We start from the raw sequence: 230,686 nt of genomic DNA on the forward strand, positions 1-230,686 counted from the left end.
CAGAGCCGTCGCCTGGGTTGGTACCAGAGCCGTCACCGGGATTCGCACCGGAGCCATCCCCCGGATTCGTGCCCGTTCCATCATCTGCTGTGGTTGCAACTTGCCCATTTGATGCCGCATGAGCTGTTGTTGCCATGTCAAAAAGGCTTTGCACAATGAGCAAGAAGGCCACAACAACTATCCAAGATTTCCTTCGCATAAGCTCCTCCTGTCATTTAAAAAAGCACTGCCAGAAGAGAAAACCAATGCTGCCCGGCATGGATGGTTGGTTGCATCATCGTCAACTTTTCGCGGAAAGCTTCGCCTGCACGATCAATCGCTCCCGCGGGTTTTTCGCTCCGACAGGCGTGCAGGTGACCAAGGTGAGCAATGGCTCTGCCTGATCGTCCAGCACCTCTACTTGAGTGCGATCGACGACAAACGTTTTGACGATGACAAAACGGTAGTTGGCTGTTTTCGTTTGAATGTCGATTTCATCATTCGGCGCCAGCTCATCCAGCCGATTGAACTGCTTGCCGCGTGTTGCTCCGCGATGCCCTGCCAGCCCGACGTTGTTTTTTCCAAATTCCTTATCCGGCTCGATCATCCCGGCCCCTTTATTCAGAACCAGGGAATCTGCGCCTGCAAAAATTATCATTTCCAAGTCAATTTTAGGAATCCGGATCACGCCTTTGGCCCCTGCAAGCAAGGCAGCGGGCGCAGAAGTCTGAGCAGTTGGCGCAGTGGTTTTTTCTGCTGGTACATGCTCGCTTACGCTACCCATCTGCTCGAAAGCGTAGATGAGTTGTTTTTGTTTTTGATCGTGCCGTTCCAACTCCCATTGCGGGTAGAAAAGAAAAGCCAAGCCTGCGAGGATAAATCCAATGCCAACGAGTACCCGCACTTGTCTATCCCCCTTCGTTAGCCATGCCTGTGTGCATACTCACTCCTTTCCTGTCTCGTTTGCGAGCCCGTTCCAGCGATGGCATCTTTTCGTACAAAGTTGTCGGGTTCAAAAAAGCTGCCCGGTTTGCGCCATGCAAGGAAGTAGAAAAAAATGCCTGAACCCATAGTAAATTTCCGCCCTATACAAATTCTCTACAGCACAAAAAAGCCGGGCGGAGAAAGGCTCCAGCCCGACTTGGCAGTTGGTTTTGTTAGCAAAAAACATTCACTTTTACGGAGTAGCTTTAGCACGCAGCAAGTTCAATCCCATTCCGATGAAGACAACTCCTGTGAGCTTGTTCAATACCACAGAAATCTTCGGATTGCTGCGCAATTTTGCGGTGGCAAATGACGCGAAAAGCGCGATGATGCTGCACCAGATTCCGCCTGTTACGGTAAAAGTCAGGCCAAGCAGGAGAAAAGGCAGCGCCCCGGCGTCTGACGTACTGACAAACTGCGGAAGGAAGGCAATGAAAAACAAAGCAACCTTCGGATTGGTCAGACTGGTGAGAACACCTTGCCAATACACTTTCTCGGTGTTGGCGTGCTGCGTGGCGGCACGATCCATCGACAGAGGCTCTTTGGTCAGGAACATGCGAACGCCGAGATAGACAAGATAGGCGACACCGAGAATTTTAACGATGGTAAAAAGCAAAAGCGACTGCGCCAAAAGCATGGACAAACCAAAGGCTGCGAGCAGCGTGTGGATCAGCGAGCCCGTCAATATCCCGAACACAGACTGGATTCCCGCCCGTCGTCCCTGGGCAATGCTGCGCGAAATAATGTACATCGTGTCAGTGCCGGGGATCAGATTTAACATGATTGCTGTGAGCAAGAACGCTTCATAATGAACGATGCCAAACATGGTGGGTCTCCTCGCTGTTTCCAAAAGTGAACAAAGAACTAAGGAGCAATTATAGAATAATCTGATTGTGGATTCAACGGAAAAAATAGAAAGCTCCCACCGCATTACAGAGCGTGCGATGGAAGCTGTTTCTTTTTCGATAGGCGAGGCACTGGCACTTCCTTACGGAGAGGGAGCGGAGTCAGGCTTTCCGGCGGGAATCCACCCGTCTTTTCCGTCAAACTCAATCCGATACCAGCCGTTCATCTCCTCGACAGGCTGAGGCGGCGCGTCTTTTGCTACCTGACCGATGACCGGATACTCTTGGCCTGGCCCTGCATACACCTGGATGGTCTGGGACGAAGAGCTGTTATCCGTTTGTTCACCCTCACTCGCGCCCTGATCGACCGACGAAGCATCATCAGGCTCGCTAGTCCCGGAGTCCGTGCTGTCCGGGAGCATGTCTGCCAGCTTGGAAATATACTCAAGGCCATCCCTGGTCAATTTGAACAAGGCGTATTCTTTCTCGCCTTTGCCGACCGCATTTTTCAAAACGACATGCTCGCGATCTTCCACGCCGAAATCATCTGCCTCTGCGAAAAACACCCGTGTCAACTTTTCCGCGGACAACTCCGGCAGCAGTCCGACATAGGCAAATGGGCGTTCTTTTCCGGCCGATTGCACGAAAATCAACGGAGCTTTCTCCGCTCCAAGCTCACTCGCCAGCTTGGCGGTAGCCGATTTCATGTCGACTTCGAGCGGCTGCTCCAGATAGAGCAGGGAGTCATTTGGCATTTTCGCTGCCAGATAGAGACGCTGGTCTGCTTCCACGAGTCCGAAAGCGTAGAGCTTGGCTCCCCACAGCTCAGTGCCGGAGATGATTTTGGTAAAAAGCTTGTCTGGATATTTCGCTTCCAGCATGTGGCCGGGATCGTAATCGAGCCAGCGATTCTCTACTTCGCTCACCAGCTTGCTTATATCCTGCAACGGATTCAGTTGCTGATACAGCTCAATCGCTTTTTGAAACTTGTGCGCTTTGACCAATTGCTCGGCCTGCTTGAAGTAGGCTTCCACTTGCTTGCTGATCGCTTCGAGCGTCGGCGAATCGGTGGGGAGGACATCCCCGATTTTGCGGTACGCCGCAGCCATGTCGACGAAGGCGGCAAGGTCTTGCTTGCGAATCGCTTCTCTCAATTCGTCCTTCGCGTATTTTTCCAACCGGGTAAGCAACCAGCTTGCATCGACACCTTGCTGCGCGTAGTGGCGCAAGCTCGACGCTGTTCGCGTGATTACTTCGTCAAAAGAGGCATTGGCAATCAAAGCACGCAGCTTCGCTTTTTCATAGTCGGCAAAAAGCGCAAGCAGCTCGTCCTGTTTCGCCTGTTTTCCACCGTAATACTCGTCAGGAATGGCGATCAGCGTGTCGATAAAGGACTCGTCCCGATAGCTTTGCTTCTCCAAATTTTCCTTGGACTGCGCCTTCGCCTGTTGCAGCGCCTGCTGATAGTAGTCGGCCAACTTTTTCTCCAGGTTGATCTGCGCAGTGAACTGCTGAAAAAAGGCAGAGGCTGTGCCTGCCGTGCCGTTGTACTTTTCCCGCATCGTCTGGTAAATCCGATAGGCAGCAAGCACGTTCTCGTCCTGCTTACCCATTATGGCCGTCTGCAATTTTTGCTGAAGCTCCTCCAGTTCACGGCGCATGGCGCTCAACCGGGTCAAGACAACAGTCCACTCTTCGTCTCCGTACGATAGCGTCGCCATGTCGCTGGCACGGGAAAAGCTTTCCTCGGCTTGAAGCAATTGATTGGCGTCATAAAAGGATTTCGCCTGATCGTACAGCGCAATCTGCCTGTAGCCGAGCGCCAATTTGACGCAGACAGCGACAAGTGCGAGCGAAAACAGGACGAGCGCTGCATTTCGGACAAAGAGCGATTTTTGATAGGAGGATATTTTCATCAAAGGCTGCTCCCTCACAATACTCCTTTAAAGTCAGGGTCAAATGCAAAATGAGTATCCACCCTGTTTTTAGCAAAATGGTATAATTGTTCCCAGTTCTCGTTGCGATGGTCCCTGATCATTTTGGCGAGTCGCAGCAGTCGCTCACGCGGCAAATAATCGATAAACTCGATGATCAAATCTTGATACTCTTCCACATACGCTCTCATCCGCAGCGCCGCACCAGCCACTTGTCCAATCAGTTGCTCGCCGTTTTCGAGCAGCAAAATTTGCGCTTTGTAGCGCCTGACATAATCGAGCACCGCTTTTTTGACGAGCGATGGCTGTACTTTGACTACTTCACGCAAATATTCCATAAAGTCTTTGTCATAAGTCGATGGGATGAGTGTTTCCAGCTCAAGCTCCATGTCTTTTCGCAGCACAAAATGGTTCAGAAACATGATTTTGCGAATTTTAATCGTATCAGAGTCAACGAAGTAGCCGATTTCCCGTGTTTTTTCGTAGGCTTCCTTGATCTGTCCTGCTTTGACGTCAGCGCCTACTTGTTCCAGGTGGTAGAGAAACGATTTTTTCAGAGCTTCTTCCTCCTGGCTGAAAAAGGTTTGCAGCTGAGCGTCCTTTTCATAAGAGCCGTACTTTTTTTGGATAACGAAAAACAGGCAGACAAAAAGCAGACCAACGCCTATGGCAATGGCGATCTCCGTCAGAGTCGTGGCACAGAGAATCGCGAGGCAGACGAACAAGCCCAGAAGCAAAAAGCGTGTCTGAACATACCGGCGAGTCACGGCAGCAGATACTTCCCGCACAGGAGTGTACGCTCGTCTGCATGTCTCGCAGTGCGTATCCCACAGCACGTGGTAAGTATGGCATCGCTTGCAGGCCTGGATTCGTTCAAAAGCGTGCTTTGTTTTGCGGGTTTTTCGGAATTGGACACCGATTCGTTTTTTCATGGCTGATTCCTCTTCTCGTTTAACAAGCGATGCAGATGCTGGTCGATTTCGGCTGCCGAGAGATTGCGCCGTTTCAGTCGCAGCAGCTTGAAAAAGCGCACTGCCAGCAGCAAAAAAGCGGCAAAGAGAAGAAAGTAAGTTAACATAAAAATTCTCCCTCATGAAAGTGTCGAAATCTGTAACAAAGAATCACGTCGTATCGTATTACGAGTAGGAGGACAAGCAATTATCTACTACTTTTTCACTACTCTTCAATCTAGTGGTAATAGTGTCACAGTCTTTCTTCGTTTGCAATAGTGCTTAAATTCTGTATGCAAGAGGGGTTCCCATGAAAAAGTTACGTTTTGGCATGTGGTATCGATACGCGCTGTGTCTCATGTTTCTGTTTGTCACAGTCATCTGGAGCGCTCATCCCGGCTACGCGCAAACCGTCGGAAACAACATGGACGCTGTACTGGTCGTCGATGTCAGCAATTCGATGACACAAAGCGACAAAAACAAGGTAAGCAATGAAGCAATGAAAATGTTCGTCGACATGACGTCCATTCAGGCGAACAAAATCGGTGTCGTCTCGTATACCGACAAAATCGAGCGTGAAAAAGCGCTGATTCAAGTTAATTCCGAGGAAGACAAGAAGGACATCAAAGCGTTCATCGACAGTCTGCAAAAAGGAGCGTACACCGATATTTCCGTAGGAGTGACGGAGGCGGTGAAAATTCTCGATGCAGGGCATGATCCGGCAAATGCCCCGATCATTGTCTTGCTGGCGGACGGCAACAACTTTTTGAACAAGGCTTCTGGCAGGACGCAGTCCCAATCGGATCAGGAGCTGCAAGAGGCAGTGAAAGCGGCAAAAGCGAAGGGCTATCCGATTTACACCATCGGGCTGAATGCGGATGGACAGCTCAACCGGACGACCTTGCAGCAAATTGCTACAGAGACGAATGGTAAATTTTTCGAAACAAGCACAGCGGACAAGCTCCCGCAAATATTAAGTGAAATTTTTGCCAATCATTTGAAGCTGAAAGTCGTTCCGGTGAAAAGTTTCACGGCGAACGGCCAGACCCAGGAAGTCCCGATTTCCATTCCAAACGCAAGCGTCATGGAAGCAAACATTTCCATCATGTCTGGAAAAGCAGTAGAAGTGAAGCTGTTCGATCCAAGCGGCAAACAAGTGCCGATCCCGTCTAATGAAGTGCGTTTGTCCAAGTCGAACGCGTACACCATGCTCAAGCTGGTGAAGCCGCAGCAGGGAGACTGGAAGCTGCAAGTAAAAGGCGTGCCAAAGGAAAAAATCGACATCAACCTGATCTTCAACTACGACTTGCAGCTTGCGGCGGAGCCAATCAAGGCAACCAGCTTCAAGGCAGGGGATGTTGTTCCGATCAAGGCAGCACTGGAGTCCAACGGCCAAAAGCTTGCCAGCCCGGATTTGTACAAGCCGATGAAGGCTACGTTGATCGTGACGGACAAGACAGATAACAAGACGAGTGAGCAGGCTTTGCAGAACACGGGAAGCGGGTTTGAAGGAAGCTTCACCATTCCTGCCGACCATTCGTACGAACTGAAAATCAAGGCGGAAGACAGCAGTTTTTATCGCGAGACGAAGCCGATTGCGATTGATGCAGCAAAGACAGGCACGGGAGCAACGACACAGCAGCCGACTACGACCAGCCCAGCCGCTGAGTCGAAACCATTTCCGTGGCTGACCGTACTAGGAGGTGCAGGGGTTCTTCTCCTGCTGGTTGGCGGCGGCTTGTACGCCTGGGCAATCTGGCGCAAGGCCAACAAAGGCTTCGCGGGACAGATCGCCATCGAGATCGTGGACGAGGATACCGGAGAGAAATCCAGTCCGCAGTACAAAAAACTGAGCGCGTTCAAAGGAAAAGTGAAGCTTCACCAACTGCTGCAACTCGCACCGGAGTTTGCAGAGACTGACAAAGTCATCTTTTTGCCCGGAAAAAATGACACGCTGATCATCGAAAATCGCTCCACCTGCCGGATCGAAAAGGCAGGGCGCGTGCTCGACGTCAGCCGGGGCAAGGAACTGAAGAAGAACGACCGCATCAAAATTTCATTAACGAATGTCAACAAGTCCGTTTTTGTAGACTACATCGTCTAGGAGTGGATCAAACATGAAAGCAGTAGTGAGAGAGCATATCCAACAATTGGACGTATCGCTTGGCGGCGGTATCGTCAGTGACAAAATACGTGTAGACACCATCGACAACCCGATGCTCGTCATCGGTCTGGGTGGTACAGGCATCGATGCGCTGCTGCGCTTGAAGTACCAGGTGAACAGACGCTTCAAGCTGCCGGTAGACGCGCTTTCGAAAAAGCGCAAGGAGAAGCCGGACAATATCGAATTTATCGCGTTTGAGACGAACGAGCACGACCGCAACAAAAAGTACAAAGGCATCGGGCTCGATCCGGTGACCGAGTTTGTGCTTTTGTCCAACCCGGAAATCGGCGGCGTGCTGCAAAACCGCAGCATTCTGGAGCCGTACATCACGGACTGGCTCTCGCCGGAGCTGACGATTACGGACGGGATCAGCGGTGCGTCCGGTGTGCGCCAGGCAGGACGATTGCTGCTGTTCACGAAAATCACGCAAGTCGTGCAAACGATCGAGAAAAAAATCAAAATGCTTTGCGAGGGCACGAACAAAAAGCTGACGGTCTTCCTGTTGAGCGGTCTGTCCGGCGGAACGGGCAGCGGCTGTTTCCTCGATATCGCCTACATCGTGCGCGGGATTTTGGAGCGGGATTTCGGCAGTGCGGGAGTAGACAAGGTCAACACGCTCGGCTATCTGTTTACGCCGGACGTCAATTTGTCGAACAAAAGCCTTAGCTCGCACACGCGCGACTACATCATGAAAAACGGCTACGCGGCTCTGAAAGAGCTTGATTACTGGATGAATGCGGACGAGCGCCAGGAGCGTTTCCGTCAGCAATACGGCAGTGTCCTGACCGTCCAGTCGCCGATGCCGCCGTTCAACCTGTGCCACTTGATTTCGGCGACCAACCTTGAGGGCAAAGCGCTGGAAAACGCCTACGACTACTGCATGAACGTCACCGCCGAGAACATTACGAACTTCATGGCGAGCGAAGAAAAGCGCTCAGGCGAAGAATTTGCGATTCACGACTACATCAGCAACATCCGTACGAACATCAACCAGATGCCAAAATCGTACGCGGCCAACTACCAATACAACGTCATCGGCGCTTCCTCCGCTGTTTTGCCGATTGAGGAAATGACGACGTATCTCGCATACCGCTTGTTCAAAAAGATGGAGAAAATGTTCCAGGTCGCTCCGACGCAAGAGGATGCGGAGAAATTCGCCCGCAAGCTCGGCATTGATATCGATTCGATTTCCCGCAAATTCGAAGAGCGGGTGCCAGAGCCGTTGCCAGGCTATGAGAACAGCGAACGGCTGAACTACAGCAACGTCATTTCGCAGCAAGTCGTGAGCATCGATCATGAGCTGGAACAAGGCTACCTGGCAAAAGCGCGGGAAGCGTACATCAAATGCAAAAAGCAGACGCCTGGCGAAATGATCGGCGTGTTCGGAGAAATGATTACCCGTGTTTTCCTGCATCCGCAGCAAGGGCCGTTTTACGCGTCCCGCCTGATTCATTCGGACAAAGGCTTTTGCCTGATGAAAATGATCCTCTCTTACGTGGAGAGCCTGAAAGCGACGCTGGAAAGCTACCCGCGGGAGATTGAGGGTGCGCGCGAGAACGCCAACGAAAAGCTCGGCGATGCGAGAAGCGCCTTTATCTCCAAGGAGAAAAAGAAAAACAGCTACATCGAAGCGAAAATTAACGAGTACCAGCTTTTGGCCGATCAGGAGAAGCTGGAGCAAATGATCGAGTTTTACGAAGAGCTGCACCGTTTGCTGAATGCGGAAAACAATCGCATTTACAACGTGTTCACAGAGATTTTGAACGCGCTCAACCTGATTTTTGAGCAAAACGGAGACATTTTGATCAACGGCGGGGAAGAGAGTGACCGCACAGGCAACAAAACGTACTACTGGAACATCGTCAGTGTGCCGGACATTGCCAAAGTAGTCGGGAACATTTTGGAGCAAAAGGATGCGGAGGACCTGATCCGCGACTTCACGAGCGAGCTGCTCCGCCATTCCGACAAGTGGGTAAAAGAACAGGAGCTGGATATCGTCAGCTCGATCTCGGAGTTCCTCTCGGAGAAATTCGGCGAGCTGATTACGAAGTCGATGGAAGAGTTCCTCGTGATCAAATACGGGCAGGACGAGACGCTTGACCGCATCGTGGAGCGCAAAATCGCCAGCAAGCTGGACGAAGAAGCGATTCCGGTCTTCCACCTGAGCAACAATCTCGGCAACATGCACTTCCCTTCCTGGGGCTTCGTGTCTGTTCCGTTGAAAGCACCGTCGATCTTGAAAGGAATCCGCAACTACCAGGACACAGCCATCAGCGGTTCGCGGTTCACGGTAAAAGAAAGCGAAGTCAAAAACCGGATTTTCTGGCTGAATACGAAAAACGGCGTTCCGCTGTTTGCCTACACGCCGCTGAAAGTGTACGAAGAAAGCTATGAGCGCACGATTCTCGACCGGGAAGGCATTGGCCGCCACCTCGTGCAGACCGAAAAGAACAACTGGGCGTACCTCCCGTCGCCAATTCCGGAAAAATCGTGGGGAGACACTTATCAAAACGACCGGATCAGAGCCTACAACGCCAAAGTGCGGGAACTGTTTGCCCGCGGACTGCGCTACGGCAGCATCCGGGAAAAAGGCGACGACAGCAAGACGAGCAACCGCTATGAGTGCGTCGTGACCAAACCGTTCTCCGTCGCCGCTTTTCTGGACAAGCATCAGGGAGGCAACGCCAAGCTGAGTCCCGGCGAGATCAAGCGAGCATTGGCTGAGCTGAAAGGCTTCATGAGAGACGGCCTTCCGGCAGAAACGGTGCGGGATATTTTCGGCAGCATCAACAAAGAGCTGGCGAAGGAAAACTTGATTCGCTCGCCGCAACTGATTCGCCTGCTGGAAGAAGAAGACCGCAAATACGCGGAAATCGAAGCGAAAATCCAGGAGCTGGAGCAGATCGTCAACGCCATCCAGGGCGAGGAAGAGATTTTGACCCGCTATATCGAGGCGCTCTACACAGGCACGATTTGCAAGCGCGGAGCCTTGTACGTCTACGACAAGGACGAAGAAGAGGAAGCGTGGGACCCGTTCGTCAACTTGATGAAGGTGAACAAGCACGTGGAATTTGCCATCTATGAAAAATTCCGCGCGCTCGACCACAAAAGCATGGCGACCCTCCAGCGCAAAGCGACAAAGCGCAGCGACGCGTTTGTGACGGCAGAAAATACCGAGCAGCTGCTGAATAAGCTGGACGAGATTGCAACGGCGTTCCAGGCTGTGAAAAACGATCTGGAGTACGACCGCGACGAGTATGTGAATGGCGAAGAGATGTACCAGTTCTACAAAAAAGTTTGGGCAAAAGTAAACGACATGCGCAAAACGCTGCAATAAGCAAGGAGGAAGCATGAGGGATTTGATTAACGAGTTCGCGACCCAATACGTGGAAGATTTGCAAAGACAGCTGGATAGCGGGTACGGACAGCGGAGCATTCAAAACCCCGTGCTGTTCCTCTTCGTCGGGGACAAGTGCGTGGAGGCGCTGCGAGCTGTCTGTGTGAGCAATGAGCGTGACTGGCAGAACAGCCGCGGCGTTCTCTACGTCCATGCTTATCAGGAGCAGACGTGGGAGCACCCGCAAGTGCTTGGTTGTCGTTTGCCCAAAGCCGATGTCGACAAAAAGACGATGCGTTCCTCCGTTCACGAACGCTTTTTGCAAGACGAAGCAGGGAAGGTAGAGCTGAACAAGCTCATGAAGCTGGCGAGCGTGCGCGTTGCCGAGATGGGCAAGCTGTTTTCGGCCTTTCAGCAAGTAAATATCGCTGTCGTGACCCGGGCCGATGATCCTGCTGCCATTCTTTTGCCCGAGCTGACATTGCTTCTGAAAAGCTACTTGAATGAGCTGTTCAAAAACGTGTCTGCTGATCTGTATGTTTTGTTGCAAGAGCGAAACAACGGGGAGGCATTCGGCTTTTCCTCGGCGCTCTCGGTCAGCTTTTTGGAAGAGCTGAACCATTATCAAAGCAGCGATTTCCGCTATCGGTCGCGTCTGCTTGTGACGGAAGATCTCGTCAAGCTGCCCGTCGAGCACGAGCGGGCGCCGTTGTTCTCGATTGCCTATCTGCTCAGTGACAAGACGGAGCAAGGCTTGTTTATCGAGGGCGGCATGCAGGAAAATTACGAGCTGGTCAGCAAGCTGGTGCTTTTGAACAACAAAAAGGCAGAACATGAGTTCAGCGAAGGCAACGAGGGCTACAGCAAGCTGCAATTCATTCGCAATATGGCAGGAGACGGCTCTGCGACCAGGTTTGCCACAGCAGGCTTGTCCAAAGTGAAGCGGCCGACGCATGCGATCGCGCTGACCGTGCTTGCGGCTGTGTTTGACCGCTATTGGGAGCAGTTGAGAGAGGGCGAGCTTGTTCCGAAAACAAAGGCGCGGGAAAAGCTGGGGCTGTCAGCGCATGAGCTGGAGCGCAAAATGGCGGCGATTTTGCCTGATCCACACGTGCTGGAGGAAATGTCGGGGCTGATGACGTCGGGGATCAGCTATGGGGAGCTGGCAGGCATGACGATGCGCGAAGCGGAGCTGGCGCTGTTCGATGGCAGCAGCCAAGCCTTTTTTGAAGCGAATATCGCTTCCGACGCGAAGGCCAGGCTGGAGCGGATGCTTGCGCAAGAGCCTTTGGCGGATGTAATTCAGGATCAGATCGTGGCAGATGAGCGCTTCGGCTTGTATGCCGCCTACCAGCTGACAGCGGAACTGGCCAACGGAGCGAATTTGCAGGACGAGCTGCGAACGGGAATCAGGGAAGCTGCCCGTCAGGTAGAGTTGATCCGTGCCGAGTTGAACGAGATTTATCAGCAGCGGGTCGATCGCCAGGACATTCGGTTAGGCGGTTTTTTCACCCGGGACAAGGAGCGTGTTCGTACGTTTACGCGCCATCTGCTGCAAGTCGTCTATGACAAGAAGCTGGAACTGCTGGAATGGGAGCTTTTGCTTGCCATGCTGGTTGACTACGAGCGACAGGCAGAGGCGATTCACAGGCAGATCGGGGAACAGGTCGAGCAACTGGAAGGGTTGCAAAGGCAACTGCGCGAGATCGCCCAGGCAAGCGTTCGGGAAGCGACCGATTACTTGGGGAAAAACGTGGACGAGTATTACGAGTCCGTCGTCCGCGACACGATGCGCTCGCTGGAAGCAGCAAAAGGCAGCGGATTTTACATGGAGCAGCGCTACATCGGCAGTGGCGCTCTTTTGTTCCAAAACCGGATAGCCGGTCTGGTGGAGCGTTTGTGCCAGTTTTGCCGCAACGAGATTTTGACCCGCTCGCCGTTTGCCCTGTCTTTTGAAGCAGAGCTGCTTGCGCGGGCCAATGTGGGAGCTGCTTACGATAACCGGACAGTCCTGACCCGTGACGATTTGTTTTTGGACTTGTCGCAAGTGCTGGAACAGCGGGCAGCGGTTCATATCGAAGTGTTTCATTTTCTGCAAAAGCACCGTTACGAGGAAAAGTATTTGTTCGCGGATATTCACAACGACTTCGTCCAGTACGTGCTGCGTCAGGATGAAGGCAACAGAACCTACAAGCAAGGTTGCATCCACGAAGAGCAAAAAAGCGGGATAGAAAAAATGAACCTGATGGGTGGATTCGGCGTGGAGGATTTGATGTTTTACCGCAACAACAAGAAGTACCACTCCTCCTATGAGGAGAGCGGCTTTGTATTTGGCCGCGTGGGAGAGGAGGGAACGTCATGAGTCAGAGGAAGCTGAGCCTGCTCATGGTTGTTTGCAGTCTGGTGGGCGGCGTCATCGGTTTTTTTGTAGGAGAAGTCATTCTGGAGCGTCTGGCTGGCGAGATGGCGCACTGGCTGTTAATTGGACTTTATTTTGGTCAATATGCTTTTTTCGTAGGGTTGATGTGCCTGCTCGCAGAAATGATCTCGCCGCGTTTGAACGGATTGGGCTGGAAGCAGCGCTATCTGGGCTTTTCCTGGAAAATGCTCGTGCCGAGCACCTTTGTCATGGTAGGTGTCGTGGCGATGCTGCTCCAATTGCTGTACGGCTCGTCTTTTCAAGTATCGAGCGGAGCGAACAACATCGTCATGCTGCTGGACACCTCTGGCAGCATGCAGCAGTCTGACCCGGACAACCAGCTGTTCAAGGCTGCTGCGGACATGGTGCAAAAAATGGACAGCGACATGAAGATTGCTGTCGTCACGTTTAACGATCAGACACAAGTGTTGCAGCCGCTCGTAGCACTGAGCAGCCAGGCAACCAAGGACGATGTCGTGCAAAAGCTGTTGAATTTTCCCCGCACAGATGGGGGAACGAGCATCGATCTGGCGTTGAAGGCGGGCCTTGACCAGCTTCTCGCGGCCCAGCAAGTCGAGAACAGCACGGTTGTGCTGATGTCGGACGGATACACCAGCCTGGATATTCCTGCTGCACTGGCGCCTTTCAAGCAGCATCAGGTGATCGTCCATACGGTCGGAATGAGCCAGATGGACGCGGACGGTACGCGTCTTTTGGAGCAAATTGCCGCTGAAACCGGGGGCCGTTATTTCAACGTCGAGCACGCTGACGAAATGACGGGCATCTTCGGCCAGATTTACGATATGAGCAGACAAGATCGCAATCTCGTTCTCGAACGGACGGGAGCAACCGCACAAAGCACGGTGTACGCGATTTTGCGCGTGGTCAGCTTGCTGATCATCGGCGGTTTGCTCGGCTTGGCTTTGGGACTGATTTTTGACAATCGTCATTTGGCGAAAAGCTTTATTATTGGCGGCGCGGTGTCCGGCCTGCTGGCGGGGCTTGTACTGGAAATGGGGCTGTCCTCGATTTACTTGCTGGATGTCGTGGTGCGCCTGATCGCCTGCGCCGTACTTGCCGTCATTTTGACGCTGTTTACGCTGTTCATACCGGCTGCGGCCAGTGGCGGCTCGTCTTTTCAACGGCGGAGAATGGCGACACAGCAAAGCCCGCGCGCTTTGGGAGCAAGAGGCGAGAGCAAGCGGTTTGATCTGTAAAGGGAGCATGATGAACGATGATCAATCGGGAGGAAACAACGGAAGCCTTGATCAAAAACGTCACGTGCCAGCAGCAGGGGAGTGACTTCGTGCTGAACTGGCATTGGGGGCAAGACGTCCCTTGCGTCTATGTGCACAAGTCTTTGTTCGGCGCGCCGTTTGATGTCAGCTTGATCGAAGCGCACGAATGGAAGCTGTACACGCGCGAGGAGTACAAGGTGCACAAAGGGCTGTGTGAAAAGGCGGATGGCATCGGCAGGTACACGTATCGCATCTTTCCTTGCCGCCTGGAAAACGGCAAGCCGATCCTGCTTGTTCCGCAAGGTGACGCTCATGTGATTCATGTCAGTACGGGGAAGGCAAAAATCTACTACTCATTCAAGCGCAGCGGTAGCTGGTTTCGCAAGCAGCAAGCCTTGCAAATCCGGATTTTTTCGGAGATACCGATTGCCAAAGACGTTTTGTGCTATGTGAAAAAGGAAGGCTCTCCACCTGCTCACAAGGATGACGGAATGCAGTACCCGTTTATTCGGGATTTGGCTCCAGGGGTTAATCTGCTGCCAGAAATCGAGGTCAGGAAAACGGACGTCATCCGCCTCTTTTTTACGGACGGGAAAAAATACGGGGAAATGTACGAACTGATTCCTGAATAGGAGGATGAAGCCATGCTGTCGTTTTTGAAAAACATGTTTGAGAAAAAGCCGCAAGTGAACGAGCGGTTGCCTTTTTACGATATCGTCTGCCCGTACTGCTTTGCCAAATACGGCCCTGAAGAGGTGGTGTTCCGGGCAACCCACTACCGTCAGGACGACGAGGACTACGCCCTGCAAGAAGACGAGATTCTCAATGCGTACCGGGACAAATTCGGTCTGGATGCCATCGACGAGTTGGAGGCGGTCATCGATCCGGAGTCGATTCCGCCGGAAAATCATCTGTATGTCGATCAGGTGCTCGTCGGTGTCACCGATCGGTACGGGATGGTTTCCAAGCGCAGACTGTGCCCCAAGTGCCACAATGAGCTGCCGATTACAGCAGGCAAAGCGCCGAGCAACATCATCTCGATTGTCGGAGCTTCCCAGGTGGGCAAATCGGTTTATATGACGTCTCTGATCCATACGCTGCAAAACTCGACAGCGAACCGCTTCCAGGCTGCCTGCATGCCGCTCAATGCCCAAATCAGCCGGAAGTTCCGCGAGAACTATGAAGCGCCGCTGTTCGAGCGCGGCCAGCTTCTCGATTCCACGCAAAAAGAGAAGCGGCAGGAGCCGTTCATTTTTCAGTTCATTTTCAAGGACAGCCAGAAGGCACCGTTGATTCTCGTCTTTTTCGACGTTGCCGGTGAAGGAATGGTCGATCGCGAGTATTTGGAGCTGTATGCCGCCCACGTGAAAAATTCGTCCGGCATCCTGTTTCTCGTCGATCCGTTGCAAATCAGGACGATTCGTGACCGCGTCATGCTCAGAGCCGGGGATGAACCGGGCGAGTTCACCGCGCGATACGACGAGCCGCGCGAGGTTGTCATCACCTTGTTTGAGAACTTCATTGGCTACCAGGAGCAAAGCAAGACGGATATTCCGACAGCTGTGGTGCTGACGAAAAGCGATATGCTGCATCTGATCAAGGAAGAGGACGGCGAGTATATCAAGTCCAACAGCAACGTGTTCCGCAATTTCGTGCATGAGGAATATTTGAACACGGCTGAGTTTGAGAACATCAACGGGGAAATCAGCCGTTTTATCGAGAAAGTGGATCGGCCGTTCAAAGACGCGCTGGAGGTCTACTTTACCAATACGGCCTACTTCGCTGTATCAGCGCTGGGCAGCAATCCGGTCAATCAAAAGGTGAGCGGTGTCGTGACACCAATCCGTGTGGACGAGCCGTTTATCTGGTTGATGCATCAGCTTGATTACATCGAGGGGAGGGAGCGGTAGTGAACCGTCAGCCCATTTTGCAGCAATACTACACACGCGGGCGACAGGGTGTTTTCCGTTCAAACGAAGGCTACGATACCGTGGCCAGGACGCCGGGGCTGGACAACCAATTTATCAAGAAGACACTGCACCCTTTTTGCGTATACGATGCGCCCAGACAGCTTCAGGAGCGGGGGGAGGGCGAGCTGTCTTCCTACCCGGAAGCACTCGTTTGCTTTCACGCAGAGTCGGGAGAGATGGTTCTGGGCAGAAGCGTGTTTGTCGGAGCTGATTTTACCGGCCAGCGAAATACGTTTTTCAGCCACAACTACGTCATTCCTGCCGCGCGACGGGACGAGTTTATTGCGAAGCCGGAGAAAGTTTTCGGGGTGCGCTCGTTCGCGAGCAGCCACGATGACGCGCACGGCAAAGACTTGCCTGCTGTAGACGATCTTCCAGGGCAGCCAGACTTGACGGTTGACCGGAAGCGGCTGCTTGGGCAGCTCGGGATTGACGAGCGGCTTTTCAAACAGCTGCTTTATGCCGTCATGACCTCGCTCACAGCGAAGAAAAAGGTGTTCATCAGTCTCGATGTCGACATCAGCGAAGCCGCAACCAGGGCAAGCCAACTGCTGGAAGTATTGTACAACTGCTTGCCTTACGAGCTGCGCAGACATTTTGGCTTTCTCACATACAGCAGCGAGCCGCAAAGCAAGAAGCATATTCACGTCATGTTCGTGGAAAAAGGCAGCATTCGCCCGGGCGGCGGACATAGCGACAAGGACTTTTTGTTTGATCTGGCGCTTGGACGGGTGCAAAATGTCGACTTGCAGGATGGCGGACACGAATATCTCGATTTTGCCTGGGAAAATGTGAAGGAGCCGCAGGATCTTGCCCAATTCCATTCGTTTTGCGAGGAAGTGCTTGCGGGGGCTGATCAGTCGCTGGCTTTGCAGTTGCGCACGTATTACGAGCTGTGTGCCCTCTACTTGATCGAAAAAGGACGGACGGCTGTCTATGAAAAAAATCGGGCAGGGGTATGGCAGGCGCTGGTGAGTTATTTGCGCCACCCTGGTCTTGCGAAAAACAAGCGGCTGCATGATTTGCAACTGTTGCTGTTTCGCATCGAGGTAGAAGCGCTTGCCGAGAAGAAGCTGCCCGACGGCGAGACGATCCGGCAGATGATCGAATCAAGTGATGCGAGCAAGCAGGATCGTCTGCGCGTGGACATGGTTCGCTACTTGCTGAATGTGCTGATGAGAGCGCAAGCAGCGGGACAGCGCGGGCTTTTGTCGGACGTGTTCAAGCATCTGGCTGCCAGCCCTGAGCTATTTGGCATGACGATGAAGACGATTTTTCAATCCGAGCCATTGATCAAGTCGCTGTTCGAACGGTATTTCAGCGAGCGGCTTGCGGCTGTGACGACGATGGACGGCATGCTGGGAGAAATCCGCTTTTGGGCGCAGATGGCCCCGGAAGCGATGCGCCATGCCTTTTTCGCGGCAGAGACGACCGAGAAGTTGCTTCGCTTGTTCGCGCGTGAAAAAAGCAAGCTGGATACCGCAATAGCCATTCACCAGTTTTTCGATAACCTGGACGGCGCGCGAAACCTTGCTGATTCACTGTTGGACGAGCTGGACAAGTCGCTTTTGAAGCTGATTGACCTGGAGAAGCTGTCGAGAGACGACTTTCAGAAGATGATCGCGCTCCTGGAGGAAAAGCCGCAAAGCTTCTTCGGCACGCTGGACGTAGCGAGCAGGCAAAAGCAGGAGATGCTCATGAATGTAGCCCAACTGCGGGAAACGAAGGGGGTTTTGCACCCGACCGAGTTTTTCCGCAAGTGGGAGCGAGAAGAGGTGAGAATCCAGCAGCGAATCATTCAAAACATGCTGGCTTCGCCACTCGATACGGAAGACTTCGCGCACGTGCCGCTCGTCTTTTACCATGAAGACCGCTTTGGCCAGGACGGCTTTCAGTTCACCGAGATGCTCGACTTTGTCCAAAAACACGGCGGGGAAGAAACGCTGTTCTCGTTTGTGCAATGGACGTTGGCACAGCGACTGTTTTTCGAAGGAAAGCAGCTGTTGCCAGCCTATCGACTTGCTCTCAGGCAGCTTTTTCTGGAAAACAAGGCTGAAAGGCTGCGCAACAAAGAATGGCGCAAGCGCTGGTCCGCGTTACGTCATGCCGATTTTCGCAAACTGCTTGAAGAGGTGCGCAGCGAGACAGCCAACCCGTTAGCCAAGCTGTTTCGGCACAAAAAGCTGATGCTTTCCGCTGTCGTCGTCCTGATGGGGGCAGGCGCCGTGGCAGGGTACATGCTCTCGCAGCAGAAGCCGCTGACGGAGCCGGAGCTTCCGCAGGAAAAGCCGGTGACTGAGCAGCCCGTCCCGGATGTGGTCCAGGCCGAATACGTTCCCGCCTACCGACTCATGCTGGAGGAGCCGCATATTCAGCCCGTTCGACAAAAAACAGCAGAAAACGGAACGCAAGACCTAGAGAGTACGGATAAGCCGACGGCGCCATAGAGACATGCTGCCTGGCTGAACGTGCTTTCATTGGGAAACAGGACTGATTTCCCGGTTTGTTTAGCGAGAGCAAACTGGTAAATCAGTCCTAGAAAAAATTTGAAGCATTGGAAATAGGTACAGTGTTTTGCTATCATGGAGGTATCAAGGCAAATTCAATCACTGAACCGGTAGTGCTCGATGAGCTAGGAATGTGTGAAAAGAATCAACATTTGCAGACACCCTACTGGAATGAACAGTCAGGGTGTTTTTTGCAGCGGTTGCTCGGGCAGGGCGTCTTCGACAGTGCCGATGTAGTATTTTTCCAGCGACTTGTCGGCGCCTGTCCAATGCGCCAGCTTTGCCAGTAAACCGAACAGCGCTTTTTGCAGGAAAAGAGGCAGGTAGGGAACATAAAATTCCCCCATTTTGAACAGAGTGCCCAAGAGCAAAATGTTTTTAGGCAGGTACTGCTTCAAAAATGGCATGTAGAAGCTGCGACCGTCCGTATCCAGGCCGTATCCGCAACGGACAAACGACTCGAAAGTGCCGGCAGGACGGATTTCCGCGGTGAAGCTGATGAACTCTTTTGAAGGATTGTAAAAGCCGTGAATATGGTCGCGAGGGATGTCCAAAGTCTCTCCCGGCTTCAAAATGATTTTTTTTCCGTCAATTGTTACCTCTAAATTTCCGCTTATCCCTTCAAAGGTTTCCGTAAGTTCGGTATGATAATGTAGAAAAATTCCATTGTCAGGCGGCAGGTCTGTTCGGAAAAGCAAATATTCCCCCTTGGTTTCTTCTGTTGTTTTCAGAAAAGTGACTGTCTCATTGGTGTAAGGGTTACTTACGCTACGACTCAACTTTGCCATAGAGATACCTCCATAAGTATTAGTAGAAAAATAGCAGTTTATGACAGAATATATATTCAATATAGATTATTTGACCTGAAGCAACAACATAAATGATAGGATGTTCTACCTAGATGGAGTGGATAGTATGAGCGGCATGATCGTGATTCCAGGATACAGAGTGACAGAGTTTCTCTCGACGCATTCAAATATGGGATTTTATCGTGGGTTCAGAAACAGCGATAACCTGCCCGTCATCATTAAAAAGCCACGTGAGGGTCCCACGCACAAGGAGTCGCTTTGGAGACTGAAACACGAGTACCGCATCTTGCAATCTCTCGAATCATACGCGGTGGAGAATGCTGTCGAATTGATTGATCACAATCGGGAGACTGCGCTGATCACGGAAGACTTCGGGGGAGTGCCGCTCTCCTTGCTGAGCAAAATGAAAGAGCTGTCGCTAAAAGACATCCTGACCATTTCGATCCGCATCGCTACATGCATCGAGGAAATTCATCAGCAGCGAATAATCCACAAAGACATCAATCCCGCTCATATACTGATCCACCCGGATACGTACGAGGTCAAGCTGATCAACTTTGGCTTGGCGACGAGGCGATATCAGGAATATCAAGGCGTGATGAACCCGAAAGAATGGCGGGGAAATCTGCGCTACGTATCGCCTGAGCAGACCGGCAGGATGAATCGGACGGTGGACTACCGGACAGATATTTACTCGTTTGGCGTGACGATTTACGAGCTTTTGACCGGGAAGCCGCCTTTTCTTACGTCGGACATGCTTGAGCTGGTTCATGCCCACATGGCCCGAAAGCCGATGGCGCCTTCGCAAGTAAAGCCGTCCATTCCGCAAATTTTGTCGGATATCGTGATGAAGTGTTTGTCCAAAAATACGGAAGACCGTTATTTCAGTATGGCTGGACTGGTGGCTGACTTGCAGCAATGTCTCGACCAGCTTGCCAAAAACGAAACGATCGGTCACTTTCCACTGGCGCAGCATGACCGCGCTGACCGTTTGCACATACCGGAAAAGCTCTACGGCCGGGAACAGGAAATCCAGATGCTGATCGATACGTTTGAGGAAGTGTCGAACGGAGCATCGCGCATGGTCATGTTGAGCGGCAGCGCGGGCGTGGGGAAATCTGCTCTCGTGTTTGAGGCGCAAAAAGTTTTCCTCAAAGGCAGAGGACGGTTTATTTCCGGCAAGTTTGACCAGTATCGTCAAGGCGTGCCTTATTCCGCGATCATTCAAATCTTTCAGGACTTGATCAAGCAGCTTTTGGCAGGCAATGAGAGAGAGCTTGCGACGTGGCGGGCGACGATTCTCGAAGCGATGCAAGGGCTTGGTCAGGTCATCGTGGATGTCATTCCTCAACTGGTGGCTGTGATCGGCAAGCAGCCGCCTGTGCCGGAGCTGCCTGCGGCGGAGGCCAAAAACCGTTTTCAACTGGTCATGCAAAGATTTATTCGCATCTGGGCCAGACCGGAGCACCCGTTAGTGTTGTTTCTCGACGACCTGCAATGGGCCGATTCTTCTTCGCTGTTTTTGATCCGCGAGCTTGTCGCCGACTTGCCGCTCAGCTATTTTCTGCTCGTTTGCTCCTATCGCGAGCAGGATGGGGGAGCGATCAATCCTCTGGTCGCGATTTTGACAGAAGCTGGGGTCAAGAGCAGGATGTTGCGGCAAATTACACTGTTGCCGCTGCGGCTCACGCAAATTAATGCCATGCTGGCCGATGCACTGCATACAGAACTTGAAGTTACGAAGCCGCTTGCGATGATTTTGATGCGAAAAACGGCAGGCAACCCGTTTTACTCCAGACAATTTATCAAGTCTTTGTACGATCAAAATCTGTTGCAGTATTCCCCGGAGGAGCGGAGCTGGAAGTGGGAGCTGGCAGAGATCGAGAAGCTCAACACAACGGAGAACGTAGCAGATTTTCTCGTGGAAAAAGTAAGGCGTTTGCCTGCGGTGACACAGAAGCTGTTGGCTTATGCGGCGTGCCTGGGCAACTCCTTTTACTTGAGCATGCTGGCAAAAGCACAGGGCTTGAACGAGCCAGAAGCGATTCGGGACATTTTGCCCGCCATGGAAGAAGGGCTGATCTATCCGCTGGAAGGCGCGGAGTATTTGAGCTATGCGGCGATAGAGGAAGAGGAGAACCTGTCGCAAGTGACGATCCAGTTCAGCTTTGTGCACGACCGCATCCAGCAGGCTGCCTACTCCTCGCTTTCGGAAGAGGAGCAGAAACAGGCACACGTCAAGCTCGGGAGAATGATATGGGACATGTCCGGTTCCTACGAGTCGGTGCTGCTGTTTGAAATATGCGAGCACATGTACCGGGGCGCGGACATGATCGAGGATGCGGCGGAAAGGATCCAGGTCGCTCATTGCCACCTGCTTGCCGGTCAAAAAGCGATGGCTTCTACTGCCTTTGACGCCGCCCTCCAGTATTTTCAGCGCGGGACGATGTTCCTCGGGGAGTCTGCCTGGGACCAGCATCACAACCTGTCGATGGAGCTGTACACGCTCTACGCCGAGACAGCGTACTTGTGCAACCATATGGAAGATGCGAATCGGCTGTTTTCCCTTGCGCTATCGCACGCCAAGACCAACCGCGAGCGAGTGCGCGTCCTGGAGCTGCAAATTAACATGTACACCCGTCTGGCCGACTTTTCGCGTGTGGTGGATATCGCCAGTGAAGCGCTCGGACTGCTCAAGGTTCCCATTCCTTTCAAGCCCGGGAAGTTAGATATTATCAAGGAAATGTGGCAGATCAAGCGCAAGCTCAAAGGCCACAAAATCGATGAGCTGCTGTACTTGCCAGATGTGCCGGAAGAGAATTACCAGATGGCGATGAGCATCATCAGCAATGCAGGACCATCCTCGTATTTCGTCAATCCGAACTGGTTTGCCCTGACGATTTTACGGGTGCTCCATTTGTCGCTCGTGCACGGGAATGCGGTTGCATCTGCCAACGGATACACGGGCTACGGGATTGTGCTCGGTACGCAATTTGGCAATTACCGTGAGGCGTATGAGTTCGGACAGCTGGCTTGCCGGGTAGCCGATGGCTTTGCCGACCCGATTGCCATGACCAAGGCGTACGGCGCGTTTGCCCTGTTGATCAACCATTGGTGCGATCACGCCCGAACGAACATCCCGCTGCTGAAAAAAGCCATTCAGCTCGGAATGGACGGCGGAGGAAACATCTATGCGGCGTATAACGCGCACGGTTTGCTGGAAGCCATGCTCTATTGCGGGCTGCCTTTGGAGGAATTGGAGCAGCAGATTGAAGAGTATGCCGATCTGATTTGTCAGATGAAAGTAGTCGATCATGACGATCGTCTTCTGTTGTTGCGCCAGGCGTTGAATACGTTTACGCACTGGACGGGAGCAGAGCAGACGGTATTTTGCCGGGACAGCTTCGATGAGACTCAATACGTAGACAGCTTGCAGGCGGAAGGCACCAGCTACAAGCGGTACATGTACCACTTTTACAAATCAATGGTCCACCTCATGTACGGCAACTACGAGGAGGCATCGAAGCTGCTGAGCGAAGCGGAGCAATGGATGGAGTCCGTCAGCGGCCAGGTGCTGGTCAGCCAGCATGTATTCATGCATGCCCTGGCATTGACGAAGCTGTACAAGCGCGTCAACCGCCGGGAGCAAATCCGCTATGCGAAAAAGATCAAGACTCATTTGAAAAAAATGAAGAGCTGGGCTGCCCATTGCCCGGAAAACTTCCAGCACAAATACTTGCTGATGAGCGCCGAATGGAAGCGAGTGAACGGCGAGCGCCAGGTGGCGGGCGAGCTTTACGACGAAGCGCTGCAACTCGCGAAAAAGGACGGCTTTTTGCAAAATGAGGCACTTGCCGGAGAGCTTGCCGCCCATCATTATTTGGATCTGGGGATGGAAACGATCGCCAGGGTGTACATGACCGAAGCTTACGAGGCGTACATGCAGTGGGGCGCTCTGGCGAAGTCGAGGGAGATTGAGGAGCGCTACCCGCACCTGTTGCAGCGCGGCAGAGGGCTGGAAGCATCGGCAGAGCTTGCTGCGACAGAGCAGTCGGCCGATCTCGTCGACCTGATGAGCGTAATCAAGGCATCGCAGACGATGGCGAGCGAGATCAGGCTGGAACTGCTTTTGGCTACGATGCTGCGGACGGTTATGAGCAATGCCGGAGCGGAGAAAGGGATTCTCATCCTGAAAAACGAGAGCGAATGGGTGATCGAAGCGGCGGGGTCAGTCGATCTCGATGTGGAAATCATGCAATCGGTGCCGTATGAACATAGCGGGATGTTGTCTGTCGCCGTAGTGAACTACACGATCCGCACCGAAGAAATGCTCGTTTTGCACAATGCTTCCGTAGAGGGCGTCTTTTTCCGGGACACGTACATCACGAAAAACAAGCCCAAGTCGATTTTGTGTTCGCCGCTGTGGCAGCAGGGCAAGATGATCGGCGTCATCTATCTGGAAAACAACGAGACGACGCACGTTTTCAACGAAAAGCGCTCAGAGCCGCTGCGGCTGATCTTCTCGCAAATGGCGATCTTTATTGAAAATGCCCGCCTGTATCACCAGCTGGAACAATGGAACCAGTCGTTGGAGATGATCGTCGCTGAACGGACGACCGAGATTCAATCGCTGTTGCAGGCGAACAAAAACTTGCTGAACAATGCAGGCCAGGGCTTCCTGTCGTTTTCCAAAAACATGCTTGTCCATTCCGAGTACAGCCGGGAATGTTTGCGGATGTTCGGGAGAGAGCTGGCAGGGGAATCGGTAGCCAGTCTGCTGTATCCGAATCGACCGGAAGAGCAGGCGTTTGTCGAATCTCTTTTGGAAAAGTATTTCGATACAAAAGATCAGGGGCAAAAAGAGCTTTATTTAAGCCTCTTCCCTACGGAAATTTGCATCAACCAACTGCCGCTCAAGCTGGAGTGCAAACCGATTCACGAAGATCGGCGTGACTCGCCAGAAGGTTTGATGCTGATTTTGACTGACTTGAGCGAGCAAAGAGCGCTGGAAAGCAAGATGGAGCAGGAATGGCAAAAGCTGAACATGATTTTGACTGTGGCGACAAGCTTGCCGCTTTTCCAAAAAGCGTATCGCGCCTTCACGACTTTCTTTGCGGAAGGGTGGAAAGTGCACTTCGCAGAAGGAATGGAGGAGTCGGAAAGCCTGATCAAGCTGGTGGAACAAATTCATCAGTTCAAAGGCGATTTCAGCCAGTTCCATCTGATTGAGACTCCGCAAAAGCTGCATGATTTGGAGACGTGGCTGTTAGAGCAAGGAAAGCATCAAGGGCTGCGAATGGACGACGCTTTCCACAATCAGTTGCCTGTTGAGCAAGTCAAGGCAGCCATGCAGCAAGACGTGGAAATCATTCGCAACAAGCTGGGCGATCACTTTTTGGATAGTGTCGAGGAAGGCATGACGATCGAAAGAGACAGATGGGAGCAGTTCATCAGCAAAGTCACAGACTTGTTGCCGGATGACTTGTCTGCCCGGGTGGATCAGCTTGTTCGTGAGCTGCGTCAGCAACCAGTCAAAGACATGTTCGAGCGCTATCACGATTATGTCGTCGAACTGGGCCAGCGTCTGAACAAAGCAGTTGCTCCGCTTCGACTGGAGGCGGAGGAGATCATGGTGGATCACGATCGCTTCGAGGCGTTTGCGAGCAGCCTGGTTCATGTTTTTACAAACGCGATCGATCACGGTTTGGAAACAGAAAGTGAGCGGCTTGCGGTCGGCAAGGCGAGTAAAGGCACGATCAGCTGCCGGATTTGGCAGGAGGATGCTTCGCTGTTGATCACCATAGCTGATGACGGCAAAGGCGTAGACCTTGAAAAGCTCAAACAGCATGGGCTGGAACAAGGCTTTGGAGCAGGATGGACAGAGGAAGAATGGCTACGCTCCTTGTTTGAAGAACAGATCAGTGTAAAAGAAGAAGCAGACATCTATTCGGGCAGAGGCTTGGGATTGCCGATTGTCAAACGAGAGGTAGAGCGATTGGGCGGAGAAGTGCAGGTCATTTCCGAACGGGGAAAAGGAACGTGCTTTTGCTTCCGGATTCCGCTCGACGCCGAGACTTTGCGAGGATAGAAAACATAAAAAAACTGAGGCGCCCGAGCAGCCCCTCAGTTTTTTTGTGTATCGGCCGCATGTTTAGAGGGTGTTCTGGATAGAATCCAAAAGGCGCTCTTCATCAATCGGCTTCGTAATATAGTGACGTGCTCCTGCGTTGATGGCTTCAAAAACCAAATGCTTTAAACCGTAGGTGCTGATCATGATGATGTTGGCATCGGGAAATGTGCTGATAATTTTTTTGACAGTCTCGATACCATTCATGCCTGGCATGTTGATATCCATCATGACTACGTCAGGTTGATGCGTTTTGTACTGCTGATAGGCGTCTAGTCCATTCGCCGCTTCTGCGATAACTTGATGTCCAGCCCGTTGTAGGATGAGTCTGATGTATTCCCGGACAACTATCGAGTCATCGGCAATTAGTATACGAGCCATAAAACCTCCTGTGTCGAAGCGGTATGATGTGTGTTTTCCTGTTTTACTTTGCCCCTACCTTTAACCATAACATTGGTAGGAAAATAGTCGCAATCCTATTATTAGAAAATTTCAGCGATCTTTGTGCAAAATTGTACAATTCACGAAAAAAAGCCCCCCTTTGTTAAAAGGGAGGTCAGTTGCCTTTTCATTCAGCAAAAGCATTGGGGAGAAGCAGGATCATCACGATAGGCGGCAAGCGCATTGACACCGTGGCTGAGAATGGCGCCGGCACGGGTTGTGGCGGCTACGAGCAACGCCTCCATGATTTCTTCCATGGTTCCGCCCAGTGCTTTGTACTTTGTTACGTGGACGTCGATGCAATACGGGCAGCCCGTAACATGAGCGACCGCAATCGCGATCAGCTCCTTTGTTTTCCGCTCGAGATGCTGAGAGTCCTGATAAACCAGCTTCTCGAACGCCAGATAGGAGGCGGCTGCTTCCGGGGCAAGCTTCATCAAGTCGGGAATGCGGGACAAGTTTGCTTTTTCGTAATACGACGGCGTGTTGGACACCTTCATCATCCTCTCGTAACGGGTAACTTCACGTTCATGTCCATTGTAGAGGAGAGAGGGCGTTGGCTTCTGTGACTTGCGCACATAACGGCTACAAATGTTTCAGGTGGTTTGCCAGGCTGGTCCGATCGATGTTGGTGATTCGCCCGCGGCCCAACTTGATCCAGCCTGCCGATTCGAACTCTTTGAGGGAACGGCTGACTACTTCTCTGGCTGTTCCCAGCTCAATCGCGATCGCTTCATGAGTAATGAGCAACTGATTGTCAGACTCAGTAGTGCAGCTGAGCAAAAATTCGGCCAGACGGTAATCAATCGGTTTGAAAGCGATATTTTCCATCAAGGTTGTCACGGAAGCCATTCGCTTGATCATCGTGCTGTAAATAAACTGGCGCACGTCCTTGTACTCGTCCAGCCACTGCTTGAACACTTTGACGGGTAGCAGCAACAGCTCGGTTTCTTCCTCCAGCTCGGCAGATGCCGCATATTCAAGCTCTCCAAGAATGCTTGCCATCATCAGGACGCATACGCCGCCACGGGTGACGCGATACAGCGTAATTTCACGCCCGGATTCACTGATCTTGTGGATGCGCACTTTGCCTTCCAGGACGAAGGCAGCATGGGCAAACAGATGGCCCTCGCCCATCACGAGCCGGGGAGAAAAGCGCTCCACGTAGATCTCGTTGTTCGACCAGGCGGGCAAAGGCACATGAGCGAAGCAAGGAAATGCCTGTATCACTTGTGGCAGGCGGGCTTTTTCCATCGTATGACCCCCTTTTCATAAAGATCTTGTAAAAAGTGTCGAGTTTTCTCCGCGCATTGCGGGTTACGGTGTAAAATGTCGCTATGCATAGAGAGAGGACCAGATGGGATAGGTGAAAGTATGGATATGACAGTAGCCGAGCGGCAAACAGGTCAACAAGATGGCAATGCGTACAATCTGTTCAAGCTGACTTGGCCGATCTTCTTAGAGCTGTTTCTGTTCATGCTGATCGGCATCACGGATACGTTCATGCTGAGCGGCGTTTCTGACGCGGCTGTATCGGCGGTTGGGGCAGCCAACCAATTTATTTTTATCGCCATTTTGATTTTGGAAGTAGCAGGACATGGCGCCTCGATTGTGGTCGCGCAGTATATCGGCTCCAAAAAAATGGTCGATGCAGCGAGAGTCGGAGCGGTTGCGGTCACGTTGAATCTGCTGATCGGCATCGCAATCAGCGTAAGCTTCGTTTTGTTTGGGAATGCACTGCTCGAACGCGTCAATCTGCAAGGGCAAATTTTGCAGATGGCCCAGTCGTATATGATCATCGTCGGGGGAAGCCTGTTTATTCAGGCGATTATCAATACATTGGCAAGTGTCATTCGTACGTATAGCTTTACAAAAGAGAGCATGTATATCTCGCTCGGCATCAATGTGCTGCACGTCATCGGGAACTACTTGCTGATCTTCGGGCACTTTGGTTTTCCGGCATTGGGGGTAGAGGGTGCTGCCATCTCTACGGTATTGAGCAGGGCGCTTGGGCTGCTCGTCTATTTTTGGGCGTTTTACCGTCTGATTGAGGTCAAAGTAGCATTCAAAGACTATGTTACCATCAAATGGACGTACGTCAGCAAAATTTGCAAGGTAGGCATTCCATCTGCGGTTGAGCAAATCATGTACCATGGCTGTCAGGCCGTCTTTTTGTACTATGTGACGTATTTGGGCGCGTCGTCGCTCGCTTCCCGGCAATACGTGCTCAATCTTTCCATGTTTATTTATTTGTTCAGCTTGGCAATCGGCATGGGCACGGCGATTATAACAGGCAGGCTTGTAGGTGCGGGCAGACGCGAAGAAGCGTATAGCCGCGTGTGGAAAAGCTTGCGCTGGGGCTTGCTTTACACCGTTGTAGTCAACACGGTTATCATCATTTTCCGCGAGCCGATCATGGGCTTGTTCACGACTGATCCGGAAATTTTGCGGATCAGCTCGCAAATTATTTTGCTCAGTATTTTGCTGGAAACCGGGCGGGTCTTCAACATTGTGTTGATCAACTCTTTGCGTGCGGCAGGAGACACGCAGTTTCCGGTGTATATGGGCCTGATTTCGATGGTCGGAATCAGTCTGCCGCTAGGTTATGTGCTGGTGTTTCACACCGAATTGGGCTTGGCGGGGGTATGGCTGGCCGTTGCGATCGATGAATGGATACGCGGAGTCATGATGTTTTTCCGCTGGAGGAGCAGGGTATGGGAGCAAAAAGCTCTCGTCGAACCGCTGGAAGGCAACGGCAGCAGGGTAAACGACAGCGCATCCGTCTAGGGACCGATGGAAAACAACTCCAGCGACTGATGCTATCTTGAGGCCGCTCTAGTACAATGATTTCAAGAACAAGCAAGCTTGGATGCATAGAGGGAGATAGAGATGAAGCGTTGGATAGGAGTTGGATTTTTGGTTTTGGCTCTCGGGCTTGCGGGATGCAGCAGCAGTCTGGAGACGGTGGAGGAAAAGCGTCATCTGGACTTGCCAATCGAGTCGATAGAGGCGTTGGAGATCGTTAATCAATCCGGTAATTTGGTTGTAAAAGGAGACGACAAGGCAACCTCGATCCAGGTAGATGCCATCATCGCCAGATCAGCCAATATCAAGCCGGAAGACATCATCGTGACGCTGACCAAGGACGGGAATGTCGCTCATTTGTCCTCCGATGTAGTTGGTCATTTCGGCGTAATGCGTCTGGAGCTGAACGTCGAGGTGACGGTTCCTTCCGCATTGAAGGTAGCGATCACGGACGACTCAGGGGATATTGATGTCTCCAAACTGGCGGGAGCGCTCACGATCAAGGATGATTCGGGTGATATCATCTTGAAAGATGTCACGGGCGAAGTGCAGATCAATGACCAGTCCGGCGATATCAAAATCAACAACGCGACCGCCCTCAAGCTGATCGAGGATGACTCCGGCGATATTTTGCTGGAAGATACCGGGGGCGACGTGGAGATCAAAGATCAGTCGGGTGACATGAAAATTGTGCGTCACAAAGGAAACGTGACGATATCCGATGACAGCGGCGACATCGACATTTACACAGTCAACGGAGACGTGAACATTGTCGAAGACGGCTCTGGCAAGCGCTCGGTGAAAAACGTAAGCGGATCGTATACGTCCAATTAAAAAAAGTGCTGTTGCTATCAGTGGCAACGGCGCTTTTTTGCGTTAGTGATGGACAGCGGAATATTCTCACTTTTTTCAATCCAGAGAAATTTAGTCGACTAATGAAAAAATGCTTTAAACCCGGATAAAGAAGTGCTAATATAACAAAGGAGATGCCAAGTGAGAATGAATCTCTTTATTATTGAGAATGAATCTCCTTCTTACTAAGCATGCTAAAAGCAACGCAGCACTCACGTGAACAAAGAGAAGAGTAGGGAAGCGATGAAAAAAAGATATTTGGTTGTAGCCCTGATTCTGCTTTCGATAGTATCCCTGTTTATTGGCGTAAAGGACATTTCGCCCCTGGAGTTGTTCAATCTCAGCGATGACAAAGTGCAAGTGATGTGGATTAGCCGGATTCCCCGATTGATCAGCATCATCATCGCGGGTATCAGCATGAGCGTGGTTGGTCTGATCATGCAGCAACTGACCCGGAACAAATTCGTGTCGCCGACAACGGCGGGCACCGAAGACTCTGTCCGGTTCGGGATTCTCGTTTCCTTGCTGGTGTTCGTAGATGCTTCGATTTGGGTGAAGCTGCTCGTCGCGTTTGTTTTTGCCTTGCTGGGGACGTTTATCTTCATGAAGATTCTCGACAGGGTGAAATACAAGGATTCGATTTTTATTCCACTGGTCGGGTTGATGTTCGGGAATATCGTCGGTTCGATTACGATGTTCTTCGCTTACAAGCACGATCTCATCCAGAACATGTCGTCCTGGCTGCACGGCGACTTTTCCTCGATCATGAAGGGAAACTACGAATTGCTATACATAAGCATTCCGCTGGTCATTATCGCGTACTTGTTTGCCAACAAGTTTACGATTGCAGGAATGGGCGAAGAGTTCGCGATCAATCTCGGACTGAATTACAAGCAAGTGGTCAATATCGGTTTGGCGATTGTCGCCATGGTTTCATCTGTCGTCATCCTCACGGTAGGGACGATCCCGTTTTTGGGGCTTATTATTCCTAATATTGTGACGCTTTACCTCGGCGACAATCTGAAGAAAAGCCTGTCTCATACCGCTTTGCTGGGAGCAGTGTTTGTCTTGTGCTGTGACATTCTTGGACGCCTGATCATTTTCCCGTATGAAATCTCAATCGGCTTGATGGTCGGAGTAGTGGGCAGCGGTATATTCGTGTACTTACTCATGAGAAGAAAGGCATATGAACGATGAAAGCTAAGATTGGTGTCATGGCGATAGTCGCCGTTGCTCTGATAGCCGTATTCATGCTGATTGATGCGGGCGGCAACTGGGATTACGTGCTTCCCCGAAGGGCCAAGAAAATTATTGCGATCCTGCTAACCGGGTGCATCATTGCGTTCTCGACGATGGTCTTCCAGACGATTACCAACAACCGCATTTTGACGCCCAGCATCATCGGTCTTGATTCCTTGTACATGTTCATTCAGACTCTCGTCATTTTCGTGTTTGGTTCCACGCACATGACGATCATGAATAAAAACGTGAACTTCCTGATCTCGACTGGCTTGATGGTTCTGTTCGCAGGCGTGCTGTACAAATTCCTGTTCAGGCGGGAAGGACAAAACATCTACTTCCTGTTGTTGATTGGCTTGATTTTCGGCACTTTGTTCGGCAGTTTGTCGACGTTCATGCAGGTGCTGATCGATCCGAACGAGTTTCAGGTGGTACAAGACAAAATGTTCGCGAGCTTCAACAACGTGAACACAGATCTGTTGATTCTCAGCTTTGTCCTGGTAATCGCAGTCGGCCTTTACTTTTGGCGCTACGTCAAGTATTTGGATGTGCTGGCACTGGGCCGGGATCAGGCAATCAATCTGGGGATTCCTTACGATTTTGTCGTCAAACGGTTTTTGGTCGTCATCGCGATTCTCGTGTCGATTGCGACAGCGTTGGTTGGGCCTATCACCTTCCTGGGGCTGTTGGTAGCGAATTTGGCTCATCAATATATGAAAACGTACCAGCACAAGTTTTTGCTGGCTGGCTCAGCATTGATCAGCGTAGTGGCTCTGGTAGGCGGTTTGTTGATTGTCGAACGCGTCTTTACGTTCTCGACAACGCTCAGTGTCATCGTCAACTTTATCGGCGGGGTTTACTTCATCTATCTTCTGCTAAAGGAGAATAAAGCGTGATAGAAGTCCGTAACGTCTCAAAACAGTATGGGAACAAAAATGTCGTGGAAAACGTCTCGGTGAAAATTGCCAAAGGGAAAATTACGTCCTTTATCGGTCCGAACGGGGCTGGCAAAAGCACATTGCTGTCCATGATCAGCCGTCTGTTGACGAAGGATCAAGGCGAGGTGCTGATTGAGGGGCAGGAGATTGGACAGTACAAAAGCAACGAGCTGGCCAAAAAAATCTCGATTCTCAAGCAGTCCAACCACATTACGGTGCGCCTGACGATTCGCGAGCTGGTCAGCTTCGGACGCTTTCCGTATTCACAAGGCAATTTGACAAAAGAAGACTGGAAGTACGTAGACGAAGCGATCCGTTATCTGGAGCTTGCGGACATACAGCACAAGTATCTCGACCAACTGAGTGGCGGGCAGCGCCAGCGGGCGTACATCGCCATGGTTGTCGCGCAGAACACGGAGTACGTTCTCCTCGATGAGCCGTTGAACAACCTGGATATGAAACATTCTGTCCAGATCATGAAGGTGCTGCGGCGTCTGGTCGATGAGATGGGCAAAACCGTCGTCATCGTCATTCACGATATCAATTTTGCGTCTGTTTACTCCGATTACATCGTTGCGCTCAAGGACGGAAAAGTCGTGAAGGAAGGCAGCACAGACGAGATCATCCAGCCGCAAACCTTGAAAGATGTTTACGATATGGACATCCACATTGAAGACATCGACGAAAACAAAATCTGCGTGTACTACGCATAGCGCCGCTTTACTTCCTTTCGATAAAATTATTTTGATAGCGTGCAGGGGGTCTTCAAAAACAAGCAAGCTATCAATAATTTTATATATATTAAAATACTTATAGAGGTGAGAAAAATGAACAAAAAAATCCTGATGCTGTTCATGGCCGTACTGTTGGCAGTATTTACAGCGGCATGCGGTTCCGGCTCCAATAGTGCAGCTCCTTCCCAAACTCCGGAAGCGTCCAACGGCGCTGCGAAGGAATCCGAAGAAATCACAATCAAACATAAATTGGGCGAGGCCAAACTGAAGAAAAACCCGCAAAACGTTGTCGTCTTTGACTATGGCGTGCTCGATTCCTTGGACAAACTGGGCATCGAAGTAAAAGGTGTGGCACAATCCAGCATTCCGCCTTATCTGGAGAAATTCAAAGACGCGAAATACACAAACATCGGCAGCCTGAAAGAGCCGGACTTTGAAAAGATCAACGCAATGAAGCCGGATGTCATCTTCATCTCCGGTCGTCAGCAAGACGCTTATGAAGAACTGAACAAAATTGCTCCAACGATCTTCCTCGGTGTAGACACTTCCAAGTACATGGACTCTTTCACAGAGAACATGAAAACGCTCGGAACCATTTTTGGCAAAGAAGCACAAGTAGATGAAGAACTGGCGAAAATCAACGAATCGATCAAGCAACTGAACGAAAAAGCAACAGCAAGCGGCAAAAACGCGCTGATCGTTCTCGTGAACGAAGGCAAGCTGAGCGCTTACGGTCCTGGCTCCCGCTTCGGTATTTTGCATGACGTGTTCGGGTTCGCTGCGGTAGACAAAAACATTGAAGTATCCACCCACGGACAAAGCGTATCCGCTGAGTACGTAGCAGAGAAAAACCCTGACTACCTGTTTGTTGTAGACCGCGGTGTGATTTCTGCGAATGAAGGTGTTTCCGCAGCTGCGAAAGAAGCGGTTGAAAACGACCTCACGAAAAACACTAAAGCATTCAAAAACGGTAACATCATTTACCTCGATGCGAACTACTGGTACTTGTCCGGTGGCGGATTGGTTTCGACTGCAAACATGGCAGACGAAATCTTGAAAGACATCAAGTGGTAACGAAAACAAGCTGATAACAGCAAAGGCAGCCTGGGGAGAAGATCTCTGGGCTGCCTTTTGCCTATATAAAAAAGCCATTCTCATTTACCGTCCATGAGAATGGCTTGATCGTTCGATGCAAGTGATGAGTTACTAGCGAGTGCCGACCAGCTTGCGTTCGTCTTCTTGCACAGCCTGTTGGCTGGATGCAGGCGCGGTACTGGAAGCGGCCTTGTTTTCTGCCGCGTGGCTCAGCTCGTAAGGGAGGCAGAGCGGCACTCCTGTGCGCGGGTCAGTCAAAATGTCAGCTTCGATGTTGAACACTTTGCGCAGCATGTCAGGTGTCATGACTTCGGCAGGAGAGCCCTCGGCGATGACCGTGCCGCGAGAGATGGCTACCATGTGCTGTGCGTAGCGAGTCGCATGGTTCAAATCGTGGACAACCATGACGATCGTACGTTTTTCTTCTTCGTTCAGCTTTTGCAGCAGCTTGAGAACTTCCAGCTGGTGCGCCATGTCGAGGAAGGTTGTCGGCTCATCGAGGAACAGGATGTCGGTTCCTTGCGCCAGAGCCATGGCGATCCAGGCGCGTTGGCGTTGACCGCCGGAGAGCTGGTCGACTGGACGGTCGTAAAAATCGATCATGCCCGTCATGGCAATCGCCCATTGCACGATTTCTTTGTCTTCCTTGGTCAGGGAGCCAAAGCCTTTTTGATGAGGGAAGCGGCCATAGGTAACAAGCTCAGACACGGTCAGGCCATCGGGAGCGGTAGGGTTCTGCGGCAAAATTGCCAGCTGCTTGGCGACTTCCTTTGTTGACTGCTGATGAATAGACTTCCCATCGAGAAATACCTGTCCACCTGTCGGTTTCATAATTCGGGCCAACGTTTTGAGGATGGTCGATTTACCCGAACCGTTTGCGCCGACCAGTGCGGTAATTTTGCCAGAAGGGATGCTGATGTTCAGGTCTTTGACAATGGAAAGCTCGCCGTAACCGATGTCCAGTTTTTGCGTGTATAAGCGTTCCACAATGGGCCAACTCCTTTATAGAAAAGTATGTACATGTATAAGCAAAAAAAGACAATGATAATCATTTTCATTAAAGTATATAACGTAACGAAGGCAATTTCAATACTTGATCAAGGGAAATGCACCCATGTAAAAAGCCAATCTGCCCACTGTGGTGAGCAAACTGGCTTGGGAAGTTCGAGCGGGTAAAGCAAGGGCGACTAGCTTTGGTACGTGACGTGGGCGATGATGCCTTCCTCGTCATCTAATACCAGCTCAATGCCGGCGGAGTAAGGGTTGCGCTGCATTTGCGTTTCCAGATAAAAGCGAATGGCTTCGATCAGGTTGATCTCGATGAACACTTGTTTGCGTTCGTTCGCGTATACTTCAGCGGAGAAGCCGTATTCTTCGTCCCACATCAGTTCGACTTCTACGTTTTGCGGCTGAATCTGTTTTTTGCTCGCCACATGCAGGCAGATGGCGTTAATCAATACTTGTTCGGACAGTGTTATCTTTTCCATGTGTTCAGTTCCTGTTTTTTCGCGCGTTGCGTTTTAAAGTAGACGAAGATTTTGCGAATCAAGACGATCACAGCGACAATCGCCAGCATGTTGATCAAGAAGCCAAAGATCGCTCCCAGTGCCCCCATGTCGCCAAACAGGCTGCCGAACAAAAGTCCAGCCAATCCCCCGACGAGAAGACCTTTCATGAATCCGCCGCTCTTGCTTGGAGCAGCAGTAGCTGGTGTATTGGTTGTCGTATTTTTATTGGTAGATGCATTTACATTGGAATCGGCTTTGTTTGGCGTCTGCGTGTTGGTTGGAGCCGTGTTGGAGTTGAACGATTTTTTGCCGGACTTATAACCTTTTGCGTCGGCATGATCTGTGAATCCTGCGGGAGCGAGTACGAGCATGACGGCGACTAGCATCATGATGAGTTTTTTCATGGTTATGGAGTAGCCCCTCTCTATTCGTGAAGTTACATATAAGTGTACATGAATATATGAGGCTTTTCCACCAAACATTCGGTGAACATTGCTGGATGGAAGAAGCTGTGAAGCGGCACGACAGCAGCAAAGACCGAACGAATATATGACTGAAAAATGTAAAAATGATCTAAATACGAATGTTAGCTTGCTCTAGCCTGAAATCATATGTATAATGGGAAACAACAAATCAGATAACAGCTCTCGCGGGTGATGTCATGAGTTTAGTAGACACGAATGAAACGAGAAAGCAGCTGTCTGCCATTTATAATGAGATAGCAAAAGAGTTGTTCGGATTTGGAACGACTTTGCTGAGAGTGACGATTGAGAATCAGTTGATTACTTTCCACGCCAAGCATCGCCGCTCTCCGCGCTCAGATGCGCTGGAAGGCGAAGCCCCGACTCTGAAGCTGGAAGTCGATTTTCGCATGTCTCTTCTTTATAAGAGGAAGCTGAGAGAACGGCTGGAGGAAGAGATGGGCCTGAAGCTGGAAGCTGTGCTTAGAGACTACGACGCGCCTACGCAGTGGGCGATCACGAATGTAATTGTAAGTGACTAGGAAAATTAAATACCTGAGCCATTCGTTCGGATTTTCTCTTTTGATCTATCTCAAGGGAAGACCGTGAAAATGGTGTGAAACGGGTGTCGCTTCTCTTTGTTTACGAAGAAAAGTGCTCTTGTTTAGAATGTATCGTTCTATTCAAGGGTGCTTTTCTTTTTGTTTTTTGCGCTTCTCATTCGCCTTTTAAGGATGTGGTTGATGAATAATATCGCTTGTTAACGCCTCATTCTATCTATGAACTGCAATGCAATCATTCATTATTTACAAGTTACAAGCTGAACTGGAGGAATCATACAATGAAAAAAATGCTGACAGGAATCCTTTCTGCTTCCATGCTGTCTTTGGTACTCGCAGGCTGTGGCGCAAGCGACAAACCGCAGGAGGGAGCAGCTGGCGAAGCGCCAAAAGGCGAGCCGCAAAAACTGGTTATTTCCACGTGGGGCTTCTCGGAAGACTTTTTCCGCAAAGAAATTTACGAGCCGTTTGAAAAAGAACACAACGTCAAAATCGTGCTGGAAATCGGCAACAACGCCGAGCGTCTGAACAAAGTGCGTCAAGGAAGCTCTGACGTAGACTTGATTTACTTGTCCGATTACTACGCGCAACAAGGGATCGACAGCGGCGCCTTCGAAAAAATCGATCGCAGCCGTATTCCGAACCTGAACGAGATTTACGATATCGCCAAAGCGCCGCTCGGCGAGGAGTATGGCCCGGCGTACACGATCGGACAATTCGGGATTGCTTACAATCCTAAGCTGGTCAAAACCGAGGTCAAGGACTGGAAAGACCTGTGGAATCCAGAGTTGGCGGGCAAGCTGACGCTGCCAAACATCACATCGACGACAGGCCCGATGATCCTCGACAGTGCCTCTGTAGTCGCAGGCAGCAAGGAGTTCAACGAAGATCAGGCGTTTGCCAAAATGAAAGAAGCTAACAAAGGCGTTGTGAAGTATTACGACAAAACTTCCGAGTATGTGAACATGTTTAGCCAGGAAGAAATTGCAGTTGGGCCGATCATGGAAATGTACTTCAAGGATATCCAGGCAGCTGTGCCAGAAGCGGTATTCGTCGCTCCGGAAAGCGGAGGATACGCTGTCATGAACACCGTCAACATCGTAAAAGGCAGCAAAAACAAGCAGCTGGCAGAAGACTTCATCAACTACCAGCTGAGCAAAGAAGTGCAGGAAAAATCAGCGAAAGCAAAAGTGGATTCTCCTGTTAACACCTCCGTGAAGCTGACAGATGAGGAAGCAAAAGGCGTTACTTATGGGGAAGCAACCGTCAACAAACTGCGCAAGCTGGACATGAAATTCGTCAATGAGCATTCCAAAGCGTGGATCGATCGCTGGAATCGCGAAATTACACAATAACGAGCAACCAAACAGGACAAGGGTATAGACGTCGGCGCGGATATACCCTTGTTTTTTTCAAACAGAGGAGGACCACTCGTGGAGCAAAAAATCATTCTTGATGTCGATACCGGAATTGATGACGCGCTGGGAATTATTTTGGCTATCAAGAGCGGTCAATGTGAATTGATCGGCATTACTACCGTGAACGGCAATGTATCTCTTGGCAAGGCTACAGAAAATACATGCAAAATCCTCGATTTGCTGCAAGCAGGCGACAAAATCCCGGTCGTCCGCGGAGCTTCCCAGCCGCTATTGCGTCCGCAGTTTTTCGAGCATCGCATCCATGGCGAGGATGGACTTGGCGGAGCGTTGCGGGATGTACAGGTGCATACGCAGCCAGCAGTTGGCTTTGCACCCGACTTCATTTGCGAGCAGGTGCTGGCTCAGTCCGGCCAGGTGACTCTCGTGATGACCGGGCCGCTGACCAATCTGGCTCTCGCTGTGAAAAAGTGCCCTGAGCTTGTGCAGCACGTCAAGGAAGTCATTTTCATGGGCGGAGTGGTGACTGAATACGGAAATGTGACCCCGGTGGCGGAGTACAACATGTACGTCGATCCGGAAGCAGCGAAAGTCGTCTTTCATGCCGGGTTTCCGCAATTGACATTGGTTGGGCTGGATGTAACACGCAGAGTCCTGCTGAACGAAGAGCATATCGCAGCGTTGGGAGATACGCCCATCGGCCGATATGTGAAGCAAAGCACGTCCGATTATTTGGATCGCTACTTTGAACGAAACGGCATTCGCGCATGCGCCATGCATGATCCGTTGGCGGTCGCGGTCGCGCTCGACCGTTCGCTGGTGCAGACGAAAAAGCTGTACGTCGACATCGAAACGAAAAGCGAGCTTTGCGACGGGCAGACGGTTTGCGACTTTCAAAACCGCCTGAAAAAAGAACCCAACATGAACGTCTGTCTGGACGTAGATGCAGATGCGTTCTTTGCGCGTTTTATCGGCGCATTGAAAGCCTGACGATACCGTGAACAGGAGTTAATTTGATGAGAAAAAAGGGCCTTTATTTATTGCTACTGCCTGGTGTGCTGTTTTTGACGCTGTTCATGGTCATTCCGATTGCAATGACGATTGCGTCGACGTTTTTCCATGAAGGAAGCTTTACGCTGCAAGGCTACATGCAGTTTTTGACGGACAAGTATTTCGTGAAAATTTTGCTGACCACGCTGCAAGTCAGTCTGGTGACGACGATTGCCTGCATTGTGCTCGGATTCCCTGCCGCGTACTACATTTCCAAGCTGGGACCGCGCAAAAAAGGGATTTTGCTGGCGCTGGCCATCTTCCCGCTGCTGACCAGCTCGGTTGTACGCTCGTTCTCCTGGATGATCATTCTCGGCAAAAAAGGCTTGCTGAACAGCTCGCTTCTGTCGATCGGGCTGATCGATAAGCCGCTGGAAATCTTGTATACCCCGACCGCCATGATGATTGGTCTGATTCATTTGTTCTTGCCGCTGATCATCATTACGCTTGTCGGCGTGATGGAAAACATCGATCCCGATTTGATCAAAGCGGCTGAAAGCCTGGGTGCTTCCAAATTTACGGCATTCCGTCAAGTAATTGTCCCACTCAGTGTGCCGGGTCTGATTATCGGAAGCATTCTCGTATTTGTCGGCAGCTTGACTGCTTACACGACTCCTGCGCTGCTCGGCGGGAAGCAACGCGTCATCTCGACGTTCCTTTACCAGAACGCGATTACTTTGAACGACTGGTACATGGCTTCGGTCATTGCCACGATCATGATCGTCATCACATTTGTCGTCATTTTCTTCATGAACAAGCTGGCGACGAAACTAAATCCTAAGGGGTAGAAGCTATGCAGGAGAAAAATCGCGGGTTGGCCCTGTTTACCCTTCTTGTGTTTCTGTTTTTGCTGGGGCCGCTCATCATCATATCCTTTACATCGTTTGAACCGGGAAGCGTCCTGAAATTTCCGCCGGAAGGCTTCTCCCTTCGCTGGTATGAAAACATCTTCAACGTGGAGATGTTCATGACGACGTTCCAGACGTCGATGATCGTGTCCTTGCTGGGCAATCTGCTGGCGCTTTTGCTGGGGATTCCGGCGGCCTATGCGCTGAGCCGCTTCCAGTTTCGCGGCAAAGGGCTGTTGAACGGCATCTTCATCTCGCCTGTGTTGATTCCGGGCATTGTCATGGGTTTTGCCATGCTGAAGTACGTCATCGTCGTCTACCATCTGCCGATTTACGCCGGACTCCTTGTCGGCCATACGGTGCTGATGCTTCCTTTCATTATTCGCGTCATCGCGTCCAGCCTGTCCAATTTCGATTTTGCCATTGAAGAAGCGGCGCTCAGTCTTGGCGCGGGGCGGCTGGAGACATTTTTCAAAGTCGTTTTGCCTAACATTCGCTCCGGGATTATTGCGGCGATTTTGATTGCTTTTCTGGAGTCGTTCAACAACGTGGACATTTCCGTGTTCATGACCGGGCCGGGAGTAAGCACTTTGCCGATCCAGATGCTGACTTACGTCGAGAACAACTTCGACCCGACGATCGCGGCGATCTCGGTTGTGCTCATGATGATTACGGCTATTCTCATGTTCGTCATTGAACGATTGATGGGGCTTTCCTACTTTACAAAACGATAACGGAGGCATCAAACATATGGCATTGCTCGCATTGGAAAACGTATCGGTTGCCTATGACAATCAGTACATTTTGCAAAACTTCAACCTGAACATCGAAAAGGGGCAGCTTATCTCCCTGCTGGGGCCGAGCGGCTGCGGGAAAACAACGACGCTTCGCCTGATCGCGGGCTTTCTCGAAGCGAAGGACGGCCGCTTCTTGTTCGATGGCAAAGATTACACGCGCGTGCCGGTCAACAAGCGCAACTTCGGCTTTGTGTTCCAAAGCTACGCGTTGTTTCCGCACTTGTCTGTGTTCGATAACGTGGCGTTTGGACTCAGGCTGCGCAAGGTGAATGAAGCCGAGGTCAAGCAGCGCGTCTTGCGGATTTTGGAGGTAGTCAGCCTTGGCGGCTTTGAAAAGCGTTTCCCCAAGGAGCTGTCCGGCGGGCAAAGACAGCGTGTGGCGATTGCCCGTGCGCTGGTCATTTCGCCTGACCTGCTTTTGTTCGACGAACCGCTTAGCAACCTCGATGCGAATTTGCGGATCAACATGCGGGTAGAAATCCGCCGCATTCAACAAGAACTGGGCATCACGACGGTATACGTCTCGCATGACCAGGAAGAATGCTTTTCCATCTCGGATCAGGTAGCGATCATGAACAAAGGCATTATCGAGCAACTGGACGATCCGGCTACGATTTTCAAATATCCAAAAACCGAGTTTATTGCTCGCTTCATCGGCTTTACCAACTTTATCGACTTCGCCGAGCGCTCCGAAACAAACGGAGAGATCGGACTGCGTGTGGGCGGACACGAGTTTGTTGCGGCCAAAAACCCAGGAACAGCCAGCCCAATGAGCAAAAAATGCGCCATGCGTCCGGACGATCTGCTGGTGACAACCGAAGAGGCTGATCAGGCGGGGATGAATCGTCTGCATGGCAGTGTCAAAGTCAGCACGTTTTTGGGGCGCAGTTATCAGTATGTCGTGGAAACAGAGCTGGGCGATTTTACCGTCAACCAGGAGATGGAGACCCCTTATCGGAGCGGCCAAAAGGTCAATCTGCTGTTCCCGAAAGACAAAATGGTGCTCGTGGACTAAAGACAGGAGGGCTTTTCGTGAAGGTTGATTTATTGATCCAAAATGTTCAAGTGTTTAACAGCTACTTCAAAACGTTTCGCAAAGGCAATGTCGCTGTGTTGGACGGGCGTTTTCTCTACGTGGGCGAGCGCAACAGCGAAACGTTTGAAGCGGGCGAGACGATAGATGGTCAAGGCCGCTACATGATCCCCGGCCTGATTGACATTCATTTGCACATCGAGAGCACAATGGTGACGCCCGAGACATTTTCCTACGGCTTGATCCAAAACGGCGTGACGACGATTGTGCCGGAGCCGCACGAGATGGCGAATGTGTTCGGGATCGAAGGAATCAAAGAGATGATTCGCGTAAGCAAAGATTGCGTAGTCGACATGAAATACGCGATCCCCAGCTCCGTGCCGGCAACTTCGATGGAAACAACGGGAGGTTCCGTGGAAATTGCCGATATGGATGAGCTGCTTGCTTCCTGCGAGATCATTTGCATGGGCGAGATCATGAACTATGTCGATATCATCCGCGATGAGAACTGCAAGACCAACCAAATTTTGCAGCACATTCGCAAAATGTACCCGACTCTGGTGATTGAGGGACATGTGCCCAAGCTGCTCGATCTGGACCTGCATCGCGTCATTTACGCAGGGGTGGACTCCGACCATACGCATCAGACGCCGGAAGGCATGGAAGCGCGCATAGCAGCGGGCATGTTTTTGGAGATCCAGGAAAAATCGATGACAGAAGAAGTCATGGACTATTTGATCAAGGAAGATGTTTCCGAGCATTTTTGTTTTGTGACGGACGACGTCATGACCGACTCGTTGTTCAAGCGCGGCCACCTGAACCATCTTGTGAAAAAGGCGATCAGCATGGGGATGCAGCCTGAGCGAGCTATCTACGCCAGCACGTTCACCCCGGCAAGACGCATGAATATGACGGATCGCGGAGCCATTGCTCCGGGCAAGATCGCCGATTTTGTGCTCGTATCCGATTTGCGCGAACTGAACATCGAGCAGGTCTACAAAAACGGCAAGAAAGCGTACGACGTTCGCGAAGAGTACCGCCAGGTCGTGCATACGAAGCAGTTCCCAGCGCATTTTTACGAAAGCATCAAGCTTGCCCCGCTTTCGGAAAGCGACTTCCAGGTAGCTTCTACTGCACCAGACAATCGCTATCCGTGCCGGGTGATGCTCGTACAAAACGGCTCCACTTTTACAGAGGATCATCGCGGGATCGTCGAGGTGCGGGAAGGGCAAGTATGCTGGGAGGAAAGCCCGTACGGACTGATTGCGGTGTTTGAACGCTACGGCAAAAACGGCAACCGCGGCTACGGATTGATCAGCGGCGACACGATCAAGCGCGGGGCGATCGCAACCAGCTACTCGCACGATAACCACAATTTGCTCGTCGTTGGTCACAATCCGCACGACATGATGGTGGCTGCGAATGAAGTCATCCGTAATCAGGGCGGCTTCTGTGTGGTGGAGGACGGCAAGGTGCTGGCGAACCTGAACTTGCCGGTCGGCGGCATTTTGACCGAGGAACCGCTGGAAAAGACAGCAAAAGAAGTCGAGCAGCTTCGCCGCGCGATGGAATCGCTTGGCTACGACCATTACAACCCGATCATGTCGATCAGCACGCATTCGTTGCCAGTGAGTCCGGCTTTGAAGCTGACCGATCTGGGGTTGATTGATGTAAACGCCGGGAAGGTAGTGCCGTTGCTGTTGATGTAAAAGTAAATAACACTGCTCAAGTGCCGAACAAGCTACTTGCTGAGGAGATTAATCATCAGTGAGTAGCTTGTTTTTAATAGCAATTAGCACGCTCAGTCTCCATCACCACCAGGAGTTCCGACATACACCGGAGAAGCCAACGAACTTGCCAATAACAAAGAGATAACGCGCTAGGTAGTAATGTTTTTCGGAAAATTCCTCCTGCTTTCGATTCCTTTTGTAAATTAATGTATACTATTGAAAAAATGGTTAATTGGGAGGGGGCTCGAAATGGAGGTCTTATTATTAACAGGAATCATGATAATTGGACTTGTTTTGGTATTTGCAAGTTTTTTCACAAAGGTTTTTAACAAAAACAACAATTCTAGTAATGATTTGCAGTCACAAATCAATCAACTAAAAAAGGAAATAGCCTATTTGAAGAAAGAAGAGAAATAATTTTTAAGAATCATCAACAAAGTATCCCCTAACGTTTTCCTTGAGAATGATCAAATATTCCTAACATGTAGATAAACAAAAGGAAGTACATAGGAACACACTCCTGAATCATCTCCATATTTTCTTGCTGGAATTAGTTTGGATTGGGTATTCAGAACCTGTGCTACTGGAAAAATTTTCTGTAACATGGTATTCGATCCTAATCCAGAAAAGAGGAGATAATACATGGATAACGTAGGGTTGAGAAACAATCTGTGCAGGAAAGGGCTGGCGCTTCTGTTCATGCTGGCAATGATGCTGGTGGCGGGCGCAGCTACTCTCGTGTTTGCTGAAAAAGCTTCGGCTCACGGGTACATCGAATCGCCAGCGAGTCGCTCTTACTTGTGCAAGACAGGGCAAAACAAAGGCTGCGGTCAAATCCAGTACGAACCGCAAAGCGTGGAGGGCATCGGCTCGTTCCCGCAATCCGGTCCTGCCGATGGTGAATTTACTGGTGCAGGCCGCTATCCTGAGCTTTACGCACAAACAGCAGATCGTTGGAGCAAGGTTACCTTGCAGGGTGGACAAAATACATTTACTTGGAAGCTGACAGCCCCGCATAGCACGGCGGAGTGGAAATATTACATCACGAAAAAAGACTGGAATCCTGACAAGCCGCTTGCCAGAGCGGATCTGGAGCTGTTCTGCTCGTTCCAGGACGGAGGGAAAAGGCCGCCATTCACGGTAACGCATTCGTGCAATGTACCGACAGATCGCAGCGGCTACCACATTATTTTGGGTGTTTGGGAGATTGCCGATACGGGCATGGCGTTTTATCAGGCGATTGACGTGAATCTGATTAACGATGGAACGGGTGGCGAGCAACAGCCAACTGTTCCGGGCAATGTGACTTCCGTATCGCAGACAGCTACAAGCATTGAGCTTAGCTGGAGCAATTCTGTAGCCTCTAATGGAATCAAGCAGTACGATGTGTATCGCGATGGACAAAAAATCGCATCCACCAAGGAAACTGCATACACGGACAAAGGCTTGACGCCTGCTACCGCTTACACCTACACCGTCGTGGCAGTGGATACCAGAGGAAAAGAGTCCAAGCCAAGCAAGGCACTGACTGTTCGCACAAAAGCGGAAGATATCGTGGATACGGAAGCACCGACCGCACCAACAGGTATCATGTCTCATCACCAGACAGAGACGGTGATTGATCTGATGTGGAGCCCTTCCCGGGACAATGTTGGAGTCGTGAAATATAAGGTTTACCGTGATGGCACACAAGTAGGGACAGTTGACCAGCCCTCCTTTGTCGATAAACAATTAACCCCGGGAACGTCGTATACGTATAAGATCAAAGCCGTGGATGCGGCAGGAAATGTTTCCGAAGCGAGCGCACCATTTGCCGTCAGTACGAAGAAGAAGAGTCCGGAAGTACCGGGTGAAATTGCTGCGTGGGATTCCTCTGCTGTCTATGTACAGGGTGATCGTGTCATCTACAACGGATTGGAATACGTAGCGAAATGGTGGGTAACAGGCGAGCGGCCGGATCGTTCCGATGCATGGAAGCTGGTAAGCGATGCCGTACTGTCATGGGATGCAGGCAAAGCCTATGAGGGCGGGGCAAAAGTGAGCTACGAAGACCAGGTTTACAAGGCAAAATGGTGGACAAAAGGCGAAGAGCCAGGAAAATCCGCTGTATGGGATCTCGCTGAATAATGTTGCAAAGCCCGGGTGAACAGCCTGGGCTTTGTTTTTTATGTACTGCCATTATTTTGCCGATTCCTGCTTGTTTTGTTATACTTATAATTTAAGAGATAAACAGTTCTCTGTTACATCGGTGCATGATTGTTTTCCCATCTTATAAGGTTAGAAGGAAACGAAAAAATGAATGAAACCTATTCGCTAAAAGAAAAATGGCGACAGTTTTTGACTGTATTGCTTCCTATCTTGATATCGCAACTGGCGCTGTTTTCCATGACGTTCGCCGATACGATTATGTCAGGGCATGCGAGTCCGACAGATTTGGCGGGTGTAGCGATTGGGGCGAGTCTGTGGACACCTGTTCAAGCAGGCTTGACCGGGATTTTGATGGCGGTCATGCCAATGGTTGCACAGATGGTTGGGGCAGGGAAACGAGATCAGGTGCCTTATACCGTGATGCAAGCCTTGTATTTGAGTGTAGCGATTGCAGTTGGTGTCATGATCGTCGGCGGTTTGCTGCTTGATCCGATCCTGAACTGGATGCAACTGGAGCCGGAGGTGAGCACGATTGCGCGTGGCTTCCTGCATGCAATTGGCCTCGGAATTATTCCGATGTTCCTCTATACTGTGCTCCGTTGCTTTATCGACGCATTGGGACAGACACGGGTAACGATGTTCATTACCTTGCTATCTTTACCCATTAACGTGCTATTGAACTACGCATTTATTTTTGGTCATTTTGGCTTGCCTCGACTGGGGGGAATCGGTGCCGGGTACGCTTCTGCCATTACGTATTGGTGTATCCTGCTCATTAGTCTGGTCGTCGTGAATCGCGTCCACCCTTTTGTCGAATTTGGCATGTTCTCTACATTTTATCGCATTTCCATGAAGGCATGGAAAGAGCTGCTGAAGCTCGGGCTGCCTATCGGATTTTCCATCTTCTGCGAGGTCAGCATTTTTGCTGCCGTCACATTGTTCATGAGTGAATACAGCACGATTACGATTGCGGCGCATCAGGCAGCGATGAACTTCGCGTCATTCCTGTACATGGTGCCACTGAGCATATCCATGGCGTTGACGATCGTCGTCGGCTTTGAGGTCGGAGCCAAAAGGTTTCAGGACGCGAAGCAGTACAGTTATTTGGGCATAGGGATTGCGCTTGGCATCGCCCTGATGTTTGGGGTCAGCTTGCTGATGTTTAGCAAGCAAGTAGCCGGTTTCTACACGACGGACATAGAGGTGTTGGAGCTTGCCCAGCATTTCTTGATGTACTCGATCCTTTTCCTGATCTCTGATGCTGTCGCTGCCCCGATCCAAGGGGTGCTGCGCGGGTACAAGGATGTGACCGTTCCCTTTATCGTAGCGCTGGTATCCTACTGGGTGATTGGCTTGCCTTTGGGATATATCCTGGCGAAGTTCACTTCGCTCGCCGCATTTGGCTACTGGATTGGTCTGATCACGGGATTGGCTGCCGGAGCCATCTTCCTTTTTGGACGTCTGCTGTCGTTACAAAAACGCATGATTCGCAGTCATTCATAAAGCAAAAGCGAAGCGGAAAATCCCTGGCGAGGGGGTTTTCCGCTTTTTGCATGAAGACAGAGGGGCCGGATTACAATAGGAGCAGCAGATGAAAAATTTCTCTCCTATTTTTCAGGGAGAGCGTATATACTTTCTAATAGAGTGATGGAAGAAAAGCTGACATTAAACGAGAGGGGAGGAGAAACGAATGGCTTATGATTTTTTGATGAAGCTGGGGATTGCGATGTTTCTGGGCTTGCTGATCGGGATGGACAGACAGTTGAAGCACAAGCCGCTTGGCGTGAAGACAAGCATGGTCATATCGGTGGCGAGCTGCTTGATTACGATTGTTTCGATTGAGTCTGTCCATCGGTTCTCCTTGCCTGGGCACACCAATATGGACCCGTTGCGACTTGCTGCACAAATTGTCAGCGGGGTCGGTTTTCTCGGCGCCGGCGTCATTTTGCGCAGAAGCAACGATGTGATTTCCGGGCTGACGACAGCTTCCATGGTCTGGGCGGCTTCCGGACTGGGTATTGCGGTGGGAGCAGGCTTTTACTTTGAGGCTGTGACCGCGACAGTCCTGATCATTTTGGCGATCAACCTGTTTCCGCTCATCCTCAAATGGGTCGGACCCGAATCTTTGCGGCAACGAGATTTGTCGATCAAGATCGTGGTCGAGAGCGGCGGCGATCTGGATGGCATTTTCAAGCAGATCAAGCACATCGACCTGCAGGTGAAGCGGGTCAAGGTCAAGGACCTGGAGAACGGACTGCAAAAGCTGGAGATGATGATTACCGCTTCGGAGAATACATATACGACTGATATTTACAGCTTGCTGAAAGCTGTGGATCACGTGATGTCCGTCGAGGTAGAAAGCAGATAAGCACTTGGACAAGAACCGCAGTTTGCCACACAAGAGGCGCTGCGGTTTTTTATATACACTTCTCCTCTTGATAACAAGAATGAAAATCATTATCATTTTAATTGAATACGTCTGCCTTTATTCCAAAAGGGAAGAAGTGGACATGATAAAAGAGGCAATCATTCATAGAGGAGGATGCGAGATGGAATTTCGTATTGAAAAAGACACGTTGGGTGAAATGAAAGTGCCTGCCGACAAGCTGTGGGGGGCGCAAACGCAGCGCAGCTTCCAAAACTTCGAGATCGGTGAAGAAAAAATGCCGCTGGAAGTTGTCCGCATGTTTGCCATTCTGAAAAGAAGCGCAGCTTTGGCTAACCAAAAGCTGGGCAAGCTGGATGCGGAAAAGGCCGAAGCGATCGTGGCAGCAGCAGACGAAGTCATCGCAGGAAAATGGAACGAGCATTTCCCGTTGGTTGTCTGGCAAACGGGAAGCGGCACCCAGTCCAACATGAACGTCAACGAAGTCATCGCGCACCGCGCCAACCAACTGCTGGAGGCAAAAGGCAGCAGCGCGCGCATTCACGCCAACGACGATGTGAACAAATCGCAAAGCTCCAACGATACGTTCCCGACTGCCATGCACATGGCTGGATTGGTCGCTGTCGAGGATCAAGTTTTGCCTGCACTCGCCCTGCTGAAACAGACGCTGAAAGAAAAGAGCGAAGCATACATAGACATCATCAAAATCGGCCGGACTCACTTGCAGGATGCTACCCCGCTGACACTCGGTCAGGAAATCAGCGGCTGGGTGCGCATGCTGGAAAAAACGGAGAAAATGATCAAGGAAAGCAACGAGTATTTGCGCGAACTGGCGATTGGCGGTACCGCGGTTGGAACAGGCATCAACGCACATCCGCGCTTCGGTGAGATGGTCGCTGCGGAAATCAGTGAAGCGACCAACAAAAAGTTTGTCACGGCGGAAAATAAATTCCACGCGCTGACCAGCCACGATGAGCTGGTGCATGTACATGGCGCGTTGAAGGCACTGGCAGCCGACTTGATGAAGATCGCCAATGACGTCAGATGGCTGGCGAGCGGCCCGCGCTGCGGCATCGGTGAAATCGTGATCCCTGCCAATGAGCCGGGCAGCTCCATCATGCCAGGAAAAGTGAACCCGACGCAAAGCGAAGCGATCACGATGGTAGCTTGCCAAGTCATGGGCAACGATGCCGCTATCGGTTTTGCCGCTAGTCAAGGCAACTTCGAGCTGAACGTGTTCAAGCCGGTTATCATCTACAATTTCCTGCAATCCGCACGTCTGCTTGCAGACTCGATCAAGTCGTTCAACGACCATTGCGCGGTAGGCATTGAGCCGAACCTTGCTGTTATCAAGGAGAACCTGAACAACTCGCTGATGCTGGTAACGGCGCTCAACCCGCATATCGGCTATGAAAATGCGGCAGCGGTAGCGAAACTGGCGCACAAGGAAGGCATTACGCTCAAGGAAGCAGCGATCAAGAGCAACCTTTTGACAGAGGAGCAATTCGACGCGGTAGTGCGTCCTGAGCAAATGATTCATCCAAAAGAATAGAAAGCAGTCGGAAGCTTGCGCACGCCAGTGTGTGAGTCGACTGATCCAGCCGATGGCGCGAGTGCCGTCGGCTTTTTTGTTTGGGAAGGCGTGTAGAAGCGGGCGAACTCGCTCCAGGACTTGCGATTTTCGCCGAGCATTTGGGCTGCCTGACGCAGCTTTAGCTTTTCTTTAAACATTTTTGCTATAGTGGTCAGTAACGACTCGGATTCGTGCGGAGGTGCGGACAATGAGAATTTTGATCGTTGATGACGACAAGGAAATTGTGGACTTGCTGGCGATTTATTTGGGCAACGAAGGCTACGAAATCGAAAAAGCCTACGACGGCTTGCAGGCGCTGGAAAAGCTGGCGCAAAAAAGCATGGATCTCGTCATTTTGGACGTGATGATGCCCAATATCGATGGACTGGAAGTGACAAAACGCATACGCAAAAATTCCACCATCCCGATCTTGATGGCCAGCGCCAAGACGAACGACATGGATAAAATCATGGGACTGATGACAGGAGCCGACGACTATGTCGTCAAGCCGTTCAATCCGCTGGAGGTCATTGCGCGGGTGAAGTCGCTCCTGCGGCGGGCGAACTACGTGCAGCAGCAAAAACAAGACCATGTGATCGAGGCGGGGCCGCTTATTATCGACAAGCAAAGCCACGTCGTCCAGACGAAGGACGGCATCCCGATCAAGCTGACGGCGCTCGAATTTTCCGTGCTGTTTTTGCTGGCGAGCCACCCCAACCGGGTATTTTCTTCCGAAGAAATTTTCGACCGCTGCTGGAAAATGGAGAACTACGTGTCCTACAAAACCGTCATGGTGCACATCAGCAACTTGCGGGAGAAGCTGGAGAAAGCGACGAAGGGCGAGAAGGTGATCCAAACGGTCTGGGGGGTGGGCTATAAAATTGAAGCTTAGTACCAAGTATTTTTTTCGCATTCTCGTCGATCTGTTGCTCAGCTTGCTGATTTTTTACGCCCTGTTCCAGACAGCCGCTTATTTCGCCAACAAATATTTGTACAGCATTCCCCAGATCAAAGAGTACGTCTGGATGCTGAGACGCACATTCGGGACAGATTCTTTCAAAATCCCGATCATTCTCTTGGCGACAGGCTTGTTTGCCGCCTGGACGATCGTCCGTATTCGCAAATACGTCGAGCAAAAGCAGATGGAGCAAATTATTTCCGAGCTGCACTACATTGCCAAAGGAAACTATGAGCACGTTATTTCCATACGCCCCGAAGGCAATTTGGGGAATGTCGTGGACAGCATTCATGCGCTGGTGAAAAGCACGCGCGATGCGATGGAGGAGGAGCGGCGGCTGGAGCAGTCCAAAGATGATCTGGTGACCAACGTTTCCCACGACCTGCGCACTCCGTTGACTTCGATTATTGGATATTTGGGGCTGATCGAGCAGAACAAGTACACGGACGAACAGCAGATCAAGCAGTACGCCCATATCGCTTATGAAAAGGCCAAACAGATGAACGTGCTGGTCAACGATCTGTTTGAATATACCAAGGTGCGAAACAGAGGAGCGCATGTGAGCCACACGCAATTTGATCTGGTCGAGCTGGTCGAGCAAGTATCGGTTGGTTTTCGCATCGACGCGCAGGAAGCGGGGCTGTCTCTGCACGTCGATACGCCGGATCAAAAAATCGAAATGACCGGAGACACCGACAAGCTCGTGCGCGTGTTGGAAAATCTCATTTCCAACGCGGTAAAATACGGGCGTGACGGTACGGACATTCTCGTGCGCGTATTTGTTGAGGGGCGGGGAGTGGCTATTACCGTTGCCAACAACGGGGCGCCCATCCCGGCTGAGTATTTGCCGAGCTTGTTTGAACGGTTTTTTCGCGTGGAAGGCTCGCGCTCCAAAGAAACAGGCGGATCAGGTCTTGGACTCGCCATCGCCAAAAGCATTATCGACTTGCACCAGGGCACGATTTCTGTGGAGAGCACGCCGGAGTGGACGACGTTCACCGTATGGCTTCCCCGCACTATAAGCGGAACGTTATAAATCCTTTACTCTTTCTTTACCATTGGTTGCGATTTTTTTAAATATGAAAGCCTATCCTTATCAGCATGGATGCAGAACGTGTCATGCGGGCAAGGAGGGCTTTTTTTATGAGGAGAGGCAATTTGCTGCTGTTGTTGGTGGCTCTGGTGGTCGGAATTGCGTTTTTTCGCGATACGATTTCCGTAGAGGCTGACCTGCGGCTTAATCAAGTCTTGGGGAATTTGCGGGTGCTGGACGCCAATGTAGATGCGCGGGCAGCCATCCTGATCGATAGTCAGACAGGCGAAGTCTTGTATGCGCAAGACGCCGATACAGCATATCCGGTGGCGAGTATGTCCAAAATGATGACCGAGTACCTGCTGCTCGCAGCGATCCAGGAACAGCGGGTAACGTGGGAAGACGAGGTGCCTGTTTCCGTCAATGCTGCCAGCGCCGAGGGAGCGAGAGTCAGTCTTGAGCCGGGGCGCAGCTATCCGTTGAAAGACTTGTACGAAGCCATGGCAGTCGGCTCAGCGAACAATGCGGCAGTGGCGATTGGCGAATATTTGGCAGGCAGCACCCCGGCCTTTGCTGAGCAGATGAATTTGAAAGCGGCGGAGCTTGGTTTGACAGCCTCGTCATTTGTGAATGCGACCGGACTGGATTATGATTATGGACAAAACGAAATGACAGCGAGAGACGTGGGAATGCTCGCTTACTATTTGATCCGGGATTTTCCCGAGATTGTGGATTTGACCGCGCAGCCGTCTGTGCGGCTTACAACAGGAGAAAGAGTGAAAAACACCAATCTGATGGTGCAAGCAGACGACCATTCGATGAGCGTGCTCGGACTGGATGGGCTGAAAACGGGCTTCACCGATCAGGCAGGCTACTGTTTCACCGGAACCGCCAAACAAGGCGATAAACGCTTGATCTCCGTAGTGATGGGCGCAGAAAATGAGGCGATTCGTTTTACGGAGACGAAGAAGTTGTTGGAGAGGGGATTCGACCTTGAGTCAGACCGAAAAAAAGGGTAACCCGCTGGGGCTGGTGACCATCGTTGGCTATATCGTGTTCGCCCTGTATTTGTTTTTGGTGGTCAAAATATTGCTGTTCAAATTCGGCAGCCTGGACAGAGAGCTGCTGGCAGCGCAATGGGAGATTGTGCGCAGCGACCCCGGAGCCATTTTGGAGCGTTTTCACACGCGAGCCAATTTGGTGCCTTTTCATGAAATCCAAAGCTATTTGCACGCGATTCAGCAACATCGCAGCGGGCACAGTCTGGTGAACTTTGCTGGGAACATAGTGGCTTTTATGCCGTTGGGCTTTTTGCTGCCGCTTTTGTTTGCCAAAAAGGCGAGCGGAATGGGAAAAGTCGTGTGGCTCTCGTTCTTGCTGAGCCTGCTGCTGGAGACAACTCAGCTGGTCATGAGTTGCGGGACATTTGACGTCGACGACCTTTTGCTGAACACGTCAGGAGGGTTTTTGGGTTATGTCATGTACAGGCTGGTGCGGCTGGCCTTTTTTCCGCGTGTCCAAAACAGGAGAAGCTCCGTGGCTGTTCATTCCACAAGAAATTAACCGATCAGGCAAAAAGCCGTTGACCTTAGGTCTGACCTAAGGTGTAAGGTTAAGGTAATCCTGGCCGGGAGTGGTGTTGCATGAAAAATGAAATCACAATCAGCGAGCTGGCGCGCATTATGAATGTGTCTGTGCATCAAATTCGCTACTTTGAAGAGAAAGGCATTTTCCAGCCTGCCTATATCGATGACAACCAGTACAGAATGTACAGCATCGAGCAGATTTACGAGCTGTCTCACATCTTGCTGCTGCGCAGACTGGGGGTATCCGTATCTGCCATCAAGGATTGCCTGACAGCTTTCACCGCAGATCAATATCAGCAATTGCTCCGCCAGTCGTTGCTGGAAACGAACGCGCAAATTCGCAAGCTTTTGGAACTGCAAGCATTCATTCAAAAAGTATTGCGAGAGCAGCATGATTTTGCGAGTCGGCCCGATTCCTTTCAAATAAAGCGGTACGAACCTGTCCGTCTCATGCGTTGGCTGGAAATGGACGAACAGGCACACATTCAGGCGAGACAACTCGCTGAACAGGCCAGGCTGGTGCCAAACCTGTTCGAGACAGACGTCCACTATTTGTACGACGGTTCGGGAACGGTGTCCTTGTGTCTGGAAGCGCCGGAGTCTGGAAACATTACGTTGCCTGGCGGCTCATACCTGTCTTTTCAAGGGCTGGCGAATGGCGATGCGGCAACCGACCAGTTGATCGAGCGCTTTTACGAGTATCTGGCGGCTCAATCTCTCGTCGCGACCGGACCGCTTGTGCTGATTGAAAAATCGTATTTGTCTTTGTTCAGCGGCCAGCACTTGCATTACGAGCTGCGGGTACTGCTGGACGCTGCTGACTTGTAAAAAGGAGGTGCAGGCATCATGAATGTCTCACCGATCACGCTGGAACCGATGCAGGCGAAGTACAATCAACCAGTCAGCCGTCTGCTTGTTGAGAGCTTTCGCAACAAGTTTCAGCCATTAACCAAAATGAGCGACAGTGAGTTGGCGCGGTGCTTTGAAATTTTGCTCCATCATTTTCCCGATGAACCGGCAAGTCAGCGAGCCGTTGCCGTTCAAAACGGAGAGGTTGTCGGGACGCTCTCGCTCAAATGGAAGACCGCCGAGGAAGCGAAGCAAGAAAATCTGTTTCCTCCGTGGGATGAGTTCAAAACATTCGGGAAATGGCAGCTATTGAAGCTGACTATCGGCCTGTACTGTCTCACCCATCAGTTGAAAGTGGGCGAGTGCTATATTGCCGATGTGGCTGTCCACCCGCTGCATCAGGGGAAGGGAGTCGGCAAACTTTTGATGCAATGGGCGTTGAATGAATGGCAAGACCGCCCGCAACTGGATCAGCTCAGTTTGCATGTCTCCGGGAAAAACCAGCGTGCCAAGCAATTGTACGAACAGCTGTCTTTTCGCACCCAAACCAGGCAACAAAGCTTGACCAGCTTGCTTTTGTTCAAGGAATACGAATGGGAGTATATGGTGCGAACACGGAGAGCAGGGGAAAGTGCATGAAACGCAAATGGATGATCAGTATCATGAGCACCCGCCGAGGTGCTCTTTTTTATGCTGACAGTTCCCCTTGTTTTGTCCCAACGCCTATGTTTACACTAATAATTAGTTGAAAGCTACGACCTATTCTATCGAAAGAGAAGGTGATTCTCTTTGCTGCATAAAGCGCAAGAAGTTTTGCAAAAATACTTTGGCTACGAAACATTTCGCGAGGGACAAAAGAAAATTATCGAAAGCCTCCTGGAAGGACACGACACGGTAGGCATCATGCCGACGGGCGGGGGAAAATCAATCTGCTACCAGGTTCCGGCGATGCTTTTTGACGGGGTAACCATCGTCATCTCGCCGCTCATTTCCTTGATGAAGGATCAGGTTGACGTACTGGTCAGCATGGGGATTGCCGCTACGCAAATCAACAGCTCGCTCGATTACAGCGAGGTGCGGGAGCGCCTGCGGATGGCTGCGCGTGGCGAATACAAGCTGCTCTACATTGCCCCGGAACGGCTCGAATCGGAATCGTTTCAACAACTGATCCGGAATATGCCGATCTCCTTCATCGCTGTCGATGAGGCGCACTGTGTCTCCCAGTGGGGGCATGATTTCCGCCCAAGCTATCTGGAAATCGCCCGTTTTTTGGACACGCTGCCAGAGCGTCCGATCGTCGCTGCCTTGACTGCGACAGCGACACCGGAAGTAACCGCTGATATCAAGCGCCAGCTGTCGCTTGCAGACGAGCGGCTTTTCATCACGGGCTTTGGCAGGGACAACCTCATCCTGTCCGTGCGCAAAGGGGAAAATCGCCGCGAGTTCATCCAATCTTATTTGAAGGCGAACAGACAGCAGGCCGGAATTATTTACGCTGCGACGAGAAAAGACGTCGATGCCCTTCATGCCGATCTGGCAAAGCGCGGCTTTCCGGTCACCAAATACCACGCCGGACTGTCAGAGGAAGAGCGTGCTGCCAATCAGGAGGCTTTCCTGTTCGACGACGTTCGCACGATGGTTGCCACCAATGCGTTCGGAATGGGAATCGACAAGTCCAACGTGCGCTATGTCATTCATTACAACATGCCGAAAAACCTGGAGGCGTACTATCAGGAGGCCGGGCGCGCCGGGCGTGACGGCGAGCCGAGCGAGTGCATTTTGCTGTACCAGCCGCAGGATATTCAGACCCAGTCGTTTTTCATTGAGCAAAACCAACTGACGGACGAGCGCAAGGATCACGAGTACAAAAAGCTCTACGCCATGGTCGATTACTGCCGGACGCCGAGGTGTTTGCAGCAGTATATCGTGCAGTATTTCGGGGAAGCCGATGCCCCGGAGTGCGGCCGCTGCCACAACTGCACCGATGAGACAGAGCTGAGCGACATCACGCTCGAAGCGCAAAAAATCTTTTCCTGCGTGAAACGCATGCGGGAACGCTTCGGCGCGGCACTGGTCGCACAGGTGCTCAAAGGTTCGAAAAACAAAAAGGTGACCCAGCTCCAATTCGATCAGCTTCCCACGTACGGTCTGATGAAGGAGTACAAGGAAAAAGAAATTGCCGACCTGATCCAGCTGCTGATCGCGGAAGGGTACTTGCAGGTGACAGAGAGCCAATACCCGATCGTCAAGCTGGGAGAGCGGGCATTGCCCGTTTTGATGGGCGAAGAGCGCGTCGTGCAAAAAATCTCGATCCGTCCGGTTGCCCTCACGGAAGATGATGAGCTGTTCGAACAGCTGCGAACGCTGCGCAAAGAAATTTCGCAAAAAGAAGGCGTGCCGCCGTACGTCATTTTCCACGACAGCACTTTGAAGGAAATGAGCAGCCTTTGCCCGACTGACAAACAGGCCATGCTCAAGATCAAAGGTGTGGGCGAATCCAAATTCGACAAGTACGGGCAGCTCTTCCTTGAGTGCTTGCAAAACTACGCTGCCGTCAAGCCGTGACTTCTTTTGTCGCGGCTTTTTTGTGGGGAGAATCAGCAAAAATCGTCCCATTCGCCGGCACTGCCTGCTATAGTTAGAGAGAAAGCCAAAACTTTCTTAGAATAGAGAACAGGAGGAGCGAAAAGCTTTACCAGCGCAAGGGATCTGACAGAATGAGAGAAACAGAGGGGAAACTATGAAAAAGAAGGTAGCTTTACTGGCAAAAAGCTTGATGAGCGTAGCAATGACCACTATGGTGCTGGGCAGTGCCTTGGCGGGAATCGCTGCACCGACAAAAGCGGCGGAAGCGCCGACCAAAATCACGCTGTTGGGCACATCTGACATCCACGGCCGCTTCATGCCATGGGATTATGCGCTCGACGGCCCGAATACAAACGGCAGCCTGACGCAGCTGTTCACCATGATCAAGGACATTCGCAAAGAAAATCCGAACACCGTGCTGGTCGATGCAGGTGATTCGATACAAGACAACTCCGCTGAACTGTTCAACGACCAGCCGCAGTCGCCGATGATGGTCGCCATGAACGAAATGAACTACGACGCCTGGGCGTTTGGCAACCACGAGTTCAACTTCGGGCTGGATGTGCTGGACAAGATCAGCGGCCAGTATAAAGGGGCAGTTCTCGCAGGCAACATCTACAAAGAAAATGGCGAGCGTTTCTTGCCTGCTTATACGATCGTAGAGCGCGCAGGCGTAAAAATCGGTCTGATCGGCATGAACACGCCAATGATTACCGATTTTGAAAAAGGCACCGACCATCTGGATGGCCTCGTGGTCAAAAATCCGGTAGAAGAAACGAAGAAAGCCGTAAAAGAACTGCAAGGCAAAGTAGACGTCATGATCGGCGTCATGCATATGGGCATCGAGAACGAAAACGGCATTCCAGGCACAGGCGTAGCTGATATCGCCAACGCCGTACCGGAGCTGACCGCCATTTTTGCTGGCCACATGCACAAACTGGTGAAAAAAGAAGAAATCAACGGTGTGCTGATTTCCGAGCCGGACAAATACGGTACGCACCTGTCGCGCATTGACCTGACTTTTGAAAAGAAAGACGGCAAAGTTGTGCTGACCAGCAAGGAAGCGACTGCTTTGCCTGTAAAAGGCGCTGACGGCACTCCGGCTGTTTCCGATCCTGAGCTGGAGACGAAGCTCAAGCCGTTCCACGAGTTTGCCCGCGCAGATGCGAACATCGTTGTTGCCGAGCTGAAAGGCATGAACCTGGTGCCGAAAAACGAGGTGGAAGGCATCCCGACTGTGCAAATTCAGGAGACGCCACTGTCTGACTTCTTCCACGAAGTGATGCTCTACTACAGCAAGGCAGATGTCGTCGCCCACCAGATCGACAACGACAAGGCCAAGCTCGATGTCGGCCCGATCAAGAAAAAAGACATCGCCTACAACTATCAGTACACATTCGGCGAAATCACAGTATACAAAGTGACCGGAAAAGATTTGAAAGATTACATGGAGTGGGCAGTAGGCTACTTCAATTCCACTCGTCCTGGCGACGTAACTGTCAGCTTTGACCCGAAACGCCGCGCTTCCAAATACAGCACCAACGACTTCTTCGGCGGCGTGAAATACGAGATTGACCTGACCAAGCCATACGGCAGCCGCATCACCAACTTGCGCAAGCTCGACGGAACACCAATCAAGCCAGAGGACAGCTTGAAGCTCGGCATGAATGCGTACCGGATGGAAGCCCTGCAAGCAAAAGGCGGCGCGCTGGAAGGACGCAAGTTCGATCAGCTGTGGACGTCCAAAGCAAATGATGCTTTTGGAGAAACAGGCGGAACAATCCGCAACCGCGCTATCGCGTACTTGCAAGAAGTGAAAAAAGGCGTATATGAGCCAAAAGTGCAAAACAACTGGAAGATCATCGGCGTCGACACCTCTGCTCCTGAGCGCAAAGACGTAGTAGAGCTGATCAATGCTGGCGTCCTGAGCGTTCCGAAAACAGAAGACGGCAAATACACCAATATCGCTTCGATCAACATCAAAGATGCGGTGACCAAAGAAGAAATCGCGGAACTGACAGCGAAGGCAAAAGTCGACGCAGCGAAATTCGCGAACGTGAAAACAAAAGGCGAGTTTTATCGCCTGCTGAACGAAGCGAGAAAAGCAGCGGCGGCCAAGGAAGCGCAAGCAACCCCGGCAACCCCTGCTGCCCCTGCGACGACTACGCAACAGAAGAAATAACGCAGCTTGGTCTCGAACCGCACCAAAAAAGCCGTGACGCTTACAGTCACGGCTTTTTGCTGTTCAGGCGGTCTTCTTTTCGCAGCTTTTTCAGGAACTAACCGACGATTCGCTTGCGATGCTTCACCAGATACAGCAGGAATACGAGCAGCAGCAAGCCTTGGCCGACAATCGCTGCGGAGATGGAAGCGCCGAGGTAAACAATCAGGTAGTAAATCCCCGAGCCAGCTGCCATCAGGAAATTCTCGATAAAATTTTGAATGGCGATGGTTTTCCCGGAGCCGACCATCTTTTTGCCTTCTTCTTGCAGGACGGTGTTCATCGGAATGATGAATACTCCTCCCATGAACCCGACCAAAAGCAGCAGGGAGATGGCGATGCCGATGACGTGAATCCACGGGAACAGCACGATGATGAGAAACATGCCGAAGCCGTAACCGACCGAGCGCGTGAAGCGGGACAGCGGAATCAGCTTCGGTGCGAGAAACGCGCCGATGATGATGCCGATGGAAGTCGTAGCCAAAATCAGCGAGACGGAGAAGCTTTGCGGATTGATCCCGAGAGCGACGGGAATCCAGGCCAGTACAGCTACCCGCAGCACAGCGGAACTCATCCAGAACGCCCCTGTGCCGATCAAAGAAAAGCTCGTTTCCGGGCGGTTCATCAAGTGCTGGAAGTCGATGAAAAAGCGGCGAGCTTCCGCACCGTATCGAATCAGGCTGTTTCCTTTGATGCGCGGGATGAAAAAGGTCATGCCCAGTGACAGCAAGTAGAGAGCGAGACAGATGCTCGACGACAAGAGCGGTGCGGTCGTGGAGGCAATCGCTCCGCCTCCGCCGATTCCGGTCAAAATGGCGACGATCGTATACGCTTCGATGCGCGCATTGGCCTGGAACAACTCATTTTCATTGCGCGTCAGCTCTGGCAAAATGCCGTACTTGGCAGGCGAGTATACGACGGCTCCCACGCCTACCGTAAAGTAACTGAGCATCAACAGCAAAATGCTCGAATGATCGATCACAAACAAGAGTACGACGCCGAGTGCTTTGATCAAGTTCCCGATCACCAGGACAAACGATTTGGCATGTTTGTCGGCAAAAGGTCCGACGAGCGGAGCCAGAAATACGTAAGGCAGAAAAAAGGAAATCGATACGAGTGCGAGCATCGCGGGAGAAAAACCGTTCTCCCGCAACAAGTTGGCGATGACAAACAAAATCATGTTGTCTGCAAAAGCCGAAAGGAATTGCGTGAAATACAGAGCTTGCAATGGTTGTAGTCGCGTTTTCACATCAGTTTCCTCCACTTTCTGCGAGTTGCTTCAGACTGACGTAATCGGTTTTCCCGCTCCCGAGCAGCGGCAATGTCTTGATGAACTGCATGGTGCCAGGGATGAGCAGTGGCGAGTATTGCTTTTCGGTCAAATACGAGCGCAGTTGACCGAGCGCCACATTTTCGTCTGTCGTAAACAGCAGGACGCGCTCGCCTTTTCGCTGATCATTGACGGTAATCGCAGCGAAGCCGGAATGTCCAAAGCATTGCATCGCCAATTCTTCAATCAGATTCAGCGAGACCATTTCGCCGCCGATCTTGGCGAAGCGTTTCAGTCTGGACTGGATGCTGAGAAAACCTTCCTGGTCGGCTGTCACCAAATCTCCGGTGTGATACCACTCTTCTGCCGGAACGAAGCCTTTTCCGTGGATCAGGTAGCCTTTCATGACGTTCGGGCCTTTGACGAGCAGTTCTCCGCCTGCGTCGATTCCGGCAACAGGGTCTAGGCGATACGACATGCCAGGCACCAAGCGTCCCACCGTACCGGGTTTGTTCGCCAGCGGCGTGTTCAGAGCGAGAATCGGTGCCGTTTCGGTTGCCCCGTACCCTTCAAAAATCCGCACGCCGAATTTCTCCATCCACAGCTTGCGAACATCGTCTTTCAGTTTTTCCGCTCCTGCGAACACATAGCGTAGCGAGTAAAAGTTATACGGGTGCGCCATTCGTCCGTAGCCTGCCATAAACGTCGAGGTGCCGAACAAAATCGTCGCGTTCTGGTCGTACACCAGCTCCGCAATCGCCTTGTAGTGCAGCGGGCTAGGGTACAAGTAGACGGGAATCCCTTTGACGACTGGCAAAAGCGTGCCGGCAGTCAAGCCGAAGCTGTGGAACATCGGCAATGCATTGAAAAACTTGTCGCGGCTCGTAATGTCGATCATGCTGGTCACCTGCTGGATATTCGCATACAGGTTGGTGTGCGTCAGCACGACGCCTTTTGGCTTGCTTTCGCTGCCGGAAGTGAACAGGATCAGCTCATTGGCGCCGTGCGCCGCTTTTTTGCCAGTCAGATAGGAGCCAAAGGCAGCCAGTTTGTCAAAAGCGGTCGCCGATGCTTTCAAATCTTCGAGATAAATCACTTGCATGCTCGGCGACAGGCCAGCGATGATGTGATCCAGCTTGCCTTTTTCGATGAAGGCGCGCGATGTCAGGATCGTGTCGATATGAGCCGTCTCGCAGCAGTCCAGAAGCGAGCGGATGCCGAGCGAAAAGTTCAGGATCGCAGGCGTTTTTCCGATCGAAAACAAGGACAGCAACGTAATCAGGTGACCGACCGAGTTCGGGAGGAACACGCCGACCACTGGTTTTCCCGTCAGCGGCTGCTGCAATTTTTTGCCGAGCAAGTAGCTTCCGATCAGCAACGTGCGATAGTTGATCGCTGTGGTCAAGTCTTTGGCGATTTCCATTTTTGATCCGTTAAGGCGCGCGGCTGCAATCGTTTCATCGAACAGGTTTACATTTTGCTTCATTCGGCTTTGAAAAATTTCATCTTGCAACGTACGGAGGATCAGGTCATTGGCTGCTGCTTTTTGCTCGCGCATCGAACGGTTTTCTTCGCGTGCGATGGTGAACGGGGTGCCTACGGTCATGGTGATGGTCGGGAACAGCAAGAGACGCAGCTTGCCTTTCAGATAGGAGAAGATCGAGCGCTCCAGTCCGTTGATCGCGATCGGATAAACAGTCGCGCCCGTTCTCATGGCGAGGTAGCCTACGCCGCTGTAAATTTTCATCAGGCCGCCAGTCGTCGTGATGCGGCCTTCCGGAAAGATCACCAGCGTCTCCCCTTTGCGGATCACCCGCAGCATATGGCGGATCGAGTAAGGGTTCAGCGGATCGATGGCGATGTGCTTGCGGAAGCGCAGGAAGAAGGCGAAGCGCTTGGCGATCTCCGTGTTGACGACGAAGGTCGCTCCTTTTGGCAAACAGAACGACAGGAGCACCGCGTCCAGCAGGGAGACGTGATTGGGAATGATCAGAGACGGCTGCGTCAGATCGATTTTGTTTAGTCCGTGAACGCGAGGTCGAAACCACAGCATTAAAATCATTTTCAGGAAGGAATGAATGAGGACCATGTGGACCACACCTTTACAAGGAATAATGGCGTTGCTTTATGTTTTCATTGTAAGGAGTGGGGGAAGTAAAAAAAGTACCAACATTCATTGGTACCTGGTAATAAGACCTAGAACAGCTTCTTTTGGCTGGCTTTGGAGGCCGCTTCCTTGCTCGTTTTCACGCCCATTTTTTTCAGGATGCGGTTGATGTGGTTTTTGATCGTGCGCTTGGTGATGTGCAAGGATTGTTCGATTTGCGTCTGGGTTTTTCCTTGGTGAATCAGTTGGAGGATGTCCTTTTCTGCCGGGGAAAGCAGCTTTTGGTTCTCCTCGTTTTTCAGGCGCAAAAACTCGTTGCGCAAAGCGGCTGCGGCGGTCGGGTGAATCGCCGACTGGCGGTTGTGGGCAGCGCGGATCGCTTCGGGAATTTCCTTGAAGCTGGATTTGCTGATGTAATTGACGGCACCAGCGGAAAAGGACTCGACGATGACGTCCTCGGCTGTCAATGACGTCAGCATGATGATTTTACAGTCCGCTTGCAGGGAAATCAGCTCCATGGCCGTTTCGATGCCATCGAGATTGTTTTCGGTCAGGTTGATATCCATGAGGACGATGTCAGCGCCTGCGTTCAAAAACCGCTCCACAGCTTCTGCTTTGGTCCCTGCCTCGCCGACCACGGCCAGACCCGGCTCTTTGTTCAAGTAATCGATCAGACCTTTTCGCCAGACGGGATCATCTTCTACGAGAAATACTTTGATGGCTTCCATGCCGATAGCCCCCTTCCTGCTTTCATCAATGTGTTATGACGCGTTTTTTCGGGAAGAACAGAAAGACGGTCGTGCCTTTTCCCTGCTCGCTGTATATTTCCAGCATTCCTTGATGTTTTTGCATGACATTGTAGCAATAAGACAGGCCAAGCCCGAAGTTTTGTCCGGTTCTTTTGGTAGAGAAAAACGGATCGAGGACATGCGGCAAATTTTCTTTGGAAATGCCTGTTCCCGTATCCGCAACGGCGATGACGAGATGCCGATTGGACAAAAAGAGCTGCACATGGAGCTTTCCGCCCGAGCGCATCGCTTCGATCGCGTTCATGCACAGATTGGTCAACACTTCCCGCAGCTGCACGGCATCGCAGCGCAGACGAAGGCTCTCATCCAGCTCGGCTTCCACTTGAACCTGATATTTTTCCGTGTACGGCTTCAAATTGTGGATGACTTGTGTGACGATTTCGCTCGGCGCAGTGGGGGACTCTTGCAGCTCCACGTCGCGCAGCTGGGTTTGGATGCGGTTCATCATGTCCAGCATGTGCTGGGACGATTGCAGGAGCACTACGGCATCTTCCTGTAAGCCTGGCTGGTTTGTTTCCTTTGCATACGTTTCGATGCGATCCGCGTACAAGGAGATTTTTCCTGCTTCGTTTTTGATCGTATGATTAATGATTTGCGCACCGGATGTGAGAGCACGCAGCGTGCTGTCCAGGCGTCTTTTTTCTACGCGCAGCCGGACGCCGAGGAACCCGTATTTCAGGCTGATGGCGACAATCAGAATGAACTGGATGGCGACGACGAGCATGTTGTACCGCCAGGCTTCGTAATCGTTTTGGATGCGCATGACGTAAATAAAAATAAAGACGAAAAAGAGCGGGACGATAATCAGCACGTTGGTGAAAAAGCTGTTCTTTTTGACCAGCGGGTCTTTCTCGCTCCGGTACTGTACGATGAGCAGCGTGCACGAAACCAGAAAAAAAGGAATGACCCAGGCGACCATGATCCAGTAGTTGAAGGCCAAAACCGGGTGGATCGGCGTAATGGCAAGCATCGAGACCGGGAAGCAGAGCGCAGCAAACTGCGTGATGAGTTTGGTTCTGCGCGCAAGAAACTCCGCCGAATGCACGGCGAACATGAGAAACGAATAAGGCAGTCCGACCTGACAAATAAAAGACGACAGGCGGCTGAGAAAAAGCAAGGTTTGTTCTGTACCAGGCGTCATGGTGAACATCTCCGCCCAAAGCGGCATGATCGTTTCATCGATGACCGCAGAGAGAAAGCCAGCCCCTCCGACAAATGCAGTGGCACAGGCCCAGCGGATCGACGTCCGTTTCGGGTCGGTGAAAAGAGCCAGCAGGCCCAATGCCCACATGGTGAACAAGGTGAAAACCATCATGGCAATCTTGATCTCCTGTCAGTCATGATAAAACCATTATATCGTACCTGCGGAGAATGAAACGAAAATTAATCAACTGTCCATGAAAAGCGAACAGAGACGATCTGCCGGGAAGAGTGAAAAAATTGTGACAGATATGGGTATTTTGAACTATATGCTCTGTTCCTGATTCCAAAAATCGCCTATGATGGTATTCATGCAGATAGTCATACAGAACTCATTTTTATTGATCATGAGACGCGGAGGAGAAGCAGACGAATGATGTCATTTATGAAAAAGCATCTGATTGTTCGTATTTTGTGTGTCATCATCTCCGTCTTGGTTCTGGTCGCTGCGGGAAACATTGCCACGCAGATTGTGCAGACGAGAGATGCGGTTGAAGAAGGAATCAACAATTACAACATGCGCATTGCAGAAAGCTATGCTGCTCAAATGAAGCCGGAGCAGTATGCTGATTTTCTGAAGCAGCCGAAGGAAACGGACCTGTACTGGGAGCTTAGACAGGAGCTGGATGTGTTCCGCACACAAATCGGAGCGATTTACGTCTACTTCGTGCGATTTGATGAGAATCAAGTGCCGAAAATTATGATTGATGGACGTCCGCCCAACGATCCGGCTGCTTCTCCGATTGATGAAGTGACAGATATGCCCCCAGATGCTGTGAAGGCGATTATGGCGGGGAACAAGGCAAGCTCGCCCATTATCGAAAATCCGGAGTACGGGACTTACATATCGGCGTATGTTCCTGTCAAAGACAAAAGCGGTGCAGTGCTCGGGGCGTTGGGGATTGATACCGATGTAAAGGTGTACGAGCAGTTGGCGACCAACGTGCTGTGGAAAAGCGTTCCGATCTACATCCTGATGCTCGTTGTCATGTTCGCGGCTGTGCTCGCGATTGTCTGGTTTGTCCAGCGGGCATTGCGTCCGTTGCATGTCGTCAAGGAGAGCGCGGAGAAGCTGGCTGAGGGCGATCTGGCGGCAGCCGGAGTCATTTTGCGTTCCTCTCCGGTAAAGTCCGTGGATGAAATCGGCACCGTCTATCAGTCTATGCTGACGATGTCCGAACATCTGCACAGCCGGGTTCGCGGACTGGTAGTGAATATGGACAAGACGTCCGATCATTTGGTCCTCTCATCGAAAGAACTGGCAGTGAGTGCCGATGAGATGCTGGAGATGGGAGAGAGCATGAATGACAGCGTCAAAGTCATTTACGACGGAGCGCACGCGCAAAAGAAAAGCGCGGACGACAGTGCGAATGCGATTGAAGAGATTGCACTTGGCATAGCGCGGATCGCTGAATCTTCCGCTACGGTGTCCGATGCTTCCATTCACGCTTTGGAAATCGCCCAATCCGGTGACGCGGCAATGAAACGGATGAGCCAGCAGATGCAAGACATTTCGCTTTCGGCTGAGCAGACTTATGAGATCGCCAAAAAATTGAAAGCGTATTCGCAGGAAATCGAGCATGTGCTAGGCACGATCCAAGGCTTCACGGAGCAGACGAAAATTCTCGCGCTGAACGCCTCGATTGAAGCGGCGAGAGCGGGCGAACACGGACTCGGCTTTACGATTGTGGCGCAGGAGGTAGGCAAGCTGGCGAATGCCTCGGCCGCTTCTGTCCAGCAAATCACTGCTTTGTTGGGCAACATCGGAAAAGATTCGGAGAAAATCAGTGTCGAGATGGAGACGGTCACGACAGAGATCAAAGAGGGCGTAGAGTTGTCGACTGAAGCAGAGCGATCGTTTTTGCATGCGGTCAAGGCGTTCATGCTGGTCAGTGAGCAGGTGCAGGAAGTATCCGTCACGACAGAGCAGCTGTCTGCCGGGTCTGAGGAAGTAGCGGCTACGGTCAACAGCATTGCGCACATCGCTTCCGGTGTGAGCGAGCAGACGGAACAGATTCGGACGATGACGAACAGGCAGCTGGAGATGATGAAGCAAGTGTACGATGCTTCTGCTGTCCTGAATGCCAACACGCTGGACATGAGAAAAGCGATTCAGCAAGTCAATGTATAGCGACTGTACACAGCCACCCTGTCTGTTTGGAAGGGTGGCTGTTTTTTCGTGATGAGGCATGTACATCCATCATATTCATGGGTAAGCAGGTTTTTCCAAAATATTGTTGAAATGAAAACGGACAAGTTGTGAGGCAGGTGATCGCAATGAAACGAGTGGATTTCATTTACCAGAAGCTGCTTGATTCAGGTCCTGATACAAAGCTCAGTGCAAGCGAGCTGGCTGAGCTGCTGGGTCTTAGCCGCGCCAACGTAAGCAGTGATTTGAACCGTTTGTGGAAGGAAGGCCGCATCGAAAAGGAGGAGGGGCGTCCTACCCTGTTTTATGTCAAACAGGCGAAGGATTCGCTCTACCTGGCGCAAACCGCATTGGACAGGCTGGCGAAGAAAAACAAAAGCCTGATTACGCGCATCGAGCAGGCCAAAGCGGCTGTGCTGTATCCGCCGCGCGGCATGCATTGTCTGATTCTCGGGGAGACGGGAGTGGGCAAGTCGTGGTTTGCGGGCATGATTCACGAGTTTGCTGTGGATATCGGGCGTCTGGACAAGGGGGCGCCCTTCATCGTCTTTAACTGCGCTGACTACGCCAACAATCCGCAGCTTTTGATCAGTCAATTGTTCGGAGTCAAAAAGGGCGCGTACACCGGAGCGGAAATGGATCGCAAAGGCTTGGTAGAGAAGGCGGACGGCGGCATTCTGTTTCTCGATGAGGTTCATCGGCTGCCAGCGGAAGGCCAGGAAATCTTTTTTACCTTCATGGACAAAGGGACATTTCGGCGGGTCGGCGAGACGGAAGTGGAACGTACGGCTCAGGTGCAAATCGTCATGGCGACGACCGAAAATCCGGAGTCGAGCTTGCTCAAGACGTTCATGCGCCGCATACCGATGGTGATCAAGCTCCCCTCATTGCTGGAGCGGGGGATGGAGGAGCGTCTCGGGCTCGTCATGGAAATTTTCCGTGAAGAAGCGTTTCGCTTGGGCCGGGAGATTCAAATATCAGCGAGCGTGTTGCAGGCGTTTCTTTGCTATCACTGCCCCAACAACATCGGACAACTGAAGACCGACATCCAGCTGACCTGCGCCAGCGCTTATGCCGAGTATATCTCCCTGAAAAAGCATGTTTTGCACATCTCCATTCAGGATGTGCCCCATCACGTCAAGCAGGGACTGCTCATGGCAAAAGACTACAGGCAGGAGCTGGACGAGCTGATTGGCACCGAGCACAAATGTTTTGTCGTGCAGCCCTCCGAGGAAAGCATCTGGTTTGGCGGCGAGCAGGAGGATGCTGCCAACAGCGTCTATGAAAAGATCGAGCAGAAAATATACGAGCTGCAAAATCAGGGCGTCAGCGAAGAAGAGCTGGAATTTGACATAGAAAACTACTTCACGACTTTTATCAAAGGGGTTCATCAGCGAATCAACAAAGGAGATATGGCACGTATCATTGATCCGATCATTATCCACCTGGTCGAAGACATCGTGCGCTATGCGGAAGCGAAGCTGGAGAAAATTTTGAGCCAAAAAGTAATCTTCGGTCTGGCGCTGCACATCCAGACGTCAAAGGAGCGATTGTCGCAAGGGAAGCAGATCGTCCATCCGCATATCAACAGCGTGCGGCTCAAGTACAAAAAAGAGTTCGCTGTAGCATTGGAATGCGTGCGGATGATCGAGGAAGCTTTGCTCATGGACTTGCCGATTGGCGAAGCGGGCTACCTCACCATGTTTTTCGTGCTGGATGACGAGAGCATGCAAGAGGAGCGGGAAACGGTGGGCGTGCTTGTCATTACACACGGCAGCGGAGGCGCGACAGCCATGGTCGACGTGACCAATCGGTTGCTTGTCACCCAATACGCGCGGGCAATTGACTTGCCGCTGGAAGAAGACTCCATGCTTGTGCTGGAGCAGGCGATCAAGACAGCGCGGGACATCGGTAGCGCATCCGGCCTGCTTTTGCTCGTCGATATGGGCTCGCTGCTCGGTTTTGGGGAAATGATCGAAAAGGAACTGGGAATCCCGGTAAAGGTAGTGCCGATGGTGAGCACCCCGCACGTCATCGAAGCGACGCGCAAGGCCATGCTCGGACATTCTTTGGAGGATGTGTACCGCGATGTCGTCAGCATATCGATGCTACATCGGGAGGAGCTGCCCAAGGAGCCGCCAGCCAAGCTGTCGCCAGCTTTGACGATTGTAGCAGCCTGCCTGTCGGGCGAGGGCAGCGCGCTATTTTTAAAACAACTGCTGGAATCGCGGCTGCGCTATGACGAAAAGCTGTTGGAATTTGTGCCGCTGCAACTGCTGGACAAAGCACAGGCCAAAAGTCGGCTGAAAAAAATCAAGGAAGAACGGACCGTTTTGTGCGTCGTGAGCAATTACATGCTCGATCGCGGCTTGCGCTGCTACAGCATGGATGATGTGATGAACGGCGAGGCGCTGTCCGATATCCAGCAGCTGATCGACCTGGAAGAAGCGTACGTGAAAATGAAACAATCGCTCAAAGAACATCTGAAAATGGTAAAAGGGCAGGACATTCTCGATGACGTCAGGACGTGTGTGACCCGCATGGAAGAAAGACTGGGCAACACGCTTACTTTTGATACGAGAATCGGAGCCTATTTGCACATTTGTTGTCTCGTCGATCGGCTGAAAGCAGGAGAGCATTCCATCGCGTATACAGACAAAGCCGTATTTTTAGCGGGCAATCGCACGCTGCACAACCTGATCCGCCATGAGTTGCAGCCGTTGGCAGACAAATACGACGTGACTTTTAGTGAGGACGATGTCTGTTTCGTCATGAATTTCTTCATACACAATAAAACACTGGTGTAGCTAGTGTTTTATTTTTTGCCAAATTGTCCCTGTTTCCCAAACACTATAGCGCTTTCATTCAAACACTTTTGGCGCAAGCTGACTTTGCGACTCTTAAAATGCGACAACGGTGCCCTTTTTGGTGAAAGCGCATACAAACAAGGTGTTTTGGCACGCGACTTGCTCTAGAAAAAGGACATAACCAACTGAGGGGAGGAAGTTATATTGAATATCTTGCTATGCTGCGCAGCTGGGATGTCAACGAGCTTGCTGGTACAAAAAATGGAGCAGGCTGCACGGGAAAAAGGGCTGGAAGTGAAAATCTGGGCGGTATCAGCAGATGACGTAAAAAGTCATATTGACCAAGCCGAGGTACTCCTGCTGGGGCCTCAGGTGCGCTACAAGCTGGCGGAAATGAAAAAAGTAGGGGAAGAAAGAGGGATTCCAGTCGATGTAATCCGTACGGTTGACTACGGTTCTCTGAACGGGAAGAACGTGCTGGAATTTGCTCTTCGTCTAAAACAGTAGAGGGGGATGCGTATGGCAGGGTTCAATTCTTTTCTGGAGGCCCGCGTGATGCCTGTGGCGGGCAGGATCGCGGAGCAGAAGCATTTGCAGGCAATTCGTGACGGGATCATTCTCACCATGCCTTTGCTGATTATCGGGTCTCTTTTTCTCATTATCGGCTTCATACCTATCCCTGGTTACAACGAGTTCATGGTTGGGCTGTTTGGCGACTTGTGGCGAACCAAGCTTTTGTATCCGGTGAATGCCACGTTTGACATCATGGCGCTCATCGTCAGCTTCGGAGTAGCGTACCGATTGGCTGAAAAGTACAAGGTTGATCCGCTGTCGGCAGGTGCGATTTCTGTCGCTGCCTTCTTGCTCGCGACCCCGTACAAGACGATGTTTACCCCTGAGGGAGCTACAGCAGCCCAAGAGGTAGGCGGAGTAATCCCGGTCGCCTTGATGGGAAGCCAGGGGCTGTTCGTGGCGATGCTGTTGGCGGTGCTGTCCACCGAGATTTACCGCAAGATCATTCAAAAGAAAATCGTCCTGTCGATGCCCGATGGTGTGCCTCCCGCTGTCTCCCGCTCCTTTGTCGCTTTGATCCCTGCTTCGGCCGTGCTTCTGGTCGTCTGGCTCTTGCGCATCCTCATTGAAAACACTTCGTTTGAAAGCATCCACAACATCGTGAAAGATTTGCTGGTCGGCCCGCTGAGTGCATTGGGCAGCAGCTTGATTGGAGCGATTGTCTGCGTGTTGCTCGTCCATCTGCTCTGGGCGCTCGGTCTGCATGGAGCGGCGATTGTCGGCGGAATCATGAGCCCGATCTGGCTCACTCTGATGGATCAAAACCGGGCGGCGTTCCAGGCGGACCCGAATGGAGATTTGCCGAACATCATCACCACCCAATTTTTTGATCTATGGGTGTACGCGGGCGGCTCAGGTGCGACCTTAGCGCTCGTGGTGCTCATGCTGTTCCGTGCGCGCAGCGAGCAAATGAAAAACATTAGCCGACTTTCCATCGGCCCAGGCTTGTTCAACATCAATGAGCCTGTCACTTTCGGGATGCCGATCGTCATGAATCCGATTCTGATTATTCCGTTTATTCTTGCGCCCGTTGTGCTGGTCATTGTCAGCTATGTGGCGATGTCACTGGGCTGGGTAGCAAAGCCAAGCGGCGTGGCAGTTCCCTGGACGACTCCTGTCATTATTAGCGGCTATTTGGCTTCCGGCGGGAAAATATCGGGCAGCGTCCTCCAGCTTGTGAATTTCGTCATTGCGTTGGTGATTTACTATCCGTTCTTCCGCTTGTGGGATAAACAAAAGGTGAGCGAGGAGCAGGCGAATGCCGCTTCGAACCAAGCCATAAACTTGTAATTTACCAGAGGAGAGGCGCTTTATGAAGCTGATTGTGAATGCGGACGATTTCGGTTATTCGAAAGGGGTGAATCTGGGGATCATCGAGGCGCACCGGGCGGGCGTCGTCACCTCTACAACGACCATGGTGAACATGGGCGGTTTCGAACACGCGGTACAATTGGCCAGGGAAACGCCAACACTCGGGGTGGGCATCCATCTGGTGCTCACCTGTGGCGCTCCAGTCAGCCACGATGTACCATCCCTGACAGATGAGCATGGGCGGTTTCACCGTGGATACGACTATTTGGGCACGACGTCGCCGGAGGATGTAGAAAGGGAGCTGCGCAGCCAAATCGAAAAGTATTTGGCGACGGGACTTACCCCGACGCACATCGACAGTCATCATCACGTCCATGCTCATGCAGCGATTTTGCCGATCGTTTTGCGCCTGGCACAAGAATATCGGCTTCCGGTGCGCAATCCGTGGGGGTTTCAAGCAGGGAAAAGGGAGAAGCAGCCGGATGTGCTGACCACGGAAGGCTTTTCCCACCGCTTTTACGGAGAGGACCTGTCTGTTCAAACTTTCTTCGATATTGTCGAGGAGCTGGCGGACTGCTCTGTGGCCGAGATGATGACCCATCCCGCATATTTGGATGAAGCGATTTTGACAGGCAGTTCATACGCGCTGCCGCGTACACGGGAGCTGCAAATTTTAACGGCAAAAGAGATAAAAGAGTACGTGCAAACACGGCAGATACAGCTCGTGACATTTAAAGAACTCGGATAGGTGGAGATCTATTTGGACCATACAGACGTTATTTTTCAGCTGATTTTACACGGAGGGAACGCGAGAAGCCTGGCGATGGAAGCAATCGCACTGGCGAAAAACAAAGACATGGCGGGCGCACAAGATGCGCTGAAACGAGCTGGCGAAGAGCTGAGCCGGGCCCATCACCACCAAACGACTTTTATCCAAAAGGAGATTGCGGGTGAGAAACCGGAGATCAGCATGCTGTTGATCCATGCGCAGGATCATTTGATGAATGCGATGACGATCAAGGATTTGGCCAGCGAGTTTGTCGAGCTGTACAGCCATGTCCACGCGGCAAAGGAGGCGGGAGTGTGAGCGGAATCAAAATCGTAACGATCGGTGGGGGATCGAGCTATACGCCAGAGCTTGTGGAAGGTCTGATCAAACGATACGACGAGTTGCCTGTACGCGAACTGTGGCTCGTCGATATTCCCGAGGGTGAGAAGAAGCTGCAAATCGTCGGTGCTCTGGCGAAGCGGATGGTGGAGAAGGCCGGAGTACCTATGAAGGTGCATCTGACGCTGGATCGGCGCAAAGCGCTCGCGGGCGCGGATTTCGTCACAACGCAAATGCGCGTGGGGCTGCTGGACGCCCGAATCAAGGATGAGCGCATTCCGCTGAAGTACGGGGTCATCGGTCAGGAGACGAATGGGCCTGGCGGACTGTTCAAAGGGCTGCGCACGATTCCGGTCATCATGGACATTTGCCGCGATATGGAAGAGCTGTGCCCGGATGCCTGGCTGATTAATTTCACCAATCCGGCTGGCATGGTGACGGAAGCTGTTCTGCGATACACGAACCGGAAGAAAGTAATCGGGCTGTGCAATGTGCCCATCGGGATGAAAATGGGAGTCGCGACCATATTGGGGGTCGATCAGTCGCGGATACACATTGACTTTGCCGGGCTGAACCATATGGTGTTCGGGCTGGGAGTCTACCTGGACGGAAACAACGTCACTCCGCAGATCATCGACAAGCTGACTGGCGAACAATCGGGGATTACGATGCAAAACATTCTCGATCTCGGCTGGGACAAAGATTTCATCAAAGCGTTGGGGATTCTTCCTTGCCCGTATCACCGCTACTACTACCAGACTCGCACCATGCTGGAGCACGAGCAGGAGGAAGCGAGCAAAAACGGCACGCGGGCAGAAGTGGTCAAGCGGGTGGAAGCGGAGCTGTTCGCGCTGTATGAAGACCCTGACCTGAACATCAAGCCGCCGCAGCTGGAAAAACGGGGGGGTGCCTATTACAGCGAAGCAGCCTGCAATCTGATTTACTCGATCTACAACGACAAACGGGATATTCAGCCAGTGAACGTCCGCAACAACGGGGCGATTGCGAGCATTCCTGACGACTCTGCTGTCGAGGTAAACTGCGTTATTACCCGGGAAGGGCCAGTCCCGCTTGCCGTAGGGGATTTGCCAGTGCCTGTGCGCGGGTTGGTGCAGCAGATCAAATCGTTTGAACGAGTGGCGGCGGAAGCGGCTGTAACGGGTGACTATCACCAGGCTTTGCTCGCCATGACGATCAATCCTTTGGTGCCGTCCGATGTGGTAGCCAAGCAAATTCTCGACGAGATGCTGGAGGCGCACAAAGAGCATTTGCCACAGTTTTTCAAGCCAGTGACGTAAGGATGGAAAACCGTGGAACAAGCTGAGAGAAAAAACGAGAGCACGAGATACAAGCTGCTCGCCCTGGATGTGGATGGGACCATTCTGATGTCGAATCATTCGATGGCAAAAGTCACGCAGCAAGCGATCAGCGGGCTTGCAGACAGAGGCGTGTTCGTAACGCTGGCTACCGGACGGGCGTATCCGTCAGCGAAAGCTTTGGCCCGACAGTTGAACATCAGCACTCCGCTCGTGTCGCATGACGGGGCGTATGTGGCTGATCCGCTGACAGACGAGGAACTGCACGTCAGTCGGATACCTGTTGAAACGACCGCTTCGGTGACAAACATTTTGGCGAAGTACGAGCTGGATGTCATGCTGCTGCACGAAGCTTATACGCTCACCAATCGGCGCTGGAAGTGGAAGGACTTGTATCCGTTGGTGAACACGCGCACCTTGCGCCAGCTTTGGCGGGAGCGCTATCCGGTCAAACTGATGACTTCCGCTGATTTGATCGGGCACGTCCAGGAGCATGCGGTGCGCGTACCGAAAATTTTCGTCATGGGCGAGGAAAGCGAGATTGCGGTAGCCAGAAAAGAGTTGGAGACAACCGACTTGCCGGAAATTCGGGTAACGACTTCCGGTGCACGCAATCTGGAGATATTGCCAGAGGGAATCTCCAAAGCGAGCGGGCTTGCGCTTTTGGCAAAAAGACTGGAAATCAGTCCGGAACAAATTGTGGCTGTCGGCGACAATTACAACGACTTGGAAATGTTGCAATTTGTCGGGATGGGCGTCGCCATGGGCAATGCTCCAGACGAAGTCAAGCGGCTGGCACGACATGTGACAGACACGAACGATCAACATGGGGTGGCGGCCGTCATCCAGAAATTTTTCGGCATACACGATGCAGAAAAGGAGGTGTGAAATGGTCCGATTTAATGTAGAAATCACCGTAAGCGGCGGCCTTCATGCCCGTCCGGCTTCTGTACTGGTCAACTTGCTCAATCAATACCGCTCGTCGGTCAAAATGATTTACAATGACAAGCAGGCCAACGGCAAAAGCATCTTGAGCGTCATGGCGCTGGGGGCGAAGACCGGCGATGAAATGACGTTTGAGGTGGAGGGCATCGACGAGCAGGAGACAGCGTCGGCTTTGCAGTCGCTGTTTCAGCGGAACTTTGCCGTATAAAAAATCGCAAAGCCAATGCCTGACAGTGCGGGCATTGGCTTTTTCATGTTCGGGCAACGGATTTTTATCGATCAGAGGCTTTTTCGAAACACGACCGTTACTTTGAAGTAATCGCCATCGATTTCCAGCAACAGCTTTCCGCCTTGCAGCTCCACGATGCTTTTGGCAATCGCCAGCCCCAGTCCGGAACCTTCCGTATGGCGGGACTGATCGGCGCGTTTGAATCGTTCAAACAGTTCCTGGGCATCGAAGTCGATTTCGTAGGCCGAGACGTTTTTGAAGGTCAGCACGACTTCATCCTGTTTTTCGATCAAATCAATCAAGACGCGCGTATTCGGCATGGAATACTTCAAGGCGTTGCCAATCAGATTCTCGAAAACGCGCCATGTTTTTTTGCCATCGAGCGGAGCCATGATTTTCGGCTGCTCGGTTTGGACGCGAAACTTGAGAGAGGATTGCTCGATCTTTTCGCTGAACTCTGCGATCGCCTGGTTGAGCAGTGCCGAGACGTTTACTTGCTCAATGTGCAGCTCGACAGCTCCGCTGGACATTTTCGCGGCATCGAACAGGTCATCAATCAGCACTCGCAAACGGCCCGCTTTTCGGTCCAGCACATCGACATAGCTCTTGATCTCTTCCGCCGACAGGTTATCCCGTTTCAACAGGTCCACGTAGTTGATAATCGAGGTGAGCGGCGTTTTCAAATCGTGCGACACATTGGTAATCAGCTCCGTCTTCATGCGCTCGCTCTTCATTTGTTCTTCCAGCGCGTGTTTTAAGCCCAGCTTGATGTTGTTGAGCGAGTGCGCGAGATCGGAGAGGCTCCCTTTATGGATTTTTTCAATCGTGGCCTGCATATTTCCCGCTGACATCTCGGAAGCTCCGCGCATGATGCGGTTCATGAGTGCCAAACGGCGAAAAATGTACGGAACGACGGTTGCCAGGTAGAACAAGCCGTACAGAAAACTGAGCACGAACAACTCTTCCGAGCCTTTCGCGATGGAGACGAGGCCGAGTGCTGCGCTCATGCCGAATCCGACAGTCAAAATGAACAAAAGGGAAGACTTGAAGAACAAGCCTTTGTGCGCGTAGCTTTCACGCAGAACAAGTTTCAGTCGGGCAAACAGGCTTCTTTGCCACTGTTGCGAAAGAGACTCAGGTTGCTGATACATATGCCATGCTTCCAGAACTTGCAGCAGCCAATAGGCGGTAAACAAAGACATGAATCCGAGAGTGAAGAAATGCTCGACATCCATCGGCAAAAAGAAGAAGCGCAGACTGAAAATCATAGCCAGGTAAGTAGCACCTAGCGGAAACAGCAAGAGGATGCGGATATCGAGCGGGATACGCCGGAACAGTCTCAGCGTTTTGCCGACAATCGGTTGCTCAATGCCTTTGTTCCAGTGCAAAAACCAGCAAAGGACAGCGGTAGAGAGCAATGTCACGATCAACAGGACGACTTCTCCGCGCAGCCGATCCCTTTTGGCATCGAAGTAGGCAGCATCTGCATGTACTTGGCTGTAGCCATCAGGAATTTTCGGAACAAAAAAAGTGCCGGACCATTGATTCAGTTGATACATGCGGTTAATGTCGGCAAAATCGCCGTACCTTTGATCTGAGTTTTCCGGAAAGCGGATTACGTAGCGGGCATTCTCGCTTAATTCTGCATCCGTTGGCGTGTGGCTATTGGAGTAAATTTTCCCTGTCTTGTAGTCGTTGACATAGTAGTGGAACGATGGGTTGCGAAGGGCAAGGCTGTTTTTCCGTTCTTCGTACTCCGCATCTTTTTCCGCGACCATTTGTTTGAATTTCGCATCCCATTCGGCTGTTGCTTCGTCAAGCTCGCGGATCATCTCGGACTTTTTCGCTGCAGCATCGTCGGGGTGCATGTCAGCATACCGCTGCCTGATCTCTTGATAAGCATTGTTGCGGTCTTGCTGGAACTGCTCTACGGCTGCTTTCCCCAGCTTTTGTTCTGGCGTCTTGCGTTCATAGTCGGCAAAGTCGACATGAACCGTTTTCACCAGACCTACAAACAGTCTGACTTCGCTATTGAAGCTTTCGCTCTGGAAGTAGTTGTCCCGTTGCAAATACTCGCGGTTGCGGTAAATATCCGCCATAATCAGTACGAGAAGCGCGACGCTGACAACCAGGGCGAGCAGCGCTGGCAGCGTGAAGCGGCTATTTTTCGATCTTGTATCCAATTCCCCATACCACCTTCAAATATTTCGGTTCTTTCGGGTTGATCTCGATTTTTTCCCGAATGCGCCTGACGTGAACAGCAACCGTGTTTTCTGCATTCAAATATGGCTCTCGCCAGACGCGTTCGTAAATTTCCTCAATGGAAAAGACCCGGCCCTTGTTTTCCATCAACAGCTCCAAAATCTTGTATTCGGTAGCGGTCAAGCGGACTTCGGTGCCATCTACAGCGACGGACTTCGTACTTTTGTTCAGCGACAATCCACGCACCTGAATCTCGTCTTCGGTTGCCTTGTAATTGCCGAGATTGGTATAACGCCTGAGTTGGGACTTGACCCGCGCCACCAGCTCCAGCGGATGAAAAGGCTTGGTCACATAGTCGTCGGCCCCGATGTTCAAGCCCAGAACTTTGTCGGTGTCCTCCGATTTGGCAGAAAGCATGATGATCGGGATATTTTTGTCCTGCCGGATTTTAAAAGTTGCCGTAATTCCGTCCATCTGAGGCATCATAATGTCCAAAAGAATGAGATGAATCTCTTCCCGTTCCAAAATATCCAATGCTTCTAGACCATTGCTCGCTTGATGCACAATCAGAGACTCGTTTTTGAGATAGATTTCGATCGCATCTCTGATCTCTGCCTCGTCGTCGACTACGAGGACATGATAGTTCGCCATTGTTTTCCCACCTTATGAATGCATTCATGTTTTTATCTTAACGAAAAGCTTTGACAAAACAGCATAGAAATCTCTTACAAATTTCTTAATAGTTGTCCGAGATAGGAACTGGACGAAAAATAGGGTAAGATGTGAGGAAGTAAAAACGAGGAAATGGTGATGACCTTGCTGGAATGGACCGGGGAGAGAATCATCCCCAAGCTGCTGAAGCCGACGAATGGCATGCTTCTGGAGCACATCGCCCGCTATTACTTTGCTACTCCTTATATTAAAGGAAGAGTGCTTGATATTGCATGCGGGACAGGATACGGCTGTCATATGGTTGCCAAGGATCGGAAGCGGGAATTGACCGAGTTGATCGCTGTCGATATTGATGACGACACGATTTTTTACGCGAATCGGGAATATCACCATCAAAAAATTACGTACCAGAAAGCCGACGCTCTCGATCCCGCCCTTCCCGAGAAGCTGGGCTTGTTTGATACGATTTTAAGCTTTGAAACGATTGAGCATGTAGCGGACGATCTGTTGTTCATGGACAACCTGTATCGCATGCTGAAACCGGGCGGAACACTGGTTTTGTCCAGTCCGTTTGGCCGGGGGAGAGGCAAGGAGACGAGCGAGCCGTTTCATGTGCATCAATTGACTCCCCAAGAGTTTGAGGAGCTGTTTGTCCGGTTTTCGCAGGTGGAGATTTACTATCAGCGAGGGCCGACGTTTGAAAAGCCGCGAGATGGCGTGCGCTACTTTATCGGTGTGGCTGTTTGTACGAAATGATCCTGCTCGGATACATGATGATTGGAGATGGCGAAACTGACGGATTTTTTTAGATTGGGCATACGAAAAGAATGGATAGATGCGCTGCAAGCAAATGGAATTACAGAGCCGACCCCGATCCAGGAAAAAGCGATTCCTGCGCTGTTGGCAGGCAAGGATGTGATTTCCCAGGCGCAGACAGGAACGGGGAAGACGCTTGCTTTTGTCCTGCCGATTTTGGAGAAAGCGGACCCGGACTCAAACGATGTGCAGGCGCTGGTGCTCACACCTACCCGCGAACTGGCTCTGCAAATTACGGCAGAGGTGAAAAAGCTGACGGCTGCCACAGATGATCTGCACGTGCTGGCCGTATATGGCGGACAAGACGTCGACCGGCAACTGCGCAAGCTGGCGGGCAAAAAGCAGGTGGTGATCGCTACTCCCGGCAGATTGCTGGATCACATGAGACGAGGAACGATCGATTTGTCGACCGTCTCCATGTTTGTTCTCGATGAGGCAGACCAGATGCTGCATATGGGCTTTTTGCCAGAGGTGGAAGACATCGCGGCGAGCCTGCCTGACAAGCGGCAGACGATGCTGTTTTCCGCGACGATGACGCCGCAGGTGCGCGCACTGGCGCAGCGCTTCATGCAAAATCCGGAAGATATCCGGGTGCAAGGCAAACGGATTACACTGGCGAATATCCGGCAAATCGCCGTGGAAACGACGGATCGTGCGAAACAGTCTGCCTTGCGTACCTTGATTGATGAAGAACGCCCGTTTTTGGCAGTCATCTTTTGTCGCACGAAACGCCGGGCGAGCACGTTGAATGCCGCCCTGCAAGGCTTTGGCTATTTGTCGGACGAGCTGCACGGCGATTTGTCGCAGGCAAAACGCGAGGATGTAATGAAGCGTTTTCGGGAGGCGAGAATCCAGCTACTGGTGGCAACGGATGTAGCAGCGCGCGGGCTTGACGTCGAGGGAGTCACTCACGTGTTCAATTACGACATCCCGGAAGATGTCGACAGCTACATTCACCGGATCGGCAGAACGGGCCGGGCCAAAGAAAAGGGCATCGCTTATACGATGGTGGCGGCCAAGGATCGGGCACAGCTCGCAGAGATTGAAAAAGGAATCGCCATGACTTTGGAGCGGCGTGCGAGCGAGCGGGCGGCGGATTACGGGGAGAACGAGGAGCATAAGCAGCACAAGACAAAGCATAAGGGGCAGGAGCGCGCAGGCAGAGGCGGTCAGCGTGGAGGCAAACCAGCCAGAACAGAAGGCGAGCACCGTGGGAGCAAGCCAGCCAGAGCAGAAGGCGAGCACCGTGGAAGCAGGCCAGCCAGAGCAGAAGGCGAGCACCGTGGGAGCAGGCCAGCCAGAGCAGAAGGCGAGCACCGTGGGAGCAGGCCAGCCAGAGCTGAGGGCGGTCAACGTGGGGGCAAACCACTTAAAGCCGAGGGTAAGCAACAGGCTGGAAAAGGGAAGCGCGAGACGGGAAAACGCGGGCAGCACGGAGCCGATCGCCAGCAGCAAACCGCTCGCTTGGCCCCAAAAAATGGGGATGACCAGCGAACCCAGGAACGGATGACGAAAACAGGGCAGAGCAGCGAGCGAGCGGCAGGCAGAAGCGATTTTGCGGGCAAATCCGCAAATGCTTCGCGCAAGCCGGGGGCTTTTTCCCATAAGCGAGCAGAGAAGCAGCATGGTGGCAGCGCTCGTTTTGATGGCCAAAAACAGACAGGCAAACGGCCAAGTCCGGCGCCAGCAAAACGCGGCAGCACCGCTCGAAGGACCAAGAAGCGCTGAATGAAATAAAGCGATGAAAAAGAAAGACCGTTCCGCCGGGAAAAAGGCAGGAACGGTCTTTTGTGTATTCCGATCAGCTGTCTGGAAAGACGCGCGAACGTGTAAGGAAACGCACTCCTTCGGGCCCTTCGAGCGAGAACATTCCGCCACGACCCGTGACAACATCAATGATCAGCTGAGTATGCTTCCAATACTCGTACTGCGCTTTTCCCATGTAAAACGGGCAGCCGCCAATTTCGCCCAGCAGCACATCCTGTTCCCCGACGAGAAATTCACCTAGCGGGTAGCACATAGGCGAGCTTCCATCGCAGCAGCCCCCTGATTGATGAAACATCAAGTCGCCATGCTTGGCGCGCAGCCGTTCGATCAGCTCCAGGGCAGCGTCTGTAGCGAGCACTTTCTCAGGCTGGCTCATCGATCAAAAGAAGCCCAATGCCTGCTCGCTGTAGCTGACCAGCAGGTTTTTGGTTTGCTGGTAGTGGGCGAGCATCATTTTGTGATTTTCGCGGCCAATACCGGACATTTTGTATCCGCCGAATGCGGCGTGCGCCGGGTAAGCGTGGTAGCAGTTGGTCCATACGCGGCCAGCCTGGATTTCACGTCCTACGCGGTACGCGGTGTTCACATCGCGCGTCCACAAGCCGGAGCCGAGGCCGTACAGCGTGTCGTTGGCGATAGCCAGCGCTTCGTCCGTGTCTTTGAAGGTCGTCACGGAGACTACCGGGCCGAAGATTTCTTCCTGGAAGATGCGCATTTTGTTGTGTCCTTTGAAGACGGTAGGCTGGATGTAGTAGCCGCCTTCGAGGTCTCCTTCCAACTGCGCGCGGGAACCGCCGATCAGGCAATCTGCCCCTTCCTGTTTTCCGATATCGAGGTAGGAGAGAATTTTTTCAACTTGCTCCAGGGAAGCCTGGGCGCCAATCATGGTGTCGGTATCCAGCGGGTTGCCTTGCTTGATGCTGGCTACGCGTTTCAGAGCGCGCTCCATGAACTGGTCGTAAATGCTTTCGTGAATCAGGGCGCGGGACGGGCATGTGCAAACTTCGCCCTGGTTGAGTGCAAACAGCACGAAGCCTTCAATTGCTTTGTTCAAGAAAGCGTCGTCTTTGGCACACACGTCCGGGAAGAAGATGTTCGGAGATTTTCCGCCCAGCTCCAATGTGACCGGAATAATATTTTGGGAGGCGTACTGCATGATCAGTCGACCTGTAGTCGTCTCTCCGGTAAATGCGATTTTGGCGATGCGGTTGCTGGATGCGAGCGGTTTGCCAGCTTCCAGACCGAAACCGTTTACGACGTTCACGACGCCTGGAGGCAGCAAGTCGCCGATCAGCTCCATCAGCACCATGATCGAAGCAGGAGTCTGCTCTGCGGGCTTGAGGACAACGCAGTTTCCTGCTGCCAGAGCGGGAGCGAGCTTCCATGTAGCCATCAGCAGCGGGAAGTTCCAAGGAATGATTTGTCCGACGACACCGAGCGGCTCGTGGAAATGGTAAGCGACTGTGTCGTTGTCGATTTCAGCCAGCGAGCTTTCTTGGGCGCGAATCGCTCCGGCAAAGTAACGGAAGTGATCGATCGCCAGCGGGATATCGGCAGCCAGCGTCTCGCGGACAGGCTTTCCGTTTTCCCACGTCTCAGCCGTTGCCAAAAGCTCCAGATTGGCTTCCATGCGGTCTGCGATCTTCAAGAGGATGTTGGATCGCTGTGTAACAGAGGTGCGTCCCCAAGCGTCTTTGGCTTCGTGGGCGGCATCCAGTGCAAGCTCGATATCTTCTGCAGTGGAGCGAGCTACTTCGCAAAATGCTTTGCCGTTTACAGGAGATAAGTTTTCAAAATATTCACCCTTCACCGGCGGTACCCAATTGCCCCCGATGTAGTTTTCATAGCGATTTTTGAAAGTCACCTTGGAACCGGCTTGACCGGGTTGAGCGTAGATCATGCGAACGCCTCCTCTAATATCACCTTTTTCTTTACGGCTTTTTCTAAAAGCAAATCCTGTACCAACTGCCGGGAAGCTGGAAATGACAGCGTTTTCGCAAAAGTAAGACAGCAAAAATGCTCCATAATGGAGCAAAAGTTGTTCCGTTTTGGGACACCTCGTAAATATTTGGGAGCGTTAGACAAGGAACTGCTTTTTCCGCCAAGATTCGCATACTTACTCGTGCTATACTGGTAGTGAATGATTTTTGGGGGAGGGAAGAGTGTTGTCAACGATTGTCAAGCAATCTTGGAAGCGCTGCCAGGAATCGAACCTCAATGCTTGGGAGAAAGCCAATGACCAAATCATTTCCAGCAAAAGAATCAAAGAAATCATTCAGGAGAATCACCCTCTGATTCAGGAAAGCCTCCCGCTGTTCAACAAGCTCGCTCCCTTTTTGTTGTCGACAGAGCACATCGCTTTGTTGTCGGATCGGGATGGCAATATCATTCACACTGTCGGCGACCCCGTGTTTGCCAATCAGGCGCAAAAAGTGCAACTGCAAATCGGGGCGAATTGGACAGAAAATTCAAAAGGAACGAACGCGATCGGGACGGCGCTGATCGCGCAGCAGCCTGTTCAAATACAAGGAGAGCAGCACTACTTTTTGGAGAACCGCTTTCTCACGTGCTCGGCGGCGCCGATTTTTTCACCGACTGGCGAGTTGCTCGGCGTCATCGACATCAGTACGCGCAAGGAATACTCCCATCCGTTTGCTTTGACCATCGCTTGCATGATTGCGGAAACGCTGCAAAACCGCTTTTTGTACGCCGATGCACAGCGGGTCATCGCGCTTGGCGAGAGTCCGGTTGTGAAAGGAGAGCCGGGAAAAGTGCCACTGGTCGGTCTGGATCGGGACGGACGACTGATCGGCTTCAATGAGCCTGCCAAGCAGCAGCTGGGAACGGAAGCACTTGGGAAAAGGCTTCCGCAAGAGTACGAGCGCGCAGGACGAGAGGTGCAGGACAAACGCCCGCGCCTGTTCACGTCAGGCTCATGGACAGATGCTTCATCCAAGACGTCGGATGCGGATGCTTTGAAAAGTTTGAAAAAGCCAAAGACGCAGCTCAAGCCGTTTCCTCGTCTCGCAGGTTCTTGCCCGCTGTTTTTGCAGGCGAAAATGCTGGGGCAAAAGGCGGCGCAGGTCGACTTTCCCGTGCTGATCCTGGGGGAGAGCGGCACGGGCAAAGAGCTGTTCGCGCAGATGGTTCACGAGACGGGACCACGGGCGCAGGAGCCTTTTATCGCCGTGAACTGCAGTGCGATATCAGAAAATTTGATCGAAAGCGAATTGTTCGGCTACGAAAGCGGGGCATTTACCGGGGCGAATCGCGAAGGAAGGATCGGCAAGTTTGAGGCGGCGAAAAAAGGCACGATCTTTTTGGATGAGATCGGCGATATGTCTTTGCGCGGACAAGCCGCTCTTCTGCGGGTGTTGCAGGAGAAGGTCGTCACGCCAGTAGGCAGCAACCAGTCTCGGCCGATTCAGGCGAGAATCATTGCGGCAACGCATCGCAATTTGCCGGAAGAAATCAAGGCGGGACGTTTCCGGGCTGACTTGTACTATCGGCTCAAAGGAGTCTCGATTCACTTGCCGCCGTTGCGAAAACGAAGCGATATCATCCAGGTGGCGGAGCATCTGATGCAGCAAATTGCCCCTGAGCAGCCAAGCGAATTGCTCCCGAGTGCGAAAGCGAAGCTCGTTGCCTATTCCTGGCCGGGAAATGTGCGCGAACTGCAAGGAGTGCTGGTGCAGGCCGCTTTTTTGTCCGATGGCGATGATATTGGCGAGGAGCACATCCAACTGGAGGGCTTGACGGAAGAAGCGGAGCATGAGCAAGGGATTCCGTCTTTGCGGGAGACCGAGCTTGTGGCGATTAGACGCGCGCTCCATTCGAGCGGCGGCAACGTCAGCAAAGCGGCAAAGCTGCTTCAGATCGGGCGGAATACGCTGTACCGCAAGATGGCGGAGTATCAGCTTGGGGCGCCTTTTTATATGGGGGAGTCATGACGAAGTGGTACAAGTTTGATAAAAACTCGATCAGATAGCATTTAGCAAATAACGTGAACTCTTCTGCATTAACTTGAAGCTGTAAAATCACAACTCATTGGAGTAGGGAAATGATAACTAAACAATACGATTTGCATTACAAAAAACGGCACCCGGTATTATCGGGTGCCGTTTTAGTATTGTATGGCGTCTTAACCAAGACTAATATTTTTTCTCCTGGTGCTTGAACACACTATTCGTTTTATCGGAGCCTAAATTAGCAGGTGTAGCATACTGTCTTACACCATCAGTGTCTTCTAAATAGAAGTACATAACTTCGGGTTCATCGGCAAAAATCACCCTTGCTCCAAAGGATGGGAGTTTGCCATAGTGAGTGGTAATAGATATGATGTCGCTGCTTTTATATCCCTTCATCAGAAGATATTCTTCAACATCTCTTTTTAACTTATATTTTTCGAAGTTAATGAAACCTACAAATAAAAGAACTGCACAAATCACAACTGATGCAGAAATGATTAACCATTTTTTCATAAATATCTCTCCTTTTTCTATCAATGCATGAATAGGTAGTATCGGCAATGGAAATGGCCCAAAATTAAGAAGTAGGAAGAAGATATGCGATGGGCATGGCCAACAACGAGTACAAAGATCACCGATGATTATGGTGATGTTGGTGACCGTTGGCATAAGGGAATTGACATTGGAGTTAAAAAGAAAGATGTATATTCAGTGGCCGAAGGTAAAGTCATTCAAAGCGGGCATTTTAAAGATGGGGTTACCTATGCTATTACCATTGAACATAACGATAGAGACCCAGATACCAATAAGAAGCTAATTACGAGATACCTTCACTTAGAACCTAAAGAGCTTTACTATACAACGAATGAAAAAGTAAAAAAAGGCACAACGATTGCTATGTCTGGAACCAGTGGAGCGACTGGATATCATTTGCACTTTGATGTAAATGCAAAAGGTTTGGAAAAACCGGGAGATCGGGATACTTTTTCTCCTTGGGTATTCTGGCCAGAAAATAGGCCAAACTTGTTAAGTGCTTTGGATTTACAAGGACATGGAGAACATGAACAGGAAAATGGGCATACTCATCCTGAAGATGAAGATTTCTTTGACTTCCTGGTTATTTCTTATGTCGGATCGGATGCGTTTTATAGTTGGTTCTATTCAGTCGAAGAGTCTGAAAGAACGACGGAAAATTTCAAAAAGCAATTTAATTTAAGCGATAATGACATTGAAGAAATTATGAACACGAAGTTGATACAAGAGGAAAAAGCAGAGGTTATTAACGCATCTGCAAATCAGTAAAAAATCTACACTCCCGTGATTTGAACATGGGAGTGTAGATTTTTCCAATATCAAGTAAGGAGGAATAACATGAAGAACAAAAAAGGGTACCTACTCATTTTCGGATTGCTGGTAGTTGTATTCGTTATTTTATATTCAACGGGCATTATTGGACGCTCCGTTAGCATACAAGAAACTCAGTCGATCAGTGCTAATGATGTGATTAATGAAGTTGAAAAAATAAAGAATGAAGTCAAGATCGGTCTAACGATGAATGAAATAAAACAGCTTTATGGTAGTAACTATACGTTAGTTAACGACAACGGCGATCTTGAGAATGGGAATGACGAGCATTGGACGTATCGATTCCTTGGAGATGTCAATTACAAGCCTGCGGGCCCGGATCATATGATAGACGAAGAAGGTATGTTAAGTGGAAAAGCAGGAGTGGAGCTATTCATCGGTTGGAAAAATGAAAAGATAACGTTGTTTACGATCACTTATCTAGGTACCGACAAGCATATTCATTTTTACAGTAACGTAAATGGAAAAATTGAAGAGAGTGTTATCAAATAAGCTGAAAGTGGAATGTAGCTTAATTTATAGCCTACGTTTGAAGCGCAACGTTTGAATGAGGGAACCCCTTGCAGGCTAAGTCGGCATTGTACGACGAATAGAGTGGGGTTTCATCGAAGTAAATCAACTCGGCGGAAATACTGACGAATTGCTTTTCTCTGCATGGGAGAAAAAGAGTTCGTCTTTTTTAGAATGAAAATCCAATGAGGGAGTGCTTCGCTTGAAAAACGACCTGCAAGTAAAATGTCAGATTATGGAATGCAGGAAAGGGCATGAACGGAGCTGCTTGACCAATTAAAAACTGCCGACAGTCTGAGTGTTGCAACATTTTGTTGCAACACTTTTTTAAAAAAGATAAGCATGACTTCCAAATTATGATATAAAAAATAAAAAGACTGAATGTTTCGGGTATTTCTGTGCAAAGATGAACGATTGGCATTAAAGGTGCATTAGATCAGTGCATCCGATTATTCTTTAAAATTGAATTAATTCAAGGAGGGAGACGATTGCTGCAATATTCGATCGCAGTCATACCAGGAGACGGCATTGGTCCAGAGGTGATGGACGAGGGATTGAAGGTGTTGACGGCCGTAGAGGAAGCGCATGGAGGGATTCGTTTTACCCGCGAGATCATGGACTGGAACTGCCAGTATTACCTCACGAACGGCAGGATGATGCCGGAAAATGGACTGGACATATTGAAAGACCACGATCTGATTTTGCTGGGAGCGATTGGAGCGCCAGAGGTGCCCGATCACGTATCGGTGTGGGAGTTGATTTTGCCGATTCGCCGCAGCTTTTCGCAATATGTGAACCTGCGGCCTGTAAAGCTGCTCAAAGGTCTGGAAAGCCCTCTGCGCTACAAAAGCCATGCCGATCTCGATTTTGTCGTCGTGCGGGAAAACACCGAGGGCGAGTATTCCAACATGGGAGGGCGGATGCACCAGGGGACGCCGTACGAGATGGCGGTGCAAAACAACGTCTTCACCCGGTATGGCACGGAGCGCATTCTTCGCTACGCGTACGCGCTGGCAGAGAAACGTCCGACAAAAAGCGTGACGGCAGCTACCAAATCGAACGGAATCAACCATTCCATGCCGTTCTGGGATGAGATCGTCAAGGAGATCAGCCTGGAGCACCCGGACGTTCGCACCAACTTGTATCATATCGACGCATTGGCCGCCTATTTTATCACCAGACCGGAGACGTTTGAGGTGGTGGTTGCGAGCAACTTGTTTGGAGACATTTTGACAGACCTGGGGGCAGCCATAGTCGGCGGGCTTGGGCTGGCTCCGTCGGCCAACATCAATCCGGAGCGCCAATACCCGTCGATGTTCGAGCCGATCCACGGATCAGCCCCTGATATTGCCGGAAAAGGGATCGCCAATCCGATCGCGCAAGTATGGAGCCTGAGCATGATGATGGATCATCTCGATTTGCCGGAAATCAGTGCTCTGATCATGAACGCAATCGAGCAAGTTGTCCAGGAGGGCAAGGTGCTGACGCCTGACCTGGGGGGCAAAGCGACCACCAGGGAACTAGGAGACGAGATCGTCCGGCACATTTATTTGGGGACGAGATAAAGAGACAAGGGAGGAAGAGAGTATGGAAGCGAAAGCGTATGATTTGTACATCGGCGGAGAATGGATCAAAACGGGCAGCTATATCCCTGTTTTGCACAAATACACCGGCGAGTGCATCTCGCAGATTGCCCGCGCCGAACGGCACCATGTCCAGACAGCGGTAGAGGCAGCGTGGGAGACGTTTCGGAACGATCGGCTGACGCCGTTTCAGCGCTATAAAATTTTGCTGAAGGCGTCTGAGCTGATGGAAGCGCGCCGGGACGAGATGGAGCTTTCCCTCATCCGCGAAGTCGGGAAAACGCGCAAAGATGCGATGAACGAACTGGATCGTACGATTAATACGCTTCGCTTGTCTGCTGAAGAAGCCAAAAAAATTCATGGCGAGATGATCCCGCTGCAATCGACGGAAGGCTCGGAAAATCGCCTCGGGTTCACGATCCGCGTACCGAAAGGCGTCATTGGCGCGATTACGCCTTTCAACTATCCGCTGCTGCTCAGCACGCACAAGATCGCTCCGGCTCTGGCGGCAGGCAACACGCTGGTGGTCAAGCCGGCGACTGTCACGCCGCTCGCGACCTTTTTGCTGGTCGAAGTACTGGAGGAGGCAGGGCTGCCAAAAGGCTATGTGAACATCGTGACGGGGGCTGGCAGCGAAGTGGGCGAGTGGCTTTTGGATGAAGAGCGCATCGCCATGTACACCTTTACCGGGTCGGGCGAGGTTGGCCGCCATATCAAAGCGCGCAGCGGCATGCGGCCTGTCGCTCTGGAGCTTGGCAACAACTCGCCCAATATCGTTCACTACGATGCGGATGTGGAGCTGGCGGCTCGGCAGACGGCTGCGCGCAGCTTTCATAATGCAGGTCAGGCGTGCATTGCCGTCCAGCGCATTTACGTGCACGAAGATGTGTTTCCGGCATTCAGCGAGCAGTATATCGCGCACGTCAAGCAGTTGAAGGTAGGCGACCCGGAGGACCCGGCCACAGATGTCGGCCCGATGATCAGCGAAAAAGAGGCAAAGCGGACAGAAGAGTGGGTACGGGAAGCGATCAGCGAAGGAGCGACAGCGCTTTTGCCCATCAGGAGGGAGGGCGCTCTGTTTTATCCGGCGGTGCTTGTGAATACGAAACCGGATATGAAGGTAGTGTGCCGGGAAGTGTTCGCCCCGGTAGTGACGATTATTCCGTACAGCGATCTGGAGGATGCTTTTGCCCAGGCGAATGATTCGGAATACGGCTTGCAAGCGGGGATTTTTACCCGCGATCTGAATGTCGCGATGAAAGCGGCGCGCACGCTGGAGTACGGCGGGGTAGTCATCAATGACGTCTCTACGTACCGCAATGACGTGATGCCGTACGGAGGCGTGAAAAACAGCGGACTCGGCAAGGAAGGACCGCGCTATGCCGTGGAAGAAATGACCGACGAGCGAATGGTGGTGATCAATCTATGAGCGGTCAACTGCTGCAAGGGAAAACGGCGATCGTCACAGGCGCTGCTTCCGGAATGGGAAAAGCGACTGCCAAGCTGTTCGCGGCGGAGGGAGCGAATGTCGTCCTGGCTGATTTGAACAAAGAGGCGGCTGTGCAGGTCGCTCTGGAATTGCCGGACGGGAGGGGCCATGCCGTGCAAGTCGACGTGGCCGATGACGAAAGTGTAGCCGCGCTGATTCAAGAGACAGTCGCCGTCTTCGGTGCGCCTGACGTGTTGGTCAATTGCGCCGGAGTTCCGCAAGCCTTTACGCCGATTGAGGAGCTGACATTGGAGCAGTGGGATCGGATCATGTCCGTCAACGCGAAGTCGCTCTACTTGACGGCCAGACATGCGGTTCCGCACATGAAGGCGAAAGCAAGGGGCAGCATCATCAACATCGCCTCCATCGCGGGCATCCGCGCGCGTCCCGGCCTGAATGCCTACTGCGCTTCCAAAGGCGCGGCGATCATGTTGAGCAAGGCTCTGGCAATCGAACTGGCTCCTTATCAAATCAGAGTCAATGTCATCAATCCTGGCCCGGCGGAGACTCCCATGCTGGGCAAGTTCATCAACGGAGACGAGCAAGAGGTAGAAGCCGGGAAAAAGGACATTTTCATCAGCAGCGTTCCATTGGGCATGCTGATTCAGCCGGAGGATATCGCGCAGGCCGCTCTGTACCTGGCTTCCGATCTGTCCAAGATCGTGACTGGGGAAGTCATGAACGTTGATGGCGGGAGGGGAATCTAGTCTATGGAGAAGCAGCAAAGGAGAGAGTGTGTGTGGATTATCGGCAGCAACTAGCAAGTTTGTTGGGAGAGGACAGAGTGACGACCAATCCGACTGTCCTCATGAATCATAGCCATGATGAATCGTACCATCCCCCTCATCTGCCGGATGTTGTCGTGTTTCCGCAGTCTGCGGATGAGGTCAGCGCCATTTTGCAGCTGGCTAATGAACAGCGTATTGCCGTGACACCGTTTGGTCTGGGCACCAGTCTGGAAGGCCATGCGATTCCGTATGCAGGGGGAATCAGTATGGACTTTTCGCTGATGAACCAAGTGCTGGAGGTGCGTCCGCAAGACTTTTTGGTCAGAGTACAGCCGGGGGTGACGCGCACTCAGCTCAATCGCGAGTTGAAAAAGCACGGTTTGTTCTTTTCCGTTGATCCGGGTGCTGACGCGACATTAGGCGGGATGGCGGCCACCAATGCGAGTGGCACCACTTCCGTCCGCTACGGTGTCATGCGCGACCAGGTCCGCGATTTGCAGGTCGTTCTCGCAGACGGGCGGATCATTCATACGGGCAGCATGACGGCCAAATCATCGTCCGGGTATCACCTGACAGGGCTGTTCGTCGGATCAGAAGGGACATTGGGCGTGTTTACAGAACTGACGCTACGTGTGTACGGGATTCCCGAGGCGACGATGGCAGCGCGGGCCAGCTTCCCAACCGTTCAAGACGCGGTAGATACGGTCGTGGATATTATGGGAGCGGGGATTCCCGTTGCCCGTATCGAGCTGGTTGACGAGCGTTCCATTCAGCAGGTGAATTTGTACAAGGAAACGAGCTATCCGGAAAACCCGACGCTTTTTATTGAGTTTCACGGCAGCGAGCAAAGCCTTGCGCATGACATTGAGTTCGCCCAAAACATCAGTGCCGAGCACGGTTGCACGCAGTTTCTGTTCGAGACTGATTCCAAAGCCCGTGCCGCGCTTTGGGATGCGCGTCACAATCTGGCTTACGCTTTTCTGCACAAATCGCCCGGCAAAAAAATGATGGTGACCGATGTATGCGTGCCTTTTTCCGAACTGGCGAAGGCAGTCGTGGACGCCCGGCAGGCCATTGACCGCTCAGGTTTGGATGGAGCCGTGCTGGGACATGTCGGCGACGGAAACTACCACGCGATTTTGATGATCGACGTACATGATGCACAAGAGATGGCCCGAGCCGAGGAGTTGAACGCCCATCTGGTAGAGTACGCGCTGAGCCGCGGCGGGACGTGCACCGGAGAGCATGGCGTAGGAGTGGGCAAAGTCAAATATCAGCGCAAGGAGCACGGAGCGGCGCTGGACGTGATGCGGTCGATGAAGCAAGTTCTCGATCCGAACGCCATCCTGAACCCGGGGAAAATATTCGCAAACTAGCAATGGCCTGCATTCTGATCTGGCATGATCGAATGCAGGTTTTTCTTTTTGGCGAAATATGGCGAAAGGTAGAGGAGAAAGGGCGAGGATGTGGAATGTAGGAGATTGGTAAATAAACATTTCGCAAGGCAGGGAGGCAGGCATGCATGAAGTCGATTGTTGAGATTGCCCAGGCAGCAGGGATCGATGAGCAGGATCTGGAGCTTTACGGAAAGTTTAAGGCAAAAATATCTGATGAACTATGGAATAAGATAAAAGATCGACCTGATGGCAAGCTGATTCTCGTCACCGCGATGAATCCGAATCCGGCCGGAGCGGGTAAAACGCTGACGACGATCGGTCTGTCGCAGTCGCTTAATTTGCTTGGGAAGAAAACGATTGCCGCTCTCAGGGAGCCATCTCTGGGGCCGTGCATGGGCATCAAGGGAGGCGCTACCGGAAGCGGCAAGGCGCAAATTCTCCCCGCAGATGAAATCAACCTGCACTTTACCGGAGACATTCATGCGATTACAGCTGCGCACAATTTGCTCGCAGCGATGATTGACAATCATATTTTCCACGGCAATCCGCGCGGCATCAATCCGAAGAAGATTGTCTGGAAACGGGCGATGGACATGAATGACCGAGCGCTCAGAAATATTGTGGTCGGACTCGGCGAAGGCAACGGCATGACACGCGAGGACGGCTTCATGATTACGACTGCTTCGGAGATCATGGCTATTTTGTGCTTGAGCGAAAACCTCGCCGATTTGCGCGACCGACTGAATCACATCATCATCGGCTACGATTATCAGGATCAGCCGGTTCGTGCGGAGGAAATCAACGCGGTAGAAGCAATGTGCGTCCTGCTCAAGGAAGCGATCAAGCCGAACCTGGTGCAAACGATTGAAGGCACGCCTGTCATCGTCCACGGCGGTCCTTTTGCCAACATCGCCCATGGGTGCAGCAGCGTGATCGGAACCAAAACCGCTCTCAAGCTCGCAGATTACGTCGTAACCGAAGCGGGCTTCGGCGCTGATCTGGGCGCAGAAAAGTTTTTTGATATCAAGTGCCGAAAAGCGGGACTGACTCCAGCGGCGGCCGTAGTGGTGATTACCGTTCGTTCGCTGAAATACAACGGCGGGGTGAAAGTGCCTGATCTGGCGGAAGAAAACCTCGCTGCATTGGAGGCAGGCTTTGCCAACGTCCGTCGCCATCTGGAGAACCTCCAAAAGTTCGGCGTACCAGCGATTGTAGCCATCAACCATTTTGCCACAGATACGCCAAGAGAGATCGACGCAGTCGTGAAGCTGTGCCAGGAGGCCGGAGCAGAAGCCGCGCTATCCAAGGCTTGGGCAGAAGGCGGCGAAGGTGCGGTCGAACTGGCTGAAAAAGTAACGCGGGCGGCAGAGCGTCCTTCGCAGTTCCGCTTTTTGTACGAAGAAGACCGCAGCGTGAAAGAAAAAATCGAGACGGTCGTGAAGGAGATTTACCGCGGTTCTGGCGTAGTCTTTTCGCCATTGGCATTGAAGACGATCCAAAAGATCGAAGACATGGGGCTGGCCCATCTGCCTGTCTGCATGGCGAAGACACCATACTCGTTTACAGATCGCGCTGACCAGCTGGGAGCACCTGTAGACTTCACCATTCAGGTGAGCGAGGTGCGGATTTCGGCGGGGGCAGGCTTTATCGTGGCGCTCACCGGAAGCCTGGTGACGATGCCTGGACTTCCGAAAAAGCCGGCAGCCGAGTCGCTGTACGTGGATGAGCACGGCCATGTAGAGGGACTGAGCTAAGCAACACAAAGGCAAAAAGCTGACACGGGCAACAAAGTGTCAGCTTTTTTTCGCGCTTAGGCAGAGCTAAACAAGCCTGCAAACCCGGTTGTAGTTGATCATGGGAGCTTTCTTTCGTTATCATAGAAGAGAACACCTATCTGTTTTGGAGGTTTTGCTGGAAACCAAAATTCTACCAAAAACAGACGGTGTTTTTCTATTTTTTTCTCGAAAGTTGGGAAAATTGCCTCAGATTATCGGTTGCATAGCGGAAAGGAGGCTCACAGCTACTCATTCATCCATCTTTTCCATACTTCTAAGATGAAGAGGAAGGTGCCATGTGGATCAAAAAACATTGATTACCAAGCAGCGCAATAAAATTGTCATTTGCATTGGATGGCTTATGGTAGTACTGCAAGTAGCGATCGATATAACACGAGGTTTAAGCCTTGCTTTTGTCATTCAGTGGTTCGTGTTTGCCGGGATTTGTTTGCTGCTGATGTGGATGAACCGCGCAGCGAAAACCATTTTGCTCATTCCGTATGTCTTGGTTGGCGTCCTTTCTCTTATTTGTGTTATGCATTTGCTTACTTTTCCCCGGACAGCCGAGAGGAGTATGCTAAATTTGTTCGAGTACCTCGCTCTTGTATCTCTTTATCCCAACTATCGCCCTGTTATTGCGATGTCAGTTGTAGCCATCATTACTGCGAATCTAGGTCAATATCTGAATGTTTATGCAGATGCAAATAATGTTCCGCTCGTCGTGGTTGCCATCATCACGATCTATGTCGCAAAGCTTAACGAGAACGTGTATTTGCAAGCGGAAAGCCGGCATAAGGAAACGCTGTTTGCTAAACAGCAAATCGAGCAAATTTTTGGTAAGGTGTTACATTCGGTGGAGACGCTTAAACAATTCAGCTTGTCGCTAAAAGATAATGTCCTTTTTACGGAACGCGTCTCTCGGGAAGTATTGACGTCTTTTTCCGAGGTGGCTAAAGGCGTGCAACTGCAGGCAGCAAGTGTCGGCGATATCTCCAACTCCGTACAAGATTCAAATCATGGAGTTCAGCGAGTAGCCGCCAGTTCGCAGCGCATGAAAGATTTAACATTAGCGACTGTGAAGGTAACGGAAGAAGGAAATGAACAGGTGTCGACGCTAACGAAACAAATGGCTCATATCAGTACGATCATCGATAAAACCGTGACGTTGATGAACGAGCTTCATGAACGAAATCAGCAAATCGGTTCTGTTCTTTCCAAGATTAGCGAGATCTCCAACCAAACCAACCTGCTGGCCTTGAATGCTGCCATCGAAGCAGCGCGTGCGGGAGAGCACGGGCGGGGTTTTGCCGTGGTTTCTGATGAAGTGAGGAAGCTGGCTGTCCATTCACAGCAATCGACGGAAGAAATAGCAGGCATATTGGTGGATATCCAAAATAAGACAAGCGACCTTGCCAAGCAAATCATTACCGGACAAGCCGCTGTTGTAGACAGTCAAAACGCTGCGCAGCACACAGAATCCATACTAAAACAAATTACAAATAACGCGAATAGCGTTGTGATTCAAGCGGGCGAGGTTGAGACGCTCATTCATGCGTTGGAGAATGGCTCGCTGCGGATTGTGGATGAAATCACCCAGATTTATAGCGTAACGGAACAATCGAGTGCGTCTGTAGAGCAAGTATTGGCGAGTGTAGACGAACAAACAGAACGGATTGAACAAATTGTGGCAAGCTTTAGAGAGTTGGAGCTGCTTACCGATACGTTAAGCAGCTTGGCTGTGGAGTCTGGGAAGTAGCTATGATCTGATAGCATCCCCTTTAAGTAGACATGGTGTGAAAAGCGCACAATGGTTTACTTGGAGGGGCTTTTTTGTAATTTTATGCAAGAAAAGTAGTTTAGCTATCAAACAAATCGGGTAAAGATTTCGTGTGGAAAAAAATCCAAGGCATTATTTGAAAGTTAACCCACATTTTTACTTTCGTGTGCTATAGTAAATTTATAAACAAAATACGACAAAAAATGACAAAGGCAAACCTGTTGAAAGGCAGGGACGCAAAGCCACGGGTCTAAGGCAAGCAGATTGCATTTCTCTGCTGCTACGATAGCCGGGTTGCCATGCCGAACGCAAAAAGGCTGTCCGGGTGGCAGTCTTTTTTGTTGTGAAAAAAAGGATAGGAGGTACACCGTGTGATGGAATCAAGTCTAAAGAAAAAGCTAATTGTCGTTATGTGCCTGCTTTTGATCATCAGCTTGGGCACGGTATGCGGGGCCAGCTACTACAGCTCTTCGCAATTGCTATCATCGAGCCTGGACAAAGAAGCTGAACTGACAGCCAGCAATCTATCCATCCGTATCGACAGCTTCTTCCAGGAAAAAATCGGAATCGTGGAAACAGTCGGGGAGATGATGTCCTCAGACAACAATTTCGAGCATGACTTGAGGCTGATTCAGGAAGCGCAAAAGAAAAACCCTGAGTTTGAAACGTTTTTCTTTTCCTATGACTTGAGCGGCAAAAAGGTCATCAACTTCAAAGGAGAGGAAACCAATCCTTCCGACCGTCCGCATTTTCAGGAAGCAGGAAAAGGCGAAGGGAAAATCATCGTATCCGAGCCGGTTGTTTCCCAACGGACAGGCAATAACATTGTGACGGTCATTTTGCCATTGATGAAAGACAACCGCCAATACGGCTATGTCGGCTCTACTATCCCAATCAATGAGATTCAAAAAACGGTTTCCGAAGAGAAATTCGGGCACAGCGGCTATGCTTTTCTCGTCAGCAAAAAAGGAACGTATATCTGGCATCCGAATAGCGAGTTTATTTTGAAGCAATCCGTGCTGGAAAGCGACATTCCTGAGCTGAAAACGGCATTTGAAGCGACGCAGCAAGGCGGGCATGGAATTATTCAATACCAGCAGGAGCAAACAGCGCAGTTCTCCTCGTACGCATCGACGAAACTGAACTGGGGCGTATTCATCACGGCTCCGGTCAAAGATTTGCACGCTCCGGTAAATGAGCTGTCGATCAAGCTGCTTGCGATTTCACTGGTTGTGTTGGCGCTCGGGATCATTTTCGTATACTGGCTGTCTGTTCGCCTGGTGAAACCGATTCAGCGTCTGAACCAAGTGGTCAATGTGGTGGCGCAAGGGAATCTCACGCAGACCGTTACGGTAGACGGCAAGGATGAGCTTGCGGTGCTTTCCCGTGACTTCAACCAGACTGTTGCCCACTTGAAAGGTCTGATTGAGGGGGTATCGCAATCTTCCGAGCAGGTGCTGCGCTTTACTCAGGAAGTATCGGCAGGCATTGAGCACGCGACGGAAAACGTCAATCGCATCGGGCAATCGATCAATCAAATTGCAGGCGGAGCGGAAGCGCAGGCGACCAGCTCCAAAGATGTCGCGCTGTCCATGAATGATATGGCAGCAGGGATCGTGAAAATCGCCGAGACATCTGCGCATGTTTCCGAGGCGGCGCGCGAGGCTTCGGAACAGGCTGAGCAAGGAACGACTGTCGTGGAGCAGGCGGTGCGGCAAATGGGCAGCATCGGCGAAGGAACGACCAAAGCAACTGAGGCCATCGAACGTTTGAACAGCCGCTCCAAGGAAATCGAAGGGATTCTCGATACGATCAGCCAGTTGACGTCGCAAATCAACCTGCTGGCTCTCAATGCGTCGATTGAGGCTGCGCGGGCTGGCGAGCATGGACGAGGCTTTGCCGTCGTGGCTGGAGAAGTGAAAAATCTCGCTCACCAATCCGAGGAATCGGCTGCGAAAATAGCGACACTGATTCACGAAATCCAACAGGATACCCGCCATGCCGTCGAAGTGATGAACACAGGCAACCGCGAAGCGCACGAAGGAATCACGATGATTGAAGAAGTCCGGGAAATTTTTGCGCATATTTTGGAGTCTTCCCGCAATGTTGCTGCCCATATTTTGGAGGTGTCAGCAGCATCGGAAGAAATGTCCGCAGGCTCCGAGCAGGTGAGCGCCTCGGTGGATGAAATGCATCACATCGCGAAGCTCGCTACTTCTGATGCCCAAAAGGTTGTGGAGGCAACAGCCGAGCAGCTTCAGGCCATTCAAGATATCGCCCGTTCCGTCGAGCATTTGAACGCCGTGACGGAAGAACTGCAACAAGGGGTTGGCAAGTTTAGCCTGTAGGTCCCATCCCTGTTAAAGGGGGGATGCGATATAAGGGATGAGACAGTTTGAACAAAGCAAGACAAACAAAGAGAGCAACAACCAGGAGGAGAAGAAACCGATGAACAAGTGGACCAAAAAAATGGTGGCGAGCACACTCGCTGCAACATTGCTGATGACTGGAACCGGAGCGTTTGCCGCAACTGCGGGAACACCGAATGGACAAGCCGTGGCGGTAGAAGCGGCCAAAAAACAGGACAATAAAAAGTTTGAGTCCCGCCTCGACGAGATCATCGCACGAGGATATATTGTGGTGGGAACGCCTGGGGACTACAAGCCATTCACATATTTGAATCCGAAGACGAACGAGTTTGAAGGCTACGACATTGACGCCATGAAAGAGTTCGCCAAAAGCCTGGGCGTAGAGGCGCGCTTTGTGCAGACTTCATGGCCGACGATGATGGACGATCTGCTGGCAAACAAATTCGACATCGCGGTAGGCGGCGTGACACGCAACACGGATCGGCAGAAAAAAGCGCACATGGGCGATCCGTACATCGAATTTGGCAAAGCGCCGTTGATTCGCGCGCAAGACAAGGACAAGTACAAGAGCCTGGCCGACATTAACAAGAAAGAAGTACGAATCGGGGTAAATCCGGGCGGCACCAATGAAAAGTTCGTGCGTGACTATTTGAAAAACGCGACCGTGACTGTCGTGCAAAACAATCTGGACATCCCGGGCCTTGTCGCAAACGGCACGTACGATGTCATGATCACCGATACGATTGAAGCGATGGTTTACTCCAAAGCAGACTCCCGCCTGTACGCTGCTTTGACCGACAAGCCGTTTACCCGCAGCGAAAAGGCGTACATGATTCCGCGTGGCGACTTTATTTTTGCCAGCTATCTCGATGTGTGGATGGACGAAATGAAGCTGCAAGGAAAATTCGATGAGCTGTTCCACAAATGGGTAAAATAAGCGTCGAGTCGAATAATCGATCGCAATGATGCAAAGCAGCAGCCCTGTCTGGAGTGTCCCGGCAGGGCTGTTTTGTTTTTTATGTGTTTCGCCGTATATTCTGACAAAAATCGGTTGATACTAAAAGGGAAATGGGCATAAATCCCGTTTGCAATTTTTCCAGATGCATGATACGATTACAGCTATGTTCTTTGTAGGGTGCTTATGTACAATCGGAGATAAAAGGGCATGTTCCGGCTGTAAGGAATAGTGCCCTTTTTTAGTGAGAATTTTATAGAAGAAGGTAAAGTAAAAGGAGACTGACGTTCATTGACTACTTTTTTTGATTTTGGATTGCATCATTCTATTGTGAGAGCTCTTGGCAACATGGGGTTTGAAGAGGCGACAGCCATTCAGGAGCAGACTGTTCCTGTAGCCTTGCAAGGCCGCGATTTGATTGGACAGGCGCAAACAGGTACAGGAAAAACCGCTGCTTTCGGTATTCCGCTGGTTGAGCGCCTGGATGAAAACAACGGCAATATTCAAGGGGTTGTACTGACACCGACCCGTGAGCTGGCTGTGCAGGTAGCAGAGGAAATCAACAAAATTGCCCAGTTCAAAAACATTTCCGCTCTGCCAATTTACGGCGGTCAAGACATTACCCGCCAAATCAAGGCGCTGAAAAAGCGCCCGCAAATCATCGTAGCGACGCCTGGCCGTTTCATGGACCACATGAGAAGAAGAACGATCCGCCTCGATGCGATCGAGATCGTTGTTCTGGACGAAGCAGATGAAATGCTGAACATGGGCTTCATCGACGATATCAAGGAAATTTTGCAAGAAGTTCCTGACAATCGTCAAACCTTGCTGTTCTCTGCAACTATGCCGAGAGCGATTCAGGAAATTGCCCAGCAGTTCATGAGCGAGCCGACGCTGATTTCCGTCAAACCGAAAGAAGTAACGGTGCCAAACATTGAGCAGCAATACATGGAAGTTGCCGAGAAGCAAAAATTCGACGTTCTGTGTCGTCTGCTTGACATTCATTCCCCTGAATTGGCGATCATTTTCGGTCGTACCAAGCGCAGAGTGGATGAACTGTCCGAGGCTCTGACCAAGCGCGGTTACGGCGCTGAAGGAATCCATGGCGATTTGAACCAGGCAAAACGCGACAGCGTGCTGCGCAAGTTCAAGGAAGGTACGATTGAAGTGCTGGTTGCGACAGACGTAGCTGCCCGCGGTCTGGACATCAGCGGCGTTACACACGTATTCAACTTCGACATTCCGCAAGACTCGGAAAGCTACGTTCACCGTATCGGCCGTACTGGTCGTGCCGGGAAGACTGGTCTTGCCATCACGTTTGTCACTTCCCGCGAGATCGACCACCTGCGTCTGATCGAGCGCGCGACAAACCGCCGTATGGAGCGTCGTTCTGTGCCTAGCATGAGCGAAGCGCTGGAAGGGCAACAACGTTTGACCGTGGAGAAAATTTTGGAGGCGTCTGGCCGCGATGACTTGAGCGCCTACAAAACATTGGCCGAGCAATTGCTGGAAGATATCGATTCCGTGACGCTCGTATCTGCTGCACTCAAGCTGCTGACCAAAGAGCCGGATCAAACTCCGGTTCGCCTGACAGAAGAAGCGCCTCTGCGTGTCGGCAAGAAAAAAGCGTTCCCGAAAGGCAAAGGCGGATACGGTTCTGGCTCCGGCTTTGGAAGCAAACGCCCACCTCGTCCACGCGGTGGAGAGTTCCGTCCTCGCAGCGGCGATTCCCGTCCGCGCAGTGGAGAATCTCGCCCACGCAGCACAGAGTCCAGCGGAAGACCATACAGCAACAAACAACGATAAGAATGCAAGAGCCGATGCGACGAAAAGCGCATCGGCTTTTTTTGCATACAAGCGGGGCGGCAGGGCAAACTACTGATTGATTTGGAGGAAGGAGTGAGTGCAATCATGAAAAAGTCGATTGGCTGGACCACAGCCATTGCGCTGGCAAGTATACTTGGAACAGCCATGCCAGCCCCGCTGCACGCTGAGAAAGCACAGGCAACAGACGTAAAGCCGATGCGAATTACAGAGGAGCAAGCGAAGCAAATCGCTTTGCAGCAAATAAAAGGACGCGTGCTGCACTCGGAGCTGGATACGGAAAATGGCGTGCTGGTCTATGAGTTTATTATTCTTACCGACCAGAACCAGGTGTACGAGGTAGAGGTCAATGCGGAAACAGGAAAGGTCATGAAGGTGGAGAGAGAAGATTTTTGAGGAAAAAGAGACTTCTGCTCGTCGGAGCGGGAGTCTCTTTTTTTGCTGCTATTAAGTTTTGGCAACAATGAGAACGACAAATGCGAGCTTTGATTTTGTTGTGGCGCGTATGTAAACGCTTTATATTTGAGGTGTGCACATTATCTGTTTAATCATGTCAACATTTTTATAGAAAAGGTAAAGGAGGGTCCAGTATGGAGAATTTGGCGACAAAGAACCAGTCTTCTGGTGGAGTGCGCGTCTCGGTACAAAAATTTGGACGGTTTCTCAGTGCGATGGTCATGCCAAACATCGGTGCGTTTATTGCCTGGGGATTGATTACGGCATTGTTCATCCCGACAGGATGGCTGCCTAACGAAAACCTGGCGAAGCTGGTCGGGCCGATCATTACGTATTTGCTGCCGCTGTTGATCGGATACACGGGCGGGAAAATGGTTCACGATGTACGTGGTGGTGTCGTGGGGGCTGTCGCCACGATGGGGGTCGTAGTCGGGTCAGATATCCCGATGTTTTTAGGGGCAATGATCATGGGGCCTCTGGGCGGTTGGGTCATGAAAAAAGTCGACCGACTGTTCGAAGGCAAAATTCGCTCCGGTTTTGAAATGCTGGTCAACAACTTTTCCGCCGGGATTATCGGTGCATTGCTGACGCTGCTCGCTTTCCTGGCGATTGGCCCGGTCGTGACGGGTCTTAGCAAGGCGCTGGCATCAGGCGTGCAGGTCATCGTCAATGCAGGGTTGCTCCCGCTGGCGAGCATTTTGGTCGAACCGGCAAAAATGCTGTTCCTCAACAACGCGATCAATCACGGTATTTTCAGCCCGATTGGTCTGGATGAAGCGGCGCGCACAGGAAAATCGATCTTTTTCCTGCTGGAGACCAATCCTGGCCCAGGTTTGGGAATCCTACTGGCATACTGGCTGGCAGGTCGAGGCAATGCCAAGCAATCGGCGCCAGGTGCTGTTATCATTCACTTCTTCGGGGGGATTCACGAGATTTACTTCCCTTACATTTTGATGAATCCGCGTCTCGTTTTGGCGGTAATCGGCGGCGGGATGGCAGGGGTCTTCACCTTTACGCTGCTCGGCGCAGGGCTGGTGGCACCGCCATCGCCAGGCAGTATCTTCGCACTCAGCGCCATGGCTCCGCGCGGCGGTTTGCTCCCGGTATGGGCAGGGGTCGTTGCCGCAACCGTTGTCTCGTTACTCATCGCTTCGGCTTTGTTGAAAATGAGCAGCAAGACCGAAGAAGACGAATTGGACAAGGCGACAGAGAAAATGCAGGAGCTGAAAGGCAACAAGCAGTCGGCAGCAGCAGGGCAAGAAGCTGCGGCAACAAAAGAAATCGCGGCAGCGGACGTGAAGAAAGTGGTGTTTTCTTGCGACGCCGGAATGGGCTCCAGCGCGATGGGAGCAGCTTCCTTGCGCAAAAAGTTCAAGGATGCCGGAATTGGTGAAATCACCGTCATCAACACAGCTATTAACGATATCCCCAATGATGCCGATATCGTGATTACACACAAGTCGCTGACAGAGCGGGCGAAGGCAAAAGCACCGACTGCCGAGCACATCTCGATCGATAACTTCTTGAATAGTCCGGAGTATGACAAGTTGGTCAAACGACTGGGGTAAAAGGGGATCAACGCTAGTGAAAGCTAGCGTTTTCCCTCTTTGGCGTTAAGGAGGGAACACGGCATGCAAGTATCCTCGCGACAGCGATCCATCATGGAGATTTTATTGCAGGAGGAAAAGGGCATCACCGTGGCGCAGATCGCCGAGCGAATCGGCGTAAGCACCCGGACCGTACACAGGGAGCTGGACGCATTGGCCCCGCTCTTTGCGAAAAACGAACTGGAGCTGGTGAGAAAGACGGGGGCCGGGGTGGAGGTCGCAGGGACAGCGGAGCAAAAGCTTGCTTTGAAAATGTCTGTTTTGCACCAAACGACGACCGAATTTACCGCAGAGGAACGCAAGGCGATTATTATGTGCTCCCTCTTGGCAGCCACGGAGCCAGTCAAGCTGATCTCGCTCGCCATTGATCTGAAAGTGACGACTGCTACGATCAGCCACGACCTGGACGACCTGGAAGAGCTTTTGGGACGGTACGACCTGACTCTTTTGCGAAAGCGGGGATACGGCGTCGAACTGCTGGGAAATGAAGCTTCCAAGCGAAGGGCGATCAGCCGTTTGATAGCCGAGCACCTCGATGATCATGAGCTGATCGGGGTGATCAAGGAGAACATTCAAAACAAGACGACACGGGACATGGATTCGATTTCCCGGCGTCTGCTCTCCCTGATCGATCGGGATAAGCTGATCAAGGTGGAAAATGCTCTCAGTCATCTCGAAGCCGAACTGCCGTACCCACTGGCAGACAGTGCCTACATCGGCCTGGTTGCCCATTTGGCCTTGGCGATCGAGCGAATCGAAAAAGGCGAGAAAATTCGCTTCGACGAGCATACGTGGAACGAGCTAATCGGAACGCCGGAGTTTGTGATTGCCGAAAACATCATGGAACGGCTGCGGCACATTTTTCAGATGGAGATTCCTCGGGATGAAATCGGGTATATTACGATGCATTTGCGAGGAGCGAAGCTGCGCCATTCCCACGACGATTACGTCTGGCCGGAAAATACGGAGCTTGCCGCTCTGACTGGGCGATTCATCGCTTTGTGCGAAGAACGGCTCGGGCTTTCGCTGCGAGACGACTCTTCCTTGTTTCACGGGCTGTTGACGCACTTGGAGCCAGCCTTGTACAGACTCAGGCGTAAGATGGAGATTCACAATCCGATTCTCGGTCAAATCAAGCAAAACTACCCGGAGCTGTTTGCGGTTGCCAAGGAAGCGATGGCAGCGCTTTTGCCGGAATTGCCAGTGCCGGACGAAGAGATCGGTTACCTGGTCATGCACTTGGGAGCGGCGCTGGAACGAGGCAGGCAGGAGCAGCAGCGATACCGGGCGCTGGTCGTCTGTTCAAGCGGAATCGGTTCTTCGAAAATATTGGCGACGCGCATCAAAAAAGAGATTCCCGAAATCGTCAGCTTGAAAAACTTGTCCATGTTCGATGTAGGAAGTGTGCCGCGAAGCGATTACGACCTGATTATTTCTACCTTGCCGCTGTCGTTTGATCCGGCGGAATACGTAGTCGTCAGCCCGCTTTTGCCGCAGGATGATATTCAAAAGATCAAGTTTCATTTGCATAACCGCCCTGTTCAAGTAGAGCCGATGAAAAAAAGCAAGGGAATGCCGCCAAAAGGGAAGCAAGCGCAGGCGCAGTTGAAGTCGATGCAGCTGTATGCCGCTTTTGCCAACCAGATCATCGACGGTTTACGGCAAAGCACAGTGAGCAATGTAGCGCGCGATATGCCCAGCGTCCTGCACGATATTTGTTCGGAACTGGAACAGCGAGGGGCGATATACGCTGTCGATCCGGTCGTGCAGCAGCTGATTGAGCGCGAAAAGCTCGGCGGACTGGGAATACCGGGAACGGCAATGGCCCTGTTTCACGGCAGGAATGAGGCGGTAACGACGGCTTCGTTCACGATTCATTTTCTGGAGCAGCCTGTGCGGCTAAGATCGATGGATGAAGAAGAGATGTCCGTTGATTTGCTGTTGCTTTTGCTCGGGCCAAAAGAAGTGCCCAAGGAAGGGCTGGAGGTGCTCAGCGAGGTCAGCTCGCTTTTGATTGAGGAAGAGATGCAGGAATTGTTGAAGACAGGAGAAATACAGCACATTGCTGATTATATAGCAGGCAAGTTGTATGCCTTTTGCCTGAAAAAGACTGGATGGGAGAGAGTGTAATGAAAAACATACTGACTACAGAAAAAATCATGCTGAATGCCAAAGTAGCAAACAAGGAAGAAGCGATCAGACTGACGGGCGAGCTGTTGGTGCGCGCTGGTCACGTCACGGCGTCTTACGTTGAAAAAATGCAGGAACGCGAAGGATTGGCAACTACTTATATCGGCAGCGGTGTAGCGATCCCGCACGGAACGAACGAAGCCAAGGCAGATATTCTATCCACAGGGATTTCTGTCGTGCAAGTGCCGGACGGCGTTGATTTTGGCGAAGGAAATGTGGCGTATTTGCTGGTGGGAATTGCGGCCGTAGGAGATGAGCATCTGGAGGTGCTGTCCAATATCGCTATTCTTTGCTCCGAGGAGGAAAACGTGAAACGGATCGTCCATGCTTCCTCTGCTGAAGAAATCATTGCGATGTTCACAGAGGAGGTGTAAGCGCTCATGCTGGCAGTCCATTTCGGAGCAGGGAATATCGGTCGGGGCTTTATCGGACAGTTGCTGAGCCAGGCTGGCTACGAAGTCGTGTTCGTCGACGTCAATACGGCATTGGTTGATGAGCTTAACCGCAGAAAAATGTATCAAGTGCAGCTGGCAACGGCAGGAAATCCGCAATCCGTCGTGGAAGGAGTGCGTGCGATTCACGGTCAGGATATGGAAGCGGTCGCTGCTGCCATCGCTTCCGCCGACTTGGTGACGACTGCTGTAGGGCCAAATGTCCTCGGCCCGATTTCCGGAGCGATTGCGGCGGGAATCGAGAAGCGGCTTGCCGACAATCCGCAGCCATTGAACGTGATTGCTTGCGAAAACATGATTGGCGGAAGCGCCAAGCTGAAAGAGCACGTTTTTGCCCGGCTTGCGGAACCGCTTCAGGCGAAAGCAGAGCAGTTGATCGGGTTTCCGAACGCGGCTGTAGACCGCATCGTGCCGATTCAGCAGCATGAAGACAAGCTGCTGGTTACTGTCGAACCGTTTTTTGAATGGGTCGTAGACCGTTCGCAAATGGTTGGAGAGGTGCCGCAGATTGAAGGAATCACTTATGTGGACGACTTGGCTCCGTACATCGAACGAAAGCTGTTTACCGTAAATACGGGCCACGCTGTAATTGCCTATATGGGCTACCAGTTGGGGATGACAACGATTGATCAGGCTATGCAACACGAAAAGGTCGCCAAGGCTGCCAGAGGCGCTCTGCAGGAAACGGGTGCCCTGTTGACCGCCAAGTACGGTTTTGACGCACAGGCACACGGGCAGTACATCGAGAAAATATTGGGGCGCTTTGCCAATCCGCTGCTCTCGGACGACGTTGTCCGTGTGGGACGCTCGCCGCTTCGCAAGCTCTCACGGCATGACAGGCTGGTTGGCCCTGCTCTGGAATGCATGGACAGAGGAATCCGTCCCGAGCATTTGGGGATGGCGATTGCAGCGGCGCTGCTGTTTGATTATCCACAGGACGAAGAGGCGGCGCGCATTCAGTCAGATTTGAAGCTGTACGGTTGGGAATATGCATTGCACAATTGCACAGGCATTCCGGCAGGCCATCCGCTTGAGGAAGTCGTTCGCAAACAGGCGCGGTTGATGCAGGAGTGGACAAGTACCAAGTAAAGAAGGGTGGGTGCGGGGGATGTCCCAGAAAATCGTAGGTGTAAAAGCTTCTGTGGGGATTGCCATTGGCAAAGCGTTTTTGCTTGCGGCTCCTGACATGCAGATCAAGACGGTGGCAATTGAAGATGCTGCCAGCGAAATTCATCGCTTCGAGGCAGCGCTTGCGCGGGCAAAGGCAGATTTGCAGGAAATTGCCCAGCGTGTGGAGACAGAAATGGGCACAGAGCAAGCCGACATTTTCAGAGCCCATCTGCTCGTCCTGGAGGACCCGGAGCTTGTCGATACCGTCAAGGACAAGATTACGCAGGAGATGACAAACGCGGAGAGCGCGCTGCATGATGTGGCGCAAGCGTTTATCGGCCTGTTTGAACAAATGGACAACGACTACATGCGGGAACGTGCGGCGGACATTCGCGACGTCACGAAGCGTGTATTGGCATATTTGCTTGGAGTGAACTTTTTTCAACCCAGCTCATTGACGGAGGAAGTCATTATCGTGGCGGAAGATTTGACGCCGTCGGATACGGCTCAGCTCAACCGTCAATATGTAAAAGGCTTCGTGACCGACATTGGCGGGCGCACCTCGCACTCGGCTATCATGGCGCGCTCGATGGAGATTCCGGCTGTAGTCGGGACGCAGAACATTACGAGTGCTGTCCAGGCTTCTACGCTTATGATTGTGGACGGGCATGAGGGCGTCGTCATCATCGATCCGAGCGAAGAAGAGGTCGCGCACTATACGCGCAAGCAAGCAGAAGACGCAGAGCAAAAGGCCGAGCTGGCAAAACTCGTTCACAACCAGACGGTTACGGCAGACCAGCATCACGTGGAGCTGGCAGCCAACATCGGAAGTCCGGCAGATGTGGCAGGAGCGCTGGCGAACGGCGCAGAAGGAGTCGGGCTGTTCCGCACCGAATTTTTGTACATGGGCCGGGATGATTTCCCGACCGAGGAAGAGCAGTATGTTGCGTACAAACAAGTGCTGACGAGCATGGGAGACAAGCCTGTTGTCATTCGCACGCTGGACATCGGCGGAGACAAGCATCTGTCCTATCTGGACATGCCGGAAGAGATGAATCCGTTTCTGGGCTATCGCGCGATCCGCCTGTGTCTGGACAGACAGGAGCTTTTCCGCACGCAACTGCGCGCCTTGCTTCGCGCCGGGGTGCATGGCAACCTGAAAATCATGTTCCCGATGATTGCGACACTGGAGGAGTTCCGTCAGGCGAAAGCGATCCTGGAAGAAGAAAAGCACGCCCTGCAAAATAGCGGTGTAGTTGTATCCGATCGCTTCGAAGTGGGTATCATGATTGAGATCCCTGCTGCTGCCATGATGGCAGATGTATTCGCGCGTGAAGTGGACTTTTTCAGCATCGGCACCAATGATCTGATTCAATATACGATGGCAGCCGATCGAATGAACGAGCGGGTTGCGTATTTGTACCAACCTTACCATCCGGCTGTCCTGCGGCTTTTGCGCAATGTGATTCAAGCCGGGCACAAGGAAGGAAAATGGGTAGGAATGTGCGGCGAGATGGCAGGCGATCCTGTTGCCGTACCGATTCTGTTGGGACTCGGCCTCGATGAGTTCAGCATGAGTGCGAGCAGCATTTTGCCCGCCCGCAAGCAGCTGAGTCTTCTTTCCCGAGAAGAAATGGAAAAGCACATCGACACCATTTTGCAAATGAGTACGTCCGCGCAAGTAGAGGCGTTCGTCAAAACAACGATCATGAAAGATGGCATCTAAGGAGGCAAGATCATTATGGTGGAGAAAAAAATCGTCGTTCAACTGGCGCACGGCTTGCACGCCAGACCAGCGGCCAACTTCGTGAAAACAGCCACGACGTTTTCCAGCGAGATCAAGATTGTCAAAAACGAGAAGACGGTCAACGGAAAGAGCATCATGGGCATCATGGCTTCGGCGATCGCCAAAGGCGAGGAAATTACGCTGATTGCTGATGGCGTAGACGAAAACGAAGCGATTGCTGCTTTGGAAGCGGTGCTGACTTCCCAGGAATAGTGTGAATAACGTGCAAAAGCTCCCTTATCCGGGGAGCTTTTTTGTTTGGTTATCTACTGCTGAAAAAGGGGTCAGGCGTTTGGCTTGTCGCTGCTCATCGAGCAAAAGCTCTAATTGGGTGCGGACTTGTTCGACATAGGGAGTGGACAGGGCAGGGAAGGCGAGGTTGTGCATTTCCCACGGGTCTGTCGTGAGATTGTACAATTCGTATTCCGGTTCGATCGGCGGGGGAGGCTGGCCCGGTGCAGAGGGTGCAGCAAAATAACGGGAGTATTTCCACAGCTCCCAATGCCCATCTGTGGGCAAGTAAGCTATTACGCTTTCCAACAAGTTAGGCTCGATCACAGAGTGGTAAGGCTGACCGAGCAGACTGACTTGATGCTGGCCTTTTGTCACATCATCCTCTGACATGAAGTAAAGCGGGCCGAAATCATCTGGCTGTATCTCGCCGCCACTGACAATCAGCGATGAAAAATTATTTCCCACGAAAGGGCGGGTTTCGCTGTGAGTCAGCTGCAATTGTTCGGCGAGTGCGGGCACGTCGACTTGCACGCAGCCGAGCAAGGTCGGGAGGATATCCACATGGCTTGTCAGCATTTCAGTAGACAGCGACTGTGGAAAAAGCAACGGATTGTGGATAATGAGCGGAATGTGGATGGCTTCTTCGTAGGCGCAATACCATTTTTGATGGAGATTGCCGTGGGCGCCGAGCAGTTCTCCGTGGTCCGCTGTGAAGACAACGAGCGTTTCCGGGTAAAACGATGTCGCCGTCAACGCTTGCAGCACGCGCATGACCTGCTGGTCGGCGTTTTTTTGCAATTGAAAGTACAGACGGCGGTAAAAGGCGTCGTCAGAGATGGGCTGGAATGCTTGTGGATAAACATCGCGGTAGCTCGCCTGGCAGCGAGGTTTCGTCAACAAAGATTCGTTTTGCGTCGGCGAAGGCGGAATGTCGGGGATGGAGTCATCCACATGAAAGCGAAAAAGCGGAACTTGAGCGGAGATATCCCCATAAAGAGCGATATCGTGTGGATTGACGAAAGAGGCGACGACAAACCATGGCTGATACTCATCAGGGTGCGCCAACTGTTGTTTCTCCTGTTCGAGCCAAAACAACAGATGGATCATCTCGCTGCCGTACACGACGTCTCGCCCGTTTACACCGATGGCAGCGGAGGAGCCGGAATTGTGTGGCGCTCTGCCGTGCGGTTCAGGGCCGATCCAGCCGGAAAAGCCGTATCCGTCCAGCCGATCCGCCAGCCAGTACAAGCTTTCTTTTTGCGGATCGGGAATCCCTGTGACGGAGTCGTAGCTCAGAACAGGGACATGCGTGCCCGGTATCCAAATATCGCCGTCGGAAATGTGCCATTTGCCTTTGTAAAACGTTCGATAGCCCGCCGCACGGAAGTAGTCGCCCATCGTCGGCACGGTGTTGGGATCGAGCCAAAACATGTCGCTGTCCGGGGAGCGTTTGGCGACGCCGCTCGTCTGCGTGACCCCGTGCAGAGAAGGGTATTGGCCTGTGAACAGCGTCGTTCTGCTAGGCGAGCAGGCTGTTGCGCCTGCATAGTGGCGCTTGAACTCCATGCCGTGCCTGCGCAAAAACGAGTGGGCAGGCAGAGCTTCCTCGCGCCATATGCGCAAGCTGCTCTCCTCGTACGCTGGCGGAAACCGTTCCTGGTCGACGATGATCAACAGGATGTTCGGACGTGTCTTGAAAGCACAACTCGACATATCGACGCCTCCAGATGAGATGTACACACTGTTATCAACATATGGGGATAAGCTTTGTCCTTATCCACAAAAAAATCGCCTCGCTGTGCGCAAGGCGACATGATTGTTCCACAGTTAAATCAACACGTAAGAGAGCAGTGACAAAAGCACGGAGGTGATCGACATGGCAATCAGCGGTTTCGCTGCTTTCGTGCGCAGGGCACGCAGATTGACGTTCAGCCCAAGGCCAACCATTGCCATCGTGAGGACGAAGGTGGTCACGTGGGCTACTCCGGCGTTGAAGGACTCGGAGACGGGAATTTGTTTTCCCAGCACATAGCTTCCAAACAGGCTCATGACGAGAAAGCCGATCAAAAACCAGGGGAACTCGACTTTTGCTTCTCCTTGCAGTTTGCCGCTGCGTTTCATCCAGAACATCAGGAGAAAACAGAGCGGAACCAGGAGGAGGACGCGGCCCAGCTTGGCTAAAAGCCCGATCGCCAGACCATCCTGCCCGGCGGGAGCGGCAGCGAGTGCAACGTGGGCGATTTCGTGCAAGCTGATGCCGGACCACATGCCGTAATCAATGGCAGTCAGCGGCAAAAACGGGCGCAGTACCGTGTAGAGAATCGCAAAAATGGTTCCGACCAAGGCGATAATGCCTACGCCGATGGCGGTGTCTTCCTCTTTGGCCTGAATGATCGGGGAAACGGCGGCAATCGCTGCCGCTCCACAGACTCCTGTCCCGACGCCGAGCAAGAGGGAGAGGGAGGCGTCGGCTTTCAGCCATTTGGCGAGCAGCACAGTAAGCGCGATAGCGAATACGATGACTCCGGCGTCGTAGACGAGCAAGCCAAGACCTTGGTGCAAAACGACATCGACATTCAGCTTGAGACCGTACAAGATGATGGCGAGCCGCAGCAAGCGTTTTGCCGAGAACTGAATGCCAGCGCGCAACGCCTCCGGATAGCCCCAAAACTGGCGATACGCCACCGCAATCAGGATGGCACAGGCGAGTGGCCCGACCCGGTCAAAGCCGGGAACTTGAGCCAAACCGTAGCCGAGCACGGCAACGAGAAACGTAAAGGCGACGCCCGCTATCCACAGCGGAAGCGAGGCGGGAGTGTTTGTATGCTTGCTTTTGGATTGAGCAGATGGATGATGGCTGTCGTTCAATGGCGCGCTTTCGTTAAGCGGGGAAGCCATTGCAATCACTCCTTGAAAAGTTTTGACAACCAAAGCATAAAACAACTGTTACAATAAGAAAAATAAATGATTGATATAATGACAATAAGTAATTTTGTATAGTAGAGACAATCGAGGGAGGGAGGCTTGCGTGGATCAGCAATTGCGTGTGTTTGTCACGGTGGCAGACAGGCAAAACTTTTCGCGGGCCGCAGAGGAATTGCACATGACCCAGCCTGCGGTTAGCCAATACATTTTGTCGTTGGAGCGGACGATCGGAACCAAACTGTTGGAGCGCAGCAACAAATACGTCCGGTTGAACAAGGCGGGCGAAATTGTTTACCACCATGCCCGGGAAATATTGGGGCTGTATACGCGCATGCAAAGCCTCGTCGATGACTTGATGAACACGCCGAGCGGGCATTTGACGATTGGCGCCAGCTATACGTATGGCGAGTACGTCCTGCCACATGTGATCGCCAAGCTGCGCAAGGACTATCCGCTGATCACTCCGACGATCACGATTCACAATTCAACCGTGATTGTGGATCTGGTGGCAACCCGGCAGCTTGATGTAGGGATCGTCGAAGGGGAGTACGTCAATGACAAAATGTGCATCGAGCCTTTTGCCGACGATCGCATGTACGTGATTATCTCTCCCGGTCATCGGCTGGCGAGCAAACAAGAAGTCAGCATCCATGATTTGATGGAGGAAACCTGGATCGTGCGGGAGGAAGGCTCAGGAACGAGGGAGGCGGCGGAAAAAATGTTTCGTCAGCTCCAGTTTCAGCCACAGAAGCGAATGGAGTTTGGCAGTACCCAAGTCATTAAGGAATCGGTCGAGGCTGGCTTGGGGATCAGTCTGCTCTCGTATTGGGCGATTCGCAAAGAACGTCAGCTCGGCACGCTCTGTACGCTGAAAATAGCGGGAACGCCCGTGACGCGGGACTTTTCGCTGGTGACGAAATCGAACGAATTTCAGACGCGGGCGCTGGAAATTTTCATGGACCTCATTCGTTCCCATCTGCCAGAAGGATCGCACGTATAAAAAGGGAAGCAGCACCGTCGATCAGACGCGCTGCTTCCTTTTTATACGTGCGATATATGCGCGACTTTCAGCGGGCGGGGGAGCTTTTCGGAGAGCAGATTGCTTTCACTCATGAGTTTCCGCCAGAGGGCAGAGCGAGCGTCAGGCGGAAGGTGGTGCCAACCGAGCCGCTCTGTACCAGCGTCCCGGAATTGTTTTTTGTATTTACTCCCAAAAATGGTAGACTGTAAAAATTGTGCTAATGACAAAACTTATGGCTACGTAAATGATAAAGTATCTTATGTTGAACAAAATCTTTAAATTATGTTGTTTCGTTAAGTATTCATAAAATGTAGTAACAAAGTGAACAAGCAAAGCGATTGACATAGCATAAAAAAATTTTTTCAAGAATACGCTTATCATGCTGAATCCTTTCTTGTCCCAGAATATTTATCCTATGTTATCATTTTATCCATTCTATCGGAAGAGCGGCGTGAGCTTTCAGTTTTCTCAGGTCTTTCTCTTTCTTTTTCCCTTCTTTCTTCTCTAAAAGATGTTTTATTATCGAGAGTTTCATTAGCATGAATTGGAGTAGTTATGATGGACTTATTGAGAAGCTCCAGTCCGACACCCTTTACGCCGTTTTGTTTGTAAGCATTCTCTAAATCTTTCACGAGAGGTTTTACAATGGTTTCTGCTCCTATGTAAACCCCTACTCCAACTAAGCCCCCTCTAATTCCTGATCCTACCGTATCAGGTTTTGGTACACGTGGACCAAGGTTCTGATTTATTTTAGATGCAGCCTGTGCAGTTTTTGACTTTTCATTATATATTTGCGTACTCTTGTAGATCTCTCTGCCAGCACCAACAGCAGCAGCTACACCAACCCCTTTATAATTCATGCCATAGGCTTCTTTATCTTTGTCGGCTTTAGAGTTTGACGAGGAGCTGTTTGTGTGTTGATTACCGCTTGGACTATATCCATGGGCTTCTTTATCGTTCGTAGGTTTTGACGAGCTACCACCGCCAGCAGATGTACTTTCAGCATTTACACGGGTTTGCACTGTAGGTTTTTCTAGTTCTTTCTTATAAGCTTGTTGAGCGGCTGGGCTAATTTGAACCGAGTCACTTTTCGGTTTTGCTGGCGTAGATGCTACATCATTTCGAGGTGGAGTACTAGTAGTAGGGCTAATAGCTTTAGAACTCTGAGGAGTACTATTCTTGCTTGGCGTTGGTGTGTAATCACGAATAGATATATTTTTCATGCGAATATTCACTTCTGTAATATTCAATTTAGATGTACACAAGGATTTTCTTATGAAAACCCAAAAATGTAAATATTTAGTTATCTACTAAATTCGACATTTTGTCCTATTTCATAGAATTTAACTAGCTTCCAGTAAGGTAAAATAGTATTGGTTTTGTCGAAGCTTGTCTAAGTTTTTTTGGTTTTTACAGTACTCAACTTTCGCAGTGCGAAAATCGGCTTAACTTTAGGTACAGCTTAGATTTAAGATCAATTGGATGTACTGCTTGAAAAATAGAAGGACACCGCTTCGTTTGGTAAAGTGATGCAGAAGTACGTGGACAGCCAACCGTTGTACAGACAGGAGCAGCAGTTTGTCCGCATGGGGCCGCCCATCTGCTCTACGATTACCGGACAACGCGCGGCGGTGAGCATCCCCGGAACTTTCTGGCGGGGTTTGGCGGCTATCTTCACGTGGACGGCTATGCCGGTTACCACAAGGTGAAGGATGTCACCCCTCGTTGGATGCTGGGCGCATGCGCGTCGCAAGTTTGACGAGGCGTTGAAGGCGCTGCCCGCCTCCCCAGACAAAGACGAAACAGCAGTTCAGCAAGGGCTTCAATTCTGCAACCAGCTCTTTGCCATTGAGCGGGAACTGAAGGACGTGACACCAGAGGAACGTTATACCGTCCGAATGGAGCGAAGCAAGCCCATTTTGGACGCTTATTTGGCATGGTTGCGTCAGTAACGCCCCCGAATGCTTCCCAAAAGTCTGCTGGGGCAGGCGATTGCCTACAGCCTGAATTAGTGGGACAAGCTGACGACGTTTTTGCAGGATGGGCGGCTCGAGATTGACAACAACCGCAGCGAGCGGTCGATGAAGCCGTTTGTGATCGGACGAAAGAACTAGCTGTTCGCCAATACGCCTCGCGGTGCAAAGGCGAGCGCAATCATCTACAGTGTCATCGAAACAGCCAAGGAGAATGGACTGAACCCGTTCAAGTACTTGACGTACCTATTCGAACAACTCCCGCAGCTTCCCGTTCTGAAAAATCCAGAAACCCTGGATAGTTTGCTGCCTTGGTCGCCGTCGTTACCGCTAACTTGCCGCGTGTTCAACTCTTGACCCCAGCATAGACCAGCAACAAGGTGGGGGCTATTTGACGCTTACGGCTTTCTGTCATTTTCCTGGCTCATGCATTTTGGGCCTTTTTCTCTATGCCTAAACAGATCATCTTCGTTCTTTTTGAAATTACGATTTAGGTAAAATGGGGCATTTGCATAATTTACATAATATGGTAATATTAAGTGATAATTCAAATTGTATGTTCATTTTCCATAAAAGTATGCATTTCCTTTTTTGTTGAGGGGATGCACTTATAAAGGAGATGTCACCCTTGAAAAAATTTTATATCCTTATTTTATCTCTCATCGGAATTATTGCACTCAGTAACCTCGTCTATTTTCCTGGATTGAAAGTCTGGGCATTTGATGAGCTAGCCTTATTTGATAAGCAAAAGATAACCTCGCTTACTATTCATAACCATGAAGAAAATGAAAAAGTAGAAATTACTGACCCAAAAGAGATTCAAAAAGTACTCAATGATTTTTCCAAAATGGAACTTCGCAGAATTAAAAGCGAATCTGATGCAAATAACTCTGGTGCAAAAGAAGTAAAAGAAAATGTTCATACGTATACCATTGATGTTTATGCAAATAAACAGGATATCGGGACAATTTATCTCTCTGGTACTACATACATGATATTTTACGGAAAATCATCATCTGACGATATCCCTGTTTATAAAATTGAAAATAATCCTGACTTAGAAATCCACGAAGTGTTCAATTCAGCAAAAAAAAAAATAATTTGACACCATGCAACTTATTACTCCCTGTAATATTAAGATCAAAAGGAGATATTCGGCTATTGAACCGAATATCTCCTTTTGTATTAATTACGGTTGTTCCCAACGACCATTTTTATCCTGTAGTCGAAGAATATTTCCTTTACCTGTGATTAGTCGAATGTCTTCATAGTCCATAAATGGGAATTCCAACTTAGCCTTTCTGTATCCATTTCGTTTCATGAAACGACGAGTATCATGCATATCGTCGATCGCAATCCGAATATTATCTTCTAATTGTTTCTTCAAATTCGGTGATAAGGATGCAACCAAACCAACAACACCTACCGCGATACTGAGAGGTCGGACAAGATTAAATACGATCCCAATTACAGACGCCGTAAGTGAAGCCATATTCGCCAGTTTATTATCATCCATTTGGATTACACCGTATTTGAGAACGTCCGACATAGCTTCGGCAAGATCATCAAGGTCGTCTTGGTCAACAGTAATCGTATCAACGTATTGTTTCAATTTTGTACGTGCCATAATTTATCTTCCTCCGAAAATTTATTCCAAGCAATTTTCCGCGCGGTGATTAACTTGGTATTCATTAAAGTGAATCGAAGGTAAAAAATAACAACCCGATCTCAAAATTTTTTCTTTGCTTATCATAAGCAATTTTTTGTGCTATAGGTTTTGACAGCTCTAATCATCCGAAAGACTATTTCTTGACGTATGTCCTCACGTACACCTATATCCGTGAATTTCAACGACTTGCGAATCTTTGGCTCAAATCTTTCTATGATCTCTACCATTGCACTTTCATCATTATTTTGCGCTCGCTTTACCAGCGTTAACAGGCTCATGTATTTTCGCCTCCCAATAGCTGTTTTCTAAGCTTCAGTAACGCTCGTTTCTTTGTTTTAGAAACTGCTTGCTGGCTTGTGCCTAACAGGGTCGCAGCCTCCACCTCTTTGAGATTCCTCAAATATAGAAGTGCAAGTATCTCCCTTTCCTTTTCTGTGAGAGTTTGAACAGCATCCAAAACTCGTTTGTCAGCTATTACATCCTCCCACTTAGCTTTGTTTTCCCACTCACTTTTGCCAGTGTCACTAACAAAGCTGTCTATCACCCTTTCAATTTCATCTGTAGGTTGGAATACCTTTCCTATCTTTTGAGTACGAACAGCTAACTCGATAGCTGTAAAACGGATGAGTGATGAAATATATTTGATTAGTTGAAGCTCAGCGTAAAACTCCTGAATCCTACTATTCAATTCATCATTTCTCTTCTGCGTATCGTCCGGTGAAGCAATCACTCTTTGGCATAGTTGCTGATTGTCTTCTTGAGCTAGAAATGCATCCAAAAACTTTTGATTTGATAAGTTAGTAGGCCTGAACAAAAAATCCCTCCCAAACAAGATCGTACGTTCTCTTTTTGAACAAAAAATAAAAGTGCCAGATTCTCACTGACACGTCCCGTTCTACAATATCCATTTTACTAAATAACTAAACCTTGCATTGGTTTATTCCTTAAATGTAAATTTTTGTAATTAAGTGTAAGCTTACGCACTCTCACCTTCCCCTTTACGCTGTAACAGATGATGAAAAGGTACGTTTCTTTGGTAATGGCAAACAAAATAAGTACATGAAGCGTAAGTTTCGTTCTGAACGCCAAGCATTAGGCAAAAAGAAAAAGGGAAATGCGATTCGTAGTTCAAGGTCATTTTATCGCCTGTCTCAGTTCATAAAAAATTCCTCCTTGGGTTTCGGTTGTATCGTGCTCATTGCGCCGGCTTGCAGGCTTACCTGTCCCGGCTACACACCAAGAATAGTCAGGGCTTGTGTCCGCCAAATGACCGGAATATGGAAAAGTCGTGGAATACCGAAAACGCTTGCATTTTTTCCTGCCTTGTCATACATTAGAAGCAGGAATAAGATCGCAGAATTGGCGTGATTCTTATCCAAACAAGTGAATAGACAAAAGGCAAAGGTGCCCTTGAACACGAGTCTTGTTCTTTCGTGTTTAGGCACCTTTTTTTGCGTTTTGAAAAGGGAAGTTGTCTGAAAGGAGTGTGACACGCATGGAAAAACCAATTCGAGCGACGCCGCTTGCGATCCGAATGATTCCCAACGTCGATCCACAATTTGCGGAGAAGCTGAACCTGCCTTCCCATATTCGCAGTGTGGGGATGCTTACATCCACCATTGATGATGTGGGCTATACGGCCATTGATGAGGCGACGAAAAAGGCAGCTGTAGAAGTGATTTACGCCAAGTCGTTTTATGCAGGATCTGGAAATGCGTCTGGTCCGTTGTCCGGCGAGTTCATCGGGATGATCGGTGGAGCGACGCCATCGGAGGTAGAGAGCGGTATCGATGCAGCCGTTGCATTCATGGAGAGTGGAGCTTGCTTTTACTCGTTAAATGAAGAGGGGACGCATGCGTATTACGCACATGTCGTGTCGCGGACGGGCAGCTACTTGTCTGGGCTCGCCGGAATCAGGGAAGGGGAGCCGCTCGCCTATCTGATCGCTCCGCCGCTTGAGGCCATGTACGGTATTGACGCCGCCCTCAAAGCAGCAGATGTGCAGATGGTGCAGTTTTTTGGCCCGCCCACGGAAACGAACTTTGGGGGAGCGTTGCTTACTGGAAGCCAATCGGCATGCACTGCCGCAGCAGATGCTTTTGCCGACGCTGTAAGAAGCGTTGCCCGACAGCCAGTCAAACGATAAAAGGGATTTTCCCTCTTGAAGGGGAGGAAATGTAAATGCGCGCTCATGCATACTCACTGGGCATGATTGAAACACTTGGCTTGCCCGCTCTTATTGCGGCCGCTGATGCTGCTGCCAAAGCGGCAGACGTCAAGGTCGCCACATATGAAGGCGCGGACGGCGGGATCGTAACGGTCTACGTAATCGGAGATGTCTCTTCGGTTCAGGCGGCTGTTGACGCTGGCGCTGAGGCGGCAAAACGCGTTGGACGCTTGCTGCACTCCCACGTCATACCGCGTCCTGATGAAAATGTTCCGAAAATGATTAAAAATCTGATGCGTTCGGAAGCGCAGGAAGAAGCGAAGCCGCAGCCTGCACAGGCAAAGGCAGAGCCGACGCTGGCAGAGCAATCGATCAACGATCTGCGCAAGCTGGCTCGCTCGTTTGCTGATTTCCCGCTCTCGACCAATGACATCAATACGGCGAAGAAAGAAGACCTCATTCGCCTGATTGAAGAAAAGCAACAAGGCGGAGGTGACAAAGCATAATGACACTCGACGCTGATTTGTATTCCATTCAGGAAGTGCGTACGTACCTCGCCCAAGCGAAGGAAGCGCAGGCGAAGCTCGCTACTTACACGCAAGAGCAAATCGATCGGATCATCACTGCCATGTCCAAGGCTGGGGTTGAGAATGCCGAGCGTTTGGCGGCTCTTGCGGTTGAGGAGACAGGCTTCGGAAACGTCCCGGACAAACGGATGAAAAACTTGTTTGCTTCCCAAGATGTTTATGCTTCCATCAAAGACGTGAAAACCGTCGGCATCGTTCGCAAAGACGAGGAAAACAAAGTGTGGGAAGTGGCACAGCCGGTAGGAATCGTCGCCGGGATCGTACCATCCACCAACCCGACATCGACCGTTATTTTCAAGTCGATGATCGCGCTCAAAGCGAGAAACGCAATCGTATTCAGTCCGCATCCGTCGGCAGCCAAGTGCACGCTGGAAGCAGCGCGACTGATGGCACAGGCGGCTGTGCAGGCTGGGGCGCCGGAAGGCTTGATCCACTGCGTCTCCAAGCCGACGCTTCCAGCGACGAATGAGCTGATGAAGCACAAGCTGACCAATGTGATCCTCGCGACTGGCGGTACGCCAATGGTGCGGGCTGCATACAGCTCCGGAAAGCCTGCTTATGGTGTCGGACCAGGAAACGTTCCGGTCTACATCCACCACAGCGCTGACCTCGCTGCTGCTGCCAAGCGCATTGTGCAGAGCAAAACCTTCGACTACGGCACCATTTGCGCCTCCGAGCAGGCACTGGTGATCGAGGAATCGGTCAAACACCAGATGATTGCTGCCTTGAAGCGCGAAGGAGCGTACTTCCTGGACGAAAACGAGAAGGCCAAAGTAGCCGCCATTATTATGGTGAACGGCTCGCTCAACGCCAAAATCGTTGGACGTTCCCCGCATGTGATCGCGCAAATGGCAGGCATCTCGATTCCTGCCGAAACACGAGTGCTGATCGCGGAAGAAACCGGAGTAGGCAAAGAGTATCCGCTGTCGGTTGAAAAACTGGCACCGATCCTCGCTCTCTACACCGTTTCGGGAGACAACGAAGCGTTTGCCCGCTGCCGGGAGCTTTTGACGCATGGCGGATTGGGGCACACCGCTGGGATTCACGCGCAGGATGACAATGTGATTGCATCCTACGGTCAAGCAATGCCGGCTTCCCGCATCCCGGTCAACACCGGAACGACTTTCGGGGGAATCGGAGCAACGACTGGCGTGCAGCCATCCTTTACACTCGGATGCGGTTCTTTCGGGAACAACATTACATCCGACAACATCGGTCCGAAGCATCTCTTCAACATCAAGCGCGTCGCTTTTGGCGTGAGAGAAATGCCTGAGTCCACGCCAGTGCAAGCTGCTGCAACGACACAGGCGGAAGAAGCTGTGCTGCAAGCTGTCTCGTCCATGAATGTCGGCCTGAGCCGGGATGAGATCAAAAACATCATTAAATCTGTTTTAACTGAAATGACGTCCTAAAACGTTAAAAATTTGTCCATATAATTAAGGAGGAACGAAAACATGGCTGGAGAAATGTCCGCATTGGGAATGGTAGAAACAAAAGGTTTGGTAGGAGCAGTTGAAGCTGCTGACGCAATGGTAAAAGCAGCTAACGTTAAATTGATTGGCAAAGTACACGTAGGTGGCGGTCTCGTAACAGTCATGGTACGTGGTGACGTAGGTGCAGTAAAAGCTTCCACGGACGCAGGCGCCGCTGCTGCCGAAAAAGTAGGAGAGCTCGTATCTGTACACGTTATCCCACGTCCACACGGAGACATTGAATTGATCCTGCCTAAGCTCGAAGGGTAATCCCCTATGGCAGTTATTACAGAAGCATCTTTGAGAGCAATGCATAAGACAGGCATACCAAACCCCTTTCTCATTGAGAAAGGGGATAAAATCACACCAGCAGCGGCAGATTTCTTGAAAGGAAGAGGGATTCAAGTGAAATCTTTTGAAGAACAACAACAGCAACCTTCCACCAATCAGACTGCCGAGGCAGTGCGGGAAATTCCCCTTGGTGTATCGAATCGCCACGTTCATTTGTCGCCAACCGATGTAGAAAAGCTTTTTGGAGCAGGACATCAGTTGACGCCAATGCGCGATCTGTCGCAGCCTGGTCAGTTTGCTTGCCAGGAAACCGTGACAATCGTCGGACCAAAAGGCAGTATTCACGGAGTGCGGATTCTGGGACCAGCGCGTGGCGCGACACAAGTGGAAATCTCTCGTACTGACGGTTTTGCGCTCGGTGTGCACGCACCTGTGCGGATGTCTGGAGATATTGAAGGAACACCGGGTCTGGTACTCGTAACAGCAAAAGGCACAGTTGTACTCGACAAAGGTGTAATTGTAGCCAAGCGGCACGTTCATATGTCGCCTGCGGATGCCGAGCAATACGAAGTGAAGGATGGCGACACGCTGATCCTTGCGACGCAGAGTGACCGCCCTGTCATCTATCCGGATGTAGTTGTTCGCGTACATCCACAGTTCGCACTCGATTTCCACGTCGATTTGGATGAAGGGAATGCCGCCAATTTGAAAACGGGCGACCGGGTAAAAGTGATCGGCAAAAACGGCCAGTTTTACTCCGGCTAACGGAGGTAGAGCTTTGATGGACATCAGAGAAATGGTGGCATCGATTACAAAAGAAATTTTGCTGTCGATGAATACAGAAAAGAAACCTGAAGCACCTCGTGTCCTGTATGTCTTTTGCGACAGCCAGGCTCATGAGGCGTTTCAGGATCATTTTATCCAGTTGAAAAACCACGGCATCTGCCACGACATTCTCTTCCTGGACGGGGAAACCTCGTCCTGGCTGGGAATGCACAAGATCGAATGCGGGGGAGCAGGCAAAGTCCTGACTGCGGATGAGTACGCTCCTGCGCCATTGGAAGTGCCAAAAGATTACGCTGGTATCGTCATCCCGGAAATCGATCTGGACAATGCGGCAAGAATCGCATCCGGGTTGAAAGGCACGATCAAGGCAGAAATCGTCTTTTCCGCACTCGTGACAGGCAAGTTCGTCATTGCCGGCTCCGATGTGCCGGGCATCAAGCGCGCCGACCGTCGCACCCTGCAAACATTGACGCTGACGCCAGCCTATGAAAAGCTGTTCGAGCGCCACGTGGAAGCGATGAAAGAGCTGGGCGTAGAGTTTGCGGAACAAAAACGTCTGGCCGATCGCGTAGTCTCCAAGCTGAAAGCGCAGTTGCCAAAAGCGGAGACGAAGCCTGAACAGCCGACATTGACTGCGTTGGACGAGGCAGAGGCGGTTTTTTCCGGCAAGCTGCTTACGGCTGACTGGATCAAATCCCAACCGGAACTTCGGGATACGACCTTGCATGTGAAAAAAGGAGCGATTGTCTCTCCTTTGGCTTACGACAGCATGAGGGAGCGCGGCATTACGGTCAGCTACTTAGGAAAAGGGTGATCGCATGTTTTTGGGAAAAGTGATCGGCAGCGTTTGGGCAACCCAAAAGGAAAACGGCATGGAAAATTTGAAGCTGATGGTTGTTCAGCCGATTGACTGGCGCGGCGAAGAGAGCGGGCAAACCGTGATCGCAGCAGACCGGATCGGGGCTGGAATCGGCGAGCAGGTCATCGTTTCACGAGGAACGCCTGCCCGGATTCTTTTCACGGGCAACAGCGTGCCGATCGATGCGATCATCGTAGGTATCGTGGATTCGTTTGAAGTGCCGGGGGCCGCAGGAGGAGAGGAATAGCGATGGAACAGGAACGTTCGCGAGTCATACAGGAATTTGTGCCAGGAAAACAGGTCACGTTGGCTCATGTGATCGCAAATCCTGACCCTATGCTTTACACCAAGCTGGGGATCAAGGAAGCCGGGGCAATCGGCATTTTGACCCTGACACCGACAGAAACAGCCATTATTGCTGCGGATATCGCGACAAAGGCTGCGGGTGTCGAGCTTGGATTTCTCGATCGCTTTACAGGCTCACTGATTGTCGTTGGGGATGTTTCTGCTGTGCAGATGGCAGTGGATGCGGTCAATCAGGTGTTGAGTGAAAAACTGCGGTTCACACCGGCGCTGGTGACGAAATCATGACAGGCCGTGTCATGATCATCGGTGCTATCGAAGCGGGCAAGTCTTCTCTGGTCAAAGCGCTGTTCAACGATGAACAGCCAGCCAGGAAGACTCAGGCGCTTGAATATCGGGACTGGGTGATTGACACGCCGGGCGAGTATAGCGAAAATCCGATGTTTTACCGCACGCTGATGGCTACCTCGCTGGAGGCGACCATCGTCGTGATGGTTCAGGATGCCACTCGCGACCGCAACTACTTTCCCCCTGGTTTCGCGCAAGGCTTTCCCCAAGCTTGCGTAGGGGTCATCACGAAAGTCGACCATCCCGATGCCGATGTACAACGAGCGGAGGGCTACTTGCGCCAGTCTCTGGGCGACGCGAGAATATTCCCGACGTCTTCCTACACGAGCGAGGGAGTGCCGGAATTGCGTGCGTATTTGCAAGAAATTGTCAGCGAATAAGCCTCTTTCCGCCGTAGCGAGTCTGTGAGAAAATGAAGTCAATATCAAACTCCTAGCAGGTGAAAAGAGGTTCGCATGCAATCCATACGGGAACTGTGCAAATCGTCTACGATATTGAGTGAGGACGACATCCAGATCGTGGAGGACCTTGCTTCCAAACTGCAAATTTTTGCCGATCTGTCGCAGGCAGACATGTTCATCGACTGCCCGACCGTAGATCGAAGTGCTGCTTTGGTTGTTGCGCAGGCCAAGCCGGGCACGGCGCGTTCCATGTACAGCGGTTCAGTCGTAGGCCATTTGGCGACTGCGATCAACGAGCCAGCCGTCATGTACTGCCTGACTACAGGCAAGCCGGTCATCGGCTCCAGAGGTGTATCGCAAGAGCAGGTCGTCATGCGTCAAAGCGTCGTACCGATCACAAACGCCGAGGGCAAGACGATTGGCACGCTGATTACCGAGCAAGACATTTCCAAGCAGGTAGAACAAGAAAAAAACGTCGAAATGCTCAAGGAAACGACCGAGCATCTCAGCGAGACACTGATTCAGTTTGCTGTGCCTGACATGCCGATTTCTTCGCTTCTGCATGAGGGCATGATTTTGTTTGATCAGAGTGGAATCATTACGTATGCCAACGGGCGTGCCCACAAGCTGCTCTCCATGATCGGCTTTGATCGGCCGGAAAAGGGAGAGAGCATCGAACGCATTTTTTCCTGGAGAGTTTCCCCGGAAAATTTCGTGCGCCATGGCGGCTACATTCAGGATGAGTTGTCAAAAGGGAAGCATTTTATCATGATGAAAGCGGTTTCGTCCGTTCGCAAGCTCGACATCATCGGGGGCATTATTTTGCTCCGGGACATTTCGGACATCCGCGAAAAAGAGAAGCAGCTGATGATCAAGTCGGCTGTCATCAAAGAGATTCACCATCGCGTCAAAAACAATTTGCAAACTATTTCAAGCCTGCTGCGCCTGCAAATGCGGCGATCGCAGTCAAACGAGATTGAGAAAGTATACCGGGAGAGCATCAACCGGATTAACAGCATCGCCATTATTCACGAATATTTGGCGCAAGATGGTCTGGAACAGATCGATTTCAAAGAGATTCTCACCAAAATATCGAAAATTATCGTCTCCTCGATGAGACGTTCAGAGCAAGCCATACACGTCGTCGTGACGGGGGAATCCGTGTACCTTCCGTCCAACAAGGCGACATCTTTTGCTTTAATTGTCACGGAGCTGATTCAAAATTGCATGATTCACGGATTCCGCGAGCTTCATGAAGGGCGCATCTCGATTGCGCTCGTCTCGAAAGACGATTTCGTCAGCCTGTCTGTTACGGATGACGGAGTGGGAATCGAGGATATGGAGCATATTCATAAAAAGGGACACCTTGGCCTGAAAATCGTCGATACGCTCGTCAGGGAAGACCTGGAAGGAACCATGCATTTCCGCAACACAGGCAACGGAACGGAAGTTACCATTCTCTATCCGATCCAAAAGGAGGATGAAGATGACACAGCCGAAGATTATGGTGGTTGATGACGAGCCGATCATCCGCATGGACTTGCGCGAGATGCTCGAAAACGAAGGGTATCAGGTAGTGGCCGAGGCGAAAAACGGGGAAGAGGCAGTCGAACTCGCTCATCGCCACAAGCCCGACCTCATCATCATGGACGTCAAAATGCCGGGCCTGAATGGGATCAAGGCGAGTGGGATCATCCGCACCTTTTCGGACTGCTCCATCCTTCTTTTGACCGCGTACAGCCAGAAGGAACTTGTCCTGGATGCGCGCAAAGCCGGGGTAACGGCGTATCTGGTAAAGCCTGTATCCGAAGATGACCTGATTCCTGCGGTCGAGATTGCGCTCAGCCAAAAGGAAAAAGTGGTGTCGCTGAAGAAAGATATTAGTGATCTGAAACAAAAGATCGAGGATCGCAAAGCAGTGGAAAAAGCCAAAGGCAAGCTGATGAGCGCGCTCTCCCTAGAGGAGGAGGCCGCTTACAAATGGATGCAGCAAGTAAGCATGCAACGGCGCATGCCACTTGTGAAGCTGGCGGAAGAAATTCTTTCAGGCGAGCAAACGATTTTGACTCAGGGGTAATGTCTCTGAGCAGTTTTTTCATAAAAAGAAACGAACGCAACAAGTAGATAGCAAGAGAAGCAAAGGCGCTTGTATCAGACCGGAAGCGATTATTTCGGCTGTTCAAGCGTCTTTTTGCTTGCCTCGTCTGGCACGCCAATGGTTCAAGGAGGTTCATTATGGATGAACAGTGGATCCAAAGCGTCGGCATCGATGTCGGAACCAGCACAACGAAAATGATCGTCAGCCGATTGCGGTTGGGGCGCATGTCCAGCACGTTTTCGCTGCCGCGCTACCAGATCGTGGAGCGGCAGCTGCTGTATGCGAGTGAGGTGCATTCCACCCCGTTGATCGGGTTTGACGAGATTGACGCTGAAGGAATCGGTGCGATTTTGCAAGAGGAGTACAGAAAGGCCCAAATCAGTCTGTCGTCCATCAAGTCAGGCGCCGTGATCATTACCGGAGAGACAGCCAGCAAGAAAAACGCGCAGCACATCGTTCATCTGCTGGCGGAGCGATCCGGCGATTTCGTGGTAGCAACTGCGGGAGCGGACCTTGAAGGCGTGCTGGCAGGCAAAGGCGCGGGGGCGGAAAAACGCTCGCAAACGATCCAGGGAACGATCGTCAATGTCGATATTGGCGGCGGGACGGCGAATGCTGCTTACTTCCAGCGCGGCCGAGCGATTGCGACGGTGACTTTTCACGTCGGAGGCAGGCTGATTCGCCTGGACCAGCAAGATATGGTTACGTACGTGTCGCCGAACATCCAGGCATGGCTTTCTGCGAAAGGCTTGCGCATCACGGTCGGTCAAAGAATCAGTCTGGCCGAGATTTCGGAAGTGGCGCGGCAGATGGCGTGCAGCATGCTGGATTACTTGACGGGAAAAGAGCGGCAAATATCGGGCTTGCTGGTAGTAGGGCCTCAATTGCGCGGCGATTTCCCGGTGGAGGAGCTGACCGTTTCCGGCGGGGTCGGGAAGCTGATGGAAGGCGCTCCCGTAAGAAGCATGGCAGATGTGAGTCGCTACGGCGATTTTGGCCCGCTGCTCGGTTACGTGTTGCAGCAGGAGCGGGAAAAAGGGACGTACGCGGTTAACTGGCTCGATCCGGAACAGACGGTGCGGGCTACGGTTATCGGGGCAGGCATGCAAAGTACGGAGATCAGCGGATCGACTGTGCATATCAAGCCTGAGCTGCTCCCGATCAAAAACATTCCGATTCTCAAGCTGGAGCTTACCCAGGAGCAGTTGGCGAACCCGGCGCAGCTTCATCAGGAAGTGGCGGCGATTTACCAGCTGGGGGAACGGCTTTTTGATAAAACGACAGGAATCCCGTTCGCACTCGCGATCTCGGGCATCGGCTATTGCTCGTATGCGTTGCTGCAAACGATATCCCAGGAGCTGTCCGATCAGTATCGGCACTATTTTGCCGAGAGCCAGACGATGGTCGTGATCTGCGAGACAGATATGGCAAAAGCATTGGGGCAGGCGCTGGCGCTGCGTTGCAAGGGCGCACCGGAAATTATTTGCATCGATCAGGTGCGGGTAGAGTATGGCGATTATATCGACCTGGGCGAGCCGATTTCGGGAACGATTATCCCGGTCGTGGTAAAAACCCTCGCTTTTGACGAGAAGGCGTAACGTATAAAGGGGTGGACAAAATGAACACGAAAACGACTGTGCTTGGACAGACCTATCAATTTCGCGATTTGAAAGAAATTTTCGCGAAGGCAAACGAAGACAAATCAGGAGACCAGCTGGCTGGGATCGCTGCTTCCGATTCACGGGAACGCGTAGCTGCCAAGCAGGTTTTGGCTGACTTGACTTTGGCCGACATCCGCAACAACCCCATGCTTCCTCCAGAGGAAGACGAGGTCTCTCGTGTCATTGAAGAGGGGATTAACGAGAAAATTTACAACGAGATCAAAAACTGGAGCGTTGCCGAGTTGCGCGAGTACATTTTGAGCCACAATGCGGGCGAGAACGACATCAAGCGGATCAGCCGCGGCTTGTCCAGTGAAATGATCGCCGCAACAGCAAAGCTGATGAGCAACCTCGACCTGATCACAGCGGCGGCGAAAATTCGCAATGTGACCCACTGCAACACAGCGATTGGCCAGCCAGGCGTACTGGCCGCACGGGTACAGCCAAACCATCCGTCGGACAACGTGCAAGGGATCAAGGCAGCGCTGTACGAGGGGCTTAGCTACGGAATTGGCGACGCGGTTATCGGGATCAACCCGGTTATCGATACGGCAGACAGCGTCAAAGATATTCTCACGATGACCAAAGAAGTGATGAACAAGTGGGAGATTCCGACGCAAAACTGTGTTCTGGCGCACGTCACTACCCAAATGCGGGCAATCCGTCAAGGTGCGCCTGCCGACCTGATTTTCCAATCACTCGCAGGCAGCGAAAAAGGCAACAATGCTTTCGGTATCGACGTCAAACTGCTGGACGAAGCAGATGAGCTGATGCGCAAAGAAGGTACGTCCTACGGGCCGAACTTCTGGTATTTCGAGACGGGGCAAGGCTCCGAGCTTTCTTCCGAGGCGCACTTCGGCATCGACCAGGTGACGATGGAATCCCGCTGCTACGGATTGGCTCGCAAGTACAACCCGTTTATCGTCAATACGGTTGTCGGCTTCATCGGACCGGAATATTTGTACGACAGCCGCCAGGTCATCCGGGCAGGTTTGGAAGACCATTACATGGGCAAGCTGCACGGGCTGCCAATGGGTTGTGACGTATGCTATACGAACCATATGAAGGTTGACCAGAACGATATGGACAACTTGGGTATTTTGCTCTCGGCGGCAGGGGTCAACTTTGTCATCGGGGTAGCCATGGCGGACGACGTCATGCTGAACTATCAATCGACCAGCTTCCACGATATCGCTGCGTTCCGCGAAGTTCTCGGCCTGCGCCCGGCGCCTGCCTTTGAAAAATGGCTGGAGAAAATGGGGATCATGGAAAACGGCAAGCTGACGGCAAGAGCGGGCGATCCGACAATCTTCATGTAAGAAGAGGGGGTGTATGACGGATGGAACAACAATTGGATTTTTTAGTAGACAAAGTAGTGGCAGAACTGCAAAAGAAACTGTCTGAGCTGGGAGAAAAAGCTCCTGCGCAAGCGGTGGAACAGGCCGTGGAGAAAGTGGTTGAAGCAAGCATGCAACCAGGCGCACAGCCAAGCGTGGAAGTGAATGGGGCAGCAGCTTTCCAGTCCGACGTATCGGAGGAGCCGGAGAGAACGGCACAAATCCCGAATCCGCAATGGAAAGAAGGACTCGATGAGCTGTTGACAAGTACGCCAGCCCGGATTGGCGTATGGCGTACAGGCGTCCGACCATTGACCAAAACGATGCTGCAATTGCGTCGCGATCACGCGGCAGCCGTTGATGCCGTATACGGCGAAGTCCGCCAGGAAGTGCTTGACCAATTTTCCTTGTTCACAGTGGAAACGCAGTACGACAACACCGAGAACTATTTGAAACGACCGGACATGGGACGCATTCTCACGGATGAGGGAGTACGCCTGCTGCAAGAGCGTTGCCAAAAGAAACCGCAGGTGCAAATCGTCGTGTCTGACGGTCTGAGCGCCAGCGCGGTGGACGCCAACCTGAAAGACGTGCTGCCGTCCTTGCTGGACTCTTTGAAAAGCTACGGGCTTAGCTGCGGCACACCGTTCTTTGTCAAAGGCGGCCGCGTAGCAAGCATGGACCATATCGGCGAAGTTTTGGAGCCGGAAGTATTGGTCATGCTGATCGGCGAACGTCCGGGCCTGGTCACGGCGCACTCCATGAGTGCCTACATGTGCTATCGTCCGCGCAAAGGGATGGTAGAGTCCGAGCGTACCGTTATCTCCAACATTCACCGTCAAGGCACATCGCCCGTTGAGGCGGGAGCACATATCGGCACGATTCTCTCCAAAATGCTGGAGCAAAAAGCAAGCGGTGTGAAGCTGGTCTTGTAAGATACGTGGAAAATGACCCGAGGAGGAACTACCATGACATTCCGCAGAAAAAAAGTAGCCGTCATCGGAAGCGGCTTTACCGGAGCGACCACTGCGTTCATCATGGCGCAAAAAGAGTTGGCTGACATCGTGTTGGTGGATATCCCGCAGCTGGAGAATCCGACCAAAGGAAAAGCGCTGGATATGATGGAATCTTCGCCGGTTCTCGGTTTTGATTCCTCGATCACAGGCACATCCGATTACAAAGACATTCAAGGCTCCGATATCGTCATCATCACCGCAGGGATTGCCCGCAAGCCGGGCATGTCCCGCGACGACCTGGTGGCAACAAACGCTGCCATTATGCGTTCTGTAGCGGAGCAAGTGAAAATTTACGCGCCGAACTCCATCGTACTCATCTTGTCCAACCCGGTTGATGCGATGACGTACACGTTCTTCAAAACGTCCGGCTTCCCGAAACACCGCGTCATCGGTCAATCCGGTGTACTCGACACCGCCCGTTTCCGCACCTTCGTGGCCATGGAACTGAACGTTTCTGTAGAAGACGTCACAGGCTTCGTACTGGGCGGACACGGTGACGACATGGTTCCGCTCTTGCGTTACTCTTACGCTGGCGGCATCCCGCTGGACAAATTGATCCCGCAAAATCGCCTCGATGCCATCGTCGAGCGCACGCGCAAAGGCGGCGGTGAGATCGTCGCCCTGCTCGGAAACGGCTCCGCCTACTACGCGCCTGCCGCTGCCCTGGTGGAAATGGCAGAAGCGATCCTGAAAGACAAGAAGCGCATTTTGCCATCCATCGCATATCTGGAAGGCGAGTACGGCTACCACGACCTGTACCTGGGCGTGCCCACTCTCCTGGGTGGAAACGGCATCGAAAAAGTCATCGAGCTGGATTTGACTGCCTCCGAGAAGGCGGCACTGGACAAATCGGCTGACTCTGTTCGCGCGGTTATGAAAGTAGCTGTGCAGTAAGCGCGCGTGCTAAAGAAGAAGGAAGCCCTGCCATCTGGATTTGGCGGGGCTTTTTTCGTGGGAATGCAAAGAAAAGCCGCCCCTACTGGCAGGGCGGTTTTTTGCGCTTTCGGTTCTTATTTGCTGATCAGTTTTGGCTCTTTTTCGCCCAGCTTGATCGTAGTCTCGCTCGGAATCCACATGCCTGTGTTTTCGTCGCGGCCTTGCAGCACAACTGTTGGATTGGCTTTTCCAAGCTGTTCGGCTGCTTTCGCTGCTTGCTGACCGATTTTGCCGCCTTTGACGCGGTTTACGACCAGTGACAGTTGTACGCTGTCCAGCTCGGTCATCATTTCAAAATCGCCGTTGCTGTCGCCTGCGATCAGGATTGGGCCGTAGCCGTACTTTTTCGCGAGTACGCTTTGGATGACTTCTGTTTTGCCGTGACCGACAGTGATTGGATAGTTTGGCTGGTACACGTTCGTGATCAGGCCATTCTCGGTCTTCAAGCGCATGCCGATAATGTTTTCAGTTGGCAGGTTGTATCCGTATTTTGGCAGAGTGGCAAATACGCGGACAACGTCCTCAAGCGATGCCGATACGACGTACACGTCGATACCGTTGGCGCGCAGAGTGTTCATCAGGTTTGCCACTTCCGAAGTCAGGCGCAGTCCTGTTGTGTGAGAAGCGGTGACCACGCCAGCTTTGCCAGCCAATGCTTTCGGGCTTGTCCAGGTCACTTTTTCAATCGCCATGCCCAGACTGACGTCATTGGAAGTCTCGGCAAGCTGATGAACTTCGTCGATCGTCATGTTGGTGAACAGGTAGAGCACCCATGGATAGCCGACGGAGTTGCTGTGTGTATCGTTGATCGCTTCGTACAGGAAAAACAGCTTTGTCTTGAAGTCAGCGAATTGCTCCGTTGCTTTCACTTCCTCCAATGTCTTCGTTCCTTTAAAGCCTTTGTAATTTTGGTACAGGTACGTGTAGTCGGCAACCAGATCGCTTGCGATCGCGTCGAGCGTCACTTGCTTGCCGTCCACGTTTTTGTACGAATCGGAAAAAGGTCCTTCTGGCACATTGGTGCGGATGACTTTGCCGAATTGTTCTGGCGTCATTTTGTAGGCGAGGTGGTTGATCTGGTAGACGAAGAGAGCTTCCTCTGTGTCGTGCATGATGCTTGTATTGTCCCAGTCAAAGACTGCGTACGGTTTTTTTGCAGCGTTGTAGGCAGGATTTTGCATGCCGTTTTTCTCAATCAATGCGTTGACAGCCTGATAAGTTGCAGGCGCCCATTTCCCCTTGTCGAGCGCTTGCGCGGCTGGTGTGGCAGCCTGTGCGGACACAGTAGTCGCGAGCAGAACAGCGATCATCAGCAGTGTCAGCCACCAAAAGCTGCGTTTTGCCAGTGTGTGAGACATAGTTGTCATCCCCTCTTCTTTCTGTAGTTTCGTCGATTTGTCAAATGAAAACGCTATCATTTTTTCGGGAAGTGAACCAAAGGCAAAAAAACAGGGCCCTTCCCGGCGCTTGACGCAAGCGCAGAAAAAGACCCCATTGTCTTTTGCGTTTTTATTTGTACATCCATCATACTAAATTCAGCCAAAAAATCAAGAAAATTTCGCCAGTTGTCTGCCAGGCAGGAGTGGGTGGAAAAGAACGCGAAGTCAAAAAGGTTTGCAGGTTCGTGATGGACATAATGAATAAAGAGATGTCAGGAAAAGGATGATGAACGGTGAAGCTGATCGAGACGAGCAAGGGCATTTTGACCAATTGCATGGCGTTAAAAGCAAACGAGTCTTTTCTGGTAGTCGCGGACGAACCGAAGCGGGAGCTTGGCGAGGCGCTATGGGAAGCCGGCAAGCAGCTGGGGGCAGAGTCGGTGCTGATGGTGATGACAGAGCGTGAAAAGTCCGGGCAGGAGCCGCCTGTGGCGGTAGCAGCGGCGATGAAGAGTGCCGACGTGGTCGTGTGTGTGACCGAGCATTCCTTGACGCACACCAAAGCGCGCAAAGAAGCAGCGGCAAACGGGACGAGACTTGCCACCATGCCAGGCATCACCGCAGACATGTTCCTCGAAGGGGCGATTTCTGCCGACTATGCGCAAGTGAAAGTGCTGACGGAAAAAGTGACCGAGCTGCTGACCGCAGCCAGTACCGTGCGGATTGAAAAGGCAGGAAAATCGCTCACTTTTTCCATCGCCGGACGCAATGGCGTGCCGAGCACAGGCATGTATGTCAATCCGGGTGAATCGGGCAACCTGCCTTCCGGAGAAGCGTATGTGGCACCGCTGGAAGGAACGGCAGAGGGACAAATCCTCGTGGACGGCTCGATCGCCGGGATTGGCAAAATCGACTCGCCCCTTTTGTTGACGATTGAAAAAGGGCGGATCACGCAGGCAGAAGGCGCATCGGCTGAGCGACTGCTGCAAATTTTGGGCGATCAAGACGGCCGTCTGCTCGGCGAATTTGGGATCGGAACGAATGACAAGGCACGAATTACGGGAGTCGTGCTGGAAGACGAAAAAGTGTACGGAACGATTCACGTTGCGTTTGGCAGCAACAACACATTCGGCGGCACGATTGTGGCGGGAGTGCATATCGATCTGGTGGTCAAAGACCCGGATGTGTATCTGGACGACACATGCATCATGAAAAGCGGGAAGCTTTTGGGACAGTAGCCGACTTGACCCGGGAGCCAGGATGAATCCCGATCACAAATGGTGTATGATGGGAGCATATCCTTTGAGGCGGATGTGATGTGATGTTGTTGCTGGAGCAAATTGTGGCGGTCATTACGGCAGGGAACCTGGTTTTGGCCGCTGTTCTCATCTTCATGGAGAGGCGCAACATTGCGGCTACCTGGGCTTGGCTGATGGTTCTCCTGTTTTTGCCGGGTATCGGGTTTCTCTTCTATTTGATTTTTGGGCAAAGACTGAGCAAGAAAAAGCTGTATCGGCTCCGCCAGGGAGAGTTCTCGCATTTTCGGGCGGCTGTCGACAAGCAGAAAAAGCTTCTGGAACAAGGCGAGCTGCAAGTGAACGATCTGGCGATGGAACGGCATCGGGACATGATTTTCATGAATGTGGTGAGCGACGGTGCTTACTATACGCAAGATAACGCCATTCAGGTGTTTGCCGAAGGGCACAGCTTGTTCGACCTTATGTTCAAGCAGATTGCAGAGGCAAAAGAGCACGTTCATTTGCTCTATTATATTTTCAATGATGATGAACTCGGAACACAGCTCGTGCAGCTGCTGACGAAGAAAGCGCGCGAAGGCGTAGAAGTCAGGCTGCTGTACGATGCGGTAGGGTCGGCAGGCGTCCCTTCGCGGTTTTTCCGGCCGCTGGTGGAAGCGGGCGGGGAGGTCGTCTCCTTTTTCCCTTCGTCGATCCCGTTCCTTAATTTCCGGGTCAACTTCCGCAATCACCGCAAGCTGACGATCATCGACGGGAAAAGCGGCTATATCGGCGGCTTCAACATCGGGGATGAATATTTGGGCAAGGACAAAAAGCTGGGGTATTGGCGAGACACCCACCTGCTAATCGAGGGGAAAGCCGTCTACATGCTTCAGGCCCGCTTTTTCCTGGACTGGAATTTGTCCGCTCCCAAGCGAATACAGGAGTCGTTTGCCTATTTCCCGGAAATGAATGAGCCACAAGGGACGATTGGTTGCCAGATCGTGTCCAGCGGGCCAAATTCGGAGAAACAGCAAATCAAGCACGCGTTTCTGAAAATGATCTACAAGGCGCGGAAAAAGATTTACTTGCAAACACCGTACTTCATTCCGGACGACAGCATGCTGACAGCGCTGAAGATGGCGGCGATGTCAGGAGTGGACGTGCGCGTGATGGTGCCGGGAAGGCCCGACCACCTGATGGTTTTCTGGGCGACCCACTCTTATTTGGGGGAGCTGTTGAAAAGCGGTGTCCGCTGCTATTTGTATGAAAAAGGCTTCATGCACGCCAAGACGATGGTGGTGGACACGCAGCTTTCTTCTGTAGGGACAGCGAATGTGGATATTCGCAGCTTCAAGCTGAATTTTGAGACGAACGTGTTCCTGTACGATTCGCAGATGGCCAAGCAACTGGAGGAGCTGTTCGAGGCTGATCTGGAGGATTGCCGGGAAATGACGATGGAAGAGTATTTGAACCGTCCGCTCCGTTCGCGGATGCAGGAATCATTGACACGGCTGTTGTCACCGATTTTATAACAAGAAAAAGGACCCGCTGGCCCTGTGAATCTTTTTCACGGGCTGGGGGTCCTTTCGTTTTTTGCGCGTCCCGGGCGTCACACCCAGTTCAGCGAGGTACTTTAAGGCTTTTTCGCGCCTGTCAAATATTCCACAGCTTCATCCAGCTGTTTTTCAATCAAAATCGGATCGTAGCCAAGCCATCTGTCTACATCGACGATATACACATGATTGTTTTTCACAGCCGGGAGGTTTTTCCACAAGTTGCTGCTTTCGATTTCTTTCAAGTAGGAAGCGGCATCTTCGCCCGGGAACAGCATCAGGAAAATATGGTCGGCCGCATACTCTGGCAGCAGCTCCATGGAAATGTCTTTGGACCAGAAGTTAGGGTCTTTGTCCAGCTCGGCCTTGATCGGAGCGGGCGGCGTCAGTTGGAGCGAGTTGTACAGGACGTGCCCCATATTGCGCGCGCCGTACATTTTGATTACTTTTGCGCGGACGTTCAAGGCTGCGACTGTTTCGTTCTTGCCGATTTTGGCCTGCACCAGCTTGCGGGCTTCTTCGACTTTGGCGTTATGCTTGGCGATCCACTCTTCGCCCTCTTTTTGTCTTCCGAGGACGTCAGCAACTTGCTTCGTGTGGCCGATGAAGTCGGTTTTATCGAAATCGATTGCGACTACAGGAGCGATTTTTTGCAGCTTCTCAAAAACTTGCTGCTCTACCTCAGTGTCGATCACAATCAGATCGGGCTGCATCTCCAAGATTTTTTCGAGATTGTAGGAATCGTAATCGCCTACCACTTCGATGCCTTTTACGAACGGGGCCATGTCAGCCCCTTCCATGTGACCTTGCACCGCGCCAATCGGTTTTATACCGAGGACGAGCATATTGCTCAAGTATTGCAAGGCAATGACGCGCTCTGGCTTGACTGGAATCGTTGCTTCGCCTTTTGCGTGCTTGATGACACGCGTCTCTTTTTTGGCAGGCTCAGAAGCAGGTGCTGGTGAAGCGGTTTGCTGCTCGGACTGGCTTGGAGCTGTTTGGGAGCATGCTGTCAAAAGAAGCAGGGCAAAGAGCATAATGCCGGACAGACACGCTTGTATGCGAGATCGTTTCATGAATACCCTCCTGAATGAAAATGATTCTCAACAACAAGCTTCATCTTACCGTGAACCGTTTGACTCATCCATGGAGGATATTCCGGTTTTCTTTGGACAATCCGGCGGTCAGGAAGTTTTCTGCTGCTCCAACAGCTGAATCGCTTCGTCCAATTGGGCGTCAAGCGACAGGGGATCATACGCGAACCAGACGGGGCCAAGCAGCACGACTTGTCCTTTTTGTACGGCAGGAATGCTTTGCCACTCTTTGCGCTGGGTCAAGGCTTGAAAATGAGCACGCGACAGGTCGTCGTCAAAAATGTGGACGAACAGCCAATCGGCAGCGTAAGCGTTCAGTTGATGTTCCTGTACGGGAACGGCCCAAAAATTCGGATCGCGCTTGATGTTGTCCTGAATGATCGGGGGCGGCGTCAGCTTCAGCGATTTGTACAAGACGTGCCCGAGATTGCGAACGCCGTAAGCAAAGGTGTGCGCCGGACGGACATTCAGGATCGACACCGTCTCCTCTTTGCCGATGCGTGCGTCCACGTATCGCTTCGTTTTCTGCACTTTTTGCTCATGCTGCTTGAACCAGAGCAGCGCTTTGTCTTTTTGTCCGAACAGGTCGGCAATTTGCTGCAAATGACCAAAGACGTCGTCATCCGTCCAGGACAGTGCGCACGTAGGGGCAATCGAGGAGAAGGCCGCACAATCTTTTGGATAATCGGTCAAAATAAAGGACGGCTGCAGTGGCTTGATCAAATCCGGGCAAGCTTTGGACAGCGAAATGATATCTGACGCCTCTTGTAGCCGGAGCTGTTCCCGCATGTGAGAGACTTGGTCTTCCTGCGCCCCCACAGGCTTGATGCCGAGAGCCATCAAATACTCGGTGTACTGGAAAGTGACAGGGGCGATTTGCCGCTGACTCATTTTGACAAAGACAGTCGGAGAGACGCCAACCTGCTGCTTGAACCGTCTGCTGAAGTAAAATTCATCCTCGTATCCGACAAGCTGCGCTACCTCACGCAAACGCTTTTTCGAGTCCCACAACAGCTTTTTTGCCTGATCCATCCGATACCCGGTCAAGTATTCAATCGGGCTTTTTCCTACGTTCTTTTTGAATAGCTCCGTGTAGTAGCGAGGCGTAAGCCCGGCCTTGTTGGCCAGATCAGCCAGCGAGAGCGATTGTGCGTAATGTTCATGGATGTAGGAGAGGGTCTGGTCGATGGGGTGCGACGATTCCACGACTGCTTGCGCGGCAGGGGCCTCCCAGATCGTGAGCAACAGCTGCTGAAAACGAATCTGATTTTGCAACATATCCAGTGGATTCGCTACCTCGTGCTTGTGCTCATGGTCGGCAAGCAAGGCGCGGGCCAGCTCCAGGCAGACGTGCAGAGACTGGACGTGATAGCTGTCGGCCGGAGGGTGCCACAGGCCATCCGGTGCATAGCTGTTATGTTGCCTCATGTCTTGTTGCAGCGCGTCAAAAAAGAGGGCGAAAAAAGACAGGGAAGCACCACGCCCAGCTACGATGGAATCGGCAGCTTCCGGTGCGAAAAATCGTACACTCCCGGAAGACAGGGGCGGGGCACTAGCGGTGTCGTCGCCCTGCCAATATCCGCTGCCTTCCGTAATCATGAGCAAGGCGTGTTCCGGGCAGCCGGGAAGCGACCATGCTTGATTCGGAGGCAAAGCGATTTGCCGGATGCTTTTCAAGAGGAAAAAGGTTGTCGTCTCTGCGTGGTTGTCGCCCATGATGACCTCTCATTTCAAATGGAATAGCTTGGAGTTAGCGGATTACGGTACAAGTGGCACAAGTTCGAATGACTCGGTGACGACGATGCTGCCTTTTACTGACTGTACCATCGGGCAGTTTTTGCTGGCGGCATCGACGGCCTTTTGCACTTTTTCTGCCTTCAAGTTTTCTCCGGTAATGATGAAGTGAAGGTGAATTTTTTCAACGCGGTTTGCTTCTGCTTCATTGCGCGTGACATCTGCTGTGATTTGCATATCTGTGCAAGGCATGCGCATTTTGTCCAACACTTTGCGCAGGACGCCGCCACTGCAAACGGCAATGGAAGAAACGAGCAGCTGGTAAGGGCGAAAGCCGTACGCCTCATCGCCAGAGACGTGCAGATCGCCATATGATAAATGGGTGACGAACCCTTTTTCTTTTGCTTCAAAATTCATGTCCCGCTCTCCTTTGCGATAGCTTTTCTTCATTATAAAGAAAAAGTGGGGAGGTAGGCAGAAAAAAGCATTTTCCAATAAAAAACAAAGGCCCTTACGCGAAAGCCATGCTTCATGCCTCGCCGTAAGAGCCTTTTTTCTATTGATGTGTTAGTTACTCGCTTGCCCGCCCATTCCGCAACAAGGACTGAATGCATTTCGGCAGCATGTCTTTCAATGTGTCGAACGCATAATCAACGTCCAGGCGCTCCGTCCATTGGTGCGCGTCGCGGCCGACGGGGCCGAGGTTCATGACAGGGACGTCGAAGGCTTCCAGCTCCTGGAGCGGAATCGAGTAGCCGTTGTCCCACAGCGGCATGTTGGCGACCAGCGGCTGCATCGACGCGGCCGGGTATTGCAGGCCGACGTAGCTGAGGTCGGAGATTCCGCCGAAGTAGTTTTGCTTGAGCAAGGTCACTTGATGCTGTTCGCGCGCGTATGCTTCCATCTCTGCGACCGTTTGCTGGATCAACGGATGGTTGCGCGAGCTGACGGCCGGGTAGAAAGGTGGGGCAAAGAACAAAATCATCATCGGGGACAGCTCTTTGCACAAAATCGCCAGCTGATCGACCAGCTCGATTGTCGTGTCGCGGTCGTCCTTGTCTTGGCGGTTGGCGATGACATCTGCCTCCAGCTGGCGCAGCTTGTCTTCTCCGTGCGTTTTCAAGGCGTAGGCGTACAGCTCCTCATAGGTCATCACAGAGATCGTCAGGTCGCGCGGGCTGAACGGAGCGAAATTGGCGAACTGGCTGGCGTGGCGAAGGTAGTTTTCGCGGATGCGTTCCGCTACATTGCGGGCTGCGCCAAGCAGCGGCTCCACGACTTCCTCCATTTGTTTTTCCAGCAGGAACAGGTTGAAGAGCGTCACGGCACGATGCGGGATTTGCACCGAGTATTCTTTTTTCAAATCTTTCTGGATCAGGTTGGTAGGCGGCGGAGAAGCTTCGCCGTCCACGACTTCGCAAAAAGAAGTGTTCAGCTCCAGCTCGCACGTAATTTGCGATGCCATGTAGTTCCCGTTCAACCCGGCAAAAGGCTCGCCTACATGCGTTTCTTTTCCGTAGCAGAGGAAGCCTGGCAGGACCTTTCCGATGGAGCCTGTGTACACGTAGGTGTTCTGGTCGCCCGGATAGCGGGTGAACATCGGCTCGGAGTTAAGCACGGTCGTGTAGTGCAAATCAAACTGTTGGGCAATTTCCAAAAGACGAGGAACAGCTGCCCGCATGCCGACGGAGTTTACTTCTTCGTCCGGAACCGTCAGCAAGAGGATGTTGCCGTCAAACTCGCCCGCGCAAGCTTGCTCGATCATGGACATGTGCAGGGTCAAGCCGCATTTCATGTCCATCGTCCCGCGTCCGAACAGCCAGTTGCCGGAACGCAAGTCTTGCTGCACATCGGCAGGCATGTCCGCCTGGTTTTGCTGAAACAGCGGAGTGAGCGTCTTCGGATCAAAGGCATGCTTCATCCAGCCGCCGTAATCCTCCACATCGACTACATCGAAGTGGCTTACCAAAATGACGGTGTCGCGAACGCCCGGTTTTTTGACGAGCGCCGTGACAAAATGACGTCCATCCTCGGTCGGATTGGCCTGAACGTGGTCGGGATTCGCCTGGTAGTAAGGCAATAAACGCAGCTGCTCGACGATGTAGCCAGGCAACTCTTTCTCAGCAGGCGATCCGGTAATGCTCGGGATGTTCACCAAATTGCACAGAAGATCGACGAGTTGCTCTTTTGTTTGCCATTTTTGCATGGGGTATGCCTCCGTTTTCCGTATAGTGAAAACCATTTCCGTTTAGTGGGCAAAAAAATTACGGAGTTGCTCCGATTCTTTTGGAAATTTCCTTGGCGCTTTGCTTGGCGCGATCGATCAAGGTAGCCAATAGCTCCTCTGTGATCCGATAAGTGGGAACACCGATGCTCAGGGCGCCGACCACTCGCTGGTTATAGCCGATGATGGGGGCGGCGATGGAGGCGGTTCCTTCCGTTTTCTCCCCGTAGCTGACAGCGTAACCATTTTCGCGGATGGCGGGGAGTTGCTTCATAAATTCACGCTGCTGCTCAGGATCAGGAATCAGTGCCATGACGGTTCGTTCCGCTTCCCGAGGCTCCATGTTCGCCAAAATCGTTTTGTTGGCCGCGCCGATGTGCAGCGGGATGCGCTCTCCCAGATTGTCGATGCTTCTGACGGTCATGGAGCTTTCCACCCGTTCAAGCACGATGGCGTCATGCCCATCCGGAATATTCAGGTAGACCGACTCGCGCACATCTGCCGCCAACTGCTCCATAACGGTTCGGGCGACTGCCCGCATGTCGATTTTGTCCAGGATGCGCAGACCGATTTCCATCCAGGTGATGCCAAGCTTGTACTGCTTGGTTTCCGGGATCTGCTGAATCAGCCCGTACTTCATGAGACTGCTGATCAGGCGGTGGACTGTACTGATGGGGAGAGATGTCTTCTCTGCGATTTCTGAGATAGACCAGTGCGTCTTGCTTTCGTCAGATGTCAGGACCAAGATGATGCTCATCGCCCGGTCAATCGATTGTACCAAGTTGTTTCCCTCCTGGCTTTCGTTTTGCGAATGACGATTTGTCAGATGCTTCGCCAGCTTTTTATGAGATCAATCTATCAGAATTATTCGGACGAATCAACATCATTTCATGCAGACAAAAATTCATTGACAAAAAATTTAAAACTATTTTACATTAGGAGTGTAATTTTGTATTGTAGAAGTCGTTCCACAATACGGAATAATCGACAGTAAAACGAAGCGATGCATCATCGCCGCTGAAACATTTGTTCCACTGACGAGATTTCAAAACAGAAGGGAGATTTTATCATGAAATTTTCTCGTGCGATTGTAAGAAAACCGGGGCAGAGCTACGTGAACGGTCTGACGACTTCCGATCTGGGCAAGCCGGATTTCGCTCTTGCTTTGGAGCAGCATGCTGCTTATGTAGAGGCGCTGAAGCAAGCGGGTCTGGAAGTGACCGTTTTGGAAGCGGACGAGCGTTTCCCGGATTCCACTTTCGTAGAAGATACAGCGGTTCTGACCGAAAAGTGCGCGGTCATCACCAACCCTGGCGCGGACAGCCGCAACGGTGAGATTGAGGACATGAAACAAGTGCTCCCGCGTTTCTATGACACGATTGAATACATTCAGGCTCCGGGCTTCCTTGACGGCGGAGATGTCATGCAGGTAGAAAATCATTTCTATGTGGGCCTGTCCACGCGTACGAACGAGGAAGGCGCGATCCAGTTCCGGGAAATCCTCTCCAAATACGGCTATGAGGTTACGATCGTTCCGCTGAAGGAGTTTTTCCACCTGAAAACGGGCATTGCTTACCTGGGTAACGACACGCTCGTACTCGCAGGCGAATTTATCGACTCCGAAGTGTTCAAAGACTACAAGCATCTGGTAGTGGAAAAAGAAGTGGAGTATTCCGCCAACTGCATCCACATCAATGACCATGTAATCATTCCAAAAGGCTTCGACAGCACGAAAAAACAGATCACGGATGCTGGCTACCAAGTAATCGAGCTGGATATGTCCGAGTTCCGCAAGCAAGATGGAGGATTGAGCTGCCTGTCCCTGCGCTTCTAACGCAGGCAGTTCCTTCCCGGCTTACTTTTTACACATCTATTTTCCACTCACGAGCTGGGGAAAGAGAGGGATCATATGAACGCTGGGAATGACAAGGACAAACAACTGCAACGCTCGATGAAAAGCCGCCATCTTTTTATGCTGTCGCTTGGCGGAGTAATCGGAACGGGGCTTTTTCTGAATGCCGGGTATACGATCAATCAGGCGGGGCCGGGCGGAGCGCTCGTCGCGTTTGTCGTCGGGGGGATTCTGCTGTACCTGGTGATGACCTGCCTGGGTGAGCTTTCCGTGAAAATGCCCGTAACAGGTTCTTTTCAAACGTATGCGACGAAGTACATTGGCCCGGCAAGCGGCTTTACACTCGGATGGATGTACTGGCTCGGTTCAGCGACGACGGCTGGCGTGGAGTTTACTGCGGCCGGCATGGTTATGCAGCGATGGTTCCCGGATACGCCGATCTGGATTTGGTGCGCGCTCTTTATCCTTTTGCTCTTTACCTTCAACGCTCTGACGACCAAAGGATTTGCGGAAACGGAATACTGGTTCGCGGGCATCAAAGTGTTGGCCGTTCTTATCTTCATTATTGTCGGACTAGGTGCTATTTTCGGTATAGTCAGTATGGAGGGCAGGGAAGCTCCGTTCTTCTCCAACTTTTCCGCGGATGGCGGGCTGTTTCCGTTCGGGTTTGCGATTGTCTTCGTCACGATGATGAACGTCGTGTTTTCGTATCAAGGCTCGGAACTGATCGGGATCGCTGCCGGAGAAACGGAAAATCCGCACAAAAACATCCCGCGGGCCATCCGCAATGTCGTTTTCCGCATTTTGGTGTTCTATGTGGCTTCGGTCATGATCTTGTCCGCTCTTTTCCCATCCAGCGAGCTGGGGTTGCTGGAAAGCCCGTTCGTGACCGTATTCGATTCGGTAGGCATTCCGTTTGCGGCGGATATTATGAACTTCGTCATTTTGACAGCGCTTTTATCTGTCGGAAACTCTTGCCTGTACGCCGCTACCCGTTTGCTCTGGGCATTGTCGCACAGCGGGATGGCGCATCCGGCATTCGGCAAGCTGACCAAGCGGAGCGTTCCACTGAACAGCTTGCTTGCGACTCTGGCCTTCTCGCTTTTGTCGCTTCTGACCAGCGTGATCGCGGCTGATACCGTGTACGTTTTGCTGATGTCTGTTTCCGGGATCGCGGTCACGTTTACCTGGATGGGCATTGCCCTGTCCCAATTCAACTTCCGCCGGAAATATTTGCAGGAAGGCGGCAAGCTTGAAGACTTGCAGTTTGTGGCGCCGTTTTACCCGGTGATGCCGCTGTTGTGTCTGGCTTTGTGCACGTTCATCCTCATCTTCCCGGCGTTTGATCCGACGCAGCGGGTAGGGTTGTTTTACGGGATCGGCGCTTTGGCGCTGTTCTATCTCTACTACTATTTGCGCTATGGCCGCAACAAGAAAATCAAGCCGGATATTCCGACCCAAGGCTAGACGATCGGTCAAAATGAAATGCCCCTGCCAGTTGCCGTGGCGGGGCATTTTTGCGTGTCGGGTCGGGTATGGCTGGTTCTTTGGGTCAGATTCAGGTCAGCCCAAACAGTTCAGACAAATACGGATTGACGAACATGCCGTCAGGATCAAGCTGAGCGCGGATCGCGAGGAAGTCGGGCAGGCGCGGGTACACCTGATGCAGATGCTCTGCCGTCATGTTGTGCATTTTTCCCCAATGCGGGCGACCGCCAAAGCGGCGGAAAATTTGCTCCATGCGCGAAAAGTACGCTTCATATGGCATGCCTTTGTACATGTGCACGGCGATAAAGGCGCTGTCTCGTTCGTAAGCGGGACTGAGCCAAATATCGTCCTGTTTCACGTAACGGCATTCCAGCGGAAAGTGCACGGCAAAGCGTTCCTGCTCGATGGCTTGCCGCATTTCCTTGATGGCTTCGCCCATATGCTCGGCGGGAATGCAATACTCCATCTCGTAAAAACGGACCAGACGCGGCGTGGCAAACAGCTCGTGGCTATAGCCGCTTTCGTTGACGTTCGGGACGCTTTGCGCCGACAGCTTGCTCACGGATTGGGTAAGCGTCGGGCGCAGCCGGCAGCTCTCCGAAAGCAGCCAGAACAGACCGTTTTCCACCACCATTTTTTTCATGTAGCTCCATTGCTGATTCGCGCTGGATGGTTCGGAGGTTTCATTCATGAATTTGACCTGGACGGTATCGGAGTACGGGAAGGTGTAAAATTCGAAATGACGGTGCGATTGCTTGAATGTATCGAGGGAAGACAAGCATTCATCAAGCGGCATGCGATGGCTTTGGTAGCGAAGGCGGTAAGCAGGCAGGACGCGAAGTTTGACTCGAACGATGATGCCGAGCAATCCAAGGGAGACTTGCATCGCTTTGAACAGATCGGGATGTGACTGCTCTGACACCTCCAGCACTTCGCCTGATGCGGTAACGACCGTCAATCCGACGACTTGTGTCGAGACGCTTCCGAATTGAATGCCCGTGCCATGCGTTCCGGTGCTGACGGCACCTGCGATGGACTGGGCGTTGATATCGCCGAGATTTTCCTGGGAATAGCCCGCCTGATGGAGCAACGCGCCAAGCGTCTTGAGCTTCGTTCCCGCCCAGACTTCCACGGTTTGCTGCTCTTGGTCGACGTGGACGATTCCTTGCAAGCGATCCAGGGAAAGCAGGCATTCCTCGGTCTGGACGAGTCTGGTAAAAGAATGCCCGGAACCAACGACGCGGATGCGCGTTCCGTCAGCTTTGCAGGCGCGGACGACGGAGATGACCTCATCCAAAGATTGCGGCATGGCAATGTGCCGCGGCTGGCTCTGAACGTTTCCTGTCCAGTTGCTCCAGCGGTTTGTTTTTTTGCTTACAGTGAGCATAGTCCATCCCCCCGATATGTCGTCACTTCATCAACAACGTTTCCTCCTGAGACACAATAGAGCCGCGAAAAGCGCTCGCACAGCTCGCCCGCTTTGGCATGGCGAAAGAAGACGGGGTCACCCAATTCCAATGTTTCCAACCCGCGATACTGGATGGGGGTTTGCACTTCTCCGGCGCCTTCGTTGGAAATGAGCCGGACACCTTGCGGCAAGTACGGTTTGGGCAATCGGTCCGCTCCGGCCGAACCGGAAGCGATATAGCCGCCGCCTGCGCAAGTGTAAATATGCTCGGTCGGCTTGCGGATGATTTCCAGGGCAAAGCCGGCTGCTGGCTGGAAATGAAAGTCTTGATAGTAATCAAAAAGTCCGGGAGAAAAGAAGCCGGAGCCAGCCGTGAGTTCTGTAACGGCGTCTTCTTTTCCCGTATGGTGCAAGCTTCCTGTCCCTCCGCCGTTGACGAAGCGCAGCGAGATTCCCATTGCCGTAAGTGCCTTCATCAGTTCCGCTCTGCGATGTGCCACCTCCTTTACCGATCGTTGTTTCAGCAGTCGAATCAGGCTGTTCTTCATAAATCGCCGGGGATAGCGGTCGCCGACGCCTGCAATTTGCGCTTCGTAGCCCATGATTCCGTCCAGGCGGAGATGCTTGGAGGAAGCGACGCGGGAAGCAAGCGCAACGGCCGACTCCAGAGAACGCAGCGGAGAGCGCCAAACGCCGAAATGCAGGCCCAACATATCGGACGACATGTCTATATCCAGGCAGACGGGAAAAATCACGTCTTGCTCGCGGGCGATTTGTTCCAGATGTTCCACATGGGAGACGGAATCGATCATCAAAGTGATGGTACGGCCTTGCCTGATCTGTTCGCCAAGGGCGAGCAGCCAGCTTTTTTCCCAGACGGGATACCCCAGGAGCAAATCGTCAAAGCCTGCCGCGCACAAATGGAGCGCTTCGGGAGCCGAGAAGCACATCAGCCCGGAAAAGCAGTCATCGAACTGCAACAGATGCTTGAGAAGGGCGACACTGCGGATTGACTTGCTGGCAATCCGAATCGGCTTTCTATTGCTTTGCAAAGCGATCTGCTCGGCATTTTGCTCCAAAAGGTCCAGGTCGACGAAAGCGAATGGCTTTGGAATCCCTGCAAAGGCAGACTGGTAATAACGATAATCCCGCATGGGCAAGCCCCATCCTTTTTGTATGAGTGTAGTAATACGAAAATATTTCTTAAAATTCTACATATTCTATCTTTTTATGTCGTTTCCTTCCAACTTTTTTGGGGGAGTTCCTTGGAAATTACGAACGTTCGGATATAATGTTCGGTTTTTGCTGAATGTAACCGTTTCAAACAAGCTGTTTTCATGTTAAAAAAATGTAAACACGAATAAATGGATGGTCGTATATTGACTTGATTCAGATTATGCGCTACTATACATATGGTTGTTAGCAAGATGAACTGGCTTGATGAATCCTTAATAAATTCGTATATCCTCGAAAATATGGTTTGAGGGTCTCTACAGGGAACCGTAAATTCCCGGCTACGAATGAGGTTGTTTTTTGACATACCTTATTCGTCGGCCGGGAATTTTTTGTGTTGTCGTCCATACAACAACTCAGGGGAGACTGCGCAAGAGTGACTCATGCTTGATAAAAACCAAGTATTCAAACGTGTTTACAGGGAGGAATTGCAGATGAAAAAATACGATGCCATTGTAGTAGGAGCAGGACCAGCCGGAATTTTTACATGCTATGAACTGACGCGAAAAGCGCCGAATGCGAAGGTGCTGCTCATAGATAAAGGCCACGATATTTACAGCAGACGCTGCCCGATTTTGGAAGAGAAAATCAAGCTCTGCCCGCCTCCTGCCGGGAAAAAGGATTACGCAGGCTGTCTTCCGGCCTGTTCGATCACCAGCGGGTTTGGTGGAGCAGGCGCTTACAGTGACGGCAAATTCAACATTACGACGGAGTTCGGCGGATGGATGACGGATTACCTCAATCCTTCGACTGTGCTCGGCTTGATCAAATACGTAGACGAAATCAATCTGGAGCACGGCGCGACCGAGACGATTACCGATCCGACGACAGAGACGATCAAAAGCATTGAACAGCGCGGATACGCGGCAGGGCTGAAGCTGTTGCGCGCCCAGGTTCGCCATTTGGGCACAGAGCAAAACCTGGAGATTTTGCAGTCGATTTTTGAATACTTGAAGGAACGGATCGACATGATGTTCAAGACAGAGGTCGAGGATATTTTGACGGTCAAGGAAGACGGAGGTCATCGGGTCAAAGGGGTTGTCCTGAAAAACGGGGAAGAATACGAAAGCGATTTTGTCGTGATCGGCCCTGGACGGGACGGTTCCGCCTGGCTGACCAGCATTTTGAAAAAACGCCGCCTGAAAATGTACAACAATCAGGTGGACGTCGGGGTGCGCGTAGAGACATCAGATGTCGTGATGCCCGAGATCAACGAGCATCTGTACGAGGGCAAGTTCATTTTCAACACGTCTGTCGGCACACGGGTTCGCACGTTTTGCAGCAATCCGTCCGGGCACGTGGTCGTGGAAAACCACAGCGGGGTGATGGCGGCAAATGGTCACTCCTACAAGGACCCGGCTCTCGGCTCGCCGAATACGAACTTCGCGCTGCTCGTATCCCACACGTTTACAGAGCCTTTTGACAAGCCGAATGAATACGCGCGGGAAATATGCAAACGGGCAAACGATTTGTCCAACGGCGGCGTCATCGTGCAAAAGTACGGCGATATTTTGCGGGCGCGCCGCTCGACTGAAGCGCGGATCAGGGAAGGCTTCCTGGAGCCGACCTTGAAGGAAGCGGTACCGGGCGACCTGGGACTGGTCTTGCCGTACAACACGATGAAAAGCTTGATCGAAATGGTAGAGGCGCTCGACAAGGTTACGCCGGGAATCGCCTCGGAGCACACGCTGTTTTACGGGGTGGAGGCTAAATTTTACTCGGCTCGTCCGAAGCTTACAGAGGAGTTTGAAACAGAGATCAAAGGATTGTTCTGCGGTGGCGATGGCGCGGGAATCACACGCGGCTTGGCGCAGGCGGGAGCGGCAGGCGTCTGGATGGCGCGCAGCATGGTCAAACGGATGAGCTAATAAAAGAAGAAGGGCTTCTACCTGAACAGCGATGTGTTTAGGTAGAGGCCCTTTTATGCAATCGTATTCAAGTTTTCCGTCATCTTTTTCAGCACCCGATTAAAGACAGCCAACTCGCTCTCATCCAAATCGCGCAGGGCGACGTCTTCCAGGTCGCGGGCAGCTTGCAGCCACTCGGGGAAGCGCTCGATAGCGGCTGGCGAGAGCGAGACGTACCGTTCGCGCTTGTCGTCACCCTCGGAGCGGATGATCCAGCCCATTTCCTCCAGCCGGGTCAATGTCCGGGTAATGGTAGGGGCCTCCACGTTCAAGTAATTGCTCAACTGCACCTGTGTCAGCGAGCTGCGATAGTGCAGGCAGAGAATGATGCTCCATTGCGAGCTATATAATCCCATGGGCGACATGATTCCATTCAAGGTTTTACTGAAAACTCTGGCAGTTTGGCCGATCTTGTGACCGTAGTGTTGCATGAATATCAGACCTCCAGAAAAAACTGGTTCGATACGATGCGCTTGATTGCTTAAGTAAATATGTACAAATAAAATAGTAGCAGGTAATGACATATAAGTAAATGTTTATTCGAATGTAAAAAAGGCATTTTTCCGAACAAAAAACAAAGCTGATGACAGTCGTTCCCCGTCGCTCAGCTTTGTGCACACACGATTTTGCGTTCAGTTGTTCACTACTTTTAACTGGCGGACAAAATGCCGAGCGGGCCAGATTCGTCTATAATCGACTGCAAGTCGTAGACGGAGATCGGGAACATCGGAAACCCGACGTAATAAGGCGTGATTTCATACAATTGGAAATAAATAACAAGTGATTTGTCTGCGAGATAGAAGTCCTGATCTGGCTTGATTGTGGTAAAATTACCTAAAGTAGGAATATCGCGCTCTTTGATTTGTCGCTTGATATTTTCCGACAGGACCGTGACGTAGTCGCTGCCCGGCTTGAACAGATCGCGCAAGGTGTAGAGCTTGCCTGTCTGGGTATTGGCTGTTACAGACCCGAGAAAAGTCATTCCGTGAGCCATTTGCGGGGTGTACGCGTAGTTGCTGAGTGTCACGCTGAAAATGCCGCGTTCATTCGTCTTGATTTCAAAGCTGCCTTGCATCTGTGTATTTCCCGGCACCTGCACTCGTTGCTGCTCGTGGATCAAGCCTTGCACCGTTTGCAAAATGGCCCGGTTGATGTCTTTTTCCGCCTGCTGGTTGGCCAGCCCTGCCAGCTGCGGGTAGTAAATCGTGGTGTTCGGACGGTTGATGGTCCGCGTCAGCACAGTGGCTGGCAACAGATTGAGTTGTTCTTCCACAGTTCCAGTTCCTTTCCAAATAGCTTAAAATAAGGGGAGATGATAGTAGCCTATTCTCCAATCGTTTTGGCTGTTCTCACTTTTTTCACAAATTAGTCAATCTGCACGCGATATAATGGTTAAAGAATCCGATACATAAGTAACAGGAAAAGGGGGGCACTTATGATTCAATTGGTTCGTAACACCTTGACGGACAAAGAAGGCTTTATGATTTTTATCCTATGGAACCACCTGTGGATGGCGGGACTGATTGCTTATCAGGTCGATGCAAACTTCTGGAAAGTGACGTCCCTCGGATTGCTGGTCACCCTCATTGTGTCACCGTTTTACTTCATCAAAAGGGACAGTCATGTCATTCGTTACTTGGTAGCGATTGGACTCATGTTTTACGCGATCTCATTCGATCACTTTACTACCTATCCAGAGGTAACTTTTCTCGCATTCATTGTCATGGGATTTTTGGCAGCCTACCTCGACTGGAAGCTGGTAGTGTCGGCGGGAATCGCGCAGATTGTTGTGACTCTGGTCGGCTTTTATACAGGCTCCTACGAAATTTTTAGCGGCGACTTCACGGAACTGAATCTGGTGCTGCGGATTGTAGCGATCCTCATGATGATGGGGGCTGTAACGTACCTCTGTCTGGCTGGACAAGCTTCTCTCAGCAAGGCGAATATCGCCCGACAGGAAGCAGAGGAAAAAGAACGCCGTCTGGGAGAAATGCTCGTACATATTCAACAGATGACGGGGCAGATTGACCGCACGACAGAGCATGTGCACGAGCATGCCGAAGGAACGAAACGCAATACGGACGAGATGATGATTGCGTTTCGCGAAGTTGCGACTGGCATGGAATCGCAGGCCAATTCGACTGTGAAGATCGAAGAAGAGGTGCAGTCGATCGACCAGGAGATCGTGGCGGTAACGACGCAGACGAATGCGATGAAGAGCGAGTCCGATCAAAACAACCAGCGCCTGAAAGACAGCGTGGGCATGATGAACGAGCTTTCGCAGCAAATGGAACAGATCGTGTCTGCGGTCAATGTGGCTGCTGCGACGATTCACCAGCTCAATCGCCAGGCGAACCGGGTAGAAGAAATCGTGGGAGCGATCAACCAGATTGCCACGCAAACGAATCTTTTGGCGCTCAACGCCGCCATCGAGTCAGCGCGGGCTGGCGAGCATGGACGCGGTTTCGCTGTAGTAGCTGACGAAGTGCGCAAGCTGGCTGAGCAAAGCGCGACCGCTACCCAGGAGATTACGGAAATTCTCAAATCGCTCCATCAGGAGAGCGAGAACGCTGTGCAGCAAATCAGCAACGGAGAGGCGTCTGTAGCCAAAGGACAGGAGCTGGCTGTAAAAACGGTGGCTTCGATCGAGGCAGTCCGCTCCGGCATGGTGGCATTCCTGCAAGCGGCCGAGCATGTCGGTTCCAGCATGAACCGGGTCAAAATGCGTTCAGGCGAAGTGGCGATGGAGATGTCGACGATTACGGCCGTCACCGAACAATCGGTTGCCAACCTGGAAGAGCTTTTTGCCACCGCAGAAAATCAGCATCAAAAGGTGCGGGAAATTACCGAAGAGCTGGGTGAGCTTAGCAACCTGTCGCATCGGCTCCAGCAAACCTTTCAAACGAAATAAACAAACTGGCGGAAACAATCTGAAAAAACAATTGCTTTTTCAGAGCGTTCTGCTAGAATAAGTTCATTGTAACTCAATAGATGATCTACCTTATCGAGAGCGGCGGAGGGACTGGCCCTATGAAGCCCGGCAACCACTGGACATGCGAGACATGTACAGAAAGGTGCCAATTCCTGCAAAACCTGTACCGGGGTTTTGACAGATGAGGAAGAGGACGGCTTCGGACGCAAACTCTTCCTTCGGGAAGAGTTTTTTTTCGTTAGAAGGGGAGGATGGATAGAGGAGGAATAACGAACGATAAAATAATTTTAATTTGAAATATTCGTGTTTGGTATTGATCTTTTTGTCGAAAAACCGTACATTATGGTTAGGATAGAGAAAACGGAGAACGTTCAGATAGGGGAGAAAGACACCATGAAGAAGTTGTTGTTGGCATTGACTACTTTTGCTGTTTTGGCTGCGGGTTGTTCAGCAGGCGGGAATGCACCTGCCGGGAACGCATCGACTGATAAGCCGAAAGAGCAAGCCGCAGGACAAGAAGGTGCAGCGAAGAAACGCGTTGCCTTGATTTTGCCGGAAAAAATCGGCGTGAACCCATTCTTCCAGCAAATGGACGAGGGCGCGAAAAAAGCAGGACAAGAATTTGGCGCGGAAGTAAAAAGCATCGAGTCGACTGACCATGGTGCGATCGAAGAGAACTTGCGCGTAGCCGTAGCGGAAAACTACGACCTGATCATCACTTCTTCTTTTGAAGCAGAAGACGCACTGAAAAAAGTAGCCGCAGAAAACCCTGATCGCAACTTCGCGATTATTGATACAGTAGTGGACTTGCCAAATGTGCGCAGCGTTACTTTCCGCGAGCAGGAAGCAGCTTACCTGATGGGGGCGGCGGCAGGTCTTGCCACGAAAACAAACAAAGTCGGCATGGTTGTCGCAATGGACATTCCGCTTCTGAAAAAATGGACAGGCGGATTCCAGGAAGGCTTGAAATCGACCAATCCGAATGCAGAATTTCTGGTAAACTACGTGGGCAGCTTCACTGACCCGGCAAAAGCGAAAGAGCTGGCTCTGCTGCAAGCATCCAAAGGCGCTGACTTCATCAACGGAGCAGCTGCGGTAGGCGATCTCGGCGTATTCGAAGCCGCGAAGGAAAAAGGCTTCTTTACAGCAGGACAAGACGTTGACCGCACGACGATTGACCCTGAGCACATCGTATTGTCCCAACTGAAAGGGACAGACGCAGCAGCGTATGAAACTGTGAAATCGTTTGTGGAAGGTTCTTTCAAACCAGGTGTCGTCAACTACGGATTGAAAGAAAAAGGCGTAGGCGTAACGTATGTGACTCACGAAAGCAAAACGCCGCTGAACGCTTTCATCGGCCAGGAAGTTGTGGACAAAGTAAAAGCGATCAGTGAAGAGATCATTGCTGGTACCCGCAAAGTGCCGGATTCGTTCTAAAAGCTAGTGCACAGAGCTTGATTGTGACCGACTACGGCTGTGTAGTCGGTCTTCCTTATATGCGAAAAGAAAGCGTAAAGAAGGGGGAGCAAGGATGACCTATCGTTTGGAAATGCGCGCCATGACCAAGAAATACGGAGATTTTATTGCAAACGACAAGGTCTCGTTCTCGCTTGCTGCCGGAGAAGTGCACGCCATCGTCGGTGAGAACGGAGCGGGCAAGACGACGTTGATGAGGATGTTGTACGGCATGGAGCAGCCTACGTCCGGCGATATCGTGCTAAACGGCAAGCCGGTCGCTTTTCGCGGGCCGCAGGACGCCATTGGCAACGGAATCGGGATGGTGCACCAGCACTTCATGCTGTTCGGCGAGTTCAGCGTGGCCGAAAACATCGTGATTGGCTACGAACCGCAGCAGGCCGGGTTTTTCCGCCGCCATGACGCTGTGCAAAAAGTGCGCGAGCTAAGCGAAAAGTTCCGTATTCCGATTGATCCACAGGCAAAAGTGTCCAATTGCTCGGTGGGAGAACAGCAGCGGGTCGAGATTTTGAAAGTGCTGTACCAGGGCGCAGACATCATCGTGCTGGACGAACCGACCGCTGTGTTGACTCCGCTGGAGGTTCGCGACTTGCTGCAAACGATTCGCAATCTGGCGGAGAGCGGGAAAAGCGTGATTTTGATTACGCACAAGCTCCAGGAAGTAATGGAGGTAGCAGATCGCATCACGGTGCTGCGCGGCGGCAAGGTGACGGGTACGGTTGCGCGCGAGCAGACGAATGTGGACGATTTGGCCCGGTTGATGGTCGGCCGCGAGCTGCAAGAGCTGAGTGAGCGCGTCGCTTTGGAGCAGGGACCGCTTTTGCAGGTGGAAAATTTGTCGGTGCGCGAAAAGCAGACGTTGCTCGACCGGGTCAGCTTTACCGTCCATCACGGCGAGATCGTGGGAATTGCCGGAGTTTCTGGCAATGGACAGTCCGAGTTGCTGCAAGCCGTGAGCGGTTTGCGGGCGGCACAGGAGGGAACAGTGCGGCTGGGCGGCAAGGACGTCACCAACAAATCTGTGGCGACAATCCGGGAAGCGGGTCTGGCCCATATTCCCGAGGATCGTTATATGTGGGGAACCGCCAAGCTGGAAAGTGTCGAAGAGAACGCGTTGATGGGCTATCAGCGCAAGCCTGCATTCAATCGGCGCGGCATCGTACTGCGGGAAACTTTTCGCCAGGTTGTGACTGGCTGGGTGGAGCGATTCGCGATCAAGACTGGTTCGCGGCAGCTTCAGGAGCTTGCCGGGAATTTGTCGGGCGGAAATTTGCAGAAGCTGATCGTCGCGCGGGAGCTGGGGCATGAAACCCCGTTTTTGATCGCAGCCGAGCCGACGCGCGGTGTCGATATCGGAGCGATGGAGTACATCCATCAGGCGCTGATCGACAAGCGCAACGCAGGAGACGGAATTTTGCTGGTGTCATCCGAGCTGTCGGAAATTTTGGCGCTGTCGGATCGCATTTTGGTGATGTACAAAGGGCGGATCGCCGGAGAGCTTTCGCGCAAAGAGGCAACCGAGGAAAAAATCAGCGTGTTAATGGCGGGAGGAAGCGTTCATGGCAGCAATCAAAGAGCTGTGTAAATCACTGGTTCAGCCGCTTTTGGCGATTGTCATCGGCCTGTTGATCGGGGCGCTCGTCATCGCATCGGTAGGGGAATCGATCTTGGGCACCTATCAGGAAATGTGGAAGGGAGCATTCGGAAGCTTTTACTTCTTCGTTTCCACGTTGGCGAGAGCAACACCGATCATGCTGATCGCCCTGGGGCTGTCGCTTGCTTTTCGGGCGGGAGTATTCAATCTGGGGGCAGAAGGACAGATGGTGCTTGGCGCTATCAGTGCTACGCTGGTAGCCATTTACTTGCCTGCGCCGGGAATCGTGAAGCTGGTGGCTGCGATTGTGACGGGAATGGCCGTTGGCGGGCTTTGGGGGCTATTGCCGGGCATCATGGAAGCGCGGTTTCGGATTCCGCTGCTGATTTCTTCCTTGCTGTTCAACTACATTGCCGTCTTGTTTGCCAGCTATCTGGTCACGGAGCCGTTTCGGGACAGGACTGGTTCGGCAGCTTTGGCGCAAACGGTCATGCTGGACAAGAGCGTCTGGCTTCCCAAGCTGTTCGCAGGGATGAGCGTGCACGCCGGGTTTTTGTTTGCCATTGTCGGCGCTTTGATCCTGTTCTGGGTCATCCGCTTTACGCCGTTCGGCTATGAAGTGAAAATGCTCGGGCAAAACCCGTTGTTCGCTCAATACGGGGGGATCAACCGCATCCGCGTCATGCTGACAGGCATGTTTGCCAGCGGTGGCCTGGCGGGCCTGGCAGGGACGGTCGAGGTGCTGGGGGCGCACTACCGTTTTGTCGATGGCGCTTTGACTGTACCGAACTTCGCCTGGACGGGCCTGATGGCGACGCTCTTGGCAAACTCCCATCCGGTCGGGATTATTTTTACTTCGATCCTGCTGGCTGCTTTTCAGACTGGAGCGATGGGCGTGGAGCGGAACACAGACGTGCCGTTGGAGCTGGCAAGCGTCATCTCGGCAGTGCTGATCCTGTTTATTTCGGCAAAATTCAGCTACGACTGGTGGAAACAGCGGAAAGCAAAAGGGGGAGAATCGCATGGAGCTGCTTGATTGGTCCCTCGTCAGTTCTACCATTCGCATGGTGACACCGATATTGCTGGCTGCTTTGGGCGGAGCGCTGTGCTCGCGTGTAGGCATTTTTAATGTGGGGCTGGAAGGCATGGTGCTTGCCGGAGCCTTTTCCGCGATTGTTGGCAACCACTTTACCGGGAATTTGTTTCTGGCGATCTTGATTGCGGCGGCGACGAGTGTTTTGTTCGCTCTGTTGTTTGCCTATATGACGATCAAGCTCAAAGCAAACGAGATCGTCGTCGGGGTAGCGATCAATTTCCTCGCGCTCGGTCTGACGACGTTTGCGCTGCGGGCGATTTTTGGCGTCAAAGGGGCTTTTTACGATAAAGATATGGCGGGCTTGCCGAAGTGGGACATCCCTGTGATCAAAGATATTCCGGGTGTCGGCGAGGTATTTTCCGGGCATTCTCCGCTTGTTTATTTCGCGTTTTTGGCTGCGATTGCGCTTTATGTGTTCTTTTACAAGACTGTCACTGGTTTTCGGGTTCTTGCCGTCGGATCGAATCCGGTTGCGGCTCGCAGCCTCGGGTTGAAAGTAACGGGCTTGCAGGTGCTGGCTATCGTCATCTGCGGCGCTTTGTGCGGGCTTGCAGGAGCACAGCTTTCGTTGGGCCAGGTGACGATGTTCTCCGAGGGCATGACCGCCGGACGCGGCTTTATCGCTTTGGTGGCGATGATGATGGGGCAGTCCCATCCAATCGGAATACTGGCGTCGAGCTTTTTGTTTGGCTTGATGGATGCGCTGAGCATTCGTCTGCAAGGCTTCTCGCTGCCAACGCAATTCACTTCCATGCTGCCGTATTTGCTCACGGTTGCCGCGATGTTCTTCCTGAAAGAGCGCATGCAGGCGGCGAGCAACAATCAGCAGAGCACCCGTTAACAAAGAACAGTCAGCGAAGAAAAGGGGGGACGCAACATGAACAAGGCAGATCGGATCAAACGGATGAAAGTGCCCGCAGTCGACCCGGCACTGGCAAAAAGGCTTCCGCCAGGACAAATTTTGACCGAGCGCTTTCCGATTTTGCATGAGGGAGAAGTCCCGGTTTACGACATGAAGGAATGGACATTGCGCGTGTTTGGCGAGGTAGATCGCGAAGTTACACTGAGCTACGAGCAAATCATGGAGATGCCGCAAGTCACCGTGACCAGCGATATTCACTGCGTGACGCGCTGGTCGCGTTTTGACAATGCGTTTACAGGCGTGCGGTTCCGCGACTTTTTGCAGGCAATCGGTGTAGTGCCGCAGGCATCGTACGTCATGCTGCACGGCGATCACGACTATACGGCGAACGTGCCGCTCGCTGACTTGATGCGCCCTGACGTGCTGTTGGCCCACTCCTTCGACGGAGAGCCGCTGACGGACAAGCATGGCTGGCCTTTGCGCCTGACTGTGCCGCACCTGTACTTCTGGAAAAGCGTGAAGTGGCTGCGAGGCATTGAGTTTATTTCGGAAAACACCCCCGGATTTTGGGAGCAAAACGGCTTTCACCTGATCGCAGACCCGTTCCGCGAAGAGCGGTTCTCCGGTGAAGCGCTGCCGATTCCCGAAGACGAATGGGAGAAAAAGGAGTTTGATTGAGATGCTTACGAACCTGAAAGTAGATCCGGAACAGTTGCCGAAGCGCGTCATCGTATGTGGAGATCCAAAACGGGCTGCCTTGATTGCCGCCAAGCTGGACAACCATCGGTCCATCGGAGAAAATCGCGAGTATCACAGCTATGCCGGGACGTGGAAAGGCACGGAGGTTGCCGTAGTCAGCCACGGCGTCGGTTCGCCGGGTGCTGCCGTATGTTTTGAGGAGTTGGCAAAAGGTGGCGTGCAGGTCATCATTCGCGTAGGTACGGCAGGATCGTACCAAAAAGAAATCGAGCCTGGCAGCCTCGTCATCAGCTCGGCTGTCGTGCGTCAGGACGGACTGACCAGCCAGCTCGTTCCTCCGGGTTTCCCGGCAGTCGCCAATCGCCGCGTGGCGGATGCACTGGTGGCAGCAGCAGAAGCAAACGAGGCCGGACTTCCCGTAGCAGAGGGAATTACGCTGACGCTGGATGTGTTCTACAGTGGCGTTCTGGAGTTTCCGCACAAGCTGTACCAAAAAGCTGGGGTACTCGCGGTCGAGATGGAAAATTCCGCCCTGTTCGTCATCGCGGCATTGCGCGGAATGAAGGCCGGAGCGATTTTGGCGATTGACGGCTATGCGGATGCCGATTTGCTTGCTTCGTACAACCCGCATACCGATGCGATGGCAAAAGCGATTGAGGCGGAAGCGTTGATTGCGCTGGATGCTTTGGTGGCTGTTTCCTAATCTAATCACATAAACATGCCCAGGACTGTGAATGGTCCTGGGCTTTTTTTCTGGAGCTTTTCCGGAGTGAAAAGCTATTCTTCGTTGAAGCGATCCAGCATCGAGATCGTATCGATCAGGTGGTTGTTGAAAATTTGCCGGGCGACGCCCAAAAGCTCGATAATCATCGGGTCGCGCAAAGAATAAGTGACTTTGTTGCCGTCTTTTGTTCCGTACACGATATTGTTGTTGCGCAAAATGGCCAGCTGCTGGGAAACGGCCGAGCCTTCACTGCCGATCAGCGTTTGCAGCTCGTTCACGTTTTTGTCTCCCTCCGCCAAAAGCTCCAGAATCCGAATCCGCAGGGGATGGCCCAGCGCTTTGAAGAAGTTCGCTTTAAATTGCTGTAGCTCCAAATTCAATAGCAGGTTCCTCCGATCTTTTCGTCATGTGGACGTAGTGGATGTTTGTTGTTGGGCGCAGCTCTGTTGTATGCGGGTGTCGGACAGGCTCGTGCATTCCCGGAACGCAAAGTGCTTGCAGCCCAGGCATTTGTTCGTATCCAGCCGATGAAGCGCATATTCGATTGCCTCTCCGGTGTGGTCGAAAAAGTGCGTTTCCCCGATGCTTGCATACAGACCCGTGCGCTGCAAAATTTGTTTGGGAGCAGGTTGAATGCCCGAGATCAGCACGGTCGTTCCCTGACTCATGGCTTGCTTTACCGTCCGGGACAAATTGGCTTCGCCTGTCATGTCCAAAAATGGCACTTTGCCCATGCGCAGCAACAAGACCTTGGGGCGGTGCTGCAACGTGTTCGCAAGCGAGCTTTCAAACAAGTCGGCGTCCCCGAAAAACAGCGGCCCTTCAATCGTGTAGATGTTGATTTGCGGGCAATCGTGCTGGGACGACACCATATGCGGCATGACTTTTTCGTGCTTCAAAGAAGGATCGGGCAGCACTTTGGCGACTTGCAGGCTGTCGCGCATCCTTTTGATAAACAGCAGCACAGCAAGCACCAGTCCTACCTCGACAGCGGTAGTCAGATTGGTGAAGACGGTCAAAACAAACGTAATCACAAGCACGAGCGAATCGCTTGTTTTTGCTTTGAGGATGTGGGCAAATTCCTTGCGCTCACTCATGTTCCAGGCGACCAGCATCAAGATGGGAGCCATGCTCGCCAGTGGAATGTGCGAGGCGTAAGGCGCCAGCAGCACGAGGATGAGCAGTACGACCATCCCGTGGATGATGCCGGACATGGGCGAGGCAGCGCCGCTGCGAATATTGGTCGCGGTCCGGGCAATCGCGCCCGTAGCGGGAATCCCGCCGAAAAGCGGCGTCACGATGTTGGCAATGCCTTGCCCGATCAATTCCTTGTTGCTGTTGTGGCGACTGCGGGTCATGCCATCAGCTACGACAGCAGACAGTAAAGACTCTATTGCTCCTAGTATAGCAATGATTAGGGCAGGACTCAGTAATTTTTGGACGCGCTCCAGCGTGATTTCGGGAAAATGGAAGCCAGGCAGTGTGCTCGGAATTTCGCCGAAGGTCGAGCCGATCGTCGCGACCTTTCCTGCGAAAAAGAAAAAGGCAATGACGCTGGAGATGACCAGACCGACGAGCGAGCCAGGCACATTGCGCACAAAACGCGGTGTAATCAATATAATCGCCAGACTGAGGCAGGCGGTTGCCAGGCTGTAGAAGCTGGTTGTATGCAGGTGGACGACGACTTCTTTCATGTTGGACAAAAAATCCTCGTGCCGTTGTATGTCCGATAGACCGAGGAAATTGGCGATCTGCCCGGTAAAAATAATGACGGCAATCCCTGCTGTAAACCCGATCGTGACCGGGCGAGGAATGAATTTGATCAGTCCGCCCAGCCGCAAAACGCCCATCAGGACGAGCATAATCCCCGCCATCAAGCCCGCGAGCAGCAAATCCGCGTAGCCGTACTGCATGACGATGGCGAACAGGATCGGGATAAAGGCGCCAGTCGGCCCGCCAATCTGATAGCGGGAACCGCCGAACAGCGAGATGAGCGTCCCTGCGATGATGGTGGTGTAAATCCCGTACTCCGGCTTGACACCGGAAGCGATGGCGAATGCCATGCCGAGCGGAATAGCGATAATGCCTACGATTAATCCTGACACGCAGTCTTTTCTGAATGCTTGCGTATTGTAGCCCTCAAATCTAGCGGCCCACTTCATGGTAGCAACCCTTCTTTTCGTATATTCGAATATTTGATTATTTGAATATAGATGGATCATACTCCCGTTTCATGATTCTCGTCAATTGCATCCTTACACGATCTTTGCCCTTTTTTAACAATTGCTTCAAGTTGTCTTAACGCTGAAGGAGTACCATTCAAAATGACAAGTGAACATTCCCCTTCGGTTGGAGTCATGGAGAAACCCCCGACAGCCTTTCCAAGCATTTTCCTCAAGTATGCTTGTGCAATTGTCATGTCGTTGGGTTTTTTTGTCGTTCGCAAAGGAGGCTTACGAATGAATCAGGAGCAGTTTCACGGCAGGTTGGAAGAGTACAAGCTGATTGCTTCCGTAAAAGAGGCGAAGTATCTGGAAAAAGCGGCAGAGGCCAATGTGAGCGCCGCCGTGCTCTCTATCGGCAACATCGGGGTCATCAAAGGCTATGTAGACTTTTTCAAAAACAGAAAGATTCCGGTGTTCCTTCACCTCGAAAGAATCGGGGGAATCAGCTACGACCGGGAAGGCATCGCCTTTTTGGCGCATTACGTGAAGCCGGACGGGATTGTGACCACGCGCAACACGCTGGTCAAGCTGGCGAAAAAGCAAGGCTTGCTGACAATCCAGCGCCTGTTCCTCGTAGACAGCGACTCGCTCAAATCCGGGCTGTCGTCTCTCGCTGAAACCCAGCCTGACGCCGTCGAGCTGATGCCGGCACTGCTGCCAGAGTATATCGAAGAGTACAAGCGCGTGATTGATATTCCAATCATCGCTGGTGGTTTGATCCGCAAGCGGGAGCAGATGGAGGAAGTATTGCAGCATGGAGCGACTGCTGTGTCAGTCGGTAACCCCCTTTTGTGGAAGGAGAGTTTTTTGCATGATTCAAGCGTTGCTGTTTGATCTGGATGGGACCCTGCTGGACAGCCGGGATGCAGTCATTGATGCAGTCGCCTATACAGCAGAGGAGTACGCACCGGGTCACTTCAGCCGGGAAGAGCTGCTCGCGCGTTTTGGCGAGTCGTTCGACGATTTTTTGGCAACCGTCGCACAAGCGGCAGGTGTGCCCGACAAGCAAGAGGTGCTGGAAAAGTATTTTGCCTACGTGCGTGAGAACCACGCCCGACATGTTCGGCTGTTTCCTTATGTGAAAGAAGGGCTGGAAAAATTAAAGCAGGCAGGCTATCAGCTGGCGGTGGTCACCAACAAGCAGCGGGAATTTGCGCTGACCGGATTGAAGCAGGCGGGGATCGACAAGCTGTTCGAAGTCGTAGTGGCCGTGGACGATGTCGCCAAAGGAAAACCGTCAGCCGAGCCTGTATGCAAAGCGCTCGCCAGTATGGGCAGGCGTCCCGAGCAGGCGATGATGGTCGGCGATAGCCGCTACGATGTGCTCGCGGCAGTCGCGGGTGGCGTCTCGTCCGTGGTGCTGGAGTGGTACGGGCAGGAAGAGTGGCTCTATGCCACGCCTGATTACCGCTACGCCGATTTCGAATCGTTTGTCACCGACATGATGGCTGCCAAGGCGCAAGGAGGAAGATGAAAAAGATGGCAAGAGTGGTGCTGCAACAGATAACAAAAACGTTTCAGAACCAGAAAGTGGTCAAGGGGCTTAATCTCGTGATTCCCGACGGCTCCTTTACGGTGCTGGTTGGCCCGTCCGGGTGCGGGAAATCGACGACCTTGCGGATGATTGCCGGTCTGGAAACGGCTACAGACGGGGAAATTTTCATCGGGAGCCAGTCTGTGAACGCTCTGCCTCCGGGAAAGCGCGATGTTGCCATGGTGTTCCAAAACTACGCGCTCTATCCGACGATGAACGTCTACGACAACATCGCCTACGGCTTGAGAAACCGGGGAACGTCGAAAAAAGACTGCGACGTGCTGGTGAAGGAAATTGCCGAGATTGTCGGCTTGGCGGACTTTCTTAAAAGAAAGCCTTCCCAGCTCTCCGGCGGTCAGCGCCAGCGTGTCGCCCTGGCGCGGGCCATGGTGAAAAAGCCAAAGGTGTTCCTCATGGACGAGCCGCTCTCCAACCTGGACGCGAAGCTGCGGAACCAGATGCGCGTGGAGCTGACGAGTTTGCACAAGCAACTGGGCAGCACGTTTATTTACGTGACGCACGACCAGGTGGAAGCGATGACGATGGGCGATCAGATCGTCGTGATGAGCGACGGCAACATCATGCAGGTCGCGGCACCGATGGACTTGTACCAGGAGCCGGAAAATCTGTTCGTCGCCCAGTTTATCGGTTCTCCCCCGATGAACATTGTGCCGGCAGAGGGCAGAAGTGACCAGTTGTGGGGATTCCGCCCGGAAAAGGCCGTGTTGTTGCCAGCCTCCGTCTCTCCGGTTTCTGCGGAAGAGATGTGGACGGCAAAAGGGCAAATCGTCTCCCGGGAAATACTCGGCTCGGACACGCTGTTCCACGTGGAGACGGAAAAAGGCAGAGTCATCGTCAAAACGGAAACCGAGGAAATTGGACAGTATGGTTCAAACGTTACCGTAACGGTTGCAAAGCCGCATGTGTACATCTTTGATCGCGTGAGCGGAAAAAAAGTGGGTCGACTGGCTGAACGAGGTCAAGTATCCGCACTTGCAGGAGGGGTGAACTGATGCGAAAGGCGGCAACTGCCCACGAGCTGCCGGATACCGGCCAGGTGCGGGCACAAGCAGCTTCCAGGCCAACATCTCGCCCGGATATGATGACGCGTCTTCGCCCGTACTTGTATTTGACACCTGCCATGATCTGCTTCATTTTGTTCTTTTTTTACCCGATTGGCTCGATCATTTATTTGAGCTTTCAAGACTGGTCGCTGATTAATCTGGAAGCGATGGAATGGGTCGGGCTGCAAAATTACACAGAGCTGGTTGCTGACCAGGAATTTCAGCAGGTGCTGACAAATACGCTCGTTTTCACTTTTGCAACCGTGGGCATCAGTTTGGCAATCTCCTTTTTGCTCGCTCTCTGGCTCAACAAAAAGGCGAAAATGTACGGGATCATCCAAGCTACCGTATTCAGTCCGCACATTATTTCGTTTGTTTCTGTCTCCATGTTGTGGATGTGGCTGATGGACCCGCAATTCGGGCTATTGAACGCTGTACTCGAAGCGGTCGGTCTGCCAGGCTACACGTGGCTGACAGACCCGAGCAGTGCGCTGTTGTCGCTGATCCTCGTGAACGTCTGGAAAGGCGTGGGCTACAACACGCTGATTTTCATTGCCGGGCTGCAAAGCATTCCGGGGGATATTTACGAAGCGGCCGCCCTCGATCGTTCGCCGTGGTGGCGGACTTTGACTCGCATTACCATACCGATGCTGTCGCCCACCATGTTCTTTTTGTTCATCATCAACATGATTTCGTCGTCCCATGCTTTCGATACGATTGCCATCATGACCCAAGGCGGGCCGATCAACAGCAGCAACATGCTGGTCTACTACATTTATGAGCAAGGAATGGACTACTACAACGGGGGATTTGCTGCTGCCGCTTCTGTCATTCTTTTGCTCATCGTAGGAGTTTTGACTGCGTTGTACTTCCTGTTCATGTCCAAACGCGTCCACTACCGATGACGATTCCCGAAAGAAAGGAGGAGCAACATGAAACGAGTGGGTGCAATTTCTTTGAAAACAGTGGAATGGGCCGGGCTGTTGGTTGTGGCGCTGCTGTTCGTCTTTCCTTTTTTGTGGATGGCTTCCACAGCGTTCAAGGACATGTCGGAAGTCAGACAGTTTCCGCCGACCTTGTTGCCTGAGACGTGGGAGTGGGGCAATTTTGTCCAAGCCTGGGAGTCAGGGCCGTTCCTGATGTTTACGGTGAACAGCATTGTAGTTGCCGTGGCGATCTTGATCTTGCAGTTTTTGACCGCCGTACCTGCGGCGTACGCTTTTGCCCGCTACCAGTTTCCCGGCCGCAACCTGCTGTTTGGGCTTGTGCTGGTGGCCTTGATGATTCCGGGATACATTATCTTTTTGCCGATCTACGTGCAGCTGAGCGGCTGGGGGCTGGTCAATACGCTCTGGTCGCTGATTCTGCCGTACGCAGCCAGCGCATTCGGGATATTCCTGCTTCGCCAGGCGTTCATGCAGGTGCCGGACGAAGTCATTGAAGCAGCGCGACTGGATAATGCGTCAGAGTGGAAAATCATGTGGACGATCATGGTACCGATGGCGAAGCCAGTGCTGGTCACATTTGGACTTTTCAGCTTTATTTATCACTGGAATGACTACTTTTGGCCGCTGATCATGACCAACAGCGACGAAGTACGCACATTGCCTGTCGGGATTTCCAGCTTGCGCATGTCGGACGGAGGCACTCTCTGGAACGTCATGATGGCGGGGAACATGATCCTCATCCTGCCGATTCTCGTTATTTTCTTCGTGGCCCAGCGCCACATTATCAAAGCGTTTGTCTATCAATCCAAATAATAGATAACCATGTGGGAGGAAACCAAATCATGAAGGCGATGAAAAAGACAGGAACGATTCTATGTGCACTAGCTCTAGGCTTGTCAGGAGTGCTTGCCGGGTGCGGTTCTACAGGCAAGGAACAGGCTGCAAGCACAGGAAACACAACGAAGCCGGCAACGGAAACAGCAGCAAGCAACGGGCCTGTCGAGATCGATTTCTGGTATGCGCTCGGCGGTGTTCGCGGCAAGACGATTGAGGACATGGTCAAAAAGTTCAACGAGTCACATAAAGATATTAAGGTAAAAGCGGCGTACCAGGGCGCGTATCAGGATAACCACTCCAAAGTTCTGGCTTCGGTTGCCGCCGGAAACAACCCTGATGTAACGATGGTAGAGATCGCTTCGATCGCTGCCTTCGCTGATGCGAAAGTGCTGGAAGATTTGACTCCGTACTCGCAAGGCGATGAGAAAAAGTACATTCCCGGCCTGATGAAAAACTCTTACTGGAAAGACAAACTGTACGCCGTGCCGTTCAACCGCTCCACGCCGCTTCTGTACATCAACCGCGACATGCTGAAAGCAGCGGGTCTCGATCCGAACGGGCCGAAATCCTGGGATGAGCTGATCAGCTACTCGCAAAAGCTGGTGAAAAAAGAAGGCGACAAAGTCACGCGCTACGGCTTCTCGACCCCTGTTGATATTTGGTTCTACGAAGCGCTCGTCTTCCAGAGCGGAGGCAACATTTTGAGCGAAGACGGCAAGGAGCTGACCTTGAACAACGAGTCAGGCAAAGCGCCGCTTGAACTTTGGACGAAAATGGTCAAGGAAGGCTTGATGAAAAACCCTCCAGGCGAAAACTACAATGCGTGGGATGTCGCCGAGCAAGATTTCCTCAATCAAAAAGTGGGCATGATTTTCACAACGACAGGTTCCTTGACGGAATTGAAGAAAAATGCCAAATTTGACATGGGAGCAGCCTTCCTGCCAGCAAACAAAAACTTCGGTACGCCAACGGGCGGAGCAAACCTGGTCATGCTGGCGAAGTCTTCTGATGCCGAAAAGAAAGCGGCATGGGAATTTATGAAGTGGATGACCGATACAGAGCAAACCGTACCATGGTCCATCGCATCCGGCTACATGCCTGTGACGACCGCTGCCGTAGATTCACCAGAGATGAAGGCATTTTATGAAAAAGATCCGAACTTCAAAGTAGCAGTAGACCAGCTGCAATACGGTTACCCGCGCCCAATGGCACCTGGCTACAAAGAATTGCAGGATGTCATTCAAAAAGAGCTGCAACGTGCGATGCTTGGACAGGCGACCATTGATGAAGCGCTGCAAAATGCGACGGACAAAGGCAGCAAGCTGCTGAAAAAATAAAGGCGGCACAAACAAGAGAGGAGTTTGCGACATGAATATATGTATGGCGCATCGAGGATGGTCAGGCAAAGCCCCGGAAAATACGATGACGGCAATTCGACTGGCGTTGGCAGAGCCGGCTATACAGGCAATGGAGATTGACGTACAGCTGTCTTCCAATGGCGTTCCCGTGCTGATCCACGACTTTACGCTGGAGCGCACGACGAACGGAAGCGGTCTGGTCAAGGACCACACATTGGAGGAGCTTCGCCAGCTCGATGCGGGCAAATGGCTCGACGAAAAGTTTGCAGGCGAAAAAATCCCGACGCTGGAGGAAGCGCTGATTGCGGTCAAGGGCCGCTGCAGGCTGAACATCGAGTTGAAGGCGACGAGCGACATGTACCCCGGCATTGCCGAAAAAGTGCTCGCGCTGCTCGAACAGTACGGGATGAAGCAGGAAGTTTGCTTGACGTCGTTTGACCATGAGCTGATTCGTCATGTTCGCACTCTCGATCAGCAAATCGAGACGGGACTGATCATCTACGGCCGTCCTGTGCTCATGCTGGAGCAACTGGAGGAGGCAGGTGCCAGCATTTTGTCCATGGGTTACCCTTTCCTGAACAAAGAGCTTGCCGTAGCCGCCATCGAAAAAGGCTTCAAGGTGATTGCCTGGACGCTGGATGAGCCTGCGCACATTCGCGAGGTCATGTCCTGGCATCCTGATGTACAAATTTGCACCAACCATCCTGACCGGATGCTGGAATTTGTGTAAGCTAGGCAAAAGGAAAAGCCGTCGGAGACATATCCGGCGGCTTTTGGCATGAGAAAAGGGGGTACAGCCTGCTTGTCTGCTACCGGGCCATGTCCGGGTACAATCAGCGCTGGGCAGTCTTGCAGGAGAGCATCCAAAATGCTGATCCACTCCGGAACATTCCCGGTCATGATGCTTGGATGTGCGCCTGCGAACAGCAAATCTCCGGCAAACAGGATGTCGTCATCGGGAAGGAAAAGGGCGGAATCACAGGGACTGTGCCCGTTTCCCAGCGAACGCAGGACAGCAGAGCGCTTGCTGCCGTGCAATGTAATCGAATCGTGAAAGGTCAAGGTAGCGAGAGTGGGAACCAGTGTCGGAAGGGCAGCATCCATCGCGAGCAGCTCGCCCAGCTCATATTCTTTTTCTTGCCGCTTTTTAGCGTCCGTTTCTTGTTCCAAAGCTTTTTTGACCGTCAGCGGGTAATCAGGGTGCGCTTTGGCAAAGGTCAAAAATTGGGTCGTGCGCTCATAGGTGAGCGAACGCGTTTTGGCGGTGGAGAGAATCGGAACACCTGGAAATGCCTGATTGCCGCCAGTGTGGTCCAGATGAAAATGAGAGTTGATCAGAAGCGTGACGGGTTTTCCGAATAGCTGGACAGCCGCATCGTGCAATGCTTGGCCTGCCTGTGGCGTGTACATGGAGTCAAAGACGACTACCTGATCGCCTAAATCAATGATTCCGGCATTAGCCATTGCTCCGGTGCCACGGACAGCAACAGCGGCGTACACGCCTTCTGCAACAGGCTGCAAAGAAAAGTAAGGAGTAGAGATAGGAACGGAAGAACTCATCGTTTCCCCGCCTTTCGCGATAAGAATAGCTTTCTGCTATCATCATTGCAGGAATAAAGTGGAAGCGCAAGCGCGAGTGTGCTTTTATTAGCTTGCTCCGCTATCGCTACCAGTGGCAGCTCATAGATTTTGTTGATCGCTTTGAAGCAAGAAAAACCGCCGGATGCTGCTGCCCGGCGGTTTTTTGATTGCCTCGCTATATTTTGAAGCGGCTTACGTGAGACTGCAGCTCTTCGGCGATACGGGCCAGGGAAGCAGCGGAGGAGTTCACTTCTTCCATGGCAGCCAGCTGTTCTTCTGTGGCGGCAGAAACGCTTTGCGTTCCGTCTGCCGAATTTTCGGCGACTTCCTCAATGCCGCTGACCAACTCTACTACCTTCTGGGTTCCAGCCGACATTTGCTCGGAATACGTCTTCACTTCCTGGATTTGGCTGGCGACTTGTGCGACAGCATCCTGGATTTGCTCGAAAGACTTGCCAGCATTGTTCACTACTGTCAGTCCGATCGCAACTTCGTTTGTTCCTTGTTCCATCGACAAGACGGCTTGATTCGATTCAACCTGAATCGCCGTAATCAGTTCTTTGATTTGCTGGGCAGATTGGGCAGACTGCTCGGCCAATTTGCGTACTTCGTCTGCCACAACAGCAAACCCGCGTCCTTGCTCGCCTGCTCTGGCGGCTTCGATTGCAGCGTTCAAGGCAAGCAGATTGGTTTGCTCGGCAATAGCGGTAATGACCTGGACGATTTGTCCGATTTCCTGCGAGCTGTTCCCCAAGCGCTTCACGATGTCTGCGATGTTGCTGACCGTATTTTCGATCGATTGCATCTGGCTGATCACGACTTGCAAAGCTTGATTGCCTTCCACGGCGATGCGGGAGGCGCTCAATGCGGATTCGTCCGCGTGCTGTGCGTTGGTGGCGACCTTTTCCGCGCCCTGTGATACTACCTGCATGGCGTTCACGCTGTCTTCCACGCTTCTTACCTGCTTCTCGGCGCCGTACGCGACTTCCTGGATCGTAATGGCGATCTGCTCCGTTGCCTTGCTGGTATGCTCGGCGTTGACCGACAACTCCTCTGCGGAAGAGGCCAGATCAGTAGCCGTATCATTGACCTGCTGAATGATCGTGCGCAGGTTGTGGACCATGGCATTGACCGATTGAGACAGTTGACCGACTTCATCCTGCGAGCGAATTTGCAAGGCGGATACGGTCAGCTCCCCCTCGGAAATCCGGTTTGCCACAGCGGCAACCTCGACGATCGGGCGGGTGATTTGCCGGGAGATCGCATAGGCGATGGCGATGACCGCTGCGACTACGGCAAAGACGATCAGCATGACGTTGTTGCTGACAGCAGAGACGCCAGCGGTGATCGATTCAACAGGAATATGCAAGTACAGGCCAAAGTTGGTTTTGGGGATCGGAGAGTAAGTGACGACATACTCCTTGCCTTGATCTGTGTAGCTGTATGAGCCTTTTTCCGCAGCGCCTGTTTTCAGGATGTCCTGCAAAGGCTGGGGCAGGGCCGATTCCTCAAGCGGCTTTCCGATCAGCTCCTGGTTGGGGTGGTACTGCACCTGATGCTTGTTGTCCACCAGAATCGGATAGCCGTCATTGCCTACATTCAAATTTGCGAGAAACGTGGCTGCGAAATGATCCACGTTGACAAGTCCGGTCAATACGCCGAGCGCTTCATTGTTTTTTCCTTTGACAGGGGAAGCGACAATGATCGAGCGATTGCCCGTAGTTTTGGCGACGAGGACATCGGAGTAGCTGGGCTTGCCCTGCATGCCGTCTTTGAAAAATTGCCGCTCGCCGAGGTCGATCCCGACGCTTTTCGGGAAGGTGTCAGCGGTTACTTTTCCGTCGTTTGAAATAAACGTATTGCCATCGTACAGCTTCATTTCTTCGGTAAACTTGCGGATAAACTCATTTTTGGCTGCCGCGTCGACAGATTGAATATCAGAGGTGCGGGCCAGCACCTGAATTTCCGTCATGCGCCGATCGAGATACTGGTCCATAGCCATAGCTGTACTTGAAGTCAGGTCCACATAAGACGATTTTTGCTTATCGATCAAAATGGTTGAAAAGCTGTTTGTAATAAAAAAGGAAACGGCAGCAAGCGGGATGACCGCTACGGCAAGAAACCACAGGATCATTTTATTTCTGAGTTTGTTGAAAAAAGACATAGGCTCTCCACTCCTAATTGGTGGTTGATTCAACTGCGCGAGGCAAGGAACGCTGCCCGCACAGAGTAGACACAGCCAGACTGCTGAGAAGATTCAGCAGCCTGACCATCGGTTAATATCCCATTGCTGCGCCTTCCCCGCGAGGGTCTGCGCCGCCGAACTTCACGTTCGTTTGCGGATCGATCAAAATGGCGCCGGATTGTCCCATCGCATCTGTATAGGCTGCTTCCAGCTTTTCAACCGGATGTCCGCGCTTCACGAGTTCGTCCAACACTTCCTGCGGAATCCGGCTTTCGACTTTCAAATTGTTGGAGGCGGAGCCCCAGTTGCGTCCGTGCAGCCATCTTGGAGCCTCGATCGCATCCTGTACGCTAAAGCCGAAGTCGACAATACGCGTTACGAGAGCCGCTTGCGTTTGTGGCTGTCCTTCGCCGCCTTGTGTTCCGTAAAGCAGGTAAGGCTTGTCCCCTTTGAAGAGCATGGCAGGGTTAATCGTATGGAAGGTGCGCTTTCCAGGCTCCAGGTGGTTAATGTGTTTCGGATCGAGAGAGAAGTAGCTTCCACGGTTTTGCAACAGGACGCCAGTATCTTTTGCTACGATACCGGAACCCCAGTCAAAATAGTGGCTCTGGATGATCGAAACGGCGTTGCCGTCCTTGTCCACGACGCCAAACCAAGTAGTGTCCCCTTTTGGATCGAGCGGCTCTACTGCTTTTGCCGCTTGCTTCATATCGATGCGTGCAGCCAAATCTTTGCCGTGTTGCTTGGACAACAGCTCGTCCACCGGAATGTCGACGAAAGCAGGGTCTGTCAGCCATTTGTCACGGTCGGCAAAAGCTTGCTTGGTGGCTTCTACAATCGTGTGGTAGTAGTCCGGCGTCCCTTCGCCCATGCTCTTGAGGTCGAAGTTGTTCAACACGTTCAAGATCGAGAGCGAAGCCATGCCCTGGGAGTTGGGCGGTACGTTGTAAGCCTTGTAGCCGCGGTAGTCGACTGTAATCGGTTCTGCCCATGTGGAGGTGTGTTTTTCAAAGTCTTTCAAGGTGAGCAGCCCGCCGTTTTTCTGCATATCCGCTACGATTTTTTTGGCGACTTCGCCTTTGTAGAATCCGTCTGCTCCTTTTTTCGCAATGATTTGCAAAGTTTTGGCCAGGTCCTTTTGCTTGAGGATTTCGCCAGGCGCATACGGCTCTCCGTTCGGCTTCAGGAAGGTTTTGCGGAACCCTTCAAAGCGCTGGAGGTTTTTCAAATCGTTATCGTTCGGATCGATGGCGTATTTTGTCCAATAAACCTGGTTCGGTGAGACGGGATATCCATTTTCAGCGTATCCGATCGCCGGTTCAAGCAGCCTGTGCCACGGAAGCTTGCTGTTGCCCATGCTTTTGTGCGCGTAGTTGTACGCTTCCCACCAGCCGGAAACAACGCCTGGCACCGTATTGGCAGACTCGTAGCCGCGGGAAGGAATTTTTTCGTAGCCTTTGCCTTTGTAGTAGTCGATCGTTGCTTTTTCGCCAGCTCGTCCGCTGCCGTTCAGCGCTTTCAGTTCCTTGGTCTTGGCGTTGTAGATGAGCCAGAAGTTATCTCCGCCGATCGTTGTGTAATGCGGGTAGACGACGGCGAGAGTAGAAGCGGCTGTGATGGCGGCATCTACAGCGTTGCCGCCGTCTTCCAATGTTTTCAGGGCTGCTGCTGTAGCCAGATAGTGTGGTGTTGTTACCATTGCGTTTGGCGACATTGATGTTGGCCGATTAGCTGCTTGAACCGGAGACAGGGTTGCCAGGCCGATTGCAGTAGTCAATGCGACAGTAGAAAGTTTCTTCCAGAATGACATCGTATGAAGCCTCCTTGTATGTTTGATGAACGATTCCAACAATCCGACAGCTTTTCGCAGCCTCACCTCCTTAACTGAAAATGAATATTTTTACACATAAATACATAAATGGACAAAAATAGACAATTGTTGCGCAAAAAAAGACCAATGATATAGGATCATTGGTCTTGTCCTACACCAATACTTCGGTAGCTGGCTGGCGTGCCCGCTTGTGCGGAGGTAGCCCCTCTAGCTTTGCGTCGCCGGATTTCCCCGGGTTTGCCGTTTCGATATCAATGGGTAACGCATCCAGTTGATAATAGAAAACTGATTCAATTGTTACAGGAAAATTTTCCTAATCATCCGTTTGTCAATAATATAGACTATTTGTCGATTGGGGTAAATAAGAAAAATTTTTTTAATCTAGAAAAAAAGGGAGGAACAGGGAGTTGTGTGTTTTTCCCGACATTCACACACCACTATTGGCCGAACTGCTTATGATGGTAAAAACGCACATTTGCCAAGGAGTGAATCAAGGCCATGATGCATCCCGATACGGAGCTTCGCTATATCAACGATGAAATCGGGTACGGTGTTTTTGCGACAAAATTGATCCCGAAAGGCACGATTGTCTGGGCACAGGATGACCTGGATCAGGTATTGGACCCGGCATATGTGGAAAAACTGGACCCATTGAGAAAGCAGGATGTGCAGAAGTATTCCTTCAAAAATCAGTTTGGAAAATACATCTTGTGCTGGGATAAGGCCCGATTTGTGAACCACAGCTTCCATGCGACCTGCGTGGCGACGATGTACGACTTGGAGCTGGCTGCCAGAGACATTTTGCCGGGGGAAGAGCTGACCGATGATTACGGTACGCTGAATCTGGATGAACCGTTCGATTGCTTGCCGGAGCCGGGCACGAATCGATCGCGGGTGATGCCTGATGACTTGCTGCGCTATTACCGGCAGTGGGATGAGGTTGCAGCTGAAGCTTTCGCCCGGTTCAATCATGTTGAACAGCCGCTGCTCCACCTGGTTCGACCCAAGCATTTGAAAATTATTCGCGGCATAACCGAGCAGCGTCGCTCCCTCGACTCTATCATTTCGTTGTACTGCCAGCCGCAATCCCAATGGCAAAAAGAGCAGGAATGGTAGAGACAGCGGGCCGGACAACGGCCCGATTTTGTTGAACTCTGGGAAGAGAATCAGTATTATGGAATGTAAAGGTGAAGTGAAAGGTTGATTTCATTGGAAAACAAGGTAGCGTCATCCAATTTTATCCGCAATATCGTGATTGACGACTTGCAAGAAGGCAAGGTCAAGGAAGTCATTACCCGCTTTCCGCCGGAACCGAACGGGTATCTTCATATTGGACATGCAAAAGCCATCTGCCTCAACTTTGAGCTGGCAAGCGAGTTCAAAGGAAAGGCCCACCTCCGTTTTGACGATACCAATCCGGTGAAAGAAGACACAGAGTACGTGGAAGCAATCAAAACAGATGTACAGTGGCTCGGCTTTGAATGGGACGGGCTGTTTTTTGCATCGGATTACTTTGAAGAAATGTACAAGCGTGCGGTGTTGCTGATCCAAAAGGGCAAAGCCTACGTGGATGATTTGCCTGCCGAAGAAATGCGCAAGCTGCGCGGAACTTTGACAGAACCAGGGGTAGACAGCCCGTTCCGCAACCGCTCTGTGGAGGAAAACCTCGACCTGTTTGCTCGCATGCGCAATGGCGAGTTCAAGGACGGGGAAAAAGTGTTGCGTGCGAAAATCGATATGAGCTCTCCGAACATCAACATGCGCGATCCGGTGATTTATCGTATTTCTCATGCGACCCATCACAACACAGGCGACAAATGGTGCATCTACCCGATGTACGACTACGCCCATCCGCTGGAAGATGCGATTGAAGGCGTTACTCACTCCCTCTGTTCACTTGAATTTGAAGACCATCGTCCACTGTACGATTGGGTCATCAGCGAGTGCGAGATGGAAAATACTCCGCGCCAGTACGAGTTTGCCCGTTTGAACCTGACCAACACCGTCATGAGCAAACGCAAGCTGAAACAGCTCGTGGACGAGAAAGTGGTAGATGGCTGGGACGATCCGCGCATGCCGACCATTGCCGGCTTCCGTCGCCGCGGTTTTACCCCTGAAGCGATTCGCACGTTTGCCCGCGAGATCGGGGTAGCGCGCAGCAACAGCACGGTAGACGCGAAAATGCTGGAGCATTTCATTCGCGAAGACTTGAAACTCAAGGCGCCGCGCACCATGGCTGTCTTGAATCCGCTCAAAGTCGTCATTACGAACTACCCGGAAGGCCAGGTAGAAATGCTCGAAGCCGAGATCAACCCGGAGAACCCGGAGATGGGCAATCGCCAAATCCCGTTCTCCCGCGAAATCTACATCGAGCAGGACGATTTCATGGAAAACCCGCCGAGCAAGTATTTCCGCCTGTTCCCGGGAAATGAGGTTCGCCTGAAGCACGCGTACTTCATCAAATGCAACGATGTGGTGAAAGACGCCGACGGAAACGTCATCGAGCTGCACTGCACCTACGATCCTGAAACCAAGAGCGGCAGCGGCTTTACTGGCCGCAAGGTAAAAGGAACAATCCACTGGGTAGAAGCTTCCGAGGCAGTTCCGGCTGAATTTCGCCTGTACGAGCCACTGATTATGGATGACGAAGATTCGGAAGGAAGCTTCCTGGACAACATCAATCCAAATTCGCTGGAAGTGCTGAACGGATTCGTCGAGCCGAACATGAAAGAAACGCAGCCGCAGGACAAATACCAATTTTTCCGTCACGGATACTTCAATGTCGATCCGAAGCATACGACGGCGGACAAACTGGTCTTCAACCGGATTGTTTCGCTGAAAAGCTCGTTTGAACTGCCAAAAGCGTAAGCATATCAAGCCTGAAAACCAAACGCTGTTGCGGCATGGGGAACCGTGTGCAACAGCGTTTTTTGGTGCGCAAACGGTGGAACTTTTCCCATTCGCGTGTATAATTATTCGTGTCGTGTAACAGAAGGAGGACAGACAGTGAATGGGAGTGCAGAGCTTACACGCAGCTTGAAGTTGTGGCATATCGTCGTCATTGGCCTTGGCTATATGGCTCCAATGGCCGTTTTTGATACGTTTGGCATCGTTGCCGAAGAAACAGGGGGGCATGTTCCTGCCGCTTACGCAGTGACCTTGCTGGCCATCTTGTTTACCGCGGCGAGCTACGGGAAAATGGTTCGCGTCTTCCCGTCGGCCGGGACAGCGTATACGTACACGCAGCAAACGATTCATCCGTATGCCGGGTTTTTGGTAGGGTGGGCCTCGCTGCTCGATTATTTGTTCTTGCCGATGATCAACGCTTTGCTGACGGGGGTGTATCTTTCGTCTGTATTTCCCGATGTGCCGACCACGTGGTGGATTATCGGGTTTATTGTTCTGATTACTTTATTAAACGTATTTCGCGTGACAGTAACGGCATCCGTCAACTCGTTTCTGGTGCTTTTTCAGATCGCCGTCGTTATTTTGTTCGCCGGACTGGCTATCCGTGGCTTGATCAATGGAGATGGGCTGGGCCAGGTGCTGAACGTCCGTCCGTTCCTTTCTGCTGATTTGTCGGTAGTCGCTCTGCTGTCGGGGGCATCGATCCTCTGCTTTTCCTTTTTAGGCTTTGATGCCGTCACTACGCTGACAGAGGAGACGGTAGATGCGAAAAAGACGATTCCCCGGGGAATTTTGCTGGTTGCACTGGCCGGGGGAGCGTTGTTCATTACCGCTTCGTATTTCATGCAATCGTTGTTTCCCGATGTTTCCGTATTGTCTGACCCGGAAGCAGCTTCCGCAGAAATCGCCCTGTTTATCGGAGGCTCCGTCTTTCAGTTGATTTTTTTGGCGGCGGCTTTGTCTTCGACGCTCGCCTCCGGCCTGGTGTCAGTGACGAGTGTGACGCGGCTGTTGTACGCGATGGGCCGGGATGGTTATTTGCCGAAAAAGTGGTTTGGCTACATACACCCGAGACTGAAGACGCCGCTGCTTAACGTGCTGCTGGTCGGAACGCTGATGCTGGCTGCCTTGTATCTCGATTTGCTGACGGCTACGTCCTTTATTAATTTTGGAGCGTTGATCGCGTTCAGCTTCGTCAATCTGAGCGTCATTGCCTACTTCCTGAGACAAAAACAAGAAAAGCGTGCGACGGATTGGTGGGGGTATTTTCTGGCTCCGCTGATCGGGACAGCCTTTCTCGCATTTTTGTGGGGCAGTCTCCATGCGAAATCGATGATATTGGGACTTTTGTGGACGTTTGTCGGGCTTGTGTATTTGCTTTATTTGGTCAAAATCAAAGGGGCCAAACTGGAACTGATGAAGTTTGAGGAATAGGACGATACTTGCTTGAAGAAAGCCTTCCTGTGCTGCGAGTGCGCATGGGGAGGCTTTTGTTTATTCAACTTTTCTATAACAAGTGCGGGAGCGGGTTTTTTGGTAGACGCCAAAAAAGGTGTGGAGTAAACTGGCATCAGGCAATATTCCAAACGTTAGCAATTGACATAAAGGAGGTACACTTTGATGCAGACTTCATTGTTTCGCCGCCAATGGACGACAGTCGATTACGTGCTGATTGTCGTTACAGCGGCATTATATGCAGTTGCCATTATCATGCTGGCTAATATCAAGCTCATTCCTTCCGTACCGATTCGTCCGGCGAATGCCTTGCAGCCTGTTTTCGGCATGCTGTTCGGCTTGCCAGGTTGCATTGGCCTTGCTTTTGGCAATATGGTCAGCGACCTGTTGACCGGAGGAGCACCGCCACATGCGGTTGCGGTCGGGTTTTTCTCCAACTTTTTGGGAGGTTTCATCGGCTTTCTCACGGTGAGTCACCCGGCGCTGAAAACCAAACGCAGCTTCCTGCAATATTTTGTGTTCGTCGTTCTGATCAGCTCTGCTGTCGTGGCGTGCGCGATTTTGGTCAATGTGGCGCTCGGTCTGACGCCGATGGCGATTGCCTCTCTGTTTATTCCTACTGTGTTTTTGAACCAGGCGATCTCGACGGCGATTCTCGGCCCGATCCTGTTGAAGCTGCTGTACCCGTTTGTGAAGCGCTCCGGTCTGTATCGCGGACGACCGTTGCAGGAATACAGCTATCTCGGGCCTGAAAGCAGGATCGCCCAGTGATTCAGGAACCGCTGTTGCAACTGCAAGAGGTACATTGGCACTACGAAGATTCTCCGACCCCGGCGCTTACGGATGTGAGTCTTTGCTTGTATCCGGGCGAAGTAGTCGGGGTGGTTGGCCCGGCGGCAGCGGGAAAGACGACGCTTTTGCTGGCGCTTGCGGGGTTGATCCCGGCCAATTACGCAGGCCAGTTTGCGGGAAAACGCCAGGCGCAAGGGCAGCAGGGCGTTGTCTTCCAAGACCCGGAGACACAGTTTATCGGGCTGACGATCGAAGAAGAGCTTGCGTTTTCGCTGGAAAATGTCGGGTGCTCCGATGAGCAAATCGAGCAAAGAATCACAGAAGTGCTGCAACTGGTCGGCCTTCCCGGGTTTGCCGATCGCTCTCCTTTTGAATTGTCAGGGGGAGAAAAGCAACGTGTAGCAATCGCGTCTGCCCTGACGAATGGCCCGCAAGCATTGCTTCTGGACGAACCGACATCCGAGCTTGATCCATTGGGAGCGCGAGAAGTATTCGCGCTCTTGCAACGGTTGAAGCAGGAAAGTCAGATGACCATCGTCGTATCTTCTCATGCGACAGAGGAGCTGGCCGCTTTTTGCGACCGTCTGGTGCTGCTGGCAAAAGGGCAGATTGTGCTCAACTTGCCTGTAAGAGACTTTTTTGCCCAGACAGATGTGCTCGATCAGCACGGCATTTTTGTCCCTGATGTCATCCGCCTCTACCAGCTGCTCTGCCGCGAAGGCGTGCTTGCCGAAACGGCAGGCCCGTTGCCGCTTACGGTTGAGGAATTGGCTGCGCGATACAGAGAGGCACAGCTTGTTCGGGAGGGAAGCGTGTGAGCAGCGTAATTGAACTGGACGATGTCTGGTACGGATACGACCGGGAAAAGCCGGTATTGAACGGAGTATCCTTGCAGATACGGCAAGGAGAGTTCGTCGCGGTCATCGGGGGAAACGGCTCGGGAAAAACTACGCTCGCCAAGCATTGCAACGGTTTGTACAAACCGAGCAAAGGCAGCGTAAAAGTGAACGGCTGCGACACGAAAACGATGTCGACCGCCGAACTGGCCCGCACGGTAGCCTATTGCTATCAAAACCCTGACCATCAAATTTTCCACTCTACGATAGCGGCAGAGGTGTCTTTTGGCCCGAAAAATATGGGCTGGCCTGCGGAAAAGATCGAGCAAGCGGTGAACGAGGCGCTTGAAGCCGTCGGATTAGGCGGAATGGGCGAGGCAGAGCCTTACTTTTCCAGCAAAGGCACGCGGCAAAAGATTGCCGTTGCTTCGATTTTGGCGATGAAGCCCCAGGTCATCGTGCTGGACGAGCCTACTACGGGACTCGATTATCGGGGGATGCTGGAAATGATGGAGCTTGTCCGCCGCTTGCATGCAGCTGGTCACACGATCATCGTCATTACACACGACATGCGGTTGGTGGCGGAATACGCCGAGCGTGTGCTGGTCATGCATCGGGGAAGTCTGGTGTGTGACGGCGATCCGCAAAGCGTGTTTGCTGCGCCTGACATTTTGGCATCCGCGCAGGTGGAGGCACCCGCTGTTTATCGGTTTGGCGAAGCGGCGGGGATGAAAGGGCCGCTTCCGCTCACTTTGCAACAAATGACTCAAAAAATCGCGGGAGGTGGGCAATGGCGATGAAGCATGCCCATCCGAGCTTCGTTTTGCTGATGTTTCTTCTGCTTGGCCTGCTGCCGTTTCTGTTTCAAGACCCGAGAGCGCTGGCTGTGGTCTGGCTGTGCAATCTGGTGCTGATCGCCAGGCTGGGGTGGAAACGTTCGATGGTCAAAGCGTACGCGCTGGTGGGCGGAGTGGGCGCGGTTTTCGCGGCGATTACATGGCTGCCGTTCACGAACGTAGGCGTAGCGTACTGGAGCGGCAGCGTTCCATTGATCAATTACCCGCTGCAAGTAACCGATATCGGCGTGCTCTGGGCGTTGGGAATGGGGCTGCGCCTGGCGAATGTGGCGCTTTTGTCGATGTACTATTTGCTCTCCACTTCGCCGAGAGAGATTGCGATGGGCCTGCGCGGGCTTGGCGTCCCGTTTTCCGTCAGTTACTTGCTGTCGCTTATTTTCCGCTTTATTCCGCTGGTGAAAAATGATCTGGCGACGATCCGCGAAGCACAGATGGTGCGAGGGATGTCGACGGTGGAAGGCAATGCTTTTGAGCGCATCAAAAAATACGGGTTTTTGCTAGTTCCGCTCATTTTCAGTTCGCTGAAGCGCGTGCAGCTGATCGCCAATGCGCTCGATGCCAAAGGCTTTCAGATCAGGAACAGCCAGCATCGGTTTTACCGCAGCAAGCGCTGGAAAAAGGCGGAGGTCGTCATGCTGTTGGCAGGTGTCTGTGCGGTTGCCTCGCTGTTTTACATCGCCCGGGTGCATCCCGAGCATATTGGCGTCCTCATTCCGGGACGAATTTGACAGGGGAGGAAGCCATGAAAGTTGAGCAGGTCAAACATGTAGAGGTCGAAGCCGGGCGACTAGAGTACAGTGTGTCAGGCCATGCAGATGCTCCGGCGCTTTTGCTGCTGCATGCGATTCGCAATACGCGGCACCTGTTTGCTTCGCTGTTACCCGAGCTAGCAAAGCATTACCGGGTGGTGGCGGTCGATTTGCGCGGTCATGGCAACTCTACGGATCGCGGCCCGTTTGCTTTTGAGCGGATCGTCGATGACTTGGCCTGTCTGCTGGAGCAGGAAGGGCTGAGCCAAGTGGCGATTGTGGCGGCTTCGTTTTCGGCCGTGCCTGCGCAAATGCTTGCCGTCCGCGAACCGCAGCGGATTGCCTCGCTGGTGTTGCTTGATGGCGGTTACTACTCCCTGGGAGCGATGCCGGGCTTTGAGCATGATCCTACGGTCGAGCGCTTGTCATCAACCCGGTTTCAAACGGTAGAGGAAGCGGAAAGGCAATTTGCCAAAAGGTATGGCGGAAGGAAGCTTCCGGCAGGCTGGATGAGCACAGAGCTTGTGCGCAAGGAGGACGGCGGCTTTGGCTACCGTTTGCCGCGGGAGGCGTTTGACGGCTACTTTCATCAGTACGCGACATATGATCTGGATGAGCTGTGTCGGCAGCTGACGTGTCCGGTGCTGTTGCTTCTGGCAGATGAAAATCACTTGCCGGATGAAGCGCAGCGGTCTTTCTTCCGAGAAGCGGTCGCCAAATACCGGAGCGCTGTGCCGCAAGCGCAGGTGAGGACGATCGCCAATTCCTTGCATTTGTTGATGGTGACGCATCCGGATGAAACCGTGAATGAAATCAACCTGTTTTTGCATCGCTAAAAGGGACAAGCATCTGCTTGCCCCTTTTCTTTTTGTACTTTTGTCTATCGTTTTGCCTCGCGGAACAGCTTGTCCAGCTCGTCCGCCATTTTGTTGTCCCCTTTTTTGTCCCGCAAATGCTTTTTGACTTTTTCCAATGCGTCTATGCCTTTTTTCGAGCTGACTGTCCAGACTTGCGCGTCCGTTCCATACGAACGTTCTACTACGGTGCGCGCCTGGGCAAACAAGGCAGAGCGATCGCTGGTGCCAAGCACGCCTGTCGTGTTGTTTCTTGCCTGCTGTCCAGCCAGCCCGCTCGGCGTGTCGTTTCCTCGGCTGCTGCTGCCCGCATAGCTGCCGAGCAAGTGGGCTTGCATCGGGTCGATGGAGTTGATGGAGGCTTGGTTGGCAGTGGTTGGGGCGAGGAAAACCCAATCGCCGACGATTAACGCTTGTACACCGTGGACGCCTGCCGCGCCGAGTTGCGCCTCCAGCTTGGTCGAAGGGCCGCCGCTGTGCAAATGCGAGCTTCCGATCGAACTGTACAGATCGTGGCCCATGCCGCTAAATGTCGTGCCATGAGAGTTGGTTGTCAGCTTTTTGTCCCGGTCTACGCTGGGAATGACCGTCTCGCCCATTCCAGCAGGGTGTACAGTTTGGGTTCTGGCTGGCTCTTGCGGGGCGGCCTGGTTGTTACAGGCGGTGAGCAGCAGGGCAATGCCTACTCCGGCTCTGCATGCCCATGTTCCAAAGCGCTTCATCAGTATCCCTCCAAATTATGCTTGCTGTATTGGTAACCATATCCTTTGAATGTGTTTTGGAAATTATGTGTGGAGCATGCTGGGAAAATTTCCGCGAAATGCGTTTAGCCTGTCGCGAAAATGCGCAAACCATGGGATAGAGACAACTGGAGGTGGTAGATTTGGCAGAATCCAACAACAAACATGAGCAGCCAGTGTCACGGAGACATTTTCTGAAAAACACAGGGCTTGTGCTCGGTGGTCTGGTCGTGGGCGGAGTGGCAGGCAGTCTGCTACGCAAGCCGGAAGCACCGCCACAACCGGGAGCGACACCGGCTCCTGCTGCCGATTACAATCAGGCGTTGATGTATTTCAGCCCGGAACAGTTCAAAGTGGTGGATGCCGCCTGTGAGCGGATTTTCCCGGAAGACGAGCTTGGACCGGGCGCAAAGGCGCTTGGTGCAGCCTACTTCATCGATCACCAGCTTGCGGGCGATTGGGGCTTCAACTCTCGTGAGTACATGCAAGGTCCGTTTTATTCGGGAGAGGTGACCCAAGGCTACCAGGGAAGGTTGAAGCGGCGGGAGATTTTCGACATCGGCATTCAGGAGCTGAACAACTACAGCCAAGCTGCGCATGGCAAGCGCTTTTACGAGATTACGGCTGAGCAGCAGGATGCCGTGTTGAAGGCTTTTGAAAAGGACGATGTCAAACTGACGACGATTTCGGCCAGCGCCTTCTTCAAAATGCTGCGAGCCAGCACCATCGAAGGAATTTACTCAGACCCGCTGTACGGCGGCAATAAAAATATGGATGGCTGGCGATTGAAAAATTACCCAGGCAATCAAATGGCCTACACACAAATCATCGAACAAGACAAATTCGTGAAGATGGAGCCGCTCAGCTTGCGGGATCATCAACACTGACAGACGGGGTGAAGCATATGGCCAGAAAACTGCCCAAAGTGGATGTGGTAATCGTCGGTGTGGGCTGGGGCGGGGGCGTGATCGCTTCGGAGCTGACGAGGCAAGGGCTGACGGTCGTCGGACTGGAGCGCGGCAAAGAGCGGAAAACAGAAGACTATTTCATGGTGCACGATGAACTGCGCTACGCGCTTCGCTATGAAATGATGCAGGATTTGTCCAAGGAAACGATCACCTTCCGCAGCAATCCGAACGTGCGGGCGCTGCCGATGCGCTCATACGGTTCTTTTTTGCTGGGAACGGGGCTTGGCGGCTCGGGCGTTCACTGGAATGGCCACACGTTCCGGTTTTTGCCGTATGATTTCGAGATTCACAGCAAGACAGTCGAGCGCTACGGGCAAAAGAAAATTCCCGAGGGCATGACGATTCAGGATTGGGGAATCACTTACGACCAGCTGGAGCCTTACTTTGACAAGTTCGAGCGGATGGCGGGCATATCGGGTTCGGAAAATCCGCTTGGCGGCAAACGTTCCCAGCCTTATCCGACGCCGCCGATGAAAAGCACGCCCAGCATGAAGATGTTCGAGGAAGCGGCGAAAAAGCTGAACCTGCATCCTTATCCGCTCCCATCTGCGAATTTGTCGGAGGCGTACACGAATCCGGACGGAATTTCCCGGGCTGCCTGTCAATATTGCGGCTACTGCGAGCGTTTTGGGTGTGAGTACGGGGCAAAAGCAGATCCGGTTGTCACGGTTATCCCTGTGGCGAAGAAGACAGGGAAGTTCGAAATCCGCACCCATTCCCACGTGCGCCGCATTTTACATACGGGCAACAAAGCTACAGGTGTGCTGTACACGGACGTGACGACTGGAGAAGAAATTGAACAGCCTGCTGACATCGTCGTGTTGACGAGCTACGTGTTCAACAATTCACGTTTGCTGCTGATGTCCAAGCTGGGGCGACCGTACGATCCGACTACGGGCAAAGGCGTGATTGGAAAAAACTACTGCTACCAGGTTATGAAAGGCGGAGCTACGGGCTTTTTCGAGGAAAAGGAGTTCAACAATTACGCTGGTGCCGGCTCGCTCGGCATGGTGCTCGATGACTACAACGGCGACAACTTTGACCACTCCAGCCTGAATTTCATTCATGGCGCCAACATTAGCGTCTCCCAGTACGGGCAACGTCCGATCGCCAACAATACGGTTCCGGAAGGCACGCCAAGCTGGGGCAAGGAATTTAAGGCAGCCTCGCTCAAATACGCCAACCGCACGATCAATGTCGGGGCGCAAGGGGCCTCCATGCCGTTCCGTTACCATTTTCTCGATCTCGATCCGACGTACAAAGACGCGTTCGGAGATCCGCTGATCCGCATTACGTTCGACTTCGAGGAGCAGGACAGGCAGTTGGCTGCCTTTTTGTCCGACAAATGCGGGGACATTCTCAAGGAAATGGGCGCCAACAAAATCGAGGTGCGCGGCAAGCTTGGCCCTTACGACATTACCCCGTACCAATCCACGCATAATACAGGCGGAGTGATCATGGGGGCATCGCCGGAAACTTCGGCGGTCAACAACTACTTGCAAATGTGGGACGCGGAAAATGTGTTTGTCGTCGGCGCATCGTCTTTTGCTCACAACAGCGGCTACAATCCGACGGGCACGATGGGGGCGCTGTCGTACCGGGCGGCCGAGGGCATTTTGAAGTATCGGCAGAGCGGTGGCGGCATGCTGGTGTAGCTGTATTTTGTTACGATTGCAAAATGGATTTAGCGAATTTGCGAAAAGCCGTCGGTTTATATGACGGCTTTTTTTCGTATAGAAGCAAAACCTTTTCGCGAAAATGAGAAAATGCGTGAGCCGTAAAAGCGAGAATATCGCGGTTTCATGCGGTTTTTTCGTTGGCACGCTCCTTGCTATTACGATTTGCCAGTGATGAGCGAGAGGATCGCCAAAAGGAGAGACAATGATGAAAACGAACAACTGGAAGCTGGACACTGCTATTATCCATACGGCTCAAGAGCCTTGCCCGAATACAGGGGCGGTCACGGCAGCTGTCGTGCCTGCGGTCGCTTATGCGTTTCCCGATGCGGATTCCGCTGCTGCCTGCGTGGCCGGGGAGCGGGGCGGAACGTATTACGGCAGGTACGGCAATCCGACGATCGAGACGTTGGAGCAAAAAATCGCAGCGTTGGAAAACGGGGAGGCCGCTTTGGGCGTATCCAGCGGAATGGCAGCGATCTCCGGGGCGCTGCTTGCCTTTTTGCAGCAAGGCGACCATGTGGTGTGTACGCGGGATGTATACGGAGGCAGCTACAAGTTTCTTACTACAATGGCGCCGCGTTACGGCATTGCGACCGATTTCGTCGATTGTACCGATTTGCAGGCAGTGGAGCGGGCTTTCCGGGCCAACACCCGCGTGCTGTACATTGAGACGCCTTCCAACCCGTGCCTGACAGTCCTCGATATCGCCGCATTGTCCCGTTTGGCGCACGCACGAGGCATCGTCGTGATTGTCGACAATACGTTCATGACGCCTTATCTCCAGCGGCCGTTGGAGCTGGGAGCCGATGTGGTTGTCCATAGCGCGACCAAATATTTGAACGGGCATGGGGACGTTATCGCCGGGTTTATTGTCGCGAAAAAAGAGCAAATACAGTTCATGCGCAAAAACATCATGGGCGATCTGGGGCAAAACTTGAACGCATGGGACGCCTTCCTGATTTTGCGCGGATTGAAGACGCTCGGTTTGCGCGTCCGCCAACATTGTCAAAATGCGCAAGCTGTAGCGGAATACTTGGAAAAGCACCCGGCGATCGCGCACGTCTACTACCCTGGACTGGAATCCCATCCGCAGCATGAGCTGGCGAAGCGGCAAATGGCGGGGATGGGCGGAATCGTTTCCTTCGAGGTCAAGGGAGGGTATGACGCCGCCAAATCTTTCATTAACGCGCTGCGTCTCGCTATGATATCGTTTAGCTTAGGAGACCCGGAAACACTCGTGCAGCATCCCGCGTCGATGACTCATGCTTCCATTCCGGTGGAGGATCGTCTGAAGTTCAACATTACAGACGGTTTGATTCGCCTTTCAACCGGGCTGGAGGATGCGACGGACATCATTGCTGATCTGGAGCAGGCGCTACGCTGCGTCCCTGTGGCGGAGGCTGCTGCGAGAGGGTAAGGAACGTGACAGGCAGGAGGATCGACCATGACCGAATTTTCCCGGATAGAGAAATTCATCCAATCATACGCAGACAATATTTCCAAGGTGCTGGGGCTGGATGTCACCATCCTGGATGAACAAGGGATTCGGGTGAGCGGCACAGGCTACTATTCGGATTTGATCGGGCTGCCTGCGCCGGAAGGATCGTTTTTCCGGATGATTTTGCAGACTGGACAGCCAGGCATGATTTTTGACATGAAAAAGAACGACTCCCAGTGCATGAACTGCAAATTTTTGCAGCAATGCAGGGAGCTTGCAACAATCGGCTTCCCGGTACACAAGCGGGAAAAGACGGTCGGGGTCATCGGCATCATCGGCTTTTCGCCTGAGCAAAAGGAAAAGATGCTGCACCACTCGGAAAAGTGGATGCCGTTTTTGCAGCACACGAGTTCGCTGATCGAACACAAGCTGCTGGAACTGGATGCCGAACGGGAAAAAGGCTGCAACATCCAGGAGGAAATGCCGCAGGCAGTCGTCAAGCCTGTGTACTTCGCCCAACTGATCGGGGCAGATACAGGCTTGCGGGACGTGATCGCCAAGGCGAAGAAGGTGGCGGGCAGCATCTCTACTGTTTTGTTGCGCGGAGAGAGCGGTACGGGCAAAGAATTGCTGGCAAAAGCGATTCACAGCGAGGGGCCGCGCAGCAGACAGCCGTTCGTCGCAATCAATTGCGCGGCGATTCCCGAAACGCTGCTGGAGAGCGAGCTGTTCGGCTATGAGGGCGGAGCGTTTACAGGCTCTCGCCGCGAAGGAAAGCCGGGAAAATTCGAGCTGGCGCACAAAGGCACGATCTTCCTCGATGAGGTCGGGGATATCCCGCTGTCTTTGCAGCCCAAGCTTTTGCGTGTTCTCCAGGAAAAGACAGTAGAGCGGGTCGGAGGCGTGAAGACGCTGGAGATCGACGTCAGGGTCATCGCGGCGACTCACAAAGATTTGGAGAGCATGGTCAAGGAAGGGACGTTCCGCGAAGATTTATACTATCGGCTGAATGTCATCCCGCTTCGCCTGAAGCCGTTGCGCGAGCGCCGGGAAGATATCCCGCTGTACTTGCAGCATTTTTTGCATCGGTACGGGACACTTTTGCAAAAGGGCAGGCTGGAGCTTGACGCTTCGCTCGTTCACAGGCTTGCCGCATACGATTGGCCGGGAAACATCCGGCAATTGGAAAACGCCGTGGAATATATGGTCAACATGGCGGATGGATCGCTGATTGACCATGAGAGTTTGCCGGAATATTTGCTTGCGGAGGAAGCGACGGGGCGAGCAGATGAGGCGGGGGCGGGGCTGGAACAGCTTTTGGCTGATTATGAGCGCTCTGTTCTGAAAAAATATTTGGCGAGCAGCGCGTACCGTCAGGACAAAGCGGCGATTGCCAGCGAGCTGCAAATCAGTCTTTCTACCTTGTACCGGAAGATGGAAAAGTACAACCTTGATATATAAAACAAGCCTCTGTTTCGAGATGTTTTCTGCGAAACGAGGCTTGTTTATGTCGGGCAGGCAGTTAGACTTGCTGCTGTTCCGGGTGTTTGATCGCTTTCAGTTCGTAATGGCCGCTCTTGGAGTTGATGATGAACTCGGGACGCTTTTGCTCGCGCGCTTTGCGGTGTCCTTCGAGATGCGGCTCGCTCAATTCCCACTGTTTCCAAGCTTCTTTCGACTCCCAGCGAATCATGACCACGACTTCTTCTTCGTCTTTGCGCGGCTTTTGCACGAAAATGCTCAAGTCCACAAAGCCCGGAGCTTTTTCTACCACGCCTGGTTCGCTGAAGCTTTTGACGATTTCATCGGAGAAGCCTTCCTGTACCACGTATGTTTTGATTTCGACCATCATGAGCCAAACACCCTTCCACTGATTGATTGCTGTCTTTACTCATCGTATGGAGAGTGATTTTCAAAGTCAATCGAAAGTTGTCCAGTTACTGGAAAGCAAAAAGACAGCGGCTCCCCTACAGGCCGCTGTCCTTCGTTGTTTATATAAAAGAATAAGTGCATGCTTACAGCAACGATTTCACTTCTCCGGTATTCGGGTTCACGACGAACCATCCGTACGTGCTGGTGTAGCTGTCTCCGGACTGGAAATTGTTTACTACAGTTTGGTACACTTGAATGACATAGTGCCCTTTTTCGTCATCGTGGTCATATTCGACTACGTGTGTAGGTGTAAGGCTGCCTGCATATTTCTTTTTGACCAGTTCAACCGCTTCCATTTTCGAGTACATTTTGGCAACTGGCAGTTTACCGATAAAAATCGATTTCGTTTTGGCATCGTAAATGACTGGCTTGTTCAAGTTTTCTGCCACGAAACGAATCGGTACGTACACAGAGTTTTTGTACATGATACCTTGGACGTCGCTGCTCGGAGACTTTGGCACGCCTTCGAAGTAGTAAGTAAAAGGCGTATTTGTGCCTTCAGCCACATCCGGATAAGCTGGAGCCGCGATTGCGATTCCGGAAAAGAGTGCCGAGCCGACGATAATTCCCCCAAAAAATGATTTCAAGTCCCATTTCATGTCGAAAAACCTCTCCCTTTGTCTAAATCTTCCCAGAAAACATTATGTCAAAGATCATGGGAGAAAAGCTATCAAACGAGGGTAATAGGAAACATAGACTACGAATGGGAGAAAAGGTAGGACTAGCCGCGCCTGGTCCCAGACGGACAAACAGGTTGAAACGATGATTCAGTGAAAGGTCACTTTGTGGTAAGGTAATAGAAAGATTAGCGGATAAGGTGAGGAAAATGGCTATTTTGCAAAATGACTGGGCTCCCGTATTGGCTGGGGAGTTCGAGAAACCGTATTACTTGAAGCTCCGTCAGACTTTGAAGGAAGAATATCAGACACAGACCATTTACCCGGATATGTATCACATTTTTACAGCGCTTCATCTGACCAGCTACGAACAGGCCAAAGTAGTAATTTTGGGACAAGACCCTTATCACGGGCCGGGACAAGCCCATGGCTTGAGCTTCTCGGTCAAGCCGGGAATCAAACCGCCGCCATCTCTCGTGAATATTTACAAAGAGTTGCAAAGCGATTTGAATTGCGCCATTCCTGAGCATGGCTACTTGAGCCATTGGGCCAAGCAGGGAGTCATGATGTTGAACACGGTGCTGACGGTGCGGGCGAGCAATCCAAATTCGCACAAAGGCATCGGCTGGGAGACGTTTACCGACCAAATCATTCATTTGCTGAATGAGCGCGAAAAGCCGCTTGTGTTCATCCTGTGGGGAAAACACGCGCAAGAGAAGGCGGCCTTCATCGACAAAAAGAAACATTGCATCATCGCTTCGCCGCATCCAAGTCCGTTTTCGGCCAATCGCGGATTTTTCGGAAGCCGACCGTTTTCCCGGGCCAATGCGTTTCTGCGCTCGCAGGGAATGGAAGAGATCGATTGGCAATTGCCGATGCATGTAGAGGAAGAAGAATAAATGGGAAAAGGATCTGTGCCGCTCGCTTGCAACGAACGGCGCAGATCCTTTTTGCTATGGCTCAGTCTTTGCTTTTGATCACGAGCAGTCGGCCTGTGCGTACATCAATCGTCCCGGTTTGTTCTACCAGTATGTTGCTGATGCCGAGCGTGTCGCCGATTCGCAGCGTGGCGTCTTCCAGCGGGTACATGAATCCGCGCAGCGTAATTCCGGTGACTTCCATCGTCAAAGGCAGCAGGGAAACGTGGGTAAATTGGTCCTGTGAAAGCTGGCAGTGGCTGTTGACCAGGCGGATTTCATTGCGTTCATCGACAATGCGGCAGGAAACCCCTGCCTGCAAGCTTTTGCCAAGCAGATGGACATTGGCGAGAGTGTGGTCGAAGCGGGAGCCGAGCACTCCGAGCAAGACAATTTCCCGGGGCTTTTGCCCGATGGCCCAGGTCAGCGCCATTTCGGTGTCCGTCAAATCTTTCATGACGGGATCGCAAGCGGAGACATCCAGACTGTGGCGTTCGATTTCCGCCATCTCTTCTGCGGTGACCGAATCGAAGTCGCCGATTGACAAGCGTGGCGACAGGCCGTTGCGAACGAGAAACAGCGCGCCGCGATCCACGCCTACGAGCCAGTCGCCTTCGCGTATGTAACGGATGGCCCAGTCACCCAGATTTCCGCCTGCGAAAAGTAGGATGCGTGTAGAGTTCATGCAGTCAGTGGCCACCTTTTACTCTGAAGTAGGAGAGCGAAATGCACTTTGACAAGCGAGCCGATAGCCTGCCGCGAGCTTTTTGTCCAGCTTCTCGTGTTCCTGCCGGGTCGGAGCGGTGAGCAAGTCGTTGCCTGATACGACCAGGACGCTGCATTTTCCGCAATACCCTTGCTGGCATTTGTATGAGAGCGATTGTCCCTGCGTCTGTGCGGCTTGCAGCAGCGTCTGACAGGGAGCTTGCCCGATTGTGAATGTTCGAGAGTTTTGCTTGATCTGCACCTGCTTGTGTCGTGCTTTTGCCGTCGGGATTGGTCTGTTTTGCTTGTTTGGCTTGGCAAAAACCCGGCTGTCTGCTTGTTTGCCCAACTCAGGCAAGTTGGTGTGAACAGGAGTGTAGACAGGTTGCTGTACGGGAGAGCGTCCGGCGATCAAAGAACCGACAGTAAGCTGTTTGCGCATAGGAACCTCCCCGGTAAGTGATTTTTTCCATCTTACCATGTGCGAAGCGGGAGTGACAAAAAGAGATGTTGTGTCGCGTGTAAAAGATTGAATTTTTAGTCATTTTCTATTAAAATAATTTTATCGAAAAAATCATGGAAGGTGATGGCATGATTACCATCAAGCGAATGAGCGACTGTACGTTTGCCGAGGTGACAAAAGCTTGGAACAGAGGTTTTGAAGGTTATTTCGTTTCGATTGTGATGACGGAAGAGATGCTGGTGCAGCGTTTGGGGAACGAAGGGTATGTCATGGGCTTGTCTGTCGTCGCGTTTGATGGAGAAGAGCCGATTGGCCTGGTGGCAAGCGGACTGAGAACGATCGGCGGGAAAAAAGTCGCCTGGAACGGCGGGACAGGCGTCGCTACCGAATATCGCCGTCAAGGAGTGGGGCGGCAGTTGATTGATGCGACGCTTGAGCTGTACAAGGAAGCTGGCGTGCAGGTGGCTACCTTGGAGGCGATGAGCCAAAACAGCAAGGCGATAGCCCTGTATGAGCAAAAAGGGTACGAGGTGGTTGACCGCCTCTTGTTCTGGCAACGAATCGGCCCGCTGCCTGAGCATGCATTCGGTGGGTCGACCAAGCCAGAGTATCGGATCAGGCCGATTGTCACTCAGGAAGTGACTGCGCTGCCGTTCTACGACGGAGATGTCGCCTGGCAAAATCAATGGCAAAGCTTGCGAGACGCACAGGCAGTAATGGTCGAAGACGGAGCGGGGCAGGCGGTCGGGTACGCCTTGTACAAAAGCATGGTAAATGAAGCGGGACAAGTGAGCAACATCGTTTTGCGCCAATGTGTGGCTCAGCCGGGCCACAGCGATGCCCGCAACATTTTGAGCGCCGCTCTCGCCCGCGTGTACGCGCCATACGCATCGGACTGCAAGCGGTCGACCTTCAACTTGCGCGCCTCTGAAGGCTTGCTGCTGGAAATTTTGGAGTCGGCAGGCTTTGGGCCATCGGAAACCGAGCAGGTGTACATGGTCAAGCAGATGGAGACGGCGCAAGAATAACAACAGCTTGATCGGATTCCGCAATCGCTGATTTGCTTATTGCTGGCAATGAGTGCAGAAAAAAACTTTTCGCGAGGATAGCTCGTCTTTTACGATTGGCTGTCCGCAACGCAGGCATGGCTCTCCGCCGCGATCGTACACTTGGCAACGCTCGTCGAACCCGCCTGTCAACTCGTCGGTGCGATACAACGGCTGTTCCATGTAACCGCCAAAACGAATCGCTTCTGCAAGCACTTCCTGCATGGAATGATAGAGAGTGGCTCGCTCTGGCGCAGTCAGTTCGGGGATGCGGCGCGTAGGCAGTATGCGCGCGTGAAAGCAAATTTCGTCGGAATAGCAGTTGCCGATGCCTGCGATCCAGTGTTGGTCGACCATGGCTGTTTTTAAAACTCCGCGCTTTTCTTCCAGCAGCTTTTCAAAGTGGGTCAGCGTGAACTCCGGGTTGAGCGGTTCTGGGCCGAGCGGGGCCAGCTTTTCGTCGATCTGATCGGGAGTGAGCAGGTGCAAGTAACCGAGCCGCAATCCGTGAAAATACAGCACTCGTTCTCCCAAAAAGACAGTTACCTGGGCAGTCCGAGCGAGCTTGTCCTCGGCTGTACCCAAGTAGAGAAAACCGCCCAGCATCAGGTGAAGCAGCAGGACGTGGCCGCTTTGCAAGTGAAACAAGAGGTGCTTGCCGCGCCGCTCGATAAGCGTCAGGCGATTGTTTTGCAAAAGCTGTCCGAACTGTGCCGGGGGCAGATTGATGGTTTTTTCCCGCTGGACGGCTGTTGAGGTGATGACCGCACCGCAGATTTGCTCATGGAGCAGCCTGCGGTACGTTTCCATTTCAGGCAATTCCGGCATGACGATTTCTCCTTTCTCTATAAAGCTGCATTCTATTATGATTTCCAGATCGGATAGCTGGCATGCCCAGCCCGTTGTTTTTATGGCGACGGGTCTTTTCGTATTGTTTTTGCACAAGATTACCAACGATATTGCCAAATCGGGTAATATAGTATAAGGGTAAGCCCCAAAGCAATATGGACGGACAGGAGATTACATATGCAAAAAGTAGAATTGATCGCTACGGCGACTTTTGGATTGGAATCGGTAGTAGCTGAGGAAGTAAAAGCGCTCGGCTATGGCCCGGTTCAGGTAGAAAACGGGAAGGTGACGTTTTCCGCAGACATTTCTGCGATTCCCCGCACAAATTTGTGGTTACGAACCGCCGACCGGGTGCGTCTAAAAATCGGGGAGTTCAAGGCGACTACATTTGACGAGCTGTTTGAACAAACAAAAGCTTTGCCATGGGCGGATTGGATCACGGAGGATGCAACGTTTCCCGTAGAAGGAAAGTCAGTCAAATCGACTTTGTTCAGTGTTCCCGACTGCCAGGCTATCGTGAAAAAAGCGGTCGTGGAAAGTCTGAAAAAGACGTACAAGTGCGAGTGGTTTGAGGAAAAAGGGCCGCTGTACAAAATCGAAGTGGCTCTGCTCAAAGACGTGGCGACGCTGACTATCGACACATCAGGCCCGGGTTTGCACAAGCGTGGCTATCGCGAATTGATCGGTACAGCCCCGTTGAAGGAAACGATGGCGGCGGCGATGATCATGCTGTCTCGCTGGAAGCCGGATCGCGTCTTCATGGACCCGTTTTGCGGCTCAGGGACGATTCCGATCGAAGCAGCGCTCATCGGACAAAACATCGCGCCGGGAATGAACCGGGAATTTGTCTCGGAAGCGTGGCCGATCATTCCGAAAACAGCCTGGAGAGAGGCGCGGGCTGAGACGCATGACTTGGCCAGATACGATCAGAAGCTGGAGATTATCGGCACCGACATGGACGATGAGATCTTGAAGGTGGCACGCCGCAATGCAGCAGAGGCGGGCGTGGATGAATCGATCCATTTTCAGCGCATGGATGTCCGCGATGTACGGACGAAGCGGAAATACGGCTATCTGATTTGCAATCCGCCGTACGGGGAGCGCTTGGGAGAGTGGAAACAGGTCAGCAAGATGTACGGGGAAATGGGGAAAACTTTTGCCGCCATGGATACATGGTCTTTTTACGTCATCACTTCCGATGAGCTGTTTGAGGAGCACTTCGGGCGCAAGGCGAGCAAAAAGCGCAAGCTCTACAACGGAAACATCAAGGTGGACTACTATCAGTTCTTTGGCCCCAAGCCGCCGCGCCAGCCGATGATTTCCCCGACAGAGTAGACAGAGCAAGCCGTGTAAAAGGGGCATATTGGAGGAGAACGTTGTAATGAGAAAGAGAAAATTCGGGAGCAAAGTGCTCTCCGCCTGTTTGTTGCTGTCGACCTTGCTCGTGCAGGCTGTTCCGCCGCTGTATGCGAAAAGCGAGCCGGAGCAGGCGGCACAACCCGGGAAAACAGCGCAAGAAACTGTGGAATTTACCGATTTGGGCAACAGCTATGCGAAAAAAGCCGTCACGCGACTGGCAGGGCTGCAGCTGATCAACGGGCAGGGAGACGGGCGCTTTTATCCGCAAAATACGATGTCGCGCCAAGATATCGCCGTATTGCTGACAAAAGTGGTGGGCCTTCAGCCAGCGGAGATGGAGCAGGCTGTTTTTGCCGACGTGCCAAAAGAAAGTCCGTATGCCTCATTTGTTTACGGACTCGCTGACCTCGGCGTGATCAACGGCAGAAGCGATCAGACGCTTGGCGGAGCTGACCCGCTTACCCGGCAAGACCTGGCCGTAATTTTGGCGAGACTGATGAAGGTCAGCGGCCTCCCCAAAGCCGCGTCGCAAAATATCGTGTACAGCGACGCCGCCCAGATCGCCGACTACGCCAAGGCGGCAGTCGAGGAAGTAAGCAATCAACGCTGGATGCAAGGGGCACAAGGCAAGTTCAATCCTGCTGGCACTGTTACGCGTGCGGAGGCGGCAGTCATTGCGGAGCGCGTGCTCGATGCGCGCTATCAGCAGGCTGAGCAGGTTGATTTCACGGTGGGCAAGAGCCAACTGAGCTTGCTGGCGGGGACGAGCGAGCAGTTGGAGGTCAAGCAGGCAAAAGGAGACAAGCTGCCTTTTACTCCGATCTTTGCTTTTGACCGCCCTGAGCTGGGCACGGTACTGGCAGATGGAACATTCGTTGCCGGGCCGACTCCCGGAAAAGGGAATCTGACGGTAACAGTCGGCTATAAGACCGTAACCGTTCCGGTGGAAATCAAGGACGCAGGCAAGCCGCCTGTCACAACAGAAGAGCCGCCAAAAGGAACGGAGCCTGCGACTTCTGCGGCAGACAGCAACAGCGCGAAAACAGAAGAGGGCAAGGATGCAACAACCGATCCGAAAACATCTGCATCTACAGAGACGACATCGCCAGCGACTGGTGCCGATGCAGCACAGTCAACGGGAGAAGAGGAGGCAGCGGACAAGCCGGCTGAGCAGGACGACCTCGTCAATGTCGCTCCGGGCAGCTTCACATCTGTAGCTACTTTCGGAACGCCAGACTCGTATTTTCAGCAGGTGGAAAAGCAATATCCGGGGCCTGTAGGCGGATTGGTCGCCCCTTCCGAAGAGTGGACAGGGTACAATCGCCAGTTCGGACGCAAGGTGACGGTCGCGCTTCAGGAAGCAAAGCCGTTGGAACGCGTATCTTTGACATTCAAACAGCAAAAAACATCTGGCATCTTGATGCCGGAATACATGGAAGTAGAAGTATCCCGTGACGGCAAAGCGTGGTCGTACGCCGGAAGGGCTGTCCACGATGTGCCTGCTGCGGAAACTCAGCTTGTCTTGCGCACGCTGTCCGTGAGCTTGCCTGATGTGAACGCGCGTTATGTCCGGGTATCGTTCCCGGTATCCGTGTTCGTTTTTGCCCGCCAACTGGAAGTATGGGCGAGTGGCGCAAGCGATTGGCAAGGGGGAGCGGTCCTGTTGCCACCGCCAAGCCCGGCAAAAGGAACAGGCGAACAAAACACAAGACGCCGTGTAGAAAACATGCTGCTCGCTTATTCCGGGGGATACGGAGAGCTTGGAACGTGGACGAAGGAAGATTTTCTGCCAATGGTAGGCTATCGTACGGCTGACGGCTACATGCGTGACCAGATGTTCGACACGATCCTTTTCCTGCCGTATCAGGACATGCCTGTCACGAAAGACGGATGGCGCGGCTATATGAACGACCTGTTCGGCACAGGCAAGCAGCTCGACGCACTGAACCAGGCGATGCGGGAGTACAATCGCCTGCGCGGCACGCTGTACACGACGCCGACCCAGGAAAACGTCGTGCTCGCCCTGCCGTATCCGAACGCGAATCAAAAGGACTTTGGCAAAATCGCCGACAACAAGCCGTCGCTTTCGTTCAATCCTGCGGGCATCGGGGAAGAACAGGCGTATTTGAACCGCAAAGCGGCGTTGGAGTGGTACTTCCAGGAGCTGCAAAAGCGCTGGAATAAGGAAGGCTACGCTTACTTGAAGCTGGAGGGCATCTACTGGTTCCACGAATTGATCGAGGATAGTGCTCCAAAAGAGCGCGCGCTTATTCGCGACATGGCGAGCATGGTTCACAACGAAGCTCTGCGCTTCTACTGGATTCCTTACTTCGGGGCGCCAGGCGTGGCAGAGTGGAAGTCGCTGGCTTTCGACTACGCATTTTTGCAGCCGAATTTCTACAGTGACAAACCAGTGCCGCTCGACCGGATCGAAAGCGTGCTGGATGTGGTCAACAAGTATGGCATGGGCGTAGAGATCGAAGGGGATCGGAAAATGTACAACGATCCGAAATTTTATCAGACCTACTACAACCAGCTCGTCGCTGCCCACAAGCTGGGGATGGACAAAAACAACATCCACGCCTATTACTACGGCTCCAAAACATTGCTTGATTCCGTAAAAAGCACAGACCCAGTCAAGCGCGCCATCTATGATGACACGTACAAGTGGATGCGCGGACGTTTTGACCGGGAAGAGTATTTTGAAGCCAACGAGTTGCCATAGCCGTCCAGAAAAAAAGAGTCTGTTTCCCTGCGAGAACGGGAGACAGACTCTTTTTCCATAAGGCAAAGCTTGCTACACGAAAGAGGAAGGCAAAGTATGTACATTTTGCTGGTAGAGCGCAACCAGGTCGCGCAATAGCGGCTCTTTCATGGCATGCAGCCTCGGACACGGATGATAGTAGTCCTGGCCGTTGGAACAGCGTTTCCCAAAAGCAGGCACGCTGGCCGAGGCGATTTGCTTTTGCCACATGGCTTTTAGTGCGGAAAAATGAGGCCGCGATTTTCTTTGCAAGCAACCCCATCCGAGCATGATCCACGGCTGCTTTCGCAGTTCTTCTCTGGAAGCGAGCTGTGCTTCCAATGTAGTTTCGCCATTCTCCACGAGCTGCTCGAAGCAGGCGATAGCGTCAGAAGCGGACGGGTTTTGCAAGGAAAACAAGTTGAATATATAAAATCTCCCTTCCAGCGGGCGGTTCTGGTAAATCGCTTCCGTAAAGCGAACCAACTGCTGCATGGTCGGGTCGAGAGTGACCTGGCCCATGATGCTTCGGCCAGCGGCGGGCCTTGCCTGGAAAAGAGCCGCCGACCCCGGATTGAGCAACAGAGCACTGCCCAGCGAGCGGGTGACGGAGGCGGGCCCCCATTGAATATAAGTCGAAGTGCGGTAGTTTCGGCCGCGCTCTTCCCGGAAAGTGGCGAATGCCTTAGGCTTAGGCTGATTCATGCTTGCTCCCTCCTCGCAAAGCGTTTCTACTAATCACTATATGCGAGAGAGGGGCTTCTATTACGGCTAGTTCGTCTCTTTGGACGGGATCATGCGGAACAGGACGACGTACAAGTAGGCACTGACCAACGTAAACGCCAAGATCACGCTGAACACGCTGAGTGGCGAGAGCCATTGTGACAGTCCGATTGTAATCGGGGCAATAAAGCGCCCGATCGAAAATTGGAGCGAAGAAGCGCCCATGTACTGTCCGCGCGCGTCCTCCGGCGAATATTTGCTGATGAAGCTTTGTGCCACCGGGGTGCGGATCAGCTCTCCCAAGGTGAGCACGCCCATACAGACGAACAAGAGCCAAATGTTTGTTGTAAACGCCATGAAAAACATGCCGAAGCCGTACAGGATCGAGGAGACAACGAGACTGTTGCGGTCGCTCCAGTGTGCGAACCAGCGTGTGACTGGCAGTGTGAACAGGACGACGAGCAGACCGTTTAACCCCATCAGCCAGCCAAAAGCGCTCGTGCCGCCGACAGTCAGCTTCCAGTCTTTCCAGGCAAACAGCGTTTGGTCAAAGACGTGTTCTTTGATGTACAGCGCCATGTACATGTCGAGCTGCATAAAGGAGATGGCGACCAAAATCCCGGCACCGATGTACAGGGCAAAGACTTTATCCCGGAAAATGACCGCGTAGCTTTTGAATTGCTGGGCCAGCGAGAAGCGTTCCTTGGCTTTTTCCTGGCGAATGTGATCAGGCAGCGTCTCTTTGATCAGGAAAAAGATCGCGAGCCCGAACAGCAGCTCGATGACCGTACAGGCGAGCAGCAGCTCATGACGGTAATGCACGAAAAAGAAGGAGCCGAGGACAGGGCCGGCTACTACCCCGATGTTCATGGCTGTGTAAAAGGTGGCGAAGACAATTCGCCTGTTTTCTTCTGTCGTCAGGTCGGCAACCATGGCAGAGCTGGCAGGCCAGTAAAGCGCGCCTGCAATCCCGATGCCGATAAAAGCGATGTAGTCCACCCAAGGCGAAGGCGAGAAGGCAAACAGGGCAAACATCGACGTCGAGGCAAAGATGGAGAGCAGCATGGTAAATCGCCGCCCGACGCGGTCAGCCAAATAGCCGCCGAACAGATTGGACAGCATCCCGAGCAGCGGGGGCACCATCAATAGCAGCCCGGCTACGTCTTTGCCGAATGTGTCACTGAAGTACAAAGCCATAAACGGAAAGTACATCCAGAAAAAAGTATGAGTGATCAGTTCGCCAAACAGGCGGACTTTCAAGTTCAAATCCCACGCACGCCATTGCATGACACAAATTCCTCCATTCATTGTTCCGTTCAAATTGCAGGCAGGTGCCGTGACCGCGCTTTTTTTCCGAAAAAGAAAAGCGGCTGCTCTTTTTGGCTAAACCTCCCGATGCACGGCTTTTTCACGACTTGGCACACGCGTACGAACAGCGAGGGATAGGATGTTTTCCACAACAAAAAGCGCAAACGGAGCCAGAGCCAGTGCTCTTTTCCGCTTGCGCTTGATCGAACGATACAAGGGTGGTAGGTAAGCCGAAAAACCGGGGAACCAAATAGGCTTTGCACCTGTAAAGAAGGGTACAAAAAACCAAAGGCTCGCACCATATATCGGCACCCGCCAATCTGATCGGGAAAAAGACGGAAGCGGTTCAGGCATCCTGCAGTTTCTAACGATAGGTAGGGTCAGTAAGAGGCAGCGGCCTCTTATCAAAAGGCCCCACCTAAGCGAGAAAAACTACATAAGACACCATGAACTCAACTCCCGTCTTTCAAAATATTTGAACAGGTAAACTCTTGTTGACTAGGATACTCTACGAAAATGATTTTAGGCAAGAGAAATTTTCGCTTTTTTTGGAATTGTACCAAACGGGTCGTTTTTTGACCCGCTTGAGCTGTTCCGATGATATGATAAGCACGAAGCTGAAAACGAAGTCGGCGCGTAATTGAAAAAGTTTCGCCCATTCGGTAAAATATTTTTTATAGGAATCGCGATAAGGGGGAGATTGCATGTTGGATACTCGAATTGTCAAGCTGGCGGAGAACTTGCTCAGCCATTCCGTGCGATTGGAGGAGAAGGAGACGCTGTTGATTGAAGTGCGCGGCGAGGGGCACGCTTTGGCCAAAGAACTGGTCAAGCAAGCGTACGCCAAGGGAGCCTATCCGTTTGTTCGGGTATTGGACCCGCAAATCCAGCGCGAGTTGATGATGGGAGCAAGTGCGGACCGTGCCGCTCATTTGGCAAAATGGGAAGAGCCGATGTTCAAAGATCTCGATACGTACATCGTGATCAATGGCCCGTCCAATGACAGCGAAATGGCAGATGTTCCGGTTGAGCGCCGCCGTGCCCACCAAAGCGTCATGCAAGAGTTGAACGATTACCTCGTAACGAACGTTCGCTGGACGCTGCTCAACTACCCGACGACAGCGATGGCCCAAAGCGCCAATATGTCGACGGAAGCTTTCGAGGATTTTTATTTCGATGTGTGCTCCCTTGACTATAAAAAGATGCACGAAGCGTTTCTCCCACTGAAGGAATTGATGGATCGCACAGACAAGGTACGCTTGGTCGGACCGGGAACGGACTTGCGTTTCTCCATCAAGGATATCCCGAACGTCATTTGCTCCGGACTGCGCAACATCCCGGACGGTGAAATCTTCACCGCGCCTGTGCGCGATTCTGTAAACGGCAAAATCACATTCAACACTGCCACAAGCTATATGGGCACGAAGTTTGAAAATGTGAGCCTGACATTCGAGAACGGGAAAATCGTCGAGGCGACCTCCAACAACACGGAGAAGCTCAACCAAATTTTTGACACCGATGAAGGCGCGCGGTATATCGGCGAGTTCGCGATCGGGGTGCATCCGTACATTTTGAATCCGATGAACGACATTTTGTTCGACGAGAAGATTGCGGGCAGCTTCCACTTCACGCCTGGCCGTGCCTACGAAAATGCGGATAACGGCAACCGCAGCCAAATTCACTGGGATATGGTGAACATCCAGCGTCCTGAGTACGGCGGCGGCGAAATCTGGTTTGATGACGTTCTGATCCGCAAAGACGGCCTGTTTGTCCTGCCAGAGCTGCAAGGGCTCAACCCGGAAAATTTGAAAGGCTAACAGCGAGCGGGAAAACCATCGTGCAATCGCATGGTGGTTTTTTTATGCGCGGATTTGGAGTCGCCGTCAGCAGGGAGGAGGGGAATGGGGCGCTGCAGGCGTCCTTTTGTTACAATAGGAAAAAAAGCATGGAACAGAGGGATTAGCCGTGAGTCGCAAAGACTGGATGGAATACATCGTCAAAGAAGAAGACAGCGGAATGAACGTCGAACAAATTGTCCGGCAAAAACTGAGCGTATCGGGACGAATGATGCAACGGCTGACGAGAAGCAAGGGGATTTTGCTCAACCGTAAACAGCCCTTTTTGCAGCGTCAGGTGAAGGTCGGGGATGTGGTCGCTGTTCGTGTAGTCGATCGGCAGGAGCAGGCAGAGCGGTCCTCGCAGCTTTCTGCACAGCCGTTGCCACCTGCCAGCCACGTAGTTCCGGTCGAAATTTTGTATGAAGACGATCATTTGTTGATTGCCAACAAACCCGCGGGTTTGCTGGTGCACCCAACCAAGCCGGAGCATACCGAAACATTGTTGCATTCGCTGGCTGAGCGGTTTGCGAAAAACGGGGAGAGTGCGAGCATTCATCCGGTGCACCGTTTGGATAAAGACACATCTGGAGCGATTCTGGTGGCAAAAAGCAGCTACGGTCACCAGCTGGCTGATCGGGTGCTGCGCGAAGGGGGCTTGCACCGCGAATACTTGGCGGTGGTTAGCGGGCAACTGCCGCAGAAAACTGGGACGATTGACGCGCCCATTGGCCGCGATCCGCGCCACCCGAGCAAACGGCGCGTGACGAATGACGGAGACCATGCGGTTACCCATTACGAAGTCAAGCAGGCGTCTGAGGGGATGACGCTTGTCCGGGTCTGGCTGGAGACAGGGCGAACACATCAGATTCGGGTTCATTTTGCCCACCTCGGTCACCCGCTGGCAGGCGACACGATGTACGGCGGAGCGAGAGGACTGTTGCGAAGACAGGCTCTGCACGCGGCAAGCCTGCGCTTTTTCCATCCTTTGCTCGAAAAAGAGCTGGTTGTGGAAGCGCCAGTGCCCGCAGATATGAAGCGGCTGATTCAGGCGGAATTTGTCTAGCGAGCTGCTGTATCTCCTGGCAGTTGTCGATGGCATTCAAACGGCAAAGCGCAAAAGCAAGTTGGAACATAGGTGAAAACGAAGCTGGCAGGACTCGCCCTGCCGGTTTTTTTGTCGTACAGAAGAATAGGCAGTTGAATAACGTAACAGTGTTATGTTACATTGATTTTGGAGGTGCTTCACATGGACCCTAATCTCATCTCGAAAAAGGAGCTGCTGGAGCTGACAGGAATATCGTACGGGCAACTGTACCGCTGGAAACGGAAAAACCTGATTCCAGAGGACTGGTTCATCCGGCGCGCCACTTTTACGGGGCAGGAAACTTTTTTCCCGCGTGAGCAGATCATGTCCAGAATCGCCAAAATCGTTCACATGAAAGACGATCTGTCTCTGGATGAGCTGGCAGACATGTTCTCTCCTCATTTGGCGGGGACGAAGCTCACTTATGACGAGCTAGTGGAGCAAAACATTGTTTCTGCTAACACATTGGAGTTGTATACGAAGTATCAGGGCAAGCCGGAAGTGTTCTCTTTTGAACAAGTGTTATACGTCTACGTGCTGAATCGGCTGCTGATTACAGGCGAAATGAGTCTGGATGAGAGCGGCGGGCTTTTGCAAGTGCTGTGCGATCACTATCCGAGCTTTGAGGGCAAGCCTTGCGAATTGATTTTTGTGCGAAAAATGGGGATTTCGACGTTTGTGCTGGTGCCTGGTGCTACAGAGGTACACTTTGACAGCGGCGTGAAAATCGTGTCCCGACTGAATTTGGCTGCATGTATCGAAGAGTTGAAAGCAAAAATGTAGCAGAATAGGGGATGAAGGCGATGAACGAAAACAAACCGGATCTCGTCATTCACGGTTCCGTGAATGCATCGGGTGGCGTATATAACAAAGTGGATGTCCAAGGCTTTGGCAAAATCAAAGGGGATGTGGAGTGCGAGACACTGCATTGTGCAGGGCATCTCAGCATTACAGGGAATGTCCGGGGAGCTTCGGCAAAGGTGGAGGGAAACGCGTCGATCAGCGGCAAGGCTGAGCTGGACACGATCGAAGTATACGGTCAGCTCGACGTGAATGGAGACTTGGCTTTTACCAGGCTGAAGGTCGATGGAAACACGAAAATTCACGGCAGCATGACGGGAGAAGAAGTGAAAGTGCGCGGGATGCTGAAGACGACAGGTGACTGCGAAGCGGAGGTATTTTCCGCAAAAGGCGCTTTTACAGTCGGAGGCTTGCTGAATGCCGGACGAATTGAAGTTCACTTGCACGGCGGTTGTGAGGCCAAAGAAATGGGCGGGGAGTACATCGAGGTTCGCAAGGCAGGGAGCAGTACGCTCAACAAGCTGTTGAAACACATTTTTAACAGTGCGCTGGCCTTGTCTGTAGATAGCGTGGAAGGCGACGAGATTTATTTGGAATACACGCGTGCCAAGGTCGTTCGCGGAAAAAATGTGGAGATCGGGCCGGGCTGCGAAATCGATCTGGTCGAGAGCTCCGAAGACTTTCGTCTCGATCCAGGCTCTCTGGTGAAACAGCATGTAAAACGGTAATGCCGGAAGCGGCCACTCCCACTTTCCCGGAATGCGTCGGGATGTTTTTTCTCAAAAAAACAAGCTTGCGCAGAGCTTGTTTTTTGTTTGGATGATGCGGCAGCAAATTGTTTTTCAAATAGCGCATGCAAGTATTTACATGCATGCATGATCGGGATATAATGTGCGTGGAAAAACAGGAAAATGAAAGCAATTGCTTGCATGGCTTTGGAGGTGCGTTATGGATCAGCCCCATATCGAATACGTTTCTGGAGGGAGGGGTGAGGAGCAAGAGACACGAGAACGGATTTTGTCTGCCGCCCGCCAGTTAATGGCGCAAAAAGGTTATAAAGGAGCAACGACCCGCAAAATTTCTGAGTTGGCCGGAGTCAACGAAGTGACGATTTTTCGCCATTTCAAAACAAAGGTGGCGATACTGGAGGAGCTTCTTAAAGACATTCTCGAAGTGCGGGAGCAACTGGAGCAAGGCTTGCAGGGCGAGTTTGCCAACGTCAAGGAGATGCTCATTACTTATGCCAGGACGTACTATCATTTGCTGGTGGAGCGAAAAGAAATATTGATGATTTGCATCGTCGAAGCGGATAATCACCCGGAGGTCGTCAAGCTGTTCAGCAGCCTGCCGATGACGGCTGTGGAAGTGCTTGGCAACAAGCTCACCGAGTTTCAGGAGCAGGGACATTTGCCCAAGTCTGATCCGTGCACGGCAGCCTTGATGTTCATCTCGACGTTCTTTTATGCGTTCATGGCTAAATATCGGGTCGGTCTCGATGTGCCCATCATCGACGACGAAGAGCAATTGTATGAACATGCGTCAGAAATTTTGCTGCAAGGAATCAGAAGGGTCTAAACATACAAAATCGTGTGATGGTACATAGGAGCGGGGGAAGTCATGATGAGAAAATGGCTTGTATCTGTAATGATGATTGGATTGCTCGCAACGACGGCATGCAGTGAGCAGCAGCCTGCGGCAGCACCGGAAAAGGAAGTCAAACAAGTCGTAGTGGCGGCTGTCAAAAAGGAGCAAGCAGTAACCGTGACCGAGCTGTCCGGAACATTGGAGCCTTTGGAAGAAGCGGTCGTTTCTTTTGAGGTAGGCGGGCGGCTTGTCGAGATGGCCAGAAACGAAGGCGACAAGGTCAAGGCCGGAGAGGTGTTGGCCCGCGTAAATGCCCAGGATTATTCGCTCCAGGTCGCTTCCTCCAACGCAGCGGTACAACAGAGCGCGGCCACTTTGAGCAAAGTGAACAACGGAGCCAGAGAGCAGGAAGTGACTCAGGCGCGCTTGCTGGTGGAAAAAGCAACGGTCGCCTTGCAAAAAATGCAGGATGATTTCAAGCGGATTGAACAGCTCTACCAGCAAAAAGCAATCTCGCAAAGCGAGTTTGAGACGGCTCAAAACGGACTGACGATCGCGCAAAAAGATTTGCAAAATGCCCAGCAGGCGTACTCGCTGGTCACACAGGGCGCTCGTTCGGAAGACAAGGAACTGAGCCGCGCTACATACAACCAGGCTGTGATTGCCAAGGAAGCAGCCGCCAGCACACTGGCCAAAACACAGCTTCGTTCCCCGATCAATGGAACGATCATCGCCAAGCTCACTTCCGCCGGAAACCTGGTCGGCTCCGGCACCCCGGTTTATAAAGTGGGCAATATCGATACGTTAAAAGTCGTGCTGCCCGTACCAGACCGCGAGATAGCTACCTGGAAGGAAGGCGAGGTCGTTTCGCTGGACTTGTACGACCAGAAACGGGATGGCAAAGTCACGAAAATTTTCCCCGCTACGAATCAGAGCACGGGAACAATCGGTGTAGAAGTGCAAATTGCCAACCCTGCGCATGACTGGTTTGCCGGGCAAGTGGTGAAGGCGACCAAGACGATCAAAGGACAGGTCGGCATCTATGTTCCGGTAGAGTCAGTCATCAGCAGAGGAAAAGACGACGCCCATGTGTTTGTCGATGCTGCTGGGAAGGCACTGAAAACAAAAGTGGAAATCGGACAGATTGCAAGCGACAAACTGGAAATCAAGAGCGGGCTGAAAGAGGGGGACCAACTGATCGTCAAAGGTGTCGACCGTTTGTTTGACGGAGACCCGATTGAGGCGACAGGAGGGAAGCAGCCGTGATCAAGTACATCGTTGCGAAGCGCAAGATCACCCTGCTGTTTTTCATTATGGTGGTGCTGGTTGGCTTCCTCAGCTTTTTCCAGCTTCCCAAGCAAGAGTCACCTGATATTATCGTCAACCTTGCTACAGTGACGACGATTTACCCGGGAGCTTCGCCGGAAAAGGTGGAGCAGACCGTTACCAAAAAGCTGGAAGAAAAAATCAACGAGCTTCAAGGCTTGAACTACGTATCCTCGACTTCTTCGCTTGGCGTTTCTTTTATCATCGTGGAAGCGAAAAGCGACGTTGACCCGAAGCAAAAATGGGATGAGCTGCGCAAAAAGGTAAAGGACGCTGAGGCGGACCTTCCAGCGGACGCCAAACAGCCGATTATCAACGACGACTTGAATCGCACATTTGTCCAGACGTTTGCCGTTACAGCGGATACGCAGGAGCAGCTGTACAGCATGCGTGACATGTTCAAATCGTGGAAAGAACAACTGCGGACCATTCCGAACGTGGCAGATGTCCAGGTGGAAGGCTTGCCGAAGCAAGAGGTTCGCATCGAGGTAGATACGCAAAAGCTCAGCCAGTTCGGAATTACGTGGGGCCAGGTAATGATGGCCGTCAAACAGGAAAATGAAAAAATTCCGCTCGGCGATTTGACCACAGACAAACGTACGTATCAGTTGAAACTGGCCGAAAATGCAAATGTCGATGAGCTGAACAAAGTGTTGATTGCCCGCACACCGGAAGGCTTTCCGATTTATTTGAAGGACATCGGCCAGGCAAAAATGACGACAGAGACGGTCAAAACGACGTCTTACTACAACGGCAAGCCATCTATCTCCGTAAGCATCAACGCGGAGACAGGAAGCGACGTGCCATCGCTGCAAAAGCGCGTGGACGAAATGATGCTGACTTTGGACAAATCACTTCCGGCTGGGGCGGAAAGACATTCGATCTACAGCCAAAATGAGCGCGTAGATGAGCTGTTCAGCGATCTTACCCGGGAAATGATTATCGCCGTGATTGCCGTCTTGCTGGTCTGCACATTGGGACTGAATCTGATCACTTCGTTCGTCGTGGCATTGGCGATCCCGATCTCGCTGGCAGTAGGGCTTTTGTTCCTGCCGTCGCTGGGAATTACGATGAACATGATTTCGATTGTCTCGCTCATCATCGTGCTCGGGATTTTGGTGGATGATGCTGTGGTGGTCAATGACAACATCGAACGCCGCCTGTCCGTGTTGGGCGAAAAGCCGCTGGCAGCAGCGGTCAACGGCGCCAAGGAAGTGTCCATTTCCATCGTAACGGCGACTTTGGCGACGATTGCTTCCTTTGCTCCGCTGATGTTTTTGAATGGGAACGCAGGTCAATTCATTCGCCCTGTACCCGCGATTATTTCATTGACGATGCTCGCGTCCATGGTGATGTCTTTGACCATTATCCCGATTTTCCGTCAGTGGTACGAGACGCGGCGAAAATCAGGTGTCGAAGGGTATCGCAAACCGGCTGGACTGTTGGGCAAGCAACTGACACAGCTGACAGGCTGGTACGCAGGCAAGCTGATGCCCAAAATTCTCAAGCGTCCGCTTATGGCCGGGATGATTGGCGTTTTGATCGGGACGGCTGCTTACGGTTTGGTTCCGCTTACGCCTGTCCAGTTGTTCCCGAACGATGACCGTCCGCAATTTTTAATCGATATTCGCATGCCAGTGGGAAGCAGTCTGGAAGAGACAGACCGAGTCGTGCGCGGCGTATCCGATTGGGCTATGAAGCAGCATGGCATTGAATCTGTCGCCTCCTATGCCGGGAGCAGCGCACCGAAGATGTTTGGTGGAGATACCGATGCGGGAAGCGGTATCACTGTCGGTCAGCTCGTCGTGCATTTCAATGAGAAAGAAACGAAGGTTGAAACCATATTGGAGCCTTGGACAGAAGAGTTCAAGAAGCTGTACCCGGAAGCGACTGTCTTGCCTAAGCAGTTGGAGGCGGGGCCGCCTGTCGGCAAGCCGGTAGTCATCCGCGTCTACGGCGAAGATATTGAAACGCTCCGTTCCCTGTCTGCGCAAATCAAAGACAAGGTCGCGGGGATTTCCGGAACTTTTGACGTGCAGGATAATTTCGGCGTAGAGCGCTACACGCTCGAATTTGTCGTCAACAAAGAGCTGATGGAGCAAAAGCTGGTCAATTACACCGATTTGTCCACGACGTTGCGACTGGTCAGCGAAGGCATTACCGTCAGCGAGTTTGACACGGGCGATGAGCTTGTCGACATCAAGATGTTCCTGCAAAAAGGCAACGAAGACCCGGCGCTGTTGTTCCAACGACTCAGCATCGCCAATGCGCGCGGCGAGCTGATTCCGCTGTCGCAGCTTGCGGAGGTTAAGCCTACGTTCAGCACACAGGCGATCCCGCACCGCGATTTGTCGCGCAGCGTTACGATCTCGGCCGATGTGAAAAATCGCACGGCTACAGAAGTGATGACGGAAATCCAGCCTTTGCTCAACAGCATGTCTTTGCCAGAAGGCTATCGCATCGACATCGGCGGAGAAACTTCCGAGCAGACGGACATCTTTATCGATATGGGCAAACTCTCCATTATCGTAGTATTCCTGATCCTGATTTTGATTGCGATGCAGTTTTACTCGCTGACGATTCCGGTGCTGGTGATGAGTACCGTCTACTTGGCGGTCGCAGGCAGTCTGATTGGATTGTTCGTGACGCAAACGCCGCTCGGCTTCATGACGATGATGGGCGTGATTTCGCTGTCGGGAATCGTCGTGCGCAACGGCATCGTGTTCATCGAGTTCATCGAAGAGGCGCGCCACGCGGGGGGAGAGTTGAAGCAAGCGGTCATTTCAGCAGGCGAGGCACGATTGAGACCGATTTTGTTGACCTCGTTTACCGCCGTAGCTGGCCTCATGCCACTGGCTATTTCCGGTGACGTCCTGTTCAAGCCGCTCGCGGTGACGATCATTTCCGGCCTGTTGTTCTCAACGCTTTTGACACTGATTGTCGTGCCGTCCTTCTACACGGTATTGACTCAGCGCAAATTGAAAAAGCAGGCGAAAAAAGCGGCAAAACGTCCGGACTTGTACGGTCCGGAGGCAGAAATGATGTAAGGAAATAACAGCAGCGGCAGTCTCTCGCGCGATTGGGCGAAGAGCGTGCCGCTGCTTTTTTTATGAAGCGTGCAAAAGCAAAAGCAAGCGGAGCAGGAGGGCATCGGTTATAGCTCAGATGCCTGTGTCCTTTTCGCTCTGCGCCAACCGCTGAACAAAAGCATTGGAATCGACATGGCCAGCAAGAGTGCGCAAAGAGCGGAAAGCGACTGGAACAGCCAGCCGTACTCTACTAGCCAGGGAATTTCATGCAACGGCATGTTTTTCATCAGGGGCAACGTCGGGACTAGCATGGCATCTGCAAAAATGTGCAGGACGATCGGCGCGCCTAACCCCCAACGCAAGGCGGCAAAGGCCCAAAGGACTCCGATCAGAAAAGATTCAAACAGGGTGCCGAGTCCATGCCCGGGCACGTGATAACAAGCGAACAGGAGCGACGGAACGATGAGGTAAAGCCATTTGGCATACCCGGGCCACTCTTTTCGGGAATAGAGGAGAGCGAGCAACAGCAACGGGATGCCGCGAAAGACCAGCTCTTCCCACAGAGGATTGTGCCAGGTGGCAAACACGAGCAGGTTTGCTTTGCCTGCCAGCTCCTGTGAGCCGATTGGCTGTAGTTTCGACCAGCCGCTGATTGCCTGAAATGCCGCACCGCCCGCTTTTGCCAGCAAAAATCCGGCCAGAATGAACAGAAACGCTTCGACCAGGCTGCGTTTTTGTGCCAGACGAATCATGCTCAGCGTGTATACGAGCGTAAAGACAGCAAAAATAAACCAGCCAGGGAGTGGAACAGCCAGCTTCCACGCTGATTTTGGCCAGAACAGGAGCGTTACGGATATGGTTTCTTGCCAAAAGCCTGACTCGATGAATTGCCCCCAGGAGGCGATCAACGGCAGCAAAAGTACAATCAGCAGCAAACTGCCGGGTAACGGATTGGCGGACATCAAGCGAAAAGCGTTTTTCATCATGTTGCGACCCTCACATTGTTCAAGATTATTTTCTTTAATCCTCCTATTTATCCAATGATTGGTCTATACTAAAGGCACATTCTTCAGATTCTTTTAAGAGTTTGCTTGTGACAAGAAACACGTCCAGACGTGTGATATGATAGAGTGAGACGATACTGTACGCAGAGAAATATAGAGAGAGAACGCAAACAGGAAGGGAGTGTCCAGGATGCAACAGCCCCAGCTGCTTCATGAAGAAAAGGTATTCAAAGACCCTGTCCACCGCTATGTCCATGTGCGGGACAAATTCATATGGGACTTGATCAACTCGCCAGAATTTCAACGTCTGCGCCGGGTCAAGCAACTGGGCACCAGCTTTTTTACCTTTCACGGTGGAGAGCACAGCCGGTTTAACCATTCGCTTGGCGTGTACGAGCTGATGCGGCGAATTTTGGAGACGTTTGAAGGCCGGATTCAACTGACGTACGAGGAAAAGCTGCTCTGCTTGTGTGCTGCTTTGCTCCACGATGTCGGACATGGGCCGTTTTCGCATTCCTTTGAAAAGGTGTTCAAGTACCACCACGAGGACTGGACGCGGGCAATCTTGCTCGGCGATACGCAAATCAACCGGATTTTGCGCCGTTTCGATGAGGAGTTCCCGAAAAAGCTGGCAGAAGTGATCAACAAAACGTACGACAACAAGCTGATTGTCAGCCTCATTTCCAGCCAGCTGGACGCAGACCGCATGGACTATTTGCTGCGAGATGCCTACTACACGGGTGTGAATTACGGAAACTTTGAGATCGAGCGCATTTTGCGAGTCATGCGACCGCAGGAGGACGGCATTGTTTTCAAGTTCAGCGGCATGCACGCGGTTGAGGACTACATCATGTCGCGCTATCAAATGTATTGGCAAGTATATTTCCATCCGGTGACGCGCAGCGCGGAAGTTGTGCTTTGCAAAATTTTTCAGCGGGCCAAATGGCTGTTTGCCACAGGGTACAAGTTTTCCCAGGAGCCTGTCATGCTGCTTCCTTTTTTGACGGAAAAAGTGGAAGTGGCCGATTATTTGGCGCTGGATGAATCGGTGATTTTGTTCTACATGCAGCTTTGGCGCAAGGAAGAAGACGCTATTTTGAAAGATTTGTGCGCCCGTTTTTTGGACAGGAATCTCTTCAAATACGTCGAATATAATCCAAGAGATTTTCGCTTGCTGGCAGAACTGAAAGAACAGTTCATTGAGGCAGGGATCGACCCGATGTATTATTTGGAGGTAGACACGACCTCCGATCTTCCGTATGATTTTTACCGTGCCGGAGAAGAAGAGGAGCGGATTCCGATCATGCTCCAGATGCCTTCCGGCGAGCTGGTAGAACTGTCGCAGAAGTCTGAGATTGTACAGGCCATTAGCGGAAAGCGCCGATTTGACTACAAATTGTACTTTCCATTGGATAAAGTCATGGCTTTGCCGGGGGAGCTATCCCGGAAGATTCGAGAACGTCTGGGAGTGATGGAGGATGCTTAATCGTCACGCCAAGATCATTCGTCTGATCGAAATTGTCGGCGAAGTGAGCGGGCGAAAAAAATTGCAGAAAATGGTGTACATAGGAAAACATCTGGAGATGGATTTCGATGAGCGCTACGAGTTTCACATGTACGGTCCGTATTCGGAAGAGCTGACACTCAGGGTAGATGAGTTGTGCAACATGGGGCTTCTGGATGAGCAGGTGGAGAGCAAGGGCGCCATTCACATGTACCGCTACTCGCTTAACGAAACGGGGCGAGATTTCCTCCGGTTTCACGAGGTCGACTTTGGCTTGGGAGAGCGAGCCATCTTGCGCATGAACGAAGAGAACTCCCGTTTTCTTGAACTGGTATCCACTATCTTGTACTTCAACCATTTGCCCTACGAAGAAATGAAGGGCAAAATTTTTACTTTTAAGAGCAAACAGCGCTATTCCGAGGAAGAAATCCGGAAGGGACAGGCTTTTATCGAGGAACTGCGTTCTTTGATGCACGGAGACGGCACGGAATTGAACTGATGTAAAATGTTTTGCATAAACGAACCAGCACGGCGTACGAACTTCCAACAGTTGTGGTACGTCATTTTTTTTGTCTTTTTTCGCGGGTTTTTAAATCAGGGAACTGTCTGTCAAGTCGACCACAAAGCGGGTCGGCTTTTTTTGTCTCACAATGACGCCGCATAATACGGGCATCGTTCTTTGACAAAAACATAGTCAGTCCGTTTTCAATTTAGCCCGTGTGGAGGGAGCGAAGAAAATGAAGAGAGTTCGGCACGGATGGTGGTGGAGTGTGCTCGGTAGCGTTATTTTGCTTGGCGCGTTGATTTTATGGAGTGGTGGGCTAGGTACGAAGGAGGCGAAGATCGTCTACGTTTTCAGCAACAGTTGTGGATATTGCACAACGTTTACGCCCACGTTTGAAAAGGTGGCAAAAGATTATCCACAGGAATGGGTGGCACGACTGGACATCCAGAGGGACCGGGAGCTGGATGAAGCCATGCGTTTGGGAGCGCAGGCGACGCCCACGGTTTTTATCGTAGACGGGGAGCGGGTCATCGACAAACTGGAGGGGGATGTGCCGGAGGCGTTGCTGCGAAGCTTTTTGCAAAGACACCTGGAGCGGGATCTTTCGATAAATGGATAAAATAGGTAAAATGTCTGGTAATAGGGAGGGGATAGGCGTGAAACTGATTGGAAAAACGTTGTGGACAAGTCTGTTGTTAGTGGGGATCGCGGTGGTGCAAAACGGTGGCAGCGAAAGCGAAGTTCTTCGTCTACATGTAGCGGAAGCAGCGGCAAAATCCGCTCCTGCCTCTGATTATGCCAATCATCCCGCCAAAGATGCCATTTCGCACGGCCTGCAAAAAGGCTACCTCTGGAAGTATCCGGACGGAAAATTTCACCCCGAGCAAACCGTGACCCAGTCGCAATTTGTAGCCAGTCTGGTAGCGATTCGGCAAGTAAGCGAAAAAGAGTCTGTGCCAGCACTCGCTGCGGGCCATTGGGCCAAAGACATCTACGAGCGCGCACAAAAGGCAGGCATTTTGGCGAATGTGCCCGTCAATCCGAACAAGCTGTTGACGAAGGAAGAGGCGGCGCTGCTGGTGTTTAATGCGTGGAAGCCGTTTCGGGGGGAGAAAAATCCGAATTTGTCCAATACTGGTGCATTGATTACTTGGGGCTGGATGAAGGCGGCACCAAGCGGACAGCCCAAGTTCAGGGAGGACTTGCCCGTATTGCGGGGGGATGCGGCGGAGATTTTGCGGTATTTGTGGACGGATAAGTGGCAATTTGAACAAGGAGAAAAACTAGCCGACGATTTTCATAGAAGCCTTAAAATACAGAACGGAAGGATTGCTGGAAAAGTTCCAAAAGGAGATGCGAATTTCAAGATTAGGGCGATTTTCTTTACTAAGGAAAATGGACGAGAAGGCTTTGTAAACAATCAATCGTTTAATCTATCATTAGATAACATTGAGCACCTAAGTTTTACAGTTATAAGTAATGCTAACTCAGCAGATGCAGGAATTTATCAGTACACAAAATTACCTGAGCTTGATAGAAAAAAAACCACTCAAAAATTTTATTAGTAGAGAGGCGTAATCGTAATGATAATGCATTTTTTCAGGGTAAGAAAGATAGCACGTATTGTGCTGTCTTTCTTTTTCTTATGCAGTTTATACACAATTTATATGAATTTTGTCCTAGCAGCACCGAACCTACATGGAATTGCTGTCGCAACAGTGGATTTAAATAAAGAACTTGCACCGGAAGGACAATATGATATCCTTACTATTTCTGGTATTGAAGGACAACTTGGTGCAACTATTTCTCAAATTGAAATCAATGGAGTCATCGACAGTAACAGAGTATTAGGTTTTGCGGATACAAACAAAAAGGCAGACAGAGGCTGGTATTTTGTAGATAACACTGAAGCCCCGGCCTGGATTAATCGTCTTGGTGGAAATCCTAATTATATTCTTGGCGGAAATGCAAATGTATACAGTAAGAAAATCTCAGCAGTTGAAGCTATTAACTTTCAACCCTACCAAGCCTACAACCTAGCCGAACTAGCCACAGCCTCCGGCGGAGCCGGCTACACCATTGGAGACAATCTCGAACCAAACGGGAATGGCTACATATCCGTAGGCCATTTCCGCACCACCCCTCAACCGACTGGACAAGTCAGCACTAACAAAACCAAATACGAGGTCAACGAACAGGTGACCATTTCGGCGAATGCCACGGACTATTCTTACTATGACCGTGGCATTCTTGTTTGGAGTTTGTCCGTTGTCAACAAAACTACCGGGCGAGGCTACCACTCCTTTGTGACCAACGAAGAAATTCGCGATCAGAGCGGGTACGTGCCTGTTGTAAGCGAAACTAGCACCCCGAAGCCATTTGTATGGACAAACAGCTACCAATACAAGCCAGTGGAAGCGGGTCTCTACGAGGTAACACTGACGATAACCGACAGGCATCACCGCTCCCGTCAAGGCTCGCCCAGCATCAACGTATCGACTCCTTACACGTACCAATTCACAGTAGGAGACGCGTCGCCGATCGACCCGAAGCCTCCTGTTGACCCGGAACCTGTCGGCTGCAAACGCACGACGATGGACTTGCGCATTGAAGAAGAGAAGACAGTCAGAGAGCTGCTGGGGGTAGCCGATCAGGGAGAGACTATCACTGTCGAGAAGTATGCCACGATTATCGCCACGGCGAAAAAGCCTGGTTCGTTTACGAAAAATGGTGTCGCTATGCAAACGGGAAGTGGCGACAATCGCAAAGTTGGCATCACGGAAGCGCCTGAATCTGGCACATTCAAAATTGCCTATACGAGCGAAGACAAAACAGAATGTTGGGAAAAAAGCATTGCCGTCAAAAGAGGGGGCCAGGGAGTCGATCAATGCCCAATCGTTATGGTGAACGGCAAAGTGCTGTCAAGCGGTGCAACCATTGAATTGTCTCCGGGAGAGGAGATCAGGTTCAAGTCCACTTATCGGGACGCAGCCGGAGAAGTCAACCCGGCGTCCATTTTATGGGATGTGACAAAGCCTGACGGGACTGTCGAGACATTGCCCAGGCGAGACAAGGGCGACCGCGCAGGATGGGTTACTTATAATTCCGATACATTTCGGCTTCCCTATACAGATGAGGTTGGCGAGGGTGTGACTTTGGACAAGGGAAAAACATATCGCGTGAAACTGAACTATAATCAGGCACTCTGGAGAGACAGGCCGGAGTGCGATTGGCAAATTACGATCAAAATTCGCGATATCAGCTGCTCAATCGCTGAACAGGAACGAATACGTTTCAAAAGATACGGGGAGCAACCTTCGCAGTTCCCGCCGGGCGGGGAGAGCTTTTCTGATTTCAAATTCATTCCGTTTTACAAGGAAAACTTTACGCTGACGCCAGAAGGATACCAGACTCACATGCGAGTGGCTGCCAGCAGCTCGGGAACCTGGTATGTGGAGAGAAACAATGAGAGAAAGCTGCTCGGCCAAAAACTAGGGGCGAGTGAGCAGCAAGCCGTTGTGCTGCCCGAAGACATCGAAGTGGGAGAGCAAATCAAACTGGTTTTCATTTCCGAAACCGGATGCATCCGTGAATTTGTCTTTACTGTTCAAGGCTATGGCAGATGTTACAAAATGCTGATCAGTATGGAAACGCTCTCTGGTCAAGAGGCATGGACAAGGCCGATACAGCGCGGGGAAACCATTCGGCTTCAAGCGTCTGATTTTCCTGACAAGCGGTACGATCTGATGTTGTTTACATCCGAGGACACGAAAATGAACACGCAATGGCTGGACCCGGTTTCTTTGGAGTGGAAGTTTTCGCGGGACGGCCGGAGCTTGCCTTCTGATAAGCTTCCGGTTGAAAGTCACTGGATACGTCTCCCGGATGATGATGTGACAGACGAAGTGTTGCCAGGTTTGTACATGGTGGCGTTTTATGGCGAGTCCAACGAGACGTGTGACGGTTATATTTTCATTGAGATTGAAGGAGCGGATACGACCGACAAGGAAAATTTGCTCATTCTCAAAGAGAGTTTCGCGATTGCTCCCAAACAGCCGCAAGCAGCTGGGACAACAGGCGTCATTACGTTTCAAATTAAAAATGCAGGCAAACTCAAGCATGATACAAAGCTGGCAGTGAGATGGGACAGCTCGGCAAAAGAAACGATGCTCGATGTAGACGGATTTAAGCCGGGCGAGGTGCGTACGATCAAGGTTCCAACGCAATACCCGCAAAAATCCGAGGATTTTATTGCCCATTTGAACCCGGCCCAAAATCAGCCGGAAAATGAAACGAACTGGGCAGACAACCGGGCAAAATGGCCTGTAAAAATCGTCGGAGGAAACATTCCGCAGCCCCCGGGAGGCGGAGAGGATTACGAAGGCGGGGAGATTGGACTGGAGATTTACGACAGCGATGGACGCCAATTGCAAAAGCTTCCGGTGCATGCAGATGGCGTATGGGAGAGAGAGCCAGCCAAAATTCGCGTCGTGATTGATCACACGAAAATCAATGAAGGCTATCAAAAGACACAGCAGCAAATCAATCAAAAAATAACGGATTACGCGCAACAGCTTGAACAGTCGGTCAGTGGAGAGGAGATCAAGAACGTCAAAGTGACAGCAAATCCGGGCTGGATCGCCGATGCAAAAAGTTTGGCTGTCTACACACCAGCCACGTTGGACTTGCAAGTAACGGGACCCGGCGTACCTGAACAATGGCAGGTTGCCAGCACTTCCATGGGTGGGGAGTTTGTTTATACAGGGACGACCGTTCCGACTCAAACGACATGGAGACAAGTATTGCAAAATCAGAAATACAAAGCGGAAATTAACGGTTTTGTCATCACGATGAACTATAAAATTGACTTTGCCTTGAGCTATGACGTGTGCACCAAAGACGAGGATGACAACGAGACGTGCGAGGCACAACAAGCCGGCAGCACCATGACAGGCCGTTATACGATCACGGTCAAAGGCGGAGAGCGGCTTTTTGAAGTGTTTGAACCGAATGCGACAAGCTCTGTCCTTCATACAGCCGAATGGGCTGAGTACCACGGGCGTGACCGCTATCCGGACAGTACACCTCTCGATTTTTACGCTGGAGAGCGGATCTTGGCGCGCGTGGAGCTGCAGGATCGACATCGTCACCCGGTCAGCGGACAGTTTCCCCTCATCGCCTCGGCCAAGGCGTGGATATCTGAGACTGGACGGAGGCAGACGTCATTGCAGTCTTTGCTCGATTTGCGCGCTATTTCCAGCCAGCGATGGGGCGGTCCTTCCTATGCGGTTGCCAAGTTGGGGCAGCGTGAGACAGGGGTAGATACTCCTTTGATGGGAGACAAGCAGTACGGATTTGAAAAAGGGGCTTCTTATGCGGTTTACTACCAGGTTCAGTTCCGGTTTGGGGTGAACAAAGGTTTTTCCTACTGGAACAAAACGACAGGGCAAGGTCATGAGCATGCAGATTACCGGGTGCCTTTCCGAATCATTGCCAACGCTTGGGAACGCCAAGGTGTCCGCAACCACAGCACTCAGTAAATATATTTGCAGCCCTTATCTGTCTTTTTTTACTGTTTGAAGTAGAAAGAAGACAAGGGGGATCACGATGATGACAACGGCCAAGCGCCTGTTCTATTTGTTGATTATGCTTGCGATATGCTGGGTGAATGCTGGCGGAACCGGGTGGGCAAAAGAGCATCGTTTATTCGTTGAAACGGCGTGGGCTTGGGTGGAAGAGGGAGAGATACACTTTCAGGCGCAATTGTCAGCAGCTTCAGAGCAGGTCGAGCTGGCTGTCGTTCAGGAAGGGGAGCGAAAAAGCCGGGCCTTCCGCAACGATGATCGCATTTCCGCTGTTGTTAAGCCTGCTGGCAATCGCCCGCTGATCATCAGTCTGACAGATCGGGACGACGAAGAGTTGTTGGCAAGCTGGCAACTGGATTTGGCTGATCTAGATGTATCTTATGAGGCTGCGTTGGAGGTGAGGCGTGCACCTTGGGACAGGTACGTTGAGGACGGGAAAGACCTGCTGGAGTTAATCCCCGCGTCAGAAGAAGCTGAGATGCACCAGACTGGAGAACCGGATGAGTCAGAGATAGAGGAGCCGGACACAGACGTTTCTGATAGGTCACTGGATGAGTTGGCACAAGCGTTTTACAAAGATTTTGCCGAAAGCGGCAAGCCACAAGAAGCCGAATTGCGCAGCAGAGAAGTGATTTTTGAACTGGAGCCTAACAATACCAAGGAAAAAGCGGATTGGCTGTTTGACGCCAAGGATAGCAGGGGGAAAATTGGCACAGCAGGCGACGTCGATTACTGGAAAGTAAAAGGCACGAAGCATGGACGAATGAATGTTTCCTTGCGTGAGGTTCCTCCGGGCCAGGACTATCACGTATACGTATTTGACAATGAGCATAACGAGCTGGGGCGTTCTGAGCTTGCGGGAGAGCACGATGAAAGTGTGGAAGGAATCGGCCTGGAAAAAGACCAGTGGTACTATGTCATGGTAAAAGGACATATGGAGTCTCACCATAAAGATTTTTACTATCGACTGCGGGTGGATTTTCTGGCTGATCAGACAGAAGCAAAAGTGGACGAGTACGAGCCGAACAATACGCTCGAAGAAGCGTACGAGCTGCCAGCCAATTTTACAGCTTCTGTGGACGGAAATTTGCACGCCAGTACGGACGTCGATTATTATCGCTACTCGTTCTCGCTTGCCTCGACTTTTACCATTGATCTCAAAGAAATTCCGGCCGGGATGGACATCGACTTGTATGTACAGGACGAGCAGGGGAAGGTATTGTCCCGATCAGAGAAGCCGAGGAATGCCAACGAACAAATCATCATGAACGTCGATCCGGGCAACTACATCATTAAAGTCATGGCGAGCAAGCGATCCGGTTTCACGCCTAATTCTTACAAGCTGGAGATAGCAGCAAAGACCATTCCGGTCATATTGATTCCGGGAATTGGCGGGTCACGCCTCATGGCCGAGGAGGGCGGTCAAGCTTCGGAAATATGGCTTGGTCTTGGAGACAGTTTGGTCGGAATCAATGACCCCAGACATCGGCGCTTGCTGTCGTTGGAGCCGACGACAACAAACAGCGTAGAAGTGCGCCCACGGCAGGCGGGAGCATCCATCTATCCGGAACCTGACGATGAAGGATTCAGCGCGATTGAGTATCTCTCTTACTCTCCGCTGAGCCCTGTGCGTGACATGACCGAACAGTATTACAGCATGGTCAAAGAATTGGAGAGAGCTGGCTACAAAAAGCACAAGACTATCTTTGCGATGCCGTATGACTGGCGATACAGCAGCACGAAAAACGCAGCTTTCCTCAAACAAAAAATAGATACTGCGCTGGAACGATCGGGGGCGAGGCAAGTTCAGCTGGTCGCGCACAGCATGGGTGGTTTGCTTACGAGGGAAACGTTGCTCTCAAATGTGTCGTACCAGTCAAAAGTCAAGCGCATTGTCTACATGGGAACGCCATTTCTCGGATCTCCGCGAGCGTATCAGGCAATCAAATACGGGTACAACTTTTCCATCCCATGGCTGGATGAAGAGACAGGAAAAATCATCTCGGAATACGCACCGGCTGTTTATGAACTGCTGCCTTCCAAAAAGTATTTTGAAACGGTGGGTTTCTTGAAGAAAAATCGCAACGAACCTTACAGCTATCAAGACTTTTTGCAAGATAAAAAAATTCGTCTCGACTACACTCCGCTGGTCAAGCAGGGAGGAGCACTCCATGAAAAGTGGGACAAAAAGACGATCAATGTACCTCAGTATGCGATTGTTGGTACGGGTCAAACTACGTTTCTCGGCTACTACTTTGATGCGTACCACAATGAATGGGTCCCTTATTACGACAATGGTCTTGGAGATGGCACCGTTCCGTACATCAGCGCGAACTATGCTCAAAAGGATATGAAAAAAAGGTACTATGTAGCTGGCGAACATGCCAAGCTGCCTGCCAATCCGGAAGTCATGAAACAAGTGACGCAATTGCTGAAGGGCAACGAGGAAGTTCAGCCTGGTCTACGCAACCAGCTCGGGGGCAAAAGCGCCAAGTATTTGTACTACATTATTTCCAAGGAAGACGGGACCTTTCCAGAGTTGACGTTGCTGAAAAATGGAAAGTCGATCAAGCTCGATGCGAATGCAAAAGAAGTGGTGGATGATTTGTCGATTGAATACCATGGCAATATCGTCGTAATCCATGTGCTCGATCAAGAAGAACTGGAATTTGAACCTCCAACGCCAGCTTCAAACGAGCCAGCGACGAAGCTTTTCATCAAGCGCTTTTCGTCCGAGGATTCACAAGAAGATGGGGAAAGCGGCAGGCGGTATCGCCTGGACGGAAATGGCCTAAACGAAGCGCCGGAGGAAAGCTGAAAATGGGATACATGAATAGATGAATGAATAAATAGACGGAAGTCTGGATTTGTGAATCCATAAAATCGCTTGATCAAGACTTCCAATAGAGCGCCGAAAGCGTCTAAGGCAGGAAGGACGAAAATATGGACAATCTGTTTATCTGGCTGCTCCTCGGCCCGTTTATGTACTCGATTGAGTTGGGCGGACCGATTATCGGGTTGCTTGTAACAGGCTACCTGCGGGCGGTTTACGGATTTCGGGGATGGTTGACGTTCGGCGCAGCGTTTCTTGGCTGTTTTTTGTACTACATGATTGCCGTGCCTTCCGATACGATGCTGGGATCGCTCCTGATCATCAAGGCAGCGATGGCGATTCACTCTGCGTTGCTGCTGACTTTGATCATGTGGCTGTTTGACAAGCTCATGAAGCGATATCGTAAAAAGCCGACCGAGGACGGGGAGCCACTTGAGGAAGAAGCAGAGTAGCGCGAAGCAAAAAAATAACCGGGCACATGGGCAAATTGCGTCACTGTAGGTTTCCGAGTAGAATAAAGAAAGGAGAATATGTGTCTGGAGGGCGTGTAAATGGATATTTTCGATAACAAAAAAGGCGGCTTTACCATCATGAGCGGCAAAACGGACGTTCATGGCGGATTCGGCCAAGGGGTACTCGATCTGGGAGCTGTATCGTCCGTTATCATCGATGGAGATGAAGCCTACATCGACATGGGTGCGCTGCATGCAAAAAGCTCGATTGAAAAAGGCATCAAATGGACGATGAACAAAGAAGAAGTACCGAACGGCAAGCCGTACTGGGTGGTGTGGGTAACCGTTGACCGCAATGAAAATGGCCCGTATTACGCAGGGGCGACTGCTTGTTACATGGAAATCGATCGGGAAGCGCGCCGCGGCTACAAAATTTTGGCGGATCATGTGAATCGTATGGACTATTCCATGAAGCGCCGGATCATGTTGACCGAGCTTGGCGACAAAGAAAAAGCTGCTTTGAAAAAATTGCTGATCGAAAATAATGCAGCCATGTTCGATAATTCCACGGAGGAATTAAAACAAAATTTGTCCTAAAGCTGGAAATCGTGAACGGTCTGTGAACAAATTGTGAAATCAATTGTTACCAGAATTGAAGTCAGGTAAACTTATTTCCATATCTGTGTACATGTACACTGGGTCAACAAACAGGGAAAGAGCCGTCACTCTTTCCCTGTTTGCGTTCAGGCAAATTGTGAACATGATGATCCGGTGATTGCCGATAGAAGATTTTTTTACTGGTCATGGTTTGCGCTGATAGCGGCACACTAAAGAGGCTCGACCCAAACTGTCTGACGGAAGGGGCGGTACTCATGAATGAAGATCCGCGTGAACAGGAGCAATCCCAGGATCATTTTGTGAAACACGGCGGGGTTCATTTTCGGACGCATGTGGAACCTGCTGAAATCAACAACTTTATCCGCAAGCTCCCGGCAGGCAAGCGGGAAAGCTTGTTTGAAGTATTGGAACAGCTCGATCAGGCCGGGATGATTAGTATCGTCAACGACCATGTCTTCACCGACGGAGATGGCATCGTAGGCGGCGGAGACAGCCAATCATTAAAGTGATGAGCCAGGCATTGAAATGATGAAACAAAAAAAGGACGTACTCTTTGCGAGCGCGTCCTTTTTTCGTTATCAGTTATTGATCCGGCTTCCACCAGCTGCCCATCCGTTGCCAGAACGTCGAAGAGTCGGGCGCAGGCAGCGGCGTAGGTGTTTGGTTGGGAGGCAGATGATCTGTACAGTAATCTTGTGGCTCCGTGCCACTGGCAAAGTAAAACAGCTGTGGAGTCGGGCAATGTTCGGTAGCCAACTTTCCTGACGCTGGATCGATGTAGACGGAAACCACTCCGGCGGGCATATCAAAGAGGGCGGGAGGCTGTCCTTTCAGTGCGCTCTCCATAAAGCTCGCCCACACTTTTTTGGACAAATACCCTTCCTTTACATCGTCCACCTTTTGATTTTTGTCGTAGCCTACCCACACCGTGGAGACTAACTGAGGGGTAAAACCGCTTAGCCAAGCGTCATAGTCGGTCGACCCCGTCTTTCCGGCAACTGGCCGATTCAATTCATTGGCGACGCGGAATCCGGTTCCGCCGCGTTCAAACACACCTTGCATCATATTCACCAACAGAGCAGAGGCGACAGGATCGGCCACCCGTGTTTTCTGCGTAGTTTCTTGCACCAAAACGTTTCCTTCGCTGTCTTCAATCGATGTAATCGCGATTGGCTCAACCGCTTCTCCTTTGTTGACGATAGCCGCGTAGGCTGCATTCAACTCCAGAGGTGAGACGGGGGAAGTGCCGAGGGCGAGAGAAGGCACAGCTTGCAAGGGACTGCTGATTCCCAAGCTTTTCGCCTGCTCGACGACTTTTTGCGGGCTGAGAAAATCAATCGTTTTGACCGCGTAAATGTTGTCAGAAGTCTTGATCGCATCGCGCATGTTGATCATCGCGTTCGCATATCGTCCGCCGAAATTGCTCGGGATATATTGTTTGTTATGGTCATAGGTGAAGACCGTCGGCTCGCTTTTCATCATCGTCAGCGGCGTGTAGCCGTTTTGCAAGGCCGCCAAATACATGATCGGCTTGAAGGAGGAGCCGGGCTGTCTTTTGCCCAGCACGCGATTGTACTGGCTTGTTTTATAGTCGCGTCCGCCCACCATCGCTTTGATGTACCCGGTAGCAGGGTCCATGGCGACCAATGCGACCTGCAAATTCGGATTGTCTTTCGGCAGTGTGGATGCGATGATTTCCTCTGCCTTTTTTTGCATCACCGGATCAAGCGTGGTGTGGATTTTCAAACCGCCATGGATGAATTTTTCTTCATCGATGCCGTACTTGTTTTTGACCAGACTCGCGATGTAATCACGGAAGTAAGGCGCTTGTTCGGTTACGTTTTCCGTAGCGCGCTCCTTTAGTTTGATTGGTTCCGCATAAGCCGTTTCTACTTCTTTTGTCGTGAGCATGCCATCGCGCTCCATGGCTTCGAGAATCAGCTTTTGCCGCGATTTTGCCCGCTCAAAATCAACGAAAGGAGAGTAGTAGGTCGGTCCTTTGGGAATCCCGGCCAGCATGGCGCTTTCCGCCAGAGACAAGTTTTTGGCGTCCTTGCCGAAATACGTTTGGGCGGCAGCCTGAACTCCGTAGGCAGAATGACCATAGTAAATCTGGTTCATGTACATTTCCAAAATTTCATCTTTGCTGTAATTCAGCTCCAGTTGAATCGCGAGCAAGGCTTCCTTGATTTTTCGCTCCCATGTTTTATCCAGGCTTAAATACAGATTTCGTGCCAGCTGCTGGGTAATCGTACTGGCTCCTTGGCGCATGTCCATGTTGATCACATCGACGTAGGCAGCCATGGCCAGCCGTTTCCAGTCAAAGCCGTAATGCTCCCGAAATGAACGATCCTCGATCGCGATCGTTGCGTTGATGAGGGCAGGCGATATTTCCTGAATGGGCACGGAAATGCGATTTTCCCCCCGGTGCATCGTGTCCAGCACGTCTCCGGTAGCTGCGTAAATCGTTGTCGTCTGCTTGACGAATGTTTCAGGAAGCGGTTGCGAGCGCAAGTACAAGATCAAGAGCAAGATGGCAAAAGATAAGCATAAAAGGCTGAGTATGGAAAATTTTACAAATTTCTTGGCCCAGCGAAGATAACGCAACAGGGAAGGCTCACGAATGACTTCCATTTTGCCTCTCCTCCTTTCTATTGTTTGAACGAACAAAATAGTCGTGACAGTCTCCCCGCTCTTTGGGGGAGAAAAGCGTTGGTCGCAAGCGTTTTACGTCCCAAAAGACGTTTTTCGCAGAAACGGGGACGGTTGTTTGACAAGCGAAAGCGCCACATCTGCCGTCAAGCCCCCGCCGCGTCTTTTCACAGAAACGAAATAGCTGTTTGACAAGCGAAAACGACACCTCCACCGCCATAACCCTTGCCGAGTTTTTTTGCAAAATCCGCTCTGAGCAGCAAAAGCAGCCACGTCCTCTGACATAAAAAAACAGCGCGACGTTTCCACAAAAAACGGGACATACTAAGGGACACAAATGATACTTCTAGTATGGGTCAGCTGTGTACTGGATAAACTTGCCTGTCGCATGAAAAACGAGCGCGAGGACGGGTTTTTGGCCTGTCCAGAAAAAAAACTTGCTTTTTGATTGGCAGCTACTATAATTTTCTTGTTATATTGTATTTTCATGCGGTTAATTGAAGGAGGTTACATAACCATGAATATGGAATTGTGGTACACCGAAAAACAAACGGAAAATCACGGGATAACAACGAAAATTACTGATACCCTATACAGTGAGAAATCCGAGTTTCAACAAATCGATGTCATTACTACCAAGCAGTTTGGTCGCATGTTAGTACTCGATGGCATGGTTATGACCACCGATGTCGATGAGTTTGTATACCACGAAATGATTTCTCACATCGCTCTCAATACGCATCCAAACCCGAAAAAGGTTCTGGTTGTCGGTGGCGGCGACGGTGGGGCAATCCGTGAGATCGTGAAGCATGCAGCTGTGGAAAAAGCAGTTCTGGCTGAAATCGACGGTGGCGTAATTGAATCCTGCAAAAAATATTTCCCGGAAATTGCGAGCGCACTGACAGGCAACCCGCGTGTCGATGTGCAAGTAATCGATGGCATCAAACATATTCATGACCACAAAGGCGAATACGATGTGATCATGGTTGACTCTACAGAGCCAGTTGGCCCAGCGGTAGGTCTGTTTGAAAAAGGCTTCTACCAAGGCATTCACGATGCGTTGAAACCAGACGGCATCATGGTTGCGCAAACAGAATCTCCATGGTTCAACCGCGATCTGATCAAGCGCGTGTTCAAAGACCTGAAATCGATCTTCCCGGTAACCCGTCTGTACACTTGCAGCATCCCTACTTATCCATCCGGTCTGTGGAGCTTCACCATCGCTTCCAAACAACATGATCCGCTGGAAGTAGATCCTGCAAAAATCAAAGATCTGGGCACCAAATACTACAATGCGGAAGTTCACCACGCTGCTTTCAAACTGCCTAACTTTGTGGCTGAGCTGACCCGCGACTAATCGGAGGAGGACAACCTTTATGCGTTTTGACGAAGCATATTCCGGCAATGTCTTCATCCGCAGCCACGGAAGCTATGAAGAAAGCCAAGCAGTCATTTACGGCATGCCGATGGACTGGACGGTCAGCTTCCGCCCAGGTTCCCGTTTCGGCCCTGCCCGCATTCGCGAAGTATCGATCGGTCTGGAAGAGTACAGCCCGTATTTGGACAGACTGCTCGAAGACATCAAGTATTTTGATGCTGGCGATATTCCGCTTCCTTTTGGCAACGTGGAAGGCAGCCTTGATGCGATTCGCACCTTCGTGGCAAAAGTGTTGGAAGACGGCAAATTCCCTCTGGGACTGGGCGGCGAGCATCTCGTTTCCTGGCCGGTATTCCAAGCTGTATACGAAAAGTACAAGGACATGGTGGTATTCCACTTTGACGCGCATACCGACCTGCGCGACAACTACGAAGGATACCAGTATTCCCACTCCACGCCAATCAAAAAGGTGTGCAACCTGATTGGCGGCAAAAACGTCTACTCGTTCGGGATTCGCAGCGGAATGAGAGAAGAGTTTGAGTGGGCAAAAGAAAACATGCACCTGTACAAGTACGATGTTTTGGAGCCTGTGAAGCAAGTGCTGCCGACGATCGGCAACCGTCCGATCTATCTGAGCATCGACATCGATGTTCTCGACCCTGCGCACGCACCTGGCACAGGCACAACAGAAGCAGGCGGCATCACTTCCCGCGAGCTGCTGGACACGATTCACTTCATGGCGCAAAATGGCGCCAATGTGATTGGCTGCGACCTGGTGGAAGTGGCTCCTGTGTACGACCACAGCGAGATGACGCAAATCGTGGCATCCAAAATCGTGCGCGAATTGCTGCTCAGCTTTGTAAAATAATCGATACAACGACAAGCCTCCGGAACTCACAAAGTACCGGAGGCTTTTTTATGGCGTTGCTCGCACCTTTTCTTATCTGAACCTGAATGGATGCAGAAAATTTTCGCGCGTCGCGTAACGTAACGTGTAAGACACTCCCTGAGCAGGAGCAGGACATTCATTTGCACTTTAAAAACATTTTTATTTACTAAGTTTATAAAATTAGATAAAATTGGCATAGAGAATAAAAAGTTGCCGAAGCATTATCGAGGGAGTTGTTATCCATGAGAGAAGTTTTTGCGCATGCTGAGTTTCGCAAGCTGTTTTTCTCCAATCTTTTTTCCGGCTTCGGTCAAGGCATGACGATGATCGGGATTGCCTGGTATCTAGTGGAAACCACAGGTTCGGCCCAGCTGTTGGGTTCGACCATGTTCGTCTCGGCTGTGTTGATGTTTTTTATCGGGCCTTATATCGGGACGCTGATTGATCGTTATTCCCGCAAAAAAATGCTGCTCGTAGAAAACTTGATCGGTTTTGGCGTGTTGGGAGTTTTGGCTGTCTGGGGCTTTTTCGGAGAGTATCAGGAATGGATGCTGATCACGATTTACTTGGTTACCACCTTCATGTACCAGATTCATTATCCGGCCCAATCGGCCTTGGTTCAGGAGACGTTCAAACCGAAACATTACAACGACATTAACAGTTTGCTGGAAATCGAGGGACAGACGGCGTCCGTTCTCGCAGGTGCGTTTTCCGGGCTGTTGCTGGGCAAATTCGGACTTTCCACTGTCGTTTTGTTCAATGCTCTGACGTACTTGTTTGCATTTTGTCTGCTTTCCACGATGAAATATACGTTTACATTGGAAGGCGAGGCCAAGCTGAGCCAGGGCGTATCGTGGATCAGCCAGTTCGGGCAAAGCTGGAGCTACATCAAGGAGAAAAAGGGCTTTCTCGTCTTCGGTATATGTGCCTTGATGCCATTTATCGCTGTGATGGCGAGCAATTTGCTGAAGCCTGTTTACGTCAGCCAAACTTTGCAAGCAGATGTCTCGGTCTTCTCGTTCGGGGAGATGGCCTATGCTTTGGGAGCGGTAGCGGCAGGTATACTCGTCTCTGTGGTCGTACGCAAAATGGGGCAGCTGGCTGCGATGGTGGCAAACACGCTGCTGTTCGCTGTCATGATCGTCGTCATGGTGGCCTTGCCGTACGGCTGGGCTTTGATCGGAGCCTATATGTTTTACGGCTGGAGCAATGCCTCTGTTCGCCTCATCCGCCAATCTCTCTACATGACCGTGATCCCGAAACAGTTTATGGGGCGGGTAATGAGCTTTTTCAACTCGCTCGGCATGATGATGCGTTTGGTGCTGATCGGCGTGTTTACAGTCATGATTGACTACACAGGAGCAGGCATGGGCTACCTTGTCCTGGCGGGATTGCTTTTGCTCGCGGCGGTTGGTGTTGCCGCGACCATGCGCTTCCTTTTGGCGGACGCAAAGGACCAGGCAGCGGTTGCAACTCAAGAAGGATGATCGTAAAATGAATGGATGATTGATTGTCCGACAAGCAAGCAGAAATCGTGGAGTGTGGAGAGCGTCATGGAAGAAGTACAACTGAAGCTGTCAGCCAGACATCGCGTCGACGGGGAATGGGATGAAACGACGCATGAGTACAAAGGAAAGCTTGTGCAAAAAGCATCTGCCTGGTATTTGACATATAAGGAACAGCTGGAAGGCGCGGGAGAAGTCAGTACAACCCTCAAACTGACGGACAGCGCCGTTACGCTGGTGCGCCAGGGTGGCGTTTCGACGAGACAGCACTTTGAAAAAGGGGCAAGCACGCATTCCACCTACCAGAGTCCGTACGGGCCGTTCGCCATGGAGACACATACGAGCAAGCTGCGTATCCGCTATGCGGAAGACGCCCCGGTACAGGTGGAAATTTTTTACCAAACGTGGATGAACGAGCAGTACGCTGGCGAGCACGAACTGAAAATGGAGTTAGGAAAATAAGCCGCTCTTTGCAAGGGCGGTTTTTTGCACGTACAATAGAAGGAACTCGCGGCAGGAGTTGGAAGGAGGGTTCAAGCATGTTCGTACTCGTGAATGGCCTTATTGCCGGTCTGGGTTTGGCAGCTTTTCTCGCGCTGGGAGACGGCTTGTTCGACACCAGTACGTTTCCTGTACTGATCGACGTCAGTTATGTCCCGGGCATGGAAAACTTGCCGTCAATCGCGGAGCTTTTGCTCCATCTTTTGATCAGTGTGATCATTGCTTTTTTTCTGATGTATTTTTACCCTCGTGAAGATCGCGGCAAAAGGACCCGTTATTTGCTGTACTGGATGCTTGGATTTGCAGTCGCCTTCTTGCCGTTTAGTCTCTTGAGCAAAGTTCCGATAACGTGGACAGCATTTTGCATATGGATATGTGGACATTTGCTTTACACCGTCATGCTCTCGGTACAAGTAGCGCGAAATCGATAGGATGATGTTGATTTTGCCGAATTTTCGGCATAGTGATGGTTTTTTGGCAGCAAGGTTGAAAGGGGTGGAGGCCAGCATGCCGTTGTCTGATACGGTAGAAATGTTGCAGGCAATACTGGGGGCCATTGATGAAGGGATTCATGTGGTCGATGCGGAAGGAATCACGATTTTCTACAACCACGTCGCGGCAAGACTGGACGGGTTGACGCCAGAAGAGGTGCTGGGGAAGCCTTTATTGGAGGTGTTTCCTTCGCTCGACCGGCATTCGAGCACGCTGCTGCGTGTCATTGAGAACGGAGAAGCCATCTACGATCAGACACAGACGTACAAAAACTGGAAAGGAATGCGCGTAGAGACGATTAACACGACGCTCCCGGTCCGAGTAGGCAAAAGGCTGGTCGGAGCGGTTGAGGTCGCAAAAGATATCGGCAAGCTGAAAGAGCTGTCGGAGCGGTTGGTTGACTTGCAGGCGAAAATCAGCAAACCAAAGCGCGCCAAACGGGGGGCGGATGAGGTTGCTTTCCACTTCGAAGACATTTTGACCAAGAGCGAGCAGATGAATCACTTGAAGGAGCGGGCGAAAAAGGCCGCGCGCACGACTTCACCCGTGCTGATTTACGGCGAGACGGGAACTGGCAAGGAGCTGTTTGTGCAATCGATTCACCACGCGTCACTGCGCAGCAGCAAGCCGTTTATCGCGCAAAACTGTGCGGCGCTGCCAGCGTCATTGCTGGAAAGCCTGCTGTTTGGCACGGTGAAAGGCAGCTTCACAGGGGCAGACGATCGGCCGGGACTGTTTGAGCTGGCGGATGGCGGAACGCTGTTTTTGGATGAACTGAACAGCATGCCGCTCGATTTGCAGGCAAAAATGCTGCGCGTGCTACAGGATGGGCAAATCAGGCGGATCGGCGGCAGTCAGTCGGTCAAAGTGGATGTGCGGGTGATCGCTGCTGTCAACGAAGCTCCGCAGCTGCTTGTCGAGCGAGGTTTGATGCGAACCGACCTGTATTACCGGATCAACGTCGTCTCCTTTTCCTTGCCGCCGTTGCGCGAGCGCAGAGAAGATGTCGACTTGCTGGTCGAGCATTTTTTGGCCAAGTTCAACCGGGTGTTCGGCATGAACGTGCGCGGCATCAGCCCGGAAGTGGCCCAACTTTTCGCGCGCTACGACTGGCCGGGGAACGTCAGGGAACTGGAGCATGTGGTGGAGGCAGCGATGAACATGGTGGAGGATGACATGATCATGATGGAGCATTTGCCAGCGCATATGCTGGAGCGAGTGCAGCCGGATATGCTGCAAAGCCCTTCAACGCCTGAGCCAATCCCAATCTCGTTGCTTGCGGACAGGGAAGGCTGTACGTTGCCCGAGATTCTGCGGGAACTGGAAGAGCGGATCATCGGGGACGCGCTGAAACAGACGGATGGCAATGTACTGCGGGCAGCGAAGCTTTTGGGCATCCCAAGGCAAACGCTGCAATACAAGCTTTCGCAACGAATGATCCCGCCCTGTTGAATGCCGAAATTTCGGCAGCGCTTTCATTGGTTTAAAAGGAAAGAAACGCTTACAAAACGCTCTATTTCCTATTTTCTAAATTTTTTGATTTGATTGGCACGACCCTTGCATCTTTACTTGGTCGAGTGAAACGCATGATGGTTCACTACAGACGAGAGGAGATGTGACACAGATGACAGTAGCGACAAGACGTGACTGGCGTTCGATTGAACTTTGGAAGGATGTTCCGGAAGAAAAATGGAATGACTGGATGTGGCAGCTGACCCACACCATTAAAACGGTAGATGATTTGAAGCAAGTAATCAACCTGACGCCGGAAGAGGAAGAGGGCGTGCGTATTTCCACGCAAACCATTCCTTTGAATATTACGCCGTACTACGCTTCGTTGATGGACGTCGATGATCCAAAAGATCCGGTGCGCATGCAATCCGTTCCGCTGTCTTCCGAAATGGTTCGGACAAAGTACGACATGGAAGACCCGTTGCATGAGGATACCGATTCTCCTGTTCCCGGTTTGACTCACCGTTATCCAGACCGTGTGCTCTTCCTTGTGACGAACCAGTGCTCCATGTATTGCCGCTATTGCACGCGTCGCCGCTTCTCCGGCCAGATCGGCATGGGCGTGCCGAAGAAACAGCTCGACGCCTGTATCGATTACATCCGCAGCAGACCGGAAGTGCGTGACGTGCTTCTCTCTGGCGGAGACGGCCTGTTGATCAACGACCGCGTTCTGGAATACATCATCAGCAGCTTGCGCGACATTCCGCACGTAGAAATCATCCGTATCGGAACCCGCGCGCCAGTCGTATTCCCGCAGCGCATTACGGAAAACCTGTGCAACATCCTGAAAAAGTATCATCCGGTATGGCTGAATACGCACTTCAACCATCCAAAAGAAATTACACCGGAAGCGAAGCAAGCTTGCGAAATGCTGGCAAATGCGGGCGTTCCGCTGGGCAACCAGGCTGTGATTCTCGCGGGAATCAACGACTGTGCCAACACGATGAAAAAGCTGGTGCAAGACCTGGTCAAAATTCGCGTCCGTCCGTACTACATCTATCAGTGCGACCTGTCTGAAGGAATCGGTCACTTCCGCGCTCCTGTCAGCAAAGGGATTGAAATTATTGAACACCTGCGCGGCCATACCTCCGGCTACGCTGTCCCTACCTTTGTGGTGGACGCTCCGCACGGTGGCGGAAAAATCCCGGTCAGCCCGAACTACATTATTTCGCAAGCGTCCGATAAAGTGGTGCTGCGCAACTTCGAAGGCGTAATCACATCGTATCCGGAGCCTAAGACCTACCATGAGCATGACGAGGAAAATTGCGAATACTGCACAGCGGCAAAAGGCAAAGCTGTCGGTATCGCGGCCCTCATGCAGGATGAAGTCGACAACCTGGAGCCGACCGATCTGCCGCGCAACAAGCGCATCAAGGCCACCAAAGTCAAGTCGCTGGCAGATGTGCGTCTGGAGCAAAAAGCGAAAAAAGAACAGACGCCTGCAGAAGCAAAAGAAGCGTCCGGCAAATAAACGTGAAAAACAAAGTGTTAGCAGCTGCCTGATTGAACGGGCAGCTGTTTCTTTTTCGTGAGCGTGAGGGTGAGAATATTGCCAATTTTATTTGCAGGATGGTTCATTTCCCGCTTCTGTGATAAGATCGGATTACAGTAATATGAGCGAACGTTCAGTCAGTATTATTGCATTGTTTGAAAAAATCAAACTTACAGACTGAATAGTCATTCATTTTTCTTTTCGATTCTGATAAGATAGAAAGTAAAGACAACTCGTGAAAGTGGGGGAGTAGAAACATGCTGGCACTTATCAATCTGATCGCTTTTTTCCTGGTGCTCGCTTACGGGCTGTATCTGGCCGGACATGTTGTGTACAGCAGATATTTGTTCATCAAGCTGGGCAAAAAGCCGGATGTGAAAAATGACTTTGGCGCACGCATCAACCTGATGCTGGACAACGTCATTTTCCACAAGAAGCTGTTGAAGGACAAGAAAAGCGGGATTATGCACGTCGTGATGTTCTACGGATTCATCACGCTGCAATTCGGCGCGATCGAGCTGGTGATCAAAGGGCTATCGACAGGCTTCGAGCTACCTTTTGGCAGCGCTCACAAATACTTTTCGCTCATGCAGGAAATCACCACTTTTCTGATTTTGGCTGCTGTCGGATACGCTTTTTACCGTCGCTATATCGAGAAGTTGAAACGGCTGAAGCGCGGCTTCAAGTCAGGGATTGTCCTGCTGCTGATCTCCTCTCTGATGGCGACTGTATTGCTCTCCCTGGCTTTTGAGCAAATTTGGCTCGGGCATGAAGCATCTGGCTTTGCTCCGATCTCCTCTGTCTTGGCAATGGCCTTTTCCGCCATCGGAGTAGGAAGTACGGGCGGAGCGGTTCTCTTTTATATTTTCTGGTGGGCGCATCTGATCATTTTGTTGGGCTTTGCCGTCTACGTGCCGCAGTCCAAACACGCTCACTTGCTGTTTGCTCCGGTTAACGTCTGGTTCAAAAAGCTCGATCCGCCAGGAAAGCTGTCGAGCATCAACTTCGAGGACGAGACACAGGAAGTGTTCGGCGTGGGCAAGATCGAAGACTTCACGCAAACACAGCTGATCGACTTGTACGCCTGTGTAGAGTGCGGGCGCTGTACGAATATGTGCCCGGCAGCGGGAACCGGAAAAATGCTCTCGCCGATGGACTTGATTACGAAAATGCGCGACCATCTGACGGAAAAGGGAGCCGCTGTGACATCGCGTACGCCGTGGATGCCAAGCTTTGCTTTTTCGCAAACGACCGCCAACCAGATCGCTGTGCAAGCTTCGGAAGTGGCAGCCACAGCCGAGGGCGCGACGTCCATTTACGAGAAAAACCTGATTGGCGATGTCATTACCGAGCAGGAGCTGTGGGCTTGTACAACCTGTCGCAACTGTGAAGACCAATGTCCGGTGATGAACGAGCACGTGGATAAAATCATCGACATGCGCCGCTATCTCGTGATGACCGAAGGAAGCATGCCAGCCGAAGCGCAGCGCGCCCTGAACAATATCGAGCGCCAGGGCAACCCTTGGGGAATCAACCGCAAGGACCGGATGAAATGGATTGAAGGTCTGAATGGTCAATACGAGGTGCCGACCGTCAAGCAGGTCGAGGAATTTGAATATTTGTTCTGGGTCGGCTCCATGGGCTCGTTTGATCTGCGCAGCCAAAAAATCTCGCATGCTTTTGTGAAGCTCATGCACGAAGCAGGCGTCAAGTTCGCCATCCTGGGGAATGAGGAAAAGAACTCGGGAGATACGGCGCGCCGCATCGGAAACGAATTTTTGTTCCAGCAACTGGCACAGGAAAACATCGCGTTGTTCGAAGGCTACGAAGTGAAGAAGATCGTCACCTGCGACCCGCACGCGTACAACACGTTCAAAAACGAATATCCGGAGTTTGGATTGACCGCGGAAGTGTACCACCATTCCGAGCTGCTCGCCCAGTGGGTGAACGAAGGCCGCTTGAAACCGACGAAGGAAGTCAAGGAGCGGATTACGTATCACGATTCCTGCTATTTGGGTCGCTACAACGAGATTTACGACAAGCCGCGTGTCATCTTGGAAGCAATCCCTGGCGTCGAAGTGGTGGAAATGAAGCGCAGCGGCTGTGACAGCATGTGCTGTGGAGCAGGCGGCGGCCTCATGTGGATGGAGGAGCATGAAGGCTCGCGTGTCAACGTGGCGCGTACCGAGCAAGCATTGGAGGTCAACCCGACCGCGATTGCCAGCGCCTGCCCGTACTGCCTGACCATGATGAACGACGGAATCAAAACCAAGGAAAAAGAAGACGACGTCAAAACGCGCGATGTGGCGGAGATTTTGGCGGACGCGATCTGACAAGCGACGAAGACGAGAAGTGTTCTTTTGGGAACCCCGAACAGCCTGATTAGGAAAAGAAGTCAGGCTGTTCTTTTTTCGTCGGGATAAGGGTAGCAAACACGGGCGTCAGAAGCTTTAACATAGCCCAACTTTTCTAATAATTCATTGACTAATCGGGTTGAAGACGGCAAAATGAAGATAGCAGAAAATGAACGAACGCTCGGTCATAAGAATGGAGGGCATGCGATGAAAACGGTGATAGTTGGGGCGGCACGTACCCCGTTTGGCAAGTTTGGCGGTTCCCTGAAAGCGTTGTCTGCGGTAGACCTCGGTGCAATCGTGATCAAGGAAGCCTTGGAGCGCTCCGGCATTTCCGACGATCAAGTCGACGAAGTGATCATGGGCATGGTCATTCAGGCGGGAGCAGGCCAGGTTCCTTCCCGGCAGGCAGCGCGCAAGGCCGGACTGCCATGGGACGTGGCGAGCGAGACGATCAACAAGGTGTGCGCCTCCGGGATGCGGGCTGTCACGATGGGCGACCAGATCATTCGCGCAGGCGACGGGGAGATTATCGTTGCTGGCGGCATGGAGAGCATGAGCAATGCGCCTTATGCGCTTCCGGCGGCGCGTGATGGCATGAGAATGGGAGATGCGACTGTGCGCGATCTCATGATGTACGATGGCCTCACTTGTCCGTTTGATCAGGTGCCGATGGCTGTTCACGGCAGCAACGTGGCTGAAGAGTACGGAATATCGCGTGAAGCGCAGGACGATTGGGCGCTGCGCAGCCAGCAGAGAACGGCGAGAGCGGTCGAGAACGGACTTTTTGACGAGGAGATCGTAGCCGTCTCCATTCCTCAGAAAAAAGGGGAGCAGCTGCAAGTGACAAAAGACGAAGGACCACGCCCGGATACGACCAGGGAAGGTCTGGCGAAACTGCCGCCAGTCTACAAAAAGGACGGAACGATTACGGCAGGCAACGCGCCTGGCATTAATGACGGAGCAGCAGCGATGGTGCT

192 protein-coding genes, 3 pseudogenes and 4 riboswitches (1 of these 199 cut by a window edge) are annotated in these 230,686 nt (G+C 51.9%); of the genes and pseudogenes, 143 read left to right on the top strand and 52 right to left on the bottom strand.

Annotated elements, in window-relative coordinates; all coding sequences use genetic code 11:
- Positions 1–280: 280 nt before the first annotated feature.
- From EDM60_RS01640 to EDM60_RS28445, 5 genes are all read right to left on the bottom strand, one after another.
- Positions 281–883 carry a class D sortase gene (locus EDM60_RS01640; RefSeq protein WP_122962407.1) on the bottom strand — a complete coding sequence of 201 codons (603 nt, stop codon included), beginning with the start codon at positions 881–883 and terminating at the stop codon, positions 281–283.
- A 273-nt stretch (positions 884–1,156) separates the two neighbouring features.
- A complete protein-coding gene (locus EDM60_RS01645; RefSeq protein ID WP_122962408.1) occupies positions 1,157–1,789 on the bottom strand; it encodes a LysE family translocator in 633 nt (210 codons plus the stop codon).
- A 162-nt stretch (positions 1,790–1,951) separates the two neighbouring features.
- Complete coding sequence (locus EDM60_RS01650) at positions 1,952–3,724, bottom strand: SH3 domain-containing protein (protein ID WP_122962651.1); 1,773 nt, start codon at positions 3,722–3,724, stop codon at positions 1,952–1,954.
- A 14-nt stretch (positions 3,725–3,738) separates the two neighbouring features.
- Positions 3,739–4,674 (bottom strand): hypothetical protein, encoded by a 936-nt coding sequence (locus tag EDM60_RS01655; protein ID WP_122962409.1) that lies wholly within the window; start codon positions 4,672–4,674, stop codon positions 3,739–3,741.
- Positions 4,671–4,820 (bottom strand): hypothetical protein, encoded by a 150-nt coding sequence (locus tag EDM60_RS28445; RefSeq protein ID WP_007778284.1) that lies wholly within the window; start codon positions 4,818–4,820, stop codon positions 4,671–4,673. Before EDM60_RS28445 ends, EDM60_RS01655 begins: the two co-directional genes overlap by 4 nt.
- A 182-nt stretch (positions 4,821–5,002) precedes the next feature.
- Here EDM60_RS28445 and EDM60_RS01660 point away from each other — a divergent pair, with 182 nt between their 5' ends.
- The 7 genes from EDM60_RS01660 to EDM60_RS01690 are packed head-to-tail and all read left to right on the top strand — an operon-like array spanning position 5,003 to position 18,267.
- On the top strand, positions 5,003–6,796 hold the full coding sequence (locus tag EDM60_RS01660; protein WP_122962410.1) for a vWA domain-containing protein: 1,794 nt from the start codon (positions 5,003–5,005) through the stop codon (positions 6,794–6,796).
- Positions 6,797–6,809: 13 nt separating this feature from the next.
- Positions 6,810–10,193 carry a tubulin-like doman-containing protein gene (locus EDM60_RS01665; RefSeq protein WP_122962411.1) on the top strand — a complete coding sequence of 1,128 codons (3,384 nt, stop codon included), beginning with the start codon at positions 6,810–6,812 and terminating at the stop codon, positions 10,191–10,193.
- Between the two features lie 13 nt (positions 10,194–10,206).
- A complete protein-coding gene (locus EDM60_RS01670) occupies positions 10,207–12,555 on the top strand; it encodes a hypothetical protein (protein ID WP_122962412.1) in 2,349 nt (782 codons plus the stop codon).
- Positions 12,552–13,829 carry a vWA domain-containing protein gene (locus EDM60_RS01675; RefSeq protein ID WP_122962413.1) on the top strand — a complete coding sequence of 426 codons (1,278 nt, stop codon included), beginning with the start codon at positions 12,552–12,554 and terminating at the stop codon, positions 13,827–13,829. Before EDM60_RS01670 ends, EDM60_RS01675 begins: the two co-directional genes overlap by 4 nt.
- A gap of 17 nt (positions 13,830–13,846) precedes the next feature.
- Positions 13,847–14,482 carry a beta-mannanase gene (locus EDM60_RS01680; protein ID WP_122962414.1) on the top strand — a complete coding sequence of 212 codons (636 nt, stop codon included), beginning with the start codon at positions 13,847–13,849 and terminating at the stop codon, positions 14,480–14,482.
- A 12-nt stretch (positions 14,483–14,494) separates the two neighbouring features.
- Positions 14,495–15,760 carry a TRAFAC clade GTPase domain-containing protein gene (locus tag EDM60_RS01685; RefSeq protein WP_122962415.1) on the top strand — a complete coding sequence of 422 codons (1,266 nt, stop codon included), beginning with the start codon at positions 14,495–14,497 and terminating at the stop codon, positions 15,758–15,760.
- Positions 15,760–18,267: a GAP1-N2 domain-containing protein gene (locus EDM60_RS01690; protein WP_122962416.1), complete on the top strand. Its 2,508-nt coding sequence runs from the start codon at positions 15,760–15,762 to the stop codon at positions 18,265–18,267. Before EDM60_RS01685 ends, EDM60_RS01690 begins: the two co-directional genes overlap by 1 nt.
- Before the next feature lie 239 nt (positions 18,268–18,506).
- Here EDM60_RS01690 and EDM60_RS01695 read toward each other — a convergent pair whose 3' ends face one another.
- Positions 18,507–19,115 (bottom strand): cupin domain-containing protein, encoded by a 609-nt coding sequence (locus tag EDM60_RS01695; RefSeq protein ID WP_122962417.1) that lies wholly within the window; start codon positions 19,113–19,115, stop codon positions 18,507–18,509.
- Between the two features lie 127 nt (positions 19,116–19,242).
- Here EDM60_RS01695 and EDM60_RS01700 point away from each other — a divergent pair, with 127 nt between their 5' ends.
- Positions 19,243–25,224: an AAA family ATPase gene (locus tag EDM60_RS01700; protein WP_122962418.1), complete on the top strand. Its 5,982-nt coding sequence runs from the start codon at positions 19,243–19,245 to the stop codon at positions 25,222–25,224.
- Positions 25,225–25,287: 63 nt separating this feature from the next.
- On the opposite strand, the gene EDM60_RS01705 is transcribed toward EDM60_RS01700, so the two are convergent.
- From EDM60_RS01705 to EDM60_RS01715, 3 genes are all read right to left on the bottom strand, one after another.
- Positions 25,288–25,644 (bottom strand): response regulator, encoded by a 357-nt coding sequence (locus EDM60_RS01705; protein ID WP_122962419.1) that lies wholly within the window; start codon positions 25,642–25,644, stop codon positions 25,288–25,290.
- A gap of 191 nt (positions 25,645–25,835) precedes the next feature.
- Positions 25,836–26,198 (bottom strand): carboxymuconolactone decarboxylase family protein, encoded by a 363-nt coding sequence (locus EDM60_RS01710; RefSeq protein WP_122962420.1) that lies wholly within the window; start codon positions 26,196–26,198, stop codon positions 25,836–25,838.
- 91 nt (positions 26,199–26,289) lie between these two features.
- On the bottom strand, positions 26,290–26,958 hold the full coding sequence (locus EDM60_RS01715; RefSeq protein WP_122962421.1) for a Crp/Fnr family transcriptional regulator: 669 nt from the start codon (positions 26,956–26,958) through the stop codon (positions 26,290–26,292).
- A 120-nt stretch (positions 26,959–27,078) separates the two neighbouring features.
- On the opposite strand from EDM60_RS01715, the gene EDM60_RS01720 reads away from it, so the two are divergent.
- The 6 genes from EDM60_RS01720 (at position 27,079) to EDM60_RS01745 (ending at position 33,346) form a co-directional block, all read left to right on the top strand.
- Entirely contained in the window at positions 27,079–28,491 is a 1,413-nt protein-coding gene (locus EDM60_RS01720) for an MATE family efflux transporter (RefSeq protein WP_122962422.1), read from the top strand.
- Between the two features lie 102 nt (positions 28,492–28,593).
- A complete protein-coding gene (locus EDM60_RS01725; protein WP_122962423.1) occupies positions 28,594–29,343 on the top strand; it encodes a DUF4097 family beta strand repeat-containing protein in 750 nt (249 codons plus the stop codon).
- Positions 29,344–29,604: 261 nt separating this feature from the next.
- Positions 29,605–30,558, top strand: coding sequence for an ABC transporter permease (locus EDM60_RS01730; protein WP_122962424.1), 954 nt, complete (start codon positions 29,605–29,607; stop codon positions 30,556–30,558).
- Complete coding sequence (locus EDM60_RS01735; RefSeq protein WP_063228791.1) at positions 30,555–31,496, top strand: iron chelate uptake ABC transporter family permease subunit; 942 nt, start codon at positions 30,555–30,557, stop codon at positions 31,494–31,496. The genes EDM60_RS01730 and EDM60_RS01735 overlap by 4 nt, the downstream gene beginning before the upstream one ends.
- On the top strand, positions 31,493–32,251 hold the full coding sequence (locus EDM60_RS01740) for an iron ABC transporter ATP-binding protein (protein ID WP_122962425.1): 759 nt from the start codon (positions 31,493–31,495) through the stop codon (positions 32,249–32,251). Before EDM60_RS01735 ends, EDM60_RS01740 begins: the two co-directional genes overlap by 4 nt.
- Positions 32,252–32,365: 114 nt before the next feature.
- Positions 32,366–33,346, top strand: coding sequence for a siderophore ABC transporter substrate-binding protein (locus EDM60_RS01745; protein WP_122962426.1), 981 nt, complete (start codon positions 32,366–32,368; stop codon positions 33,344–33,346).
- Between the two features lie 132 nt (positions 33,347–33,478).
- Here the strand turns inward: EDM60_RS01745 and EDM60_RS01750 are convergent, their stop codons facing one another.
- The 3 genes from EDM60_RS01750 to EDM60_RS01760 all read right to left on the bottom strand — a co-directional run bounded on the left by EDM60_RS01750 (position 33,479) and on the right by EDM60_RS01760 (position 35,279).
- The gene (locus tag EDM60_RS01750) at positions 33,479–34,354 is read right to left on the bottom strand and encodes an ABC transporter ATP-binding protein (protein ID WP_122962427.1); all 876 of its coding nucleotides are present in this window, start codon (positions 34,352–34,354) and stop codon (positions 33,479–33,481) included.
- A 200-nt stretch (positions 34,355–34,554) separates the two neighbouring features.
- Positions 34,555–34,854 (bottom strand): YxcD family protein, encoded by a 300-nt coding sequence (locus EDM60_RS01755; RefSeq protein ID WP_122962428.1) that lies wholly within the window; start codon positions 34,852–34,854, stop codon positions 34,555–34,557.
- A complete protein-coding gene (locus EDM60_RS01760) occupies positions 34,842–35,279 on the bottom strand; it encodes a hypothetical protein (RefSeq protein WP_063228796.1) in 438 nt (145 codons plus the stop codon). The genes EDM60_RS01755 and EDM60_RS01760 overlap by 13 nt, the downstream gene beginning before the upstream one ends.
- A gap of 257 nt (positions 35,280–35,536) precedes the next feature.
- Between EDM60_RS01760 and EDM60_RS01765 the strand changes: the two genes are divergently transcribed.
- The 20 genes from EDM60_RS01765 to EDM60_RS01860 all read left to right on the top strand — a co-directional run bounded on the left by EDM60_RS01765 (position 35,537) and on the right by EDM60_RS01860 (position 58,031).
- Complete coding sequence (locus EDM60_RS01765; protein ID WP_122962429.1) at positions 35,537–35,878, top strand: DUF2294 domain-containing protein; 342 nt, start codon at positions 35,537–35,539, stop codon at positions 35,876–35,878.
- Positions 35,879–36,177: 299 nt separating this feature from the next.
- Positions 36,178–37,251 carry an ABC transporter substrate-binding protein gene (locus EDM60_RS01770; RefSeq protein ID WP_122962430.1) on the top strand — a complete coding sequence of 358 codons (1,074 nt, stop codon included), beginning with the start codon at positions 36,178–36,180 and terminating at the stop codon, positions 37,249–37,251.
- A gap of 78 nt (positions 37,252–37,329) precedes the next feature.
- On the top strand, positions 37,330–38,262 hold the full coding sequence (locus tag EDM60_RS01775; RefSeq protein WP_122962431.1) for a nucleoside hydrolase: 933 nt from the start codon (positions 37,330–37,332) through the stop codon (positions 38,260–38,262).
- Positions 38,263–38,288: 26 nt separating this feature from the next.
- Complete coding sequence (locus EDM60_RS01780) at positions 38,289–39,110, top strand: ABC transporter permease (RefSeq protein ID WP_122962432.1); 822 nt, start codon at positions 38,289–38,291, stop codon at positions 39,108–39,110.
- A 5-nt stretch (positions 39,111–39,115) separates the two neighbouring features.
- Positions 39,116–39,904 (top strand): ABC transporter permease, encoded by a 789-nt coding sequence (locus EDM60_RS01785; RefSeq protein WP_063228801.1) that lies wholly within the window; start codon positions 39,116–39,118, stop codon positions 39,902–39,904.
- Positions 39,905–39,920: 16 nt separating this feature from the next.
- Positions 39,921–40,982 (top strand): ABC transporter ATP-binding protein, encoded by a 1,062-nt coding sequence (locus tag EDM60_RS01790; RefSeq protein ID WP_122962433.1) that lies wholly within the window; start codon positions 39,921–39,923, stop codon positions 40,980–40,982.
- A 17-nt stretch (positions 40,983–40,999) separates the two neighbouring features.
- Complete coding sequence (locus tag EDM60_RS01795) at positions 41,000–42,709, top strand: adenine deaminase (protein ID WP_122962434.1); 1,710 nt, start codon at positions 41,000–41,002, stop codon at positions 42,707–42,709.
- 270 nt (positions 42,710–42,979) lie between these two features.
- Positions 42,980–43,147, top strand: coding sequence for a DUF1049 domain-containing protein (locus EDM60_RS01800; RefSeq protein WP_122962435.1), 168 nt, complete (start codon positions 42,980–42,982; stop codon positions 43,145–43,147).
- A 225-nt stretch (positions 43,148–43,372) separates the two neighbouring features.
- Entirely contained in the window at positions 43,373–44,857 is a 1,485-nt protein-coding gene (locus EDM60_RS01805) for a lytic polysaccharide monooxygenase (protein ID WP_122962436.1), read from the top strand.
- 168 nt (positions 44,858–45,025) lie between these two features.
- Positions 45,026–46,381 carry an MATE family efflux transporter gene (locus tag EDM60_RS01810; RefSeq protein WP_122962437.1) on the top strand — a complete coding sequence of 452 codons (1,356 nt, stop codon included), beginning with the start codon at positions 45,026–45,028 and terminating at the stop codon, positions 46,379–46,381.
- A 187-nt stretch (positions 46,382–46,568) separates the two neighbouring features.
- The gene (locus EDM60_RS01815; RefSeq protein WP_063228806.1) at positions 46,569–47,246 is read left to right on the top strand and encodes an MgtC/SapB family protein; all 678 of its coding nucleotides are present in this window, start codon (positions 46,569–46,571) and stop codon (positions 47,244–47,246) included.
- Positions 47,247–47,427: 181 nt separating this feature from the next.
- Entirely contained in the window at positions 47,428–48,816 is a 1,389-nt protein-coding gene (gene fumC / locus EDM60_RS01820; protein ID WP_122962438.1) for a class II fumarate hydratase, read from the top strand.
- A gap of 220 nt (positions 48,817–49,036) precedes the next feature.
- A complete protein-coding gene (locus tag EDM60_RS01825; protein WP_370641088.1) occupies positions 49,037–49,729 on the top strand; it encodes a response regulator transcription factor in 693 nt (230 codons plus the stop codon).
- Positions 49,719–50,831 (top strand): sensor histidine kinase, encoded by a 1,113-nt coding sequence (locus tag EDM60_RS01830; protein WP_122962440.1) that lies wholly within the window; start codon positions 49,719–49,721, stop codon positions 50,829–50,831. The genes EDM60_RS01825 and EDM60_RS01830 overlap by 11 nt, the downstream gene beginning before the upstream one ends.
- Positions 50,832–50,938: 107 nt before the next feature.
- Entirely contained in the window at positions 50,939–51,847 is a 909-nt protein-coding gene (locus EDM60_RS01835; RefSeq protein ID WP_122962441.1) for a D-alanyl-D-alanine carboxypeptidase family protein, read from the top strand.
- Positions 51,822–52,391 carry a VanZ family protein gene (locus tag EDM60_RS01840; protein WP_233454126.1) on the top strand — a complete coding sequence of 190 codons (570 nt, stop codon included), beginning with the start codon at positions 51,822–51,824 and terminating at the stop codon, positions 52,389–52,391. Before EDM60_RS01835 ends, EDM60_RS01840 begins: the two co-directional genes overlap by 26 nt.
- Positions 52,392–52,471: 80 nt before the next feature.
- Positions 52,472–53,242 carry a MerR family transcriptional regulator gene (locus tag EDM60_RS01845; protein ID WP_122962443.1) on the top strand — a complete coding sequence of 257 codons (771 nt, stop codon included), beginning with the start codon at positions 52,472–52,474 and terminating at the stop codon, positions 53,240–53,242.
- 18 nt (positions 53,243–53,260) lie between these two features.
- Positions 53,261–53,902, top strand: a complete 642-nt coding sequence (locus EDM60_RS01850) for a GNAT family N-acetyltransferase (protein WP_122962444.1) — start codon at positions 53,261–53,263, stop codon at positions 53,900–53,902.
- Between the two features lie 150 nt (positions 53,903–54,052).
- Complete coding sequence (recQ, locus tag EDM60_RS01855; protein WP_122962445.1) at positions 54,053–55,828, top strand: DNA helicase RecQ; 1,776 nt, start codon at positions 54,053–54,055, stop codon at positions 55,826–55,828.
- Between the two features lie 232 nt (positions 55,829–56,060).
- Positions 56,061–58,031, top strand: coding sequence for a bifunctional metallophosphatase/5'-nucleotidase (locus EDM60_RS01860; protein WP_409362251.1), 1,971 nt, complete (start codon positions 56,061–56,063; stop codon positions 58,029–58,031).
- A 97-nt stretch (positions 58,032–58,128) separates the two neighbouring features.
- Here EDM60_RS01860 and lplT read toward each other — a convergent pair whose 3' ends face one another.
- From lplT to EDM60_RS01880, 4 genes are all read right to left on the bottom strand, one after another.
- Positions 58,129–59,319 (bottom strand): lysophospholipid transporter LplT, encoded by a 1,191-nt coding sequence (gene lplT / locus EDM60_RS01865; protein ID WP_122962447.1) that lies wholly within the window; start codon positions 59,317–59,319, stop codon positions 58,129–58,131.
- A gap of 1 nt (position 59,320) precedes the next feature.
- Entirely contained in the window at positions 59,321–61,429 is a 2,109-nt protein-coding gene (locus EDM60_RS01870) for an AMP-binding protein (RefSeq protein ID WP_122962448.1), read from the bottom strand.
- 107 nt (positions 61,430–61,536) lie between these two features.
- The gene (locus EDM60_RS01875) at positions 61,537–62,175 is read right to left on the bottom strand and encodes a response regulator (RefSeq protein ID WP_122962449.1); all 639 of its coding nucleotides are present in this window, start codon (positions 62,173–62,175) and stop codon (positions 61,537–61,539) included.
- A gap of 25 nt (positions 62,176–62,200) precedes the next feature.
- Positions 62,201–63,571 carry a sensor histidine kinase gene (locus tag EDM60_RS01880; RefSeq protein WP_122962450.1) on the bottom strand — a complete coding sequence of 457 codons (1,371 nt, stop codon included), beginning with the start codon at positions 63,569–63,571 and terminating at the stop codon, positions 62,201–62,203.
- A gap of 258 nt (positions 63,572–63,829) precedes the next feature.
- Here EDM60_RS01880 and EDM60_RS01885 point away from each other — a divergent pair, with 258 nt between their 5' ends.
- From EDM60_RS01885 to EDM60_RS01925, 9 genes are all read left to right on the top strand, one after another.
- Positions 63,830–65,587: a methyl-accepting chemotaxis protein gene (locus EDM60_RS01885; RefSeq protein WP_122962451.1), complete on the top strand. Its 1,758-nt coding sequence runs from the start codon at positions 63,830–63,832 to the stop codon at positions 65,585–65,587.
- A 146-nt stretch (positions 65,588–65,733) separates the two neighbouring features.
- The gene (locus tag EDM60_RS01890; RefSeq protein WP_122962452.1) at positions 65,734–68,412 is read left to right on the top strand and encodes a sigma-54-dependent transcriptional regulator; all 2,679 of its coding nucleotides are present in this window, start codon (positions 65,734–65,736) and stop codon (positions 68,410–68,412) included.
- Positions 68,413–68,616: 204 nt separating this feature from the next.
- A complete protein-coding gene (locus EDM60_RS01895; protein WP_063228821.1) occupies positions 68,617–68,919 on the top strand; it encodes a PTS sugar transporter subunit IIB in 303 nt (100 codons plus the stop codon).
- Positions 68,920–68,931: 12 nt separating this feature from the next.
- On the top strand, positions 68,932–70,275 hold the full coding sequence (gene celB, locus EDM60_RS01900) for a PTS cellobiose transporter subunit IIC (protein WP_122962453.1): 1,344 nt from the start codon (positions 68,932–68,934) through the stop codon (positions 70,273–70,275).
- A 22-nt stretch (positions 70,276–70,297) separates the two neighbouring features.
- The gene (gene chbG, locus EDM60_RS01905) at positions 70,298–71,044 is read left to right on the top strand and encodes a chitin disaccharide deacetylase (protein WP_122962454.1); all 747 of its coding nucleotides are present in this window, start codon (positions 70,298–70,300) and stop codon (positions 71,042–71,044) included.
- A 12-nt stretch (positions 71,045–71,056) separates the two neighbouring features.
- Positions 71,057–71,383 carry a PTS sugar transporter subunit IIA gene (locus EDM60_RS01910; protein ID WP_122962455.1) on the top strand — a complete coding sequence of 109 codons (327 nt, stop codon included), beginning with the start codon at positions 71,057–71,059 and terminating at the stop codon, positions 71,381–71,383.
- On the top strand, positions 71,380–72,702 hold the full coding sequence (locus tag EDM60_RS01915) for a 6-phospho-beta-glucosidase (RefSeq protein WP_122962456.1): 1,323 nt from the start codon (positions 71,380–71,382) through the stop codon (positions 72,700–72,702). Before EDM60_RS01910 ends, EDM60_RS01915 begins: the two co-directional genes overlap by 4 nt.
- Positions 72,703–72,714: 12 nt before the next feature.
- Positions 72,715–73,608 carry a Cof-type HAD-IIB family hydrolase gene (locus tag EDM60_RS01920; protein ID WP_233454127.1) on the top strand — a complete coding sequence of 298 codons (894 nt, stop codon included), beginning with the start codon at positions 72,715–72,717 and terminating at the stop codon, positions 73,606–73,608.
- Between the two features lies 1 nt (position 73,609).
- On the top strand, positions 73,610–73,873 hold the full coding sequence (locus EDM60_RS01925; protein ID WP_122962457.1) for an HPr family phosphocarrier protein: 264 nt from the start codon (positions 73,610–73,612) through the stop codon (positions 73,871–73,873).
- A 71-nt stretch (positions 73,874–73,944) separates the two neighbouring features.
- Here the strand turns inward: EDM60_RS01925 and EDM60_RS01930 are convergent, their stop codons facing one another.
- Both EDM60_RS01930 and EDM60_RS01935 read right to left on the bottom strand, forming a co-directional pair.
- Entirely contained in the window at positions 73,945–76,077 is a 2,133-nt protein-coding gene (locus EDM60_RS01930) for a sensor histidine kinase (protein ID WP_122962458.1), read from the bottom strand.
- Positions 76,055–76,747 (bottom strand): response regulator transcription factor, encoded by a 693-nt coding sequence (locus tag EDM60_RS01935; protein WP_122962459.1) that lies wholly within the window; start codon positions 76,745–76,747, stop codon positions 76,055–76,057. The genes EDM60_RS01930 and EDM60_RS01935 overlap by 23 nt, the downstream gene beginning before the upstream one ends.
- A 153-nt stretch (positions 76,748–76,900) precedes the next feature.
- On the opposite strand from EDM60_RS01935, the gene EDM60_RS01940 reads away from it, so the two are divergent.
- Positions 76,901–77,524, top strand: a complete 624-nt coding sequence (locus EDM60_RS01940; RefSeq protein WP_122962460.1) for a class I SAM-dependent methyltransferase — start codon at positions 76,901–76,903, stop codon at positions 77,522–77,524.
- A gap of 21 nt (positions 77,525–77,545) precedes the next feature.
- A complete protein-coding gene (locus EDM60_RS01945; RefSeq protein ID WP_122962461.1) occupies positions 77,546–79,312 on the top strand; it encodes a DEAD/DEAH box helicase in 1,767 nt (588 codons plus the stop codon).
- Positions 79,313–79,385: 73 nt separating this feature from the next.
- Here the strand turns inward: EDM60_RS01945 and EDM60_RS01950 are convergent, their stop codons facing one another.
- Both EDM60_RS01950 and adh read right to left on the bottom strand, forming a co-directional pair.
- Positions 79,386–79,727, bottom strand: coding sequence for a DUF779 domain-containing protein (locus tag EDM60_RS01950; RefSeq protein ID WP_063228830.1), 342 nt, complete (start codon positions 79,725–79,727; stop codon positions 79,386–79,388).
- A gap of 3 nt (positions 79,728–79,730) precedes the next feature.
- Complete coding sequence (gene adh / locus EDM60_RS01955) at positions 79,731–81,251, bottom strand: aldehyde dehydrogenase (RefSeq protein ID WP_122962462.1); 1,521 nt, start codon at positions 81,249–81,251, stop codon at positions 79,731–79,733.
- Positions 81,252–81,516: 265 nt separating this feature from the next.
- On the opposite strand from adh, the gene EDM60_RS01960 reads away from it, so the two are divergent.
- The gene (locus EDM60_RS01960) at positions 81,517–83,301 is read left to right on the top strand and encodes a sigma-54-dependent Fis family transcriptional regulator (RefSeq protein WP_122962463.1); all 1,785 of its coding nucleotides are present in this window, start codon (positions 81,517–81,519) and stop codon (positions 83,299–83,301) included.
- 201 nt (positions 83,302–83,502) lie between these two features.
- Here EDM60_RS01960 and EDM60_RS01965 read toward each other — a convergent pair whose 3' ends face one another.
- Positions 83,503–83,832, bottom strand: coding sequence for a DUF3139 domain-containing protein (locus EDM60_RS01965; protein ID WP_167470228.1), 330 nt, complete (start codon positions 83,830–83,832; stop codon positions 83,503–83,505).
- A gap of 84 nt (positions 83,833–83,916) precedes the next feature.
- Here EDM60_RS01965 and EDM60_RS01970 point away from each other — a divergent pair, with 84 nt between their 5' ends.
- The 18 genes from EDM60_RS01970 to EDM60_RS02055 all read left to right on the top strand — a co-directional run bounded on the left by EDM60_RS01970 (position 83,917) and on the right by EDM60_RS02055 (position 106,905).
- Positions 83,917–84,621, top strand: a complete 705-nt coding sequence (locus EDM60_RS01970; RefSeq protein ID WP_122962464.1) for a M23 family metallopeptidase — start codon at positions 83,917–83,919, stop codon at positions 84,619–84,621.
- Between the two features lie 69 nt (positions 84,622–84,690).
- Positions 84,691–85,176 (top strand): hypothetical protein, encoded by a 486-nt coding sequence (locus EDM60_RS01975; protein ID WP_122962465.1) that lies wholly within the window; start codon positions 84,691–84,693, stop codon positions 85,174–85,176.
- Between the two features lie 506 nt (positions 85,177–85,682).
- Positions 85,683–86,759, top strand: a complete 1,077-nt coding sequence (locus tag EDM60_RS01980; RefSeq protein WP_122962466.1) for a tartrate dehydrogenase — start codon at positions 85,683–85,685, stop codon at positions 86,757–86,759.
- A gap of 22 nt (positions 86,760–86,781) precedes the next feature.
- Positions 86,782–88,206 carry an aldehyde dehydrogenase family protein gene (locus EDM60_RS01985; protein ID WP_122962467.1) on the top strand — a complete coding sequence of 475 codons (1,425 nt, stop codon included), beginning with the start codon at positions 86,782–86,784 and terminating at the stop codon, positions 88,204–88,206.
- Positions 88,203–88,973, top strand: coding sequence for an SDR family oxidoreductase (locus tag EDM60_RS01990; RefSeq protein ID WP_122962468.1), 771 nt, complete (start codon positions 88,203–88,205; stop codon positions 88,971–88,973). The genes EDM60_RS01985 and EDM60_RS01990 overlap by 4 nt, the downstream gene beginning before the upstream one ends.
- Before the next feature lie 32 nt (positions 88,974–89,005).
- On the top strand, positions 89,006–90,370 hold the full coding sequence (locus EDM60_RS01995; RefSeq protein ID WP_122962469.1) for an FAD-binding oxidoreductase: 1,365 nt from the start codon (positions 89,006–89,008) through the stop codon (positions 90,368–90,370).
- A gap of 146 nt (positions 90,371–90,516) precedes the next feature.
- Positions 90,517–92,145 (top strand): formate--tetrahydrofolate ligase, encoded by a 1,629-nt coding sequence (locus EDM60_RS02000; protein WP_122962470.1) that lies wholly within the window; start codon positions 90,517–90,519, stop codon positions 92,143–92,145.
- Positions 92,146–92,464: 319 nt separating this feature from the next.
- A complete protein-coding gene (locus EDM60_RS02005; protein WP_122962471.1) occupies positions 92,465–93,922 on the top strand; it encodes a methyl-accepting chemotaxis protein in 1,458 nt (485 codons plus the stop codon).
- 222 nt (positions 93,923–94,144) lie between these two features.
- Positions 94,145–94,245: riboswitch (cyclic di-GMP riboswitch) on the top strand.
- A gap of 72 nt (positions 94,246–94,317) precedes the next feature.
- Positions 94,318–96,291, top strand: a complete 1,974-nt coding sequence (locus EDM60_RS02010; RefSeq protein WP_122962472.1) for a methyl-accepting chemotaxis protein — start codon at positions 94,318–94,320, stop codon at positions 96,289–96,291.
- A 100-nt stretch (positions 96,292–96,391) separates the two neighbouring features.
- A complete protein-coding gene (locus tag EDM60_RS02015) occupies positions 96,392–97,249 on the top strand; it encodes a transporter substrate-binding domain-containing protein (protein ID WP_122962654.1) in 858 nt (285 codons plus the stop codon).
- Positions 97,250–97,558: 309 nt separating this feature from the next.
- The gene (cshA, locus tag EDM60_RS02020; RefSeq protein WP_122962473.1) at positions 97,559–99,073 is read left to right on the top strand and encodes a degradosome RNA helicase CshA; all 1,515 of its coding nucleotides are present in this window, start codon (positions 97,559–97,561) and stop codon (positions 99,071–99,073) included.
- Between the two features lie 105 nt (positions 99,074–99,178).
- Positions 99,179–99,487 carry a PepSY domain-containing protein gene (locus EDM60_RS02025; RefSeq protein WP_233454057.1) on the top strand — a complete coding sequence of 103 codons (309 nt, stop codon included), beginning with the start codon at positions 99,179–99,181 and terminating at the stop codon, positions 99,485–99,487.
- Positions 99,488–99,681: 194 nt separating this feature from the next.
- Positions 99,682–101,115 carry a PTS mannitol transporter subunit IIBC gene (locus tag EDM60_RS02030; protein WP_122962474.1) on the top strand — a complete coding sequence of 478 codons (1,434 nt, stop codon included), beginning with the start codon at positions 99,682–99,684 and terminating at the stop codon, positions 101,113–101,115.
- Between the two features lie 63 nt (positions 101,116–101,178).
- On the top strand, positions 101,179–103,284 hold the full coding sequence (locus EDM60_RS02035) for a BglG family transcription antiterminator (protein ID WP_122962475.1): 2,106 nt from the start codon (positions 101,179–101,181) through the stop codon (positions 103,282–103,284).
- The gene (locus tag EDM60_RS02040) at positions 103,284–103,718 is read left to right on the top strand and encodes a PTS mannitol transporter subunit IIA (protein ID WP_122962476.1); all 435 of its coding nucleotides are present in this window, start codon (positions 103,284–103,286) and stop codon (positions 103,716–103,718) included. The genes EDM60_RS02035 and EDM60_RS02040 overlap by 1 nt, the downstream gene beginning before the upstream one ends.
- 6 nt (positions 103,719–103,724) lie before the next feature.
- Positions 103,725–104,885 carry a mannitol-1-phosphate 5-dehydrogenase gene (locus tag EDM60_RS02045; RefSeq protein WP_122962477.1) on the top strand — a complete coding sequence of 387 codons (1,161 nt, stop codon included), beginning with the start codon at positions 103,725–103,727 and terminating at the stop codon, positions 104,883–104,885.
- 19 nt (positions 104,886–104,904) lie between these two features.
- A complete protein-coding gene (gene ptsP / locus EDM60_RS02050) occupies positions 104,905–106,632 on the top strand; it encodes a phosphoenolpyruvate--protein phosphotransferase (RefSeq protein WP_122962478.1) in 1,728 nt (575 codons plus the stop codon).
- 15 nt (positions 106,633–106,647) lie between these two features.
- Positions 106,648–106,905, top strand: coding sequence for an HPr family phosphocarrier protein (locus EDM60_RS02055; RefSeq protein WP_122962479.1), 258 nt, complete (start codon positions 106,648–106,650; stop codon positions 106,903–106,905).
- A gap of 24 nt (positions 106,906–106,929) precedes the next feature.
- Here the strand turns inward: EDM60_RS02055 and EDM60_RS02060 are convergent, their stop codons facing one another.
- Together EDM60_RS02060 and EDM60_RS02065 are read right to left on the bottom strand one after the other, a co-directional pair.
- Positions 106,930–108,639, bottom strand: coding sequence for a sulfatase family protein (locus tag EDM60_RS02060; protein ID WP_122962480.1), 1,710 nt, complete (start codon positions 108,637–108,639; stop codon positions 106,930–106,932).
- 114 nt (positions 108,640–108,753) lie between these two features.
- Entirely contained in the window at positions 108,754–109,824 is a 1,071-nt protein-coding gene (locus tag EDM60_RS02065) for a YeiH family protein (RefSeq protein WP_122962481.1), read from the bottom strand.
- 130 nt (positions 109,825–109,954) lie between these two features.
- On the opposite strand from EDM60_RS02065, the gene EDM60_RS02070 reads away from it, so the two are divergent.
- Positions 109,955–110,851: a LysR family transcriptional regulator gene (locus EDM60_RS02070; protein ID WP_063228853.1), complete on the top strand. Its 897-nt coding sequence runs from the start codon at positions 109,955–109,957 to the stop codon at positions 110,849–110,851.
- Positions 110,852–111,285: 434 nt separating this feature from the next.
- Here EDM60_RS02070 and EDM60_RS28345 read toward each other — a convergent pair whose 3' ends face one another.
- Entirely contained in the window at positions 111,286–112,095 is an 810-nt protein-coding gene (locus tag EDM60_RS28345; RefSeq protein WP_141254108.1) for a hypothetical protein, read from the bottom strand.
- A gap of 360 nt (positions 112,096–112,455) precedes the next feature.
- On the opposite strand from EDM60_RS28345, the pseudogene tnpC reads away from it, so the two are divergent.
- Positions 112,456–113,202 (top strand): annotated as a pseudogene (gene tnpC / locus EDM60_RS02085) (IS66 family transposase); the annotation flags it as partial.
- 271 nt (positions 113,203–113,473) lie between these two features.
- Complete coding sequence (locus EDM60_RS02090) at positions 113,474–113,950, top strand: hypothetical protein (RefSeq protein ID WP_122962483.1); 477 nt, start codon at positions 113,474–113,476, stop codon at positions 113,948–113,950.
- An 84-nt stretch (positions 113,951–114,034) separates the two neighbouring features.
- Here the strand turns inward: EDM60_RS02090 and EDM60_RS02095 are convergent, their stop codons facing one another.
- From EDM60_RS02095 to EDM60_RS02105, 3 genes are all read right to left on the bottom strand, one after another.
- A complete protein-coding gene (locus EDM60_RS02095; protein WP_122962484.1) occupies positions 114,035–114,472 on the bottom strand; it encodes a hypothetical protein in 438 nt (145 codons plus the stop codon).
- Between the two features lie 122 nt (positions 114,473–114,594).
- The gene (locus EDM60_RS02100) at positions 114,595–114,792 is read right to left on the bottom strand and encodes a helix-turn-helix domain-containing protein (RefSeq protein WP_122962485.1); all 198 of its coding nucleotides are present in this window, start codon (positions 114,790–114,792) and stop codon (positions 114,595–114,597) included.
- The gene (locus EDM60_RS02105) at positions 114,789–115,328 is read right to left on the bottom strand and encodes a sigma-70 family RNA polymerase sigma factor (RefSeq protein ID WP_167470229.1); all 540 of its coding nucleotides are present in this window, start codon (positions 115,326–115,328) and stop codon (positions 114,789–114,791) included. The genes EDM60_RS02100 and EDM60_RS02105 overlap by 4 nt, the downstream gene beginning before the upstream one ends.
- Positions 115,329–115,504: 176 nt before the next feature.
- Here EDM60_RS02105 and EDM60_RS29035 point away from each other — a divergent pair.
- The 16 genes and pseudogenes from EDM60_RS29035 to mdh all read left to right on the top strand — a co-directional run.
- A pseudogene (locus tag EDM60_RS29035) lies at positions 115,505–115,639 on the top strand (RNA-guided endonuclease TnpB family protein); the annotation flags it as partial.
- Between the two features lie 370 nt (positions 115,640–116,009).
- Positions 116,010–116,660, top strand: a complete 651-nt coding sequence (gene eutL, locus EDM60_RS02115) for an ethanolamine utilization microcompartment protein EutL (protein WP_063228860.1) — start codon at positions 116,010–116,012, stop codon at positions 116,658–116,660.
- Between the two features lie 35 nt (positions 116,661–116,695).
- Complete coding sequence (locus tag EDM60_RS02120) at positions 116,696–117,187, top strand: BMC domain-containing protein (RefSeq protein WP_063228861.1); 492 nt, start codon at positions 116,696–116,698, stop codon at positions 117,185–117,187.
- The gene (locus EDM60_RS02125) at positions 117,187–118,680 is read left to right on the top strand and encodes an acetaldehyde dehydrogenase (acetylating) (RefSeq protein ID WP_122962488.1); all 1,494 of its coding nucleotides are present in this window, start codon (positions 117,187–117,189) and stop codon (positions 118,678–118,680) included. The genes EDM60_RS02120 and EDM60_RS02125 overlap by 1 nt, the downstream gene beginning before the upstream one ends.
- A gap of 42 nt (positions 118,681–118,722) precedes the next feature.
- On the top strand, positions 118,723–119,010 hold the full coding sequence (gene eutM, locus EDM60_RS02130; protein WP_005827515.1) for an ethanolamine utilization microcompartment protein EutM: 288 nt from the start codon (positions 118,723–118,725) through the stop codon (positions 119,008–119,010).
- A gap of 6 nt (positions 119,011–119,016) precedes the next feature.
- The gene (gene pduL / locus EDM60_RS02135; protein WP_063228863.1) at positions 119,017–119,796 is read left to right on the top strand and encodes a phosphate propanoyltransferase; all 780 of its coding nucleotides are present in this window, start codon (positions 119,017–119,019) and stop codon (positions 119,794–119,796) included.
- A gap of 16 nt (positions 119,797–119,812) precedes the next feature.
- Positions 119,813–120,631, top strand: a complete 819-nt coding sequence (locus EDM60_RS02140; RefSeq protein WP_122962489.1) for a hypothetical protein — start codon at positions 119,813–119,815, stop codon at positions 120,629–120,631.
- A gap of 4 nt (positions 120,632–120,635) precedes the next feature.
- Positions 120,636–120,923 (top strand): EutN/CcmL family microcompartment protein, encoded by a 288-nt coding sequence (locus tag EDM60_RS02145; RefSeq protein ID WP_063228865.1) that lies wholly within the window; start codon positions 120,636–120,638, stop codon positions 120,921–120,923.
- A 2-nt stretch (positions 120,924–120,925) separates the two neighbouring features.
- Positions 120,926–121,267, top strand: a complete 342-nt coding sequence (gene eutS / locus EDM60_RS02150; RefSeq protein ID WP_063228866.1) for an ethanolamine utilization microcompartment protein EutS — start codon at positions 120,926–120,928, stop codon at positions 121,265–121,267.
- Complete coding sequence (locus tag EDM60_RS02155) at positions 121,264–121,707, top strand: EutP/PduV family microcompartment system protein (RefSeq protein ID WP_063228867.1); 444 nt, start codon at positions 121,264–121,266, stop codon at positions 121,705–121,707. The genes eutS and EDM60_RS02155 overlap by 4 nt, the downstream gene beginning before the upstream one ends.
- A 75-nt stretch (positions 121,708–121,782) precedes the next feature.
- On the top strand, positions 121,783–123,243 hold the full coding sequence (locus EDM60_RS02160) for a sensor histidine kinase (protein WP_063228868.1): 1,461 nt from the start codon (positions 121,783–121,785) through the stop codon (positions 123,241–123,243).
- Positions 123,209–123,805, top strand: coding sequence for an ANTAR domain-containing response regulator (locus EDM60_RS02165; RefSeq protein ID WP_425266752.1), 597 nt, complete (start codon positions 123,209–123,211; stop codon positions 123,803–123,805). The genes EDM60_RS02160 and EDM60_RS02165 overlap by 35 nt, the downstream gene beginning before the upstream one ends.
- Before the next feature lie 158 nt (positions 123,806–123,963).
- Positions 123,964–125,424, top strand: coding sequence for an ethanolamine ammonia-lyase reactivating factor EutA (locus EDM60_RS02170; RefSeq protein ID WP_122962490.1), 1,461 nt, complete (start codon positions 123,964–123,966; stop codon positions 125,422–125,424).
- Between the two features lie 20 nt (positions 125,425–125,444).
- On the top strand, positions 125,445–126,806 hold the full coding sequence (locus tag EDM60_RS02175; protein ID WP_122962491.1) for an ethanolamine ammonia-lyase subunit EutB: 1,362 nt from the start codon (positions 125,445–125,447) through the stop codon (positions 126,804–126,806).
- 20 nt (positions 126,807–126,826) lie between these two features.
- Entirely contained in the window at positions 126,827–127,759 is a 933-nt protein-coding gene (gene eutC, locus EDM60_RS02180; RefSeq protein ID WP_122962492.1) for an ethanolamine ammonia-lyase subunit EutC, read from the top strand.
- A 33-nt stretch (positions 127,760–127,792) separates the two neighbouring features.
- A complete protein-coding gene (gene mdh / locus EDM60_RS02185) occupies positions 127,793–128,734 on the top strand; it encodes a malate dehydrogenase (RefSeq protein WP_122962493.1) in 942 nt (313 codons plus the stop codon).
- A gap of 116 nt (positions 128,735–128,850) precedes the next feature.
- Here mdh and EDM60_RS02190 read toward each other — a convergent pair whose 3' ends face one another.
- Positions 128,851–130,134: a haloacid dehalogenase-like hydrolase gene (locus EDM60_RS02190; RefSeq protein WP_063228874.1), complete on the bottom strand. Its 1,284-nt coding sequence runs from the start codon at positions 130,132–130,134 to the stop codon at positions 128,851–128,853.
- A 314-nt stretch (positions 130,135–130,448) separates the two neighbouring features.
- Here EDM60_RS02190 and EDM60_RS02195 point away from each other — a divergent pair, with 314 nt between their 5' ends.
- Together EDM60_RS02195 and cls are read left to right on the top strand one after the other, a co-directional pair.
- A complete protein-coding gene (locus EDM60_RS02195; RefSeq protein ID WP_122962494.1) occupies positions 130,449–131,393 on the top strand; it encodes an aminopeptidase in 945 nt (314 codons plus the stop codon).
- Positions 131,394–131,476: 83 nt separating this feature from the next.
- Complete coding sequence (gene cls / locus EDM60_RS02200; protein WP_122962495.1) at positions 131,477–132,925, top strand: cardiolipin synthase; 1,449 nt, start codon at positions 131,477–131,479, stop codon at positions 132,923–132,925.
- 101 nt (positions 132,926–133,026) lie between these two features.
- Here the strand turns inward: cls and EDM60_RS02205 are convergent, their stop codons facing one another.
- From EDM60_RS02205 to EDM60_RS02225, 5 genes are all read right to left on the bottom strand, one after another.
- The gene (locus tag EDM60_RS02205; protein WP_122962496.1) at positions 133,027–134,022 is read right to left on the bottom strand and encodes an ABC transporter substrate-binding protein; all 996 of its coding nucleotides are present in this window, start codon (positions 134,020–134,022) and stop codon (positions 133,027–133,029) included.
- A gap of 108 nt (positions 134,023–134,130) precedes the next feature.
- The gene (locus tag EDM60_RS02210; protein WP_122962497.1) at positions 134,131–135,756 is read right to left on the bottom strand and encodes an AraC family transcriptional regulator; all 1,626 of its coding nucleotides are present in this window, start codon (positions 135,754–135,756) and stop codon (positions 134,131–134,133) included.
- A gap of 42 nt (positions 135,757–135,798) precedes the next feature.
- On the bottom strand, positions 135,799–136,191 hold the full coding sequence (locus EDM60_RS02215) for an OsmC family protein (protein WP_063228878.1): 393 nt from the start codon (positions 136,189–136,191) through the stop codon (positions 135,799–135,801).
- 154 nt (positions 136,192–136,345) lie between these two features.
- On the bottom strand, positions 136,346–137,980 hold the full coding sequence (locus tag EDM60_RS02220; RefSeq protein WP_122962498.1) for a M20/M25/M40 family metallo-hydrolase: 1,635 nt from the start codon (positions 137,978–137,980) through the stop codon (positions 136,346–136,348).
- Between the two features lie 58 nt (positions 137,981–138,038).
- A complete protein-coding gene (locus tag EDM60_RS02225; protein ID WP_122962499.1) occupies positions 138,039–138,779 on the bottom strand; it encodes an IclR family transcriptional regulator in 741 nt (246 codons plus the stop codon).
- A 288-nt stretch (positions 138,780–139,067) separates the two neighbouring features.
- On the opposite strand from EDM60_RS02225, the gene EDM60_RS02230 reads away from it, so the two are divergent.
- Together EDM60_RS02230 and EDM60_RS02235 are read left to right on the top strand one after the other, a co-directional pair.
- Positions 139,068–139,832, top strand: a complete 765-nt coding sequence (locus tag EDM60_RS02230) for a dimethylarginine dimethylaminohydrolase family protein (protein ID WP_063228884.1) — start codon at positions 139,068–139,070, stop codon at positions 139,830–139,832.
- Between the two features lie 75 nt (positions 139,833–139,907).
- Positions 139,908–141,317: an amino acid permease gene (locus EDM60_RS02235; RefSeq protein ID WP_122962500.1), complete on the top strand. Its 1,410-nt coding sequence runs from the start codon at positions 139,908–139,910 to the stop codon at positions 141,315–141,317.
- Between the two features lie 91 nt (positions 141,318–141,408).
- On the opposite strand, the gene EDM60_RS02240 is transcribed toward EDM60_RS02235, so the two are convergent.
- Both EDM60_RS02240 and EDM60_RS02245 read right to left on the bottom strand, forming a co-directional pair.
- Entirely contained in the window at positions 141,409–142,725 is a 1,317-nt protein-coding gene (locus EDM60_RS02240) for a D-arabinono-1,4-lactone oxidase (protein ID WP_122962501.1), read from the bottom strand.
- Positions 142,713–143,900 carry an amino acid deaminase/aldolase gene (locus EDM60_RS02245; RefSeq protein ID WP_122962502.1) on the bottom strand — a complete coding sequence of 396 codons (1,188 nt, stop codon included), beginning with the start codon at positions 143,898–143,900 and terminating at the stop codon, positions 142,713–142,715. Before EDM60_RS02245 ends, EDM60_RS02240 begins: the two co-directional genes overlap by 13 nt.
- Before the next feature lie 283 nt (positions 143,901–144,183).
- Positions 144,184–144,283: riboswitch (purine riboswitch) on the top strand.
- A gap of 130 nt (positions 144,284–144,413) precedes the next feature.
- Here EDM60_RS02245 and EDM60_RS02250 point away from each other — a divergent pair.
- A complete protein-coding gene (locus EDM60_RS02250; RefSeq protein ID WP_122962503.1) occupies positions 144,414–145,847 on the top strand; it encodes an NAD(P)/FAD-dependent oxidoreductase in 1,434 nt (477 codons plus the stop codon).
- Between the two features lie 53 nt (positions 145,848–145,900).
- Here the strand turns inward: EDM60_RS02250 and EDM60_RS02255 are convergent, their stop codons facing one another.
- Positions 145,901–146,317 (bottom strand): MarR family winged helix-turn-helix transcriptional regulator, encoded by a 417-nt coding sequence (locus EDM60_RS02255; protein WP_063228891.1) that lies wholly within the window; start codon positions 146,315–146,317, stop codon positions 145,901–145,903.
- Between the two features lie 218 nt (positions 146,318–146,535).
- On the bottom strand, positions 146,536–147,159 hold the full coding sequence (locus EDM60_RS02260) for a DUF3298 and DUF4163 domain-containing protein (RefSeq protein WP_122962504.1): 624 nt from the start codon (positions 147,157–147,159) through the stop codon (positions 146,536–146,538).
- A 162-nt stretch (positions 147,160–147,321) separates the two neighbouring features.
- Here EDM60_RS02260 and EDM60_RS02265 point away from each other — a divergent pair, with 162 nt between their 5' ends.
- From EDM60_RS02265 to EDM60_RS02295, 7 genes are all read left to right on the top strand, one after another.
- Positions 147,322–148,797, top strand: a complete 1,476-nt coding sequence (locus tag EDM60_RS02265) for a methyl-accepting chemotaxis protein (protein ID WP_122962505.1) — start codon at positions 147,322–147,324, stop codon at positions 148,795–148,797.
- A gap of 87 nt (positions 148,798–148,884) precedes the next feature.
- Positions 148,885–149,006: riboswitch (SAM riboswitch) on the top strand.
- A 205-nt stretch (positions 149,007–149,211) separates the two neighbouring features.
- Positions 149,212–150,255, top strand: coding sequence for a BMP family lipoprotein (locus EDM60_RS02270; RefSeq protein WP_122962506.1), 1,044 nt, complete (start codon positions 149,212–149,214; stop codon positions 150,253–150,255).
- A 94-nt stretch (positions 150,256–150,349) separates the two neighbouring features.
- Entirely contained in the window at positions 150,350–151,879 is a 1,530-nt protein-coding gene (locus EDM60_RS02275) for an ABC transporter ATP-binding protein (protein WP_122962507.1), read from the top strand.
- Positions 151,854–152,924: an ABC transporter permease gene (locus tag EDM60_RS02280; protein ID WP_122962508.1), complete on the top strand. Its 1,071-nt coding sequence runs from the start codon at positions 151,854–151,856 to the stop codon at positions 152,922–152,924. The genes EDM60_RS02275 and EDM60_RS02280 overlap by 26 nt, the downstream gene beginning before the upstream one ends.
- Entirely contained in the window at positions 152,911–153,825 is a 915-nt protein-coding gene (locus EDM60_RS02285) for an ABC transporter permease (RefSeq protein ID WP_122962509.1), read from the top strand. Before EDM60_RS02280 ends, EDM60_RS02285 begins: the two co-directional genes overlap by 14 nt.
- A gap of 36 nt (positions 153,826–153,861) precedes the next feature.
- Positions 153,862–154,524: a sulfite oxidase-like oxidoreductase gene (locus tag EDM60_RS02290; RefSeq protein WP_122962510.1), complete on the top strand. Its 663-nt coding sequence runs from the start codon at positions 153,862–153,864 to the stop codon at positions 154,522–154,524.
- A 1-nt stretch (position 154,525) separates the two neighbouring features.
- Entirely contained in the window at positions 154,526–155,248 is a 723-nt protein-coding gene (locus EDM60_RS02295; protein ID WP_122962511.1) for a nucleoside phosphorylase, read from the top strand.
- A gap of 74 nt (positions 155,249–155,322) precedes the next feature.
- Here EDM60_RS02295 and EDM60_RS02300 read toward each other — a convergent pair whose 3' ends face one another.
- Positions 155,323–155,649, bottom strand: coding sequence for an ArsR/SmtB family transcription factor (locus tag EDM60_RS02300; RefSeq protein WP_122962512.1), 327 nt, complete (start codon positions 155,647–155,649; stop codon positions 155,323–155,325).
- Between the two features lie 24 nt (positions 155,650–155,673).
- Positions 155,674–157,431 (bottom strand): SulP family inorganic anion transporter, encoded by a 1,758-nt coding sequence (locus EDM60_RS02305; RefSeq protein WP_122962513.1) that lies wholly within the window; start codon positions 157,429–157,431, stop codon positions 155,674–155,676.
- A gap of 297 nt (positions 157,432–157,728) precedes the next feature.
- On the opposite strand from EDM60_RS02305, the gene EDM60_RS02310 reads away from it, so the two are divergent.
- Genes EDM60_RS02310 through EDM60_RS02340 form a run of 7 tightly spaced genes read left to right on the top strand, consistent with a single transcriptional unit; the run spans position 157,729 to position 163,964 of the window.
- Positions 157,729–158,328, top strand: coding sequence for a glycerol-3-phosphate responsive antiterminator (locus EDM60_RS02310; protein WP_122962514.1), 600 nt, complete (start codon positions 157,729–157,731; stop codon positions 158,326–158,328).
- Positions 158,306–158,968 carry an HAD family hydrolase gene (locus EDM60_RS02315; protein ID WP_122962515.1) on the top strand — a complete coding sequence of 221 codons (663 nt, stop codon included), beginning with the start codon at positions 158,306–158,308 and terminating at the stop codon, positions 158,966–158,968. Before EDM60_RS02310 ends, EDM60_RS02315 begins: the two co-directional genes overlap by 23 nt.
- Before the next feature lie 5 nt (positions 158,969–158,973).
- Positions 158,974–160,041, top strand: a complete 1,068-nt coding sequence (locus EDM60_RS02320) for an ABC transporter ATP-binding protein (RefSeq protein ID WP_122962656.1) — start codon at positions 158,974–158,976, stop codon at positions 160,039–160,041.
- On the top strand, positions 160,041–160,997 hold the full coding sequence (locus EDM60_RS02325; protein WP_122962516.1) for a carbohydrate ABC transporter permease: 957 nt from the start codon (positions 160,041–160,043) through the stop codon (positions 160,995–160,997). The genes EDM60_RS02320 and EDM60_RS02325 overlap by 1 nt, the downstream gene beginning before the upstream one ends.
- Before the next feature lie 27 nt (positions 160,998–161,024).
- Entirely contained in the window at positions 161,025–161,852 is an 828-nt protein-coding gene (locus tag EDM60_RS02330) for a carbohydrate ABC transporter permease (RefSeq protein WP_122962517.1), read from the top strand.
- A 29-nt stretch (positions 161,853–161,881) separates the two neighbouring features.
- The gene (locus tag EDM60_RS02335) at positions 161,882–163,213 is read left to right on the top strand and encodes an ABC transporter substrate-binding protein (protein ID WP_122962518.1); all 1,332 of its coding nucleotides are present in this window, start codon (positions 161,882–161,884) and stop codon (positions 163,211–163,213) included.
- Between the two features lie 31 nt (positions 163,214–163,244).
- Complete coding sequence (locus EDM60_RS02340; RefSeq protein WP_122962519.1) at positions 163,245–163,964, top strand: glycerophosphodiester phosphodiesterase; 720 nt, start codon at positions 163,245–163,247, stop codon at positions 163,962–163,964.
- A 101-nt stretch (positions 163,965–164,065) separates the two neighbouring features.
- On the opposite strand, the pseudogene EDM60_RS29040 reads toward EDM60_RS02340, so the two are convergent.
- From EDM60_RS29040 to ggt, 3 genes and pseudogenes are all read right to left on the bottom strand, one after another.
- Positions 164,066–164,794 (bottom strand): annotated as a pseudogene (locus tag EDM60_RS29040) (MBL fold metallo-hydrolase); the annotation flags it as partial.
- 196 nt (positions 164,795–164,990) lie between these two features.
- On the bottom strand, positions 164,991–166,979 hold the full coding sequence (locus tag EDM60_RS02350) for a methyl-accepting chemotaxis protein (protein WP_122962521.1): 1,989 nt from the start codon (positions 166,977–166,979) through the stop codon (positions 164,991–164,993).
- 112 nt (positions 166,980–167,091) lie between these two features.
- Positions 167,092–168,810: a gamma-glutamyltransferase gene (gene ggt / locus EDM60_RS02355; RefSeq protein WP_063228909.1), complete on the bottom strand. Its 1,719-nt coding sequence runs from the start codon at positions 168,808–168,810 to the stop codon at positions 167,092–167,094.
- Between the two features lie 184 nt (positions 168,811–168,994).
- A riboswitch (cyclic di-GMP riboswitch) is annotated at positions 168,995–169,083 on the bottom strand.
- A gap of 246 nt (positions 169,084–169,329) precedes the next feature.
- On the opposite strand from ggt, the gene EDM60_RS02360 reads away from it, so the two are divergent.
- The 8 genes from EDM60_RS02360 to EDM60_RS02395 all read left to right on the top strand — a co-directional run bounded on the left by EDM60_RS02360 (position 169,330) and on the right by EDM60_RS02395 (position 177,263).
- Complete coding sequence (locus EDM60_RS02360; RefSeq protein ID WP_122962522.1) at positions 169,330–169,947, top strand: SET domain-containing protein; 618 nt, start codon at positions 169,330–169,332, stop codon at positions 169,945–169,947.
- Between the two features lie 84 nt (positions 169,948–170,031).
- A complete protein-coding gene (locus tag EDM60_RS02365) occupies positions 170,032–171,699 on the top strand; it encodes a glutamine--tRNA ligase/YqeY domain fusion protein (RefSeq protein ID WP_122962523.1) in 1,668 nt (555 codons plus the stop codon).
- Between the two features lie 138 nt (positions 171,700–171,837).
- Positions 171,838–173,172, top strand: a complete 1,335-nt coding sequence (locus EDM60_RS02370; RefSeq protein ID WP_122962524.1) for an APC family permease — start codon at positions 171,838–171,840, stop codon at positions 173,170–173,172.
- A gap of 186 nt (positions 173,173–173,358) precedes the next feature.
- Positions 173,359–173,964: a QueT transporter family protein gene (locus tag EDM60_RS02375; protein WP_122962525.1), complete on the top strand. Its 606-nt coding sequence runs from the start codon at positions 173,359–173,361 to the stop codon at positions 173,962–173,964.
- Positions 173,961–174,803, top strand: a complete 843-nt coding sequence (locus tag EDM60_RS02380) for an energy-coupling factor ABC transporter ATP-binding protein (RefSeq protein ID WP_122962526.1) — start codon at positions 173,961–173,963, stop codon at positions 174,801–174,803. Before EDM60_RS02375 ends, EDM60_RS02380 begins: the two co-directional genes overlap by 4 nt.
- Positions 174,800–175,621, top strand: coding sequence for an energy-coupling factor ABC transporter ATP-binding protein (locus EDM60_RS02385; RefSeq protein ID WP_122962527.1), 822 nt, complete (start codon positions 174,800–174,802; stop codon positions 175,619–175,621). Before EDM60_RS02380 ends, EDM60_RS02385 begins: the two co-directional genes overlap by 4 nt.
- Positions 175,612–176,406 (top strand): energy-coupling factor transporter transmembrane component T, encoded by a 795-nt coding sequence (locus EDM60_RS02390; protein ID WP_233454058.1) that lies wholly within the window; start codon positions 175,612–175,614, stop codon positions 176,404–176,406. The genes EDM60_RS02385 and EDM60_RS02390 overlap by 10 nt, the downstream gene beginning before the upstream one ends.
- A 14-nt stretch (positions 176,407–176,420) precedes the next feature.
- Complete coding sequence (locus EDM60_RS02395; protein ID WP_122962528.1) at positions 176,421–177,263, top strand: alpha/beta fold hydrolase; 843 nt, start codon at positions 176,421–176,423, stop codon at positions 177,261–177,263.
- A gap of 44 nt (positions 177,264–177,307) precedes the next feature.
- Here EDM60_RS02395 and EDM60_RS02400 read toward each other — a convergent pair whose 3' ends face one another.
- Positions 177,308–178,003, bottom strand: a complete 696-nt coding sequence (locus EDM60_RS02400) for a hypothetical protein (RefSeq protein ID WP_122962529.1) — start codon at positions 178,001–178,003, stop codon at positions 177,308–177,310.
- 161 nt (positions 178,004–178,164) lie between these two features.
- Between EDM60_RS02400 and EDM60_RS02405 the strand changes: the two genes are divergently transcribed.
- From EDM60_RS02405 to EDM60_RS02420, 4 genes are all read left to right on the top strand, one after another.
- Positions 178,165–178,908, top strand: coding sequence for a gluconate 2-dehydrogenase subunit 3 family protein (locus EDM60_RS02405; RefSeq protein ID WP_122962530.1), 744 nt, complete (start codon positions 178,165–178,167; stop codon positions 178,906–178,908).
- A gap of 17 nt (positions 178,909–178,925) precedes the next feature.
- Positions 178,926–180,644, top strand: a complete 1,719-nt coding sequence (locus EDM60_RS02410) for a GMC family oxidoreductase (RefSeq protein ID WP_122962531.1) — start codon at positions 178,926–178,928, stop codon at positions 180,642–180,644.
- A gap of 229 nt (positions 180,645–180,873) precedes the next feature.
- Positions 180,874–182,085: a trans-sulfuration enzyme family protein gene (locus EDM60_RS02415; protein ID WP_122962532.1), complete on the top strand. Its 1,212-nt coding sequence runs from the start codon at positions 180,874–180,876 to the stop codon at positions 182,083–182,085.
- Between the two features lie 27 nt (positions 182,086–182,112).
- A complete protein-coding gene (locus EDM60_RS02420) occupies positions 182,113–183,567 on the top strand; it encodes a sigma-54 interaction domain-containing protein (RefSeq protein ID WP_122962533.1) in 1,455 nt (484 codons plus the stop codon).
- Positions 183,568–183,628: 61 nt separating this feature from the next.
- Here the strand turns inward: EDM60_RS02420 and EDM60_RS02425 are convergent, their stop codons facing one another.
- On the bottom strand, positions 183,629–183,958 hold the full coding sequence (locus EDM60_RS02425) for an antibiotic biosynthesis monooxygenase family protein (protein ID WP_122962534.1): 330 nt from the start codon (positions 183,956–183,958) through the stop codon (positions 183,629–183,631).
- Between the two features lie 163 nt (positions 183,959–184,121).
- Positions 184,122–184,637 (bottom strand): stalk domain-containing protein, encoded by a 516-nt coding sequence (locus EDM60_RS02430; protein WP_122962535.1) that lies wholly within the window; start codon positions 184,635–184,637, stop codon positions 184,122–184,124.
- Positions 184,638–184,864: 227 nt separating this feature from the next.
- Here EDM60_RS02430 and EDM60_RS02435 point away from each other — a divergent pair, with 227 nt between their 5' ends.
- Positions 184,865–185,554 (top strand): uracil-DNA glycosylase, encoded by a 690-nt coding sequence (locus EDM60_RS02435; protein ID WP_122962536.1) that lies wholly within the window; start codon positions 184,865–184,867, stop codon positions 185,552–185,554.
- A 61-nt stretch (positions 185,555–185,615) separates the two neighbouring features.
- Here the strand turns inward: EDM60_RS02435 and EDM60_RS02440 are convergent, their stop codons facing one another.
- Entirely contained in the window at positions 185,616–186,257 is a 642-nt protein-coding gene (locus tag EDM60_RS02440; protein WP_122962537.1) for a thiamine diphosphokinase, read from the bottom strand.
- Positions 186,258–186,275: 18 nt separating this feature from the next.
- Positions 186,276–186,719, bottom strand: coding sequence for a 2Fe-2S iron-sulfur cluster-binding protein (locus EDM60_RS02445; RefSeq protein WP_122962538.1), 444 nt, complete (start codon positions 186,717–186,719; stop codon positions 186,276–186,278).
- Positions 186,720–186,868: 149 nt separating this feature from the next.
- Here EDM60_RS02445 and EDM60_RS02450 point away from each other — a divergent pair, with 149 nt between their 5' ends.
- Positions 186,869–187,768: a GNAT family N-acetyltransferase gene (locus EDM60_RS02450; protein ID WP_122962539.1), complete on the top strand. Its 900-nt coding sequence runs from the start codon at positions 186,869–186,871 to the stop codon at positions 187,766–187,768.
- Between the two features lie 36 nt (positions 187,769–187,804).
- Here EDM60_RS02450 and EDM60_RS02455 read toward each other — a convergent pair whose 3' ends face one another.
- Positions 187,805–188,614 (bottom strand): Fpg/Nei family DNA glycosylase, encoded by an 810-nt coding sequence (locus EDM60_RS02455; protein WP_122962540.1) that lies wholly within the window; start codon positions 188,612–188,614, stop codon positions 187,805–187,807.
- A 198-nt stretch (positions 188,615–188,812) separates the two neighbouring features.
- On the opposite strand from EDM60_RS02455, the gene EDM60_RS02460 reads away from it, so the two are divergent.
- Together EDM60_RS02460 and EDM60_RS02465 are read left to right on the top strand one after the other, a co-directional pair.
- Positions 188,813–189,970 carry a THUMP domain-containing class I SAM-dependent RNA methyltransferase gene (locus tag EDM60_RS02460; RefSeq protein WP_122962541.1) on the top strand — a complete coding sequence of 386 codons (1,158 nt, stop codon included), beginning with the start codon at positions 188,813–188,815 and terminating at the stop codon, positions 189,968–189,970.
- A gap of 46 nt (positions 189,971–190,016) precedes the next feature.
- Positions 190,017–192,719: a DUF4855 domain-containing protein gene (locus tag EDM60_RS02465; protein WP_122962542.1), complete on the top strand. Its 2,703-nt coding sequence runs from the start codon at positions 190,017–190,019 to the stop codon at positions 192,717–192,719.
- 72 nt (positions 192,720–192,791) lie between these two features.
- Here the strand turns inward: EDM60_RS02465 and EDM60_RS02470 are convergent, their stop codons facing one another.
- Both EDM60_RS02470 and EDM60_RS02475 read right to left on the bottom strand, forming a co-directional pair.
- A complete protein-coding gene (locus EDM60_RS02470) occupies positions 192,792–193,442 on the bottom strand; it encodes a DUF1643 domain-containing protein (RefSeq protein WP_122962543.1) in 651 nt (216 codons plus the stop codon).
- A 66-nt stretch (positions 193,443–193,508) separates the two neighbouring features.
- The gene (locus tag EDM60_RS02475) at positions 193,509–194,747 is read right to left on the bottom strand and encodes an MDR family MFS transporter (RefSeq protein ID WP_122962544.1); all 1,239 of its coding nucleotides are present in this window, start codon (positions 194,745–194,747) and stop codon (positions 193,509–193,511) included.
- A gap of 725 nt (positions 194,748–195,472) precedes the next feature.
- Between EDM60_RS02475 and EDM60_RS02480 the strand changes: the two genes are divergently transcribed.
- From EDM60_RS02480 to EDM60_RS02510, 7 genes are all read left to right on the top strand, one after another.
- Positions 195,473–196,585, top strand: coding sequence for an aminopeptidase (locus EDM60_RS02480; RefSeq protein WP_063228933.1), 1,113 nt, complete (start codon positions 195,473–195,475; stop codon positions 196,583–196,585).
- A gap of 148 nt (positions 196,586–196,733) precedes the next feature.
- The gene (locus EDM60_RS02485; protein ID WP_122962545.1) at positions 196,734–197,669 is read left to right on the top strand and encodes an RluA family pseudouridine synthase; all 936 of its coding nucleotides are present in this window, start codon (positions 196,734–196,736) and stop codon (positions 197,667–197,669) included.
- 183 nt (positions 197,670–197,852) lie between these two features.
- Positions 197,853–198,473, top strand: coding sequence for a YhbD family protein (locus EDM60_RS02490; RefSeq protein WP_122962546.1), 621 nt, complete (start codon positions 197,853–197,855; stop codon positions 198,471–198,473).
- Positions 198,474–198,493: 20 nt separating this feature from the next.
- Positions 198,494–199,219: a polymer-forming cytoskeletal protein gene (locus EDM60_RS02495; RefSeq protein ID WP_229049764.1), complete on the top strand. Its 726-nt coding sequence runs from the start codon at positions 198,494–198,496 to the stop codon at positions 199,217–199,219.
- A 220-nt stretch (positions 199,220–199,439) separates the two neighbouring features.
- Positions 199,440–200,066, top strand: a complete 627-nt coding sequence (locus EDM60_RS02500; RefSeq protein ID WP_063228934.1) for a TetR/AcrR family transcriptional regulator — start codon at positions 199,440–199,442, stop codon at positions 200,064–200,066.
- Between the two features lie 42 nt (positions 200,067–200,108).
- Positions 200,109–201,341 (top strand): efflux RND transporter periplasmic adaptor subunit, encoded by a 1,233-nt coding sequence (locus EDM60_RS02505; protein WP_122962548.1) that lies wholly within the window; start codon positions 200,109–200,111, stop codon positions 201,339–201,341.
- Entirely contained in the window at positions 201,338–204,448 is a 3,111-nt protein-coding gene (locus EDM60_RS02510) for an efflux RND transporter permease subunit (protein ID WP_122962549.1), read from the top strand. Before EDM60_RS02505 ends, EDM60_RS02510 begins: the two co-directional genes overlap by 4 nt.
- A gap of 107 nt (positions 204,449–204,555) precedes the next feature.
- Here EDM60_RS02510 and EDM60_RS02515 read toward each other — a convergent pair whose 3' ends face one another.
- On the bottom strand, positions 204,556–205,416 hold the full coding sequence (locus EDM60_RS02515) for a CPBP family intramembrane glutamic endopeptidase (protein ID WP_122962550.1): 861 nt from the start codon (positions 205,414–205,416) through the stop codon (positions 204,556–204,558).
- 208 nt (positions 205,417–205,624) lie between these two features.
- Here EDM60_RS02515 and EDM60_RS02520 point away from each other — a divergent pair, with 208 nt between their 5' ends.
- The 9 genes from EDM60_RS02520 (at position 205,625) to EDM60_RS02560 (ending at position 217,440) form a co-directional block, all read left to right on the top strand.
- Entirely contained in the window at positions 205,625–206,920 is a 1,296-nt protein-coding gene (locus EDM60_RS02520) for an HD domain-containing protein (protein WP_063228938.1), read from the top strand.
- On the top strand, positions 206,913–207,437 hold the full coding sequence (locus EDM60_RS02525; protein WP_063228939.1) for a YwgA family protein: 525 nt from the start codon (positions 206,913–206,915) through the stop codon (positions 207,435–207,437). Before EDM60_RS02520 ends, EDM60_RS02525 begins: the two co-directional genes overlap by 8 nt.
- Positions 207,438–207,675: 238 nt before the next feature.
- Positions 207,676–208,062: a thioredoxin family protein gene (locus EDM60_RS02530; RefSeq protein WP_122962551.1), complete on the top strand. Its 387-nt coding sequence runs from the start codon at positions 207,676–207,678 to the stop codon at positions 208,060–208,062.
- Between the two features lie 37 nt (positions 208,063–208,099).
- Positions 208,100–209,008, top strand: coding sequence for an S-layer homology domain-containing protein (locus EDM60_RS02535; protein WP_307723367.1), 909 nt, complete (start codon positions 208,100–208,102; stop codon positions 209,006–209,008).
- A 633-nt stretch (positions 209,009–209,641) separates the two neighbouring features.
- The gene (locus tag EDM60_RS02540) at positions 209,642–212,983 is read left to right on the top strand and encodes an ABC transporter permease (RefSeq protein WP_233454059.1); all 3,342 of its coding nucleotides are present in this window, start codon (positions 209,642–209,644) and stop codon (positions 212,981–212,983) included.
- A gap of 67 nt (positions 212,984–213,050) precedes the next feature.
- Entirely contained in the window at positions 213,051–215,846 is a 2,796-nt protein-coding gene (locus EDM60_RS02545) for a lipase/acyltransferase domain-containing protein (protein ID WP_233454060.1), read from the top strand.
- Between the two features lie 125 nt (positions 215,847–215,971).
- The gene (locus EDM60_RS02550; protein ID WP_122962553.1) at positions 215,972–216,313 is read left to right on the top strand and encodes a hypothetical protein; all 342 of its coding nucleotides are present in this window, start codon (positions 215,972–215,974) and stop codon (positions 216,311–216,313) included.
- A 99-nt stretch (positions 216,314–216,412) separates the two neighbouring features.
- Positions 216,413–216,910, top strand: a complete 498-nt coding sequence (locus EDM60_RS02555) for a YwhD family protein (protein ID WP_122962554.1) — start codon at positions 216,413–216,415, stop codon at positions 216,908–216,910.
- A 275-nt stretch (positions 216,911–217,185) separates the two neighbouring features.
- The gene (locus EDM60_RS02560; protein ID WP_122962555.1) at positions 217,186–217,440 is read left to right on the top strand and encodes a hypothetical protein; all 255 of its coding nucleotides are present in this window, start codon (positions 217,186–217,188) and stop codon (positions 217,438–217,440) included.
- Between the two features lie 73 nt (positions 217,441–217,513).
- On the opposite strand, the gene EDM60_RS02565 is transcribed toward EDM60_RS02560, so the two are convergent.
- Positions 217,514–219,565, bottom strand: a complete 2,052-nt coding sequence (locus tag EDM60_RS02565; protein WP_122962556.1) for a transglycosylase domain-containing protein — start codon at positions 219,563–219,565, stop codon at positions 217,514–217,516.
- Positions 219,566–220,106: 541 nt separating this feature from the next.
- Here EDM60_RS02565 and speE point away from each other — a divergent pair.
- The 9 genes from speE to EDM60_RS02610 form a co-directional block, all read left to right on the top strand.
- Positions 220,107–220,940 carry a polyamine aminopropyltransferase gene (gene speE / locus EDM60_RS02570; protein WP_063229042.1) on the top strand — a complete coding sequence of 278 codons (834 nt, stop codon included), beginning with the start codon at positions 220,107–220,109 and terminating at the stop codon, positions 220,938–220,940.
- A 19-nt stretch (positions 220,941–220,959) separates the two neighbouring features.
- Positions 220,960–221,829: an agmatinase gene (speB, locus tag EDM60_RS02575; protein ID WP_122962557.1), complete on the top strand. Its 870-nt coding sequence runs from the start codon at positions 220,960–220,962 to the stop codon at positions 221,827–221,829.
- A gap of 263 nt (positions 221,830–222,092) precedes the next feature.
- Complete coding sequence (locus tag EDM60_RS02580) at positions 222,093–223,337, top strand: MFS transporter (RefSeq protein ID WP_122962558.1); 1,245 nt, start codon at positions 222,093–222,095, stop codon at positions 223,335–223,337.
- Positions 223,338–223,403: 66 nt separating this feature from the next.
- Positions 223,404–223,817 (top strand): YwiB family protein, encoded by a 414-nt coding sequence (locus EDM60_RS02585; protein WP_122962559.1) that lies wholly within the window; start codon positions 223,404–223,406, stop codon positions 223,815–223,817.
- A 77-nt stretch (positions 223,818–223,894) separates the two neighbouring features.
- The gene (locus EDM60_RS02590) at positions 223,895–224,287 is read left to right on the top strand and encodes a hypothetical protein (protein WP_122962560.1); all 393 of its coding nucleotides are present in this window, start codon (positions 223,895–223,897) and stop codon (positions 224,285–224,287) included.
- 76 nt (positions 224,288–224,363) lie between these two features.
- Positions 224,364–225,800, top strand: coding sequence for a sigma-54 interaction domain-containing protein (locus tag EDM60_RS02595; RefSeq protein ID WP_122962660.1), 1,437 nt, complete (start codon positions 224,364–224,366; stop codon positions 225,798–225,800).
- 172 nt (positions 225,801–225,972) lie between these two features.
- Positions 225,973–227,331, top strand: coding sequence for a lysine 2,3-aminomutase (gene kamA / locus EDM60_RS02600; protein ID WP_122962561.1), 1,359 nt, complete (start codon positions 225,973–225,975; stop codon positions 227,329–227,331).
- A 278-nt stretch (positions 227,332–227,609) separates the two neighbouring features.
- On the top strand, positions 227,610–229,685 hold the full coding sequence (locus EDM60_RS02605; RefSeq protein WP_122962562.1) for a (Fe-S)-binding protein: 2,076 nt from the start codon (positions 227,610–227,612) through the stop codon (positions 229,683–229,685).
- Positions 229,686–229,913: 228 nt separating this feature from the next.
- A protein-coding gene (locus EDM60_RS02610) for an acetyl-CoA C-acetyltransferase (protein ID WP_122962563.1) crosses the window boundary here: on the top strand, positions 229,914–230,686 show its 5' portion. 406 nt of this gene lie beyond the right edge of the window; only the first 773 of its 1,179 coding nucleotides appear in the window; it begins with the start codon at positions 229,914–229,916; its stop codon lies off the right edge, out of view.

The sequence above is a fragment of the Brevibacillus parabrevis genome, assembly GCF_003710905.1.
GTDB lineage: Bacteria > Bacillota > Bacilli > Brevibacillales > Brevibacillaceae > Brevibacillus > Brevibacillus parabrevis.

Coding starts and splice junctions, on each gene's coding strand:
- EDM60_RS01770 (WP_122962430.1), top strand. CDS start 36,178: ATGAAAAAAATGCTGACAGGAATCCTTTCTGCTTCCATGCTGTCTTTG.
- EDM60_RS01670 (WP_122962412.1), top strand. CDS start 10,207: ATGAGGGATTTGATTAACGAGTTCGCGACCCAATACGTGGAAGATTTG.
- EDM60_RS02290 (WP_122962510.1), top strand. CDS start 153,862: ATGAACAAGGCAGATCGGATCAAACGGATGAAAGTGCCCGCAGTCGAC.
- EDM60_RS02275 (WP_122962507.1), top strand. CDS start 150,350: ATGACCTATCGTTTGGAAATGCGCGCCATGACCAAGAAATACGGAGAT.
- EDM60_RS02235 (WP_122962500.1), top strand. CDS start 139,908: ATGAACGCTGGGAATGACAAGGACAAACAACTGCAACGCTCGATGAAA.
- EDM60_RS01870 (WP_122962448.1), bottom strand. CDS start 61,429: ATGGTCCTCATTCATTCCTTCCTGAAAATGATTTTAATGCTGTGGTTT.
- EDM60_RS02335 (WP_122962518.1), top strand. CDS start 161,882: ATGAAGGCGATGAAAAAGACAGGAACGATTCTATGTGCACTAGCTCTA.
- EDM60_RS01965 (WP_167470228.1), bottom strand. CDS start 83,832: ATGAAAAAATGGTTAATCATTTCTGCATCAGTTGTGATTTGTGCAGTT.
- EDM60_RS02265 (WP_122962505.1), top strand. CDS start 147,322: ATGATTCAATTGGTTCGTAACACCTTGACGGACAAAGAAGGCTTTATG.
- EDM60_RS01875 (WP_122962449.1), bottom strand. CDS start 62,175: ATGGAAGCCATCAAAGTATTTCTCGTAGAAGATGATCCCGTCTGGCGA.
- EDM60_RS02230 (WP_063228884.1), top strand. CDS start 139,068: ATGAAATTTTCTCGTGCGATTGTAAGAAAACCGGGGCAGAGCTACGTG.
- EDM60_RS01705 (WP_122962419.1), bottom strand. CDS start 25,644: ATGGCTCGTATACTAATTGCCGATGACTCGATAGTTGTCCGGGAATAC.
- EDM60_RS02160 (WP_063228868.1), top strand. CDS start 121,783: ATGCAATCCATACGGGAACTGTGCAAATCGTCTACGATATTGAGTGAG.
- EDM60_RS01850 (WP_122962444.1), top strand. CDS start 53,261: ATGAATGTCTCACCGATCACGCTGGAACCGATGCAGGCGAAGTACAAT.
- EDM60_RS02140 (WP_122962489.1), top strand. CDS start 119,813: ATGGACATCAGAGAAATGGTGGCATCGATTACAAAAGAAATTTTGCTG.
- EDM60_RS02550 (WP_122962553.1), top strand. CDS start 215,972: ATGGACAATCTGTTTATCTGGCTGCTCCTCGGCCCGTTTATGTACTCG.
- EDM60_RS01950 (WP_063228830.1), bottom strand. CDS start 79,727: ATGAGCCAGCCTGAGAAAGTGCTCGCTACAGACGCTGCCCTGGAGCTG.
- EDM60_RS02245 (WP_122962502.1), bottom strand. CDS start 143,900: ATGCGGGATTATCGTTATTACCAGTCTGCCTTTGCAGGGATTCCAAAG.
- EDM60_RS02120 (WP_063228861.1), top strand. CDS start 116,696: ATGCGCGCTCATGCATACTCACTGGGCATGATTGAAACACTTGGCTTG.
- EDM60_RS02595 (WP_122962660.1), top strand. CDS start 224,364: ATGCCGTTGTCTGATACGGTAGAAATGTTGCAGGCAATACTGGGGGCC.
- EDM60_RS02220 (WP_122962498.1), bottom strand. CDS start 137,980: ATGCAAAAATGGCAAACAAAAGAGCAACTCGTCGATCTTCTGTGCAAT.
- EDM60_RS02340 (WP_122962519.1), top strand. CDS start 163,245: ATGAATATATGTATGGCGCATCGAGGATGGTCAGGCAAAGCCCCGGAA.
- EDM60_RS02210 (WP_122962497.1), bottom strand. CDS start 135,756: ATGGGCGACAACCACGCAGAGACGACAACCTTTTTCCTCTTGAAAAGC.
- EDM60_RS02545 (WP_233454060.1), top strand. CDS start 213,051: ATGATGACAACGGCCAAGCGCCTGTTCTATTTGTTGATTATGCTTGCG.
- EDM60_RS02255 (WP_063228891.1), bottom strand. CDS start 146,317: ATGCAACACTACGGTCACAAGATCGGCCAAACTGCCAGAGTTTTCAGT.
- EDM60_RS02515 (WP_122962550.1), bottom strand. CDS start 205,416: ATGATGAAAAACGCTTTTCGCTTGATGTCCGCCAATCCGTTACCCGGC.
- EDM60_RS02060 (WP_122962480.1), bottom strand. CDS start 108,639: ATGTCGAGTTGTGCTTTCAAGACACGTCCGAACATCCTGTTGATCATC.
- EDM60_RS02015 (WP_122962654.1), top strand. CDS start 96,392: ATGAACAAGTGGACCAAAAAAATGGTGGCGAGCACACTCGCTGCAACA.
- EDM60_RS02445 (WP_122962538.1), bottom strand. CDS start 186,719: ATGCGCAAACAGCTTACTGTCGGTTCTTTGATCGCCGGACGCTCTCCC.
- EDM60_RS02525 (WP_063228939.1), top strand. CDS start 206,913: ATGCTTAATCGTCACGCCAAGATCATTCGTCTGATCGAAATTGTCGGC.
- speE (WP_063229042.1), top strand. CDS start 220,107: ATGGAATTGTGGTACACCGAAAAACAAACGGAAAATCACGGGATAACA.
- EDM60_RS02415 (WP_122962532.1), top strand. CDS start 180,874: ATGAAAACGAACAACTGGAAGCTGGACACTGCTATTATCCATACGGCT.
- EDM60_RS02330 (WP_122962517.1), top strand. CDS start 161,025: ATGAAACGAGTGGGTGCAATTTCTTTGAAAACAGTGGAATGGGCCGGG.
- EDM60_RS02350 (WP_122962521.1), bottom strand. CDS start 166,979: ATGTCTTTTTTCAACAAACTCAGAAATAAAATGATCCTGTGGTTTCTT.
- EDM60_RS02205 (WP_122962496.1), bottom strand. CDS start 134,022: ATGAAACGATCTCGCATACAAGCGTGTCTGTCCGGCATTATGCTCTTT.
- EDM60_RS01645 (WP_122962408.1), bottom strand. CDS start 1,789: ATGTTTGGCATCGTTCATTATGAAGCGTTCTTGCTCACAGCAATCATG.
- eutC (WP_122962492.1), top strand. CDS start 126,827: ATGGAACAACAATTGGATTTTTTAGTAGACAAAGTAGTGGCAGAACTG.
- EDM60_RS01735 (WP_063228791.1), top strand. CDS start 30,555: ATGAAAGCTAAGATTGGTGTCATGGCGATAGTCGCCGTTGCTCTGATA.
- EDM60_RS02165 (WP_425266752.1), top strand. CDS start 123,209: ATGAAGATGACACAGCCGAAGATTATGGTGGTTGATGACGAGCCGATC.
- EDM60_RS02590 (WP_122962560.1), top strand. CDS start 223,895: ATGTTCGTACTCGTGAATGGCCTTATTGCCGGTCTGGGTTTGGCAGCT.
- EDM60_RS02320 (WP_122962656.1), top strand. CDS start 158,974: ATGGCAAGAGTGGTGCTGCAACAGATAACAAAAACGTTTCAGAACCAG.
- adh (WP_122962462.1), bottom strand. CDS start 81,251: ATGATCTACGCTCAACCCGGTCAAGCCGGTTCCAAGGTGACTTTCAAA.
- EDM60_RS01685 (WP_122962415.1), top strand. CDS start 14,495: ATGCTGTCGTTTTTGAAAAACATGTTTGAGAAAAAGCCGCAAGTGAAC.
- celB (WP_122962453.1), top strand. CDS start 68,932: ATGGCAGGGTTCAATTCTTTTCTGGAGGCCCGCGTGATGCCTGTGGCG.
- EDM60_RS01715 (WP_122962421.1), bottom strand. CDS start 26,958: ATGGAAAAAGCCCGCCTGCCACAAGTGATACAGGCATTTCCTTGCTTC.
- EDM60_RS02270 (WP_122962506.1), top strand. CDS start 149,212: ATGAAGAAGTTGTTGTTGGCATTGACTACTTTTGCTGTTTTGGCTGCG.
- EDM60_RS02285 (WP_122962509.1), top strand. CDS start 152,911: ATGGAGCTGCTTGATTGGTCCCTCGTCAGTTCTACCATTCGCATGGTG.
- EDM60_RS01660 (WP_122962410.1), top strand. CDS start 5,003: ATGAAAAAGTTACGTTTTGGCATGTGGTATCGATACGCGCTGTGTCTC.
- EDM60_RS02155 (WP_063228867.1), top strand. CDS start 121,264: ATGACAGGCCGTGTCATGATCATCGGTGCTATCGAAGCGGGCAAGTCT.
- EDM60_RS02240 (WP_122962501.1), bottom strand. CDS start 142,725: ATGCTCACTGTAAGCAAAAAAACAAACCGCTGGAGCAACTGGACAGGA.
- EDM60_RS02400 (WP_122962529.1), bottom strand. CDS start 178,003: ATGAAGCGCTTTGGAACATGGGCATGCAGAGCCGGAGTAGGCATTGCC.
- EDM60_RS02190 (WP_063228874.1), bottom strand. CDS start 130,134: ATGTCTCACACACTGGCAAAACGCAGCTTTTGGTGGCTGACACTGCTG.
- EDM60_RS01675 (WP_122962413.1), top strand. CDS start 12,552: ATGAGTCAGAGGAAGCTGAGCCTGCTCATGGTTGTTTGCAGTCTGGTG.
- ptsP (WP_122962478.1), top strand. CDS start 104,905: ATGTCCCAGAAAATCGTAGGTGTAAAAGCTTCTGTGGGGATTGCCATT.
- EDM60_RS02530 (WP_122962551.1), top strand. CDS start 207,676: ATGAAGAGAGTTCGGCACGGATGGTGGTGGAGTGTGCTCGGTAGCGTT.
- ggt (WP_063228909.1), bottom strand. CDS start 168,810: ATGTCATTCTGGAAGAAACTTTCTACTGTCGCATTGACTACTGCAATC.
- EDM60_RS01745 (WP_122962426.1), top strand. CDS start 32,366: ATGAACAAAAAAATCCTGATGCTGTTCATGGCCGTACTGTTGGCAGTA.
- EDM60_RS02500 (WP_063228934.1), top strand. CDS start 199,440: ATGGATCAGCCCCATATCGAATACGTTTCTGGAGGGAGGGGTGAGGAG.
- EDM60_RS01890 (WP_122962452.1), top strand. CDS start 65,734: ATGAAACGAGTGGATTTCATTTACCAGAAGCTGCTTGATTCAGGTCCT.
- EDM60_RS02315 (WP_122962515.1), top strand. CDS start 158,306: ATGATTCAAGCGTTGCTGTTTGATCTGGATGGGACCCTGCTGGACAGC.
- speB (WP_122962557.1), top strand. CDS start 220,960: ATGCGTTTTGACGAAGCATATTCCGGCAATGTCTTCATCCGCAGCCAC.
- EDM60_RS01720 (WP_122962422.1), top strand. CDS start 27,079: ATGGATATGACAGTAGCCGAGCGGCAAACAGGTCAACAAGATGGCAAT.
- EDM60_RS02125 (WP_122962488.1), top strand. CDS start 117,187: ATGACACTCGACGCTGATTTGTATTCCATTCAGGAAGTGCGTACGTAC.
- EDM60_RS02475 (WP_122962544.1), bottom strand. CDS start 194,747: ATGCAATGGCGTGCGTGGGATTTGAACTTGAAAGTCCGCCTGTTTGGC.
- EDM60_RS01990 (WP_122962468.1), top strand. CDS start 88,203: ATGAGCGGTCAACTGCTGCAAGGGAAAACGGCGATCGTCACAGGCGCT.
- EDM60_RS01940 (WP_122962460.1), top strand. CDS start 76,901: ATGGTGATGACCTTGCTGGAATGGACCGGGGAGAGAATCATCCCCAAG.
- eutM (WP_005827515.1), top strand. CDS start 118,723: ATGGCTGGAGAAATGTCCGCATTGGGAATGGTAGAAACAAAAGGTTTG.
- EDM60_RS02420 (WP_122962533.1), top strand. CDS start 182,113: ATGACCGAATTTTCCCGGATAGAGAAATTCATCCAATCATACGCAGAC.
- EDM60_RS01860 (WP_409362251.1), top strand. CDS start 56,061: ATGGTGCTGGGCAGTGCCTTGGCGGGAATCGCTGCACCGACAAAAGCG.
- EDM60_RS01695 (WP_122962417.1), bottom strand. CDS start 19,115: ATGGCAAAGTTGAGTCGTAGCGTAAGTAACCCTTACACCAATGAGACA.
- EDM60_RS02505 (WP_122962548.1), top strand. CDS start 200,109: ATGATGAGAAAATGGCTTGTATCTGTAATGATGATTGGATTGCTCGCA.
- EDM60_RS01835 (WP_122962441.1), top strand. CDS start 50,939: ATGAGGAGAGGCAATTTGCTGCTGTTGTTGGTGGCTCTGGTGGTCGGA.
- EDM60_RS02215 (WP_063228878.1), bottom strand. CDS start 136,191: ATGAATTTTGAAGCAAAAGAAAAAGGGTTCGTCACCCATTTATCATAT.
- EDM60_RS02430 (WP_122962535.1), bottom strand. CDS start 184,637: ATGAAATGGGACTTGAAATCATTTTTTGGGGGAATTATCGTCGGCTCG.
- EDM60_RS01655 (WP_122962409.1), bottom strand. CDS start 4,674: ATGAAAAAACGAATCGGTGTCCAATTCCGAAAAACCCGCAAAACAAAG.
- EDM60_RS02585 (WP_122962559.1), top strand. CDS start 223,404: ATGGAAGAAGTACAACTGAAGCTGTCAGCCAGACATCGCGTCGACGGG.
- EDM60_RS28345 (WP_141254108.1), bottom strand. CDS start 112,095: ATGAAAAATATATCTATTCGTGATTACACACCAACGCCAAGCAAGAAT.
- EDM60_RS01700 (WP_122962418.1), top strand. CDS start 19,243: ATGAGCGGCATGATCGTGATTCCAGGATACAGAGTGACAGAGTTTCTC.
- EDM60_RS02520 (WP_063228938.1), top strand. CDS start 205,625: ATGCAACAGCCCCAGCTGCTTCATGAAGAAAAGGTATTCAAAGACCCT.
- EDM60_RS01805 (WP_122962436.1), top strand. CDS start 43,373: ATGGATAACGTAGGGTTGAGAAACAATCTGTGCAGGAAAGGGCTGGCG.
- EDM60_RS02440 (WP_122962537.1), bottom strand. CDS start 186,257: ATGAACTCTACACGCATCCTACTTTTCGCAGGCGGAAATCTGGGTGAC.
- EDM60_RS02045 (WP_122962477.1), top strand. CDS start 103,725: ATGCTGGCAGTCCATTTCGGAGCAGGGAATATCGGTCGGGGCTTTATC.
- EDM60_RS01885 (WP_122962451.1), top strand. CDS start 63,830: ATGATGTCATTTATGAAAAAGCATCTGATTGTTCGTATTTTGTGTGTC.
- chbG (WP_122962454.1), top strand. CDS start 70,298: ATGAAGCTGATTGTGAATGCGGACGATTTCGGTTATTCGAAAGGGGTG.
- EDM60_RS02490 (WP_122962546.1), top strand. CDS start 197,853: ATGGACCCTAATCTCATCTCGAAAAAGGAGCTGCTGGAGCTGACAGGA.
- EDM60_RS01760 (WP_063228796.1), bottom strand. CDS start 35,279: ATGAAAAAACTCATCATGATGCTAGTCGCCGTCATGCTCGTACTCGCT.
- EDM60_RS02065 (WP_122962481.1), bottom strand. CDS start 109,824: ATGGCTTCCCCGCTTAACGAAAGCGCGCCATTGAACGACAGCCATCAT.
- EDM60_RS02095 (WP_122962484.1), bottom strand. CDS start 114,472: ATGGCACGTACAAAATTGAAACAATACGTTGATACGATTACTGTTGAC.
- kamA (WP_122962561.1), top strand. CDS start 225,973: ATGACAGTAGCGACAAGACGTGACTGGCGTTCGATTGAACTTTGGAAG.
- EDM60_RS01665 (WP_122962411.1), top strand. CDS start 6,810: ATGAAAGCAGTAGTGAGAGAGCATATCCAACAATTGGACGTATCGCTT.
- EDM60_RS01650 (WP_122962651.1), bottom strand. CDS start 3,724: ATGAAAATATCCTCCTATCAAAAATCGCTCTTTGTCCGAAATGCAGCG.
- EDM60_RS01985 (WP_122962467.1), top strand. CDS start 86,782: ATGGAAGCGAAAGCGTATGATTTGTACATCGGCGGAGAATGGATCAAA.
- EDM60_RS02455 (WP_122962540.1), bottom strand. CDS start 188,614: ATGCCGGAATTGCCTGAAATGGAAACGTACCGCAGGCTGCTCCATGAG.
- EDM60_RS01880 (WP_122962450.1), bottom strand. CDS start 63,571: ATGATGGTTTTCACCTTGTTCACCATGTGGGCATTGGGCCTGCTGGCT.
- EDM60_RS02250 (WP_122962503.1), top strand. CDS start 144,414: ATGAAAAAATACGATGCCATTGTAGTAGGAGCAGGACCAGCCGGAATT.
- eutS (WP_063228866.1), top strand. CDS start 120,926: ATGGAACAGGAACGTTCGCGAGTCATACAGGAATTTGTGCCAGGAAAA.
- EDM60_RS01680 (WP_122962414.1), top strand. CDS start 13,847: ATGATCAATCGGGAGGAAACAACGGAAGCCTTGATCAAAAACGTCACG.
- EDM60_RS02035 (WP_122962475.1), top strand. CDS start 101,179: ATGCAAGTATCCTCGCGACAGCGATCCATCATGGAGATTTTATTGCAG.
- EDM60_RS02280 (WP_122962508.1), top strand. CDS start 151,854: ATGGCAGCAATCAAAGAGCTGTGTAAATCACTGGTTCAGCCGCTTTTG.
- EDM60_RS02555 (WP_122962554.1), top strand. CDS start 216,413: ATGGATATTTTCGATAACAAAAAAGGCGGCTTTACCATCATGAGCGGC.
- pduL (WP_063228863.1), top strand. CDS start 119,017: ATGGCAGTTATTACAGAAGCATCTTTGAGAGCAATGCATAAGACAGGC.
- EDM60_RS02390 (WP_233454058.1), top strand. CDS start 175,612: ATGGCGATGAAGCATGCCCATCCGAGCTTCGTTTTGCTGATGTTTCTT.
- EDM60_RS01970 (WP_122962464.1), top strand. CDS start 83,917: ATGCGATGGGCATGGCCAACAACGAGTACAAAGATCACCGATGATTAT.
- EDM60_RS01815 (WP_063228806.1), top strand. CDS start 46,569: ATGGCTTATGATTTTTTGATGAAGCTGGGGATTGCGATGTTTCTGGGC.
- EDM60_RS02480 (WP_063228933.1), top strand. CDS start 195,473: ATGTTGGATACTCGAATTGTCAAGCTGGCGGAGAACTTGCTCAGCCAT.
- EDM60_RS01780 (WP_122962432.1), top strand. CDS start 38,289: ATGAGAAAAAAGGGCCTTTATTTATTGCTACTGCCTGGTGTGCTGTTT.
- EDM60_RS01810 (WP_122962437.1), top strand. CDS start 45,026: ATGAATGAAACCTATTCGCTAAAAGAAAAATGGCGACAGTTTTTGACT.
- EDM60_RS02025 (WP_233454057.1), top strand. CDS start 99,179: ATGAAAAAGTCGATTGGCTGGACCACAGCCATTGCGCTGGCAAGTATA.
- EDM60_RS01790 (WP_122962433.1), top strand. CDS start 39,921: ATGGCATTGCTCGCATTGGAAAACGTATCGGTTGCCTATGACAATCAG.
- EDM60_RS02145 (WP_063228865.1), top strand. CDS start 120,636: ATGTTTTTGGGAAAAGTGATCGGCAGCGTTTGGGCAACCCAAAAGGAA.
- EDM60_RS01800 (WP_122962435.1), top strand. CDS start 42,980: ATGGAGGTCTTATTATTAACAGGAATCATGATAATTGGACTTGTTTTG.
- EDM60_RS01785 (WP_063228801.1), top strand. CDS start 39,116: ATGCAGGAGAAAAATCGCGGGTTGGCCCTGTTTACCCTTCTTGTGTTT.
- EDM60_RS02360 (WP_122962522.1), top strand. CDS start 169,330: ATGATGCATCCCGATACGGAGCTTCGCTATATCAACGATGAAATCGGG.
- EDM60_RS02295 (WP_122962511.1), top strand. CDS start 154,526: ATGCTTACGAACCTGAAAGTAGATCCGGAACAGTTGCCGAAGCGCGTC.
- EDM60_RS01845 (WP_122962443.1), top strand. CDS start 52,472: ATGAAAAATGAAATCACAATCAGCGAGCTGGCGCGCATTATGAATGTG.
- EDM60_RS02435 (WP_122962536.1), top strand. CDS start 184,865: ATGGCTATTTTGCAAAATGACTGGGCTCCCGTATTGGCTGGGGAGTTC.
- fumC (WP_122962438.1), top strand. CDS start 47,428: ATGGAATTTCGTATTGAAAAAGACACGTTGGGTGAAATGAAAGTGCCT.
- EDM60_RS02410 (WP_122962531.1), top strand. CDS start 178,926: ATGGCCAGAAAACTGCCCAAAGTGGATGTGGTAATCGTCGGTGTGGGC.
- EDM60_RS02460 (WP_122962541.1), top strand. CDS start 188,813: ATGCAAAAAGTAGAATTGATCGCTACGGCGACTTTTGGATTGGAATCG.
- EDM60_RS02450 (WP_122962539.1), top strand. CDS start 186,869: ATGATTACCATCAAGCGAATGAGCGACTGTACGTTTGCCGAGGTGACA.
- EDM60_RS02375 (WP_122962525.1), top strand. CDS start 173,359: ATGCAGACTTCATTGTTTCGCCGCCAATGGACGACAGTCGATTACGTG.
- EDM60_RS02565 (WP_122962556.1), bottom strand. CDS start 219,565: ATGGAAGTCATTCGTGAGCCTTCCCTGTTGCGTTATCTTCGCTGGGCC.
- EDM60_RS01725 (WP_122962423.1), top strand. CDS start 28,594: ATGAAGCGTTGGATAGGAGTTGGATTTTTGGTTTTGGCTCTCGGGCTT.
- eutL (WP_063228860.1), top strand. CDS start 116,010: ATGGAAAAACCAATTCGAGCGACGCCGCTTGCGATCCGAATGATTCCC.
- EDM60_RS02325 (WP_122962516.1), top strand. CDS start 160,041: ATGCGAAAGGCGGCAACTGCCCACGAGCTGCCGGATACCGGCCAGGTG.
- EDM60_RS02470 (WP_122962543.1), bottom strand. CDS start 193,442: ATGAATCAGCCTAAGCCTAAGGCATTCGCCACTTTCCGGGAAGAGCGC.
- EDM60_RS02580 (WP_122962558.1), top strand. CDS start 222,093: ATGAGAGAAGTTTTTGCGCATGCTGAGTTTCGCAAGCTGTTTTTCTCC.
- EDM60_RS02100 (WP_122962485.1), bottom strand. CDS start 114,792: ATGAGCCTGTTAACGCTGGTAAAGCGAGCGCAAAATAATGATGAAAGT.
- EDM60_RS01935 (WP_122962459.1), bottom strand. CDS start 76,747: ATGGCGAACTATCATGTCCTCGTAGTCGACGACGAGGCAGAGATCAGA.
- EDM60_RS02030 (WP_122962474.1), top strand. CDS start 99,682: ATGGAGAATTTGGCGACAAAGAACCAGTCTTCTGGTGGAGTGCGCGTC.
- EDM60_RS02055 (WP_122962479.1), top strand. CDS start 106,648: ATGGTGGAGAAAAAAATCGTCGTTCAACTGGCGCACGGCTTGCACGCC.
- EDM60_RS02040 (WP_122962476.1), top strand. CDS start 103,284: ATGAAAAACATACTGACTACAGAAAAAATCATGCTGAATGCCAAAGTA.
- EDM60_RS01755 (WP_122962428.1), bottom strand. CDS start 34,854: ATGGAAAAGATAACACTGTCCGAACAAGTATTGATTAACGCCATCTGC.
- EDM60_RS02465 (WP_122962542.1), top strand. CDS start 190,017: ATGAGAAAGAGAAAATTCGGGAGCAAAGTGCTCTCCGCCTGTTTGTTG.
- EDM60_RS02305 (WP_122962513.1), bottom strand. CDS start 157,431: ATGAAGTGGGCCGCTAGATTTGAGGGCTACAATACGCAAGCATTCAGA.
- mdh (WP_122962493.1), top strand. CDS start 127,793: ATGACATTCCGCAGAAAAAAAGTAGCCGTCATCGGAAGCGGCTTTACC.
- EDM60_RS28445 (WP_007778284.1), bottom strand. CDS start 4,820: ATGTTAACTTACTTTCTTCTCTTTGCCGCTTTTTTGCTGCTGGCAGTG.
- EDM60_RS02605 (WP_122962562.1), top strand. CDS start 227,610: ATGCTGGCACTTATCAATCTGATCGCTTTTTTCCTGGTGCTCGCTTAC.
- EDM60_RS02170 (WP_122962490.1), top strand. CDS start 123,964: ATGGATGAACAGTGGATCCAAAGCGTCGGCATCGATGTCGGAACCAGC.
- EDM60_RS02495 (WP_229049764.1), top strand. CDS start 198,494: ATGAACGAAAACAAACCGGATCTCGTCATTCACGGTTCCGTGAATGCA.
- cls (WP_122962495.1), top strand. CDS start 131,477: ATGTTGTTGCTGGAGCAAATTGTGGCGGTCATTACGGCAGGGAACCTG.
- EDM60_RS02310 (WP_122962514.1), top strand. CDS start 157,729: ATGAATCAGGAGCAGTTTCACGGCAGGTTGGAAGAGTACAAGCTGATT.
- EDM60_RS01730 (WP_122962424.1), top strand. CDS start 29,605: ATGAAAAAAAGATATTTGGTTGTAGCCCTGATTCTGCTTTCGATAGTA.
- EDM60_RS02425 (WP_122962534.1), bottom strand. CDS start 183,958: ATGATGGTCGAAATCAAAACATACGTGGTACAGGAAGGCTTCTCCGAT.
- EDM60_RS02175 (WP_122962491.1), top strand. CDS start 125,445: ATGAACACGAAAACGACTGTGCTTGGACAGACCTATCAATTTCGCGAT.
- EDM60_RS02010 (WP_122962472.1), top strand. CDS start 94,318: ATGGAATCAAGTCTAAAGAAAAAGCTAATTGTCGTTATGTGCCTGCTT.
- EDM60_RS01765 (WP_122962429.1), top strand. CDS start 35,537: ATGAGTTTAGTAGACACGAATGAAACGAGAAAGCAGCTGTCTGCCATT.
- EDM60_RS02000 (WP_122962470.1), top strand. CDS start 90,517: ATGAAGTCGATTGTTGAGATTGCCCAGGCAGCAGGGATCGATGAGCAG.
- EDM60_RS01975 (WP_122962465.1), top strand. CDS start 84,691: ATGAAGAACAAAAAAGGGTACCTACTCATTTTCGGATTGCTGGTAGTT.
- EDM60_RS02395 (WP_122962528.1), top strand. CDS start 176,421: ATGAAAGTTGAGCAGGTCAAACATGTAGAGGTCGAAGCCGGGCGACTA.
- EDM60_RS02560 (WP_122962555.1), top strand. CDS start 217,186: ATGAATGAAGATCCGCGTGAACAGGAGCAATCCCAGGATCATTTTGTG.
- EDM60_RS01925 (WP_122962457.1), top strand. CDS start 73,610: ATGGTCCGATTTAATGTAGAAATCACCGTAAGCGGCGGCCTTCATGCC.